At 54.8% G+C, this 230,686-nt stretch carries 197 protein-coding genes, 2 tRNA genes, 1 pseudogene, 1 riboswitch and 2 other annotated features (1 of these 203 cut by a window edge); of the genes and pseudogenes, 136 read left to right on the top strand and 64 right to left on the bottom strand.

From position 1 onward, the window contains the following. Positions 1-470 precede the first annotated feature (470 nt). Positions 471-902: a MarR family winged helix-turn-helix transcriptional regulator gene (locus I2G69_RS00010; RefSeq protein ID WP_195559987.1), complete on the top strand. Its 432-nt coding sequence runs from the start codon at positions 471-473 to the stop codon at positions 900-902. 130 nt (positions 903-1,032) lie between these two features. Here the strand turns inward: I2G69_RS00010 and I2G69_RS00015 are convergent, their stop codons facing one another. Beyond that, complete coding sequence (locus I2G69_RS00015) at positions 1,033-1,275, bottom strand: helix-turn-helix domain-containing protein (RefSeq protein WP_191395459.1); 243 nt, start codon at positions 1,273-1,275, stop codon at positions 1,033-1,035. Between the two features lie 217 nt (positions 1,276-1,492). Here I2G69_RS00015 and I2G69_RS00020 point away from each other — a divergent pair, with 217 nt between their 5' ends. The 3 genes from I2G69_RS00020 to I2G69_RS00030 all read left to right on the top strand — a co-directional run bounded on the left by I2G69_RS00020 (position 1,493) and on the right by I2G69_RS00030 (position 7,008). Next, positions 1,493-5,251 carry a phosphoribosylformylglycinamidine synthase gene (locus tag I2G69_RS00020; RefSeq protein WP_195559988.1) on the top strand — a complete coding sequence of 1,253 codons (3,759 nt, stop codon included), beginning with the start codon at positions 1,493-1,495 and terminating at the stop codon, positions 5,249-5,251. A gap of 61 nt (positions 5,252-5,312) precedes the next feature. Further along, entirely contained in the window at positions 5,313-6,512 is a 1,200-nt protein-coding gene (alr, locus tag I2G69_RS00025) for an alanine racemase (protein WP_191395457.1), read from the top strand. Positions 6,513-6,666: 154 nt separating this feature from the next. Then, positions 6,667-7,008 (top strand): GIY-YIG nuclease family protein, encoded by a 342-nt coding sequence (locus I2G69_RS00030; RefSeq protein WP_191362759.1) that lies wholly within the window; start codon positions 6,667-6,669, stop codon positions 7,006-7,008. 72 nt (positions 7,009-7,080) lie between these two features. Here I2G69_RS00030 and I2G69_RS00035 read toward each other — a convergent pair whose 3' ends face one another. Then, positions 7,081-7,323, bottom strand: coding sequence for a helix-turn-helix domain-containing protein (locus I2G69_RS00035; protein WP_087229631.1), 243 nt, complete (start codon positions 7,321-7,323; stop codon positions 7,081-7,083). A gap of 127 nt (positions 7,324-7,450) precedes the next feature. On the opposite strand from I2G69_RS00035, the gene I2G69_RS00040 reads away from it, so the two are divergent. Beyond that, a complete protein-coding gene (locus I2G69_RS00040; RefSeq protein ID WP_195559989.1) occupies positions 7,451-7,921 on the top strand; it encodes a hypothetical protein in 471 nt (156 codons plus the stop codon). A gap of 101 nt (positions 7,922-8,022) precedes the next feature. Here the strand turns inward: I2G69_RS00040 and rbr are convergent, their stop codons facing one another. From rbr to I2G69_RS14110, 3 genes are all read right to left on the bottom strand, one after another. Beyond that, the gene (gene rbr / locus I2G69_RS00045) at positions 8,023-8,565 is read right to left on the bottom strand and encodes a rubrerythrin (RefSeq protein WP_087229637.1); all 543 of its coding nucleotides are present in this window, start codon (positions 8,563-8,565) and stop codon (positions 8,023-8,025) included. Between the two features lie 192 nt (positions 8,566-8,757). After that, positions 8,758-9,654, bottom strand: a complete 897-nt coding sequence (locus I2G69_RS00050; protein WP_191395455.1) for a PHP domain-containing protein — start codon at positions 9,652-9,654, stop codon at positions 8,758-8,760. A 183-nt stretch (positions 9,655-9,837) separates the two neighbouring features. Next, entirely contained in the window at positions 9,838-15,960 is a 6,123-nt protein-coding gene (locus tag I2G69_RS14110) for a glycoside hydrolase family 97 catalytic domain-containing protein (protein WP_195559990.1), read from the bottom strand. Positions 15,961-16,339: 379 nt separating this feature from the next. Here I2G69_RS14110 and I2G69_RS00060 point away from each other — a divergent pair, with 379 nt between their 5' ends. The 20 genes from I2G69_RS00060 to I2G69_RS00155 all read left to right on the top strand — a co-directional run bounded on the left by I2G69_RS00060 (position 16,340) and on the right by I2G69_RS00155 (position 33,980). Beyond that, the gene (locus I2G69_RS00060) at positions 16,340-16,936 is read left to right on the top strand and encodes a hydrolase (protein ID WP_191362755.1); all 597 of its coding nucleotides are present in this window, start codon (positions 16,340-16,342) and stop codon (positions 16,934-16,936) included. 16 nt (positions 16,937-16,952) lie between these two features. Next, positions 16,953-17,642 carry a VanR-ABDEGLN family response regulator transcription factor gene (gene vanR, locus I2G69_RS00065; protein ID WP_191395453.1) on the top strand — a complete coding sequence of 230 codons (690 nt, stop codon included), beginning with the start codon at positions 16,953-16,955 and terminating at the stop codon, positions 17,640-17,642. Further along, on the top strand, positions 17,632-18,804 hold the full coding sequence (locus I2G69_RS00070; protein WP_191448346.1) for a sensor histidine kinase: 1,173 nt from the start codon (positions 17,632-17,634) through the stop codon (positions 18,802-18,804). Before vanR ends, I2G69_RS00070 begins: the two co-directional genes overlap by 11 nt. Continuing rightward, complete coding sequence (locus I2G69_RS00075) at positions 18,801-19,853, top strand: ABC transporter substrate-binding protein (protein ID WP_195559991.1); 1,053 nt, start codon at positions 18,801-18,803, stop codon at positions 19,851-19,853. The genes I2G69_RS00070 and I2G69_RS00075 overlap by 4 nt, the downstream gene beginning before the upstream one ends. After that, positions 19,837-20,898 (top strand): FecCD family ABC transporter permease, encoded by a 1,062-nt coding sequence (locus I2G69_RS00080; RefSeq protein ID WP_191362753.1) that lies wholly within the window; start codon positions 19,837-19,839, stop codon positions 20,896-20,898. Before I2G69_RS00075 ends, I2G69_RS00080 begins: the two co-directional genes overlap by 17 nt. After that, positions 20,846-21,622: an ABC transporter ATP-binding protein gene (locus tag I2G69_RS00085; RefSeq protein WP_087229662.1), complete on the top strand. Its 777-nt coding sequence runs from the start codon at positions 20,846-20,848 to the stop codon at positions 21,620-21,622. Before I2G69_RS00080 ends, I2G69_RS00085 begins: the two co-directional genes overlap by 53 nt. Positions 21,623-21,846: 224 nt before the next feature. Next, on the top strand, positions 21,847-22,224 hold the full coding sequence (locus tag I2G69_RS00090) for a GntR family transcriptional regulator (RefSeq protein ID WP_087229665.1): 378 nt from the start codon (positions 21,847-21,849) through the stop codon (positions 22,222-22,224). Positions 22,225-22,250: 26 nt separating this feature from the next. Beyond that, positions 22,251-22,703: a hypothetical protein gene (locus tag I2G69_RS00095; RefSeq protein WP_087229668.1), complete on the top strand. Its 453-nt coding sequence runs from the start codon at positions 22,251-22,253 to the stop codon at positions 22,701-22,703. A gap of 69 nt (positions 22,704-22,772) precedes the next feature. Beyond that, entirely contained in the window at positions 22,773-23,471 is a 699-nt protein-coding gene (locus I2G69_RS00100) for an ABC transporter ATP-binding protein (RefSeq protein ID WP_087229671.1), read from the top strand. After that, positions 23,465-24,274 carry a hypothetical protein gene (locus I2G69_RS00105; protein WP_195559992.1) on the top strand — a complete coding sequence of 270 codons (810 nt, stop codon included), beginning with the start codon at positions 23,465-23,467 and terminating at the stop codon, positions 24,272-24,274. Before I2G69_RS00100 ends, I2G69_RS00105 begins: the two co-directional genes overlap by 7 nt. A gap of 50 nt (positions 24,275-24,324) precedes the next feature. Beyond that, positions 24,325-25,080 (top strand): CPBP family intramembrane glutamic endopeptidase, encoded by a 756-nt coding sequence (locus I2G69_RS00110; RefSeq protein WP_195559993.1) that lies wholly within the window; start codon positions 24,325-24,327, stop codon positions 25,078-25,080. 66 nt (positions 25,081-25,146) lie between these two features. Continuing rightward, positions 25,147-25,647, top strand: coding sequence for a hypothetical protein (locus tag I2G69_RS00115; RefSeq protein WP_191395446.1), 501 nt, complete (start codon positions 25,147-25,149; stop codon positions 25,645-25,647). Between the two features lie 220 nt (positions 25,648-25,867). Continuing rightward, positions 25,868-26,116: a (2Fe-2S) ferredoxin domain-containing protein gene (locus I2G69_RS00120; RefSeq protein ID WP_085531558.1), complete on the top strand. Its 249-nt coding sequence runs from the start codon at positions 25,868-25,870 to the stop codon at positions 26,114-26,116. Between the two features lie 57 nt (positions 26,117-26,173). Beyond that, on the top strand, positions 26,174-27,880 hold the full coding sequence (locus tag I2G69_RS00125) for a [Fe-Fe] hydrogenase large subunit C-terminal domain-containing protein (RefSeq protein WP_087229686.1): 1,707 nt from the start codon (positions 26,174-26,176) through the stop codon (positions 27,878-27,880). 41 nt (positions 27,881-27,921) lie between these two features. Next, positions 27,922-29,100: a SpoIIE family protein phosphatase gene (locus tag I2G69_RS00130; RefSeq protein WP_087229689.1), complete on the top strand. Its 1,179-nt coding sequence runs from the start codon at positions 27,922-27,924 to the stop codon at positions 29,098-29,100. 284 nt (positions 29,101-29,384) lie between these two features. After that, positions 29,385-30,836: a 4Fe-4S dicluster domain-containing protein gene (locus tag I2G69_RS00135; RefSeq protein WP_087229692.1), complete on the top strand. Its 1,452-nt coding sequence runs from the start codon at positions 29,385-29,387 to the stop codon at positions 30,834-30,836. Between the two features lie 169 nt (positions 30,837-31,005). After that, the gene (locus I2G69_RS00140) at positions 31,006-31,965 is read left to right on the top strand and encodes an ABC transporter ATP-binding protein (RefSeq protein WP_087229695.1); all 960 of its coding nucleotides are present in this window, start codon (positions 31,006-31,008) and stop codon (positions 31,963-31,965) included. Further along, entirely contained in the window at positions 31,949-32,755 is an 807-nt protein-coding gene (locus I2G69_RS00145; protein WP_195559994.1) for an ABC transporter permease, read from the top strand. The genes I2G69_RS00140 and I2G69_RS00145 overlap by 17 nt, the downstream gene beginning before the upstream one ends. Before the next feature lie 110 nt (positions 32,756-32,865). Further along, complete coding sequence (locus I2G69_RS00150; RefSeq protein WP_087229701.1) at positions 32,866-33,696, top strand: PHP domain-containing protein; 831 nt, start codon at positions 32,866-32,868, stop codon at positions 33,694-33,696. 26 nt (positions 33,697-33,722) lie between these two features. Next, positions 33,723-33,980: a TIGR03905 family TSCPD domain-containing protein gene (locus tag I2G69_RS00155; RefSeq protein WP_195559995.1), complete on the top strand. Its 258-nt coding sequence runs from the start codon at positions 33,723-33,725 to the stop codon at positions 33,978-33,980. Positions 33,981-34,044: 64 nt separating this feature from the next. Here I2G69_RS00155 and I2G69_RS00160 read toward each other — a convergent pair whose 3' ends face one another. Further along, positions 34,045-34,203, bottom strand: coding sequence for a hypothetical protein (locus I2G69_RS00160; RefSeq protein WP_172749505.1), 159 nt, complete (start codon positions 34,201-34,203; stop codon positions 34,045-34,047). 197 nt (positions 34,204-34,400) lie between these two features. On the opposite strand from I2G69_RS00160, the gene I2G69_RS00165 reads away from it, so the two are divergent. From I2G69_RS00165 to I2G69_RS00175, 3 genes are all read left to right on the top strand, one after another. Then, entirely contained in the window at positions 34,401-34,769 is a 369-nt protein-coding gene (locus I2G69_RS00165; RefSeq protein WP_087229705.1) for a UvrB/UvrC motif-containing protein, read from the top strand. Beyond that, complete coding sequence (locus I2G69_RS00170) at positions 34,762-35,784, top strand: hypothetical protein (RefSeq protein WP_087229708.1); 1,023 nt, start codon at positions 34,762-34,764, stop codon at positions 35,782-35,784. The genes I2G69_RS00165 and I2G69_RS00170 overlap by 8 nt, the downstream gene beginning before the upstream one ends. 81 nt (positions 35,785-35,865) lie before the next feature. Further along, positions 35,866-36,513, top strand: a complete 648-nt coding sequence (locus I2G69_RS00175) for a hypothetical protein (protein ID WP_087229711.1) — start codon at positions 35,866-35,868, stop codon at positions 36,511-36,513. Positions 36,514-36,666: 153 nt separating this feature from the next. Here the strand turns inward: I2G69_RS00175 and trpS are convergent, their stop codons facing one another. Together trpS and I2G69_RS00185 are read right to left on the bottom strand one after the other, a co-directional pair. Further along, on the bottom strand, positions 36,667-37,674 hold the full coding sequence (trpS, locus tag I2G69_RS00180; protein WP_191405305.1) for a tryptophan--tRNA ligase: 1,008 nt from the start codon (positions 37,672-37,674) through the stop codon (positions 36,667-36,669). A gap of 14 nt (positions 37,675-37,688) precedes the next feature. Continuing rightward, on the bottom strand, positions 37,689-38,879 hold the full coding sequence (locus I2G69_RS00185) for an aminotransferase-like domain-containing protein (protein ID WP_087229717.1): 1,191 nt from the start codon (positions 38,877-38,879) through the stop codon (positions 37,689-37,691). A 349-nt stretch (positions 38,880-39,228) separates the two neighbouring features. On the opposite strand from I2G69_RS00185, the gene I2G69_RS00190 reads away from it, so the two are divergent. Beyond that, positions 39,229-41,640 carry a SpoIIE family protein phosphatase gene (locus I2G69_RS00190; protein ID WP_243254709.1) on the top strand — a complete coding sequence of 804 codons (2,412 nt, stop codon included), beginning with the start codon at positions 39,229-39,231 and terminating at the stop codon, positions 41,638-41,640. 74 nt (positions 41,641-41,714) lie between these two features. Here I2G69_RS00190 and I2G69_RS00195 read toward each other — a convergent pair whose 3' ends face one another. The 5 genes from I2G69_RS00195 to I2G69_RS00215 form a co-directional block, all read right to left on the bottom strand. Beyond that, positions 41,715-42,050, bottom strand: a complete 336-nt coding sequence (locus I2G69_RS00195) for an LPS biosynthesis protein (RefSeq protein WP_087229720.1) — start codon at positions 42,048-42,050, stop codon at positions 41,715-41,717. A gap of 145 nt (positions 42,051-42,195) precedes the next feature. Next, the gene (locus I2G69_RS00200) at positions 42,196-42,855 is read right to left on the bottom strand and encodes a TatD family nuclease-associated radical SAM protein (protein WP_191362743.1); all 660 of its coding nucleotides are present in this window, start codon (positions 42,853-42,855) and stop codon (positions 42,196-42,198) included. Beyond that, a complete protein-coding gene (locus tag I2G69_RS00205) occupies positions 42,852-43,640 on the bottom strand; it encodes a TatD family hydrolase (RefSeq protein WP_191405304.1) in 789 nt (262 codons plus the stop codon). The genes I2G69_RS00200 and I2G69_RS00205 overlap by 4 nt, the downstream gene beginning before the upstream one ends. A 15-nt stretch (positions 43,641-43,655) precedes the next feature. Then, positions 43,656-45,587: a methionine--tRNA ligase gene (gene metG, locus I2G69_RS00210; RefSeq protein ID WP_087229728.1), complete on the bottom strand. Its 1,932-nt coding sequence runs from the start codon at positions 45,585-45,587 to the stop codon at positions 43,656-43,658. 259 nt (positions 45,588-45,846) lie between these two features. After that, on the bottom strand, positions 45,847-46,983 hold the full coding sequence (locus I2G69_RS00215) for an LCP family protein (protein ID WP_087229731.1): 1,137 nt from the start codon (positions 46,981-46,983) through the stop codon (positions 45,847-45,849). Between the two features lie 420 nt (positions 46,984-47,403). Here I2G69_RS00215 and I2G69_RS00220 point away from each other — a divergent pair, with 420 nt between their 5' ends. Further along, positions 47,404-47,628: a heavy-metal-associated domain-containing protein gene (locus tag I2G69_RS00220; RefSeq protein ID WP_087229734.1), complete on the top strand. Its 225-nt coding sequence runs from the start codon at positions 47,404-47,406 to the stop codon at positions 47,626-47,628. Between the two features lie 256 nt (positions 47,629-47,884). Then, a complete protein-coding gene (locus tag I2G69_RS00225) occupies positions 47,885-48,898 on the top strand; it encodes a hypothetical protein (RefSeq protein ID WP_195559996.1) in 1,014 nt (337 codons plus the stop codon). 230 nt (positions 48,899-49,128) lie between these two features. On the opposite strand, the gene eutH is transcribed toward I2G69_RS00225, so the two are convergent. The 4 genes from eutH to I2G69_RS00245 all read right to left on the bottom strand — a co-directional run bounded on the left by eutH (position 49,129) and on the right by I2G69_RS00245 (position 52,771). Continuing rightward, on the bottom strand, positions 49,129-50,241 hold the full coding sequence (eutH, locus tag I2G69_RS00230) for an ethanolamine utilization protein EutH (RefSeq protein ID WP_195559997.1): 1,113 nt from the start codon (positions 50,239-50,241) through the stop codon (positions 49,129-49,131). Between the two features lie 4 nt (positions 50,242-50,245). Continuing rightward, complete coding sequence (locus tag I2G69_RS00235; RefSeq protein WP_195559998.1) at positions 50,246-52,036, bottom strand: aminopeptidase P family N-terminal domain-containing protein; 1,791 nt, start codon at positions 52,034-52,036, stop codon at positions 50,246-50,248. Between the two features lie 226 nt (positions 52,037-52,262). Beyond that, on the bottom strand, positions 52,263-52,595 hold the full coding sequence (locus tag I2G69_RS00240) for a hypothetical protein (protein ID WP_195450389.1): 333 nt from the start codon (positions 52,593-52,595) through the stop codon (positions 52,263-52,265). After that, entirely contained in the window at positions 52,592-52,771 is a 180-nt protein-coding gene (locus I2G69_RS00245; protein WP_191395435.1) for a YlcI/YnfO family protein, read from the bottom strand. Before I2G69_RS00245 ends, I2G69_RS00240 begins: the two co-directional genes overlap by 4 nt. 296 nt (positions 52,772-53,067) lie before the next feature. Between I2G69_RS00245 and I2G69_RS00250 the strand changes: the two genes are divergently transcribed. Continuing rightward, positions 53,068-54,021 carry a hypothetical protein gene (locus tag I2G69_RS00250; protein WP_191395434.1) on the top strand — a complete coding sequence of 318 codons (954 nt, stop codon included), beginning with the start codon at positions 53,068-53,070 and terminating at the stop codon, positions 54,019-54,021. A 24-nt stretch (positions 54,022-54,045) separates the two neighbouring features. Here I2G69_RS00250 and I2G69_RS00255 read toward each other — a convergent pair whose 3' ends face one another. Next, positions 54,046-54,543, bottom strand: a complete 498-nt coding sequence (locus I2G69_RS00255) for a hypothetical protein (protein ID WP_191448351.1) — start codon at positions 54,541-54,543, stop codon at positions 54,046-54,048. Between the two features lie 300 nt (positions 54,544-54,843). Between I2G69_RS00255 and secA the strand changes: the two genes are divergently transcribed. From secA to I2G69_RS00315, 12 genes are all read left to right on the top strand, one after another. Further along, positions 54,844-57,597 (top strand): preprotein translocase subunit SecA, encoded by a 2,754-nt coding sequence (secA, locus tag I2G69_RS00260; RefSeq protein WP_191362735.1) that lies wholly within the window; start codon positions 54,844-54,846, stop codon positions 57,595-57,597. A 313-nt stretch (positions 57,598-57,910) separates the two neighbouring features. Next, on the top strand, positions 57,911-58,816 hold the full coding sequence (locus I2G69_RS00265; protein ID WP_087229762.1) for a phosphate ABC transporter substrate-binding protein: 906 nt from the start codon (positions 57,911-57,913) through the stop codon (positions 58,814-58,816). 124 nt (positions 58,817-58,940) lie between these two features. Beyond that, positions 58,941-60,299: a phosphate ABC transporter permease subunit PstC gene (gene pstC / locus I2G69_RS00270; protein WP_087230285.1), complete on the top strand. Its 1,359-nt coding sequence runs from the start codon at positions 58,941-58,943 to the stop codon at positions 60,297-60,299. Then, positions 60,289-61,161 (top strand): phosphate ABC transporter permease PstA, encoded by an 873-nt coding sequence (gene pstA, locus I2G69_RS00275; protein WP_087229765.1) that lies wholly within the window; start codon positions 60,289-60,291, stop codon positions 61,159-61,161. The genes pstC and pstA overlap by 11 nt, the downstream gene beginning before the upstream one ends. Positions 61,162-61,176: 15 nt before the next feature. Beyond that, on the top strand, positions 61,177-61,935 hold the full coding sequence (gene pstB, locus I2G69_RS00280; RefSeq protein ID WP_087230288.1) for a phosphate ABC transporter ATP-binding protein PstB: 759 nt from the start codon (positions 61,177-61,179) through the stop codon (positions 61,933-61,935). A gap of 86 nt (positions 61,936-62,021) precedes the next feature. Further along, the gene (phoU, locus tag I2G69_RS00285) at positions 62,022-62,687 is read left to right on the top strand and encodes a phosphate signaling complex protein PhoU (RefSeq protein ID WP_087229768.1); all 666 of its coding nucleotides are present in this window, start codon (positions 62,022-62,024) and stop codon (positions 62,685-62,687) included. Positions 62,688-62,774: 87 nt separating this feature from the next. After that, positions 62,775-63,461, top strand: coding sequence for a response regulator transcription factor (locus tag I2G69_RS00290; RefSeq protein WP_087229771.1), 687 nt, complete (start codon positions 62,775-62,777; stop codon positions 63,459-63,461). A gap of 75 nt (positions 63,462-63,536) precedes the next feature. Continuing rightward, the gene (locus tag I2G69_RS00295) at positions 63,537-65,270 is read left to right on the top strand and encodes an ATP-binding protein (RefSeq protein WP_087229774.1); all 1,734 of its coding nucleotides are present in this window, start codon (positions 63,537-63,539) and stop codon (positions 65,268-65,270) included. Between the two features lie 264 nt (positions 65,271-65,534). Beyond that, a complete protein-coding gene (locus tag I2G69_RS00300; protein WP_087229776.1) occupies positions 65,535-66,842 on the top strand; it encodes a phenylacetate--CoA ligase family protein in 1,308 nt (435 codons plus the stop codon). Positions 66,843-66,903: 61 nt separating this feature from the next. Continuing rightward, positions 66,904-68,646: an indolepyruvate ferredoxin oxidoreductase subunit alpha gene (iorA, locus tag I2G69_RS00305; protein ID WP_087229779.1), complete on the top strand. Its 1,743-nt coding sequence runs from the start codon at positions 66,904-66,906 to the stop codon at positions 68,644-68,646. After that, positions 68,643-69,224, top strand: a complete 582-nt coding sequence (locus I2G69_RS00310) for an indolepyruvate oxidoreductase subunit beta (protein ID WP_087229782.1) — start codon at positions 68,643-68,645, stop codon at positions 69,222-69,224. Before iorA ends, I2G69_RS00310 begins: the two co-directional genes overlap by 4 nt. A gap of 96 nt (positions 69,225-69,320) precedes the next feature. Next, entirely contained in the window at positions 69,321-69,752 is a 432-nt protein-coding gene (locus tag I2G69_RS00315) for an ACT domain-containing protein (protein WP_087229785.1), read from the top strand. Between the two features lie 222 nt (positions 69,753-69,974). Here I2G69_RS00315 and I2G69_RS00320 read toward each other — a convergent pair whose 3' ends face one another. From I2G69_RS00320 to I2G69_RS00330, 3 genes are all read right to left on the bottom strand, one after another. After that, positions 69,975-70,523: a flavodoxin domain-containing protein gene (locus tag I2G69_RS00320; RefSeq protein ID WP_195559999.1), complete on the bottom strand. Its 549-nt coding sequence runs from the start codon at positions 70,521-70,523 to the stop codon at positions 69,975-69,977. 84 nt (positions 70,524-70,607) lie between these two features. After that, positions 70,608-70,979 (bottom strand): VOC family protein, encoded by a 372-nt coding sequence (locus I2G69_RS00325; RefSeq protein WP_191395431.1) that lies wholly within the window; start codon positions 70,977-70,979, stop codon positions 70,608-70,610. Between the two features lie 87 nt (positions 70,980-71,066). After that, a complete protein-coding gene (locus I2G69_RS00330; RefSeq protein ID WP_195560000.1) occupies positions 71,067-72,689 on the bottom strand; it encodes a peptide ABC transporter substrate-binding protein in 1,623 nt (540 codons plus the stop codon). A 259-nt stretch (positions 72,690-72,948) separates the two neighbouring features. Between I2G69_RS00330 and I2G69_RS00335 the strand changes: the two genes are divergently transcribed. Next, a complete protein-coding gene (locus tag I2G69_RS00335; protein WP_195450393.1) occupies positions 72,949-73,338 on the top strand; it encodes a desulfoferrodoxin family protein in 390 nt (129 codons plus the stop codon). Positions 73,339-73,539: 201 nt separating this feature from the next. Here I2G69_RS00335 and gpmI read toward each other — a convergent pair whose 3' ends face one another. The 4 genes from gpmI to I2G69_RS00355 all read right to left on the bottom strand — a co-directional run bounded on the left by gpmI (position 73,540) and on the right by I2G69_RS00355 (position 77,822). Next, a complete protein-coding gene (gene gpmI, locus I2G69_RS00340) occupies positions 73,540-75,060 on the bottom strand; it encodes a 2,3-bisphosphoglycerate-independent phosphoglycerate mutase (protein WP_195560001.1) in 1,521 nt (506 codons plus the stop codon). A gap of 42 nt (positions 75,061-75,102) precedes the next feature. Next, the gene (gene tpiA / locus I2G69_RS00345) at positions 75,103-75,873 is read right to left on the bottom strand and encodes a triose-phosphate isomerase (protein WP_087229801.1); all 771 of its coding nucleotides are present in this window, start codon (positions 75,871-75,873) and stop codon (positions 75,103-75,105) included. Between the two features lie 115 nt (positions 75,874-75,988). Further along, positions 75,989-77,185 (bottom strand): phosphoglycerate kinase, encoded by a 1,197-nt coding sequence (locus I2G69_RS00350; RefSeq protein ID WP_273701019.1) that lies wholly within the window; start codon positions 77,183-77,185, stop codon positions 75,989-75,991. A 133-nt stretch (positions 77,186-77,318) separates the two neighbouring features. Continuing rightward, positions 77,319-77,822, bottom strand: coding sequence for a tRNA (cytidine(34)-2'-O)-methyltransferase (locus I2G69_RS00355; protein ID WP_195560002.1), 504 nt, complete (start codon positions 77,820-77,822; stop codon positions 77,319-77,321). 206 nt (positions 77,823-78,028) lie between these two features. On the opposite strand from I2G69_RS00355, the gene I2G69_RS00360 reads away from it, so the two are divergent. The 22 genes from I2G69_RS00360 to I2G69_RS00465 all read left to right on the top strand — a co-directional run bounded on the left by I2G69_RS00360 (position 78,029) and on the right by I2G69_RS00465 (position 106,463). Beyond that, a complete protein-coding gene (locus tag I2G69_RS00360) occupies positions 78,029-78,214 on the top strand; it encodes a hypothetical protein (protein ID WP_243254710.1) in 186 nt (61 codons plus the stop codon). Between the two features lie 307 nt (positions 78,215-78,521). Continuing rightward, positions 78,522-80,267 carry an MORN repeat-containing protein gene (locus I2G69_RS00365; RefSeq protein ID WP_195560003.1) on the top strand — a complete coding sequence of 582 codons (1,746 nt, stop codon included), beginning with the start codon at positions 78,522-78,524 and terminating at the stop codon, positions 80,265-80,267. 20 nt (positions 80,268-80,287) lie between these two features. Beyond that, positions 80,288-81,589 carry a hypothetical protein gene (locus I2G69_RS00370; protein WP_191405855.1) on the top strand — a complete coding sequence of 434 codons (1,302 nt, stop codon included), beginning with the start codon at positions 80,288-80,290 and terminating at the stop codon, positions 81,587-81,589. A 354-nt stretch (positions 81,590-81,943) separates the two neighbouring features. Next, entirely contained in the window at positions 81,944-84,571 is a 2,628-nt protein-coding gene (locus I2G69_RS00375; protein WP_195560004.1) for a hypothetical protein, read from the top strand. Positions 84,572-85,075: 504 nt separating this feature from the next. After that, positions 85,076-86,701 carry a phosphoenolpyruvate--protein phosphotransferase gene (ptsP, locus tag I2G69_RS00380; RefSeq protein WP_191362727.1) on the top strand — a complete coding sequence of 542 codons (1,626 nt, stop codon included), beginning with the start codon at positions 85,076-85,078 and terminating at the stop codon, positions 86,699-86,701. 64 nt (positions 86,702-86,765) lie between these two features. Further along, positions 86,766-88,217, top strand: a complete 1,452-nt coding sequence (gene nagE, locus I2G69_RS00385) for an N-acetylglucosamine-specific PTS transporter subunit IIBC (protein ID WP_191362726.1) — start codon at positions 86,766-86,768, stop codon at positions 88,215-88,217. Between the two features lie 258 nt (positions 88,218-88,475). Continuing rightward, positions 88,476-88,952, top strand: a complete 477-nt coding sequence (locus I2G69_RS00390; protein ID WP_087229826.1) for a PTS sugar transporter subunit IIA — start codon at positions 88,476-88,478, stop codon at positions 88,950-88,952. 239 nt (positions 88,953-89,191) lie between these two features. After that, the gene (locus tag I2G69_RS00395) at positions 89,192-89,692 is read left to right on the top strand and encodes an RNA polymerase sigma factor (RefSeq protein ID WP_087229828.1); all 501 of its coding nucleotides are present in this window, start codon (positions 89,192-89,194) and stop codon (positions 89,690-89,692) included. A 641-nt stretch (positions 89,693-90,333) separates the two neighbouring features. Then, complete coding sequence (locus I2G69_RS00400) at positions 90,334-91,251, top strand: ABC transporter permease (RefSeq protein ID WP_087229831.1); 918 nt, start codon at positions 90,334-90,336, stop codon at positions 91,249-91,251. A gap of 18 nt (positions 91,252-91,269) precedes the next feature. After that, the gene (locus tag I2G69_RS00405) at positions 91,270-92,328 is read left to right on the top strand and encodes an ABC transporter permease (protein ID WP_419761401.1); all 1,059 of its coding nucleotides are present in this window, start codon (positions 91,270-91,272) and stop codon (positions 92,326-92,328) included. A gap of 12 nt (positions 92,329-92,340) precedes the next feature. Then, positions 92,341-93,363, top strand: coding sequence for an ABC transporter ATP-binding protein (locus I2G69_RS00410; protein WP_195560005.1), 1,023 nt, complete (start codon positions 92,341-92,343; stop codon positions 93,361-93,363). Beyond that, positions 93,360-94,328, top strand: coding sequence for an ABC transporter ATP-binding protein (locus I2G69_RS00415; protein WP_195560006.1), 969 nt, complete (start codon positions 93,360-93,362; stop codon positions 94,326-94,328). Before I2G69_RS00410 ends, I2G69_RS00415 begins: the two co-directional genes overlap by 4 nt. Before the next feature lie 111 nt (positions 94,329-94,439). Next, positions 94,440-96,083: a peptide ABC transporter substrate-binding protein gene (locus I2G69_RS00420; RefSeq protein WP_195560007.1), complete on the top strand. Its 1,644-nt coding sequence runs from the start codon at positions 94,440-94,442 to the stop codon at positions 96,081-96,083. Positions 96,084-96,164: 81 nt separating this feature from the next. Then, the gene (locus tag I2G69_RS00425; RefSeq protein WP_172749507.1) at positions 96,165-96,326 is read left to right on the top strand and encodes a hypothetical protein; all 162 of its coding nucleotides are present in this window, start codon (positions 96,165-96,167) and stop codon (positions 96,324-96,326) included. A gap of 214 nt (positions 96,327-96,540) precedes the next feature. Then, positions 96,541-97,719: an ABC transporter substrate-binding protein gene (locus tag I2G69_RS00430; RefSeq protein WP_191406017.1), complete on the top strand. Its 1,179-nt coding sequence runs from the start codon at positions 96,541-96,543 to the stop codon at positions 97,717-97,719. A 124-nt stretch (positions 97,720-97,843) separates the two neighbouring features. After that, positions 97,844-98,725 carry a branched-chain amino acid ABC transporter permease gene (locus I2G69_RS00435; RefSeq protein ID WP_191395423.1) on the top strand — a complete coding sequence of 294 codons (882 nt, stop codon included), beginning with the start codon at positions 97,844-97,846 and terminating at the stop codon, positions 98,723-98,725. Between the two features lie 12 nt (positions 98,726-98,737). After that, positions 98,738-99,715 carry a branched-chain amino acid ABC transporter permease gene (locus I2G69_RS00440; RefSeq protein WP_087229852.1) on the top strand — a complete coding sequence of 326 codons (978 nt, stop codon included), beginning with the start codon at positions 98,738-98,740 and terminating at the stop codon, positions 99,713-99,715. A gap of 3 nt (positions 99,716-99,718) precedes the next feature. Next, positions 99,719-100,480: an ABC transporter ATP-binding protein gene (locus I2G69_RS00445; protein ID WP_195560008.1), complete on the top strand. Its 762-nt coding sequence runs from the start codon at positions 99,719-99,721 to the stop codon at positions 100,478-100,480. Positions 100,481-100,490: 10 nt separating this feature from the next. Continuing rightward, positions 100,491-101,195 (top strand): ABC transporter ATP-binding protein, encoded by a 705-nt coding sequence (locus tag I2G69_RS00450; RefSeq protein WP_195560184.1) that lies wholly within the window; start codon positions 100,491-100,493, stop codon positions 101,193-101,195. A 159-nt stretch (positions 101,196-101,354) separates the two neighbouring features. Next, positions 101,355-102,824: a polysaccharide deacetylase family protein gene (locus I2G69_RS00455; protein WP_195560009.1), complete on the top strand. Its 1,470-nt coding sequence runs from the start codon at positions 101,355-101,357 to the stop codon at positions 102,822-102,824. Between the two features lie 290 nt (positions 102,825-103,114). Beyond that, complete coding sequence (locus tag I2G69_RS00460) at positions 103,115-105,733, top strand: cation-translocating P-type ATPase (protein ID WP_195560010.1); 2,619 nt, start codon at positions 103,115-103,117, stop codon at positions 105,731-105,733. 229 nt (positions 105,734-105,962) lie between these two features. Then, positions 105,963-106,463 (top strand): hypothetical protein, encoded by a 501-nt coding sequence (locus I2G69_RS00465; RefSeq protein ID WP_195560011.1) that lies wholly within the window; start codon positions 105,963-105,965, stop codon positions 106,461-106,463. A 90-nt stretch (positions 106,464-106,553) separates the two neighbouring features. Here I2G69_RS00465 and spoIID read toward each other — a convergent pair whose 3' ends face one another. Then, on the bottom strand, positions 106,554-107,534 hold the full coding sequence (spoIID, locus tag I2G69_RS00470) for a stage II sporulation protein D (RefSeq protein ID WP_195560012.1): 981 nt from the start codon (positions 107,532-107,534) through the stop codon (positions 106,554-106,556). Between the two features lie 320 nt (positions 107,535-107,854). Between spoIID and I2G69_RS00475 the strand changes: the two genes are divergently transcribed. The 10 genes from I2G69_RS00475 to I2G69_RS00520 all read left to right on the top strand — a co-directional run bounded on the left by I2G69_RS00475 (position 107,855) and on the right by I2G69_RS00520 (position 125,738). After that, the gene (locus tag I2G69_RS00475; RefSeq protein ID WP_195560013.1) at positions 107,855-109,192 is read left to right on the top strand and encodes a citrate/2-methylcitrate synthase; all 1,338 of its coding nucleotides are present in this window, start codon (positions 107,855-107,857) and stop codon (positions 109,190-109,192) included. A gap of 160 nt (positions 109,193-109,352) precedes the next feature. Continuing rightward, the gene (locus tag I2G69_RS00480) at positions 109,353-110,222 is read left to right on the top strand and encodes a hypothetical protein (RefSeq protein ID WP_195560014.1); all 870 of its coding nucleotides are present in this window, start codon (positions 109,353-109,355) and stop codon (positions 110,220-110,222) included. 126 nt (positions 110,223-110,348) lie between these two features. Continuing rightward, positions 110,349-111,368 carry a type I glyceraldehyde-3-phosphate dehydrogenase gene (gene gap / locus I2G69_RS00485; RefSeq protein WP_087229876.1) on the top strand — a complete coding sequence of 340 codons (1,020 nt, stop codon included), beginning with the start codon at positions 110,349-110,351 and terminating at the stop codon, positions 111,366-111,368. Between the two features lie 456 nt (positions 111,369-111,824). Continuing rightward, positions 111,825-117,197 (top strand): discoidin domain-containing protein, encoded by a 5,373-nt coding sequence (locus I2G69_RS00490; protein ID WP_195560015.1) that lies wholly within the window; start codon positions 111,825-111,827, stop codon positions 117,195-117,197. Between the two features lie 765 nt (positions 117,198-117,962). Continuing rightward, on the top strand, positions 117,963-120,008 hold the full coding sequence (glgB, locus tag I2G69_RS00495) for a 1,4-alpha-glucan branching protein GlgB (protein WP_191448155.1): 2,046 nt from the start codon (positions 117,963-117,965) through the stop codon (positions 120,006-120,008). A gap of 70 nt (positions 120,009-120,078) precedes the next feature. Next, entirely contained in the window at positions 120,079-121,302 is a 1,224-nt protein-coding gene (locus tag I2G69_RS00500) for a glucose-1-phosphate adenylyltransferase (RefSeq protein WP_087229886.1), read from the top strand. Beyond that, positions 121,302-122,417 carry a glucose-1-phosphate adenylyltransferase subunit GlgD gene (glgD, locus tag I2G69_RS00505; RefSeq protein WP_087230299.1) on the top strand — a complete coding sequence of 372 codons (1,116 nt, stop codon included), beginning with the start codon at positions 121,302-121,304 and terminating at the stop codon, positions 122,415-122,417. The genes I2G69_RS00500 and glgD overlap by 1 nt, the downstream gene beginning before the upstream one ends. 49 nt (positions 122,418-122,466) lie before the next feature. Continuing rightward, entirely contained in the window at positions 122,467-123,891 is a 1,425-nt protein-coding gene (glgA, locus tag I2G69_RS00510; protein ID WP_087229889.1) for a glycogen synthase GlgA, read from the top strand. 113 nt (positions 123,892-124,004) lie between these two features. Next, positions 124,005-125,300 carry a glycoside hydrolase family 3 protein gene (locus I2G69_RS00515; RefSeq protein WP_195560016.1) on the top strand — a complete coding sequence of 432 codons (1,296 nt, stop codon included), beginning with the start codon at positions 124,005-124,007 and terminating at the stop codon, positions 125,298-125,300. A 60-nt stretch (positions 125,301-125,360) separates the two neighbouring features. Next, entirely contained in the window at positions 125,361-125,738 is a 378-nt protein-coding gene (locus I2G69_RS00520) for a hypothetical protein (RefSeq protein ID WP_191448156.1), read from the top strand. Between the two features lie 212 nt (positions 125,739-125,950). Here I2G69_RS00520 and I2G69_RS00525 read toward each other — a convergent pair whose 3' ends face one another. Continuing rightward, positions 125,951-126,691 (bottom strand): helix-turn-helix domain-containing protein, encoded by a 741-nt coding sequence (locus tag I2G69_RS00525; protein ID WP_191362328.1) that lies wholly within the window; start codon positions 126,689-126,691, stop codon positions 125,951-125,953. Between the two features lie 358 nt (positions 126,692-127,049). On the opposite strand from I2G69_RS00525, the gene I2G69_RS00530 reads away from it, so the two are divergent. From I2G69_RS00530 to I2G69_RS00550, 5 genes are all read left to right on the top strand, one after another. Further along, positions 127,050-127,784: a histidine phosphatase family protein gene (locus tag I2G69_RS00530; RefSeq protein WP_191362327.1), complete on the top strand. Its 735-nt coding sequence runs from the start codon at positions 127,050-127,052 to the stop codon at positions 127,782-127,784. A 37-nt stretch (positions 127,785-127,821) separates the two neighbouring features. After that, positions 127,822-128,050, top strand: a binding site (T-box leader). Positions 128,051-128,101: 51 nt separating this feature from the next. Beyond that, a complete protein-coding gene (gene leuA / locus I2G69_RS00535) occupies positions 128,102-129,814 on the top strand; it encodes a 2-isopropylmalate synthase (protein WP_191405356.1) in 1,713 nt (570 codons plus the stop codon). A 180-nt stretch (positions 129,815-129,994) separates the two neighbouring features. Then, complete coding sequence (gene leuB, locus I2G69_RS00540) at positions 129,995-131,068, top strand: 3-isopropylmalate dehydrogenase (RefSeq protein ID WP_087229907.1); 1,074 nt, start codon at positions 129,995-129,997, stop codon at positions 131,066-131,068. Between the two features lie 80 nt (positions 131,069-131,148). Next, positions 131,149-131,838 carry an AzlC family ABC transporter permease gene (locus I2G69_RS00545; protein WP_087230302.1) on the top strand — a complete coding sequence of 230 codons (690 nt, stop codon included), beginning with the start codon at positions 131,149-131,151 and terminating at the stop codon, positions 131,836-131,838. After that, positions 131,835-132,182: an AzlD domain-containing protein gene (locus I2G69_RS00550; RefSeq protein WP_191448159.1), complete on the top strand. Its 348-nt coding sequence runs from the start codon at positions 131,835-131,837 to the stop codon at positions 132,180-132,182. The genes I2G69_RS00545 and I2G69_RS00550 overlap by 4 nt, the downstream gene beginning before the upstream one ends. A gap of 54 nt (positions 132,183-132,236) precedes the next feature. Here I2G69_RS00550 and I2G69_RS00555 read toward each other — a convergent pair whose 3' ends face one another. Beyond that, positions 132,237-132,725 carry a deoxycytidylate deaminase gene (locus tag I2G69_RS00555; RefSeq protein ID WP_087229914.1) on the bottom strand — a complete coding sequence of 163 codons (489 nt, stop codon included), beginning with the start codon at positions 132,723-132,725 and terminating at the stop codon, positions 132,237-132,239. Between the two features lie 282 nt (positions 132,726-133,007). Here I2G69_RS00555 and rsmA point away from each other — a divergent pair, with 282 nt between their 5' ends. Together rsmA and I2G69_RS00565 are read left to right on the top strand one after the other, a co-directional pair. Then, complete coding sequence (gene rsmA, locus I2G69_RS00560) at positions 133,008-133,874, top strand: 16S rRNA (adenine(1518)-N(6)/adenine(1519)-N(6))-dimethyltransferase RsmA (RefSeq protein WP_087229917.1); 867 nt, start codon at positions 133,008-133,010, stop codon at positions 133,872-133,874. Between the two features lie 14 nt (positions 133,875-133,888). After that, on the top strand, positions 133,889-134,233 hold the full coding sequence (locus tag I2G69_RS00565; protein ID WP_191362324.1) for a hypothetical protein: 345 nt from the start codon (positions 133,889-133,891) through the stop codon (positions 134,231-134,233). 124 nt (positions 134,234-134,357) lie between these two features. On the opposite strand, the gene I2G69_RS00570 is transcribed toward I2G69_RS00565, so the two are convergent. The 5 genes from I2G69_RS00570 to I2G69_RS00590 are packed head-to-tail and all read right to left on the bottom strand — an operon-like array spanning position 134,358 to position 139,674. Continuing rightward, a complete protein-coding gene (locus tag I2G69_RS00570; protein WP_191405354.1) occupies positions 134,358-135,584 on the bottom strand; it encodes a homocysteine S-methyltransferase family protein in 1,227 nt (408 codons plus the stop codon). A 37-nt stretch (positions 135,585-135,621) separates the two neighbouring features. Beyond that, positions 135,622-137,316 carry an arginine--tRNA ligase gene (gene argS, locus I2G69_RS00575; RefSeq protein ID WP_087229925.1) on the bottom strand — a complete coding sequence of 565 codons (1,695 nt, stop codon included), beginning with the start codon at positions 137,314-137,316 and terminating at the stop codon, positions 135,622-135,624. After that, positions 137,285-137,746, bottom strand: a complete 462-nt coding sequence (locus tag I2G69_RS00580) for a DUF1934 domain-containing protein (RefSeq protein ID WP_087229928.1) — start codon at positions 137,744-137,746, stop codon at positions 137,285-137,287. The genes argS and I2G69_RS00580 overlap by 32 nt, the downstream gene beginning before the upstream one ends. A gap of 23 nt (positions 137,747-137,769) precedes the next feature. Further along, positions 137,770-138,582: a glutamate racemase gene (gene murI, locus I2G69_RS00585; RefSeq protein WP_087229931.1), complete on the bottom strand. Its 813-nt coding sequence runs from the start codon at positions 138,580-138,582 to the stop codon at positions 137,770-137,772. 24 nt (positions 138,583-138,606) lie between these two features. After that, the gene (locus tag I2G69_RS00590; RefSeq protein ID WP_195560018.1) at positions 138,607-139,674 is read right to left on the bottom strand and encodes a D-alanine--D-alanine ligase family protein; all 1,068 of its coding nucleotides are present in this window, start codon (positions 139,672-139,674) and stop codon (positions 138,607-138,609) included. A gap of 308 nt (positions 139,675-139,982) precedes the next feature. Between I2G69_RS00590 and I2G69_RS00595 the strand changes: the two genes are divergently transcribed. The 8 genes from I2G69_RS00595 (at position 139,983) to rplL (ending at position 144,709) form a co-directional block, all read left to right on the top strand. Further along, on the top strand, positions 139,983-140,768 hold the full coding sequence (locus I2G69_RS00595) for a DUF7674 family protein (protein ID WP_087229937.1): 786 nt from the start codon (positions 139,983-139,985) through the stop codon (positions 140,766-140,768). A 314-nt stretch (positions 140,769-141,082) separates the two neighbouring features. Beyond that, the gene (gene rpmG / locus I2G69_RS00600; RefSeq protein ID WP_054323564.1) at positions 141,083-141,232 is read left to right on the top strand and encodes a 50S ribosomal protein L33; all 150 of its coding nucleotides are present in this window, start codon (positions 141,083-141,085) and stop codon (positions 141,230-141,232) included. A gap of 20 nt (positions 141,233-141,252) precedes the next feature. Further along, positions 141,253-141,564 (top strand): preprotein translocase subunit SecE, encoded by a 312-nt coding sequence (secE, locus tag I2G69_RS00605; RefSeq protein WP_087229938.1) that lies wholly within the window; start codon positions 141,253-141,255, stop codon positions 141,562-141,564. Between the two features lie 21 nt (positions 141,565-141,585). Continuing rightward, the gene (gene nusG, locus I2G69_RS00610) at positions 141,586-142,107 is read left to right on the top strand and encodes a transcription termination/antitermination protein NusG (protein WP_087230305.1); all 522 of its coding nucleotides are present in this window, start codon (positions 141,586-141,588) and stop codon (positions 142,105-142,107) included. 185 nt (positions 142,108-142,292) lie between these two features. Then, complete coding sequence (gene rplK / locus I2G69_RS00615) at positions 142,293-142,718, top strand: 50S ribosomal protein L11 (protein WP_087229941.1); 426 nt, start codon at positions 142,293-142,295, stop codon at positions 142,716-142,718. 55 nt (positions 142,719-142,773) lie between these two features. Beyond that, positions 142,774-143,475: a 50S ribosomal protein L1 gene (rplA, locus tag I2G69_RS00620; RefSeq protein WP_087229944.1), complete on the top strand. Its 702-nt coding sequence runs from the start codon at positions 142,774-142,776 to the stop codon at positions 143,473-143,475. Between the two features lie 57 nt (positions 143,476-143,532). Further along, positions 143,533-143,691: a sequence feature (ribosomal protein L10 leader region), on the top strand. A gap of 41 nt (positions 143,692-143,732) precedes the next feature. Continuing rightward, positions 143,733-144,266: a 50S ribosomal protein L10 gene (gene rplJ, locus I2G69_RS00625; RefSeq protein ID WP_191362320.1), complete on the top strand. Its 534-nt coding sequence runs from the start codon at positions 143,733-143,735 to the stop codon at positions 144,264-144,266. Positions 144,267-144,331: 65 nt separating this feature from the next. Next, positions 144,332-144,709, top strand: coding sequence for a 50S ribosomal protein L7/L12 (gene rplL, locus I2G69_RS00630; protein ID WP_082402120.1), 378 nt, complete (start codon positions 144,332-144,334; stop codon positions 144,707-144,709). Between the two features lie 187 nt (positions 144,710-144,896). On the opposite strand, the gene I2G69_RS00635 is transcribed toward rplL, so the two are convergent. From I2G69_RS00635 to I2G69_RS00645, 3 genes are all read right to left on the bottom strand, one after another. After that, positions 144,897-145,373, bottom strand: a complete 477-nt coding sequence (locus I2G69_RS00635) for a CD225/dispanin family protein (protein ID WP_195560185.1) — start codon at positions 145,371-145,373, stop codon at positions 144,897-144,899. 316 nt (positions 145,374-145,689) lie between these two features. Next, complete coding sequence (locus I2G69_RS14490) at positions 145,690-146,097, bottom strand: DUF2752 domain-containing protein (protein ID WP_087229953.1); 408 nt, start codon at positions 146,095-146,097, stop codon at positions 145,690-145,692. Between the two features lie 136 nt (positions 146,098-146,233). Further along, positions 146,234-147,586: a D-alanyl-D-alanine carboxypeptidase family protein gene (locus tag I2G69_RS00645; protein ID WP_195560019.1), complete on the bottom strand. Its 1,353-nt coding sequence runs from the start codon at positions 147,584-147,586 to the stop codon at positions 146,234-146,236. A gap of 184 nt (positions 147,587-147,770) precedes the next feature. Between I2G69_RS00645 and I2G69_RS00650 the strand changes: the two genes are divergently transcribed. From I2G69_RS00650 to I2G69_RS00660, 3 genes are read left to right on the top strand one after another with little or no spacing between them, the layout of a single operon-like run. After that, positions 147,771-148,433, top strand: coding sequence for a metallophosphoesterase (locus I2G69_RS00650; RefSeq protein WP_191395121.1), 663 nt, complete (start codon positions 147,771-147,773; stop codon positions 148,431-148,433). Next, positions 148,430-149,560, top strand: coding sequence for an exonuclease SbcCD subunit D (locus I2G69_RS00655; protein ID WP_195560020.1), 1,131 nt, complete (start codon positions 148,430-148,432; stop codon positions 149,558-149,560). Before I2G69_RS00650 ends, I2G69_RS00655 begins: the two co-directional genes overlap by 4 nt. Beyond that, positions 149,557-152,265 carry an AAA family ATPase gene (locus I2G69_RS00660; RefSeq protein WP_195560021.1) on the top strand — a complete coding sequence of 903 codons (2,709 nt, stop codon included), beginning with the start codon at positions 149,557-149,559 and terminating at the stop codon, positions 152,263-152,265. Before I2G69_RS00655 ends, I2G69_RS00660 begins: the two co-directional genes overlap by 4 nt. Before the next feature lie 114 nt (positions 152,266-152,379). On the opposite strand, the gene recG is transcribed toward I2G69_RS00660, so the two are convergent. The 6 genes from recG to rny form a co-directional block, all read right to left on the bottom strand. Next, on the bottom strand, positions 152,380-154,431 hold the full coding sequence (gene recG / locus I2G69_RS00665; RefSeq protein WP_279323425.1) for an ATP-dependent DNA helicase RecG: 2,052 nt from the start codon (positions 154,429-154,431) through the stop codon (positions 152,380-152,382). Between the two features lie 643 nt (positions 154,432-155,074). Further along, on the bottom strand, positions 155,075-156,745 hold the full coding sequence (locus I2G69_RS00670; RefSeq protein WP_191405350.1) for a DAK2 domain-containing protein: 1,671 nt from the start codon (positions 156,743-156,745) through the stop codon (positions 155,075-155,077). A 245-nt stretch (positions 156,746-156,990) separates the two neighbouring features. Continuing rightward, positions 156,991-157,251 (bottom strand): stage V sporulation protein S, encoded by a 261-nt coding sequence (locus I2G69_RS00675; protein WP_054323577.1) that lies wholly within the window; start codon positions 157,249-157,251, stop codon positions 156,991-156,993. 141 nt (positions 157,252-157,392) lie between these two features. After that, complete coding sequence (locus I2G69_RS00680) at positions 157,393-158,160, bottom strand: TIGR00282 family metallophosphoesterase (RefSeq protein WP_087229973.1); 768 nt, start codon at positions 158,158-158,160, stop codon at positions 157,393-157,395. 59 nt (positions 158,161-158,219) lie between these two features. Next, complete coding sequence (locus I2G69_RS00685) at positions 158,220-158,492, bottom strand: acylphosphatase (RefSeq protein WP_087229975.1); 273 nt, start codon at positions 158,490-158,492, stop codon at positions 158,220-158,222. Positions 158,493-158,551: 59 nt separating this feature from the next. Further along, positions 158,552-160,114, bottom strand: a complete 1,563-nt coding sequence (gene rny, locus I2G69_RS00690; protein WP_237966740.1) for a ribonuclease Y — start codon at positions 160,112-160,114, stop codon at positions 158,552-158,554. A gap of 1,057 nt (positions 160,115-161,171) precedes the next feature. Here rny and thrS point away from each other — a divergent pair. Together thrS and I2G69_RS00700 are read left to right on the top strand one after the other, a co-directional pair. Next, a complete protein-coding gene (gene thrS / locus I2G69_RS00695) occupies positions 161,172-163,082 on the top strand; it encodes a threonine--tRNA ligase (RefSeq protein ID WP_195560023.1) in 1,911 nt (636 codons plus the stop codon). 442 nt (positions 163,083-163,524) lie between these two features. Then, positions 163,525-163,598: transfer RNA gene (locus tag I2G69_RS00700), tRNA-Gly, on the top strand. 270 nt (positions 163,599-163,868) lie between these two features. On the opposite strand, the gene I2G69_RS00705 is transcribed toward I2G69_RS00700, so the two are convergent. Next, positions 163,869-164,288, bottom strand: coding sequence for an iron chaperone (locus I2G69_RS00705; RefSeq protein ID WP_195560024.1), 420 nt, complete (start codon positions 164,286-164,288; stop codon positions 163,869-163,871). A gap of 334 nt (positions 164,289-164,622) precedes the next feature. After that, the gene (locus I2G69_RS00710; protein WP_195560025.1) at positions 164,623-167,874 is read right to left on the bottom strand and encodes a UvrD-helicase domain-containing protein; all 3,252 of its coding nucleotides are present in this window, start codon (positions 167,872-167,874) and stop codon (positions 164,623-164,625) included. Between the two features lie 225 nt (positions 167,875-168,099). On the opposite strand from I2G69_RS00710, the gene I2G69_RS00715 reads away from it, so the two are divergent. Beyond that, a complete protein-coding gene (locus I2G69_RS00715) occupies positions 168,100-169,353 on the top strand; it encodes a DUF1015 domain-containing protein (RefSeq protein WP_195450414.1) in 1,254 nt (417 codons plus the stop codon). A gap of 63 nt (positions 169,354-169,416) precedes the next feature. On the opposite strand, the gene I2G69_RS00720 is transcribed toward I2G69_RS00715, so the two are convergent. Beyond that, entirely contained in the window at positions 169,417-169,596 is a 180-nt protein-coding gene (locus I2G69_RS00720) for a hypothetical protein (protein ID WP_191362310.1), read from the bottom strand. 580 nt (positions 169,597-170,176) lie between these two features. Between I2G69_RS00720 and I2G69_RS00725 the strand changes: the two genes are divergently transcribed. Then, entirely contained in the window at positions 170,177-170,701 is a 525-nt protein-coding gene (locus I2G69_RS00725; protein ID WP_087230004.1) for a CarD family transcriptional regulator, read from the top strand. Between the two features lie 78 nt (positions 170,702-170,779). Here the strand turns inward: I2G69_RS00725 and nifU are convergent, their stop codons facing one another. The 3 genes from nifU to rnhA all read right to left on the bottom strand — a co-directional run bounded on the left by nifU (position 170,780) and on the right by rnhA (position 173,151). Beyond that, positions 170,780-171,217, bottom strand: coding sequence for a Fe-S cluster assembly scaffold protein NifU (gene nifU, locus I2G69_RS00730; protein WP_087230007.1), 438 nt, complete (start codon positions 171,215-171,217; stop codon positions 170,780-170,782). 37 nt (positions 171,218-171,254) lie between these two features. Further along, positions 171,255-172,442 (bottom strand): cysteine desulfurase NifS, encoded by a 1,188-nt coding sequence (gene nifS, locus I2G69_RS00735; RefSeq protein WP_195560026.1) that lies wholly within the window; start codon positions 172,440-172,442, stop codon positions 171,255-171,257. Positions 172,443-172,695: 253 nt separating this feature from the next. Beyond that, the gene (gene rnhA, locus I2G69_RS00740; protein ID WP_087230013.1) at positions 172,696-173,151 is read right to left on the bottom strand and encodes a ribonuclease HI; all 456 of its coding nucleotides are present in this window, start codon (positions 173,149-173,151) and stop codon (positions 172,696-172,698) included. Between the two features lie 789 nt (positions 173,152-173,940). Between rnhA and I2G69_RS00745 the strand changes: the two genes are divergently transcribed. From I2G69_RS00745 to I2G69_RS00785, 9 genes are all read left to right on the top strand, one after another. Further along, positions 173,941-175,710 carry a ribonuclease J gene (locus I2G69_RS00745; protein WP_442858878.1) on the top strand — a complete coding sequence of 590 codons (1,770 nt, stop codon included), beginning with the start codon at positions 173,941-173,943 and terminating at the stop codon, positions 175,708-175,710. Positions 175,711-175,757: 47 nt separating this feature from the next. Continuing rightward, a complete protein-coding gene (locus I2G69_RS00750) occupies positions 175,758-177,728 on the top strand; it encodes a DHH family phosphoesterase (protein WP_087230016.1) in 1,971 nt (656 codons plus the stop codon). A gap of 121 nt (positions 177,729-177,849) precedes the next feature. Continuing rightward, positions 177,850-178,299, top strand: a complete 450-nt coding sequence (rplI, locus tag I2G69_RS00755) for a 50S ribosomal protein L9 (RefSeq protein ID WP_087230019.1) — start codon at positions 177,850-177,852, stop codon at positions 178,297-178,299. A gap of 41 nt (positions 178,300-178,340) precedes the next feature. Beyond that, on the top strand, positions 178,341-179,711 hold the full coding sequence (gene dnaB, locus I2G69_RS00760) for a replicative DNA helicase (protein WP_087230021.1): 1,371 nt from the start codon (positions 178,341-178,343) through the stop codon (positions 179,709-179,711). After that, entirely contained in the window at positions 179,704-181,098 is a 1,395-nt protein-coding gene (gene tilS, locus I2G69_RS00765; protein ID WP_243254711.1) for a tRNA lysidine(34) synthetase TilS, read from the top strand. The genes dnaB and tilS overlap by 8 nt, the downstream gene beginning before the upstream one ends. A gap of 19 nt (positions 181,099-181,117) precedes the next feature. Further along, positions 181,118-181,657, top strand: a complete 540-nt coding sequence (gene hpt, locus I2G69_RS00770) for a hypoxanthine phosphoribosyltransferase (RefSeq protein WP_087230316.1) — start codon at positions 181,118-181,120, stop codon at positions 181,655-181,657. A 27-nt stretch (positions 181,658-181,684) separates the two neighbouring features. Beyond that, positions 181,685-183,616 (top strand): ATP-dependent zinc metalloprotease FtsH, encoded by a 1,932-nt coding sequence (ftsH, locus tag I2G69_RS00775; RefSeq protein ID WP_087230024.1) that lies wholly within the window; start codon positions 181,685-181,687, stop codon positions 183,614-183,616. A gap of 178 nt (positions 183,617-183,794) precedes the next feature. Continuing rightward, positions 183,795-185,774 carry a DNA gyrase/topoisomerase IV subunit B gene (locus I2G69_RS00780; protein ID WP_191362308.1) on the top strand — a complete coding sequence of 660 codons (1,980 nt, stop codon included), beginning with the start codon at positions 183,795-183,797 and terminating at the stop codon, positions 185,772-185,774. A 13-nt stretch (positions 185,775-185,787) separates the two neighbouring features. Next, on the top strand, positions 185,788-188,019 hold the full coding sequence (locus tag I2G69_RS00785) for a DNA gyrase subunit A (protein ID WP_195560027.1): 2,232 nt from the start codon (positions 185,788-185,790) through the stop codon (positions 188,017-188,019). A gap of 332 nt (positions 188,020-188,351) precedes the next feature. On the opposite strand, the gene I2G69_RS00790 is transcribed toward I2G69_RS00785, so the two are convergent. Then, complete coding sequence (locus tag I2G69_RS00790) at positions 188,352-188,879, bottom strand: hypothetical protein (protein ID WP_195560028.1); 528 nt, start codon at positions 188,877-188,879, stop codon at positions 188,352-188,354. 186 nt (positions 188,880-189,065) lie between these two features. Further along, positions 189,066-189,638: a papain-like cysteine protease family protein gene (locus tag I2G69_RS00795; RefSeq protein ID WP_191395131.1), complete on the bottom strand. Its 573-nt coding sequence runs from the start codon at positions 189,636-189,638 to the stop codon at positions 189,066-189,068. Between the two features lie 437 nt (positions 189,639-190,075). On the opposite strand from I2G69_RS00795, the gene secG reads away from it, so the two are divergent. From secG to I2G69_RS00820, 5 genes are all read left to right on the top strand, one after another. Continuing rightward, complete coding sequence (gene secG / locus I2G69_RS00800; RefSeq protein ID WP_191362305.1) at positions 190,076-190,324, top strand: preprotein translocase subunit SecG; 249 nt, start codon at positions 190,076-190,078, stop codon at positions 190,322-190,324. Between the two features lie 142 nt (positions 190,325-190,466). Next, complete coding sequence (gene rnr, locus I2G69_RS00805; protein WP_195560029.1) at positions 190,467-192,677, top strand: ribonuclease R; 2,211 nt, start codon at positions 190,467-190,469, stop codon at positions 192,675-192,677. 190 nt (positions 192,678-192,867) lie between these two features. After that, complete coding sequence (locus tag I2G69_RS00810) at positions 192,868-193,164, top strand: DUF2508 family protein (RefSeq protein ID WP_242969614.1); 297 nt, start codon at positions 192,868-192,870, stop codon at positions 193,162-193,164. Positions 193,165-193,328: 164 nt separating this feature from the next. After that, positions 193,329-193,592: a pro-sigmaK processing inhibitor BofA family protein gene (locus I2G69_RS00815; RefSeq protein ID WP_087230042.1), complete on the top strand. Its 264-nt coding sequence runs from the start codon at positions 193,329-193,331 to the stop codon at positions 193,590-193,592. Between the two features lie 151 nt (positions 193,593-193,743). Then, the gene (locus I2G69_RS00820; RefSeq protein WP_195560030.1) at positions 193,744-194,496 is read left to right on the top strand and encodes a copper homeostasis protein CutC; all 753 of its coding nucleotides are present in this window, start codon (positions 193,744-193,746) and stop codon (positions 194,494-194,496) included. Between the two features lie 4 nt (positions 194,497-194,500). Here the strand turns inward: I2G69_RS00820 and I2G69_RS00825 are convergent, their stop codons facing one another. Together I2G69_RS00825 and I2G69_RS00830 are read right to left on the bottom strand one after the other, a co-directional pair. Then, positions 194,501-195,091 carry a DUF4364 family protein gene (locus I2G69_RS00825; protein WP_087230048.1) on the bottom strand — a complete coding sequence of 197 codons (591 nt, stop codon included), beginning with the start codon at positions 195,089-195,091 and terminating at the stop codon, positions 194,501-194,503. Positions 195,092-195,290: 199 nt separating this feature from the next. Further along, positions 195,291-195,671 carry a helix-turn-helix domain-containing protein gene (locus tag I2G69_RS00830; RefSeq protein WP_087230051.1) on the bottom strand — a complete coding sequence of 127 codons (381 nt, stop codon included), beginning with the start codon at positions 195,669-195,671 and terminating at the stop codon, positions 195,291-195,293. A gap of 226 nt (positions 195,672-195,897) precedes the next feature. Here I2G69_RS00830 and I2G69_RS00835 point away from each other — a divergent pair. Continuing rightward, positions 195,898-195,973: transfer RNA gene (locus I2G69_RS00835), tRNA-Thr, on the top strand. A 175-nt stretch (positions 195,974-196,148) separates the two neighbouring features. On the opposite strand, the gene lpdA is transcribed toward I2G69_RS00835, so the two are convergent. The 8 genes from lpdA to proC form a co-directional block, all read right to left on the bottom strand. Further along, complete coding sequence (gene lpdA, locus I2G69_RS00840; protein WP_243254712.1) at positions 196,149-197,492, bottom strand: dihydrolipoyl dehydrogenase; 1,344 nt, start codon at positions 197,490-197,492, stop codon at positions 196,149-196,151. After that, the gene (locus I2G69_RS00845) at positions 197,489-198,487 is read right to left on the bottom strand and encodes a lipoate--protein ligase (protein ID WP_191448172.1); all 999 of its coding nucleotides are present in this window, start codon (positions 198,485-198,487) and stop codon (positions 197,489-197,491) included. Before I2G69_RS00845 ends, lpdA begins: the two co-directional genes overlap by 4 nt. Beyond that, positions 198,480-199,916 (bottom strand): aminomethyl-transferring glycine dehydrogenase subunit GcvPB, encoded by a 1,437-nt coding sequence (gene gcvPB, locus I2G69_RS00850; RefSeq protein ID WP_195560032.1) that lies wholly within the window; start codon positions 199,914-199,916, stop codon positions 198,480-198,482. Before gcvPB ends, I2G69_RS00845 begins: the two co-directional genes overlap by 8 nt. Next, positions 199,913-201,223 (bottom strand): aminomethyl-transferring glycine dehydrogenase subunit GcvPA, encoded by a 1,311-nt coding sequence (gene gcvPA / locus I2G69_RS00855; protein WP_195560033.1) that lies wholly within the window; start codon positions 201,221-201,223, stop codon positions 199,913-199,915. Before gcvPA ends, gcvPB begins: the two co-directional genes overlap by 4 nt. Before the next feature lie 36 nt (positions 201,224-201,259). After that, entirely contained in the window at positions 201,260-201,649 is a 390-nt protein-coding gene (gcvH, locus tag I2G69_RS00860; RefSeq protein WP_087230065.1) for a glycine cleavage system protein GcvH, read from the bottom strand. 38 nt (positions 201,650-201,687) lie between these two features. Then, positions 201,688-202,770 (bottom strand): glycine cleavage system aminomethyltransferase GcvT, encoded by a 1,083-nt coding sequence (gene gcvT, locus I2G69_RS00865; RefSeq protein WP_195560034.1) that lies wholly within the window; start codon positions 202,768-202,770, stop codon positions 201,688-201,690. A gap of 169 nt (positions 202,771-202,939) precedes the next feature. Continuing rightward, a riboswitch (glycine riboswitch) is annotated at positions 202,940-203,025 on the bottom strand. A gap of 281 nt (positions 203,026-203,306) precedes the next feature. Continuing rightward, entirely contained in the window at positions 203,307-203,501 is a 195-nt protein-coding gene (locus tag I2G69_RS00870; RefSeq protein ID WP_195560035.1) for a hypothetical protein, read from the bottom strand. A 100-nt stretch (positions 203,502-203,601) separates the two neighbouring features. Beyond that, positions 203,602-204,408 carry a pyrroline-5-carboxylate reductase gene (gene proC / locus I2G69_RS00875; RefSeq protein ID WP_195560036.1) on the bottom strand — a complete coding sequence of 269 codons (807 nt, stop codon included), beginning with the start codon at positions 204,406-204,408 and terminating at the stop codon, positions 203,602-203,604. 37 nt (positions 204,409-204,445) lie between these two features. Here proC and I2G69_RS00880 point away from each other — a divergent pair, with 37 nt between their 5' ends. The 4 genes from I2G69_RS00880 (at position 204,446) to I2G69_RS00895 (ending at position 209,539) form a co-directional block, all read left to right on the top strand. Continuing rightward, positions 204,446-204,967: a hypothetical protein gene (locus I2G69_RS00880; RefSeq protein ID WP_191448176.1), complete on the top strand. Its 522-nt coding sequence runs from the start codon at positions 204,446-204,448 to the stop codon at positions 204,965-204,967. A gap of 216 nt (positions 204,968-205,183) precedes the next feature. Next, positions 205,184-208,072 carry an SH3 domain-containing protein gene (locus I2G69_RS00885; RefSeq protein WP_195560037.1) on the top strand — a complete coding sequence of 963 codons (2,889 nt, stop codon included), beginning with the start codon at positions 205,184-205,186 and terminating at the stop codon, positions 208,070-208,072. A gap of 152 nt (positions 208,073-208,224) precedes the next feature. Continuing rightward, positions 208,225-208,827: a sugar O-acetyltransferase gene (locus I2G69_RS00890; RefSeq protein ID WP_195560038.1), complete on the top strand. Its 603-nt coding sequence runs from the start codon at positions 208,225-208,227 to the stop codon at positions 208,825-208,827. Positions 208,828-209,263: 436 nt separating this feature from the next. Beyond that, positions 209,264-209,539: a DUF6809 family protein gene (locus tag I2G69_RS00895; RefSeq protein WP_191405447.1), complete on the top strand. Its 276-nt coding sequence runs from the start codon at positions 209,264-209,266 to the stop codon at positions 209,537-209,539. A gap of 84 nt (positions 209,540-209,623) precedes the next feature. Here the strand turns inward: I2G69_RS00895 and I2G69_RS00900 are convergent, their stop codons facing one another. From I2G69_RS00900 to I2G69_RS00910, 3 genes are all read right to left on the bottom strand, one after another. Continuing rightward, the gene (locus I2G69_RS00900) at positions 209,624-211,156 is read right to left on the bottom strand and encodes a YifB family Mg chelatase-like AAA ATPase (RefSeq protein WP_195560039.1); all 1,533 of its coding nucleotides are present in this window, start codon (positions 211,154-211,156) and stop codon (positions 209,624-209,626) included. 86 nt (positions 211,157-211,242) lie between these two features. Beyond that, entirely contained in the window at positions 211,243-211,725 is a 483-nt protein-coding gene (locus I2G69_RS00905) for an NADH-quinone oxidoreductase subunit NuoE family protein (protein WP_172749509.1), read from the bottom strand. A 95-nt stretch (positions 211,726-211,820) separates the two neighbouring features. After that, positions 211,821-212,522 (bottom strand): putative ABC transporter permease, encoded by a 702-nt coding sequence (locus I2G69_RS00910; protein ID WP_087230096.1) that lies wholly within the window; start codon positions 212,520-212,522, stop codon positions 211,821-211,823. Between the two features lie 279 nt (positions 212,523-212,801). On the opposite strand from I2G69_RS00910, the gene I2G69_RS00915 reads away from it, so the two are divergent. From I2G69_RS00915 to I2G69_RS00955, 8 genes are all read left to right on the top strand, one after another. Continuing rightward, on the top strand, positions 212,802-213,398 hold the full coding sequence (locus tag I2G69_RS00915; protein ID WP_237967120.1) for a sigma-70 family RNA polymerase sigma factor: 597 nt from the start codon (positions 212,802-212,804) through the stop codon (positions 213,396-213,398). Positions 213,399-213,501: 103 nt separating this feature from the next. Beyond that, complete coding sequence (locus I2G69_RS00920) at positions 213,502-213,777, top strand: zinc-ribbon domain containing protein (RefSeq protein ID WP_054323897.1); 276 nt, start codon at positions 213,502-213,504, stop codon at positions 213,775-213,777. Between the two features lie 181 nt (positions 213,778-213,958). Then, positions 213,959-214,162 carry a DUF1858 domain-containing protein gene (locus I2G69_RS00925; RefSeq protein WP_087230099.1) on the top strand — a complete coding sequence of 68 codons (204 nt, stop codon included), beginning with the start codon at positions 213,959-213,961 and terminating at the stop codon, positions 214,160-214,162. Positions 214,163-214,242: 80 nt separating this feature from the next. Continuing rightward, positions 214,243-215,724, top strand: coding sequence for a Nif3-like dinuclear metal center hexameric protein (locus I2G69_RS14115; RefSeq protein ID WP_243254719.1), 1,482 nt, complete (start codon positions 214,243-214,245; stop codon positions 215,722-215,724). Positions 215,725-215,793: 69 nt separating this feature from the next. Next, positions 215,794-217,518 (top strand): Rqc2 family fibronectin-binding protein, encoded by a 1,725-nt coding sequence (locus I2G69_RS00940; protein ID WP_330610093.1) that lies wholly within the window; start codon positions 215,794-215,796, stop codon positions 217,516-217,518. Between the two features lie 257 nt (positions 217,519-217,775). Continuing rightward, a complete protein-coding gene (locus I2G69_RS00945; protein WP_195560041.1) occupies positions 217,776-219,350 on the top strand; it encodes a hypothetical protein in 1,575 nt (524 codons plus the stop codon). Positions 219,351-219,364: 14 nt separating this feature from the next. Then, complete coding sequence (locus tag I2G69_RS00950) at positions 219,365-220,597, top strand: glycosyltransferase (RefSeq protein WP_195560042.1); 1,233 nt, start codon at positions 219,365-219,367, stop codon at positions 220,595-220,597. A 61-nt stretch (positions 220,598-220,658) separates the two neighbouring features. Next, entirely contained in the window at positions 220,659-222,044 is a 1,386-nt protein-coding gene (locus I2G69_RS00955) for an oligosaccharide flippase family protein (protein WP_172749510.1), read from the top strand. A 102-nt stretch (positions 222,045-222,146) separates the two neighbouring features. Here I2G69_RS00955 and I2G69_RS00960 read toward each other — a convergent pair whose 3' ends face one another. Beyond that, positions 222,147-222,371 carry a hypothetical protein gene (locus I2G69_RS00960; protein ID WP_237967123.1) on the bottom strand — a complete coding sequence of 75 codons (225 nt, stop codon included), beginning with the start codon at positions 222,369-222,371 and terminating at the stop codon, positions 222,147-222,149. A gap of 315 nt (positions 222,372-222,686) precedes the next feature. On the opposite strand from I2G69_RS00960, the gene I2G69_RS00965 reads away from it, so the two are divergent. From I2G69_RS00965 to I2G69_RS01005, 10 genes and pseudogenes are all read left to right on the top strand, one after another. Then, on the top strand, positions 222,687-223,022 hold the full coding sequence (locus I2G69_RS00965; RefSeq protein ID WP_087230117.1) for an arsenate reductase family protein: 336 nt from the start codon (positions 222,687-222,689) through the stop codon (positions 223,020-223,022). Positions 223,023-223,027: 5 nt separating this feature from the next. Next, positions 223,028-223,393 carry an arsenate reductase family protein gene (locus I2G69_RS00970; RefSeq protein WP_087230331.1) on the top strand — a complete coding sequence of 122 codons (366 nt, stop codon included), beginning with the start codon at positions 223,028-223,030 and terminating at the stop codon, positions 223,391-223,393. After that, positions 223,390-223,695, top strand: a pseudogene (locus tag I2G69_RS14120) ((deoxy)nucleoside triphosphate pyrophosphohydrolase); the annotation flags it as partial. The gene I2G69_RS00970 and the pseudogene I2G69_RS14120, both read left to right, overlap by 4 nt. A gap of 78 nt (positions 223,696-223,773) precedes the next feature. Then, the gene (gene gloA2, locus I2G69_RS00975) at positions 223,774-224,172 is read left to right on the top strand and encodes an SMU1112c/YaeR family gloxylase I-like metalloprotein (RefSeq protein WP_243254760.1); all 399 of its coding nucleotides are present in this window, start codon (positions 223,774-223,776) and stop codon (positions 224,170-224,172) included. Positions 224,173-224,190: 18 nt separating this feature from the next. Then, positions 224,191-225,786, top strand: coding sequence for a peptide chain release factor 3 (locus I2G69_RS00980; RefSeq protein WP_191395219.1), 1,596 nt, complete (start codon positions 224,191-224,193; stop codon positions 225,784-225,786). A gap of 421 nt (positions 225,787-226,207) precedes the next feature. Beyond that, entirely contained in the window at positions 226,208-227,863 is a 1,656-nt protein-coding gene (locus I2G69_RS00985; protein ID WP_195560043.1) for a hypothetical protein, read from the top strand. Positions 227,864-228,128: 265 nt separating this feature from the next. Further along, a complete protein-coding gene (locus I2G69_RS00990) occupies positions 228,129-228,962 on the top strand; it encodes a TasA family protein (protein WP_195560044.1) in 834 nt (277 codons plus the stop codon). Positions 228,963-229,112: 150 nt separating this feature from the next. Beyond that, on the top strand, positions 229,113-229,667 hold the full coding sequence (locus I2G69_RS00995; protein ID WP_191362281.1) for a hypothetical protein: 555 nt from the start codon (positions 229,113-229,115) through the stop codon (positions 229,665-229,667). Positions 229,668-229,726: 59 nt separating this feature from the next. Beyond that, positions 229,727-230,542 carry a signal peptidase I gene (locus tag I2G69_RS01000; protein WP_195560045.1) on the top strand — a complete coding sequence of 272 codons (816 nt, stop codon included), beginning with the start codon at positions 229,727-229,729 and terminating at the stop codon, positions 230,540-230,542. A 65-nt stretch (positions 230,543-230,607) separates the two neighbouring features. After that, positions 230,608-230,686, top strand: the 5' end (the start) of a protein-coding gene (locus I2G69_RS01005) for a hypothetical protein (RefSeq protein ID WP_195560046.1). The gene runs 680 nt beyond the window's last position; 79 of the gene's 759 nt are visible here — the first part of the coding sequence; it begins with the start codon at positions 230,608-230,610; its stop codon lies off the right edge, out of view.

Raw genomic sequence — 230,686 nt, forward strand, 5'->3', positions numbered from 1 at the left:
ACGCTGCCGGGGCGCACTTTTAAGGTGACCCCATCCAGCGCTTTCACGCCAGGGAATACTTTGGTGATGTTGTTCATCTCCAGCACGTATTCACCCATTGCATCAGTCCTCCTCCCATTGCTTTCTTCTTCATGCTTTTGTAACTCCTCGCAGGATAAAATTAGCGGGTCATACAACTATAATATATAAGAAAACACCTAATATATAGCTATATTAACCTGTTTTGTATATAAATTAGTTGCATAACCAATCAATTAAATTATAGGAACAAAAAGCAGGGTTGTCAATATAAAATAAAAAGTTGTAGGAAGATCGAAGAAATTCGTAGACTTTTAGAGGATAAGTTTAAACCACTAAAACGATAAAAGTGATAGAGTCGAATTTTCATTGACATTCTTTTTCCGTTAAGCTAAAATTTAAAGGAAGAGTTTATAAAGGAGCAAATATCCTCGCTATTGGAGGGACGACAGATGCATGGGCCATATTGGGATTACATCAAGATTTTTTCCGTAATCTATTGGCAATCGCAAAGCTTCTGCGCGAAACGGTTGAAAGACTTGGGCGTGACCTGCGGGCAATTTATGTACATCCTTTGTATTTGTGATAATCCTGGGATCTCCCAGGAGAAGGTTGCGGAAAGCACTTGCATCGACAAGAGCACCGTGGCAAAGGCCGTACAGCAGCTTCTGCAAGGCGGGTTTATCACGCGGCAGATCAGCGCGGAGGACCGGAGAGTCAATGAATTGTATCCCACAGAAAAGGCGAAGGAGATCTATCCAAAGATTGTGGAGATCATCGATAGCTTTAATATGGGGCAGCTCGAAGGTTTAACCGATATCGAACGGGATATTTTTATGCGTTTGCTGCAAAAAGTCTTTAACCATGTGAAGCCAAAGACATAGCGCATATCTGTAAAAGCATAAAAAGGGAGGACGCACACTGGTGCGTCCTCCCTTTTTCAGCGAACCCGTTTAACGGCGAGAATCCCCGGTGCCGTCATAGGCCGGTTTTCGAAAGAACCGGCGGGTTTGTTTATGGAAGCCACGGGCGGTGCTTCTTTTTGGGCGGATAGGGCGCCCGTTCGTCCGTCAGCTCCGCCAAGTAGTCCATGCTGGATTGGTAGAAGCTTGCCAGACGAACAAGAATCCCTAAAGGGACACGGGATGTTCCATCTTCGTATTGGGCGTACGTTTCCGACGATATATGTAAAATCTTTGCAACGCCCTTTTGCGAAAGGCCGCATTCTATCCGCAATGCACGCATACGAGAAAGCATTTCTTTCACCTCCTCAGCTATATTAATAAAGTTCTTCGGAATGTGGAAAGTTTTAAGGGGAATTCCCTTGCGTAAAGATTTTGCGATGGCTTTAAGAGGGAAAGAGACGAAATTCCGCGGTTCGTCCTCTTTATTAAGCGCTGCAAATATGCTATGATATGAATATCAATATCTGCCTGGCCGGTGGGACGGTGCAGGTGGGGAAACGGGGGAAACAATGTCTGACGTAATCAGAGTATTTGTCGAAAAGAAACCCGGCTTCGACGTGGAAGCACAGCACATGAAGGCGGACCTGGTGGAAAACCTGGGGATGCCGGTCGAAGATTTGAAACTGCTGAACCGGTACGACGTTTCCGGGTTGAGCCGTGAAGAGTTCGAGGCCGCACGCGGCACCATCTTTTCCGAGCCAAATGTCGATACCGTTTATGACGAGGAATATCCGCTGCCCGAGGGATATTCCGTTTTTGCCATGGAATACCTGCCCGGCCAGTACGACCAGCGGGCGGATTCCGCTGCACAGTGCGTGCAGCTGCTCACCCAGGGTGAGCGGCCGCAGGTGGTCACCGCCCGCGTGATTGCGATCAAAGGGAACCTGGACAAGGAGAAGCTGGATAAGATCAAGAATTACCTGGTGAACCCGGTGGAGAGCCGCCTGGCCTCCCTGGACAAGCCCGAGTCCCTGGATATGCAGGCGGATGTGCCGCCGGATGTGGCGCGCGTGACGGGCTTTATCTCCTGGGATACGGACGAAATGGCTGCTTATTATGAAAAGATGGGCTTTGCCATGACGATGGAGGATTTGCTCTTCTGCCGCGACTACTTCAAGAACGAAGAGAAACGCGATCCCAGTGTGACGGAACTGCGCGTCATCGATACCTATTGGAGCGACCACTGCCGTCACACCACCTTCTCCACACGCCTGGAGCATATCAAAATTGCAGAGGGCGCGCTGAGCGAGGCAATTGAGGAGGCGTTGCAGGCGTATTATGACGCCCGCAAGGAGGTTTACGGGGAAGATACCGACCGGCCGGTGTCCCTGATGGATATGGCAGTCATCGGCATGAAGCTGCTGCGCAAGCGCGGCCAGATCCCGGACCTCGACCTCAGCGACGAGATCAACGCCTGCTCCATCGAGGTGCCGGTCACAATCGACGGCAAAGAGGAGAAGTGGCTCGTCCAGTTTAAGAATGAGACGCACAACCATCCGACGGAAATCGAACCGTTTGGCGGCGCGGCGACCTGCTTGGGCGGCGCGATCCGCGACCCGCTGTCCGGGCGGGCGTATGTCTATCAGGCCATGCGCGTGACCGGTTCCGGGGACCCGCGCGTCCCGTTTGAAGAGACGCTGCACGGGAAACTCCCAACCCGCAAGATCACTACCGGCGCGGCCAGCGGCTACAGCTCCTACGGCAACCAGATCGGCCTGGCGACCGGCCAGGTCACCGAGCTGTACGACCCCGGTTATGTGGCGAAGCGCATGGAGATCGGCGCGGTGATCGGCGCCTCCCCGAAGGAGAATGTGGTGCGCGAGCAGCCGCAGCCGGGCGACATCATCGTCCTGCTGGGCGGCAGCACGGGCCGTGACGGAATCGGCGGTGCGACCGGTTCCAGCAAGGCGCACACGGAGAAATCGGTCGAGGTGTGCGGCGCCGAGGTGCAGAAGGGCAACCCGCCCACCGAGCGCAAAATCCAGCGCCTGTTCCGCGACCCGAAGGTCTCCCGCCTGATTAAACGCTGCAACGACTTCGGCGCAGGCGGCGTCTGCGTGGCCATCGGCGAGCTGGCGGATGGCCTGGAAATCGATCTGAACAAAGTCCCGAAGAAATATGAAGGCTTGGACGGCACGGAACTGGCGATCTCTGAATCCCAGGAGCGTATGGCGGTCGTGCTGGCCCCGCAGGATGCGGAGGCCTTCTGCGCCGCCGCTGCGGAGGAGAACCTCAACGCGCAGGTGGTGGCCGTGGTCACCGAATCGCCGCGCCTCAAGATGGAATGGCGCGGGGATACGATCGTCAATATTGCGCGCGCCTTCTTGAATACAAACGGTGTGACGCAGCGCACGGATGTGGAAATCGAAGCGCCGGACCCGGATGCGTACTACCGCAAGCAGGTTCCGGAGTGCCTCAAGGGGAAGCGGCTGGCCGAAGCCTTCCAGGAGAACTTGGCGCGGCTGGAAGTTTGCTGCCAGAAGGGGCTTGCCGAGCGCTTTGACGCGAGCATCGGCGCGGCCACGGTTTTGATGCCGTTCGCAGGGAAATACCAGTTGACGCCGGAAGAGGCGATGGTTGCGAAGCTGCCGGTGATCCATGGGGAGACGGACGACGCCACAGCGATGAGCTATGGCTACATCCCCGGGATTGCGCGCTTCTCACCGTTCCACGGGGCTGCCTACGCCGTCGTGGAGAGCCTTTCCAAGCTCTGTGCAGTGGGTGCAGACCCGCTCAGCTGCCGCCTGACCTTCCAGGAATATTTTGAGCGGCTCCGCACGGACCCGAAGCGCTGGGGCAAGCCGGCGGCGGCGCTGTTGGGCGCGTTGTCCGCCCAGCTCGGCATGGGCCTGCCTTCGATCGGCGGCAAGGACAGCATGTCCGGTTCGTTCGAGCAGATGGACGTGCCGCCCACGCTGGTCAGCTTTGCCGTCGCAATGACGAAGGCGAGCAAGACGATTTCGGCGGCGTTCCAGCATGCGGGGTCCCGCGTCGTGCTGCTCCCGCTGCCGGAGGACGCCAAGACTATGCTGCCAAACTGGGAGCGTTTGAAGAACTACTATAAGAGAATTGGAGAAAAAATCGCGGATGGGTCCATCCTTTCCGCATCGGTCGTCAAAGAGGGCGGCGCGGCCGCAGCGGTGGCAAAGATGTGCTTCGGCAACGGCATCGGCTTTGACTTCGATACGATGGACGAGGGAATCCTCTTTGCGCCCCTGTCCGGCAGCATCATCGTAGAGCTTGCGCCGGATGTGCCGTTTGAAAATTCGGCCGCGGTACTCTTGGGCAAAACCGTAGAACCGCAGGCCATTCAAATTGGCGGCGAGGTTCTCCCGCTGCAAAAGCTGGTGGAGAGCTGGACCGGTACGTTGGAGAAGATTTTCCCGAATCAGGCCCCGGCGGTCGCTTTGACAAAGGACGTGCCGCTCTATACGGCGCGCAATACGCAGGCCCCGGCGATCAAGGCTGCCAAACCCCGTGTCTTTATCCCGGTATTCCCCGGGACGAACTGCGAGTACGACACCGTCCGCGCGTTCGAAAAGGCGGGTGCGGAGACCGACGTCCTGGTGGTGCGCAACCTGTGCTCCGCGGACATTGAAACGACAATTGAACGCATGGAGAAGGCGATCCGCAACGCGCAGATCATCATGCTGCCCGGCGGGTTCTCCGGCGGCGACGAGCCGGACGGCTCCGGCAAGTTCATCGCAACCACCTTCCGCAACCCGAAAATCGCGGAGGCGGTCATGGATCTGCTCAAAAACCGCGACGGCCTGATGCTCGGCATCTGCAATGGCTTCCAGGCGCTCATCAAATTGGGCCTTGTCCCCTACGGCGAGATCCGCGAGACGAGCGAAACCGCGCCGACTCTGACCTTCAATACGCTGGGCCGCCACGTGTCCCGCATGGTGTATACGCGCATCACGTCGGTGAAATCCCCGTGGTTTGCCAGCTTACAGGCCGGGGATGTGGTGACGGTGCCGGTATCCCATGGCGAGGGCCGCTTTGTGGCGGACGACGAAACGCTGGCCCAGTTGGCCGCCAATGGCCAGGTTGCCACGCAGTATGTGGACCTGAATGGCAACCCGAGCGGCGACATCGCCTGGAACCCCAACGGTTCTGTCTGCGCGATCGAAGGCATCACCAGCCCGGACGGGCGCGTCCTGGGCAAGATGGGCCACTCCGAGCGCAAGGGCGAAAACCTGTACCGCAATATACCGGGTGAGAAAGACGCACGTATTTTTGAATCCGGTGTGGCATACTTTAAATAAATATAGAAGCGGATGGGACGGTATCCGCCAGAATCGAAAACAGTAGGAGCGAATTAGAAGGATGAATGACTTTTTCAGGCGCACATGGGCGGAGATCGACCTGGACGCCGTCGCACATAACTATCATCAGATCAAAGACCGGCTAAACCCAGGCACAAAGGTATGCTGTGTTATCAAGGCGGACGCCTATGGGCACGGGGCGGAACTTTTGGCGCGCGAATATGAGGAGCTCGGCGCGGACTGGTTTGCCGTGTCCAATTTGGAAGAGGCGATCCAGCTGCGCAACGCGGAGATCAGCCTGCCAATCCTGATTTTGGGGTATACGCCGCCGGAGTCGGCAGCGGAACTGGCCCATATGGATGTGGCGCAGGCGGTGCTTTCCCGTGAATACGGGGAGCGCCTTGCCGCCTGCGCGCGTGAGGCTGGCGTCACCGTGCGCGCGCATATCGTGGTGGACACCGGCATGAGCCGGATTGGTTTTCTATATCAGAACCCGGAGCGGGACGCGGATGCGATCGAAGACATTGCGGAGGTATGCGGGCTGGAGGGCTTGGATCCGGAAGGAATCTTCACCCACTTTGCCGTGGCAGATGAGGGAAACGACGGCCGTGGCTACACCCTTATGCAGCTCGACCTTTTTTTAAAGCTAATCGATCTTTTGGCCCAGCGGGGCATCACATTCCGCCTGCGCCATTGCGCCAATTCCGCAGCGGTTCTGGACTATGCGGATGCACAGCTCGATATGGTCCGTCCGGGCATTATCCTCTATGGCTTAAATCCGTCCCGTTCGATCAAAGAACCGCTTGATCTGCGCCCGGTGATGCAGCTCAAGTCCATTGTCTCGATGCTTAAAACCGTGGAGCCGCAGACCAGCATCAGCTATGGGCGGCGCTTCACAACGAAACAACGAACCGTGGTTGCGACCGTGCCGGTCGGCTATGCGGATGGGTATCCGCGCCACCTCTACCACCGCGCCAGCGTGCTGGTGAACGGCCAGCGCGCCAAGATCATCGGCCGCGTCTGCATGGATCAGCTGATGGTGAACGTCACCGATATTCCCGGCGTGAAAGAGGGGGATACGGTCACGCTCTTTGGGCACGACGGGGATGCATTCCTTCCGGTGGACGAACTGGCTGGCTACAACCATACCATCAGCTATGAGCTGGTCTGCTTGCTGAGCAAGCGCGTGCCGCGCATCTACTATCGTGGCGGGGAAGCGGTCGCAGAGCTGGACTATCTCTGCTCCGGAAATGGCAGATAAGAATTTCAAAATGGAGAAGCAAAGGGAAAACGGGGTTCTGTCCGGTTTTCCCTTTTTCTTTGAGATGTGCGGGCAGTGTGCCCTGGAACGCAGGCTGAGGCATCTGAAAGCGATGCAATATCAGAAAGAAATCTTAGATAGGTGTGGTTGATTCATGGACAAAAACGACCGGCGCGCCATTTGTACGGCGTATAAAGAGCGAAAAGGCCTTGGCGGGGTCTACAGCATCACCAACCGCGTGACAGGAGAAAAGCATCTGTTTTCAACGCCCAATCTACAGGGGGCGGAGAATCGTTTCGAATTTATGGTGCAAACGAATGGATGCACGGTTCTGTCCATTCAAAAGGAGTGGGCGTCCTATGGGCCGGATGCATTTTTCTTTGAAGTGTTGGAATCGATGGAACAGGGCGAAACGCAGGGTGCGCGCGAGTTCCGCGAGGACGTGAAAGCGCTGGAAGAGCTTTGGAAGGAGAAACTGGCCGCCGCCGCAAAATGAGCCCAAATAGAAAAAGGCCGCTGGAGAGCATTCTCCAGCGGTCTTTTGTGTTTCAAATGGTAGTTTTGTCCTTTATTGCACTTCTGGTTCTATATGTTCGAACAGATCGTCGTCAAAAAATTCCCGAAGGGTGATTCCGATTCCATCGCATAGCTTCTGTAGGGTGACAACGCCAGGATTTTGGCTTTTGGTATTTAGAATGCTGTAAACGGTTGAAGGGGAAATACCAGCTTGATTGGCCAGTGCGTTGATTGCAAGATCGTGTTCTGCACAGAGTCCCTGAATTCGTTTGGCAACTGCCTCTTTTGCATTCATACAAATCCTCCATCTTCGATATATCGCATATTTAGTGTATGAATGCTTGCGATATTATGTGTGGGATATATCCCAAATCATAAAATTGTGCTATAATATGGGATATATCGCACACAAGGAGGAAAATATGTCTGTTTGTTGCTTTGCCGGACATCGAGATGCAGAAGAAACCATACGCCCTATATTAGACGAGTCTATAAAATGGCATATACTTACAAAGGGAGTAACTGAATTTTTGGTTGGAACCTATGGGAACTTTGATCGGATGGCTTCAGCGTCTGTTTTAGAGAGGAAGAAAGAATATCCTTATCTTCGATTAACGCTCCTAGTCGCTTATCCACCTGCTAGGAAAAGAAACTTTTTGTCTGGATATGACCAAATGATCTATCCCGAAGGATTGGAACTGGTGCCGCCCAGGTTTGCTATTCCGGCGCTAAATCGCTATATGCTTGAAAAATCTGATTATTTGATTGCGTTTGTGAAGCGAAATTGGGGAGGCGCGGCACAGACACTCAAAAACGCAAGACGGCCGGAAGGACAAGGGAATTTGGTTGTTACCAATCTGGGAGAAAAATTGGAACGCAATATATCCGGGTAATGGATTGAATGATAAAGCATATAACATGCAAGAAGCCGCCAGAGAAAGCTCCGGCGGCTTCTTACTATGTAGACATAAGGGGATATAAAAACCTGATTTTATCAATAATTCTTAGCCAAGAGCTGGAAATAGGCCTTCGGATGCGCGCAAACCGGGCAGATTTCCGGCGCTTTCTTACCGATGACAATATGGCCGCAGTTGGAGCACTGCCAGATCATATCGCCGTCTCTGGAAAAGACCAATCCCTCTTCCACGTTCTTGAGCAAAGCGAGGTAGCGGGCTTCATGCTCCTTTTCGATCTTGCCGACCATCTCAAACAGGGCGGCGATGCGGGGGAAGCCCTCTGCGCGTGCATCCTCTGCAAAGCTGGCGTACATATCGGTCCACTCGTAGTTTTCGCCTGCGGCAGCGTCCTTCAGGTTCGTGGCAGTATCCGCGATCTCCCCGTCGTGCAGGAGTTTAAACCAGATCTTTGCGTGTTCCTTTTCGTTGTTGGCGGTCTCTTCGAAAAGATTGGCGATCTGCACATAGCCTTCTTTGCGCGCCTTAGAAGCGTAAAACGTATACTTATTGCGCGCCTGGGACTCGCCTGCAAATGCAGCCATCAAATTTGCTTCCGTTTTGGTACCCTTGATGTTTTCCATAACAAATCCTCCTTGAAATATTTATTAATAATAGGAGTTAATATTATTTTTATGCCTATATTTTACCTGCAAAGGGAGGTTTTGTCAAGGGGGATTTTTTAAAAATTGAGAATAATTCTTGATTTTAGGTAAAAGACTACTCTGCTTAGCGGGGAAAGGGATGCGGCATCCATATAGATGGCGTCAACTTTCTCATAGCTTTGTAGGTGGAAGCTTTTGCAGTGCCTCCTGCAATCCACGCAGTAGCTCTGCCTCCTGTCCGCCACAGTTAAAACCGCCCAGAGTGATGCCCGGCTTGATCTTTCCGTGAAAATCGCTACCACAGCTGACAGCTACGGAAAGCATCTCCGCCTGTTGTACATAGAAAGTAACCTGTTCGGGGGAGTGGTAACTGCTGTACGCTTCGATCCCGCGCACCCCTTGCTCCACAATGCCGTGCAACAAGGCAGTGCCCTCGTGGATGTTGTTTCCCGGATGCGCCAGCACGGGCAACCCGCCCGCGGAACGGACTAGGGCCACGGCTCCCTCTAAGCTTTGAAAGGCGACCGGCACATAGCCGGGCTTCCCCTGTGAGAAGAAGTCCCAATAGATGTTGACATAGGGGTTATCGCTGCGCGCGCCGCCCGGCCGGTAGGGGAGAAGGGCGGGGTTTTCCGGGTCCTGGACCAGGGCTGCCTCGGCGATCATTTCCCCTGTGACAATGCCGCCCTTTTCCCTGCGGAGGGGCTCTGCATCAAACTGAAAGCCCATCGAGTAGGCAAGTTGGATGCGCTGTTCCCCGGCAAGTTGTTCCTGCTTCTGAATCGCCTGTTCCGTTTGGGAAAAGCCGGGGTGATCCGGGTCGATCCAATAGCCCAGCAGGTGCAGGTCGATCCCTTGGTAGGTACAGTCCAATTCCACGGCGGGGATGCATTCGATTCCCAAGGAGGACGCATGGCGCACAGCGCGTGCGACGCCGCGGGTGCAGTTGTGATCCGATACAGCGGCAACGCGCACGCCGTTTTGGGCGCAAAGCTCCATCAATTCTTCCGGGGAATAGGTGCCGTCGTCGCTAAAATGGGTATGCATATGAAGGTCTAACCAGCTCATAATGGTCTCCTTTCCAGATAAGGAAATTTCCAATGGGTTCTTATCTCAGTATAGAGGAAATACAGAGAAAAACCAAGCGCGCTTTTCTCGCGAGGCCCAAACAGGCCGTCCATACAAAAACCTCCCGGCACGTCGGAAAACGTACCGGGAGGCAAAGAATCTGTGGCTTATGCGAAGAAACGATTATTCAACAATCGTTGCCACGCAGTGACGGACTGCGTTCTGGTTCGGCATGGTGGTGTAGATACCGGAGGAATCGCCCACTTTGCCGGTGGCCCAGATGCGGAAGTAGTAGTCGTTGCCGTCCTGCCGTACGAACTGGGTCTTGAATACGCCGTCCGTACCGCTGACGAAGAGCGGCGTTGCGCTGCTGCCGTCGATGACGGTCATCTTGAAGGTGTATGCCTGCCCCTTCTTGATGGAGAGGGCGCCAGTCGTGTCGCTGCGGACGGAACCCTCCTGGACATTTGCTGTAAAGGTGGAGGATGCGCCGTTCAACGTGACGGTGATGATGGATTCGCCCATGGCAGCGCCGTTCAGCTGGAAGCTGTAACCGTCCGCTGTCTTGGTGAGGTACTGTACCGTGACATTGGCATTGTTCGCCGTAACCGTCGGAGCAGTTGCGGAAGTCGTCCGGACATTGAAGACAAAGCGCTCCCCAACGCGGAACGAACAGCTATTGGTTGTGTCGTCCAAAGTGAAGTCCGGCGTTGTAACGGTTGAGGTCGAAGAGGCTGTGCTCCCGGAAGAGCTGCTCGAACCACTGCCAGAACCGCTGCCGGAATTGCCGGAGTTCTCAACCAGGCTGTTGATTGCAGCGGACAGCTTGGTCTCCATATTGCGGATCGTAGTTCCCGCTGCGGGGTCGTCCTCCGCCAGTGTATTGTCATCCAGGACCTTCTGCGCCTCCGCCATCACGTTCGCAAGGTTCTGATAGCTGGCAGCGGTATAGTCGCTGGCATCGATGGACTGTGCAGTCTCCATCAGTTCCTTCAGATGGTCCTTGTTGGCGATCTTGCGCAGGGCGGTGATGGCTGCATTCAAAGCATCGGCTGCTGCGTCCACCTCTTCCTGCGTGGCACTCGGATCGTCATAGACTTTCTTCGCATTCTCCAGGGCCGCCGTGAATGCATCCTGGCCTTCCTCGATGTATTCGCTCAAGTCGATGGACTCAGCCTTTGCGATGACGGTTGCAAGCGTCGATTTATCTGCCTGATGGCGGACGTTGTCGATCGCTTCCTTCAGGTTCTCAACCGCTTCAGTGATTTCCGGTTCCATGGCGTCGCGGTTGTCATAGACCTTTTGCGCTTCTTCCATGACCGCCTTCAGCTCTTCGATGCTGGAAGGATCAAGGCCCTCGGAAGCTTCGATGATTTGGGCTGCAATGTCGAGCTGGATTTTCAGTTCGGTCTTATCGCCGGCCTGGAAGTCGAGGTAGTGGATTGCATCGAGCAATTCGCCCCAAGCGTCGTTGATCTGCTGCTGGGTGACTGCAACGGTCTCGGAAACCGTCTTTGCCTCAGCAAGCGCTTTTTCGAATTTCTCTTGGACACTCGGTACAGCGCCCGCAACTTCCTCGTCCAAGGTCTCTGCATAGTCGATCAGCGTATTGAGAACGCCCTTGCTGACGGTGGTGAAGGAGAAGTCCAAGGTTTCGGCGTCCGCACCCTTGACCGTGTCATAGGTGAACTCGGCCGTGTCCGTGATCTCCTGCGGCTCGCCGTTCAGGAGCACTTCGCTGAACTCGCGTCCATCCATAGAAGGTTTAAAGGAGAGGTTCAATTCCGTTCCCTCTTCGAAATCGCCGGCGTACTTGCCGAGCAGGTTGGCGATGGTCTGCTCTTCGCCGTTGAGCGTGAGCTCTGCGTTTGTGCCATAGTTGACCGTGAAGCTGGTGCTCTCTTCTTTCTCGGGAGCCTCTGCAAAGGCAACTGCTTCGCCGTTTACCGTAAAGTCCTCAAAGGTTGCCGGAAGAGAACCGGTCTTCCGATTGCCATCGACGGCATACAGGCCGATCTTGAGGTCGCCGCTCAAGCCCGACATCTCGACCGGGTCTGCAATCGGCGTCCAAGTCTCGTTGTCATAGCTGTAGAAGGAGGAGAACGTGGTGCCTTCCTTCACAACCTTGAGATAGACGGTGGCATCCTTATTGGCATCCGGGGTGGTATGCTCAGAGAAGCTGCCATTGTTCATGACAAAGTCCGTGAAGATATTGCCGCCAAAGCCGCTGTGATACCGCTTGTATGCGCCATAGATATTGTCCGTATCCTGGTAAACAATGATGCCCGCGGTCTGGTAGTCGCCATTGGGAATGAAGTCGAGCTTCGTGGTGACGGTAAAGTCGCCCTCGGCCGGGGTCAGCATGACGTTCTGTGCATTGTCGGTGCCGGTGTAGAATTCGCCGGGCTGCGTGGTGATCGTGATGGAATGCTCGTCATTGATCGTCCAATATTCCGGATCGTTGCGGATAATGCTCCAATCGTCCGTCAAGACCAGATCCGCCGGTTCGATCGTGACTTCGCAGGAGGCGGTCACTTCGTTGTTGAAGCCGGTCATGGCGGTGATGGTCACGGTGCCAGCCTCATATGCGGTAATCTTGCCGTTCTCGTCGACGGTTGCGATGTCCGGATCACTGGACACCCAGGTAATCGGATCTTGGGCCCCTTCCGGTGTGACAGTGGCCGTCAGCGTAGCCGTCTCGTACTGCTTCATGGTCAGTTCGGTCTGGTCGAGCGTGATGCCGGTGGCTTCGATGTATCTATTGGCAAACGGGACGGCTTCGCCGTTGATGGTGAAGTCCTCAAAGGTAGCCGGCAGGGAACCGCTCTTGCCGTTGCCATCGACCGCATACAGGCCGACTTTGAGGTCGCCGGTCAATCCGGAGACGTTCAGCGGATCGGCAATCTGCACCCACTCGGAATTGTCATAGCTGTAATATGCGGTAAAGGTGGTGCCCTCTTTGACGACCTTCAGATAAACAGCCGCATCCTTATTCGGGTCCGCCTTGGTGTGCTCCGAAGCACTGCCGTTATTCAAAGCAAAGTCGGTGAAGATATTGCCATTAAAGTGGGAGTGATAGCGCTTGTAAGCACCATAGAGATTTTTGTCATCCTGATAGACGATGATACCTGCCGTCTGGTAGTCCGCGCCCGGTACAAACGTGAGCTTTGTTGTGGCGGTGAAGTCGCCCTCCACCGGCGTCAGGAAGACGTTTTCGGCATTGGCGGTATTGCTGTAATACTCGCCCGGCTTAGTGGTGATGGTGATGGAGTTTTCTCCGTTGAGTTTCCAGTTCTCCGGATCGCTGCGGATGATGGACCAATCGCCGGTCAGGGAGAATTCCGGACGGCGCACGGTGACGTCGCAGGTCGCGGTGACGTTGCCGTTGATGCCGGTGGCAGCCGTGATGGTGGTGACGCCCGGCTTCAGAGCAGTGATTTTGCCGTTTAAGACCGTGGCAACCTCTGGATTGCTGGAGGTCCAAGTGACGGTATCATATTCCACGTCCTCCGGGGTGAAGGTAACGGTCAGGTTAGCTGTCTCGTTCGGCTCCATCGTGACCTCGCTTTCGCTCAGCGTGATGGATTCTGCCTGGCTGGGCATGTTCCGGAGGATCTTGATCATCGCGCCGCCGTGCTCGGCCATCGGGATGGTCAAAACCGTATCCTTGTTGACGGTTTCCACGCGGGCCGTGATGTCGTCCACGGTCTCGCCGTCTTCATAGATAAAGGCATAGTAATCGCCCTCGCCGAGGAAGTCCAGCTTAAACTCCGCCGTGCGCTGCTCGTTGCAGATCAGGCCCAGGTACCAGTTTTCGCCGCTTCTGCGCGCGGTGTTGACATATTCGCCCGGCTCGCCGGCCAGCAGCTTGGTCTCATCCCACTGGGTCGGGAAATTCTTGAAGAAGTCGCAGGCGGGGCTGTTGAGATAAGCCTCCGGGCGGTCAGCAAAGCACTGGATGCCGCTCTCATAGGTGACCGTCAAAGCGCCCATCTGTGCGATGGTCATCTGTTTGCGCGTGTTGGTGCGGTGCGAGAACATCGGCGTATAGTCCGCCGGCCCAACTGCACAGCGCATGAACGGCAGCATGCAGTTGTGGTAAGCGCTCACATCAGCGGGACGGAAAAGGTCCTGCTCTGCGCCAAAGATTCCTTCACGGCTGAGGGCGTTCGGATAGGTCCTGCGCTCGCCGGTGGTCTTATTTGCGCCGTGGATGTTGATAAACATATGGTTTTCCGCTGTGAGCTGCATCAGGCGGATATAGAACTGGATATAATCCTGGGACTGGGAATTGAAGAAGTCCGGTTTAATGCCCTTGAAGCCCATGTCCGCCAGCTCTTTGATGCGGCGCTCCGCTTCGTCGCCCTTCTTCAAATCGTTGTGGTTCTGCCAGGCGATCAGGCCGATGCCCTTTTCATTGGCGTAGCTGATCAGATCCTCGGTCCAATCGTGATAGCCGTAATAAGCGAATTCGCTGTGGCCCTGGCTGCTGCCGCTCGGCTGCCAGCCTTCGTCCAGGAGCAGGTATTCCCAGCCCATTTCGGCGGCAAAATCGATGTATTTCTTATAAACGTCCGGGTCGCTGGTGGATTCGCGGTTCAACCATGTCCAGGCAGTGACGCCGGGCTGGATCCAGGAGGTGTCCTCCAGCACATTGGCCGGGCTCAGGTTCTCCGCCATTGTATTTTCAGCAATGTCTGCACTGGTGCCGATGACGGCGAAACGCCACGGGGTCGCAAACGGGGCGGTGGTGTTGATAGCAGATCTCTGCTCGTTGGAGAATACAATGTCGAGGCGGCCGTTCGGGTTGCCGATGATGTCCGCGCCGCAATATTCGCCGTGCAGGCCCGCTTCGGAAATCAAAGAATATTCACCGGTGGGCGTCTTGTACAGCAGCGGCATGCAGTACCGCTCATTGAGCTCGGAAAGCTGTTTTTCTTCTTCCACTTGCTCGTTGTGGTTGATATACGGCATGACATATGCCGTGGAACCCTGCGGGATCTGCAGGGAGGTATTTTCAGAGGAAATCGTGATGGGCGTGCTTTCATCTTCCGCTGTGATCTGATACTTAAAGGCAATGCCGTCGTCATAGGCGCGCACGATAACGCTGAAAGTGACGCCCTCGACGCCTTCCTTCGTAAAGTTGAGCGTGGTCTGGTTCGCATGGTTTTCCACCTGCGTCACCTTGGCGCCGATCAGCTCGTACGGGTCGTTGATCTCCTCGTCGACGCGGTCGACAAAGCTCAGCTCAGAGAAATCGCCCAGGCTGGTGGTCAGCCCCACATAGGAGTTGTCCACAACCAGGTTGTTGTCCTTAAAGGAAGCATAGGAGATCTTCCCATCATGCAGGGCAAAGAGAGCCGTAATACTGCCGTCCGGCGATGCGATCTGCCAGGAAGAGGCCGGGTCGCCCTTGCCGATGATGAGATCCACGGTGGCCTCGCGGACAATATCCCCCTGCGTCAAAGTGCAGGTGATGGTCACAACGCCGTCAGAAACGCCTGTCACAACGCCTTCCGGGGATACGGTCGCAATGCCGTCATCGGAGCTCGCGTAAGCAGCGCTGAGCGTATCCGAGGGGATCACGGCGCCGCCGGTGGAATATCCCACCGGGGTCAGCTGCGTGGTCTTTCCGATTGGCAAAACAGACTGCTGTGCCGTGACTGCTGCGGAATCCAAGGTGGTCTGGATCTCACGGTCGCAGAGGATCTTGGCGTCGCACCAGAGGCTGTGGTCGCAGATGGTGGAGCCGTTTGTGCCATTGTCGGTCTTCAGGGTCAAGGTCTGGGCGCCTTCGGGGATCTCGACATCCACGAACTGCTGCGCTTCGAGCCCAGAAAGATCATCGATGTGGTATTTTTCTACACCGTCAACTTCCACGGTGAACCCACACTCGCCATATTCGCCGTCATATGAGGAGTCCGCCTGAACGCCTATGTACGCTTGGAACGATTTGGCGCCCTGGTTGGAAATGTCATAGACGATTTCGGAAGCAGCATGTGCGCAAATACCCTTCTCATATTCGATGATGTCCAAGTTTTCATTGCGCAAACGCAAGGGCTTGCTGTCGATGTCTTCGTCGATGCCTAAGCTGCTGCCGAAGCCGACTTCGAAGCTTGTCGGGTCCATATCGCTCAGATAGAGCGCAATGTCGCCTTCTTCATCTTCCATGACAGCAGTGACCGCATGGTTGGCAGCGGGTACAACTTGGGCCGCTTGTGCAGCGAGTACCGGCGTTGCTCCGGCAGCAACCATTTGTAGGGCAAGTGCTACTGCGATAAAAGATCGCACCGTCTTTCTTTTCATGGTTTCCTTCATTTCCTTTCTTTCAAATTGGTTTTCGCCTTCTCTAAAAAGGATGGGACCCCCTTTCCAATGTCTGTCCTTCCCGAAAAAATTAATAGCCGATTCGATGGAATGCAAAGTTGATGAATCCTTCTGATTTTTGAGATATTGTATAATTTTATATAAAAAATACTCTTTATTCCATCGATTCTTGTGGTTATAATAGCACGGACATTGTGTAAAATCAACAGATGCAATTATAAATGAGATAAAAATACATAAAATTGAAACAAATTTCCATATGCAATTTCGCTGCCTCCGATCGCCTTTACAGGCACGTGGCTTTCCAGTATAATGGGAAAAGATTGACGGAAAACCCTAAAAGGAAGGCGGGGCATATATGGGATCGAGCTATCAAGAAGAATTCGAAGAAATTTTCCGCAGCAAGGTCACGCGGGAAGGGAGCGCGGCGTTTTTGGAATGGCTTTCCAAGACGGACTTTTTTACCGCGCCGGCCAGCACCAAATTCCACTGCGCTTGTCCCTGCGGCCTGGTGCAGCACAGCGTCAGCGTATACCGCACCATGGTGGAGCGGTATTTTGACCCGGAGACGGACAGCGAGGAGAGCTTTGCGATCTGCGGCCTGCTGCACGATGTATGCAAGGCGCAGTTCTATAAGGAGGGCACGCGCAACGTCAAAAATGAACAGACCGGTGCGTGGGAGAAGAAGCCCTATTATATGATCGAGGACAGCTTCCCCTATGGGCACGGGGAAAAGTCCGTATTCCTGATTGAGCGCTTCCTGCGGCTCAAGACCAGCGAGGCAATCGCCATCCGTTGGCATATGGGCGGATTTGACGATGCGGCGCGCGGCGGCAGCTTCGCCATCAGCCAGGCATACGACCGCTATCCGTTGGCGGTGAAGCTCCATTTGGCCGATCTGGAAAGCACCTATCTGCGTGAAAAAGGCACTTCCGTAGTGCGTGCACAGCGGTAATTCGGAGGCGAAACACATGCCGGATATTTTGGTGGTCGACGACGAACAGGAGATCGCGGACCTGGTGGAACTCTATTTAAAGAACGAGGGCTATACCCTATATAAATGTTATGACGGCGCACAGGCGTTGGAGCAGATTGCGGCGCGGCCGTTTGACCTGGCGATTTTGGACGTGATGCTGCCGGAGACCAGCGGGTTTGATCTTTGCCGCAAGATCCGGGAGGCCTATACCTATCCGGTCATCATGCTGACCGCACGCACTGAGGACATGGACAAGATCACAGGGTTGACCATCGGCGCGGACGACTATGTGACAAAGCCGTTCAATCCGTTGGAGTTGGTGGCGCGCGTCAAGGCGCAGCTCCGCCGTTCCACGCGCTATAATGCGGGGACCGCGCCGGAATCCCATGTGATCGACTTTTCCGGATTGGAGATCAACAAGGATACGCACGAGTGCAGGCTCTACGACCAGCCGGTCGACCTCACCCCGACGGAGTTTTCCCTGCTGTGGATGCTGTGCCAGAACCGGGGGAAGGTGCTATCCGCGGAGGAGCTCTTTGAAGGCGTCTGGGGGGAGAAGTACCTGGACTCCAACAACACCGTGATGGTGCATATCCGCCGGTTGCGTGAAAAGCTGCATGAACCCGCGCGCAACCCAAAGTTCATCAAGACGGTCTGGGGGGTGGGGTACAAAATTGAGGGATAAATACACGCGCCTGAAGATCAAAATGGTGCTGGAATTGGCCGGGGTCACCCTTCTGACGGCTGTCCTGGGGGTCCTTCTGGTGCATATCGTGGTGGACGGGATTTTCCAAGCGCCATTTGCCGATATTTTTGTCGGGTTTTGCCGGAATATCTTGGGGATCAGTGAAGAATTCGCCATTTCCCTCTATCGGAATATTTTCCAGCAAAATAAATCGTTCTTTTTGGTCTTGGGGTTCTTATTCCTGCTGGCCATCGCGGTCTACCTCGCCATGTCGCGCATCAGCCGGTATATGAACCTCATCAGCGAAGGGTTGGACGAGGTGCTGGACGACGGCGGCAAGCCGATTTCCCTGCCGCAGGAGCTCAAGCCGATGGAAAACCGGCTGAACATGCTCCGGGACCGGCTTCGCAGGCGGGAATATGAGGCGAAGGAGGCGGAGCAGCGCAAGAACGACCTGGTGGTCTACTTAGCCCACGACCTCAAAACGCCCCTCACGTCGGTGATCGGCTATTTGAGCCTTTTGAACGACGAAAAAGAGATTTCCCCCGCCCTCCGTGAAAAATATACGGGCATCGCCCTGGACAAGGCCGAGCGGCTCGAAGGGCTGATCGACGAATTCTTTGAAATTACGCGGTTCAATTTGCAGGGGATTGAGCTGGAGCGGTCGCGCGTCAATTTGACGCGCCTGCTGAACCAGCTTGCGGATGAGTTCTATCCGGTGTTTGCCGAAAGCAGACTCACCTGTGAATTGGAAATCCCGCAGGGCCTGGAGGTGTTGGGCGATGCGGACAAGCTTGCCCGCGTGTTTGACAACCTTCTGCGCAACGCCGTCCACTACAGCCCAGAGGGGGCGAAGCTGGCGGTTTCTGCCCGGCGGGACGGCGCGCAGGTGGATGTGTTTTTCCGCAACACCGGGGCGCGCATCCCACAACAGCAATTGGAGCGGATCTTTGAGAAATTTTACCGCCTGGATTCCGCGCGTTCCAGCCGGACAGGGGGCGCAGGGCTTGGCTTGGCGATTGCCAAAGAGATTGTGGAGCTGCACGGCGGCACGATCGCCGCATCCAGCAGCGACGCTTATACCGAGTTCCGCGTTACCCTTCCGGCCGCGCCGGATGCAACCCATACAACGACATTGAAAAAGGAGCAGTTCAACCAATGAAATACCGAACGATTGGAAAAGCCGCTGTAGCGCTTTTGCTCGCCGCAGCGCTTCTTTTTTCCGCTGTGGGCTGCGGCCCGCAGGCGCAGACCGTCCCCGAAACATCTTCCAGCTCTGCCGCGGCGCCGGAACCGGCGGACAGCCCGGAGGAATCCGCTCCGGAACAAGAGGACCTGCCGGTGGGCGTTATCGCGGAGACTGCAGACACCATTACCTATGACGACATGCTGGCAGGGGAAGTCACCATCCAAAAGCGCCCCCAGCGCGTGGTGGTCATGCTCAATGCCGTGATGGAGCTGTGGTACATGGCGGGCGGCACCGCTGTGGCGCGCATTGAAGGGGAGGACAACATCCCCGAGGAGGCGAAGGGTCTCCCGACCATCGGCACCATGAGCACGCCGAGCGTGGAGAAGATCGTCAGCTATGAACCCGACCTGGTGATTCTGGTGAACACGCTGACGAAAAACCGCGAGATCCAGCCCGCCTTGCAGGAGGCCGGTATCCCCAATATTTCGGTGCGCTATAAAGATTACCAGGATTTCTGCGATTTGTTTGAGCTGTTTACCCACATTACCGACCAGCCGGAGCGCCTGGAGGCGCTGGACGACATCCAGGCCCAGGTGGACGCGGAGATCGAACAGGTGCAGGGCAAGCCGGAGCAAAAAGTGATGATCCTCTATGCAACGGCCAAATACGTCAAGGCAGGCGTTCAGGACAGCGTGATCGGCGACATGCTCAACCGCCTCGGCGCGGTGAACATCATCGACGCAGAGGCGGCAAACGGGCAGTCCATGGTGGACTACAGCATGGAGAAGGTGCTGGAGAGCAACCCGGACGTCCTCTTCATCCAGATGGCAAACGGAGGGGAGAAGGCGGAGCAGAACGCCCTGGACGAGATCCAGAACAATCCCGCATGGCAGGAGGTGCGGGCTGTCCAGGAGGGCCGCATCTACACCGTGCCGCGCGAATACTCCACGCTCAAGCCAAACGCCCGCTACCCGGAGGCGTTTGCCTACTTTGCGGAAAAGCTCTATGGCGATGCATCTTGACGGCGGCCATCGGACCGCTGCGCGCCTGACCGCGCTGACCCTGCTGGCCGGTCTTTGCGCATTGGCATTTCTTCTCAGCATCGGTGCGGGCGCGGTCAACCTGTCTTTGGGCGAGGTTTGGCGGGCCCTGTTCGTGGAGACCAGCGGCGTACGCCGGCAGATTGTCTTTAACCTCCGCCTGCCGCGCGCGCTGGCCGGGGCGATGGTCGGCGCGTGCCTGGCGGTATCCGGCGTGCTTTTGCAGGCGGTGATGCGCAACCCGCTCGCCTCTCCGAGCGTGATCGGCGTCTCCTCCGGCGCGGGCTTTTTTGGAATGCTGGCCATGGTGCTGGTTCCCGGGAACCTGTATGCGGTGCTGCCGCCTGCGGCCTTCTTCGGGGGGCTGGTCACCACCCTGGCGATTTATCTCTTGGCTTGGCGCAACGGCATCAACCCCACCCGCATGATCCTGGCGGGCGTGGCCACATCCACTTTCCTGCGCGCGGGCGTGGACGCCCTGATGGTGTTTTTTCCGGATCAGTTGGCCGGATTTGTCAGCTTTTCCGTGGGGGGGCTTTCCGGCGTGACGTGGCGGCACGTCTGGATGTTGCTACCCTATGCGGCTGCCGGTTTGTTCTTTGCGGTCCTGCTGTCCCAACGGCTGAACATCCTGCTGCTGGGGGATGAAGCGGCGACCGGACTGGGCCTGCATGTGGAGCGGACGCGGCTGCTGGCGATCGCCGTCTCCGCCCTGCTCGCCGCCGCCGCTGTGAGCGTCGCCGGGCTGCTCAGCTTTGTGGGGTTGATCGCCCCACACCTCATCCGGATGCTGGTGGGCACGGACGAACGCTACCTCGTGCCTGGGGCGGCGCTGGGCGGCGCAGCGCTGGTCATGTTGTGTGATACGCTGGGGCGCGTGGTTGCCCCGCCGATCGAGGTGCCGGTGGGGATTATCCTGGCGATCCTGGGCGCGCCGTTTTTCCTGTATGTCTTGAGGGGGAGGTCGAAACGCGATGTTGCAGGCAAAACATATTACCATCAGCTACGGCGCAAAAACCGTCCTTAAAGACGTCTCCCTCGACTTTGCGGCGGGCTCCCTCACGGCGATCATCGGGCGGAACGGGTGCGGGAAATCGACCTTGCTCAAGGCGATGTCGCGCAGCCTGATCCCGCAGGAGGGCGATGTCCTGTTGGATGGGACGTCCATTTTCCATCAGAACACGAAAAAGCTGGCCCAGCGGCTGGCCATCCTCTCGCAAGGGGTGCGCTCCCCGGAGGATTATACGGTGCGGCGGCTGGTCTGCTGCGGGCGGTATCCCTATGCGGGCTTTGGCGGCCGCCTTTCCCAGAAGGATTTTGACGCCGTGGACCGCGCCCTTGCAGATGTAAACATCGCGCACCTCTGCGACCGCCCGGTGGAGACGCTCTCCGGCGGGGAGCGGCAGCGCGCGTGGATTGCCATGCTGCTGGCCCAGGAACCGGAGGTCATGCTGCTGGACGAACCCACCACCTTTTTGGACATCGGCTGCCAATATGAGATTCTACGCCTGGTGCGGCGGCTCAACCGGGAAAAGGGCATCACCACCGTCATGGTGCTGCACGACCTCAATCAGGCTGCGCGCTATGCCGGCCGCATCGTGGTGCTGCGCGACCACGGCGTCTTTGCGGACGGACCGCCCGCCTCCATCCTGACCTCGGACCTGCTCGCTTCGGTGTTCGGCGTCCAGGCACGCGTGCTGCTGGACGAGGCGGCGGGCGTACCGTATTACATCCCCCAGGAAATGGAATGAGGGAAAGGCTGCTGGGCAGTTTAATTTGCCTGTGCCGGCTTTTTTCGTTTGCTGTGCTGGGACGGCCAGGCCCATTTTAAAATAAGATATGCGATCCCCAAGGAGCTGTTGGAAAGCTCTTTGGGGATTTTTTGATTTTTTTGTTGGGAAGCCTTGACAATTCCCAAAAATAGCTGTACTATTGTATTAGATCGTTAGTACAATAGTACAATGGAGGTGAAGATATGGGATGGAACTTAAAATCGGACCGGCCAATCTATGCGCAGTTGATCGAGCAAATTGAGCTGATGATCGTGTCCGGCATGTATCCGCCGGGCGCAAAGCTGCCCTCCGTGCGGGATCTGGCGGCGGACGCCGCCGTGAACCCGAATACGATGCAGCGGGCGCTTTCCCAGCTCGAAACGGACGGACTTTTGTACACCCAACGGACCAGTGGACGATATGTGACGGAGGATGTGGATAAAATTATGCAAACGAAACGGAGCCTCGCTGCGGGGCTGGTAAAAGAATTTTTAGAGAGTATGGGACGCCTTGGCTTCGACCGGCAGCAGGCCATTGAGCTGCTGCAGGCGGGCGAGGACGCAAAGCGCGACAGCGCTTGATGCGGTATGGAAGGGGGGAACGCCGTATGAAAAGGATGGCAATGATGGTCCTGCCAGTCCTGGCCGCCTGCACCCTGTTGGGAGGGTGCTCCTTGGCCGGGGAGGAAAACGCCGGGCAGGGCGGCGATTTAGAGAAAGCGCAGGAGATCCGGGCTGTCCGGGCGGGGGAAGAGGAAACCGCCTACGACACAACCGATCGGGATGCGATCGAAGCGTTTGTGGAAAAACTGCAAATCGGCGAATGGAAGTTGGGAGAACTCCCGGAGGACGCGCAGGAGAGCGTCGTCTATACCTTCCAACAGGAGGCCACCGTCCTGTTTGGCGAAACAAGCACGGACGGTTCGATGGACAAAATGGTGGAGCTGACTACTTATGATGGAAGCCCCTATGTTACGCTGCATGTCCTCGGGCAGTCGCTCGATTTTGAGATCCCGCAGGATGCAGCGGAGTATTTGAACCACCCGGAAGACATCGGCTAGGCCGGTTCCGGCGTGCTGCGATCAAAAGAACCGCCCCGGCATTTGACCGGAGGCAAGGAGGAATGATTCATGGAAAACATTTTGGAGTGCCGCGGCTTAGTCAAATTCTTCCCGAACTGCTTGGCGCTCAACAACGTGGACCTGACCGTGCCAAAGGGCCGGATCGTTGGCCTGTTGGGGCCGAACGGCAGCGGGAAGAGCACCTTGATTAAGCTGGCGAACGGCCTGCTGACCCCCACGCAGGGCACCATTTTGGTGGATGGCAAGGAGCCGGGCATTGAGACGAAGAAGATCGTCTCCTATCTGCCGGAGCGCACCTACCTGACGGAGTGGATGACAGTGCAGGATATGCTGGATCTGTTCAACGATTTTTATGCGGATTTCAATATTGCAAAGGCGCGCGACATGCTGGCGCGGCTGAATATCCAGACCAAGGCGCGGATCAAGACGATGAGCAAGGGCACCAAGGAGAAGGTGCAGCTGATCCTGGTGATGAGCCGGGAGGCCCAGCTGTATTTGCTCGACGAGCCGATCGGCGGCGTGGACCCCGCGGCGCGCGATTACATTTTGAATACGATCATCGCCAATTACAATGAAAATGCCACGGTCCTGATCTCCACCCACCTGATTTCGGATGTGGAGCAGATTTTGGACGACGTGATCTTTATCAACCAAGGGAGCGTCGTTTTGACCTCCTCGGTGGACGATATCCGTGAGAAGCAGGACAAGAGCGTGGACGCACTATTCCGGGAGGTGTTCAGATGTTAGGCAAATTGATTAAATATGAATTCAAGGGCACGGCGCGCCTGTATCTGCCCTTCTTTGCCCTTCTGGTCCTCTTGACGGTGGTCAACCGGTTTTCTCTGCAGTTCAGTGTGAGCCATTCTGAGATCATGGAGATTCCGTCGGTACTCGCCATGATGCTCTATATCGTGGCTGTGATTGCAATCTTTGTAATTGCAATGGTGGCGACTGTCCAGCGGTTTTATAAGAACTTTATGACGGACGAAGGCTATTTGATGTTCACCCTGCCGGTATCGCAGGACGGACTCATCCTCAGCAAGCTGATTGTCGCAACGATTTGGAACATCTTCAGCGTCCTGATTGCCATGCTGTCCTTGTTTTTCCTGATGGTCGATGAAGATATCTGGAGCGCCCTGGTCGCTGGCGTGGGAGAACTCCAGAAGCTTGCCGCGACGTATGGGATCAACCTGTTTTCTGTTTGCGCCATAACGCTTCTGACCATGTTGGTCGGCCTGGTCGCCGGGATCTTGCAGATCTACGCGGCGGTTGTGATCGGCTGCACCAGTTCCCGCCACAAGCTGATTTTGGGCCTCGGTGTCTATCTGGGCTTTAACGTGGTCATGCAGACGGCATCCCTGGTGATGCTGCCCCTGATTATGAATTGGCTAACGACAATCAACGAGTTGGGCGACTCCTTCACCCCGCAGCAGGCTATGGGCTTCTTCCAGGGGGTCATGCTCTTGGGGTTGGTTTTCTCGCTGGTGTTCGGTGTAATCTACTATATCATTACCCGCCTGATGCTGAAAAAGAAGCTCAATTTGGAGTAACTTCGGGTTAATTGGCAGTAACCTGCCCGCAAAACGATAGGAGGAACGACATGTACGGCCCCATATATGTCCGGCGCTATTTGCTGAATCTGGCGCGGCTGGCGGTCATGATCGGCCTGGCCGTCGGGCTGTTTGGGACGGCAGCCCTCCTCCTGGCGGGCAGGTTTTTGGCTGCCTATGGCGATCTGTTGTTTTTGGCGGCCGTGCTGCTGCCGGTTTTGGTCTGTCTGCTGGGCTTTGAAAAGAAGCCTCTCCGGGCGGTGGGGCTCACCGCGCGGCGCTGCGATCCCGGCGATTTCTTCTTCGGGATGCTCTGGGCGGCGATTGGGTTTCTTGGAATTCTGTGGGTTGCATTCCTTCTGACGGAGCGAAATGACGTTTGGATCGGCCTATTCCAGAGTGCCAGCGTCCCCCGCCTGGCCCACTATCTCATCGTTGGCTTTTGTGAGGAGCTGCTCTTCCGCGGATACCTGTTTCAGAACTTGTTCTGCGAGTGGCCCTTTTGGAGGAGGAGCCTGCTCTCCGCGGCGGTCTATCTGTTGCCTCACAGCTTGTGTGCAGGCGGGAACGATTTCCCGGCGCTCCTGTTTGTGTGTTTGTTTGGGCTCCTGGCGAATTATCTGACATATTGCACGGGAAGCATTTGGATGGGTGTCGGGTTTCACGGGATGTGGAACCTGTTGGCTGCAACCTGTTTTTGTTGCCCAGAGACCCAAGAAATTGCCGCGCCGCTGTTTCTCCTGTTGTCCTTTCCGCTGTTCCGCGGCCTGTTTCACCGGCGGAGGCGGCGCGCCCAAGCCAGCTGATCCAGCCCCTTGTATTTTTCCACAGAAAGGGATATACTGGAAGCGGTACATGGGGGACGGCACCCATTGCAAAAAACAGGGCATGTACATTTCCCACACGGAGAGGGGACGATACCCATCGAACGGACCATTGTTGTGGAGGACGGATGGGGGAATCGCTGTGAATCCACCTATCCGCGCCGGGCGAAACAATTGGTAAAAAAGGGTAGGGCACGCTTTGTCGGCCCGGACCGGATCCGCCTTGCGTGTCCGCCAGTCGAAACATTGGAGGATATAGCGATGAGCGATATGCAGATTACCGCACAGGATATTTTGGCACGGATCGACCGCATCTTAGACGATACGGCGTATTTGAAGGACGCCTTTACCACGATTGAAAAGATCCCGCAGGGGGACGATGCCACGGAGACCGCCCGGCTGAAGGCCGAAGCGGTGGAGCGCATGGTCCAATCCCGGGAGAAGACCCATCGCCAGGCGCTTCGCCTGTTGGAATCCCTCGCCTGGGAGTCCGATGAGGAAGCCGGGGAGGACGAAGAAAGCAGCGGCGAGGACGAGACAGAAGAATAAAATCCCAGAGGGCGCGCCCGCGAAAAGCGGGCGCGCCTTTTCCATGCATTTCCTTTGCAGATTCCAGGGGAAATGATGAAATTTCGCATAAATTCTCTTGTCAGAAAACCACCCAAATGTTATAATATAGACAAAATTACGCGGCGGAACTTTTTTGCCTTTTTGAAAGATTGCCGCGTGAAACAAGCAGCAGGGGAGCACCCCAGGAGGAAATGAGAGTATGGAAATAACAGTTTGTATCGGCAGTTCCTGCCACCTGAAAGGATCCCGCGATGTCATCAGCATCTTTCAACGCCTGGTTTCGATGAACCATCTGGAAGATAAGATCGACCTGAAGGGCTCCTTCTGTATGGGGGAGTGCACCAACAACGGCGTCTGCGTCTGTTTGGACGGGGAACGCTTTAAGGTCACCCCGCTGGAAACAGAGGCCTTTTTTAACCGCGAAGTCATGAAACGGCTGGAGAAGTAACGCTCCAAGGAGTATCAACGGGGAGTCCCCCTAAGTATGTAGGATAGGTGATGACAAATGAGTATTATTGGCTTGCAGAAAGCAAATTGCAAAAACTGCTATAAATGTGTGAAGGTTTGCCCGGTAAAATCCATCAAGGTAGAAAATGAACAAGCGAAAATCATCGACCGCGACTGCATCCTCTGCGGCACCTGCCTGGAGCAGTGCCCGCAGAACGCTAAGACGGTGGCGAGCGATGTCGCCCTGGTTAAGCAGATGATGAAGAGCGGCGAGCGGGTCATCCTTTCGATTGCCCCGTCGTACTATGGATGCTTTGATTTCGAAGACGTCCATCAGTTTGCGGGCGCGATGAAGGCGCTCGGCTTCTATGGCGTTTCGGAGACCGCGGAGGGCGCGGCGTATGTGACGGCGGAGTACCACCGCATCATGCAGGAGAACAGCATGAAGAACATCATTTCGACCTGCTGCCCGTCCGTCAACCGTTTGATTGAATTGTACTATCCGTCCCTGGTGGACCAGATGGCGCCGGTCGTTTCCCCGATGATCGCGCACGGCCGCCTGCTCAAGCAGAGCTACGGCCCCGGGACGCGCGTCGTATTTGCAGGCCCCTGCATTGCGAAGAAGGACGAGGCCGCCGACATCCGCCACAACAACGAGATCGACGCGGTGCTGACCTTTGAGGAGCTCGGCGCCTGGCTGAAGGAGGAGCACATTTCCTTTGCCAACGCCGAATCTGCGACGTTCCTCAACCCGAGCTCGAAGATCCTGCGCATGTACCCGATCGAGGAGGGTATCCTCGCATCCTTGCGCTCCAGGGGCGACATCGGCGATTGGAAGCTCCTGTCCGTTTCCGGCTCCGGCGCCTGCATCGACCTGTGCCGCGCCATGGAACGCGGCGAGCTCGACCACTGCTTCATTGAAATCAACATGTGCCGCGACGGCTGCGTCAACGGCCCCGGTTCCGGCACGGATACCGTTTCCCGCTTTGCCTCCCGCGTCCGGATCCGCGATTATGCATATGAGGATGCGGAGTCCTATCCGAACCTGCCGGAGACCATCCCGATGCAGATGCAGTTCGTGGACCGCTCCAGCAAAGAGGACATCCCGGACGAGGAGACGATCCGCGCGATCCTGGCAAAGATCGGCAAGAACGGCCCGGAGGACGAACTCAACTGCGGCTCCTGCGGCTACCCGACCTGCCGCGCAAAGGCCATCGCCGTTTACCAGGGCAAGGCCGAGCTACATATGTGCATGCCATACATGAAGGAGCGTGCGGAGTCCCTGAGCAACTGCGTGCTTTCGGAGACGCCGAACGTCACCATCATTGTGGACAGCGATTTGAATATCATCGAATTTAACGCCGCGGCGGAGCGCACGTTCCGCATCAGCCGCCATGAGGCGCTGCAAAAGTGCATCTACGAGCTGATCGACAGCTCGGACTTCCAGTTCGTGTTCGACAGCAAGCAGTCGATCACCGACAAGAAGGTGCACTATAAGGAATACGGTGTTACGATGGAACAGACCATCGTATACATTGCGAAGGAAAACATCGCAATGGGCATCTTTAAGGACATCACCAAGGAAGAAGCCAACATAGAGAACCAGTATAAACTGCGTGCGGAGACAATGGAGATGGCGCAGAAGGTCATCGACAAGCAGATGGTTGCAGCGCAGCAGATCGCAAGCCTGTTGGGTGAAACCACGGCGGAGACCAAAGCGACGCTGACCAAGCTGAAAAATATGATCGTGTTCGACGAGGACTGAGCGCCTCCGATGCGGAATTTATGCTGTAAAGGAATGATTGGATGAAAATGCATGTGGATGCCGCATATCGGAGCCTCAACAAATATGGGGAAGAACTTTGCGGCGATAAAGTGAAAATCATACGCGCCCCCGATTCCACCATCGCGGTGCTGGCGGACGGCCTCGGCAGCGGCGTCAAGGCCAATATTCTTTCCACGCTCACCAGCACCATTGTATCGACGATGCTGAACGAAGGGGCCAGCATTGCCGAGGTGGTGGAGACCATCGCAAAGACGCTGCCGGTGTGCAGCGTCCGGAAGCTGGCGTATTCCACCTTTAGCGTGCTGCAAATTTTTGACGACGGCACGGCCCATCTGGTGGAGTTTGACAACCCGCCCTGCATCTTTGTGCGGAACGGCAAAGTGGTCGATCTGGAGTCGCGCAGCGAACTGAAGGAGTACGGCGGCAAGCAGATCTCCGAGTGTACGTTTTCGGTGCGGCCGGGCGACGTGCTTGCGCTCGTCAGCGACGGCGTCATCTATGCCGGCGTGGGCCAGGCGCTGAACTTCGGCTGGAACTGGGATAACGTATCGTCCTGGCTGGCAAAAACGTCCACCAAGGAAAACTCCGCGCCGCGCCTGGCGGTTTCCCTTTCCGAGGCGGTGCGCGAGCTCTATCTCGACAAGCCCGGCGATGATTCGACGGATCTGGTGATCCGTATCGCCCCGAAGAGCGTGGTCAATATGCTCTCCGGCCCGCCGGTCAACAAAGAGGACGACAACCGTATGGTGCACGATTTTATCACCTCCTACGGGAAAAAGGTGGTCTGCGGCGGCACCAGCGCGAACATTGTGGCGCGCGTCCTCAACCGGAAAATTGAAACCTCAATCAATTATGTCGACCCGACGATCCCGCCCACGGGCAAGATCGAAGGCGTGGACCTGGTGACCGAAGGCGTGCTTACCCTGAGCCGCACGGTCGATATTTTGCGTGACTATCTGAATAAAGAGGCCGATTCCTTCTACTTCCACCGGTTGGATGAAGAGAACGGCGCTGCCATGATTGCGAAGATGCTCCTGGAAGAATGCACGGACCTGCACGTCTTCATCGGAAAGGCGATCAATCCAGCGCACCAGAACCCGGGGCTGCCTTCGGATTTGAGTATTAAAATGAAACTGATCGACGAACTGTGCGAACTCGTCAAGAAATTGGGAAAGAACGTCGAAAAAGTTTATTATTAATCACGAAATTAAGGATACCCCTTGCCAGGACAAGAGAAATGATTTAAGATGATAGAAAAGGATTGTTAAAAAAAAGGCAAAGTACCCGAAAGCATGGGCTTGTAAGCCCTTTTTGGCGCCTTTTGTCACAGCCCTTTTAGACGAAGGAAGAATGGAGCCTCTTGGCCTGCGGAGGGACCAGGACGTAGGATGAATGCCGTCAGCTTGTCCCCTATGTCTGATCTGCGTTTTCCAAAACGCCAATTGAGGGAGCAGGTGTAATTTCGAAAAGCGAGGATAGAAGCATGCAATACGATAATGACGCGAAACAACTAAAATATCAAGTGCTCACCCAGGTAGCGAAGTATACCTTTGAGGGAACATTGGATAAGCATATCCAGGAGATTCCGTATGACATTATCCCTGGCCCCGTGCCTACTTTCCGCTGCTGTATCTACCGCGAGCGGGAGATTATCCGCGAGCGTATCACCTCTGCACAGGGGGTCAGTCTTCCGGGCCAGGATGAACGGGGCATTGTCGGCGTTTTGCCGGCTGCCTGCGAGGGCTGTCCGATCAGCCGCTTTACGGTTACAGATAACTGCCAGAAATGTCTGGCGAAAAAATGCCAGGCGGCCTGTCCGTTTGGCGCGATTTCCATCACCGGCAAGGGCGCATACATCGACCCGGCCAAATGTAAAGAGTGCGGACGCTGTGCGGCGGCCTGCCCGTACAATGCGATTTCCGATACCATGCGTCCCTGCATCCGCGCGTGCCCGGTCAATGCGATCAGCAAGGACGACTACAACCGCGCTTCTATCGATTACAGCCGCTGCATCAGCTGTGGCGCCTGCGTGGTCGGCTGCCCGTTCGGCGCGATCACGGACCGTTCGAACATTGTCGCGGTGATTGAGGCCCTCAAGAGCGGCGAGCCGGTCGTTGCCACCTTTGCCCCGGCAATCGAGGGCCACTTTGGCGACGCAAATGTCGGCCAGCTCAAGGCGGCGATCCGCAAGCTGGGCTTTACGGATGTCGTCGAGGTTTCCCTCGGCGCAGACGCCACGGCATGGCATGAAGCACAGGAGCTGAAGGAAGCGGTGGAATCCAACCGCAAGATGACCACTTCCTGCTGCCCGGCCTTTGTGGAGATGATTGAAAAGCATTTCCCGAAGCTGATTCCCAATATTTCCACGACCGGTTCCCCGATGACCCTGGTTTCGCGCTATATCAAAGCGAATAATCCGGGCGCCACGGTGGTCTTCATCGGGCCGTGCATTGCAAAGAAGCTGGAAGCCAAAAAGGTGGAGGACACGGCGGATTATGTCATCACCTTTGAGGAGCTGGCAGCGCTCTTTGAGGCCAAGGGGATCGACGTACACGAGGCTGCGGAAAACGAGCAGGATGGCAGCCGTCTGGGCAAGGGCTTTGCACAGAGCGGCGGCGTAGCTGCATCCGTCGCAGCGGTTCTGGACGATGAAAACTTCGAGATGCCGTTCTCCTGCATCAAGTGCAACGGTGCGAAGGAATGCAAGAAGACCTTGATGATTATGAATGCCAACCGCCTCCAGGAGGACATCGTGGAGGGCATGGCGTGCGAAGGCGGCTGCGTAGCGGGTCCCGGCGGCGTGGAATCCATGCAGAAGCTTTTGAAGAACCGCGCCAAGCTGTTGGCAACCGCCGATAAGCGCGGCATCAAGGAGAACATTGAAGAGATTCACGACTTCTCCAAGATCAATATGGTGGTTCCACACAATGTGTGATCCTCTACCAGGGAAAAGATTTTGGAAGGGCAGCGGCGTCTGCATGGGCAGATGCAAATTGGGGTAAATTGAGGATAGGGGCGCTTGCGCCCATCAAGAAGGGGCGTGGTTCACGCCCCTTATCTTTTATACGGATGTTCAAGATGGATTGGAGAAAGGGGGCTGCGGCTTGGAAGCAGTCACAGCAGTACAGCTCACAAAGACATATGGCGAAGTCCAAGCAGTGCGGGATTTGACCCTCCATGTCCCACAGGGGGGCGTGTTTGGGCTTTTGGGGGCGCAGGGAGCAGGGAAGACAACGGTGATCCGCATGCTCTGCGGGCTCACAAAGCCGACCAGCGGCGAATGCAGCGTGCTGGGGTGTTCCCCGGCAAAGGACCCGGCGGCCGTCCATGCCGTGTGCGGTGTGATGCTTGCAAGCGCCCGGCCATACGCCCATATGACGGGCCAGCAGAATTTGCTGTTTTTCGCACAGGCGGCGGGCATGGCGGAAAAAGCCGCCGAGCGCCGGGTATCGGAATTGATGAAGGATCTGGAGCTTTGGGACGAACGGGAGAGGCCCGTATCGGAATACTCCACCGGAATGCTGCAAAAGCTCTCCCTGGCGCGCGCTTTGGTCAACTATCCCAGCGTCCTGCTGCTGGATGAACCCACGAGCGGCCTGGACTACGAATCGGCGCATGCATTGCATGCCCTGGTGAGCCAATTCGCCGCGCGCGAAGACACGACGGTCCTGCTCGGTACCTCCATGATGCACTATGCGCAGAGTATTTGTACCGCGTACGGTATTTTGGAGGGCGGGGAGCTGGTTGCCTCCGGCGATTTCCAGTCCCTTCGGGAAGCGGCCGGATGCCGGGCGCATGCGGAATTCCGGCTGAGCGGAGGGGAAAGCCTGGAAGGGTTCCGGCCGGATGAGACCCTGGCCACCGGTCTGTTGGAACACAACGGCTGGTGGCGCGCGGAATTGCGCGATGAGGAGGAGATGCCCCGCCTGTTGCGGAGCATTGTGGAACACGGCTATGACGTTTTGGAGGCCCGGCTGGTTGAGCCGACCTTGGAGGACGTTTATAAACGGACGTTGGAACAGCACCCGGGAAAGGAGGGAACGGCCGATGCTCACGCTGGCTGAACATGCACTGATCCGCAAGGACTTTCTGGAAATTTGGAGTTCCAAGATGGCGCGCGCCACCTTGATTGCCGTCCCCATTGGGCTGGTGGTTGTGGTGCCAGCGCTTTTCCTCGCGGCGGTCTGCCTGGTGCCGTTGGAACAAGCCGCTGGAATCCAGGAGATGCTTTCGCTCCTGCCTTCCCATTTACAGCATTATAACGCGCAGCAGGGATTGTTCTATCTCCTAACCAATACGTTGTTTCCTTTGTTTTTCCTGATGGTCCCGTTGATGGCGTCCGCGGTCTCTGCATCCTGCATTTTTGCAGGGGAAAAAGAGCGCAGTACCATTGAGACGCTGTTGCTCACGCCGCTGCGGGTGCGCCAGATCTTCCGCGCGAAACTGGCGTGTTGCCTGTCTTTATCGTTCGTAACCACCGCCATCTCCTTTGGCGCGTTTACAATCGTTGCCTCCGTCGGGGATATTATGCTGGGGATGTCCTTCTTTTTGAATTGGTCCTGGCTGGTGATCATTTTGTTGCTTTCTCCGGGCTTGATGGTGTTTGGGGCGGTGTTTATGGTGTTTGCGTTCAACCGGACCAGCAGCCGTATCGAGTCCTTCCAGACCGTCGCCTATGTTGCGCTGCCCTTTCTTCTGTTGTACATCGCCCCGTTTACCGGGTTGTTCCGCGTAAATGCTACGGTCTTATTGCTGGCAGCAGCGGTTGTGTGGCTGTGCGACCTTTTCCTCTGGATCTACGACCGGCGCACCTTCCTGCCCGAAAAATTTTTAAACGCGCCCTTGGAAGATTGAAAAAGTGTGCTGCTTGTTTTATCGGACGGAATCGCTTATAATAAGAATGGAACGATTTACAAAGATTTTATGGGGTTAAGAACCGCTGGCTGAATGGATGGGGTGATTGTGTGCCAGCAGATTTGCATTGTCATACAAAGATGTCCGACGGTTCCGTGGGGATTGACGAGCTGGTGCAGTTGGCAAAGCGATCCGGGCTTTCTGCGATCGCCGTGACGGACCACGATACCTTTTCAGGGGCGCTGCGCGCCAAGAGTTATGGGGACCGGATCGGGATGGAGGTGCTGCCGGGGGCGGAGTTTTCCTGCATGGACCCGGCGACCGGCCGGAAAGCGCATGTTTTATGTTATGGGAATGTCCGCGTGCACCGGTTAGAGGGACTTTGTAAAAAAATTGGGGACAACCGCCGGAGATCCGTGAGCGTGTCCCTGCAAAAGGTGATGCGGCTGTATCCCATTACCATGGATATGGTGGTACAGCGTGCCCATGGGAGCAGCAATATTTTTAAGCAACATATTATGCACGCATTGATTGACGCGGGCTATGCGGATTCCTTTTATGGGGCCGTCTATGAAAAATTATTCCGCCCGCGGACCGGCTTTGCCTATTGTAAGACGGAGTACCCGGATGTGCATGACGTCATCGCCCAGATTCACGATGCGGGCGGGATCGCGGTGTTGGCGCACCCGGGGATTTACGACAGCTACGACCTATTGGAGCAGCTGGCGCGCGACCATGAAATCGAGGGCGTGGAGGTCTGGCATACACGCAACCGCGAGGGCGATGCGGAGCGGTTTATGCAGATTGCCACGCAATACCATCTGATTATGACCGGGGGCACGGACTTCCATGGGATGTACAGCAAAGTGACGCATCCCTTGGGAACCTGCACCACACCGGACGATCAGCTTACCCTGCTGAAAAAATTGCGGGTGGAATAGAAGACCCATATAGGAGGAAATACAGGATGGAATATCGTTATAAGACGCGCGGCGTCTGTTCGTCGGAGATTTTGCTCGAGCTGGATGGAGACGTTGTAAAATCGGCCAAATTTACCGGCGGCTGCAATGGGAATTTGAAGGGGATTTGTTCCTTGATCGCAGGAATGAAGGTGGACGATGTCATCGCACGGTGCAAAGGCATCCAGTGCGGCTTTAAGCCGACCTCGTGCCCGGATCAATTGGCCAATGCCCTGACGCAGGCGAAAGAGCAGCAAAAAAAATGAGGGCCTGTCCCATTGGGACAGGGGGAAAAGGGGCTGCAGGTTGCAGCCCCTTTTCGCGCGGAAATTAGCAGCAGCTGTTGCCACAGCCGTTGTCGCAGCCGCAGCCACAACCGTTGTTGTTGGAGTAGCCATAGCCGTTACCGCCGCAGCAGCACAGGAGAATGATGATGAGGATGATGATCCAAGAGCATCCGCAGCCACCTAAGAAGTTGTTGTTACACATAATTGTTTGCCTCCTTTCGAATTACAGTATAGTATATTGCGGGAGGCCAAAAGGTGTTACAACCAAAATCGGCGCGGGAGGATTCTCCGATAAATATTCCTGTGTACAGATGTATATAGATGAAGAACGGGCGTGCGGAACCAGGGGGTACAACTGCACGCAAGGGATATAGACCCTGTTGATTGGAGGAATGTTTTATGACGCCACATCGTCAGGAAGAAGCAAAAAAAAGGGTACCGGCCCATGTGCGGGTTGTGGTAGACGTCCACTGCCCTGTGTGCGGCGCCTCTTTTGACGACATTGTCCGCAGCGGCCGGGCCGGCTGTGCGGAGTGTTACCACACCTTCTCCGACCGGTTAAAGCCGGTGATCGAGCGCATCCACGGGGAAGCAGTGCATCGCGGGAAGGTGCCGGGGGCAAACCTGCCGCAGCCGCGTCAAAGCAGCCAGTTGGTTGTGAAGAGGCGCGCGCTGCGGGAGGCAATCGACACACAGAATTTTGAGTACGCAGCCGCATTGCGCGATCAGATCAAGGCGTTGGAAGAAGGAGGCGGCCGCCATGCATAAGTGGTATCAGGAGGCGGGAGAGCAAAACGACGTTGTCATCAGCACGCGCGTCCGCCTGGCGCGCAGTTTGCCGGGGTATCCGTATCCGAAGCGGATGAATGCCGCCGGACGGCAGCAGGTGGAGCAGATGATCTATGAGGCGGCGACCAACGAAAACGCTGCGGTGGGGCATCAGTTCGCCTATTGGCGCATGGAGGACATCGGCCGGACCGACGGCCTTTCCTTGGCGGAACGACGCCTTGTCCAGCCGGACTTTCCTGCGGATCGCATGGGCGGGCTCCTGGTCACCCAAGACGAGAGCCTTTCCTTGTTGGTTAACGGCGAGGACCATCTGCGCATCCAGGTGTTCCGGGCCGGGATGGAGCTGGAAAGCGCCTATGCAGAGGCAGACCATTTGGACACCATCTTGGATAAAGAGTTGCACTTTGCCTTTGACCCGAAGCTCGGCTATTTGACGCAAGACCCCGCGAACTTAGGCACAGGAATGCGGGCCTCCGTATTGCTGCACCTCCCGGCGCTGCATGAAAGCGGTTCGATCGGTCGGATTGCGGCGGGATTGGCGAAGCTGGGCCTTGTGTTGGAGGAGGAACCCTTCGACCCATCCAACGAAGAGGAACAGACCTCGCGGTACCTGCTCTCCAACCGGTTGACCTTGGGGCTGAACGAGGAAGAGGCCCTGCGCAACCTCAAGAGTATTGCGCAGCAGCTTTTGGTGCAGGAGCGCACAGCGCGCCTTTCCCTGGCGGAAAAGCTGGAGATGCAGGACGCCGTAAGCCGGGCGCTTGGAGTCCTGCAAAGTGCGAAGATGTTGGGGGAGCAGGAGCTTCCAGACCTGCTGTACCGTGTACGTTTGGGAATTGCAGCTGGGCTGATTTCCGGCGTTGGTGTGGAAAAGATCGACGCCCTGCTGATGGAATTGCAGCCTGCAACCCTGACGTTGGCCTGCGGCCGGCGGTTGAGCCAATCCCAGCGGGACGGCCTGCGCGCAGAAGTGGTGCAGCGTGTCCTTGGATAAAGAGAGGACGGAATGTTTCTGCGAAGGATACCGCGTAAATGATAGAACTAGGATGTCCAGTTTTGGAAAGAAGGGGACGTTATGACACATCCATCCATTCATCAAACAGAGTTGGCCGCTGCACTGTTCGACCTAGTGGGAGGGCCTGTCCCGCACCCATATGAACAAGAGGAGGAAGCCAGGGCGCTGGCGAAACAGTTGGGAGACCGGTCCAAGGTGCTATTAAAAGTAATCGAGCTCTGCAAAACCCCCACTACACCAGAACAGCTTTATTTGACAGCGCGTGCCTATAGTTTCCTAGGGGGCCCGTATGCAGGAGAGACGGAGCGCTATGCAACTGCCTATCTGTCCACAGACGGTTGGAAGGGGCTACCGCAGCGAACTGTTGAGGAAGAAGGAATTTTGATTAATCAAGCAGCGGCAAACCGGGCCTGCATTGTGTCCGATCTTGCGGCTGCGGAGGAACATCTCGGCAAATTGGAGGCTGCAATTTCGCACTATTTGGAGGCATACCGTTTGGAACCATCTCAGGCTATGTATGCAATCAAGGCGGCAGATGGGATGGCCCAGCGGGGACGGAAAGAGGAGGCGTTGGCGTTCCTGCGGCAACAAAAGAAAAGCCGCTATTATACGCCGGTGGACCGTCCCGGCAGATGGGGCGCGGCGGGCCGCAATGCTACGTTCCAAGAATTGTTAAACGCGCATATTTTGAAATTAGAAGCCAAGTGATCTTGAGCAGTTCAAATGTAAAAAAGCGTTGGTACTACGGAGAAATCCATAGTACCAACGCTTTTTTGTTGAAAGAAACAGAGACCTCTTTTTAGCGGGGACGAGTTCCTTGCCGCCGCCCACAGTGGCTGTGGGCAGGGGGATCCATCCTTCTTAAAGAATATAACCGATCTTTTTCATCACTTTGCGCAGGGTGCGGAGGGAGATGGCCAACGCCTTTTCCGCGCTCGCACGATAACACTGTTCCAGATAATCCTTGTTTTTGCTGTAGTCGGCATAGCGCTCCTGGATGGGACGCAGATGCTCCACGACCGCTTCCCCGACAGCGGCCTTGAAATCGCCGTAGCCCTTGCCGTCGAATTCGCGTTCGATCTCGTCGAAGGAACGGCCGGTGACCGCGGAATAAATCCCCATCAGGTTGTTTACGCCGTCCTTGCCCTCGGCATAGCGCACGCAGGCGTCGCTATCCGTCACTGCGCGCTTGAATTTGCGCATGATGTCCTCCGGCTTATCCAACAGCGCAATGCAGCCGTTGGCGTTTTCGTCGGACTTGCTCATCTTCTTGGTCGGATCCTGCAGGGACATAATCCGCGCGCCGTTCTTCGGAATGTACGCATCCGGCACCACGAAGGTGGGGCTGTACAGGCCGTTGAAGCGCTCCGCAATGTTGCGGGTCAGCTCCAAATGCTGCTTCTGATCCGCACCGACCGGGACCAGGTCCGCTTGATAAAGGAGGATATCCGCAGCCATCAGCGCCGGATAGGTGAACAGGCCCGCATTGATGTTGTCCGCGTGTTTGGCGGATTTATCCTTAAACTGCGTCATGCGGGAGAGCTCGCCAAACTGGGTGTAACAGTTCAGAATCCACGCCAATTCCGCATGCGTATGGACATGGCTCTGCATGAAGAACAGGCTCTTGTTTACGTCGATCCCGCAGGCCAGTAACAGGGCGTAGGCCTCCAGGATGTTGCGGCGGAATTTTGCCGGCTCCTGCCGCACGGTGATGGTGTGCAGGTCCGCCAGGGCAAAGATACAGTCGAAGTCGTCCTGCAAAGCGACCCAGTTTTTCAGCGCGCCGAGGTAGTTGCCCAGGGTGATGGTGCCGCTGGGCTGGATCGCGCTGAATATGACCTTTTTGCGTTCGGCCGTTTGATTTTCCATGGGAAGCACCCTCCTTACAGGACGTCCTTGGCCAGCTGGCCGAGGAGTTCAATGCCTCGGACAAGCTGCTCGTCGGTCGGCGTGGAATAGTTGATGCGGAAGCTCTGGCAGGGTTCGCTCTCGTCGGTCAGGAACGCATTGCCCGGGACGACGCAGACCTTGCGCAAAACCGCTTCCTTGCAGAACGCGGGCATATCGACCCCGTCCGGCAGCGTGCACCACATGAAGAGGCCGCCCTCAAACGGATTGTAGGTGATTTTATTCGGGACGAGGCACTCGTCCAGCTTGCGCAGCGCCAGTGCAGATTTCACACGGTAAAGCTCGCGCAGGTGGGCAAGGTGCGCCTCATAGTCGTATTTGGTCATGAATTCATGGCAGATGATCTGGCTCCACATATTGGTGTGGACGTCCGCACCCTGCTTGCAGACCACCAGCTTTTGCAGGAGCGGTTTCGGCGCAATGGCGTATCCGACACGCATGCCGGGGGAGATCACCTTACTGAAGGTGCCCACATAGATCACAATGCCGTCCTCGTCCATGGACTTGATGCACGGGATGTACTCGCCCTTGATGCGGATGTCGCCATAGGGGTTGTCCTCCAGGATCATCACGCCGTACTGCTTTGCCAATGCATAGAGCTGTTTGCGCTTCTCCAGGCTCATGGTGATACCCGAGGGGTTCTGGAAGTTCGGGATGGTATAGATGAATTTGGCGCGGGGCTCCTCTTTGAGGGCGCGTTCCAGCTCGTTCATATCCATGCCGTCGCTCTCCATGGGAACGCCGCGCAAACGGGCGTTGTAGGAGCGGAAGGTATTCAGGGAGCCGATGAAGCTCGGGGCCTCGCAGATCACCACATCCCCCTCGTTGCACAGGGATTTTGTGGTGAGGTCCATCACCTGCTGCGCGCCGGAGGTGATGAGGATGTCGTCAAAGTCGCGGCCAACCTGGTGCTTTTCTTTCATATAAGCGGTCAGGTGTTGGCGCAACGGGAGGTATCCCTCGGTCAATCCATACTGCAACACGTCCACCGGGCGCTCCGCCATGATGCGGGCGGAGATTTCAGCAACCTCTTTGACGGGGAACGCTTCCGGGGCGGGGTTGCCGGCAGAGAGGGAAACCACGGTCGGGTCCGCCGCATACTTAAAGATTTCGCGAATCGCAGACGGCTTGAGGGTCTGCACGCGGTCGGAAATTTTGTATTCCATGACGCAAGTTCCTTTCGTTTAATAAATTCATATTCAGTTTACCACATTTTGCGCATAACGTCCAGCGTGGGCGGGGCATAGGCGTTGAAAGATGCTCGAAAGGGGGCCGAAACGTGCGAAAAGAGGGGAAGATTTGGAAATGGTTTTGTTTCTGGAGGATAGCTTGCAGGAGGAAGGCGGCTTGCATCAGGGAAACTGCGACCGGAGCTTCCAAAATATTACACGAAGTTATGACAAAACTTTCCATATACTTATTGTATAATGTTCCCGTAAACCCTTTTCGATGCCTGGATGCATGTTCGCTCTAAAAGGTGGACAAGCACGAAATCATAGAAGGAGAGCGATGGGAATGGCAAAGGAAAAAGTAGCAGCGCAGGTCCCGGAGGGACAGGCCCCGCCAATCTCCAACCGGCGTGTGGACTTGGAAAACTGGCTGGCGGCCCTTTTGCCGGGGATGCGGGCCGTTGCACGGCAGGCGGTGTTCTTTGTTGTAGGGTTGCTGTGCGCGCGCGGTCTGGTGTTTGGAAAATATGCCCCCTTTGGCGTGGCAGCGGTGGCCGCCATGCCGTACCATTCCATGTGGAGCACCGTGTTGGGATGCGCGGTTGGGTATCTTTTGCCGTCGCAGGTATCGGTGCCCGTCCATTACATTGCGGCCATTCTCGCCGCCGCCGGCATCCGTTGGACGATGAACGACCTGGTGCGCGTGCGCCAGCATCCTGCCTTTGCCCCCATGACAGCCTTTTTGCCCATGCTCTGCACCGGGATGGCGTTGGCGTTTGTAAATGGATCCACGCCCTCGGGGACGGCGATGTATGTGGCGGAATCGCTTCTGGCGGGCGGCGCAGCCTACTTTTTTGCGCATGCGGGCACAGCGCTTGGTTCCCGCCGGGGCGCCTCGGGGCTGAGTGGGCAGGAGATTGCATGCACGCTCCTATCCCTGGGAATCCTGCTGCTGGCCTTTGCCGATCTGACCATCGGCAGCATCTCACTGGGGCATATTGCGGCCGTATTGGGGATTTTGTTCGCCGCACGCTATGGGGGCGTAGCGGGCGGGGGCATCGCCGGAATCGCAGCGGGGACCCTGTTCAGCCTGGGGACGACAGGGCTGAATTATGTCTCCGGCGCATATGCGCTGGGAGGGCTGATGGCGGGCGTGTTTTCCCCCGTCGGGCGGCTGGCCTCGGCTGCGGCATTTGTTGTGGCGAACGGTGTCGCGTCGCTCCAGGTGGGAAACCAGGCTGCCGTGATCAGCGGGCTATATGAAGTCATGGCGGCGTCTGTCCTCTATATCGCGCTCCCCAAGGGAATGGGAAGCAAACTGGTGGGGCTGTTCTCCAGCGGGGACGACCATTCCCGGTCGGACGGCCTGCGCCGTTCCGTCATCATGAAGCTGGACTATGCGGCAAAGGCATTGGGCGGCGTGTCCGAGTCGGTGGAGGAGGTCAGCCGGAAGCTTGGCGCAGCGTGTGCACCGGACATCAACGGCGTGTATAAAAAGGCGATCGACGAAGTGTGCATGGGATGTGGGCTCAAGATTTACTGCTGGGAGCGCAATTATGGCGACAGCATGAACGCCTTTAACGACTTGACGGCCCGCCTGCGCACGCGCGGGCGGATCGACCGCACAGATTTCAGCCCGCATTTTGCAACGCATTGCAGCCGTTTAAACGATATGGTGGAATGCGTGAACCGGAATTACGAGGCGTTTACTGTGCGCCAGGCGGCGGAGGGCCGCATCGCGCAGGTGCGCAATATGGTGGCCAATCAGTTTACAACCACCAGCCGGATGCTGGAGGACATGGCCAGCGAAATGGAGCTCTTTGAACGCTTTGATTTCGCCGCTGCGCAGCAGGTTTCAGAGGTCCTGCGGGCCGCCGGTGTGACACCCATCGAGGTGAGCTGCCGGGTGGATCAATTCAACCGCATGTCGATTGAGATTGAGGCCATGCAGGTGGAGCGGATGCGTCTGAACCGCGGCGCGGTGGTGAAGGAGATTTCCCGCGCGTGTGGCCGGCTGTTTGAGACGCCCTGTATCAGCACGGCGCAGGGGAAATGCCGGGTGCAGATGAGCGAGCGTCCGGTGTACCGTGTACAGACCGGATGTTACCAGCATGTGTGCGGGGACGGTCAGCTCTGCGGGGATAGTTACGCATGCTTCAACGACGGCAGCGGCCGTCAAGTGGCGATTATCAGCGATGGGATGGGATCGGGCGGACGGGCTGCGGTGGATGGCGCGATGGCGAGCGGCATCTTCTCGCAGCTCGTAAAGGCCGGCATCGGATTTGATACCGCATTAAAAATCGTCAATTCCGCTTTGGTGGTTAAAAGCGGGGACGAGTCCCTTGCGACGATCGATGTGGCGGTCTTGGATCTGTTCAGCGGATGCGTCGAGCTGCGCAAGGCGGGCGCGCCGGTTACGATCCTGCGGCAGGATGGACAAGCCAAACGCATCGACGCCCCTTCGCTGCCGGTCGGCATTTTAAACGACGCCCATTTTGCAAAGGCGGACGTGGTGCTCAGGGACGGCGACCTGGTGGTCCTGCTGAGCGACGGCGCGCTCGCCGCCGGGGACGATTGGCTGTGCGAGACGGTGGAACAGTGGCAGGGCCTTTCGCCGCAGGATCTCGCGGAGGAACTGGTGGCGGAAGCGGTGGCAAGGCGTTCGGACGGCCACGACGACGATGTGACAGTCCTGGTGCTGCGCATGACCACACCCCAGCCAATCCCCAAGGACGAGGACGAAGAAAAGGCCGGGTAAAAAGATTTAAATAGAGAAAAAGAGCTGTAGGGAACCTTTCCTACAGCTCTTTTTAAAACCCATCCGCATGGAGTTTATTCTTGAAATTCTTTGCGCAAAACCTCATGGGGCGGCTCGATTTCCTTTGCAATCGTGTGTTCCGTCAATTCGGACAGCAGTTTGATCTTTTGATTGAGAATCGGCCGCATACAATTGGGGACATGCTCCTGGTGTGCCCGGTGGATGGCCACACATTCTTTGCAATTCCCATGGTAGCGGCAGGCCTTCTGGCAAGGACAATGGTCTTTGTCTTTGTATTCCTCCCGGAATTCCGCCGCAAATTCTTCCTGCAATTTTAAGCCCTCTTGCCGGTTGCCCTTGTGAAATTCAGCCATAGCGTCCAATTCTTTTTGATTTCCCTCGATTTTCATCTTGTCATCCCCTTTTGCAAATATAAATCGGCGCCCTAAGATCAAACTTGTTTCAGAACCGCAGGACGGTTGTCCCTTGAAAAGAGGCGCTCTCTTTTGGAAAGGACACGCGCATCTTGAGGAAAAGGAGTTCCAGAGAAGCATTTTAAGAAATCTGTGGATCGGGCTTCTTTGCTTCCTCCTCATAGGTGGTGATATAGCGCCGCACACGGAAATGCGCCCCTGTCTGCTTGCAGAGCGCTTCACAGGCGGCAAGTTCCTCCTTGGGGGTTCCATTGTCCACCACAGTCATATCGACCTCCGGCACATACTGTACCACGTCTTTTGTGAAGGTTAAGATGGCGGGCAAGGCATCCAGACCGTATTTGGGATGGCAAAGCTCTACGTATTTCTCCGGGGTGGAAGCATTCAGGCTGACCGAAACGGCGTCCACCAAGCCTTGGAAGGACTTTGCCGTACTCCGGCCGTTGATGAGGTCGGACAGGCCGTTGGTATTGACCCGGATGGGGATGTCCCGGATGCCGCGGACTTTATTGCAAACCCAAAGAAGGTCGTCGAGGCGGCAGGTCGGTTCGCCGTAGCCGCAAAAGACCAGTTCGCGGTATTGGCTGAGATCGTGCTGGGCAAGAGCGGCCATGATCTCCGTCTGTGTCGGTTCGCGCTCCAGCCATAAGTTGTCCCCGGTTCCGACGCTTTTGCTGTGGGTGCGGATGCAGAAGTCGCAGGCGCACGGGCAGCGGTTTGTGATGTTTAAATATAGGGTGTGCCCCAATACATAGGCGATATTGTCATAGAAATCGCTCATACGGAAGCCTCCTCCAAAGGAATTCCAAACAGGCGTGACGCATTCTGCTGCGTTGCTTTGAGCAGCTCTTCCACGGGCAACTGGCGGATCTCCGCAATGCGTTCCGCAGTTTTGGCGATCATGGAGGAGTCGCAGCGCTTTCCGCGGTAGGGGACGGGCGCCATATAGGGCGCGTCGGTCTCCAGCAGAAGGTGGTCCAGCGGGACCGCCGCGGCGACCTCCACCGGCACGCGCGCGTTTTTGAACGTGACCGCGCCGCCCAGCCCGATGTACATCCCCAGGCGGACCACTTCGCGCATCATCTCCACGCTGCCGGAAAAGCAATGGACAACCCCCTTGGGACGGTATTTGCACAGCAATTCCATCGTGTCCCCGTGTGCGTCGCGGTCGTGGACAATGACGGGAAACCCTCTGCGGTTGGCGAGTGCGAGCTGCTTGGCAAACCATTCCCGCTGGACCTCGCGGGGCGCGTTGTCTTCAAAGTGATAATCCAAGCCGATCTCACCGACTGCGACGACCTTGGGCGCGTCCAAAAGGGTTTCCACTTCGTTCAATGCCTCGTCAGGGGTGTCGTTTACACATTCAGGGTGGATTCCCACCCCTGCATAGATATAGGGATATGCTGCCGCCAACGCCACGGCGTCGCGGCAGCCCTGCAAATCCGCGCCCACGTTGACAATCCGGCATATACCCTGCGCGGGGAGATTCCGAAGAATCTCCCCGCGGTCTTGGTCAAATGCCTCGTCGTCGTAATGTGCGTGTGAATCAAAAATCAGACGTTCCATACATAGAATTCCTCATCAATGGATGCGGGAGCCGGCCGGGACGCCATCCACAAAGATCACCCGGACGCTGTCCTCGCTCTCGTCCGCGGCCAAGATCATGCCCTGGCTTTCCACGCCGCAGAGCGTAGCCGGCTTGAGGTTTGCCACCAAAATCACGCTGCGTCCGATCAGATCCTCCGGCTTGTACCAGGCGGCAATGCCGGAAGCGACCACGCGCTCCCCTTCGCCGTCGTCCAGTGTGAGCTTCAGGAGCTTCTTTGCGCGTTTGATCGGCTCGCAAGCCTTGACCTTTGCCACGCGCAGCTCCACTTTCTCGAATGTGTCGATCCCAATTTGTGCTAAGCCCTCAATGTGCTTTTTCTCGGGCTCTGCGCGATTGGGGAGTAGTTTGTTCAACTCTTCGATTTCCTTCTCCACGTCGATGCGCGGGAACAGGGTCTCCCCTTTGGTGACCACGGCGGTCGGCGGGAGCAAGCCCCACTTGGAGGAGGACTCGTAGGTGAGAACTTCCGGAATAGCGCCGATCTGCTGCTGAATCTTCGGAGCGGTTTCCGGCATGAACGGAGCGATCAAAATCGAAATGATACGCAGCGTTTCACAGAGGTTGTACAAGACGGTCGCCAGGCGCGCGCGCTTCGTAGCGTCCTTGCCCAAAGCCCACGGCATGGTTTCGTCGATGTATTTATTGGCGCGGGCGATCAGCTTCCAGATCTCACCCAGCGCGTTGGAGAATTGATACTTGTCGATCGCGGCGTCGCATTTGCCGCGCAGCATGGAAGCCAGCGTGATCAGCTCGCCGTCCGGCGCCGCAGCGCAGCGCTCGCGGGGAAGCGCGCCGCCGAAGTATTTTTCCACCATCGCCGTGGTGCGGGAGAGCAGGTTGCCCAGGTCGTTCGCCAAGTCGGAATTGATGCGGTTGATGAGCGCCTCATTGGTAAAGACGCCGTCCGCGCCAAAGGGGATTTCACGCAAGAGGAAGTACCGGATGGCGTCGACGCCGTACCGCTCGCACAGGATGAGCGGGTCCACCACATTGCCCTTGGACTTACTCATCTTGGTGCCGTCGCCAAACAGCAGCCAGCCGTGGCCGTAAACCTGCTTTGGCAGGGGTAGATCCAATGCCATCAGCATGGCGGGCCAAATGATGGTGTGGAAACGCACGATCTCCTTGCCGACAAAATGGACGTCGGCCGGCCAAAACTTGCGGTACATCAAGTCGTTGCCGGAGCTATAACCTAATGCCGTGATATAGTTGGTCAGCGCGTCCAACCAGACATAGATCACATGATCCGGGTCAAAGTCCACGGGGATACCCCAGGAAAAGCTGGTGCGCGTGACGCACAGGTCATCCAAGCCTTGTTTGATGAAATTGATCATCTCATTCTTGCGGCTTTCCGGCTGGATGAATTCCGGGCGTTCCTCATAGAGCTTCAGGAGACGGTCGCCGTATTTGGAAAGACGGAAGAAATAGGCCTCTTCCTCCGCCCATTTGACCTCGCGGCCGCAGTCCGGGCACTTGCCATCCTTGAGCTGAGTCTCCGTCCAGAAGGATTCGCAGGGGGTGCAATACCAGCCTTCGTATTTGCCCTTATAAATTTCCCCTTTTTCATAGAGGGCACGGAAAATTTTCTGGACCGCGCGCATATGATATTCATCCGTCGTGCGGATGAAGCGGTCGTTGCTGATGTTGAGAAGTTTCCAGAGGCTCTGGAAGCCTGCGACGATCTTATCCACATATTCTTTTGGGGTAACGCCTGCTTCCGCAGCCTTTAATTCGATCTTCTGGCCATGCTCGTCCGTTCCGGTCAAAAACATCACGTCATATCCCTGAAGACGCTTATAGCGGGCAATGGCGTCGCTCGCCACGGTGCAATAGCTGTGGCCGATATGCGCCTTACCGGATGGATAGTAAATTGGCGTGGTGATATAAAACGTTTTTCTCTCCATGTCATTTCGCTCCTACTGTTCAGTCTACACATTTCCCGCGCGATGACCATATCGGCCGGGAAAATATGCAAAAACATTCTCCATATAGAGGTTGCCTTGCATGATATAACATCCATATTATACTCATTTTAACGAGGGTTTTCAATCGCATAAAGAAATACAGGTCGAATGTGAAAGATTTTAACGGCAATTCACAAAAAAATACGCTTCGAGGGGACTTGCCTTTCTCGAAGCGTATTTTCGATAAGCGGAGGAAAGATTACAATCCGGCATTATCCGTGCCACTAGTACCATAGAGGAATTCCCGCAGCAGGCGGCAGTTTTCCGGAAGGTCGGGCACAAGCACCATGCCGCTGCCTTGGATCGTCTGATCCTCATAGGCGTTTGGATTGGGGACGGCCATGGTTTCCATCTCATAATTCATAATGGATGGGGCCATCGCAGCCAAGGCGAGCAGATCCCCGTCGCTGAGGTTGGTTTCTACATAGGGCAGGTAGTCATACATCAATTTGCTGAATTCCACAGGGTTGAGTTCCTTCATGCGGGCAATCATCGCTTCGACAACCTGGCGTTGGCGGCCAGTGCGCCCAAAATCGCTGTCGGTTGCACGGATGCGGGCGTAGTACAGGGCGAGGCGGCCATCCAGGTGGTTGACGCCTTCGTGCAAATTGCTGCCCATATTCCGGTTTTCCTCGGCTGCGACTTCGGCCGACATATCGATATCGATGCCGCCCATCTTATCGATAATCGCTTCGAAATTTTCAAAATTTACCGAGACATACTTGTCGATATTCACACGGAAGTTGTTTTCAATGGTCTGCATGGTTAAAGCTGGGCCGCCGTTGGCATAGGCGGCGTTCAGTTTGGTCTTTCCGACGGTTGGGATTTCGAGATAGAGGTCGCGCAGGAAGGAGACCAGACGGAGCTTTTTGGTCCCGTTGTCGATGGAAACCAACATCGTGGTGTCGGAACGGTGGCTGTTCCCATCGTCCCCATTGTCCGCGCCGATCAATAGAATATTGGTGACCCCATCTTTGGAAATCACATCCCATGTGGGGGCGGCTTCGGGCTGTTCCACATATTGGGATGTGTCCACCCCTGGACGGTTGAGACGGCTCACCATCACGCCGGCATACGCGACGACCCCCAGCACAAGCACAAGCGCTACAGAAAAAACTGTGGCAAGGACCCGGTGCCCTCCACGCTTCTTTTTGCGCCGGCGGTCCGCTTTCCGGCTTTTGGCGCTCTTGACAGCGGCCCGCTTATTGCTGCTGGAATAAATATCGCGGTCAACGTAATTGTACCGGTCGATTTCTCCTCGATACTGCCGGGGCCCTTTGCTGCTGGAATAAATATCGCGTGAACCGGATCGCGTATACGTATTTCGTTTGTCCATTTTGTCACTCCTCATCCAATTAACACGGCTTGTCCTTATCAATAAGAATACAAATCAAAAGGGCCCAATTTGGCATCCTCGCTCTATTCTATTGCATTCGGCATGGCATGTCAATCATTTCTGGGCGGGTGGAATTTCTTTCCTTGGACAGGTCTTGCTTTTTTACAGGCATTTTAACTTAGAATTCAGAATATCGTAACAAATTTTGAAAGAACAACGGGTATAATAAAATGCTATAGCAACTCATTATCATGGAACAGGAGGAAAACGCCATGCGGACAACGGGGAAGAAAAAAAGCCGCGCAGATACGCGGAAGCTTTTCATTCGGATTGTGGCATTGGGATGCGCACTGTTGATTGCAGGTTCCGCCTTATTGATGGCGTTCCTGTGAGATTGCAGAAGGAAAAGGAGGGTTTGTAATGGTAGGAAAAGCGACAAAGGAAGCCACGCTGTCGGTCCTTGGGATGAAGTGTGAGCATTGCGCGGCCAACTTGGAGAATGCGCTTTTGAAGGCGGATGGGATCGAAAAGGCAAAGGTGAGTTTTGCAACAAAAACCGCCCAGGTTGCCTATGACGAGTCGAAAATCGACCTGTCCGGCATTTCCAACGTGGTCAGCGACGCCGGTTATCAGGTCGGCGATTGATAGAGGCAAACAGATTCAAATTTGAAAGATCCCGCTGGAAGGAATGTCCGGCGGGATCTTTTTTCGTTTATCGTTTTCTCTTTTTGTCCGACTATACTCCGGTAGATTTCGAAAATTCCTTTGGCTTTTACACTGGCGCTTAAAAGCAGTCTTCGAAGCCGGACGGTTTCCGCTTGAAAGGCGCCATGTGGACAGGTGTCAACGGCTATGCTACAATGAACGCACAGACAATCGAATTCTGCTGGGAGATAGGAGAATGGATTTTCGAACCTTAGAAGAAGCCCATCAAACATGGCAAGAGATTCGGGTGATTGGAAGAACCATCGAACGCAAGGGTAAAAAATATCACATCGTTGGCATGACCCTGGCGGACGAAGCAAAGCTCTATATCTTGGAACCATATGAGGAATCCGAACATGGGCGGCGTCGGAGAAAGGGAATCCGGAATCATAGAAGAATCCTCAAGGAGCAGGGAAACCCGGATGTTTGCTATTTGCACTGTAGCGACATCTATTTGGGCAAGGAGCGGTTACAGGTGCAAGGGGGCTCGAGCGGCCCTTTGATGGATTCTTTCCTGGATTACGGCAATGTCCAACTCTTCCTTGCTATGATGAGCGCCGGCTGGGTGGTCCCCGAATGGCTCAAGCACATGGCATGGGAGCGTTTGCAGCTGGTCACCCTGGAGATTGCGGATCGGCAGACGTTGCCAAACGTTTCCGAGAAAACGCCGGTCACCATCCGGCACAGGCCGGACCCCATCCAGCATATCCTGGAAAAAACCGTCACGTTAACGGTGGGGAAAAGCCGCTCGTTCCGTTTCTTGGACCATTCCGGAGATTCAGTAGCGTGTTATATCAATCGTGTTACGTTGATCGATGTATGGAACGAGTTGGAAGAACAATTCAACCATCCGCGATATACGGAGGGCCTTTCACCGGAACAATTGCGGCAGGTCAAACGCAATTGCTTTGAAGCCTTGGAACAAAGCTGTCCAAAGGGAATGTGTTATGTCGGGATTGAATACGAATGCAGCAAGGATATGAGTCTGCAATTCTATTCCAAGGAATATTTGAGATCCCGCCCGGAAGAACACAGGGGGAGTTCTGCTTTGCTGGGGATGAGATTAAAACCGGATCGGGCAACGGGAACGCACGGCCTTCCGCTCCGGGGGAGTGTGATCGAGACAGCGGTCCCGCCGGACACCGTAAAGGTTCCTGCGGAGTTGTTTTTTGCCTTTGAAAAAGTCGAAGAATGGGAGGAACAGGTATAGGGATGTTCCATTCCTGGCCACTATAAAAATAGGCATCCCGTTCTCTTTTGGTAAGACCAGGCAATGGAGTTATATCCGGGAAAAGGAAACAGATAAAAACCGGCGGCCAGCCCCAAACGGGACTGGCCGCTGTCTTTATGCTGGAACTTGTATGCAAGGAACCTCCTGCCAGAAACGATCAAAACCTGGAGGGTTGCCCATAGGATGGCTGATGAGCCGCCAATGGAACGTCATTTGCAAACCGGCGTCGCTTCCGTGGCTCTTTCTGCTGGAAGCTCGTCCCCTTTTGTAAAATGCATGGCCAACCATACCGCCAATATGCCGCCCACCAGCTTACAGGCCACATAAGCGGCCACCACGTTTCCCGTGGATACGCTGGAGACAAACGCCAATTGCCCGCCGAAGACAAACGCGCCCGTTGCGGCGAATGCAGCGTTTGCGGCTTTCCCGCGTGGGTCCATCCGGCTGTACAGCGGCAGCATGGAGAGGCTGGACGCAACGCTGACAAACAAGCCGGCGACCGCGTACCGGTTCATCCCCAAGCGGCCCGCCAGCTTGTCCACGATCCCGCCGCAGTGGGCCAGAAGCAGCCCGCAGGCGACGGTCGATCCGCAAACCACGACCGTGCATTTCAAGGCGATGGTCAGCGCTTCAAAGACGAGCGTGTCCGGGACCATCGACCATTCGGGCACGAATACGCCCGCCACCACAATGCAGAAGAGCACGATGCCCGCAGCGCGGACGAACAGTCCAAGCCCAGAGAGGACCCGGATACAGGCGCGCGGGGCAAACCGCAGCGCCAGGCAGAGGATCGCGCAGAGAAGCAGCACCGGCCATAGGTTGGCGAGCAGCGAGGGGACTGGCAATCCGGCCAGCAGCCCGCCCACGGCAAGGGCGGCGGGCATGGCCACAATCCCCCAGAGGATGCCCCGCATAAAGCCTCCCACTTCGTGGCTTTCCAAGCTTCCCAGGGAGGTGGGCAGGACAAAGCTGATGAGGCAGCCGAGCAAAGAGGAGAGCATCGCCCCGGAATAGGCAGCCAGCGCGGGGGACGCCGCAAGCTGGCTGGCGATCGGATAGCCGCCCAAGTCCGGTGCAAGCAGCGCGCCTGCCAGGAGGGAGGGGTCGAACGGGAGGACGCTTCCCCAGGCGGAGAGGACCTCCGGATGGGACCCCAGCGCGGCCACCGCCACGCAGTACACGCCGGACATGGAAAGGCAGAGCGGGCCCATGGCGGCCAGACCGCGGTCGAATTCTTCGGCAACCCCCAGTTTGCCGCCGGTGATCTTATCGACTGCGCCCAGAAGGGCAAAAAGGAGCAGGATTGCAATCAGTGCATTCATGTGCTTACCGGGTGAGCGGCGCGCAGGCGGCCTTTAGCCATTCCCGCTCCCGGTCGTTCAGGGAATTTTCCAGGGTCCGGTATACGGTCTGATGGAAATTGTTCAGCCATGTCAGTTCTGCATCGTCCAGCAGTTCCACCTTGACCGGGCGGGTATCGATCGGACAATACGTGATCGGTTCAAAGCAGAGGAATCGGCCATACTCTGTGGTGTCCCACTCCTTGCAGACCAGCTCGTTCTCAATGCGGATGCCGATTTTCCCTTCCTCATAAACGCCGGGCTCGTCCGTGATGGTCATGCCGGGCTGGAAAACAGCGTGGTTGTTTGTGCGCAGGTTTTGCGGGCCCTCATGTACGCCGCCGACAAAGCCAACGCCGTGGCCGGTGCCGCAGCGGTAGTCGATCCCGTGCTGCCACAGGGGGCTGCGCGCGATAATATCCAGGTTGCCGCCGGTGCAGCCCTCCAGGAAGATCACCTTGGCGATGTCAATGTGGCATTTGAGCACCCAGGTGTAGTAGGTCTTTTCCTCGTCGGTCAGCTCTCCCAACGAATAGGTGCGCGTGATGTCCGTCGTGCCGTCCAGATATTGGCCGCCGGAATCCACCAGCAGGAACCCGTGAGGCTCCAGCGTGGCGCAGGTCTCCGGGACAGCGTGGTAATGCATCATCGCGGCATTGGCGCCATAGGCGGGGATGGTGTCAAAGCTTTCTCCCAGGCAGAGCGGCTGCTCCCGGCGCAGGGTGGCAAGCATCTCCGTTACGTCGCATTCGGTTACGGCTTCCCCGCGCGCCATCTTGTCCTCCAAGGCCATCTGGAAGCGCACCATGGCAACGCCGTCTTTCACATGGGCGTTCTTGATGTTTTCAATCTCGACCTCATTCTTAACGCCCTTGAGCTGCTGAACCGGTTCCTCACCCGCCAGAAGGGTGACGTTCGGGTTCGCTTTCCAGGCGTTGTACAGGGTATAGTTCAACCCGTCGGGCTCATAGAGCGCGGTCACCATTTGGTCAATCGCGGCGATGGCGTTTGCAACGTCCTCATACGCGGCAGTTTGCACTCCTTCTTTGGCCAGCGCATCCTGGGCCTCCTGCGGCAGGCGGCTCCGGTTGATAAACAGCGTGGCGCTGTCCGGCAGGACCAGGCAGTAGGCCATGGCGACCGGCGTGCAGGCGATGTCGTCCGCGCGCAGGTTCAGAAGCCAGGCGACGCTGTCCAGGCGGGAAACCAGCATGGCATTTGCGCCCTTTTCCTGGAGTTTTTCGCGGAGCTGGGCCAGCTTTTCCGCCGCGGTTTTGCCCGCGTATTTCACATCGAGCAGCCACGCGGGGGTTGCAGGCGCAGCCGGACGGCCCTCCCACAGCGGTGTGACGAAGTCGATATCGCGGATCGAAATATGCTTCTTTTCAAACGCTTTGTTCAGTTTTTCGACGGTCGATGTGGCGGTCACCATGCCGTCCACACCCATCACGCCGTTTTCCGGAAGCGTGTCTGCTAGCCATGCGGGGATTTCCGGCGTGCCCTTCTGCGCGATGCGCATCAGTTCGATGCCGCTGCCTGCAAGCTGGCGTTCCGCCTGGATGAAATAGCGGCCGTCCACCCAAAGCGCGGCGGCGTCCGCTGTGACGGCCAACGTGCCGACCGAGCCGTTAAAGCCGGAGAACCAGCTTCGCGCTTGGTAAGAATCGGGCAAATATTCGCTCATATGGGGATCGGAGGACGGGATTAAAAAGCCGTCGACCCCTGCTTCCTTCATTGCAGCGCGCAGGGCCGCAATGCGTTCTGGGACTGTTTTCATGGGAACTCCCTCTTTCCATATAAAATAAAGTGTAATTTGGTTTTATCCATTTTCCCTTCCCCATTCTATCCTCTCATCGTGCATTATGCAAGAGGGGAAACTACTTGTGGAAGAAAACGCCCATACCGGCGCAGGCATGGGCGTTCGAAAGAGCCGTTTCTGTGGGATGGAAAACGGGCAAAAGAAAAGCCGCCCGAAGGCGGCTAAGGAGGAATAAACAAATGAATTAGGAGGCTGTGCGCTTTTTGCGCTTCCGGCCCCGGCGCGGTTTTGGCGGGGCGTCCTCCTGGGATTCCACTTCGGCGGTCGTTTCCGAGGGTTGCACGCAGGCGGGGAGGTAGTCCGGCGGGGCTTTGGCAAGGTCCGTCAGGACGAGGCCGTCCAGGGAGACCTCGAAGAACCACGCGAGCTTGAGCAATATAAGAAGAGGCGGCAGGGTACGGCCGGTCTCATAATAGGTATAGGAAGAGCGCTCCACGTTTAACCAGAGTGCAACCTGCCATTGGGGGAAATGAAAGGCCTTGCGCAGGAAGCGGAGGTTTTGCGAAAGATAGATCATTTTGAATCGGCCTCCCGGGTTTCTTCCAGGGCCACGCGGACCGCCTCGACGACAAATGCAGAGAAGGTGCAGTTTGTCCCCTTGATCTCTTCTTCCACTTGTTCGATCAGATTGTTTGGAAATCGGATGCTTTTGTTTGTAGTGGATGGAATGGAGGGAATTTGAAACCGTTTCATGCACAGGACTCCCACGGCGCAATTGTTTATAAGAATATTATGCAATGGAAATGAGGGATTGTATGCATCACAATTGTGCTACAGGATGTGCGACAAATGTATTACATTTTCGGCAATGGGGATTCATTCACAATGGAATAGAGTCCCCCACAAAAATTTTTACTTGACAATCGGTGAAAGTTGTTTACACGAAATTGACAGAGTTGAAATTCTAATTTATAATTTAATTAGAGAATGTTTGAAATCTTTTGGCACCCTTTGGCAAAGTCTATATTTGGAAAGGCAGGGAGATTAGGATGAAACAAAAACGGTTTTTTATTGGCGTGGCCATGGCATTTCTTGTGGGCGTGATGGCGGCCTTTCCGCTGTTCCATGACTCCCAGGAACCTTTTTCCGGAGAAATGCCCAGAGACAAGGATATTGAACAGCAATCGGACGAAGCGCCCAGTGCCCTTTTGAAAATCACGCAAATGTCGGAGCCGGTGCTTCTGGGCAAAACCGGACAAGCCGCTGGCGAGGTAGCATACTCCTTTTCTGTAGAGCCTTTGACGAGTGGGATCAAACATATTTCTTTTCTTTCCGGAAACCCGGATGTCAAATTTGTGGAGTATGTTCTCCTGCCGGAGGATGATTCGGACAATGTAGAAGAGGGCTTTGCAGAAAACCGCGTGCTCCGGCAGAGTACATCCCAGCAGCTTTCCCCGGATGGGACCATTCCCTGCAATGCAACAAAATGGTTGGAAACCCCGGTGGAAAGAGAGGTTGCCGGCGGGGAGGAAGTGGAAATCCATTTGGAGTTCCCGGTGAAACTGTTGCCGGAAGAAGGCGTCCGGCCGGAAGGGTCAAATGCATGGGGAATGGACGGCTTTTCCCTTTATGCGTTGCTGACGGACGGGCAGGGGCAACAGGCGTTGCAGGAGATTCGTTTTGAAAAGCAGGACGGCATGTCCCTGGAGGCATCCGTTTTCAGCCGGGATTTGGAAGATGTGGCGGAAATCGAAACCCCTTCGGAGGTCATCACGAAGGAGCTGCACGGCTATCGGTATATCTATTCTTCCCCGGAAAAGGTGGAACCGGTCTATCATTGCACCCACATGGATTCCGCAACGGGAACCGTTTTGGAAGGCGATTTGACGCTATCGCATATCACGCAAATGGGGGATGCGGTTTACGCATATTACGACGGGACGGTTACGGGCGTCAAAGAAGGGAATGCGTTTTCGGAGCTTCCACATGGACAAAGCGTATAGTTTTTACTCGATGAAGGCCGCTTCCTAAAGAATTGTATCATTGTGGATGAAAAAGCCTGTCCTGCAAAAGAGCAGGGCAGGCTTTTTGACCTTACGTATTTGGAAAGCTGTTTTCATAGAAATCCAAAAAATGGACACTTGCATGCATTCCTCCCGCAGGGTTTCATCCTCTGTGGGAATCTGCGCGCCATAGGTTTTGCATGGTTCCCAATTTGAAGGGGTGAAGGGTTCCAAATCGAATTGTTCCTGAATGGCGGCGATGCCCGTCTGAAAATCCATGGTGGCTTCCGCAAAGGCGGCGTCCGGGTCTTCAAAGACCGGCATGCCTTTGGAATTGACCCCCATTGCATAGGCAGGTTTTCCCGCGAGAAAATCGGGAACCTGTTCTTCAGAAATCGGACTTATCCCATTTCCATAGAGATCCTCCATCCGGTTTTGATGAAAAACCAAGGCGAGCGCAGCAGCAGATACGATCAAGATGCTCAGGATAAAACAAACCCATCGGTTTCGGTGCTTTTTCATAGTCGCATCACATTCTCCAGTAATTGTTTCATCATACGATGTTGTTAACAAGAAACATAGGATTCACGATCATAATAGAATAAAAGGAAGATAAAAGCAATATCAAGAAACGCTTTCAAGCAAGCGCAGACGCCTGGAATCTTTTCTTTAAACGTGTTTCCGCAAAATCCCTGTCAATTCTTTGGTCACAATTCACGATTTGTTCTTTCCTTTTCCCCGTACCTATGGTATAATAACACCCGTATGCTCAATACTGAGATGAATAATCGGTTTTTTATAACCATTTTGAGGTGAACGTTCATGGGTAATATTCTCAAAGCCTTCTTTGGCAACTACAGCAAGCGCGAGTTAAAGCGCATCCAGCCCCTTTGCGACAAAGTGCTCGCACTTGAAGAAAAATACAAAGCGCTGAGCGACGAGGATTTGCAGGCGCAGACCCCTGCTTTAAAGGAACGCTTGGCCAACGGCGAAACGTTGGACGACATCCTGCCAGACGCATTTGCCGTCTGCCGCGAGGCTTCTGCCCGCGTGCTGCAGATGCGCCACTTTCCGGTGCAGATCATCGGCGGCATCGTGCTCCATCAGGGCCGCATCGCCGAGATGAAGACCGGTGAAGGTAAAACGCTTGTGGCGACGCTCCCCGCGTATTTGAATGGCTTGGCAGGCAAGGGCGTCCACGTGGTTACCGTCAACGACTATTTGGCCCGCCGCGACTCCGAATGGATGGGCAAGCTGTACCGCTTCCTTGGGCTGTCGGTCGGCTTGATTGCCCACGATATGGACAATGCTTCCCGCCAGAGGGCTTACAATGCCGACATTACCTATGGTACGAACAACGAGTTCGGCTTCGACTACCTGCGCGACAACATGGTCATCTATAAGGAAAACAAAGTGCAGCGCGGGCACAATTTCGCCATCGTCGACGAGGTTGACTCCATCCTCATCGACGAAGCGCGTACCCCGTTGATTATTTCCGGCCAGGGGGACAAGTCCACCGAGCTGTATAACATTGCGGATGCATTTGCGCAGACGCTCCATATGGTCAAGGTCGCCGACCTGGATACCAAAGAGGACAACGACGAGCTCTATAAAGACGCGGACTATATTGTCAACGAAAAGGCCAAGACCGCAACGCTGACCCCGTCCGGCGTAAAGAAGGCAGAAGCGTATTTTAATGTAGAAAACTTGACCGACGCAGACAACATCACCCTTCAGCACCACATCAACCAGGCGATCAAAGCGCGCGGCGTGATGACGCGCGACATCGATTATGTGGTCAAAGACGGGGAAGTCATCATTGTCGATGAATTTACGGGCCGCTTGATGTATGGCCGCCGCTACAACGAGGGCCTGCACCAGGCGATCGAGGCCAAGGAAGGCGTCAAGGTTGCGCGCGAGAGCAAGACGCTCGCCACCATCACCTTCCAGAACTTCTTCCGCCTCTATACAAAGCTCTCCGGTATGACCGGTACGGCAATGACGGAAGAGGACGAATTCCGTGAGATCTATAAGCTCGACGTCATTGAGATCCCCACCAACCGCCCGATGATCCGCCAGGATCTGCCGGACGTCGTCTATAAGACGGAGCAGGGCAAGTTCAATGCGGTCATCGATGACATCGTCGAGCACCACGAAAAGGGCCAGCCGGTGCTGGTCGGCACAATCTCCATCGAAAAGTCCGAGCGGTTGAGCCAATTGCTCAAACGCCGCGGCGTCAAGCACGTGGTCTTGAACGCAAAGTACCACGATAAGGAAGCGGAGATCGTCGCACAGGCCGGTAAAAAGGGCGCGGTGACCATCGCCACCAACATGGCCGGCCGTGGTACGGACATCATGCTGGGCGGCAACGCCGAGTATATGGCGAAAGCGGAAATGCGCCGTATGCAGTACCCGGAGGAGCTCATCAGCGAGGCGGATGCGCATTCGGATACCGATAATGAAGAGATTTTGGAGGCGCGCAAGACCTTCCAGGAGCTCAACAACAAATATAAAGAAGAAACGAAAGGCGAGGCCGACGAGGTCCGCGAGGCGGGCGGCCTGTATATCATCGGTACGGAGCGCCATGAATCCCGCCGTATCGACAACCAGCTGCGCGGCCGTGCCGGCCGTCAGGGCGATCCGGGCATGAGCCGGTTCTATATCTCCCTGGAGGACGACCTGATGCGTCTGTTCGGCGGCGAGCGCATTACGCAGATGATGAATACGCTCAAGGTCGATGAAAATACGCCGATTGAGGCGGGCATGCTGACCAAGACCATCGAGGGCGCCCAGAAGAAGATCGAGGGCCGCAACTTTGGCATCCGTAAGAACGTCTTGCAGTACGACGACGTCATGAGCCGCCAGCGTGAGATCGTCTATGGCCAGCGCGACCAGGTGCTCAACGGCGAGGATCTGCGCGACCAGATTGTCAAGATGATCGAGCAGGCGATCGAGGCGCAGGTGGACAAATATTTGCCCGCTGCAACCCTGCGCGACGACTGGGATTTGAACGGCTTGCGCGAGCATTATATGGGCTGGCTGATCGGCCCGGACGATTTGCAGTATGACGAGACCGAGATGGAGAAGCTGGAACCCGGCTTTGTGAAAGATGAACTCACAAAGAAGGCCATGGAACAGTACGAAGCGCGTGAGCAGGCGTATGGCGACAAGGTCATGCGCGAGTTGGAGCGCGTCATCCTTCTCAAGAACGTGGACCGCGAGTGGATGGACCACATCGACGCGATGGAAGAGCTGCAGAAGGGTATCCGCCTGCGCGCCTATGCCCAGCGTGACCCGGTTGTGGAATACCGTCTGGAAGGCTTCGATATGTTCGACGAGATGATCGCGACCATCCGCGAGAACACCGCCCGCATGATGCTCACCGTGCAGCTGCGCACGCAGGAGGAGCCGAAGCGTGAGCAGGTGGCGAAGCCCACTGCAACCAGCGCCGACGGCACCGATACCGCCCAGCCTGTGCGCAAGGGCAAGAAGATCGGCCCGAACGATCCCTGCCCCTGCGGGAGCGGCAAGAAGTTTAAGAAGTGCACCTGCGCAGAATACCATCCTCAGAATTGATGGATTAAGTTAAGCGCGTTTAACCGTTTTGTAAAAAGAAATGGCATAGTTACCCCTTGGAATAACCGGTGGTTCCGGGATTCCAAGGGGATTTTTTTATGCCAAGAACGGAGAGAATCGGTCATTTTTCACACATAAATAGAGGGATTTTTCAAGCAATTGGACAGGACGACCACTGGTTAAATCATGGCTCAAAAATGCATATTAATTTTATTTTGATCTAAACTAAGCTTAACCTGTTTTTAACATTCCGCCGATAGAATAAGCTCGTACTTAAAGAAACCATGAAGAAAAATGTAAGGAGCAATGAAACATGAAAAAAGTTCTTTCGATTCTAATGGTACTGGCTATGATGTGCACGAGTATGGCGTTCGTTGGATGCAGCTCTGCGGTAGAGGGACAGTCTGAGACTCCGTCTTCCCAGGCAGCGGACAATGCGGCGGGCGACGATGCGGAAGCACCTTCCTCTGAGGAAGCGACCACAGAATTGAGCGGCGACCTCACGCTGAATGGTTCCACCTCGATGGCGAAGGTTTGCCAGGCACTTGGCGAAGCATTTATGGCGAAATATCCGGATGTGACCGTGACGAAGAGCGGCAATGGTTCCGGCGATGCACCGGAAGCTGTTAACTCCGGCACAGCCCTGATCGGCGACCTGTCCAGAAACCTGAAGGATGAAGAAAACCCGGATCAGTTTGAAATCAACCAGATCGCAATCGACGGCATCGCGATTGCAGTTAACAAGGATAACCCGGTCACCGAGTTGACCAGCGAGCAGATTACGCAGATCTTCACCGGCGAAATCACCAACTGGAAAGATCTCGGCGGCAATGACCAGGCGATCACCGTGATCGGCCGTGAAGCGGCTTCCGGCACGAGAGACGGTTTCGAATCCATCTTTGGTTGCGAAGGCAACTGCAAATATGCAGCGGAAGTTACTTCCACCGGTGAGGTTGTCTCCAAGGTCGGTTCTGACCCGTCTGCAATCGGCTACGTTTCCCTCGACTCTGTAAACGATTCCATCACGGCTTGCAAGGTTGACGGTGTAGAAGCTACAGAGGAAAACATCATTGATGGTTCCTACAAGGCACAGCGTCCGTTCATCCAGATCTATAAGAAGGGCTCTGACAGCGAGCTGATTAAAGCTTGGTTTGACTTTGTATACTCCGACGAAGGACAGCAGATCATTTCGGATGTAGGGCTTGTACCGGCACAATAAAAAATAGCCCCGGAGCGCTTGCTCCGTATGAAATGCTCCGGCGCTCGGTTTGGGTGCCGAAGCATTTTGCTGCATCCAAAGGAGTTTGACAAATGGGGCTCAATGAAGAATGGAGGACCTGCTGATGCAGACATCTTTGACTGATGAACATGTTGAACAAAAGCGAGCGATTGCCAACCGGGTCAAAACGATTGTGGCGATTGCCTTGAGTGCGGTGATCATTGTTTCTTTCTTTTTTCCTTACATTCGGTTTGTATTTCGAGATACATCCTATCCGTTGACCGGTTTGCAGCTAGCTACGGTCCGTGGTATGATGGTTTACGGGCCGCAGATGAGCGGATTGGTAACAATCCCTTTACTTACCCGCATTGCAGTCATCGCGGGCGTGGTGTTAGCGTTAGCTGGCATTGTGCTTCTTTTGGTTAGAAAGCCGGTTTGGGCTGGCGTTGCTTATATCCTTGCCGGCGTCACGCCCCTGGTTTCCCTGATTACAACTTCGAATATTCAAACCGCGGTTACTTCCCTGAATATTAGTGAGATCGAAATTCAGTACCTTTGGCCTTTCCTCTGTACATTAGCGTTTGGTATCGCTGGTGCCATTCTGTCCCTTTGGACCCAAGGCACAGAACGCTTGGCGCAGTCGATTTTTAAGGTGTTTTCCTGTGTGTCCGTGGGGTCGGTGGCAGTCATCACCATCTATATCATTGTTTCCGGCGCCCCAGCGTTGGCAGAAATCGGCGTGGGCAATTTCCTGTTTGGTACGGAATGGGAAGCAAGTTCAGAAATTTTTGGGATCTTGCCCATGATTCTCTCGTCGATTGTGGGCACGATAGGCGCCATCATCATCGGTGTGCCGGTCGGCCTGCTGACGGCGATCTTCCTTTCGGAGACGGCAAACCCGATCTTGGCAAAAATTGTGCGCCCGGCAGTCGAGCTTTTGGCGGGCATCCCTTCTGTAATTTATGGCTTCTTCGGTATGTTGGTGATTGTGCCGGCAATCCGTACGTTCCCGCCCTTCCAGGGGCATACAACGGGCGACAGCCTGTTGGCGGCCATTATCATTTTGGCGATTATGGTCCTCCCAACCATCGTCAATGTTTCGGAGACAGCTTTGCGCGCGGTTCCGGTTTCTTACCGGGAGGCGTCCTTGGCTTTGGGTGCTACGCCGACCACGACGATCTTTAAAGTGACTGTCCCGGCGGCAAAATCCGGTATCCTCTCCGGCGTGATCCTGGGTGTAGGCCGTGCGATCGGCGAAACCATGGCGGTCATTATGGTGGCGGGCAATGTGCCCAATATGCCGCGCCTGTTGGGCTCGGTACGCTTCCTGACCACGGGCATTGCGATGGAGATGAGCTATTCGACCGGTCTGCACCGTCAGGCGCTGTTTGCAATCGGCCTGGTGCTCTTTGTCTTCATCATGATTGTCAATATCAGCTTTACGTATATCTCCAAGAAGGGAGTGCAGATGGATGCCAACTAATTCACTTTATTGCAAGCACAGCCGCCCCAAAGACACTTTTTTGAAGGTCCTGATCAATTTGGCGGCAGGGATTACGGTTGTCGTCCTGGTTGGGATTCTGGGATATATCCTGGTGAATGGCGTCCCTTACATCACCTGGCAGTTTATCTCCACACCGTATTCGGAAATGAACCCGGATCAAAAGGGTATTTTGCCGATGATTATCAATACCCTGTACATTGTTGTGATTACGCTGCTGATCGCAGTTCCAATCGGCATTTCTTCTGCAATTTATCTAACCCAGTATGCCAAGCAGGGCAGGCTTGTCCGGTCCATCCGTTTTACAACGGAAGTGCTTTCCGGTATCCCATCGATCATTTTTGGCCTGTTTGGTTACACCGTGTTTTGTATTCTATTCCGTTTGCAGGTGTCCATCTTGGCGGGCTGCCTTACGATGGCGATCTGTATCCTTCCGACCATCGTGCGCACAACAGAGGAATCTTTGCTGTCGGTGCCGACTAGCTATAAGGAAGGGGCCCTGGCGCTTGGCGCAGGGAAATTGCGTGTGATCTTGGGAATTGTGCTCCCTTGCGCAATGCCGGGCGTATTGACGGCGGTCATCCTGGCTGTCGGGCGCATTGTGGGCGAAAGTGCCGCTTTGCTGTTTACCTCGGGTATCGGCTATAGCATGCCGAGAGGGTTCTTCCGCCAGATTATGACAAGCGGCCGGACACTGACATTGCACTTGTATCAGACAGCACGCGAGGCTTCTACACCGGATGCGATGAATATTGCATTTGGCACCGCAGCGGTGTTGCTGATTTTGGTATTCCTTCTAAATTGTTTGACAAAAGTAGTTACCAAAGCTGTAAAGAAGGGTTGAGAACATACAATGGAAATGGGAAATAGTAAAATTGTAATGAAGGATCTAAACCTCTACTATGGGGACTTTCATGCACTGAAAGGGATCAATATGGAAATTCCAGCCAATAAAGTTACCGCGTTTATCGGACCTTCCGGCTGCGGAAAATCCACTTGCTTGAAGACGTTAAACCGGATGAACGATCTGGTGGATAATTGCAAAATCACTGGTTTGGTGACCTTGGATGGGGAAGATATTTATGACCCGCGTACGGACGTGACCTTGTTGCGCCGCAGGGCCGGTATGGTATTCCAAAAGCCGAATCCATTCCCGATGACGGTATACGACAACATCGCCTATGGGCCGCGCGTCCATGGGATCAAGAACCGTCAGAAGCTCGATGAAATTGTGGAGACATCCCTGAGGAGCGCCGCTCTGTGGGATGAGGTAAAGGACCGCCTAAAGAAGTCCGCGCTCGGCTTGTCCGGCGGCCAGCAGCAGCGCCTGTGCATTGCGCGTGCTCTGGCGGTGGAGCCGGATGTCATCCTGATGGACGAACCGACCAGCGCCCTGGACCCGATTTCTACTTCTAAGATTGAAGATTTGATGGATGACTTGCGCGACCGGTATACGGTGGTCATTGTTACGCATAATATGCAGCAGGCAGCCCGTATTGCCGACCGCACGGCGTTTTTCCTCTTAGGGGAACTGGTGGAATATTCCGATACGCTGTCCATGTTCAATAAGCCTAAGGACGAACGGACAGAGCGCTATATCACCGGCCGTTTCGGTTAATTCTTCTTCCATTTTCAGCGGATTTGCTGTATAATATCTAAATAAGGCAAATTTATTGTGTATTATAAACGTAGGAGATTGGAATTATGGCAAGAAAACTATTTGACCGTGAGATTAACGATCTGATCCACTCGATGACTGAATTAGGGAACAAGGTGGACGGGCGCATTCAGATGACGATCGATGCCCTGCGTACGCTCGATATGGAAAAGGCGAAATATGTGGCGACTAGCGACGGTGAGATCGACGGCGAAGAGCATAAGATTGAGCAGATGTGCATGAATCTGATTGCGTTGCAGCAGCCGATCGCCAGCGACCTGCGTACGATTGCGGCCTGTTTGAAGATTTTGACCGATATGGAGCGTGAGGCTGACCAGTGCGCAGATATTTGCGACATTCTCACCATCGCTGAGCTTGACCGGAGCAGTTTGGCGCTGTCCCATGTGGTACAGATGATGGAAGCGGCGCATGATATGTTCCGCGGCGCATTGGATGTATTCCTGAGCCGTGACGTGGAGAAGGCGCGGGAAATCTGCAAGGCGGACGACAATGTGGATTCCATGTTTTCCAAGATTGTCCTGGAAGTTTGCGGGATCATCACGGAGAACCCGCAGAATGTTATGTGTGACGTCGATTTGATCTTCATTACGAAGTATGCGGAGCGTATGGCAGACCATGCGACCAATATCGCGGAGTGGGTCATCTATATGGAGACTGGCGTGCATCCGGACCTCAATACAAAAGTCGTTTGAGTTCGCTTGCAGGGCGGCAGGGCATCCCCTGGCCGCCCCATACATAGTTGTTGTGCGGAAGCGCGCAGAGAAAGAGAGGGGCATTTTATGCCTTTGGTATATATTGCAGACGACGAACCAAATATTCGCCGCCTGGTTGCGTTTGGCTTAAAGGACAGCGGCTTCGAATCCGCTGAGTTTGCAGATGGGGAGACGCTTTTGGCCGGGATAAAGGCGCGGAAGCCGGATGTTATTATCCTGGACTGGATGATGCCTCCGCCGGATGGTTTGGCAGTGTGCCGTACGCTGCGGTCCGATGCAGATACACGGGATATCCCGATCCTGATGCTGACGGCGCGCGGGGAAGAGATTGACAAGGTGTTGGGCTTAGAGCTCGGCGCGGACGATTATATCGTCAAGCCGTTTGGGATCAAAGAGCTTTGCGCACGTGTGCGGGCGGTTCTGCGCCGGACGGCGCGTTCCCAGGAGCCGGAGCAGAAGTTGGAAGCCGGCACGCTGCAAGTGGACATCGCGCGCCATACGGTTACAAAGAATGGAACAAAAATCGAATTAACTGCCAAAGAGTTTGACCTGCTGGCAATGTTGATGAAAAACCGTGGGAAAGTGCTCACACGCGACAGCCTGCTGGATAAAGTTTGGGGTGTGGAATATTTTGGAGACACCCGTACCGTGGATGTGCATGTGCGCTATTTGCGGCAAAAAGTAGAAGATGACCCGGATCATCCGGTCTTAATCCAGACGGTGCGCGGCGTTGGGTACCGGTTTTCCGAATAAAATTGTTGGCATGCCTTTTGGGGTGTGCCACTTTTTTTACATCGTATTTATCTGACAAGCAGAGGGGACAGCAAAATGAAAAAGCGGATGATGCTGTGCAACATCATCATAATTGTCGTAGGCTTTGTAGCCGCCTTTTTGACAGCCACATTGCTAGTACAAAATCAATACGAGCGGGAGTTCACCAGGCAATTGGATACCGCGCTGGCGGTGCTTTCTACACAGATAGAGGATTTGGAAGATCCGGAAAAAGAAGCTTCTGCTTTGGGGGAAGCGCTGCAAGAGGCGGGGTTGCCCATCCGCATCACCATCCTGGATGAGGAAGGAAACGTCCTGGGGGATAGCGAGGGGCGGGAGATCACAGAAAACCACGCAGACCGCCCGGAGATCCTACAGGCGCGTGAAGAGGGTGTTGGGTATGATATGCGAAAGAGCAACAGCGTGGGAACACAATATTACTATGAGGCGCGGCACGTAGGGCAATATTATTTGCGTGCGGCGTTGCCTACAGGCGCGCTGGAGGAGACAATCCAGCAGATGTGGATGGATGCAGGGCTCGGTATGCTGTTTGGTATTGTGATGGTGTGTATGGCGTCGAGCATTTTTGTCACGTGGATCAGCGAACCAGTCAAACGGATGAGCGTTGCAGCACGCCGCTTGGCGGACGGCGAATTTTCCATCCGGGTGGAAGGGAAATTTAGCTATGAATTTGCAGAGCTGGCCCAGGCGTTTAATCAGATGGCAGACAGCACGGAACACGCGGTGAGCCTTCTCAAGACAAAGCAGGAACAGTTGGAAGGGGTCCTCCAGGGGATGAATGACGGGGTTCTTGCAGTAGACGAGGGCGGGGAAGTGCTCTTCCTCAACCAGAGCGCACGCAAGTTGCTCCACTGCCCGTCGATGCAGGTCGGGGACCATCTGGAAGGTAGCCTTCTGCTGACAAAAGTTTCCGCCCTGCTGCAAGAAACGATCTGTGCCGGAAAACCGATCAATGACGAATGGATCAATTTGCCGGAGGATAAGCGGTATACCGTTTATGCAGCGCCGATGGAGGCGCGGCCCACAGGTTCGGCATTGGTGGTCCTTTCCGATGTGACGCGCATGCGGAAAATGGAGCAGATGCGCAGTGAGTTTGTCTCCAATGTCACCCATGAACTCAAAACGCCGCTGACCTCGATCCGCGGCAGCATCGAGCTTCTGAAGAGCGCGGACCGCGATGAGGAAACACGCCGGTATTTTTATGATGTATTGGATATTGAGACAGACCGCCTGACCCATTTAATTGACGACCTCTTGGTGCTCTCCCAGATCGAGAACGCCAAGGACGACCCCTCCATGCGCCCTTGCAATGTGAAAGAGGCGCTGGAAGCCTGTGTGGAGCGCGCAAAGTCGCTCGGCCAGGAGAACCATGTCCGCATGCATATCGATGCCGATCCGGAGCTCTATGTGGCTTGTACGCCGACACGCTTACAGCAGCTCTTTGGGAACCTGATCGACAATGCGGTCAAATACAACGTCAAGGACGGCAGCGTGTTCATCACGGCGCAGCGCCAGCGTCAGACCGCTGTGGTGCGGGTGAAGGACACAGGGATTGGCATTGCGAAAGAGCATTTCCCGCGCTTATTCGAACGTTTTTACCGCGTGGATACCAGCCGTTCCAGGGAGATCGGCGGCACGGGCTTGGGCCTTTCCATTGTCAAGCATTTGGTAGCGCTGTACGGCGGGGAAATTGGGGTGGAGAGCGAGCCCGGAAAGGGGACTGCCTTCACGATTTGCTTGCCGTTAGCACCAAAAGAAAAGGAAAAATAAGGAGTGTGTGGTGATATTTCCCTTTGCTTTTGTACTATATCACCAAAAAGCGTTAAAGAAACTGCACACATTGCTCGAAACCGTATGCCTTCCACAAAAAGCAGGTTGCATTTCGACGGAAAAAGAGTTAAAATAACAAAAGACAACCGCACCAGAGCTGGCCTTTGGTGCGGTAAATTTTACAGCATCGCCTCCACCAAACGACGGAGCACGGCCCCCGCCGTTTTTCCTGGAGCGGCTGTTGTGTGGAGGTGTACCCGATCCATGTTTTATCAAAAAGACGTGGAAACCATGCGCCGCGCAGATATTGAGGCGCTACAGCTGCAAAAGCTGAAAAAGATGGTGGATTATTGCTACAATAACATCCCGTTTTATCATGAGCGGCTGCAAGAAGCCGGCGTTACCGGCGATAAGATAAAAACCTTGTCGGATATCCAATATATCCCCTTTACCACAAAGGATGACATCCGCGACAATTATCCCTTTGGCATGATGGCGTGCCCAATGAAAAATATTGTGCGCATCCACGCCTCCTCCGGGACCACCGGCAAGCCCACGGTCGGCGTGTATACCAAGAAGGACATCGACACCTGGGCGGAGCTGATCGCCCGCATCGGGGCGGCTTCCGGCGTGACGGATGAGGACATCATCCAGATTTCCTTTGGCTACGGCCTGTTTACCGGGGCGCTGGGCCTGCACTACGGCTTGGAAAAGCTGGGTGCGACGGTTATCCCGGCATCCTCCGGAAATACGCAGAAGCAGCTGATGATGTTCCGCGATTTTGGCGTGACCGGGTTGGTGGCAACCCCATCCTATGCGCTGTATCTGGGCGAGATGGTCAAGGAATCCCCGTATCCCGCCAGCGCATACAAGCTGCGCATCGGCCTGCTGGGGTCCGAGGGCTGCACCGAAGAGATGCGGACGCAGATCGAAAAGAATCTACATATGTTTGTAACAGATAACTACGGCATGACCGAACTCGGCGGCCCGGGCGTTTCCGGCGAGTGCGAACTGCGCTGCGGCCTGCACTTCGCGGAGGACCACTTCCTGCCGGAGATCATCGACCGGGATACCCTTGAGCGCAAGGGGCCGGGTGAAGTGGGCGAGCTGGTGGTCACCACGCTGTCGCGCGAAGGAATGCCAGTCCTGCGCTACCGCACCAAGGACATCACCCGCATCAATTATGAACCCTGTGCATGCGGACGCACCCACGCGCGCATGGATAAGGTGATGGGGCGCACCGACGACATGATGATTATCAAGGGCGTCAACGTATTCCCGTCGCAGATCGAGAGCGTTTTGGTGGGGATGGAGCATGTCGGCCCGCACTATCAGCTGATCGTGCGCAAGAAGAACTTCCTGGATACCCTGGAGGTCAAAGTGGAGCTCAGCAACGGCGAACTGTTGCAGAGCTATGGAGAGCTGGAGGCGTTGCAGCATAAGATCCACGACCGCCTGAAGAGCGTCCTTGGCCTGGAGACAAAGGTCACGCTGGCCGAACCCAAGAGCTTGGAGCGCTTCCAGGGCAAGGCAAAACGCATCCTGGACCTGCGCAACGAGCCGGAGGAATAAGCGAACATGGGAATTTCATCCGTCCATGCGGCGGATAGGTCTGATATATAGGAGAGGTAAAATGAAAAAGTTACTGTTGGGAAACGAAGCGGTCGCGCGCGGCCTTTATGAGGCCGGTGTGCGGGTGGTGTCCAGCTATCCTGGCACCCCCAGCACGGAGATCACAGAGGCGGCCGCCACGTATGAGGAAATTTACTGCGAATGGGCTTCGAACGAGAAAGTGGCGGCGGAGGTCGCCGCTGGCGCGAGCTTTGCCGGGGCGCGCTCATTCTGCGCGCAGAAGCACGTGGGCCTGAATGTGGCTGCGGACCCGCTCTTCACGATGAGCTACATCGGCGTGAACGGTGGCATGGTGCTTGCCGTGGCCGACGACCCGGGCCTGCATTCGTCGCAAAACGAACAGGATTCCCGCAACTATGCGATTGCCGCAAAGCTCCCGATGCTGGAGCCCGCTGATTCCGCGGAGTGCCGGGACTTCACCAAGCTGGCCTACGAGCTCTCCGAGCAGTTCGATACGCCGGTGCTCCTGCGCTTGACGACGCGCGTCGCGCACAGCCGCAGCCCGGTGGAGCTGTATGAGCGCGAGGAGCATGCACTCAAGCCGTACGAGAAAAACCCTGCGAAAAACGTCATGCTGCCCGCTTTTGCGAAGCCGAAGCACTATAAGGTGGAGGAGCGCACGCAGAAGCTTTCCGCCTGGTCGGATGAAGCGGACATCAACGTGTTGGAGGACAATCATTCCGAGGTCGGTGTGATCGCTTCCGGCGCGGTATATCAGTATGCAAAAGAGGCGTTGGGCGATACCGTGTCCTATTTAAAGCTGGGGATGGTACACCCGCTGCCCCTCAAGAAGATCCAAGAGCTGGCCTCCAAGGTCAAGACGCTCTATGTCATTGAAGAGCTCGACGATGTGATCGAGTCGTTCTGCAAAAAGAACGGGATCGCCGTGCATGGCAAGGACGTATTCCCGCGCTGCGATGAGTTTTCGCAGAATGTGATCCGCCAGTGCATGCTGGGCAAGGTGCCGGAGAGCAAAAAGGTGGATGCGGAGACGCCGGGCCGCCCGCCGGTGATGTGCTGCGGCTGCCCGCACAGGGGCCTGTTCTATGCCCTGAAGAAGGCAAAGGTCTATGTCAGCGGCGACATCGGCTGCTATACCCTCGGCGCATCCGCCCCGTTGAGCGCGATCGATACCTGCATCTGCATGGGCGCGTCCGTCTCTGCGCTGCACGGCTACAACAAGGCCCGCGGCAAGGACGCGGAGCAGAAGAGCGTTGCGGTCATCGGCGACTCCACGTTCATTCATTCCGGTATTACGGGCTTGATCGACATCGCCTACAATCAGAGCAATTCCGTGGTCATCATCCTCGACAACTCGATTACGGGCATGACCGGCCATCAGCAGAACCCGACGACCGGTTACAACATCAAGGGCGACCCCACCACAGCAGTCGATTTGGAGGCGCTCTGCAAAGCGGTCGGCATCAAGCGGGTGCGCGTCTGCGACCCCTATAACCTCAAAGAGGTAGAGTCAGTTCTGAAAGAGGAACTGGCAGCGGAGGAGCCTTCTGTCATCATCAGCCGCCGTCCGTGCGCGCTGTTGAAATATGTGAAACATAAGCCGTCCCTTGTGGTGGATACGGAGAAATGTATTGGATGTAAAGCGTGCCTGGGCATTGGCTGCCCGGCGATCAGTGTGCACGGCGGGAAAGCTGCAATTGACCGCACGCAGTGCGTAGGCTGCGGCGTATGCACCACCCTGTGCCCGAAGAGCGCGATCACAGAACAGGAGGTACAGGCATGAGCAACGTGAAAAGTGTCATGATTGTCGGCGTAGGCGGGCAGGGAACGCTGCTGGCCAGCCGTGTGCTGGGCAGCGCGATGTTGAGCCAGGGCGTCGATGTAAAGGTTTCCGAGGTGCACGGCATGAGCCAGCGCGGTGGGTCCGTGGTGACGTATGTGCGCTATGGCGATAAGGTGTATTCCCCGATCATCGCGCAGGGTGAGGCGGACGTTCTGCTGGCGTTTGAAGCATTGGAGGCGGCCCGGTACCTGCCGTGGTTAAAGCCGGAGGGGACCGTGGTGGTCAACACCCAGCAGATGGACCCGATGCCCGTTGTAACGGGCGTGGCCGAATACCCGAAGGACATACTTGGAAAGGTGCGCGAGCAGGGCGTAAAGGTCGTTGCGCTGGACGCTTTGGGGATGGCGGAAGAGGCCGGTTCATCCAAGGCGGTCAATGTGGTTTTGATCGGCGCCATGGCCAAGAAACTGGATCTCCCCAAGGAGGTCTGGATCGATACCATCAAGGAGACGGTGCCGTCCAAATTTATCGATATGAACCTCAAAGCGTTTGAACTGGGGTACAACGCGGACGTATAAAAAAGCGCGAAGCTTGTTTCGGTTGGCGCCGGTCCCGCATGCGGGAAGCCCAAGCGCGTAACTGAAAGAGAATCAAACCATAAAGGAGGAATCGGTATGCAGATCCAGCAGATTTCCGTTTTTGTGGAGAATAAGTCCGGCCGCCTTGCAGAGATCACGGAGGCGCTTGCCGCAGCAAATGTGGATATCCGGGCGGTTTCCATCGCGGATACCAGCGATTTCGGTATTTTGCGGTTGATTGTCAATAAGCCAAAGGAAGCCGTAGAAGCTTTGAAGGCTGCGGGATTGACGGTTTCCCTCACGAGCGTGATCGCCATGGGGATCGACGACCACCCCGGCGAATTTGCCAAAGCCATGCGCGTGCTGGCGGACAATCAGATTGGCGTGGAATATATCTATGCGTTTGTCAGCCGCGAACATGGAAAAGCCTTTGTGATTCTTCGTGTGGACGACAGCGAGCGGGCAGTAAACATGCTCAGGGAGAATGGAATTACCATCTTGAGCGCGGAAGAAATCTACGATTTGTAATTTATTTAGATTTTTATACGAATTGGAGCGGATGGGGGAGTCTTCCTGTCCGCTCTTTTGTTTTAGCGGGGAACGGAAATTCAGGGGGATTTATAGAAAGGGACAGGGGGTTGCTAAAAAGGGAGAGGGAAGCGGTGTACTGTGCCACGCGGGAAGGATTGCGAAAAAAGAAAAACGGAAGGGAAAATTTTTCCCTTCCGTTTTATAATGAGATAAGAGGTCCTATTCCGCGCCTCTGCGGACAAAGGACACAATCGGTTCGATTTCGGAGCGGTCTATAAAATTCACGTCCTTGCCGTAGGTTTCCAGGAGCTGGCGGTCCTCCTCCCGCAGGGAAGAGGGCTCCTTTTTCAAGAGCATCTTCCGGAGCATGGCCATCATCGCCCGGTGTACCACCGTTAAGTGCGGATAGTCCAGCCGGCCGCGCAGGTGGAAAAAGGTGCATTGCGCTGCGATATTTGCTGGGAGCGCCTTGTGCAATTGGCTGCGGATCTGTTCGACATTCGCTGGGTCCTTTGGGTCTGCAATCCCACAGGTAAACAGGATCAGGGGTTTCCCTTCGCATTTGGAGAAATGCTTCAGAAAAGTGGGAAGCCCTTTGACCCCTCCGGCATAGAGGCCCCCGCCGTACAGGATACAATCATAGCCGCCCAATACATCGGCGGAAATCGCGCGGACTGCATAGAGATCTGCGTCCAGCGCTTCTGCCAGCCAGAGCGCATACTGTTCGGTTGCGCCGTATTGCGAACTATAGACAACGATCGTTTTCATAAATTCCCCCTTAGAAATGCAGAGCATGTGTAGCACGGGAAAGCTTTCGCTTGTGCGGCCTTTTATAAAAGATGAAGTTCTCCGCTATGTAAGCTGGAATCCATCGATTTTCTGGAATTCCACCGTGTAACCGTTCGGGTCCTCCAAAAAGAACGAATAGACCGGTTGGGATGGATGCTGCGCAGGGGCGCTCTGCGGCTGAATGCCGAGTGCGCAGATGCGCTGGTATTCCGCATTGACGCTCTCCCGGTTGGCGCAATTGAGCGACAAGCACAGGTGTTTGCGGGGGATTTCCCCGTCCCCATAGGCGACAAAGGCAAAATATCCCTGCTTGGCGTGGAAAATACGGACGGTATCCGAGGCGAAGACCGTGCGCAGGCCGACCACTTGGGTATAAAACATCTCGGTTTTTGCAAGGTCAAGGCAGGGATAAAACGCCATACAAGAGGTAATCATCGACTGGCCTCCCAGAAAGATATGGATGAAAGCACATGCGCATGCCGCATAGGAATCATGGAGATGTGCTGCCCGGCGTAAAGTGCTTTATAAGCTATCCTTGCCGGCATTGATAAAATCGACGCCTCCGCCATAGGGATGGAACACAATCCCCGTCACGCCAGGAGCGGTGGCAAAATAGTGGCTTTCGTAGAACAAGGGGTAAAAGATACATTGCTCGTTGAGGTACCGCTCCATTGCGGCGCAAGAAACAGCGGCCTCCGTACCGCTCTGATTTTCCGCATTGGCGAGGTTTTCGTCGAACCCTGCGGAGCGCAGATGGGCCGGATTGTTCGGATTATCGCTGCGGAACAGGTTCAGGACGGCCAATGGGCCGGACGATTCCGGCGTAATGGAACAGATGGCGATCTGGTAATTCCCCGAAGAAACCCGGGACGCCAGTTCGTTGTCGCTGAGCGGTTCCATATTAAAATAGTCGTCAAATTGTGTATTCCATTCGGTCAGCATCTCGTTGACCATCAGCTTGACATCCGGATCGTCCGGGCACAGGATGGTCACCTTTGGGAGGGCCTCCAGGCCCAGCTCCTGGATACCGGCGGCCAGATACTGCGCCGCGGCTGTATCCTGTAGGGGATAGAAAGCGCCGCCGCCCGCCAATTCGCGGTAGTCGTGTCCGAAGAGCTTTGTGTCCGGCGGGATGATGTTTTCCGCAGCTGTTGCGCCCTCCGGAAGATGGGCCAAGACTTTTTCACGCGAAAACGCCTGGGTAAAAGCCTTGCGGATATTGAGGTTTTGCATCACCTCATCTTGCGTGTTAAAGCACAGCCCCCACGTGGTATCTTCAAAGCCGGTCACAGTGCAGCCCGCTTCCTTGGCCTCTTCGACCAGGTCGGAGGGCATGGCGATGGCGTCCACGGTTCCATCCGTCAAAGCGGCCACGGGGTCGGAAACATCGACCTTTTTGTTGCCGATGCTGAACTTGACGTCGGACGGGAGCGGCTGGCTATTGCCGGAATAGCTGGGAGAGCGGCGCAAATTGATGTAGGAACCGTGTTCCCAGCCGTACACGCCGTCGATGGCAAAGGGGCCATTGCACAGCAACGTAGAACGATCCAAGCCGTAGCGTCCGCCTGTGGTGAGGAAAAAATCCTTGTGACAGGGCATGAAGACGGCGGAAGCGGTACGCTCCGGGAAGTCTTCGCAGGAATATTCCAATTGCACCGATAGGATATGGGCATCCAAAGCGGAAACCCCCAGCTGCTCCACCGGCAATTCCCCGGCATGGACGGCGCGAGCGTTTTGGATGCAATACATGGGGCTGCATGTGGACGAGTTGGTTGCGGGGTCCAGCGCGCGCTGGAAGGCATAGACGAAGTCGTCAGCGGTCACAGGCGTATTGTCATCGTCGTTCCAAACGGCGTCCTCGCGCAGCTGGAAGGTGAATTGGGTAAAATCGGCGTTGGAAGTCCAACTCTCCGCCACACCGGGCACAGCATTGCCGTCGGCGTCCAGGCGGGTTAATCCCTCAAAAAGGGCCTGGATGAGGATGATGCCGGATTCATCGGCGGCGATTTGCGGATCGAGCGTCTCCGGCTCCGCGGCCAGATGGTATTGGAAGGATTTGTTTGCATTGCTGGGTTCGTCTTGCTCACATGCGGCAAGGGAAAACAAAAGAATCACACACAAGAAAATTGCCGCAAAACGTTTCATTCCGTCACTCCTTCCCGTTTTTTCATTTATTCTAACATCTTTTCTGAGGCAATGCAATGTGGATACAAAATTGTCATAGAAACGTAAGCTTTGCGTAATCCAATGCCGGATGGAACCGAAAAATTGCCACTCGAAAAGGATTCGAAAAAATGGAAATGCGCCTATACAACCCCCGTTTCATAGGGTATAATAAACGTACAGGAAACATGCATCCTGCGAAAAATTTCTTAACAAAAGAATTGGAATGGAGGTCAAAGAGATGAGCAAAGAAGTGAAATTCTATATTTGCAAGCATTGCGGGAATATTGTCGGGTTGATTCATGATTCCGGCGTGCCGCTGGTTTGCTGTGGGGAAAAAATGAGCGAATTGGTCCCCAACACCACAGAGGGCGCAACGGAGAAGCACCTGCCGGTGGTTGAGATGGATGGGAATGTTGTCAAGGTCAGCGTGGGAAGCGTTGAGCATCCATCGACGGAAGAGCATTATATTGCTTGGGTATATCTGCAGACGGCGCATGGCGGCCAGCGCAAGGCCATTCAGCCGGGAGAGAAGCCGGAGGTATCTTTTGCATTGCAGGATGACGAATTGATCGCTGTTTATGCGTATTGCAATCTTCATGGCCTGTGGAAAACAGAAATTAAGAAATAAATCTTCCATCTACAATCCACACATAGGAAAAGGGCGCTTCCCCTCTCGGGGAAACGCCCTTTTCCTGTTTGGAGGACGGATTGTCAATTTGTATTGTAGAACGGGATCTTCCAGCAACTGCTAGTAGGTCCGCGTTCCACAAGCTGGGGCGGAAGCCTGTTTCCTTCCGCCCCCTCTAACACAATGGGAAGAACGGCCGGTTTATTCCTCGATGAGGGAACGGCCGTCCATTTCCGCAGGCTGGGGCAGGCCCAGGATCTGCAGCATGGTGGGGGCGATGTCCGCAAGGCGGCCGCCTTTGCGCAGCTTCTTGCAGGGATAGCCGACCACACAGAAGGGAACGGGGTTGGTTGTATGCGCGGTGAACGGGGAGCCATCTTCCTCGTACATCTTGTCCGCATTGCCGTGGTCCGCTGTAATCAGCGCCACGCCGTTCTGCTTGGCGATCGCATCCAATACGCGCCCAACGCAGGTATCCACCGCTTCCACGGCGGCCTTTGCGGCGTCAAAAACGCCCGTATGGCCGACCATGTCGCAGTTTGCATAGTTCAGGATAATCACATCGTATTTGCCGGATTCAATGCGCTCGATCAACCGGTCGGTGACCTCGTAAGCGCTCATCTCCGGCTGCAGATCGTAGGTGGCCACCTTCGGGGAGTTGACCAGCACGCGGTCCTCATTGGGATACTGCTTTTCGACGCCGCCGTTGAAGAAGAACGTCACATGCGCGTATTTCTCCGTCTCTGCAATGCGCAGCTGGGTCAGGCCCTTGTCGGAGATGTATTCGCCAAAGGTGTTCTTCAGGCTCTGCGGCTTAAAGGCCACCAGGACGTTCGGCATGGTAGCGTCGTACTGCGTCATGCAGACGTATTTGACCGGGAAGAAGCCCTTCTTGCGCTCAAAGCCGGTGAATTCCGGATCGACAAAGGTGCGCGTAATTTCGCGCGCGCGGTCCGGGCGGAAGTTAAAGAAGATAATGGAATCGTCCGCGCCGATCTCTGCGCCTTCTGCACAGACGGTTGGAACGACGAACTCGTCGGTTACATTCTCTTTATAGGAATCCTCTACTGCCTGGACCGGGTCGGCACACTGGATGCCTTCACCGTACACCATGGCTGCATAGGCTTTCTCCACGCGCTCCCAGCGGTTGTCGCGGTCCATCGCATAGTAGCGGCCCATGACAGTAGCGATTTGGCCCACGCCGATCTCCTTGAGCTTCTCGGCGCACTCGGCCACATAGTCTTTGCCGGAAGTCGGCGGGACATCGCGGCCGTCGAGCAATGCATGGACATAGACCTTTTTCAGGCCGCGGCGCTTGGCCAATTCCACCAGGGCATACAGGTGGGTGTTGTGGCTGTGCACACCGCCGTCGGAGAGCAGCCCAATGAGATGCAGCGCGGTCTTTTTCGCAATGGCGTTATCCACTGCGGAGATGAAGGCGGAGTTCTCAAAGAAGTCGCCATCCTGGATGGCCTTGGTGATGCGGGTCAGCTCCTGGTACACAATGCGGCCGGCGCCGATGTTGGTGTGGCCAACCTCAGAGTTTCCCATCTGGCCGTCCGGCAGGCCGACGTCCATGCCGGACGCCCCGATCTGCGTGATCGGGTTGCTGCCGAAAATGCGGTCCAGGTTCGGCTTGTTGGCCGCCTTGATTGCGTTGCCGTAATCGCCGCCAATGCCAAAACCATCTAAAATCATCAAAATCAGAGGTTTTTTACTCATGTATGATTCGATCTCCTACTCTATTAAACATTGCAGGGGATATTAGCCCTGCGTAGCAGCTTTGACAATCTCCGCGAAGTCTGCGGGTTTCAAGGAAGCGCCGCCGATCAGGCCGCCGTCCACATCGGGCTGCGCCAGCAGTTCCGCCGCATTCTTCGCGTTCATCGAACCGCCGTACTGAATCGTCATCGCATTGGCGGCCGCCTCGTCGTAGAGGCCCTTCACGGTCTCGCGGATGATGGCGCAGACCTCGTTGGCCTGCTCTGCGGTCGCGGTCTTGCCGGTGCCAATTGCCCAGACCGGCTCATAAGCGATGATCACGCGGGAGAGCTCGTCCTTGCTGACGCCCTGCAATGCGATTTTGGTCTGCATAGCCACCAGCTCGGCGGTGATGCCCTGTTCGCGCTGCTCCAAATATTCGCCCACGCAGAGGATCACGGTCAGGCCGCTGTCCAATGCAGCGCGCACGCGCTTGTTGACGGTGACGTCCGTCTCGCCAAAATAGGTGCGGCGCTCGCTGTGGCCGATGATAACGTATTTTACGCCCATTGCGGTGAGCATATTTGCGGAAATTTCTCCCGTGTAAGCGCCGGAAACTTCCCAGTGGCAGTTCTCCGCGCCCACGCCGATGTTGGTGCCTGCGGTTGCCTCCAGAGCGGTGGCGAGATCCACATACGGGACGCAAACAACGACGTCACAGCCTGCGCCAGCGACCAACGGCTTGATGCCTTCGATCAGCTCTTTGGCCTCGGCAGGGGTCTTGTTCATTTTCCAGTTGCCGGCGATGACGGCTTTTCTCAGTGCTTTGTTCATGGATGTCTATCCCCTTTTATATGATAGTCAAAAAAGAAGCCTCCGGCGGGAACCGCACAGCCGGGAACGAATCCCTGGCAGGCGGGAGTCCCCGCCGAAGGCGCGGATGCTCAAATTAGTCCTTATCGTTCAAGCAGGCAATGCCCGGGAGAACCTTGCCCTCCAGGAACTCGAGGGAAGCGCCGCCGCCCGTGGAGATATGGGTCATCTTGTCCGCGAAGCCGAGCTTCTCAACCGCAGCAGCGGAATCGCCGCCGCCGATGATGGAGATTGCGCCGCTGTCTGCAACAGCCTTCGCAACGGCGATCGTGCCGTTTGCAAAAGCATCCCACTCGGAGACGCCCATCGGTCCGTTCCAGACCACGGTTCCAGCGCCCTTGATGGCGTCTGCGAACAGCTCGCAGGTCTTCGGGCCGATGTCCATGCCCATCCAGCCGTCCGGGATTTGGTCGGAATCGACGACCTTGTTCTCTGCGTCGGCCTTATACTCGGTTGCAACAACGTTATCCACCGGGAGCAGGAACTTGACGCCCTTTTCCTTGGCCTTTGCCATCGTGTCCTTTGCCAGCTCGACCTTGTCGCCCTCGCAGATGGAGGTGCCGATGGAATAGCCCAGTGCGTTCATGAAGGTGTAAGCCATGCCGCCGCCGATGATGAGGGTGTCCACCTTGTCCAGCAGGTTGGTGATGACGCCGATCTTATCGGAGACCTTCGCGCCGCCCAGGATGGCGACGAACGGGCGCTTCGGCTCGGTGAGCGCGCCGCCCATGATGGTGATTTCCTTCTGGATCAGATAGCCGCAGACAGCCGGCAGATAGTCGGCAACGCCAGCGGTGGAAGCATGCGCACGATGTGCCGTGCCAAATGCGTCATTGACATAAATTTCCGCCAAGGAAGCGAGCTCCTTTGCGAAGGCCGGATCGTTCTTTTCTTCTTCCTTATGGAAGCGGACGTTTTCGATCATCTCGACCTCGCCGTCCTGCAGGGAAGCGGCAATGCTCTTTGCGCTCTCGCCGACAACGTCCTTCGCCATCTTGACTTCCTGGCCGAGTGCCTTGGAGAGGTATTCAGCGACCGGAGCGAGGGAATACTTCATGTTGAATTCACCCTTCGGGCGGCCCAGGTGGGAGCAGAGGATGACCTTCGCTTTGTGGTCGATCAAATATTTAATGGTTTTCATAGCCTCGTTGATGCGCTTCGGGTCGGTGATGTTGCCCTCTGCATCAAACGGGACGTTAAAGTCGCAGCGGACGAGGACTCTCTTGCCCGCTACGTCGATGTCTTCGACGGTTTTTTTATTCAGGTAATTCATAACGTTTGCGCTCCTTTATTTGAATTTTCAGAGTCTTCTATGCTTGATTTTCAGTATACAATAAATGGGAATTATTTTCAAGAGAGAAGACCCGATTTTTGCAGGGTCTAAGGCGGTTTTCCGGCGCTTTCTGTCAATCCCAGGAGAGCCGGTGAAGCTGCCCGGCGCAGAGAAGATCCGGATAATTCCACTGCCGCAATACTTCATAGACGCCGACTGCCACCGAATTCGAGAGGTTCAGGCTGCGTGCAGATGGGTCGTTGAGCATCGGGATGCGCACACAGTTGTCCGGATGCTGAAGAAGCAGCTCTTCCGGCAGTCCGGCGGTCTCCTTGCCAAACACCAGATAACAGCCGTCCGGATAGGCGACGTCGGAATGCACGTGCCGTGCCTTTGTGGAAAAATAGTAGAAATTGCCGCTGTTTTGCCTGAAAAAATCGGAAAGACTATCGTAATAGGTGATGTCCAAAAGATGCCAGTAATCCAGGCCCGCGCGCTTGAGCTTCCGGTCGTCGATTTTAAACCCCATCGGCCCGACTAGGTGAAGCCGGGCGCCGGTGGCCGCGCAGGTGCGGGCGATATTTCCGGTGTTTTGCGGGATTTCCGGTTCCACCAGTACAATGTTGAGTGTTGCCATGTTTTTCATTCTCCCCCGGGACATGCCCGATTTCAGTTTTGCTAAGATGCATGGCCATTATACCATCAATCGCCAGAAACCGCAAAATTTTGCAAAAGGACCGGAAACAAACGGAATCGATATTCATCCATAAGGAGGGGAAACTAATGCGGGGGAACACCCTGATCGAATTGTTGGAAAAATCGAATGCAATTTGGAGGTCGTATATGATGTATAAGGAAACGATGGGCTTTGTCAAGGGGATCGGCGCGGGCATTGTGGCCAGTGTCGCAGTGGCAGCGCTGGGCAGCCAGATGATGAAGAACAACCGCCATCTGCGCCGCGACGCGCACCGCGCCATGCATGCGGTCGGCCATGCGATGCAGAATGTGGAGCATATGTTTAAAGCGTAATTGCTTTGCCATAGCCGTTTCAGGGGCTCCGCGATGATAGTAGCTCATAAAAATGGCGGTATGCTGGGAATGGCTCCCTGCATCTGCGGAAGCAGAGGAATCTTGCTCCAAAGAAACAGCGGGGCCCCTGTCCAGGAAATCTCCTGGGCAGGGGCCTCGTTTCTTGTTTTGCTTGTGCAGCGGACCCGTGAAAAGGCGCTGTGCGTCTGAAATCCTTGCGGAACCAGCGCGAAACATGTATAATGACCTTATATATAATGATAGAGATAGAAAGCCTTTGCTTTCTTTGATTAAGGAAGGATCGACTATGCAAAGCGAAACGGACATCCTTTTTTATGCCGTGTACCATCGGGACTACGACGGCCCCGCCGCCAAGCCTTCCCTGCTGAGCCAGGCACGGCGCGAATGCTTTACACAGGACCGGACGGTGTCTGTGCGGGAAGAAGACTTCAACTCCGGCGTCAAGACGGTTTATCGTGGAAGAGTAGGCTGGCATCGCTTCACGTGGTCTGTCCGGCGCGGCGGCGCTTTGGTCCAGCAGGCTTTTCGCGATGAAAATGGGTTTGAACTGGTTCATTTCGGGGAGCGCGGCGAGCCGGTGAGCAAAGCGCGTTTTTCGTTGGAATTGCGTTGGGAGAGCACCGCTTATTATATGGACGGCCGGAGGGATCGGCTTCCGGCGGCCGTGCTATCCCCGGTTGCAGGCGGCCTGCTTTTGACGGAGTGGAACCCGGACAGCGGGAAATACAGCCGGATCAAACTGGTCCCCTGCGCGCTGCGCCGCGGCACGCCGGAACAAAGCTTGGCGGATGCGCGCTTGGGAGAGCCCCGCGTCTGGGCGGAGACTTCGGAAGGGGATTTTTGCTACTGCACGGAGGAAGAAGCGGCGTTGCGCCGATCTTTGGTGGAACGCCCGTCGGAGGCAATCCCTGAAGATCTTGTTTATCGCCCGGAGGATTCGGAAACCGGCGGGGAAGAGTCCGCCTTCGCAGGGTTTACATACATCGCCAATGATGCGGATACTCCTGAGACAGAGACGGAAACAGCGGGGACGGAGCCCGAGAAGACCATCGCAGAGGAACCCTCCCTGGAGCTACCGGCTTCAGAATCCCCTGCGGCTGCGCAAGAGGGGGACTATGCGGCGGACCATGAGCTTTTTTCCGCGGGCCAGGACGCTGCAAAACCGGCCCAGTGGGGTACGGCCTGCCCGCCGACTTTGGACGTTCCGCAGCCCTCCTGGCAAGAAAAGGAGCTTCCGCTTCCTGCGTTGAATTCCGGCCTTTCCCAGCTTTTAAAGTTGGTGCAAGCGGAGCTCAAGGCCCAGGAACAAAAGGAGCCGGAACCTGCCGCGGAGGAAAAGCCGGCAGAGGACGATGCGTTCGAAGAAGTCGTACGCCCGCCGCATGCGGAGCGCTACGCGGTGGCGGCGAAAAACCGGCACGGGATTGTTGTGCATGCGCCGGAGTTAAAGCAAAAAGCTTCGCAGCAAACCGGCGAGGAGGCCGATGGATCGCCAAAGCCCGCCGCTATGCCGGTCAAACGCATTATTATCAGTGCGGAAGAGAGTTATGCCTACTTTGGCGATCTTTTAAATGGAATGCGCGAAGGCAATGGGCGCACCGAGATGACGAATGGCCATACCGCCTACGAGGGCGGATATCATGAGGACAAGCGCGACGGATTCGGTACCTATTATTATAAGTCGGGCAAGCTTTGCTACGTCGGCAACTGGAAGGACAACCTGCGCCACGGGTCGGGGATCTCCTTTAGCTCCCATGACGGTTCCATTTTTGTCGGAAAGTGGCGGGATAATATCCCGACGGGATGCGGGACGGCCTTCGACGCGGAAGGCAACCTATTATATACGGGCGAATGGAAGGACGGCAAACGCGATGGGCACGGAACCGAATACCGGAATGGGGCGGTTCTATACGCAGGGGAGTGGAAAGACGACCTGCGCCATGGCAAAGGGACGCTGACATTGGCGAATGGGACGGTCATCACCGGCATTTTTGAAAACGGGAAAGTGCAGGGGTTGGACGATTTATTATAGGAGTATGGGGGTGAGCCGTTTTGCAATGGCTCGAACTACATAATGTAGAATATGGGGAATGCATTGTTTTGGGCGGTTCCCATCACGATATTCTGATGGTGGACTGCGGAAGCATCAACCAGAAGATCCGCGAAGGGGATTTGGATTTCAGCGCCTATGTGGACCCAACGTTGATGGAGCGCTATTCCGGCTGCTCAGGGCGTGAGTTTTTGTTGACCCATTATCACAGGGACCATCTCTGTGGGCTGTATCAGATGCTGTCGAAACGCGGCGGGTATTTTGACCGCATCCTTTTGCCGGTATCCCCGGCGGACGCGCGCGGGCAGCATTTGTTGCTGGATTTTGCTTTATTTGTCTATGCCTTTTTGCCGCGGCAGAGCGATTATGCGCAGGTCAATTTGAGCGCCCTGCGAATTTTTAGCCGCATTGCGAAAAGTGCGGGGGCGGACCGCGTCTATCCGATTGCGGGCGGCTCCAGTTTTTTGTTTGACGGCGTGACGTACGAGGTGCTTTGGCCGGACCGGGAGGGGTACCCCTTTTCGGAGCTCTTCGCTTCGGCGGTGGAACAGTTAAACGTCTGCTTGGCTTCCCCGTTTTTGCCGGAGGCGGCCCGCCGCTTTTTGGAGCTCAAGGCGCGCTACGGGAAGGCGTATGACGCCTGCTGCCAATCGTCCCCCCTCCGGGCGGAAGGAATCGCGCAGTTGGACGCCCTCTTGGAGCAGATTGACGCGCTGCTTCCAGAGCTGCATCTTTTGCCAACTGCCCCGGACGTCGTACAGATTCTGACCGATCCGGGCACGACGGCCGCCTATTCCGATGAACTGAATGCGGCCAGCGTGATCTTCCACAACCGCCGCACAAAGGAAGCCAGCCTGGATGATATCCTAATGACGGGGGACGCGGCGCCGGAGAGCTTTGACGCCATTGCCGGGCGCCTATACCGCGACTATTATATTGTAAAGGCGCCGCACCATGGGACGGCCAGCCATTGGAGCCATTGGCTTGCGGAGATTTCCGCTTCCCATATCCTGATCAGCAACGGGGAGTATCAAAAGGGTGGCAAGATTGCCTCGGAATACGTGGATTTGCCTGCGGTGAAGCACTGCACCAACCGCGCCGCCTGCCCTTGGTATGCGTCCAGCGGCTGTTCCTGCAACCGCGTTGCCTGCTGTTACGATCTCCCCACGGGCGCAGGATTGACAATCAAATGCCCGCGCTGCCGCGACCGGAAGGGAACGGCGCCGTGCGGGATTTATGTGGTCTCACATGGCGGGGAACGTGCCTGCCTGTGCGATGATTTGCCCGTACAGCCAGGCTTATAAATCGGAAAAACACGGCCCCGCGGCTGTTGGCAGAAGCCTGCCAAGGCTGCCAATATTTTAGAGCAAACGCTTCCAAAAGGGCAAAAACCTAGGATTCATGCGGGTTTTTCGCAAAAAAATCCAAAAAATATTGTGATTTCCGCACTTGACATTGCGAAATAAATATCTTATAATCCAAGTAACATATGAGGGACGCATATGTGGGTTGTCTTTCTAGCGCCATCTAGGAGGGGCCTCCCCCGTATCGTCTTAGTCAAGGGCTAATCCTGTTAATGTCCGTGACGTTCATTATGTTCATTTCTCTTAAGGCGTGCGCAAATACGCAAACCATGATTTTTAAGGAGGACAAAAAGGATGAGAAAAATTACAGGAAAAGCTCTCGCAGCAGTGCTCGCAATGGCATTGCTCACGTCTAGCTTTTCGGGAACTTTTGCTTTCGCAGCTTCCAGTGAAAGAGCTGGCAGCGTAAGCTTCAGCGGCGACGATGAAGTTACCCTCGTAAAGGATACCGAGGACCCGAACGAGTACAAGTTTGATCTCGAAGGTCTGATCGGCACCATGACCCTGACCACCACCGATAAGGCGGAAAAGGACGTTGCAGTTGACAGCGAGGATCTTTCCTTCCGTCATGCAAAGGGCGACAACCTGATCTCCATTAAGGACGGCAAGGCCAGAGTTAAGAGCGACAAGACCGGCACCGAGACCATCATGGTCTATGGCGAAGCGACCATCACCCGCGACGACCGCGACATCACCCTGAAGGGCCAGAAGGAAATCACCATCCATGTAGTGGAGAGCGGCTATCTGTTTGTTGGTGTTGACGGCGTTCCGGAGACGAAGACCGGCGAAGAGGTTCCGGCTTTGGAGCTTTCTTACAACGATCTTGACGTCAAGAAGGTTGCAGTTTATAAGGCAGTTGCCGGTGCAAACCTGGAAGCTACCTATGAGAAGACCACTGTCAATGAGGACGACGATCCGCTCCGCATTGAGACTTCTTCCACCACCAGATTCAATACCTTTGATGCTAAAGGAGAAGCGAACGAAGATGAGGTCGCTTCTATCCAGAACAGAGGTAAGGGCACTGGCACGATGAAGCTCTCCATCAAGAGCGCAACCGGCAGTGACAAGACCAAGTTCAACACCACCGAAGAGAGCACCACGGCTACGATCCTGAAGAGAATCGACGTGACGGGCACCGTTACGATCGACAAGGACGGCAGCAAGACCACGATTTCTCCGTATACTTCTGCTCCGCACATGGATTCCGACAGCAACGTGGCTGGCTATGACATCAAGGTTCTGAACGAAACCAACGTCAATGTAACTGGCAGCGCAAGCGTTGGCAAGATCACTGACGCAGTGGATGTTTCCGTTGAGGATAAGGCGAAGGTCGGCGACATCACCGATGCAACCGGCACGGTTTCCATCTCCGGCGGCACGGTTGGCGCACTCGACGTCAAGGGCAGTGTTGAGATGAGCGACGGCACGGCAGCTTCCATCGAAGCAGATGAGAACATCTCTATCGTTGGCGGTACTGTAAGCGGCGACGTTCTCACCGATAAGGACGTTACCATTGATGCAGAAGACGACGAGATCGATACGGTTGTGAACGGCAAGGTCGAGGCAACCAACATCTCCGTTGATTGCAGCAGCGAAGACGGCCAGATCCGTTTGGCGAAGGTTGTCCTGAAGGATGACGGCGAACTGAACCTGACGGGCGGCAATGTAGAGATCACGGAACTGGATTGCGCTTATGAGGGCAACGTCAACTTTGTTGACTTCCAGGGCACCCTGCCGACCATCCTGAATGCACAGGATATTTCCGTTGATGAGGATTCCACCGTTGTTGTGACTGGCGCTGTAGAGCTCGGCTCCCTCGATATCGCTGAGGGCGGCTCCATCGAGTTCAGAGACGCTGTTGAAGTTGAGAGCGTTTCCGGCGACGGCAAGCTGGTTGTTGGTGCAGATAAGCTCTATGTTTCCGATAGCATTTCCGGCGATGTGAAACTGAGACTGGCTGGCTCCAATGTCAATGTTGGCGATGTTGCTTACAAGGCAGCTAAGGACGTTGGCTCCACGGATGCATTCAGCGGCGTAGGCTTCACCGTTGAGAGAAAGTCTGTTGACAGCAACACGGATTCCTTCCTGGTAAGAAGCGTTTCCTTCGCAGGCGTTGCTCTGGATAAGAGCGAAGTCACCATCGCTAAGGGCTTCTCCGATACAGTTACTGTTTCCAACTATCCGGCAAGCACTTCCCTGCCGGCAGGTGCTTCCATCGTTTGGGATTACAGCGACGCTGACAGAGATGTATTCGACATCACTGCTGATGGCGCAACCCTGACGATCTCCGTTAAGGATTATGACGATGTCTATGCAACCTCCAACAGCTTCGAGCTGATTGCAACGGTTGTTGACTCCGACGGCTATGAGATCGAAGATTATGATCCGGCAACTTGCACCGTAACGGCTATTCCGGAAGTTGTTGTTTCCAGCGACCTGTCCGGCATCGTTGAGGTTCCGCAGGGCTCCACAAAGGACTTCGTTGTGAATTCCCAGGTTGAGGCTCCGGTTACCATCGGCACTGGCAATGTTGCTGTTCATGCTCTGAAGACTCCGTTCGCAAACGGCCAGGCTACCTACACCATCAAGGCTACTGGCGCTGTTGGCACGACCGCTGGCGTTTATGCTACGGTTCCTGGCCAGAACGCTGTGAAGCTCTTCATCATCAAGGTTACGGAGCCTGTTGTGACTTCCGACACGACGGTTGACTTCAACCTTGCAGCTGGCAACCGCTATGTCTTCAAGATCACTGCTCCGTCCGCTCCGTCCTTCACGGTTGGCAACGGTGCTGTTCTGAAGACCCAGGCTGGTAAGATCGATGGCAACGACTACTACTTCGCAGTCTATGCAATCGGCTCCGCTGGCCAGAGCACCGGCGTGTATGTCAATGGTGTTAAGGTCTGCACGGTAACGGTAGGCTAAGAATTAGCAAGTTTATAAGTATAGCTATTTGATTTGATTCGATAGTTGTATTTGCGCAGCAGCGGTTCGGGCATTTTGCCCGGGCCGCTGTTTTTCTTTTTTACCGTTTTCCAGATCGTGCAGGAGGTGTGAAAAAGCTCCATTTAATAACTGGAAAAACTGCAAATTGATAAATTCCTTGTTATAATAGGAAAATTTGTTCATTATAACAACAGTAAGCGGGATGTAAACATTAACAGAAGATCATTTTACTATCAAACGATAGATTTCAGTCAATCCTATTTATTTCCCGAATGCTTTTTTTGGTATTTATGGTTTGAGATAGAATAATTGCGTACTACTTTTGCACAGAAGTGGACAAGATTTACAATCTAGTATGGATTTTTTTTAAATATATTGACAATTTGTTGAAAAAGCTATAATATAAATATTACATTAACAGATTGTTCACAGTTAAAACGTTTCCTGTGTGCAAAAGAGATGGTTATAGAAAGTGGTGATGAAATGCAGGCCTTAAAAGGGATTGCAGCCTCCAATGGTATTGCAATTGGGAAATTGAAGCTCTGTGTGAAGCTGGATGATAAAATTGCGAAAAAGCCGATTACCGATGTGGAGGCGGAGATTAAGCGTGTTGAATCCGCAAAAGAAGAGGCGGAAGCTGCGCTGAATCGGATTTACCTGGATGCCTTAAAACGAGTAGGCGAAGAGAATTCGATGATCTTTCAGATCCATATCATGATGCTTCAGGACGACGATTTCTTTGATGCAATTAAAGATTGCATTTCTGACGAAAAGGTGAATGCAGAATATGCTGTTTGGCAGGCAGCGCAGCAGTTTTCAACGATGTTTGCCCAGATGGACGATGAATACATGCGTGCACGCAGTGCCGACGTTGTCGATATTTCGAAGCGCTTGTTGAGTTGCCTTGATCCGAATTTGGACAGTGGCTTGGATAGTTTAAAGGAAGAAGCGATTGTTGCTGCTTCTGATTTGATGCCGAGCGAGACCGTCCAAATGGATAAGAGCAAGGTCCTGGCGTTTGTTACCGAGCAGGGTTCAAAGAGTTCGCATTCGGCGATTCTGGCCCGTACGATGAGCATTCCTGCTGTAGTAGGACTTTGTGATGCGTTTTCAAGCTTGAAAGATGGCGCGATGACCATTGTAGACGGCAGCGCGGGCGACGTAATTATAGAGCCGGATGAGGCTACCCTCAAGGAATACGAGCAAAAGCGCGACGCTTTCCTGCAGCATCAAAAAGATTTGCAGCTGCTTAAAGGGACAAAGGCTGTGACGAAAAGCGGCGTAGAAATGGAGATCAATGCCAATATAGGGCATCCCAGCGATGTAGAGATGGTTTTGGAAAACGATGCCGATGGGATTGGTTTGTTCCGCAGTGAATTCCTCTATATGGAGAGCGACGATTTTCCAACAGAAGAGCAACAGTTTGAAGCATATAAAACGGTCCTGGAGGGGATGAAGGGCAAGCGTGTGATTATCCGCACACTGGATTTAGGTGCAGATAAGCAGGTCCCTTATTTGAATATTCCTAAGGAAGAGAATCCGGCGATGGGATATCGTGCGATTCGGATCAGCTTGGACCGTAAGGAGCTTTTTGTTACCCAATTGCGTGCATTGGTTCGGGCTTCTGCTTTTGGCAAGCTGGCTATCATGTTCCCAATGATTACTTCGGTGGAACAGGTTAAGGAAATCAAGGAGTTGCTCAACCAAGTAAAAGCAGATTTGAAGGCGGAAGGTGTTGCGTTTGCACCGGACTTTGAAATCGGGATTATGATCGAAACGCCCGCTTCTGTCATTTTGAGTGATTTACTGGCGAAAGAAGTGGACTTCTTTAGTGTTGGGACCAACGACTTAACACAGTATACACTTGCTGTGGACCGTATGAATCCGCAGATTTCTTCGATGTACGATCCTCGCCATCCGGCAGTCCTCCGCATGATTCAGATGGCAGCGGAGAATGCAAAGAAGGCGGGAATCTGGATTGGGATTTGTGGGGAATCCGCTGGAGATACCGAATTGACAAGGTTCTATGTAGACATTGGAATCAATGAGCTTTCGGTTACCCCAGGCACTGTGCTGGAGCTGCGCCGGACGGTGCAGCAGCTTGATTAAGGTAGAAACCGGGAAAGGGACCCGGTTTGTATGAATTAATTAATTTTTTCGAGGAGGTAAAATTATGCAAAAGGTCCTTGCAAAGCTTCAAAAGCTTGGAAAAGCTTTGATGCTTCCAATTGCCTGCTTGCCTGTAGCAGGTATCCTGATGGGAATTGGTTACATGATCGATTCCAACGTTATGTCCGGTCTTGGTGATCCGAATGTCATCGCTTTCTTCTTGGTGAAAGTCGGTGGAGCGATCATTGACAACATGCCCATTTTGTTCGCGATCGGTGTTGCGATTGGTCTCAGCGACGATCACGAAGGTACATCCGCGCTGGCCGGCCTGGTTTCCTGGTTGATGGTCCAGCAGATTTTGAATCCCAGCGTCGTCGCAGTTTTGACTGGGGCGGAAGCAGATGCTGCTTTCTCCAAGGCAAACAACCAGTTCATCGGCATCATCTGCGGCGTTGTTGGTGCACTTTGCTACAATCGTTTTAAGAACACGAAACTTCCGGAGGCATTGTCCTTCTTTAGCGGCAAGCGTTCGGTAGCTATTGTGACGGCATTGGTTAGCGTAGTAGTTGGCTTGATCTTCTTCTTTGTATGGCCGGTTGTTTACAATGCACTTGTTGCATTCGGCGAGGCAATCATCAGCCTGGGTGCGATCGGCGCTGGTATCTACGGCTTCTTCAACAGACTGTTGATCCCGGTTGGCCTGCACCACGCATTGAACTCCGTGTTCTGGTTTGATGTTGCTGGTATCAATGATATCGGCAATTTCTGGGGCGGCACGGGCACTCCCGGCGTCACCGGTATGTACATGTCCGGCTTCTTCCCGATCATGATGTTCGGTCTGCCGGGTGCTGCTTTGGCAATGTATCACACTGCGAAGCCGAGCAAGAAGCAGGTTGCCGGTGGTATCCTCTTCGCAGGCGCGCTGTGCGCATTCGTCAGCGGCGTAACCGAGCCGTTGGAGTTCTCCTTCATGTTCCTTGCTCCTGCACTGTATGTCGTCCATGCCCTGCTCACCGGTATTTCCATGGCGGTTGTAGCGGCTCTCCCGATCCGTGCAGGCTTTAACTTCAGCGCAGGCTTTGTAGATCTGTTCTTCAGCTCCTGGGTGCCGTTGGCAGAGAATCCGTGGCTGTTGATCCCGATCGGCTTGGTAGCGGGTGTGATCTATTACATCGTCTTCCGTTTCGCCATTGTTAAGTTCAACCTCAAGACCCCTGGCCGTGAGGACGACGACGATGAGGAAACAGAAGGTTTCTCCAAGCTGGTCAAGGACCAGGGCTATGACGGCCTTGCAAAGAAGTATGTCGACATCCTTGGCGGCAAAGAGAACATCAAGGAAATCGAATCCTGCATCACCCGTATCCGCCTGGTGCTGAAGAGCAACAAGAACCTTGACGAAAAGGCAATCAAGGCTCTGGGTGCTTCCGGCGTCATGAAGGCTGGCGATCAGGTTACGCAGGTCATCGTTGGCACGAAGGCAGAGGCTCTCGTGGATGCGATGAAGAAGTATCTGTAATGTCCGATTACATATTCCTGTGATCGTATGAATGGCAGCAGTCTCCCTCCGCAAGTTCAGGGAGACTGCTGTTTTCAGATGATTGTATGCAGGGGTCAATTGCATCGTCGATTGATGAAGAAAATTCTTTTAAGGCCTCAGAGCTTTGAGGATTTTTCCCGGTCACGATGCACAATAATACCTGGTGGGTCCCTTTTTCGATTAAAATGGAGAAACAGGGATTGTTATATCCCGGAATAAAATTTGGAGGTATGTTCCATGGGACTGTTTGGTAAGAAAGACAGCAAAATTGTAGCGCAGCAAACGGGAAAAGTTGTGCCGATCACAGAAGTTCCCGACCCAGTATTTTCTGATAAGGTCTTGGGGGATGGAATTGCAATCATTCCGACCAGCAATACTGTAGTGGCACCGGTTTCCGGTACGATTGCCCAGGTCGCACACACATTCCATGCAGTTGGCATTGAAGCGGACGATGGGACGGAGGTGTTGGTCCATTTGGGAATTGACACCGTAAAGTTAAACGGCGAAGGCTTTACTTGCCATGTAAAAGTTGGCGATCATGTAAATGCTGGGGATAAGTTGATGGACATGGATATTGAGGCGATTGCAGCGAAAGGGTTCCAGACGATTTCTCCCTGTATCATCACGACAATGGACGACCTTAAGAGTATGGAAGGGATTACGGGAGAAGCTACTGCGGGCGAGACAACGGTCATCACGTACAAAAAAAAGTGAATTTTTCACACAGGCCTCCGGAGACAATTTGTTTTCGGAGGCTTATTTATTAAAATTATAATGTTATAATAGTGGGGGAAATTGGAAACTAGATTTTTATATGGTAATTTTATAAATTGATAAAGCGATCAAAATAGTTTCAGCGGGTTTCATTCCATATAAAATTTCTTAATGGGCGCTTTTAACGATCTTTTCCAGGAATTGTTCCCTAGAACAGAGTTTAAGGTGATGCATAGACCATGATGGAAATGAGAGATAGGGGCTTGACCGGTTTAGGTGAAATTCAAGCGATCTTGGAACATTATCAGATGGATTTGCAAAATGAGGTTAGAAGGGTTTTACAGGACCCCATATGTGTTGAGGAAGCGATTGCTTGTGCAGAAGAGAGGATTTACAGTGCAGCAAGTTGGATTTGTAAACTTCGGCAAAGCAATTTGAAGGCACTCATTTTGATTATTGCCCGCAATGCTGCCAAATCTCTTCAAAAGAGTAAGGATTGCATGTTTAACCCATTAGGGGAGGATCAGGATCTGATTCTGCATGATTTGGAACAGAGATCGTTTCCTTATTTGCCCAAGTTGCGTTCCAATTATCAGGACGTAATTGTCCTGAAATATTATTTTGAGCTGCCTAACCCGGTTATTGGCACTCTGTTGGGGATTTCAGAGAAAAATGTATGTATACGGATTTATCGTGCGAAAAAGCGGATTCAGGAGCTCATAGAGCAGGAAAGGGCCTAATTTTAAAGGAACCTCCCTTTCAAGGGCGCTTTATATCAAATGTGAGGCGCATGGCGCATGAACAGAGGCTTTTCGGAAATCCTAAAAAGAACAAGTTCGTTTACGAAATTTAGGTTGGCTAAGATAGAAGGAAAGTATGCATTTTAAAATATAAAACTTGCATAAACAAGCTTCCGCAAACAGCGCATCAGCAATTGGGATGTTTGGCAAACGGCGTGATTTCTGGGTTTATTTGGCTCTATTTGCTTGGCCTCCCAAAGGGGGCTATGGAAAATGAAAAATAAAAACTTGAACTTGCATTTTGTTCATAAATTTGTTATAATAGATCACATCAATAGGACACGTCCAATGATGGAGGTGTCCTATTCAGCGTTATATAGCTACGAATCCTATTGAATTATCAAGGGTTATGTGTTACAATAATGAAATATTAATATTTTATTCCAATTTTTGACAAACTTTCTGTAGAAAATGTGGATTATGTCCATTGGTTTTGGTGCAAAATGTTGAATTTAGGGGATTGCCGGGGGGAGTAGTCTACAAGATTTGACGGCTTTTCCGAAGACCGGTTCAGTATGATGCACCGAGGAAAGAATGCAAAAAGAAGGCAGCAAATCTTTTAGACTAAGGAGTGGCAGACAGTGGCGAAGTATGTATGTAAACGTTTGGGATACGCGATTTTGACCATCTTTTTGATCTCTGTTATTACGTTTACAGTGATGAACCTGATCCCTGGCGGGCCGTTTTTGAGTGAAAAAGCGGTAACTCCCGCCACCCAAGCAGCTTTGGAAGCAAAGTATGGTTTGGACGTGCCAAAGCCCCAGCAGTATTTAAACTATATGAATGGACTGCTCCATGGCGACTTTGGCGAATCCCTGAAACAAAAAGGAAGAACGGCAAACGACATCATTTTTTCGACCTTCCCCGTATCTGCCCGCCTGGGTGGAATTTCCATTTTGGTTGCGCTGGTAGCGGGTGTCGGACTTGGCTCCGTCGCTGCCATGTGCAGAGGAAAGTGGGGTGATCAGTTGATTATGGTCGTCTCTACTTTAGGGATTGCTGTTCCGAGTTTTGTTGTGGCTACCGCGTTGATGAAAATCTTTGGTGTAGAATTAAAGTGGTTGCCAACGATGGGTTTATCAACTCCGCTGCATTACATCCTACCTGTGTTTACGCTTGCGTTCTATCCAATGGCCTACATCACACGCTTGATGCGTTCCAGTATGCTGGATGCACTCAACCAGGATTATATCCGTACAGCGCGGGCGAAAGGCGTCAGCAAATTTAAGATGTTGTTTAAGCACGCGCTGCGCAATGCGATTCTCCCAATTATCACGTATGCAGGCCCCCTGTTGGCCTTTACGTTGTCGGGCAGCTTTGTTGTGGAGAAAATCTTCAACATTCCCGGCCTTGGCCGTGAGTTTATCAATTGCATCACCGGGCGTGACTATCCCATGGTGATGAGCACTACGATTTTCTTGGCGACTTTTTTGGTGTTGATGAACGTTATCGTGGATATCCTCTACAAGATAGTGGACCCGCGTATTAAACTGAGATAAGAAGGGAGAGACGGTCTAATGGTGGATATTAAGCTGAAAAAAAATCCGCTGAGCCTCCAGCTTGACCCGGACGATTTTCTCCCGGCAAGCGAAGACGAGAAGAAACAGCTGGACATTATGCGCGAAAGCACAACCTTCTGGAAGGATGCGCTGAAGCGTTTTAGTAAGAATAAGGTGGCTATGGTTGCCGCAGTGGTGATCTTATTGGTAATCATTTGTGCGTTTGTTGTCCCAAACTTTTATCCTTATGAATACGACCAGCAGATCCGCGGCAGCGAAAATCTGTGGCCGATGCAGTATTCCGAGGAAGAGCAGGCGCTGATTGATTCAGGAGAAAGCGTTTTCCCCCATATTTTTGGCACGGACAAGCTGGGACGTGATTTGGGGATTCGCGTGCTCACGGGCGCCAGGGTTTCCCTTTTGGTCGGCTTGATTGCAAGCGCACTGGTTTTGTTGATCGGTTCCATCTATGGCTCTGTGGCAGGGTATTTTGGTGGAAAAGTAGACTTGATCATGATGCGAATCGTGGATATCATCTACTCGATCCCTGATATTTTGATTATCATTCTATTACAGGTTACTTTAAAATCCCCTCTGCAGGCGCTGTTTGATAGCAGCCCAATCTTTGACGGCCTCAATCGTGTGGGCGTCGGATTAATCAGTATCTTTATCACATTTAGTTTGTTGTATTGGGTGAGTATGGCACGTATCGTACGTAGCCAGGTGATGACGTTGAAGGAGCAGGAATTTGTCACGGCGGCCAAGGCGCTGGGCGCTTCAAATGGCCGGATTATCCGCAAGCATTTGCTTCCGAACTGTATTGGCACGTTGATCGTAACCGCCACGCTGCAGATTCCTTCCGCAATCTTCACAGAGGCGTTTCTAAGCTTCCTGGGGCTCGGTGTTGCAGCTCCGATGGCAAGCCTTGGCTCTCTCGCCTCGGATGCGATCAGCAGCATTAACTCGTTCCCATACCGTCTGTTCATCCCTGCCGTAGCCATCAGCATTATTATTTTGGCGTTTAACTTGTTTGGCGATGGCCTGCGCGACGCATTCGACCCGAAGCTAAAGAAATAGGAGATTTGTAAGATGAATACAGAAGATACCTTACTCGATATTGAAGATCTCCATGTTTCCTTTTTTACCCCCGCTGGCGAAGTCAAAGCCGTTACAAGCGTAACCTATAGCATGAAGTACGGCGAGGTGCTTGGAATCGTTGGAGAATCCGGAAGCGGAAAGAGTGTTTCCGCTTACTCCCTGATGGGGATCATCGCAGATCCAGGCAAGATCGTTGGGGGCACGATTTCCTTTAACGGTCATGAACATGTGGAAAAGATGACGGAAAAGGAATTCCGAAAGATTCGCGGAAGCGAGATCAGTATCATTTTCCAGGACCCGATGACCTCCTTAAACCCGGTTTATACCATTGGAAACCAGCTGATCGAGATGCTGCGCCTGCATACGACCAAGACAAAGAAAGAATGCTGGGATCGTGCGGTAGAGCTATTGCACCTGGTTGGAATGAATGAACCAGAAAAGCGTATGAAGCAGTATCCGCATGAGTTTTCCGGCGGTATGCGCCAGAGGGTCATGATTGCCATGGCGTTGGCCTGTGAACCAAAGCTTTTGATCGCGGACGAACCGACGACGGCATTGGATGTGACCATCCAGGCGCAGATTTTGGAACTGATGGTTGAGTTAAAGAAAAAAATCAATATGTCCGTTATCATTATCACCCATGATTTGGGCGTTGTTTCGGACGTTTGCGACCGCATTGCGGTGATGTATGCGGGCAAAATTGTGGAGATCGGTTCAACAGACGACATCTTCTACAACCCGCAGCATTGTTACACCCTGGGCCTGCTCAAGTCCATTCCGAAAATCCATGAGGATGAACATGAGCGTTTGATCCCGATTGAAGGCACGCCGGTCGATTTGCTCAACCCTCCCGCGGGCTGCCCGTTTGCATCGCGCTGCGACAAATGCATGAAAATTTGCCTGCGTGAAATGCCGCCCTATACGGAGATCTCCGAGGGACATGTCAGCGCTTGCTGGCTGATTCAGAAGAGGCAGATGGAAGAAGCGAAAGCCGAAGGGGGGAAAGAAGCATGAGTGAGAAACTTTTGGAGGTACAGCACCTTCAGCAGTATTTTCCCGTCAAGGGCCGGCTGTTCCACAAAACGTATGTTCAGGCGGTCGATGATGTCAACTTTCACATCGATAAGGGCGAAACCTTTGGCCTGGTAGGTGAGTCGGGCTGCGGTAAGACGACGACGGGCCGTACCATTCTACGCCTCTATGAGCCGACGGGTGGCAAAATCATCTACAAAGGGGAAGATGTTACCCACGTAGATTTTGCGCCATACCGCAAAAAGATGCAGATCGTGTTCCAGGATCCTTATGCATCCTTGGATGCGCGTATGACCGTTGGCGATATCGTCGGAGAGCCCATTGATATCCATAAGCTTGCGAAGAGCAAGCAGGAGCGCCACGACATGATCCTTTCGTTGTTGGAGCGCGTTGGGCTCAATTCCGAGCATGCAAACCGCTATCCGCACGAGTTTTCCGGCGGCCAGCGCCAGAGAATCGGCATCGCGCGCGCCTTGGCTGTGAACCCGGAGTTTATCGTCTGTGACGAGCCGATCTCTGCACTGGACGTTTCCATTCAGGCGCAGATTGTGAATATGTTTGAGGATTTGCAGCAGGAGCTGGGCTTGACCTATCTCTTTATCGCCCATGACCTTGCAATTGTCAAACACATCAGCAACCGAATCGGCGTCATGTATCTCGGCAAGCTGGTTGAGCTGGCAGGGAGCTCCGAGCTTTATAAGAACCCGATCCATCCTTACACACGTTCGCTGCTTTCGGCAATCCCGATTCCGGATCCGAAGGCCAGCCGTGCGAAAAAACGCATCGTGTTGGAGGGAGACGTTCCCAGCCCGGTCAATCCGCCGTCCGGCTGCCGCTTCCGTACCCGTTGCCCCTATGCAACAGAGCGCTGCGCCGCAGAAGTACCAGAATTTAAAGATTACGGCGGCGGACATTATGCAGCGTGTCATAGAATTGGTGAGATTTGATAAAATACCGTGTGGTCTTTTTGAGAATTCCGGTAGTTCTTGGGCTTTTAATTCGCAATTTAGCGGATTAAAATAGATTTATCCAATTTTAAAAACTGGAGGGATTTATTCATGAAGAAGATACTTGCAACCATCTTGGCAGTTGCCATGTTGGCGACAACCTTCGTGGGCTGCGGTAACGGTGGCGAAACCGCTTCGACTCCGTCCGACGACGGCGGTGCGGCTGCTCCCGAAATCACGGCTTGTATCGGCCCGGAGCCGGAGACTTTGGACCCGGCCCTGAACAAGTCCGTGGACGGCGCCTGCTATGCGGTCCATGCGTTTGAAGGCATCTACAAGTTCGATGAGAACGGCAACACGATTCTTGGCCAGGCAGAAAAGGTTGACGTCAGCGATGACGGTTTGACTTGGGACATCACCCTGCGCGACGACATCAAGTGGTCCGATGGTGAGCCGGTCACGGTGGACGATTTCATCTATTCCTGGCAGCGTGCCGCTTCCCCGGAAACGGCTTCCGACTATGCAAACCTGTTTGACGTGATCGAGGGCGGCGCTGATGTGTATCAGGGCAAAGCCGATCCGTCCACGCTGGGTGTTACAAAGGTGGACGACACCCACATGACCGTTCAGTTGGCAGCTCCCTGCCCGTACTTTGATAAGCTTTTGGCATTCCCGATCTATTATCCGGTTCGCCAGGATGTTGTTGAAGGCAACGACAGTTGGACCCAGGATCCTTCTACGTTCATCGGCAATGGCCCGATGATGCTGACCGATTGGAGCCACAAAGAGAGCATTACCTATGTGAAGAACCCGTATTATTATGATGCGGACAAGGTTACCGATAGCACTTTGAAGTTTATCCTTTTGGAAGACGACAACGCAAAGCTGGCAGCTTATGACAACGGCGAGCTCGACTATGTGTTCCAGCTGCCGGTTGACGAACTCGATGCTTTGAAGGAGCGCGAGGACTTCGGCACCATCAATGAGATTGGTACGTATTATCTCGCATTCCAGACGGAGAAGGAACCCTTTAATGATCCGAGAGTCAGAAAGGCTCTGACGTTGGCGATCGACCGCAACTACATTGTTGAGACCGTTTCCAAGCAGGGCGAAGTCCCGGCAGCGGCAATCGTTGCTGAGAAGGTTTCTGAAGGCGATACGACTTTCCGTGAGGTTGGCGGCGATTATTTCTCCACTGATCCGGCCGATTACGAGAAGAATGTTGAGGAAGCAAGACAGCTGCTCGCTGAGGCGGGTTATCCGAACGGCGAAGGCTTCCCGACCTTTGAGTATACTACGAACACCGCAACCCTGCACCTTGGCGTAGCAGAGGCTCTTCAGAATATGTGGAAAGAAGCGCTCGGCATCGAGTGCAAGATTGCACAGCAGGAATGGAATGTCTTCCTGGCAACCCGTCCGGCTGGTACGTTTGAAGTGGCCCGCGATGGCTGGATTGCAGACTACAACGATCCGCTTACCTTCTTGGAGATCTTCAAGAGCGATAACGGCAACAATAACTGCCATTGGAAGAACGCAGAATTTGACGCCCTGATTGACCAGGCGAAGGCAGAGGCTGATTCTACAAAACGCTTCGAACTCCTGCATCAGGCGGAAGATCTGTGGGCAGAAGAGATGCCTGGCGCCCCGATCTACTACTATGCGGACACCTATCTCAAGAAGCCGAGCCTGGAAGGCTATTGGGATTCCCCGCTGGGCTATAAGTTCTTTATGTATTGCACCAAGACAGCGGAATAAGATGCTATTCTGCTGAAACATAAGCCGAGGAGGCACCTTGCTTTGCGAGGTGCCTCTTTTTGTTTTGCATGGATGGGGAAAATGGAAAAGATAGGAAGAGCGCTTTGCAAGAAAAAGCAAAAAAATTGCAATGTTATCCTCAATATGCGTATAGGGCATAAAATGAATTGGGCAATCAGCCGATTCTTGCACAAAAGCGCGCATCTTGCCTATTTTGATATTGCAAAAGGATGGCCTGCGTAGTATAATCACAATAATGAACTGTATGTGAACGGATTAAACACGGCGCCGCGTGACCATTTTCACGCTGGATGAAATGGATCACCTGCAGTTTCCTGCGGTAAAACGCGATGGACGTAGGTGAAAGTTCCGTCCGGCAAGGCCACCCGGTCGTTTTCATATTAGAGGGATTTTGGCGCAAGGGTTTGATCCAAATTTGAAATGGGGGTTCAGAATCATGAAAAAGCGTTTTTTAGCAATGGTTTTGGCGGCGGCCATGATGCTGACGGCAATGGTCGGCTGTGGCAACGGCAATACACAGGATGGTGGAAATGCCAACAATGCCGGTGCAACGGGTGATACGATTAAAATCGGCGGCTTGGCTCCTCTGACCGGCGATGTCTCCGTCTATGGCGTGGCGGTTGACAACGGCGTAAAAATGGCAGTTGAAGAGATCAACGCAGATGGCGGCGTGCTGGGGAAGCAGATTGAGTACATCGTATATGATGAAAAGGGCGATGCAACCGAGGCGGTCAACGCTTATAATAAGTTGGTACAGAGCGACAATGTTGTTGCGATCATCGGCGACGTAACCTCCAAGCCCACGCTTGCGGTTGCGCAGCAGGCTGCAAAGGACAAGATCCCGCTGATTACAGCCAGTGGTACTGCGGAAAACATCACCCAGGCGGGCGAAAATATTTTCCGCGCCTGCTTTATCGACCCGTTCCAGGGGGAACTGATGGCTTCCTATGCCTCCAAGAAACTGGAGAAAAAGACTGCAGCCATCATTTATAACATTTCCGACGACTATTCCAAGGGCCTGTATGAGGCGTTTGAAGCGGCTGCCGGAGATCTTGGTATTGAAGTGGTGCAGGTCGAAGGCTACGGCAAAGGCACCGTCGATTTCAAGGCACAGCTCACCAATATTAAGAGCAAAAACCCGGACGTCATTTTCCTGCCGGTCTATTATCAGGACGTGGCCCTGATTGCCGTGCAGGCCAAGGAGTTGGGCATTGAGGCGCAGTTCCTGGGCGCAGACGGCTGGGACGGCGTCATCGGCCAGGTGGACGAGAGCAATATGGATGCGGTCAATGGCGCGTATTTCTGCAGCCAGTATTCCGCACAGAGCGACGACCCGAATTTGCAGGCGTTCTTGTCGAAATATAAGGAAACCTATGGCATGGATGCAAGCCAGTTTGCGGTATTGGGCTACGACGCGATGAAGATGCTCGCCCAGGCGATCAGCGAGGCGGGTTCCACGGATTCCGCCGCAATTACATCCGCGATGGCAGCGATCGACTTCACCGGTCTGACGGGTCACATGACCTTTGACGAAAACCGCAACCCGGTCAAGAGTGCGGCAATTACGCAGATCGATAATGGTGAGTATAAGTTTATCGAATACTACGAAAAATAATTTTTCGACAAATTTATACGAATTGTAAAACAGAATGGGACAAAATGGAAAAGAGGGCGATTGCGGTCACCCTCTTTTCCGGTTATTCAAAAGAAGAGCTAATGAAATTGAGGGAGGAGCAGCCATGGATCTTTTGGCGCAGGTGTTCAATGGGCTTGGCATTGGAAGTATTTATGCCCTGGTTGCACTGGGGTACAGCATGGTGTATGGCATCGTGCAGCTGATTAACTTTGCCCACGGCGACATCATCATGGTGGGCGCATATGTTACATATGTTGGTTTAGTAATGGCAGGAATGCCGCTTTGGGCGGCGGTTTTGGTTTCCATCCTGTTCTGCGGGGTGGCTGGTGTGCTCATTGAGAAGCTGGCATACAGCCGGCTTCTGAAAAAAGGCGCCCCCAGGATTTCCCTATTGATCACAGCGATCGGTGTCAGCATTTTCCTGCAGAACCTTTCGCAGCTGCTGTTTTCGTCCAGCGCGAAATCCATGCCTGCTATGTTCCCGAATGGGATGCTGGAGCTCGGGGCGTTGCAGATCAGTTCCAATACAATTCTCAACATCCTCACTTCAGTGGTCATGATGATTGCCTTACAACTTTTGGTCAACAAGACCAAGATTGGCAAGGCCATGCGCGCAACCAGTGAAGATGCGGGTGCGGCGAAGCTGATGGGTATCAATACCAACTCGACCATCGCCTTTACCTTCGGTGTAGGTTCTGCACTGGCGGCAGTGGGCGCCGTATTGTATTGCAACACATTCCACCAGATTACCCCATATATGGGCGGCATGTTGGGCCTAAAGGCGTTTGTCGCCGCGGTTCTGGGAGGAATCGGAAGTATACCGGGCGCGATGCTCGGCGGCTATATCCTTGGAGTAGCCGAGAGCTTGACCACGGCAGCGGGCGGCTCGCAGATCACCGACGCAGTGGTCTTTGGCATTTTGATCCTGGTCCTGCTGATCAAACCGGCGGGCCTTCTCGGAAAAAATGTCCGGGAAAAAGTTTAAGGGGGTGGCAGCATGAAACAGAAAAAATGGATTCCGAATGTCATCATCCTTGTTCTGGTGCTGGCGCTCTATATTTTACTCTCCGTATTAATCAGTGCGAATATTATCAATCCATATTACTCCGGCATTTTGACCATGGTCTGCATCAATGTGATTTTGGCTGTTAGCTTGAATTTGGCCACCGGCTTTTTGGGCCAGCTGGTTTTGGGACATGCAGGTTTCATGAGTGTGGGCGCGTATTCGGCGGCGTTGTTCACCATGTATTCCGGATTGCCCACAGTGGTTAGTTTCCCGTTGGCGCTGTTGGTCGGCGGCATTGTGGCGGCGGCCTTCGGCGTCATCATCGGCGTGCCGGCACTTCGTCTGAAGGGCGACTACCTGGCCATTTTGACGTTGGGATTCGGCGAAATCATCCGTGTGCTGATCCTGGCCATGCCGTTTACCGGCGGCGCAGCGGGCTTGTCCGGCATCCCACTTTTGACAACCTTCACATATGTGTTTATCATCGCCATTATAACCGTTGCGGTGATCTTTGCCTTTATTCATTCCCGCCATGGACGTGCGGTCATTGCCATCCGGGAAGATGAAATTGCGGCAGAAGCGGCCGGAATCCATACCACCTACTATAAGCTGCTCGCGTTTGTCCTGGCGGCGTTCTTCGCCGGGATCGCCGGTGGCCTCTATGCACATCATATCGGCGTTTTGGACCCGAGCAAGTTTGACTTCAACTATTCGGTGGAGATCCTGATTATGGTGGTTTTGGGCGGCATGGGCTCGATTACGGGTTCCATCGTGGCGGCGATTGTGCTGACGCTCCTTCCGGAGCTGCTGCGTGGCTTCTCCGAGTACCGCATGTTGATCTATTCCGTCATTTTGATCTGCGTGATGCTGTTTAAGCCCTCCGGCCTGTTGGGGCAGCATGAATTGTCCCTGACCAAGATCTTAAACAAATTCCGCGGCAAAAAAGCGGAGACAAAAAAGGAGGCGTAAGAAATGGCCGTTTTGGAAGCAAAGAATTTGGGAATCGCCTTTGGCGGCCTGCGCGCACTCCAGGATGTACAGTTCTCCATTGGCGAGAAAGAAATTATCGGCCTGATTGGGCCGAATGGTGCGGGGAAAACGACGGTGTTCAATCTGTTGACGGATGTGTATGTTCCCACGGAGGGGACCATCACCCTTGAAAACCAAAATATCGTGGGAAAAAAGACGTACCAGATCACACAGGGAGGAATCTCCCGTACATTCCAGAATATCCGCTTGTTTAAAGACATCTCTGTGATTGACAATGTAAAGATTGCCATGAACTTCCAGATGAAATATTCGGTCCTTTCCGGGATTTTCCGCCTTCCTGCATATCGCAGGGAGGAGGCGCAGGTGGCCAAGCGCGCGCATGAGCTGCTGCAGGTATTCAACCTGGACGAAAAGTCAGAGGATCTCGCCAAAAATCTCCCCTATGGACAGCAGCGCAAATTGGAGATTGCCCGTGCGCTTGCAACCAATCCGAAGGTATTGCTGCTCGATGAACCTGCTGCGGGGATGAACCCCACAGAGACAAAAGAGCTGATGGAGACCATCCGTTTGATCCGCGACCGGTTCGGGATTGCCATCCTGTTGATTGAACACGATATGAACTTTGTGATGGGAATCTGCGAGCGCATCTATGTGCTGGATTATGGCAAGGTGATCGCTGAGGGAAATCCGGAGGAGATCCGCAACAATCCGCGCGTGATTACCGCGTATCTGGGAGGGGAATGAAGACATGGCTATGCTTTCTGTGAAGGATCTGCAGGTCTACTATGGGTCGATCCATGCGATCAAGGGCGTCTCCTTTGAGGTAAACGAAGGGGAGATTGTCACATTGATCGGTGCAAATGGCGCGGGCAAGACGACGACACTGCATGCCATCTGCGGGCTGGTCAAGGCAAAAGCGGGAGAGATTACCTTTTGCGGTCAGAACCTGCGGACAACGGACCCGCATAAAATCATCCGTCTCGGACTGGCGCAGGTTCCGGAAGGGCGCCGAATCTTTGCGCGGATGACGGTGCAGGAGAACTTGGAGATGGGCGCCTATATCCGGAATGATAAGAGCGGCATCGACGAGGATTATGAATCCGTATTCAAGCGGCTGCCGCGCTTGAAGGAGCGCCGCAAGCAGATTGCTGGGACGCTCTCTGGCGGCGAGCAACAGATGCTGGCGATTGGCCGTGCACTGATGGCCAGGCCGAAGATGCTGTTGCTGGACGAACCTTCCATGGGCCTGTCCCCGTTGTTGGTAAACGAAATTTTTGAGATCATTCACGACGTCAACCGGTCGGGCGTGACCGTACTGCTGGTGGAGCAGAACGCAAAAAAGGCACTGTCCATCGCCAATCGGGCGTACGTTTTGGAGACGGGAACGATCTCTATGTCCGGCGATGCGGACACCCTCAGCCGCGATGAAAAGGTGCGCAAAGCCTATCTCGGCGGCTAACGATCCATTTTGTATACAAGTGAGAACCCTCTGTGTATGACCACGGAGGGTTTTTTATTTACAAGATTACGAATACAAAAGGAAAATTTTTCTGCCAATGGTTTATCGTCTGTATGCAGCGCCCTTTCTTTGGGATACTACTTACGAGAGGGTGATACCATGCGAAGCACAAAAGAACTGCGGAGCGCACGTGCGGCAATTTTTATCGGGGCCATTTTGACGGTTTTAGCGGCCGCAGCCATATTTTTCGTCATGCACATGGGCGACAACAAAAATTTGTCCGAACGGGAACGGCAGGCGTTGGCACAGACGCTTTATTTTCCAAATCCATCGGAAAATCAGCAGATCGGAGAGACGGAATCCATTGTAAACAACGACCCAGATCATGCGGTCAGTATCCACTATCCGGTTTTCGGCATTCAAGCGATCGATTTACAGGTTTTGGAGGTAGTGGAGGACTTGCAAAAGGGCCATCGGGAACAGTTGGGACAGGAACAGCAGACCACTGCAACGGATGTGCAATCCGATTTGCTGGTGGATTATCAGTCTTATATGGCCGGGGACCGGACTGCCTCCATGGTACTCACGGTGAAGGAACAATTTTCCACTTGGTCCAACGCACGGGATCGAACGATCGCCATGGTTTTTGACCTGCTAGAGGGGAGGCAGCTGGGGCTCGGGGACATTTTCCAGAACGATTATCTGGAACGCCTTTCCGAAGGGGTACGAAAATCGTTCCGCGAATCGTCCGGCAACCTTAGCGCAACCGAAACGGAGCAGTTTTTGGCGGGCACCACACCGGATATGGATAATTTTCAAAACTTTGCCCTCACAACGGATGCCGTACGCATCTATTTTGAGCAGGGGCAGATTTTCCCGGAACAGGATGGAGCACCAATGGCCGAAATCCCTTATGAAGACCTGGCGGGCGCTCTTCGGATCCGAACCGAGGGGCCGCTGCTCTCCGTCGCGGCTGCGCCGGAGGTGGAACTCACAGAACCGGAGCCGGTCGCCGTCGATCCAGGCCGCCCGATGGTTGCCCTGACCTTTGACGACGGCCCCCATCCGATTGTGACGCCCCGCATCCTGAATTTGCTCAAACAGTACAACGCGCGCGCAACCTTTTTTGTCCTGGGAAACCGCGTGGACAGCTACGCCGATGTATTACAGCGGGAATACACGGAAGGGCACGAAATTGGAAACCATTCCTATAACCACGCATCCCTTTCCAAACTGGATGCACAGGAGATTGCCTTTCAGGTGCAGGAGACGGATGAACGCATTTCGCATTTGCTTCCCACAGCGCCGGTGCTCTTGCGGCCCCCTTATGGGGCGATCAATGATGCAGCAAGAGAGGCCATACAAAAGCCGTTTGTCCTCTGGTCGATCGATACGCAGGACTGGAAGAACCGCAGCAGCGGCGCCATTGCCAGCGAGGTTTTGGAAAAGGTAAAGGATGGGGATATCATCCTGATGCACGACCTGTACGCCGCGACAGCGGATGCGTGTGAAGTGATCCTCCCCGCGTTGGCAGCGGAGGGTTACCAATTTGTCACAGTATCCGAGCTATTGGAGAAACGGGACATCGTTCCAGCGGCAGGGCAGGTCTATACCCACGCCACAGCGTAATATGGAAAGAAATTGTAAATTTTTTGTGGGACGGTTGACAAGCGAGCGGTTTGACGGTATACTAATCTCGAATTAAAAACTCATTCTGTTGTTCATCCATCAAGAGGGAGTAGTTTCATAGACATGCCGTCAACATACCCGATTTGAAAAAATCTGGCGGTGTGTGCCGTTGATCGGTTAACAAGACTTTTGGATGGCTGTCCTGCATTACGCTTGGGCAGCTGGCCGGAAGTCTTTTTTTGTTATATACGGCCGGCAGCAGGAAGAACTGTATGGAAGGAGAAAACATTATGGCAGACACATTTTTCAACCGCTCTGTGGAAGAGGTCTTGCGAGAGCAAGAGAGCTCTTCCGGAGGCTTATCCAATGCACAGGCAGCGGACAGGCTAAAAAAATACGGACCCAATGCGCTGGTGGAGGGAAAAAAGAAGAGCGTCCTCCAGGTGTTCCTGGAGCAGTTTAAAGACCTATTGGTAGTGATCCTGATCGTGGCGGCCATTATCTCCATGCTGTCCGGGCAGGGAGAGAGCACCATCGTCATCTTTGCCGTTCTGATTCTCAATGCAGTCCTCGGCACCGTGCAGTACTTCAAGGCGGAAAAATCCCTGGAAAGCCTCAAGGCGATGTCCTCCCCAACGGCGAAGGTTTTGCGTGGAGGCGCAAAGGTGGAGGTCCCCTCCAAAGAGGTGGTGCCGGGCGACATCGTGTTTCTGGAAGCGGGCGACCTGGTGGTTGCAGACGGGCGCGTGATTGAGAACTTTTCCCTCAAGGTGAACGAAAGCTCTTTGACCGGCGAATCCGAAGGAGTGGAAAAGACCGAGGAGGTCATCCCCGGCGAGAAAGTGGCCTTGGGCGACCAGAAGAATATGGTCTTTTCCGGTTCCCTTGTGACGTATGGCCGCGCCACTGTTGTGGTGACGGGAACCGGCATGCATACGGAGATCGGCAAAATCGCCTCGCTGATGAACCAGACCCAGCAGCGCAAGACGCCGTTGCAACAGAGCTTGGACGACTTCAGCAAGAAATTGGCGGTCATCATTCTGGCGATCTGTGTGGTGGTCTTTGGCCTGTCCCTGTATCGGGAGATGCCCATCCTCGACTCCCTGATGTTCGCCGTGGCGCTGGCAGTGGCTGCAATCCCAGAGGCGCTCAGCTCCATAGTGACCATCGTGTTGGCGATGGGGACGCAGAAGATGGCCAAAGAAAATGCCATTATCAAAGACCTGAAGGCGGTGGAAAGCCTCGGTTCCGTCTCGGTCATTTGTTCCGATAAGACCGGTACGCTTACACAGAATAAGATGTGCGTCCAGAAAATCTATGCCGACGGCCAATTGCTGGACGGGAAGGACCTCCAATTGCCGAACGGCCCGCAGCGCCTGCTGTTAAAAATCGCGATCCTGGCGAGCGATGCAACTTCTGTGGACGGCGCGGACATCGGCGACCCGACCGAGGTGGCGCTGGTGCAGTTGGGCGACTTGTTCGGGGTCGAAGAAGTGGCCTACCGCCAGCAGCACCCGCGTCTGGGCGAAATCGCCTTTGATTCGGACCGTAAGCTCATGAGCACCTTGCACGACATCGACGGGACCCCCACGTTGTTGACCAAAGGCGCGATCGATGTGATGTTGGGCCGTGCAACGAAGATTTTCACCAGCAAAGGGGTTTTGCCCCTGGATGAAGCGGGCAAGCAGGAAATTCTGCGCGTCAACAATGCGCTTTCGGAGCAGGGCCTGCGGGTGCTGGCCTTTGGCTATCGCCCGTTGGATGCGGTGCGCCCCCTCACCTTGGAGGACGAGACCGATATGACCTTTGTGGGCTTGATCTCCATGATCGACCCGCCGCGTGAGGAATCCGTGCAGGCGGTTGCAGACGCAAAGCGCGCTGGCATCCGCACGGTGATGATCACCGGCGACCACAAGGTGACCGCCACGGCGATTGCCCGCAAGATCGGCATCTTTACCGATGGGGATATGGCACTCGAGGGCGTGGAGCTGGATGCCATGTCCGATGAAGAGCTGGATCAAAAGCTCGCCAAAATCGCGGTCTATGCCCGCGTCTCCCCGGAAAACAAGATCCGCATTGTGGACGCTTGGCAGCGCAAGGGCCGCATCGTCTCGATGACGGGCGACGGCGTGAACGACGCACCGGCCCTGAAAAAGGCGGACATCGGCGTTGCCATGGGGATCACCGGCACAGAGGTCAGCAAAGATGCCGCTTCCATGATCTTGGAGGACGACAATTTTGCCACCATTGTCAAGGCGGTCCTAAACGGACGCAATGTCTATGAAAACATCAAAAATGCGATCCAGTTTTTGCTTTCCGGCAATATGGCAGCCATCCTCTGCGTGCTCTTCGCATCCATTGTGGGCCTGCCGATGCCGTTTGCCCCGGTGCATCTGCTGTTCATCAACCTGCTGACCGACAGCCTCCCCGCGATTGCGATCGGCATGGAGCCTGCCCGCAAGGACCTTTTGGACCGCAAACCGCGCGATCCCAAGGAACCCATTTTGAATCGGTCCCTTCTGGGGAAAATCTTTGGGCAGGGCCTGTTGATTGGCATCGCGACCATGGCGGCGTTCTACATTGGCTATGGCTCGACGCAGAATGCAGCGCTCGCAATGACGATGGCGTTTGCTACTTTGACGCTTGCCCGCCTGTTCCACGGGTTTAACTGCCGGGGAGAGAAGTCGATCTTTCGTCTGGGCCTTGGCAGCAACAAATATTCCCTGATGGCGTTTGCAGCGGGGATTGTGCTGTTGGCCGCTGTGTTATTGCTGCCCTTCTTGGAGACGTTGTTCCAGGTTGCCCCGCTGACCCTGGCAAACGTTGGCATGATCGTTTTGCTTGCCATCCTGCCCACCGTTTGCATCCAGATTTTCAAAGTCATCCGTGACCTGGTGAAAAAGGGCTAAACGCCTGCGTTTCCCGCCCAGAGAACCTTCTGCGCATAAGATGTTCGAAAGCCTCTATCCATGTCAAAAAAGATGTGGGTAGAGGCTTTTTTGTTTCGGAGATTCGATCTAAATCATTCGATTTATTCTTACAAATTAGAGCTTTTAATTTTGTAAAGAAATTTCACTTCAAAACCACTTGTTATTTTGCTGAAAATATATTATATTGATCTTGGAAGGAGGGAGAATCATGGGTGCTTTTTTGCGGAACCATGCAGGCGTGATTCAAGCCGCTTTGGGCGTCGTGATCTTGTTGTTGCTGATCGTATGGTTTAGTTCGCCTGTCTATTGGGTCGCCTGTACATTGGCGGTTTTGGCAGCCAGCCTGTTCCGCGCGTGGCTGTCCTATTTCTCCATCCGGGAAGAAGCGCGGGAGGAAGGGCGGCGTTTTCTTGGCTGGGCGGAACCGGCGTTTTTGAACATGCTCGATACGACTTGTTATGCCTATACATGGCTGTTGGTTGCATTCCTCAGGCAATTCCCTGCGCTCCGCTGGCTTTGGTACATCCTGTTGGCCATCGGCTGGGGTGTTATGTTTGTATTGGCTTTAAGAGGGGAAAAGGTACAGTGCCAAGAGGCGGGGAAACCCTTTGTTTGGTATCGTGCGCGTGCCTTCTGGTTGTCGCTTCTTTGCTTAGCGCTTTTTTTGTTACCGGTCATCGTTGCTTATTGTTCGGGGTTGTTTACATAAGCTGTATTTTCCCACAATGGCGCTCGTCCCGCCGGAACGTCAATATGCAGAAGAGAACGCCTCCTGTCCTTTGGGACGGGAGGCGTTCTTTTATACGGAAACCAGCGTGGTGTTGGGGTAATACCACGCCAAAATTTCCTGATAATCCGAACCCTGCTGCGCCATAAATTGCGCGCCGGTCTGGCTCATGCCCACGCCGTGCCCATATCCCCGGACCGTAAACGTAAAGATGCTATCCGCGCAGGCGAGGGTAAAATTGGAGGAGCGCAGGCCGAACGCCGAGCGCACGTCGTCGCCATCCACCGGCTGCCCGCCGATGGTGATCTGTTTCACCGAGCCGGAATTCGTGCATGCAGCTTCGCCCACCCAGGTGGATGGGTCGCCGGAAAAATCCGCGTCCGGCGCTTTTTCCTGGATGGCGTTCCGGAATTCTTCGGCGCTGAACGAGGCGGTGGTCTGGTAACCGCTGGCAAACAGGTCGCCGGGGCTGGCAACCGGGACGAGGTAGTCCAGCTTTCCGCCCCATACGTCCTCCGAGCTCTCCGTCTTTCCGGAGGAGATTGCGAAATAGGTGGCGTCGATCAATTCCCCATCGCTTTGAAGGGTCTGGCCCGCGATGCAGTCGATCACCTCCGTGAGTTTGTCGTAATACTCCTGAAAGGATTCTCCCCAGCGCTCCTGCATCTGTTCTTTGCTGACATAGACCTTCCAGTTTTGGAGGTCAGCGGAAAAGTCGCTGTCCGCGTTTTGCTCGCGGGCCAGCGCACGCTGCCGGCTGTAATAGGTGTAAGCGGCGACCGCCTGTGCTTTTAAGGCCTCCGGCTCCGCGCTGGGGGCCATTTCCGTGACGATGGCCCCATAGAGGAAGTCCCGGTCCCCGACGGTCAGGACCTCGTTGGTGGATTCGTCCCGGATGCGGAACGAGGCGTTCTCAAGATCCGCCGGGGGGCCGGAATCCGTCACCCGCGGGGAATCTGGAAGCGATCCGGACAGGTTCGCTCCGATCGCCAGGAAGGGGATGCACAGCATGGCGAGAAAAAGCAATAAGCATAAAATCGTCGTACCTTTCATTTTTACACCTCCGCAAACAAGCGCCTTGTCCGCATTTCTACGGCTATTCCATTTTTACATGGAGGATGTTTGAATTATGCATAAGGATGCTGTAAATTGCAACGATATTCGCATTTTCGAACAAAAAATGAAATAATTGACAATTTTTCATGCATTTTTACGGCCTTTGTCTCTGTTCCAAGGATTGACTTCCCTATGGCAATCCTTTACAATAAAATCGTTGCACAAAAGGGAGTGGGTGAAACAGGTCGGTTTTGCCCGATGATTGAAAGAACGGAGTGAATGTTAGGATGGAAGAGACACAGCAGAATGATCAAAAAATGGAATTTCGAGCGCTCTGTGAGGAATTTCGGGCGAATAACCAGATTCCCCCGGAAAAATTTGACCTGTATCAGGTAAAACGCGGCCTGCGGAATCCCGACGGGACGGGCGTGATGGCCGGTTTGACGCTGATTTGCAACGTGCATGGCTATTTGATCGACGACGCGGAACGCATCCCGGATAAGGGTATCCTGACGTACCGCGGCATCAACGTGGAGGACATTGTGGAGGGCTGCCGCCGGGAAAACCGCTTTGGCTTTGAAGAGGTCGCCTGGCTGTTGCTGTTTGGCAAGCAGCCGACCCGCTCGCAGTTGGAAGGCTTCTGTAAACTGCTCAACAGCTATAGGGAGTTGCCCGATTATTTTGCCGAAGATATGATTATAAAGGCGCCGTCCCGCAACATCATGAACAAACTGGGCCGTTCGGTATTGGCACTGTATTCCTATGACGACAACCCGGATGATCCTTCCTTGGAAAACAACATGCGCCAGGCTATCCAGCTGATCGCGCGTTTGCCCACCATTATGACGTATGCCTACCAGGTGAAACGCCGCCATTTTGACCGGCAAAGCATGTTTTTCCACCCGCTGGACCCGAACCATTCCACGGCGGAGGCCATCCTCAATGCCATCCGCCCGGACCGCGTCTTTACCGATGAAGAGGCCAAGCTGCTGGATCTGTGCATGATTCTGCATGCGGAGCACGGCGGCGGCAACAACTCCACCTTTACCACGCGCGTGCTTTCCTCCACGGGGACGGATATTTATTCCGCGATTTCCGCCGCCATCGGTTCCTTGAAGGGGCCGCGGCACGGTGGGGCGAACCACCGCGTCATGATGATGATGGACGACTTGATGGGGCATGTGAAAAACTGGGAGAGCGACGACGAAGTGGGAAGCTACTTGGAAAAGATTGTCCGCAAGGAGGCCGGCGACCGCTCCGGGCTGATCTATGGCATGGGCCATGCGGTCTATACGCTGTCCGACCCGCGCGCCGTGATTTTAAAAGAAAATGCGCGTAAAATGGCGGAGGAGCACGGCATGCTGCGGAAATTTGAGCTGTTTGAGCGCGTGGAAAAGCTCTCGCCGGATGTATTCGCAAAGGTGAAGAACGACCGGAAGGTCATCTCTGCAAATGTGGACTTTTACTCCGGCCTGGTGTATGAGATGCTGGGGATTCCGAGCGACCTGTACACGCCGATGTTCGCCGTATCCCGCATTGCGGGCTGGTGCGCACACCGCATCGAGGAAATGGAAACCTGCGGCCGCATTATGCGCCCCGCATACCGCTCCTTGACGCATGAAAAGCAGTACATACCCATTGACGAACGGGAATAAGAGGCTTCGTACCGCCAGGCAGTGTTTCAGCGCTGCCTGGCGGTTTTTGATCCGCGGCAACATTTTGCTATTATGAGAAATAAGAAAATTAAGATTGCTGCAATTGTGTAGAATAGAATACAATGTCGCTTGATACTATTGTAAAAAGGGGAAATATCCGATGTCTATGAAACATGCCTGGTTGGTTTTTCTGGTTGCGCTGGTTGTGGTGCTTCCCGTTCGCCTGTATCAGCTTTTTGCCCTGATGGAAGAGGATACTGGATTTTTAAACGGCGGTACGGCGACTACGGCGGTGCTGGTGGTTGTCCTGCTGCTTGCATTTGCTGCGATCGTGGTCATTTCGAAGGGAAGCAAGCGGATGCCGGCGAGATATACGCCTTTGCGGAGCATCCCCACGGCTGTCCTGTCCGGGCTGACCGGCGCGTTGCTTCTGGTCAACTCTGTCAGCAATATTTTTATCTATAGTGTGCAGATCAATGGGACGGCTCCCAGTGGGGAGAGCACAACCCCTGCCGGTGTGATCGGCCTGGCAATGGCGATTGTCGGGATCCTGGCGGCGTTCGCCATTTTTCTGGCGGCCTATGGCTTTGCCACGGGGACGAACCCAGTGGGCGAGCATCCGCTCGTCGCGCTTTTGCCAGCGGTTTGGGGATGCATTTGCCTGGTTCTGCTGTTTATCTCCTATACAGCAGTGGTCAATGTGTCGGAAAATGTGTACGACATGTTTGCGGTGGTATTGCTCCTTTTGTTCCTGTTTGCACAGGCGAAATTTTTCGCCGGCGTGGAGGGCGAAAAGAGCGGGCGCATGTTGGCTGCGACCGGACTTCCGGCAGCACTGCTGGCGCTTTTGACCTCCGTGCCGACCCTGCTGATGGCGGTTCTGGGAAGGACCGTCCCGGGGCTGTTCCCTGCAGGGCTTCATCTGGTCAATTTGTGCATGGCTTGCTACATTTTGTCCTTTTTGTCCGCCGCGCGCAAGCTGCCTGTGGACGTGAGCGCAGCCATCCGGACAGGGGAAGAAGAAAATTGAAGAGTTTTCCAGAAAAATATTTAAAAAATGTAAGTTAAATTTATATCAAACTCTTGTATTATCGCTGCGAATGCTATAAAATAATAGCAGGATAGACCACTATAAAATTCAGGAGGTACAAGTTCTATGTCTATTAAAGTTGGCATTAATGGCTTTGGCCGCATTGGCCGCCTGGTATTCCGTGCCGCTGTTGCGCAGCCGGAGACCTTTGAGATCGTTGGCATCAACGATCCGTTCATCGACCTCGACTATATGGTTTACATGGTGAAATACGACACCATGCATGGTCATTTCGATGGCACCGTAAAGGCTGAGAACGGCAAGCTCGTTGTCAATGGCAAGGAGATCAGCGTTTTTGCTGAGAAGGAGCCGTCCCAGATTCCGTGGGGCGCTGTTGAAGCGGAGTACGTTGTGGAGTCCACGGGCGTGTTCTGCACCACCGAGAAGGCTTCCGCTCATATTCAGGCTGGCGCTAAGAAGGTTGTTATCTCCGCTCCTGCAAAGGATAAGGAAACCCCCACGTTTGTCTGCGGTGTTAACCTCGACACCTACACCAAGGACATGAAGGTTGTTTCCAATGCTTCCTGCACAACGAACTGCTTGGCTCCTCTGACCAAGGTTATCAACGACAAGTTCGGCATCGTGGAAGGCCTCATGACGACGGTTCACTCCACCACTGCAACCCAGAAGACCGTTGACGGCCCGTCCAAGAAGGATTGGCGCGGCGGTCGTGCAGCTGCTGGCAACATCATCCCGTCCTCCACGGGCGCTGCTAAGGCTTGCGCACTGGTTATCCCGTCCGTTAAGGGCAAGCTGACCGGTATGTCCATGCGTGTTCCGACCCTGGACGTCTCCGTTGTTGACCTCACCGTAAGCCTGGCGACCAAGACCACTTACGAAGAGATCTGCAAGGCGATCAAAGAAGCTTCCGAAGGCGAGCTGAAGGGCATCCTCGGCTACACCGACGAAGCGGTTGTTTCTTCCGACTTCCTGGGCGATCCGCACACCTCCATCTTCGACGAGAAGGCTGGCATCATGCTGAACGACCATTTCGTCAAGCTGGTATCCTGGTACGACAACGAATGGGGTTACAGCAACAAGGTGCTCGACCTCATCAAGCATATGTACAAGGTTGACCACGAATAATTTGGCCGGCGGTTAAAACCGAAACGTAAAGGCTGTGAGCCCCTGCTCTTTGCATTGCAAAGGGCAGGGGCTCTTTTTGTTTACCTAGCGGTTGTATCGCACAAAAGATCAAAAGGTTGCCTAGTTTAAAGGGCGTCTGCCCTCCATTGAGATTATGTTAAGCTTTTCATTTTATTTGGAACCGCGCTCGAGTGTTTTGCTGGATTTCCTAAAAAATATAGAAAAATATTCCAAAAATTCGCCATAATATCTTATTCCTTGATAAATGTATGTATAATTAATAAATAAAACAGTCGGGCTCTAGTCGTTAAAAATATGTAATATATATAAAATTGTAAAGAGGATATATGATAAAAGGAATAGAAGGGAGGAGCGGAATTTTAAGGGCTTTTGCGGCCCTTCTCATGTGTCTTCTTGCAAATGGAATAAAAAGCTATTTTGGAAAGGAGATTTTGCATGATACAAAAAAAAGTCCGTAATCTACTGAGCGTAGTTTTAGCGCTGTTGCTCTGTTTGGGAAGCCTGACCCCCGCGTTTGCAGCCAAAAATAATGTACAGGCCGATCCGGATGCGGAGCTGTCCGTATTGGACATGGCCAACGTGGATATGCTTTCCGGGTACCTATATGAGCGTTCCCAAAAGAATTATGACCGGTTGGAGAGCGACCCCTATCTGTTGCCTTCTGTTCTGGAAGGCGACCCCAATTGGCCGGGGGATTATCAAGGCCGGGCATTGCTGGGAATCATCAGCGAGGCAAAGGCAAACCAAGACCGCGCCCCGCAGAACCTGGAAGCCATGATGCAGGCTTTGCCGGACAAGCTGCTCGACGGCTGTTTCTTTAATGAAACCTTGAATCCCGATATGATTAATGAGCAGTTGATGGCCGGGCACAGCTGGTTCCTGCGTGCGATGTGCGAATTGTACGAATGGAACCAGGATCCCCGTGCGCTCGAAATTATAGAGGGTTTGGTGAATAAGCTTTTAATCCCGGCGAAGGACGGCTTTGCGCGGTATCCCATTATCGAAGGCGGACAGGGCGGCGGAGAGTCCGGCGAGATTATCGGGGAAGAGGCCGGTTGGAAGTTGTCCACAGATACCGGCTGCGTGTTTATCATGCTGGACGGGGCAACCCACGCATATCAAATTACGAAAAACGAAGAGCTCCGTTCGGTCATCGAAATCATGATTGAAAAGTTTATGCAGGAGGATGTGCGCACCCTAAAATTCCAGACGCACGCCACGCTGTCTGCCACACGCGGCATCCTGCGGTTCTACGGCGCTACCCATGAGCAGAAGTACCTCGATTATGCGGTACAGCGCATGGAGGAATATGTCAGCTCCGGCATGACGGAGACGTATATGAACTATAACTGGTATCAGCGCCCGGAATGGACAGAACCGTGCGCCATCATTGATTCCTATATCGCCTCCATGGAACTGTTCCGCTATACACAGGATGTAAAATGGCTGGAATTGTCCCAGAAAATTCTGCTCAATGGCATGGGCGCAGGCCAGCGCAGCAACGGTGGCTTTGGTACCGATACTTGCTGTGGTGTGACCAGCGATTCCTTGGACGTAAGTTCCTATGAAGCGACCTGGTGCTGCACGATGCGCGGCGGTGAAGGCATGGGGAAAGCGTTGGGATATCAGTATATGACCGATGCCCAGGGCCGCCTGTATGTGCTGCAATATTCGAACAATCGCCTGACGTTTGCTTCCGGCGGCGGGGAGACAGTTTTGCAGCAGACATCCGGCTATCCAGAGAATGGAGACGTACAGTTTGCCGTGGAAAGCAGCACCGCTTCGGAGCTTACGATGCGGCTGTTTATTCCATCCTATGTGGATCTCACAACACTCCGCTTGACTGTGGATGGGATGGAGACAGAAGCAAACGTAGAGAACGGCTTTTTGGAGATTTCCTTTGATCCCACAACCGTGGACGAAATCGCACTCCATTTTGACATTCCGGTGATCCGCAATGTGACCATGCCCGCGGAGGACCACATGTTTGGGTACACCTATTCCAAGGGCTTTGCCCTTTTGGGATGGTTCAACGGTCCTGGAACAGATGTGGAAGGCGAGCAGAACCTTCCCTTCGAAGAACGCACGTTGAAGCCCATCTATGAGGCGTTCCATTTGAGCCAGTCCGACCGTTCGGCGACCTCCATTCAGGTGGTGGACACGCCCAATAAAGATATGAGCATTTCCACCGGCGCAGCAGTGTCCGCGTCCAGTTCCTATGAGGCGGACGGCTGGGGGATCTCCGGGCTGGTGGACGGCGCCTATACCAACGGCTGGAGTTCCATGCCGGGCAGAAATCAGACAGAAGACAGCACGGAATGGGTCCAGGTGGATCTGGGAGGCGTATGCTCCATCCAGGAGATCCTGCTGTATCCTTCGGATAATCTCGACGGCGCTATGATGCCTGTGGATTATGAAGTCTTGGTTTCGGTGGACGGAAACGAATGGACGCCGGTCAAGAAGGTGGAGGGAGACACGGTCACCAGCAAACCCCGCGCCATTCTGTTTGACGAGCCGGTTGAGGCTGGCTATATCCGCGTAGTGGGCACGAAGCTCCGCTTGGCGAATGAGACAGACGGCTACCTGATGCAGATTGGCGAGCTGGAAGTCTATAGCGATGATGTGGTTATGTTGCAGATCGCTTCCAATGACCCAATGGCCTATGCAGCGGTGCGCATCAATGGCGGCGATGAGAAAATCCTCCCATATACAGGCGCATTCCGTGAAGGGCAGGAGCTGACGATTGAACCGGTCATCCTCAACGAAGCGGACTACGGTTTCTTCTCCTGGGGCGGCGATGTTTCTTCCGATGAAGAAACCATTTCTTTGACGATGGACAGCGACCATTCGCTGGTGTTGAATCAGGCATTGGCAATATCCGAAAATCTGGCGCTGCATGCGGCGGTGAATGCGAAGAACACCATCGAATCTTTGCCGGATTGGAGCACATCGAACCTGACGGATGGCGTCCTTTTGACGCCGGGAGATGTCAGCGGTTCCAAGGGCTATACAAGCGCGGCAACTACCAATCCCGATGTCTCCGCAGACCCGTATTGGGTTGAAGTGGATCTGGGGGAAAACACCGAGTTTAACCGCGTGCACTTGTATCCACGCTCCGATTATTTTGCGGCAGATGGAAGCACATGTTCCTTCCCAGAGGATTTCACCATCTCCGTGCGTAAGGACGGGGAGGATACATACACGGTCATCGGCACTTACCACGACGTTGTGGCCCCCGAGTATTACTGCCCAGCGGTTTATACCTTTGATGAAATGCAAGATGCCCGGTATATCCGCGTCACGGTGAATCGGATTGGCAAACTGGCAGCCGATACGACCACCAACTATATGTTCCAGCTTTCTGAGATGGGTGTATACCGCATCGACGAAGCACAAGACACCTATCAGCTGTATTTGGAGGGGACGCCCGGAGGAAAGATTTCTGTGAATAACGAGCTGGTATCCCTGCCATATTCCCAGGAATATGCAAAGGGCGACCGGGTGACCATAGAAGCCATTGAAACCACAGGTACGTTCATTGGCTGGGAAGGCAGCCAGACCGGTACGGATTCGGAAGTCTATTTGATTATGAATAGCGATCAATCCGTCCGTGCGAATTTCCAATATGGCAACATGGTTCCCAATAGCAGCATGACGGCGGAAGCAAGCAGCGAAACGAATCCACAGCACGACTACGATGGGCCGGCCTCTTTTGCCATCGATGGGAACATCCAAACCCTTTGGCACAGCCGCTATGACCCGCAGCAGGACCCGCTGCCTGTGGATATCACGCTTCGCTTTGATACCGTACGCCAGATTAACCAATTTGTATATGTACCGCGGCAGACCCCTGGACAGAACAACGGTATCATTACAAAGTACCGCTTGGAAATCCAGGCAGCGGACGGAACATGGACGCAGGTATCGGAGGGCGACTGGGCGCTGGATATGGCGGAGAAAACCGTGGAATTCTCCCCGACAGAGGCACAGGCTGTCCGCTTGACCGCCATGGAAGGATACGGTGGCTTTGCTAGCGCAGCAGAGCTGCGGGTTTACGAGGTGCCTACGGTCTATACGGTCTCTGGATGCGTACTTGCCGGCGAAACCGGTGTGGACGTGGGAGGAATCCCCGTGTACCTGTATACGGCCGGCAACCCAGATCAAGCGATTGATCTTACAACGACCGATGCAGAAGGGAACTTTACCTTTACCGATGTAAAAGCGGGCGATTATCTTGTCCAGGTCAACGCAGTGGAAGGCGCTTATCTGGCGTCCAGCGTTGCCGTAACCGTATCGGACGGGGATGTGACCGATGCCGATCTCACGTTGCGTGGGCAGCCGGAATTGACCGTCACCTTCCCGAAGACGGTAAAACTGAGCATCGGCGGCGAAGAGCAGACGATTGCAAACCTGCTGGGCAAGTATTCGGCCGACGTGATGGCGGACACCGAACTCAACCTGGCCTTTGCACCGCGCGTAGAAGGCCGCGAGATCGCAGGCGTCACCGTGAACGGCGAAGCCATTGCGGAAGACAGCTTTGACGTTTCTGAATATGTCTACAGCGCAGCCATGCCGAACGCGGACACCACGATCGAGCTTGGCTTCACAGTGGTAGACAAGCAGAACCTGCGCGCTGCCATTGAGATTGCAGAGGGCCGTGCAGATGAAGCAGCGGAAGCCGTTCCGTCCGTACAGGAGAAGTACGAAGCGGCTTTGCAGGCGGCGAAGGACGTCGAAGCAAAGAAGACCGCAACGCAGGACGAGATCAACACCGCATGGAGCGACTTGATCGACGCGCTGCACTACCTGAGCTTTGTTGCAGGCGACAAGAGCCAGCTGGACATCCCGATGGAAATCGCAGATTCCATCGACCGCGACCTGTTTACGCCGGACAGCCTGGATGCGCTGGACGAAGCGTATGCGGCGGCGGAAGAGCTGTTGGACGATGAAGAAGTCCTGGAAGCGGACATCACCGCAGCGGTGGATGCGCTGTATGACGCCATTTATGGCCTGGTCTACCGCGCAGACATCAGCAATCTGGAAGCGCTGGTCCTCAAGGGCGACAGCATTGTCGAAAATGCAGACCAGTACATCCAGAACGAGGCATGGACGAGCTTTGAGACTGTCCTGGCCGAAGCAAAGTCCGTGCTGGAAGATGCAAATGCAACGCAGGATGCGGTGGACACGGCTGTGAAAGACCTTACGGCGGCGATCTCCGCCTTGCGCATGATCCCGAATAAGGATGCGCTGGAAGCATTGATCGGAGAAGCTGAAGCGATCAACACCAATAAGTACACGGCGAAGAGCGTGGCAACGATGAAGGCCGCATTGAGCACTGCGAAGGCAGTGCTGAACGACGCAGAAGCGACCAAGGAAGAGGTTGCAGACGCAGTCGAGGCGTTGGAGAACAGCATCGACGGCTTGGTCGAGAAGAGCACCTCCACGGGCTCGAAGAACAGCGGCAGCACGTCTGCAAACGTCGGCAACGCATACGGCGCAGCGGGCGTGGTATCCGCAAGCCAGAGCGTGGCAGCGAATGCCTATGTGGTTTCCGACACGACGGTCAACTTCACGCTGAAGCACGGCCAGGCGTATTGCTTCAAGATGACCGTGGTCAACGGCAACAACATGGTGCCGGGCTTCACGGCCGGCAACGGTGAAGTGCTCAAGACGCAGTTCGTGGCGAAGATCGGCAACGACTACTACTACAGAGTCTATGCCATCGGCACACCGGGCCAGAGCACGGGCGTTTACACCACCCTGCCGGGCAATGCCCCAGTTAAACACTGTGCAGTAACGATTGGATAAGTGCTTTCGTAGACGGACGCCGTAGGCGCGTAAGACGTTGCACGTCCTGTGAAACATTGTGCCGTGACGATTGCGTAAGTGCTTTCGTAGACGGACGCTATGCGTCCATTGCACGGTAGCCATTGGCTAATCGGAAATAAAAGACAAAAAGGGAAGGCAGCTTCCCTCTAAGCAACGAGGCCCCAACCCCGGAAGAGTTCCCAGGGTTGGGGCCTTTTCTATCATTCAATGCTTTTCTTTTTCACAGCTGATGCGGAAGGATGGCTTCCGGTCTTTAGGTGGTTTTTCTTGCTTCTGTAGGGCTTTCCCATATGGAGCGGAAAGCCAACTCTTCGCAATTTGCTTTCTTAGGGGACGCCGTAGGCGCGAAAAGACGCTGCGCGTCCGCCGTAGGCGCGAAAGGCACTGTGTGCCCGCCGTAGGCGCGAGAGACGCTATGCGTCTGCCGTAGGCCAAGGGACGTTGGGGTCTGTGCCTTTGGAAGTGTTCAATTTTTGCCTTAAATCCTTGTTTTATATTTGTTAGAACAATGTAAATGGGAAGTCTGTGGGGAGAATAAGCAAAATCTGACAAGCACCCTATGGTATACTGATTTTTGGGAAAAAGGCCATTGCAGCGAAAAACTTGGGCGTTTTATAACAATGTCAACAAAAAAATTTATATATATCCGCAAAATCTCCAATTAAACAACCAAAAACACTTGCTATTTTGTCAGTTTGTGATATGATAAACCTAAAGAAAATGTTACCAGGGGGAGCGGTTCAAATGCCAGATGTGAAAAAAACGGAAGAAAATAATTTTCCGCTATATTTATTCCACGAGGGAACGAATGTCAAGGCCTATGAATACATGGGTTTGCATAAAGCTGCCGTAGACGGAGGAGAAGGGATGTCCTGCCGGGTGTGGGCGCCCAACGCCCAGGCAGTCTCGCTGGTCGGCCCGTTCAACGAATGGGACGAAGAAAAAAATCCGATGGAAAAAATCAGCGACGGCGTGTGGGAATGTTATCTGCCGTTTGTCCTCCCCATGTATGAGATTTATAAGTTCAGCATCACCGGCAAAGATGGGAAAAAAGTGATGAAGAGCGACCCGTATGCGTTCCACTTCGAGGCGGGAATTGGACACGCTTCCCGCTATTATGACATCGAGGGATTCCAATGGAACGATCAGGCGTGGTACCAGCACAAGAAAGAAAAGCCGCATTACAACCAGCCTGTGAACATCTACGAGGTACATCTCGGTTCCTGGCGCCGGTATGCGGATGGAAATGTCTTTTCCTATGACAAGCTTGCTGACGAGCTGATTCCCTATATCAAAGAAATGGGGTATACGCACGTCGAACTGATGCCGATCACCGAGTATCCGTTTGACGGTTCTTGGGGTTATCAGGTCATGGGATATTTCGCGCCTACCTCCCGTTATGGCGAACCAAAGGACTTTATGAGCTTTGTGGAGAAATTCCATGAAGCGGGAATCGGCGTGATCATGGACTGGGTGCCGGCGCATTTTCCAAAGGATGAGGCCGGGCTTGCGCGTTTTGACGGCACACCCTGCTACGAGTATGCGGATTGGCGCAAGGGCGAGCATAAGGACTGGGGCACGCTGGTCTTCGACTATGGCCGCAATGAGGTGGTCAGCTTCCTGATTTCCAGCGCGGTGTTCTGGCTGGAGAAATACCACATCGACGGAATCCGTGTGGATGCCGTGGCTTCTATGCTGTATCTGGACTACAGCCGGAAAGAGGGCGAATGGGTTCCGAATAAGAACGGCGGCAAAGAGAATCTGGAGGCGGTCGCATTCCTGCAAAAGCTGAATGAATCCATCTTTGAGCTGTTCCCAGAGGTCATGATGATTGCGGAGGAATCCACCTCCTGGCCCATGGTGAGCAAGCCCACCTTCTGCGGCGGGCTCGGTTTCAATTATAAGTGGAATATGGGCTGGATGAACGATATGCTCCACTATATTTCCTTGGACCCGATTTACCGCAAGTTTAATCACGACAACATAACCTTTTCCTTCTTCTATGCGTTCTCCGAAAACTTTGTCCTGCCCATCTCCCACGACGAGGTGGTGCATGGAAAGTGTTCGTTGTTCAATAAAATGCCCGGCGATCGGGATCAAAAGTTTGCAAGTGTGCGCACGTTCCTCTCCTATATGATGGCGCATCCCGGCAAAAAGCTGAACTTTATGGGAACGGAGTTCGCCCAAGAAATCGAATGGAACTATGAGCAGGAGCTCGATTGGTGCCTGCTCAGCGATGAGCGCCATGCACAAATGCAGCGCTTCTCAAAGGACCTGAACCATTTCTATCTGGAGCATGCCCCGCTGTGGGAGGTGGACTTCTCCTGGGAGGGCTTCTCCTGGATCTCCAACGACGATTACACCCAGAGCGTCATCGCTTTCCGCCGGTTTGACAAAGAGGGCAACGAGCTCATGGTGGTGTGCAATTTCTTGCCGGTCCTGCGCGAGAAGTATTGCATTGGCGCCCCGTATCCGGGGGTTTATGAAGAGATCTTCTCTTCGGACGCTGTGATCTACGGCGGCAGCGGGCTTTCCAATGGCGCTGAGATCAAAACCCAGGACGACGAGCCCATGCACGGGATGGAGCAGAGCATCTGCCTCAACCTGGCGCCTCTGTCCGTTGTCTTTATCCGATGCAAACAAAAGAAAGTACGCCGCAAGAAACCTGCGGCAAAATCCAAGACGGCTGCGGCCAGCAAGACAAAAAAGACGGCTGCATCCAAGACCTCCTCCGGGGCGGGAACCAAAACAATACGCCCCAGAAAAAAGAAGGCCGAACCACAAGCGTGACCGCCATTTGGCGGACGTTGATACATGGAAATCTCTTCACTATGAAATATGAAGCCAAGGAGGAATCATTATGATGCCAAAACAAGAAGTCGTCGCCATGCTCCTTGCAGGCGGCCAGGGCAGCCGGTTGGGAGTGCTCACGAAAAACCTGGCAAAGCCCGCCGTGCCATATGGTGGCAAATACCGAATCATTGACTTTCCGCTTTCCAACTGTGTAAATTCCGGCATTGAGAGCGTGGGCGTCCTCACCCAGTACCAGCCTCTCTTGCTCAACGAGTACATAGGCAGCGGCCAACCGTGGGATCTCGACAGCATGAACGCTGGCGTGCGCGTTCTGCCGCCGTATCAGCGCAGCCGCAAGTCCGACTGGTACAAGGGTACGGCTAACGCGATTTATCAGAACATCAACTTTATTGAGCGCTATAATCCCGATTATGTAGTGGTCCTGTCCGGCGACCATATCTATAAGATGGATTACTCCAAGATGGTGGCGTTCCATAAGGAACACGATGCAGCGTGTACGATTGCCGTCATCGAAGTCCCCATGGAAGAGGCGTCCCGTTTTGGCATTATGAATACGAACGAGGACGGTTCCATCTATCAGTTCGACGAGAAGCCAAAGGTGCCGAAGAGCAATAAGGCTTCCATGGGTATCTATGTATTTACCTGGAGCAAGCTGCGCAAATATCTGGAAGAGGACGAGGCCAATCCAAAATCCTCCAACGACTTCGGCAAAGACGTCCTGCCGGCCATGTTGAACGCAGGCGAGCGCATGTTCGCTTATCCGTTCCAGGGGTATTGGAAGGATGTTGGGACCATTGAAAGCCTCTGGGAGTCCAATATGGACCTGCTCAATCCCAATGTGGATCTGGACTTGAGCGAAGAGAGCTGGAAGATCTATTCCCGCAACCCGGTTATGCCGCCGCATTATGTTGCAAAAGACGCCAAGGTGCAAAATTCCCTGGTGGCAGAGGGATGTAATGTCTATGGCGAGATCGACTTTGCCGTCCTGTTTGCCGGCGTGTACATTGCTCCGGGCGCACAGGTCAAGGATTCGATCATCATGCCGGGCGCGCGCGTAGAAGAGAACGCCATTGTCCAATATGCCATTGTCGCAGAGAATGCGGTCATCGGCAAGGGCAGCGTCGTCGGCGCACGGCCGGAAGACATGGAAAATAAGGACGAATGGGGTGTTGCGGTCGTTGGTAGCGGCTGCGTCCTAGCTCCGGGCACAACCGTACCCCCCAAGGCGATGATTGATGCGGATACACTTGCAGAGGAGGGGTCAAAATGATTCGCGGAAACAATATACTGGGAATTCTGTTTGCCAATGTCCACGAGGAAAAGATCCGGGAATTGACGGAGAAACGCACCATGGGTTCTGTACCCTTTGGTGGACGGTACCGTCTGATTGATTTCCCGCTGTCAAATTTGGTGAATTCTGGCATTAACAAGGTCGGTGTTGTCACAAAGGGCAATTATCAGTCCCTGATGGATCACCTTGGCTCCGGAAAGGCTTGGGATTTGTCCCGCAAAAGCGCGGGCTTGTTCATGCTTCCCCCGTTCGGCCATGAGTCCTTGATCAACAACAGCCGGGTTGAGTCCCTGGAATCCAGCATGCGGTTTCTGACGAATTCCCAAGAGGAATATGTCATTCTGAGCGACTGTGATGTAATCTGCAACATCGACTATCGCGATGTAATGGCTTTCCACTTAAAGAACCAGGCGGATATCACTGTGATTTACCGCTATGGGAAGCTGCCGAAGATGATCAGCAATCCTTCGGTATACACCATCGATCCGGATGGCCGTGTGCGGGATATGGTCATCAGCCCGCGGCAGAGCGGCGAGTGCAATTTTGGCATGAGCATGCTGCTGATGCGCCGCGACCTGTTGATCCAGATGGTGACCGAGTGTGTGAGCCGCAATTTGTATAATTTTAAACGTGATTTCTTACAGCGGAATATCGAGAAGTTCCGCATTTATGCCTATGAATTCACGGGCTTTGCGCAGAATATCTGCTCGATGAATTCCTATTTTGAGGCAAATATGGCCCTGATGCTGCCCAAGGTGCGCAGCCAGCTGTTTGACCCGAACCGCCCGATCTATACCAAGGTGCGTGACAATATGCCCGCCCGGTATGGCCTCGGCGCAAACGTCAGCAACTCCCTTGTGGCGGACGGCTGCGTAATCGAAGGTTCTGTGGAAAACTGCGTGTTGTTCCGCGGGGTGAAGGTCGATAAGGGCAGCAAGTTGGAGAACTGTGTGATTATGCAGGACAGCGAGATCGGACCGAACTGTAAACTCAACTATGTTGTGATTGACAAGGACGTTGTCATTAAGAACGACCGTTCCCTCATGGGATTCCAGTCTTATCCGGTCTTTATCAGCAAAGGAAGCGTGGTCTGATTCGGCCGCGTAACGTGCAGCATGGAAAAGAAGGAGGAGACATTCAAATATGAAAGTATTGTATTGTACCAGTGAGGCACGGCCGTTTGCCGCTACGGGCGGTTTGGCGGACGTGGCGGGCTCCTTGCCCCAGGCATTGCGCGAACGGCTGATCGGCTGCCGCGTCGTGATGCCGCTGTATGAAGAGGTCCCGCAGGAGCTGCGCGACAACATGCGCTTTGTCACCAGCCTGTCCGTACCGGTGGCATGGCGGCGTCAATATTGCGGCGTGTTCGAGGCGCGGTCCGGCGGTGTGATTTACTATTTGATCGACAATCAGTATTATTTTAAGCGCAAGGGGCTTTACGGCCACTATGACGACGCGGAGCGCTTTGCATTCCTCTCTCGCGCTGCATTGGAGATGCTGCCCTATATCGACTTTAAGCCGGACATCATCCATTGCAACGATTGGCAAACCGCCCTTGTGCCGATCTATTACAGCATCTTCTATGCGAATAACGAGTGGTACCGTGGCATCAAGACCATCATCACCATCCATAACATCCAGTACCAGGGGAAATATGGCAAAGAATTGGTCGAAGACGTGCTCGGCATCCCGAAGTCGGAGAACCATATCCTGGAATATGACGATTGCGTCAACCTGATGAAGGGTGCGATTGAAACTGCGCACCGCGTGACAACCGTCAGCCCGACGTATGCGCAGGAGATCCTCGACCCGTGGTACTCCCACGAGCTGGACGGCATCCTGCGGGAGCGTTCCTGGAAGCTCACCGGCATCCTGAACGGCATCGATACGGTCAGTTATGACCCGGCGACGGATAAGGATATCTACGCCAACTATTCGGCGGACGATTTCAGCAACAAGGCGGAAAACAAGCGCGCTTTGCAAGAACGCCTCTGCCTGGCCCAGGACCCGGATGTGCCGTTGATCGGTATGGTCACCCGCATGGTGGCCCATAAGGGCCTTGACCTCGTCAAAGAGGCGCTGGATCAGCTGATGTGGGAGACAAACGCCCAGTTCGTCATTCTGGGTTCGGGCGACTTTGAATATGAGAACTTCTTCCGCGATATGCAGAACAAGTACCCGGGCCGGCTGTGCGCCTGCTTCGGGTTTGTTCCGGAGCTGTCGCGCAAGATTTATGCGGGTGCGGACATTTTCCTGATGCCCAGCAAGAGTGAGCCCTGCGGTCTGGCGCAGATGATTTCCCTGCGTTATGGCACGATCCCGGTGGTACGCGAAACCGGCGGCCTGAAGGACTCCATCCAGGACAGCGGCGACGGCTACGGCAACGGCTTTACGTTCCGTACCTACAACAGCGGCGACATGCTCCATGCGTTGCATCGCGCAATCGACGGATATTACAACCGCGACGGCTGGAGAATTCTCGTGGAGCGCGCCATGCGCTGCGACAACAGCTGGGGCAAATCCGCCAACGAATACATCCGTTTGTACCGCGAACTTGTCAAAGAATGAAATTTGTGATAGAGTGTGTTTGAACATACACTCTGGCAAAAGGAAACAACCTGCCGGGTCTTTCGGCAGGTTGTTTTTGCTTTACAAGGGCCGGAAGGCCGGGAGGGACAAACGTGAAACGGAGAAGCGTCCTATTTCTTATGATAGCCGTCCTATTGCTTTTCGCTGTGGGATGTGCAGCGGGCCCAGCGAAAACGGAGGAACCGAATTCGTCATCATCCAGTATGTCCGTTCCGTCGGAAAGCGAATCCAGCGCTCCTCCGGCCGAGACAGAGGAGCGACCAGAAGAGCCGGAGGGCAGTGCTTCCGAAGAGAGCGATGCTTCATCTTCGGGACAATCTGCTGTTCCAGCTGGGCCAGCAACGACGCAAGAGCTTTTTGCAGAGGGATATCCGGAGGCGCAGGAACTGCTGGAGAACATGACCCTGGAGGAAAAGGTGGCACAGGTATTCCTGTTCCGCTGCCCTTCGGAAAATGCGCTGGCGGCGGTGCAGACGTACCAGCCCGGCGGTTTTATGCTCTTTGCAAAGGATTTTGATGGCAAAACGGCGGAACAGGTCTGTGCCGAGATGGAATCCTACCAGCAGGCCAGCAAGATCCCGATGTTTTTGGCTGTGGACGAAGAGGGCGGTACGGTTGTGCGCGTCAGCCGCAATGCGAACCTTGCGCCAAAACCGTTTCAATCGCCGCAACAGGTGTTCCAATCGGGCGGTATGCAGGCCATTGTAGACGATACCGTCCAGAAGACGCAGTTGCTTCAATCGCTCGGGTTGAATGTCAACCTCGTGCCCGTAGCGGATGTGTCCACCAACCCCTCCGACTTCATGTATGCGCGGACGTTCGGCCAAGGGGCGGCGGAAACGGCAGACTATGTGAAGAACTCCGTGGCCACGTACAACCAGCAGCGGATGGCCTGCGCATTGAAGCATTTTCCCGGCTATGGGAACAATGAGGATACCCACACGGGGATAGCGGTCGATCACCGTCCCTACGAGACGTTTATGGAATCGGACTTTTTGCCGTTTGCGGCGGGCATTGAAGAGGGCGCGCCGATGGTTCTGGTGTCGCACAACATCGTGAACTGCATGGATTCGGAGCATCCGGCCTCGCTTTCGCCCGAGGTACACCGGGTTTTGCGTGAGGACCTCGGCTTTACGGGGTTGATTTTAACCGATGATCTGTCGATGGAGGCGATCCCGGCATATACCGGAGGGGAAAACCCCTGTGCGGCGGCGATCAACGCGGGCAACGACCTGCTGTTATCCTCCGATTTGCAGGCGGATTACAACGCACTCTTGGCTGCTGTGCAAGACGGGACCGTGACGGAGGAACGGCTGGACGAATCGGTGCTGCGGATTTTGGCGATGAAATGCTGTACACAATATCAATTGGAAAGGGTTGTAGGATAGATGCGATTGACAGAAATGCAGGAAGAGTTGCTTTTGTGCATGCGGGGAGCCCGCTTCCCTATGGCGCGGTTTGAATTGCACAACGATGCAGAAAAAGAACTGGTTATGACCGCACTGGACAATGTGTATATGGAACATCCCGAGGAGGAAATGGGACTGGTCAAGAAGCGTGGGGAGGCCCTGCGCGGCTTGGAGGAACGTGGTTTGATTTCCATCGATTTTGACGCACCGGTTTGGGTGGCGGGCGACCATATCGTCTATTATAAAAGTAAAATTTACGAACTGCTCTGCCATACGGCGTTGGAAGCGTCGCGCACGGTGGAGGGGTGCCTGTTCAATTTGCCCGTCCTGCGCAAAGGGTATGCGGAGCTGACGCCGCGCGGCCGTCAAGAGACGCGACGCTTGTTGGCCCGCCACCGTATGGAGCAGCACGGCTGAAGAAAAACGTGGCGCGTTGGCGAAGGCCGCCTTATGCCCGGCTGGATTGCCTTGATGCGGGTGGCGGAAAAGGAGGTTTTGGGAATCTCTCAGTTTTTTCTACAGGGATAAAGAAGACGCAAAAACGCCGTTCCACGTTCTGTGGGACGGCGTTCAAACGATTGTTTGCATTTTAGAAGGGTTCCTGCTATAATGGGATTGATTTCCAGCGGTCACTTCCGGACGATCGAATGCAGGGCGTGCGTTTTTTCTGCGGGCTTTTTCCCGCCGCCCATCCGGCCTTCCGCGTTTTGGATTAGATTAAACAGGGAAGAGGCAAAGAGCGGGTATTCCTCCGAGAGCTGCTCCGGGGAGAGAAGCGGGGCCTGGTCTTTCTTTAGCCCTTCCATTTCGTCCACATCTTCCCCACAGGCGAGGGCCTCTGCGTTGGAAATGGCGACGTCCTGCGCTGCATTGGAGCGGCCGTCGCTCAACCGCTGCGGGACGGAGAACAAGCCCTGCGGATTTTTCCCGTTGGCCGAGTACAACAGGCGGAACGCCTTGTATACGGCAACGCTCAAAAAGGACGAAATCTCTGTGGTCAGGTGCTTGTTGTTGCATTTTTGCAGAATGCCATAGATCACATTCAGGGAATTGGCGATCAGCTTCTTATTTAAGGTGGGCAAAAGGCTGCCCTTAAACACATTTTCCTTGCCAGCGGCGTCCGGTTCCGGGAGATCCTCCACAGTGATCATAGCGCCGCTGCGGTGTGGGGAGCGACCAAGGAGATAATCGGTGGAGACGTTGTAGAAGTCCGCGACCTTTACAACGAATTCAAGCCCACATTCCCGGATGCCCTTTTCGTAGTGGGAAAGCAACGCCTGGGAAACACCCAGCTGTTCCGCGGCGCTTTTTTGGCTTAAACCGCGCTCCTTGCGCAGCAGCGTGATAATCCTTGGAAAATGACTGTTCATGCTGTTCTCCACCCCTATGTTGGAAAGTATTTCAAGACGCGCTCCAAAGCGAGTGCATCCTATCAAATCATAAGCAAGAGCCGCGCAACCGCAAAATTCCAAAATCCTTTATGCTCTGCGTTTCCGCTGTAGATCAAAAGCCCCATTTCGACCCATTATTTGGCCGGGGCACACGCAGCGCGCGTCGAAAAAGCGTATTTTTTGCAGAATAACGTATAGTAAAGTATATACTAAATACAACATTTTGTAAACCACTAGATGCAGTGTGATTTGCTCGCTAAGACACAAGAACAAGTAGCAATGGAAATGTTATTTTGAAAGGTGGTGGACGGCGGGCAATAGGCTCCGCCGCTGTTTTATGAAATCCTATACCATTCATTTGATCCGGCATGGAATCACGGAGGGGAACCTGCTGGGGCAGTACATCGGCCGCACGGACTCCCCGCTCGCCGCGGAGGGGATTCGGGCCTTGCAGAAGCTCAAGGAACAATATGAGTATCCCGAGGCGCAAGCCTATTACTGCAGCCCGATGCGCCGTTGTATAGACACCCTGCGCATCCTGTATCCAGAGGCAGAGCCCGTGCTGGTGGACGGTTTCCGCGAGTGCGACTTTGGTGATTGGGAAGGAAAGACCGCCAAGCAATTGGCCGAGGAAGACCCCAGCTTCTTGCAATGGATGGAGAGCAGCCACAGCGTGGCCCCGCCGAACGGCGAGAGCACCGGCGTGCTGGTGCAGCGCACCTGCGCCGCTTTTGAGAATCTGGTGGAGGAGCTGATGCGCTCCGGCACCACATCGGCCGTGGTTGTGGCCCATGGAGGCACGCTGATGTCCATCCTTTCTGCGTACGGCCTTCCGCGCGCCAGCTTCTATGACTGGATGACCGAGAACGGCTGCGGCTATTCCCTGCGGATTACGCCGGGCCTTTGGATGCGTTCCATGGTGGCAGAGGTGTATGATACTATCCCGGCCGGACGCAGCGCAAAGGGCGGCGACGAAAAATTCATCATCGACCTAGCGCGCGAGGCGGCGGACCGGACCTATCGAAACAAAGGCCAACAATTGGATGGAAAAAATGCGCCGCCGGAGGGTTGACATTTTCGGAAAGAAACGTTAATATTAATACTATAGAGAAAAGGCGATGACGGGAATAAGACTTGCGTTTTTTCTTCAGAGAGCCAGCGGGTGGTGCGAGCTGGTGCAAAGGCGCTTGTGTATAGCTCATCCCCGAGCTGCCGGTTTGACCCGCTGTGTAGGACCGGACGTATGGCTGCGTTATAAGCAAAGGCCTTGTTGGAGGCTGAAGGGCGCGTAAGCGCTGAATTTGGGTGGTACCGCGGATTTGTAAATTCGCCCCGAACTTTCGTTGGAAAGTTCGGGGCTTTTTTTATTCTATATAGGAGGACATTGCTATGTACGAAGGCTTTCACAAGTATATTCCCTTTCAACCGGTCCCGTTGCCGGATCGCACCTGGCCGGATAAAGTGATCACAAAAGCGCCCATTTGGTGCAGCGTCGACCTGCGCGACGGTAACCAGGCGCTGATCGACCCCATGAACCTCGAGGAAAAGCTGCGCTTTTTCCAAACGCTGGTGGACATCGGCTTTAAGGAGATCGAGATCGGCTTCCCGTCCTCTTCCGAGACGGAATACGAGATTTGCCGCACGCTGATCGACCGCAACCTGATCCCGGACGATGTGACCATCCAGGTGCTGGTGCAGGCGCGCCCGCACTTGATTAAAAAGACCTTTGAGGCCATCCAGGGCGCCAAAAATGTGATCGTACATTTTTATAATTCCACCTCGACTTTGCAGCGCAAAGTGGTGTTTAAGACCGATATGCAGGGCGTCATCGACATTGCCGTCAACGGCGCAAAGCTCATCAAAGAGCTCACCGACGAAGAGGTCGCCAGGACGGGGATGAACATCCGCTATGAGTATTCGCCGGAGAGCTTCTCCGGGACTGAGATGGACAATGCAGTCGCCATCTGCGAGGCGGTCATGGACGTCTTGCAGCCCACGCCGGAGAACAAACTGATCCTGAACCTCCCCAACACGGTGGAGATGAGCACCCCGAACCATCACGCGGATCAGATCGAATATTTCTGCCGCCATATCAAAAACCGCGACAGCGTCATCATCAGCCTGCATCCGCACAACGACCGCGGTACGGCGACGGCCGCCACCGAGCTGGGCCTCCTGGCAGGCGCGGAGCGTGTGGAAGGGACCCTCTTTGGAAACGGCGAACGCACGGGCAATGCGGACATCATGAATGTCGCGATGAATATGTATTCCCAGGGCGTGGACCCGGAGCTGGATTTCTCCAACATCCGTGAGATCCGTGAAATTTATGAAAAATGCACCCGCATGAAGGTGCATGACCGCCATCCCTATGCGGGCAACTTGGTGTTTACAGCCTTCTCCGGTTCGCATCAGGATGCCATCAAAAAGGGAATCGACTACATGCGCGAGCACGATACCCAGTATTGGGAGGTTCCATATCTGCCGATCGACCCGGCGGACGTCGGACGCAAATACGAGCCGATCATCCGCATCAACAGCCAGTCCGGGAAGGGCGGGGCTGCGTTCATCATGCAGCAGAGCTTTGGCTATGAACTTCCCAAGGCCATGCATCCGGAGTTTGGCGCGATGGTCAAGGCCGCCTGCGACGAAGCGGGTAGAGAACTCCTGCCGAACGAGATCTTCGACATTTTCCGCGCCCATTATCTGGACGTCAAATATCCGTACAATCTCAAGAAATACAAACTCTATGAAGAAAATGACACGGAAGGCGAGACCGTGGTGCACTTTGAAGGCAATCTGCGCTTCCGCCACGAGGACCATCTGATCAGCGCGGCGGGCAACGGCCCGATCGACGCATTCTTCAAGGCGCTGCGCACCGTGGGCATCCACGACTATAAATTCGTCACCTACCGTGAACACGCCGTCTCAGAGGGCGCGGACTCTAAGGCAATTTCGTATATCCAGCTGACTGCGCCGGATGGCAGGACGGTCTTTGGTGTGGGTATGGACGGCAACATCAGTTTGGCGTCCATCAAAGGCATTATCTGCGCCATCAACCGCGCTTGCAGCGAGCAAAAGGACCCGGAGGGGGAAGCGAAGTAAGGAGTACCCTCCGTTCGAAAGAGGAAAGCGGAGACGGGTTTGTCTCCGCTAAAACCTTAAAAAGATGTTTTGCCAGATGAAAAATCTGATAAAGATTCAGAGATGCAAAGAAAATCGTTTGTGTGTTTGATTTGGAATATACACGATCGAATGATGTTATATAATTAGGAGGTACATTCAATGAATACATACAAAATTGTATTGTTGAAGGGCGATGGGATTGGGCCCGAAATCGTTGACCAGGCGGTCAAAGTGTTGAACAAAGCCGGGGAGAAGTTCGGCTTTGCGATCCAGTATGAGGAGGCCCTCTTGGGGGGAAGCGCGATTGACGCGGCAGGAACCCCGCTTCCACAGGAGACCATCGACAAATGCAAAGCTGCGGACTCCACGCTGCTGGGGGCAGTGGGCGGCCCCAAATGGGATACTCTGCCGGGGGACCAGAGGCCGGAAAAAGGGCTTCTGGGGATCCGCGGCGCCCTGGGGCTGTTTGCCAACCTGCGTCCAGCGGTTATTTTTGACGAACTGCGCGATGCCTCCCCGCTGAAGGCGGAGATCATCGGCGGAAAGCTCGACGTGATGGTGGTCCGCGAGCTGACCGGCGGCATCTATTTTGGAGAGCGCGGCCGCAAGGAGGTCAACGGCGTCCCGGCGGCGTACGATACCGAGATGTACACCGTGCCGGAGATCGAGCGCATTGCGCGCGTGGCGTTTGACATGGCCCGCAAGCGCGGCAAGAAGCTGTGCAGCGTGGACAAGGCAAATGTTTTGGAATCCTCCCGGTTGTGGCGTGCAACGGTTGCCCGCATCGGCGCGGAAGAGTACCCGGATGTAGAGCTCAGCAATATGTATGTGGACAACTGTGCCATGCAGCTGGTGCGCAACCCGCAGCAGTTTGACGTGATCGTCACATCGAATATCTTCGGGGACATCCTCTCCGACGAGGCCTCGATGATCAGCGGCAGCATCGGTATGTTGGCGTCCGCAAGCCTGGGCTCCGGAAAAGCGGGCTTGTACGAACCGATCCATGGCTCCGCCCCGGACATCGCGGGGACGGGCAAGGCGAACCCCCTGGCGACCATCCTGTCGGCTGGAATGATGCTCAAATACTCGTTGGACCAGCCGGAGGCGGCGCAGGCCATTGAGGATGCGGTTTCCGCTGCGTTGAAGCAGGCGCGTACGCCGGATATTGCTGCGGAGGGCCTTCGCACCGTCAACTGCACGGAGATGGGCGACCTGGTTTGCAGCCTTCTTTGAGAGGGATCACAGAAAGAGTTGGAGCGATTGAAAGAGTGGAACAGACAGCTTTGACCTTCCGGAAGGGTCTCAAGGACGGCATGCCCATCTGCCTCGGCTATCTCAGCGTATCCTTTGCCTTTGGCATCATGGCGACGCAAGGAGGGCTGCCGGTGTGGGTGGCGCTGCTGATCTCCATGACCAATTTGACGTCCGCGGGCCAGGTGGCAGGGACGCAGCTGATCCTGGCGGGCGGGACATATGTGGAGATTGCGGTCACAACGTTTATCATCAATATCCGCTACATGTTGATGTCGCTGTCCCTTTCGCAAAAGGTGGAGTCGCGGATGACGAATCTGGAGCGTTGGGTGTTGGCCTTTGGGATTACGGATGAGATTTTTGCGGTTGCCATCCAGCAAAAGGAGGAAGTCAACGCAAAATATTTATCCGGCTTGGTGATTACGCCCTATGTGGGCTGGGCCCTTGGAACCCTGCTCGGCGCGACCGCCACGGGCCTTTTGCCGGATTCCCTGCGCAACGCCCTGGGGATTGCGATCTACGGCATGTTTATTGCGATTATCATCCCGCCTGCGTGCAAGGCAAAGCCCATCGCCATGGTGGTGCTGCTTGCGACGGTTTTGAGCTGCTGCTTCAAGTGGCTGCCCATCCTGAACCAGATTTCTTCGGGCTGGGTGATTATCATCTGCGCGGTTGTGGTGTCCGCTTACGCGGCGGCGCGCTATCCGATCGATGACGAGCCGGCGCCGGAAAAGGCAGGTGGGACGGGATGACGTTCGACTTGCAGCGGGTGCTGCTCTCCATGGCGATCATGGCGGTGGTGACGTATATCATCCGCGTATTGCCGTTGGCCATTTTTAAAAAGAAAATACAAAACCGGTTTATCCGATCCTTTTTGGCCTACGTGCCCTATGCGGTACTGGCGGCCATGACCTTTCCGGCGATCCTGTTCTCCACCGCGGAAGCGGTGACGGTGCAGAGCGTCGTCAGTGCGGCTGTAGGGTTATTGGTAGCCCTGGTGCTGGCATACAAAGACAAGGGATTGCTCACGGTCGCCGTGGGAGCGACGGCAGCGGCTTTCCTGGTGGAACAGATTACAAGGATTTTTTCGGTATAAAAGGGAAAAGTGGACGATGCGCGCGGCTCGTCCACTTTTCTTATGGTCCTATTTTTAATATCCAAAGGTTCCGTTGAGCGATTCGTCGTTTTCGATCCAGTCGGACACGGGGACAGTGACAAACTCCTTCTTGTTCAGCCGGATGACCACGCGGGCGATGCCTGCGTTGATGATCTGCCGCTTGCACATGGAGCAGCTCGAGGGATTTTCCACATATTCGCCCGTCTTGGCGTCCTTTCCCACCAGGTATAAGGTGGAACCGATCATTTCCCGCCGTGCGGCGCTGATGATCGCGTTTGCCTCTGCATGGACGGAGCGGCAGACTTCATAGCGTTCCCCGCGCGGGATGCCGAGCGCTTCCCGAATGCAAACGCCGGTGTCGATGCAATTCTTTCGTCCGCGCGGCGCACCGTTATAGCCGGTGGCGACGATTTCGTCGTTTTGGACGATGATTGCCCCAAAGTTGCGGCGCAAGCAGGTCCCGCGCTCCGAGACCGTTTCCGCAATATCCAGGTAATAATTTTCTTTATCTGTTCGGATCATACGTTCCCTCTTTTCTCTACTTGATTTTATCCACTTCTATGATAGGGGATTTTCGGCGAGGAATCAATGGTATTCCAGGAATTTCTATGCTATAATATCGAAAACAGGGATGCGTTTATGTGCTTCCGAGGGGAGCCGTATCCCTTGGAACAAGTGGAAACGCAGGCCGTTTGGGATTTGACGGTGAAAAGAGAGGGCGATGGAAGTTGTGGTGCGCCCTTTTCGCAGGGTCCCGGACGGCATGGAATATTTGCCCCCTGCGGGGGTTCGGAGGGAATCGTTTTGCAGGAAACATACAGGCTGTCCGATCCATCTGCGGTGAAATCGCTGCTTGCCAGGCACGGCTTCACCTTTTCCAAATCGCTGGGACAAAATTTTCTCATCAACCCTTCCGTGTGTCCCCGCATGGCGGAGGAATGCGGGGCTGGCCCCGGCACCGGCGTGTTGGAGGTTGGCCCCGGCATCGGCGTGTTGACCGTCGAGCTAGCCAAACGTGCGGAAAAGGTGGTCTCCATTGAGCTCGACAAACGCCTTTTGCCCGTGCTGCACGAGACGCTGGGCAATCACCCAAATGCAAAAGTGGTGAACGATGATGTTCTCAAAGTCGATCTGCAACGGCTTTTACAGGAAGAATTCGCGGGGATGGACGTGGTGGTGTGTGCAAATCTGCCGTACTATATCACGTCGCCCGTCATCATGCGGCTGCTGGAGGAGCGGTTGCCCATCCGGGCATTGACGGTGATGGTGCAGAAGGAGGCCGCGCAGCGGTTGTGTGCGCCGCCGGGCACGCGGGCCTGCGGCGCGGTAAGCGTAGCGGTGCAGTATTACGCCGAACCGCGCGTACTGTTCCAGGTGTCCCGGGGAAGCTTCCTGCCGCCGCCGAATGTGGATTCCACCGTCATCCGGCTGGATGTGCGGGAGCAGCCGCCGATCTATGTGCCGGATGAGAGGCGCTTTTTTGCCCTGGTGAAAGCGGCGTTTGGCCAACGGCGCAAGACCATTTTGAATGCCGTGTCCGCGGGCTTATCGGTTCCCAAGGAGCAGGTGTCCAACGCCTGCACAACGGCGGGAATCTCCCCGACCGCCCGTGCAGAGCAGCTTTCGATGGAGCAGCTGGCCGCTCTCTGCTGTGCCATCGAATCGAAATGATGGGAGGCGCAACGATGTCCGATCATAAACTTGCGTTTATCTTTTTTGAAATCGGAATGATCTTCTGTGTGGTCGCCATGATCCTTGGGCCCGTCGGGGTAGAGATCTGGTCTGTCGCCTGTTCGGTGGTCGCCATTATCCTGGCGTGTATGGGGATCTACTTGGCGTTTTGTAGCTGGAATGAAGTCCCGCCGGTAAGGAAAAAGACGGCGCCGGGCGGCGGGGAATCCCTGCCAAACCAGGGGGAGTCCGAGGAAAGCGCCCAAATGGAGACGGTGGAACCCCTGCATATGCCCTTAGAGGATGATTCCTTCTCCGCAGATACATCCATGGAACACCCGGAAGCGGAGAACAAATGAATATAGAGGCGGTGGCCAAACAAAAATCGCGTGCCGCTTTGCTTTACAAAATGATACGCCCCGAAGCCGGTAAAAGAACTGCTTCGGGGCGTATTTTTTGGAAAATTATGATTAGCAAGCGATATTAATAAAGAATGGCGCCATATTTGGCCGCAAGAGGTTCCAACACCTCATCCTCAATCTGGCATTCGCTGTCGACGATCAAACGCCCCTGGAAGTACCGCAGGGCGGCGTCCAACACCGGCGCACTGTCGCAGTGGACAGCGATGGGAAGGCGGGTCATACCGCTGTTTTCCGCAAGGAGCAAAGCGTCGTCCAGGCTTTCCACTTCCACCAGGGCCGTGTTGCAGCGGTCGTCTTCGAGATCGATCAGATCGTCGGCCAAGTGGCTGGTGCAGGCCAGGGGTTCGCTGAACGCGATGTCGTCGCCGAGGAAGAACGCCTCCGTCTCAATGGTAGCGGCGTAACAGTCGGGCTCCTCCGGAATTTCCGGTTCGCCGAACTCCTGCACGACCTCTTTTAAGGCCGCGATATGTTCCGGGGTCGAATCGTCATGCCCGCCGACAATGCGCGCGCCGGCCTGCATCAACAGGCGCATCTTTTGCGCAAACGATTCCGGCGTGAGGAGCGTTTCGTCAGAGCTTCGCACATCCGGCTTTGCAATGATGGGAACGGCCGTATGCAGGCGGACTTCCTCGATCAGCGGGAGCATGGGGTCCAGCAGGCAATTCAGCCCGATGGCGTCCACGCCCATGGCCTGTAGGGTGATGACCACCGGGAGCAGGGAGCTCCCAGTCACCGTGTGGCCGCTTTCGTCCACAGCGATCGTGACAAACACCGGCAGGTCGGTCGTCCGCGCCGCGAGCACGGCGGCACGCATGTCGGCCAGGGAGGTCTGCGATTCGATGGCGATGAAATCCACCCCCGCTTTGTCCAAGGCCCGGATCTGCTGGCGGTATAAATCATAGATGTCGTCAAAATCGGCTTCCCCATACGGTGGGACAAACAGGCCGCTGGGACAGACGCTTCCGCCCACCAGGACCCCGCGCGGTTTTGCAACGCTTTGGGTCAAATGAACCAATTCGGCGTTGAGCTCCGCCACGCGCCCTTCCAGGCCGTAGGCGGCGAGCAACGAGGCGTTCGCCCCAAACGTCGGGGCGAGGACCGCTTGGGAGCCCGCATCGATGTATGCGTTCTGCAACGACCGCAGGGCATCGGGATGCTGCAAAATCCACTGTTCTGCGCCGGAACCGCCGGGACGGTATATGTCCGCCGGCATACCGGCCGCCTCTAATGCAGTGCCGGTGGCGCCGTCCAACAACATAGGTAACGGATAAGGGAAATCTTCCATGGTTTTGTTCTCCTGTAAGGCTTCGTTTGAACCGGAATCACATGGATTCGGGCGCTGAAATCTTCAGCAGGGATAGCACGTTCCGGATGACCGTTGCGGCTGCCTCGCACAGGCAGATGCGCGCGGCGCGGAGGTGATCCTCTTCATCCTTTACGCGGCAGGTATTGTAAAATTTATGGAACAGATTGGCCAGCGTGATGACGTAGCGCGTGATGCGTGCGGGGTCATAATCCTTGGCCGCTGCGACGATCTCATCCGTATAGGCGGAGAGATGGCGGATGAGGTCGATCTCCTCCTGCGTATTCAGAAGGGCGAGCTCCTCATCGGTGCAGGCGCGTGGTTCAATGCCCTCGGCTTTGAGCGCCTTCAAAATGCTGCAAATGCGCGCGTGCGCATACTGCACATAATAGACCGGGTTCTGTGCATCCTGCTGGACCGCAAGGTCGAGGTCAAAATCCATCTGGGAGGTCGCTTCGCGCATGTTGAACAGGAAACGCGCGGCATCCACGGGCACTTCGTCCAGCAGGTCGGCCAGTTGGATGGCTTTGCCGGTGCGCTTGCTCATGCGCACCACTTCCCCGTTGCGGACCAACCGCACCAGCTGGATCAAAACAATGTCCAGCTTGCTGCCGTCCAGCCCGACAGCGTCCATGGCGGCCTTCATACGGGCCACATGGCCGTGGTGGTCGGCGCCCCAAACGTCGATGCAGCGGTCAAAGCCGCGCTTGGCGAATTTGTTGCGGTGGTATGCGATGTCTGCGGCAAAATAGGTGGGGTTGCCGTTCTGACGGACCAGCACCTCGTCTTTTTCCGCGCCAAAGGTGGTTGCGCGATACCAAAGCGCGCCCTCCTTGTCGTAGGTCAGGCCCTTGTCTTTCAGAATCTGAATGGTCTCCTCCAGCTCGCCGTCGTTGTGCAGCTTGCTTTCCAAGAACCACTCGTCGTATTGGATGCCGTATTTGGCGAGGTCAGCTTTCATCTTCGCAATGTTGCGCGGCAGTGCAAACTCCACCAGGGCCTTGCGGCGGTCTTCCGGCGCTGCATCCACATAGCGGTCGCCGAATTCCTCCGCAAACTGCGCGGCGCGCTCCTTGATGTCGTCGCCGTGGTAGCCGTCCTCCGGGAATTCCACGGCGTCCTCGCCTTTATAAATCTGCAAATAGCGTGCTTCCAGGGAATTGCCGAATTTTTCGATCTGGTTGCCCGCGTCGTTTACATAGAATTCGCGCCATACGGAGTAACCCGCCGCATCCAGCACAGCCGCTAGGCAGTCGCCAAGGGCGCCGCCGCGCGCGTTGCCCATGTGCATGGGGCCGGTCGGGTTGGCGGAGACAAATTCGACCATGATCTTTTTGCCCTGCCCGTAGTCGCTGCGGCCGTATTCCGTGCCGAGCGCTTCAATATCCTTGAGCACGTCTACATAGAACTGCTTGCTCAGGAAAAAGTTGATGAAGCCGGGTCCTGCGATTTCGAAGCGGTCAAAATAGGTGCCGTCCAGGGACAGGTTGTTTGTGATTGCCTCCGCGATTTTGCGGGGCGCTGCATGGAATGCACGCGCGCTTACCATGGCGGCGTTGGTGGCCCAATCGCCGTGGGCCCGGTCCGCGGGGACCTCAATGGAAAATTCGGGGATATCCGCCTGCGGCAGTTCGCCGTTGGCGCAGGCCTTTTCCATGGCCGAGCGGATGGTATTCCTCAGTTCAGTGGTCGCCTGTTGCACGAGTTTCGACATCTTTATTTTCTGCCTCCTTGATGGTAATCAAAATTTCATTGGAGCTGGACAGGTTGGAATTGATGTCCAGCGTATAGCGCACCTCCAGCTTGCCGCCTTCGTCCGTCAGGTTGGAGTGAAGCTGGCTGGTGAAGATCCCAATCATCATGTTTCCATAGCCGGTGTCGTACTGGCAGAGGTGGCGCTTGCCGTTTTCCAGCACCAAGCGGGTGCTCCCCGCACCGCGCATGAGGGTCACTTTGTCGTTCCCTTCCACCTTGAGCACGGAGGTCACCGGTTTCCCATTGACTTCGCTGTCGTATTCTTTATAGGTAATATATCGGTTTTTCCCTTTTTTTACATAGGAACCGAGCGTGGTCACCTGGACTTCCCCGGTTTCCCCGTCCACCTGTTGGCGGCCTAAGATAGAAATCAGATAATTTTCCTGCATCTTTACATTCCCCCTCGAATGGGTCAATAGCGGTCGATGTCGATCTGGTGGACCTCCTGCCCGATGTCCCGGCCGAGAAAAATGCCCGCGATCTTGGAGAAATCCGCCATTCGGTCGCTCACATAATAGGAACACTGTCCTTTGGAGGTCCGGCCGGAAAGCAGGCCGCTTTCTTCCAGCTGTTTCCTACAGCAAAACGCGGTTTCCCGCCCGCTGTTAATCAGCGTAACCCCCTTGCCCATGATGGAACCGATGATCCGGCTGATGATGGGATAATGGGTACAGCCCATGATGAGGGTATCCACCCCAGCGTCCCGCAGTTCGCCGAGATAGCGCTCCGCCACCAGGCGGGTTACCGGTTCGTCCTCTTCGATAAAGCCGCTTTCCACCAGCGGGACGAAAAGCGGGCAATCGCGGTCAAACACTTGGATCTGTGGGTCGATTTCCGCGAGCACCCGGCGGTAGGAACCGCTGTGGATCGTTGTGGAGGTTCCGATCACGCCGACGCGTTTGTTGTGCGTAGCAAGCGAAGCGGCGAGGGCTGTGGGGTATAGGACGTCGATGATTGGAAGGTCCTGCGGCTTTTTCAGGCGTCCAACAAGGGAGCTGATGGTCCCACAGGCGATGACAATCATTTTCACTTGCTTTTCTTCCAGGAAGTGAATGTCCTGCGCTGCGTATTTTATAAGGGTTTCCTGGCTGCGGGAGCCATAGGGCACACGCCCGGTGTCGCCAAAATAGACGATGTCTTCCTGCGGCATGATCTCCAGAAGCTCCTTGACCGCGGTCAGGCCGCCGAGCCCGGAATCGAATACGCCGATTGGTCGGTTATCCATTGTTATTCCTTATCCCTTCCGGCCTTATTTTTGAAATGCGAGTTGAATCAGCTGCTCCAGCAGCTCCGGGATAGAAACCCCGCACGCCTCCCAGAGCTTGGGGTACATGCTGATGGAGGTAAAGCCCGGCAGGGTATTGAGCTCATTGAGCAGGATTTCGTTCCCGCCGCGCACAAAGAAGTCCACGCGGGCCAGGCCGGTGCAGCCCAGCAGCCGGTAGGCACGCTCCGCAATGTGGCGGAGTTCGTCGGCAACCTCCGGCGCCAGGTGCGCGGGGATATAGAGCTGGGAGGTGCCGTTCTTGTATTTGTCGTCGTAATCGTAGAAGTCGGCGGAGGGGGCGATTTCGCCCACGATGGAGGCCTTCGGGACCTCGTTGCCCATCACCGCGCACTCGACCTCCTGGCCCACGATGCATTCTTCGATGACCACCTTGCTGTCTTCATGTGCAGCCTTGGCGACCGCGGCGTTCAATTCTGCTTCGGATTCCACCTTGCTCACGCCCACCGAGGAACCGGCATTTGCCGGTTTCACAAAGACCGGATAGCCGAGGCGCGCTTCGACCTTGCGCTTGATTTTCCCCACGCCTTCTCCGGCGTAGTTGCATGCGAAGAACCAGAGGTAGTTGGCCTGGTGGATGCGCGCCCCGGTCAACAGGGCGCGGGTGACCGCCTTATCCATGCAGACGGCGGAGGCCAGCGTGCCGCAGCCGACAAAGGGGATGCCGGCCATTTGGAACAGCCCCTGGATGGTTCCGTCCTCGCCGTTTTTGCCGTGCAAAACCGGGAACACAACGTCTACCTTGATAATCTCACAGGCATGGCCGCCGTCCAGGGCAACCAGCCCGCCCACAGAGCGGTCCGGCGAGAGGAACGCAACGCGGTTGCGAGGGTTTTGCTCCCATGCGCCGCTTGCGATGTCGTCCGTATTGCTGTCGGTCAGGAACCAGCGGCCGGCCTTGTCGATGCCAATGAGAATGATTTCATATTTTTCTTTTGGAATGTTATCAATAACGCATTTTGCAGAAAGTCGGGAGACCTCATGCTCCGAGGAACATCCGCCGAAAATCACGGCAATCCTGCGTTTTTCCATACGATATTACCTCCTGATTGTTCGGGGACTCGCGTGTTTCGAATGTGCTTTTGATCACGCGGACCCTTGAATATATATGATAACACACGGCTACCATCTGCGCAATCACTACATTTGCCAACGCCGCAGGCGGCTGAGAAAAATTGCTGGGTATTTCGCCCATAATTCGCCAAGGGAAGCGGTGTAGGAACGATAAATAGTATGGTGACAAAAAAATAAATATGTAGTATAATCAACACAAATACGGATCAGAACAGCCGGAGCATGGAAGGAAAACACCGGCTTTGATAGAGCAGGAGTGATAATTGTTGGATCAGAAGGCATTTGACCTGATTGTAGAGAAGACGGGCGCAGCGCTCACCCCGCAGGGGTTCCAGCGGGACAAGGACGGCGAGAATGAAACCACGGCGCTGTTTGTCGGCGAGAGCGTGGCGTACAGCGTCTTTTTTGACGAAGAGAAGAAGCAGTTTGAGCTGCGGGCCTGCGCAATGACGGACGATGGCCCCGACGAGAAATGGAAGATCCTTTCCCGGTGGCTGTTTGAGCCGGAAGAGCGGCCGCTCGCCGAAGCGGAGAGCATTGCCAACGACTTTGTCGAGACCATCGAGGGCCCCCGCCGCGTGGCTGCCGTGCAGACGGCAAAGCGCAAGGCAAAGGGCGGCGAAAGCAATGCGGACCCGTTGTTCTTCTACAACCGCCTTGTAGGAATTTTCCCGGATCTGCGCGAAGAGATCACAGAGGAACGCTCCTGGTACGGTATGGTGCGCGGCGTGACCTTTGCAAAGGAGCACGTGCTGCCCAAGATCGAATCGCTCCTATCCTCAGGAAGGCCGGAGCAGATCAAGCGCCTTTGCGATATCCTGGGGGATATGTATGCCGCAGGCGACATGGATGTGCGCTCGATCATCACGATCGTATTGCTGAACGGGATACACGATCCGGAAACGGTGGAGCAGAAGATGGTGCCGCAGTTCCGCAAGGAGCTGCAAGAGGCATACCGCGCGGGTAAAAAGTACCGCGGGAAAACGGTGAAACCGGAAAAGAAGAAGAAACAAAAGAAATATTCTGCAGAGACATTGAACGACCTGCGGTAAGGGCGCCTGGTTTTCAGGGCCTTAAAACGGAAACATTGCGCCGTTGTGGGGACCTACATTTGGAATGTCCCCAGCGGCGCATGCCTTGTTTCAGGCCTGAAATCCCTAGGAAACATGCGGAATTTTCGCAGGTTTTTCGAAAAATCCCTTGACCGCCGGGCGCGGGTATGGTATAGTAATCTTACCTCATGAATTGGGGTTCTTTTTTTGTACCCTTTTTTGAGGGAGGCTGTGGACCTGTAAAAAGTGGGTCCGGGGAGCTGTGCAGCCGCACAGGTCCTTGAAAATTGTTCCGTATAACGGGAGGTGCCGTCATGAGAGTGAAAATCGTATTAGCCTGCACAGAGTGCAAACAGCGCAACTACAACACAATGAAAAACAAGAAGAATGATCCGGACAGACTTGAGATGAACAAGTACTGCCGTTTCTGCAGGAAGCACACGCTTCATAAGGAAACGAAGTAAGCCGGACGGAGGGACAGAAAATGCCAGAGAATACCGAGAAGACCGTCAAAGACACCGAACAGGCTGTTAAAGCTGAAAAGCCGGCAAAGACGGAAAAGTCGGACAAGAAAGAGAACAAAAAAGAAAATGTATTTGTCCGCTTTTTCAAGAACACAGGCAAGTTCCTTCGCGATGTCAAAAACGAGGTCAAAAAAATTGTGTGGCCAACCCCAAAGTCTGTGTTTAAAAACACAGGTGTTGTCCTGGTGACGATCATCGTCGTCGGCCTGGTCATTTTTGGCTTGGACACCGCATTCATGAACCTGCTGGGATTGATTATGAATATCGCCTAAGCAGGAAGCGGAGGAATGGTTATGCCCGAAGAAGGAAAATGGTACGTTGTTCATACCTATTCCGGGTATGAAAACAAAGTGGCATCCAACCTTGAAAAAACGGTTGAGAACCGTCAATTGCAGGATCTGATCCAGGAGATCCGCGTGCCCACGGAAACGGTTACCGAGATCAAGGATAACAAAAAGCGCGATGTGGAACGCAAGATCTTTCCCGGATATGTTCTGGTCAAAATGGTTCTGACGGACGAGTCCTGGTATGTTGTGCGCAATATCCGCGGATGTACCGGATTTGTCGGGCCGTCCTCCAAACCGATCCCGCTCACCAACGAAGAGGTGGCGCGGCTTGGAGTGGAGAAGCGCGAGGTGGAAGTCAACTATGACGTAGGCGATTCCGTCCAGATCGTCGATGGTCCTTTGGAGGGCTTTGTCGGCACCGTGGAGGAAGTCGACCTGGAAAAGAACCGCGTCCGCGTTACGGTGAGTATGTTTGGACGTGAAACGCCGGTGGAGCTGGAGCTCGACCAGGCGGAAACAATGGATTAAGGGCCTTTTCCGGAAGGTCCGGGCGCTGGGCGGCTCCCAGCGCGCTGATAAGATGGTAATATGCGGGGAACCGCTTATTATGAGGGACGAAGTCCCCTGGGGAGCAGGAACAGAAGCTTCCCCTGTGGGAGGAACGGGTGAAACGCCTGTTCCGCCATTTACCACAAATTTTGGAGGTGCAAATAATGGCTCAAAAGGTTACGGGCTTGATTAAGCTCCAGATACCGGCTGGCAAAGCAACGCCGGCGCCGCCTGTTGGACCGGCTCTCGGTCAGCATGGCGTCAACATTATGGCGTTCACAAAGGAATTCAACGAGCGTACAAAGGGAGACGCGGGACTGATTATCCCTGTCGTTATCACGGTCTATGCGGACCGTTCGTTTACGTTTATCACCAAGACGCCGCCTGCGGCTGTTCTCATCAAGAAGGCCTGCGGAATTGAAACCGCATCGGGCGAGCCGAATAAGAAAAAGGTTGCAAAGATTACCCGTGAGCAGGTCAAGAAGATTGCCGAACAGAAAATGCCCGACCTCAACGCTGCTTCCGTCGAATCTGCCATGAGCATGATCGCGGGCACTGCACGCAGCATGGGCATCGAAGTCGTAGATTGATCACCCGGGTGGGAGGAACAAATCCGATTTTACCACTCAATAGGGAGGAAAACCAATGAAACACGGTAAAAAATATGTCGACAGCGCAAAGCTGATCGACCGTTCTAAGTTCTATGATACGAACGAAGCGCTGGAACTCTGCGTAAAGACTTCCACCGCGAAGTTCGACGAGACAGTGGAAGTCCATGTCAAACTGGGCGTTGACAGCCGTCATGCGGACCAGCAGGTCCGCGGCGCCATCGTTCTGCCGAACGGCACTGGTAAAAGCGTGCGCGTTCTGGCAATCTGCAAGGGCGACGCTGCAAAGGACGCGGAAGCGGCTGGCGCAGAGTTTGTCGGTGCAGAAGAGATGGTGCAGAAGATCCAGAGCGAGAACTGGATGGATTTTGACGTGCTGATCACGACTCCGGATATGATGGGTCTGGTTGGCCGCCTCGGTAAGATCCTCGGTCCCCGCGGCTTGATGCCGAACCCGAAGGCTGGTACTGTTACCCGCGAAATCGGCAAGGCAATCGCAGACGCAAAGGCCGGTAAGATCGAATACCGCCTCGATAAGACCAACATCATCCACTGCGTCATTGGTAAGGTCTCCTTCGGCGCTCAGAAGCTGGAAGAGAACTTCGATGCACTCATCGGTGCCATCATCAAGGCAAAGCCGGCTGCTGCAAAGGGCCAGTATATCCGTTCCTGTGTGGTCGCTACCACGATGGGCCCGGGCGTCAAGATGAACCCGAACAAAGTTGGCGCTGGTGCTTGACAAGGGCGATTCCCTGTGTTAAGATAAATACTGCTTTCCCGCAATTTGGAAAGCGAATTCGTTGCTGTCCTTTATTCAAAGACAGCAGGCGCATTGCGTAATGGGGTTTCCCAGCCTGCCGAGGATAGAGCTACAGAACATGTTTTGCTGGCTTGTACAGCGTAAAAATGTGTTTTATGCCCTTCCCGGTTTGGGAAGGGCTTTTTCTTTGCTCCGTCCCCATGGGAATGTAATTTTGGTTACGGAGGTGAATCCATTTGCCAAGCGAGAAGGTATTGGAACAAAAGAAGCAAATCGTTGCGGAACTTTCCGAGAGCCTGAAGAACTCCTGCATCGGCGTGATCGTCAACTATAAGGGCATCACCGTTGCGGAGGATACAAAGCTTCGTAAGCAGCTGCGTGAGACCGGCGAGTACAAGGTTGTCAAGAACACGTTGTTGAAGCTGGCCTTGAAGGATGCTGGGATTGAAGGTCTGGACTCCGTCCTGGAGGGCACGACTGCAATTGCTCTCAGCAAAGATGACTACACCGGCAGCGCAAAAGCTCTGTGCGATTTTGCCGATAAGAGCAAGACGTTTGAGATCAAGGCCGGTTTCGTAGACGGAAAGGTCATTGATGTAGAGGCGGTTAAGAGCCTTGCAAAGCTCCCGTCCAAGGAAGTCTTGGTCGCACAGGCTTTGTCCGGCTTGAATGCGCCGATCACCGGCTTCGTCACGGTCTTGAATGGCACGATGAAGGGCCTGGTTGTCGCATTGAATGCTATCGCAGAGAAACAAGCTGCGAATGCATAATCGTTTTTATTTGTCCAGCGCCACAGGCGCACAAAATTTAAATTGAAAAATGTGGAGGTATTATCATGTCTGATAAAGTTGTTAAGCTGATTGAAGATGTTAAGGCACTCACCGTTCTGGAGCTCTCCGAGCTCGTTAAGGCTCTCGAAGAGGAGTTCGGCGTTTCCGCTGCTGCTCCGGTTGCTGTTGCTGCTGCTCCGGTTGCGGGCGCTGCTCCGGCTGCTGAAGAGAAGACCGAGTTTGACGTCGTGCTGAAGAGCGCTGGCGGCAACAAGATCGCGGTCATCAAGGTTGTCCGCGAGATCACCGGCCTGGGCCTGAAGGAAGCGAAGGAAGTTGTTGACAACGCACCGAAGGCTGTTAAGGAAGGCGTTTCCAAGGACGATGCGGACGCAATCAGCAAGAAGCTGACCGAGGCTGGCGCAGAAGTCGAAGTAAAGTAATTTCTTTTTCACAAGAAGAAAACCTGTCTGTGGATTAACTCCACAGACAGGTTTTTTGTTGCAAAAAAAATCCCCGGCTTTGCCGGGGATTTGGCTATGAGGGAACTTTCCCAGACGAATCCCCTCCTTTAAAGAGGTATTCTGCCGCAGTTCTGTAAAATTCCCATTTTCAATTAGGGGACAGGTTTTAGAACGCAAGAATAATGTTGAGGAATACCCAAATGATCTCGACAACAAAGCCGACGATTGTGCCGATAAGGTTACAGATAAATGCATTCTTGAGTTTCTTTTCCTGTGCTTCCGCCGTCATTTCGTTCTTGGAAGTGACCGTGAAAACCAGGCCAACGATGCCCAATGGCAGGCAGCAGCAAACCAAATTGACGATGGACCAGACCAACAGGCCAGTATAATTTTTGGGGTTGCCATTGTTCGGGACCGCCGGATAGGGGGTATAAACAGGCGGCTGCTGGTAAGGCTGCGCATTGTATCCCTGAGGCGGGGTATTGCTATTTGGCTGCTGGGAATCCGAGGGCGCTTTTACATAGGGTTCTGTTTGGGCTGTATTCTCAACGGTGTCGGGCTGTTTCCCCAGGTCATACGAGCACGTCGGGCAGAATTTTACGCCTTCCGGCAATGGGCTGCCACATTTTGGACAATTCTTCATGTTCTTTTCCTCCTGCTAAAAATATAAAAGATTCTTATACTGGATAGGGAACCTACTAAGCGAAAAATAGAGTCAGATCCAACAATCGTGTGGGGTACCATCGAGACGATTGGGATATTTCCGCCTTTGGGTACTATCTTAAGGTGAAAAAATAGGATATCCGGATGTCTGCGGCAGCCAATCTGCTTCCCTTTTAAAAAGCTTTTCGGTTATCCATATATGTACTGTAGTTCTGTCAGAGAATCGAACACCGGTATACCCTGTATCGATTTCTTCCACATGGAGGGGAGATCCCGCGCTTTTTCGGAGACGATTATCAAGGCGCCAACCAGGAAAAAGGAAACACAGGAATGTTTCGCAGAATCCAGAAGAGAATGATCAACAGCATAACGCTATTGTACACCGATAGGCGAATACGAAAAAACGGCAGTGGGTCCTTTTGAAAGACAAAATGGATGTATTGCTTTACCAGATAATACACGATAAAAGGGAAAACCAGCAAGAAGAAGGCATTATAGTGGAGGGCCGCAAGGATGTCCCCATGAATCAGCGAGGACAATGCGCGTCCAGCCCCACAGCCTGGGCAGTAAAGGCCCGTCAACTGGTAGAACACGCAAACAAACGGGCTTCCATAATGATAAAGATAGAATAGGCCTCCCAAGGCCGCCAAGGGAGCGCCAATTCCTACAAGCGCCCGCAAGCAACGGGAACGACTTGGCTTCATAGACCATGCTCCCTTAAACAATTTGTTCACAATTAATATAGCATTTTTACTCAAAAATGTCAAATATATCTCGGAGATTTAAGAGTAAAATAGTTATTATTGACTATTTTAAAGGTTTCTAGCAAATACATATGCATTACATACGGCGATATTTCTTAATTTTGCGGAGATTCTTTTTCTTACGGTTATAAATCAATGCAAGGACCACATAGATGAGAAGTAGGAAGAGAATGATACCGGCGATCACGAGGAACCAAGTGGAGGTAAAGATCGACTTAACGGTATCCGCAGAATGCAACAGCTCGCTGCGCTCCACTGACTCCGCTGCCACCAGATCGACCGTGGCGAGATCTTGTCCCGCGTAGCTCAAGGTCGCTGTGCCAATCTTCTGCCCCTTCTTGACGGGGGCTTCAATTTCCTCAGGGACATTTTTGGTCAGGATGATGCTGGATACGTCTACGCTGTCCGGCATAATGGTGGAATAGTTTTTGGCGGGCACCAGCAACAGCTTATCCTTGTTCCAGGCGTATTTCAGGTCGATTTCCCCGACCGCGTCTTCGCTGTTTAAAACATCCTTCATGCTGAGGCTGTTAAACGCCCATTCGTATAAATTCTTGGAATCGATCATCTCACCGCGGGTCGAGATTTTATTGCCGTTTTCATCCACACTGGGCGAGCCCAAGGCAACACACATATAGCTATAACCGCCCCTCGTCGCGGTGGAGACCAGGCAATACCCCGCCTGGTCATGCGAGCCGGTTTTGATGCCGCGTGCATAGCGGTAATAGAGGTCTGGGTCCAGGTTTGGATCGATCAGGCGGTTCGTGGTCACCAGCGTGCGCTCTTGCCCGGCCTCCGGGCCGCCGACTGGGGTATAGGTGTAGCGGGTTTGGTCACAGATGTCCGTAAAATGCGGCAGGGACATCGCGTATTTGGTAATGAGATAGAGATCGTGCGCTGTAGTATAGTGTTCGTCGTCATGCAGCCCATGCGGGTTGGTGAAATGGGTGTCCTGGCAGCCAAGCCCCTGCGCCTTTTGGTTCATCAGCTCGACAAAGGCGGCAACGTTGCCGTTGCTCACGTAATCCGCCAAGACCAGGGCAGCGTCATTTCCGGAAGGGACCATCATGCAATTGAGCAGCTGCATCACCGTAAGGACATCGCCTTCCTTAATCCCGGAAAGGGAGCTTCCCGTGCCCAGCAGTTGGTCGACGACCTCCTTGGTCACGGTAACCTGGGTGTTGTCGAGATCCTGGATTTGCTCACTGACGATGATAAAGGTCATGATCTTGGTGGTAGAAGCAGGCTCCCGCCGGGCCGTGGCATTTTTTTGGTAGACGATCGTATCCGTATCCAGGTTCACCAGCTCGATGGCCGCCGAATAGGTTTCAAAATCAATATTAAAGGTAGCGGCGCTCGCCGGGGCTGCTGGAAGCATAGAGCACAGCACCAAAAAGAAACACAGAATGGGAAAGAGCTTTTTTTTCATGGAACTTTTGCCTCCAATGTGATATGATAATAAAATATATAGCATCGTTGTGCAGCGCACATGCATCATCGATTGCATAGAATAGCCTTATAAAAAAGTATACCAGCTATTGGGCAAAAGATAAAGGCTGATCAAAAAATCTTTACAATTGGCGATTTGACAGAGGACAAAGGAGGGAAGCTCTTTGCTTTATATTACCGGAAATATGCATGGGGAGATGGCCCGGTTTGAGGATTCCCGGATACGCAAGTTGAAAAAAGGCGATACGCTGATTGTCTGCGGCGATTTCGGCTTTCTTTGGGACGGCGGGGCGAAAGAGGAAAAGAACCTGAAAAAGCTTGGAAGCAAGAAGTATCAGATTTTGTTTGTGGACGGGACGCACGAGAATTTTGACCTGTTGGAAAAATATCCCGTCACGGATTGGAACGGCGGGAAAGTACAGCAAATCAGCGGGAACTTGTACCACCTGATGCGCGGCCAGGTCTACGAGCTGGAAGGCAAGAAGATCTTTACCTTTGGCGGCGGGGAGAGCACGGAAAAGCAGATGTACATAGAGGCGGGAAAATGGTGGGAACAGGAGATGCCCGGCCTGGAGGAAATGCGCACAGCGGTGGATAACCTGCGCGCCAACCAGTTTCAGGTGGACTACATCCTCACGCATGAACCTGCCCCCGGGATGCCGGCGCACAAGGTCAACCCAAAGGACACTACCAACCAGCTGGACGCCTTCTTCGACGAGCTGGTCAAGCGTGTCCAGTACGACAAGTGGTTCTTCGGTTCGCTCCACATCGACCGCAAGATTACGGCGAAAACCTATGCGGTGTTCAACGAGGTCGTACCGCTATGAGGATCCTGCATACGTCCGACTGGCATTTGGGAAAGATGCTCTTTGGGCGCTCCCTCTTAGAGGATCAGACATATTTTGTCGACCGGGTGTTCCTGCCTCTTGTGGAGCGGGAACACCCCGATTTGATTTTGCTGGCGGGCGACGTCTTTGACAGGCCCATTGCGCCGGTGGAGGCGATCCAGCTGTTTGACCATTTCATCGAGGAGGCCCACAGGCTGGGAGTACCGCTTGCGGTCATCAGCGGCAATCACGACGGCGCTGGCCGCATGGCGCTGGGAGCGCCTCTGCTGCGCGAGAACGGGGTGGCCATCGCCACAAAGCTGGAAGATGCCTTTCAGCCGGTTTTGCTTTCCGAGCGCGTACATTGCTATTTATTGCCCTACTTCGAGCCCGCCCAAGTACGGCAGGTGCTGGGAGTGGACGTGCGGGGCTTCCAGGAGGCCTACCGTGCCGTATTAGACCGGGTGCGGGAGCATTTTGTCCCCGGTGCATGCAACGTGCTCGCCGCACACTGCTTTGTGATGGGCGGGGAGACCTCTGCCTCGGAAAGCCCTACTTTTGTCGGGGGAAGCTCCGAGGTCAGCCCCGCATGTTTCGAGGGCTTTTCCTATGTGGCCCTGGGCCATCTTCACCGGGCGCAGAAGGCGGGGCCAAATGGCCGCTATGCCGGTTCCCCGCTCAAGTACTCTTTTGACGAGGCGCATCACCGAAAGTCGGTGACGATGGTCACATTCGAGGAGGAGCAGGTCAAAAGCGAAGTCATCCCTGTGGAGCCATTGCGCGACCTGCGGACCCTTTCCGGTACAATGGAGGAGCTTTTGGAGCTGGGAAAACGGGCATCCAGCGAGGATTATCTCTATGTAGAATTACTGGACGACTCCCCGGTGTACATGCCCATGGATCGCCTGCGCCCCTATTTTCCCAACCTTTTGGGGATCAATTCGCAATGGCTTTCCCGCGCGGGGGCCGGGGAAAGCGCCGGGCTGCGGGAGCAATTGCTGCACCATAGGACGGACGACGCCTCCATTTTTGAAGCGTTCCTCAAGCAAATCTGTGGCTTGGACCCCGATGCGGCGGATCGAAACCTGTTCTTGCAGGCGATGCACGGGGAGGGGGAGGAATCATGAAACCAATCTCTGTGACCATGCAGGCGTTTGGCTCCTATTTGAAGCAGACAACCGTGGATTTCCGCGCGCTGGGGGACAATCCCATCTTTTTGATCACCGGGGCGACCGGCGGGGGAAAGACCACCATCCTGGACGCCATGTGTTTTGCCCTCTACTGCAAAGCGACCGGCGGACGGCGCAGCTGGGGCAGTATGCGCTGCGCCGCAGCTCCGAAGGGCGCGGAGACCATGGTCGATTTTATCTTCCAGTTGGCGGGCACGACGTACCGTTTTATGCGCTCGCAGTCCCAATACGCCGCGCGTGGAACCGGCGCGCTCAAGACAAAGGAGACGCACGCCTGCTACCGGATGGAGGGCGGCGAATGGGAGCTCCTGCTTTCCGGTGCGGAGTCTCGCGTCCGGGAGAAGGCGGAGGAAATCTTGGGCCTCACCTGCGAGCAGTTTTCCCAGGTCATTGTGTTGCCGCAGGGGGATTTTTTAAAGCTGCTCCTGTCCAGTTCGCGCGATAAAGCGCAGATGTTCCAAACGCTCTTTGCAACGGGGCGCTGGGAGCGTGCGGCGCGCAATTTGAAGGAGATGGCCGCCGCGCTTGGCAAACAGGCGGGCGAGCTCGAGGCGGCAAAGCGCTCCATTTTGGAACGGGAAGGGGTAGAGACCCTTCCACTCCTTGAAGAGAAGGAGGCCGCCCTGCGCGAACAGTTGGTTCAGGCGAAGGCGGCGCAGGAGGCCGCGGAAAAGGCATTCCAAAACGAAAATGCAGCTTTGCGGGCGGCAGAGGCACTTTCTGAGCGCTTTGCTGCCTTGGAGCAGCAGCAGACCCAGCGCAAGACATTGGAGCAAAAACAGGAAGAAATGGAAGCGAATCGCCGCCGTTTGGCCCAGGCCCGCCGTGCTGCGGGGGTATACCCCTATTTCACAGCGCATCAGACGGCGCAAAAGGAGCTGCTCACAAAACGGCAAGCGCATGCGGCGGCGCAACAGAATCTGGTAAAAGCGGAGGCCGAATGCAAGGCGGCCCAGGCGCAGCTTCCCTTGGCGGAGCGCTACCGGTCCCAATTGCCGGAGCTGGCAAAGGAAGAGGAGCGCTTGCGCAACCTGCGGGAGCATGCGCTCAAGTGGCAGGAGCTTCAAAAACAGCGGACGGAACATGCGAAGCGGATGGCTTTGTTGGAAAAGCAGCGGGCAGAGGCGCAGGCGCGTTTGGAAACGGCGGACCGCCAGCTGGCCGATGGGAATGCATACATAGAGAACGCACAAAAGCAAATTTCCCTGCTGCCGCGCCTGCTGGAACAGGTACAGCAATTGATGGATCAGGATGCTGCAGCGGCTCTGGCCGTACACTTGGAGGAAGGGGAACCTTGCCCGGTCTGTGGGGCTGTGCATCATCCCCACCCGGCACAGCCGAGCAAGCGGCTGCAAGAGGCCCAGGACGCACTCAAACGGGCGCGCAAAGCGGCGGACATGCTGGAAAGCGCGCAAAAACGGCTCCAGCAGCGCCGGGAACAGCGCGAACAGGCGAAGGAAGATCTTTCCCAGTCCAACGAAAAGATCGCTTCCCTGCGCAGCGAGCAGCAAGCACAGGCATCCGCAGAGCGCGAGATGTTGGACAAACTGGGCGAGCTGCGGGATTTGCCGGCGATCGATCAACGGCTGACGGAGGTGCGTTCGCAGGCAAAGAAAAATGCCGATGCAGCGGCCAAAATCGAGGAGCGTGCAAACGCAGCGCAGCGGGACGCGGCAACGGCAAACGCCGTATGCGACAGTGCTGCACAGGCGCACCGGGAGGCACAAGCAGCGGAGACAACCGCGGCACAGCGGCTGCAACAGGCGTTGGAGGAGTCCGGCTTTGAACAGCAAGCGGAGGACTATGCCGCCCTCTTGCTTTCCCCAGAGCGGATGGAAGCCCTTGAACAGACCATACAAGCCTACGCCGCCGCCGTAGCAAGCGCCGACCAGCAGATCAGCCGCTTGCAGAGGGAACTGTCGGGTAAGGAACAGCCGGATCTTAATGCCCAGCGGAAAAGGCAAGCGCAGGCGCAGGAGGCCGCCGCCCAGGCCGCCCAGGCCGTCGGGAAGCTGGAGCAAACGGCTCTTGCGGCAAAGGAATCGCTGGGGCGCCTGCGCAAGTTGGAGGAAAAAGGGAAAAAGTTGGAGGAGGAATATGGGCGCACCAACCGTCTGGCAGCGCTCCTGTCGGGCAAAAATGCATGTAAAGTCCCACTGCATCAGTTCGTCTTGGGCGTGATGCTGGACGACATCCTCTCTTCGGCCAACCAGTTCTTTGCCACATTGAGCTCTGGAAGGTACAGCCTCAGCCGTGTGGTAGGAGCGACCAGCGGAAATGCATTGGGCGGATTGGACCTGGAGGTCATCGACGCCTATACCGGTGGGGCGCGCGCGGTGGAGACGCTCTCCGGCGGGGAGCTGTTTCTCGCTTCCCTGTCGCTGGCCTTTGGCCTCTCCGACGTGGTGCAGAGCTACTCCGGCGGGGTCCATTTGGATTCCCTGTTCATCGACGAGGGCTTCGGTTCGCTGGATCAGGAGACGCTGGACACCGCGATGAAGGCGTTGGCGCAATTGCAGCACATGGGGCGTACCATCGGGATCATCTCCCATGTCAGCGAGCTCAAAAACCGCATCGCAGCGCAGATTATTGTTGGGAAAGACCGGGACGGCGGCAGTACGGTCCGGATTCGAACCGCATAAGTTTGTTTATAGCAACAGAAAATCCCCAGGAGTCCTGATGGATGGATCCCTGGGGATTGCGTTTTCATGGATAAAAACTGCGGGAATGGCCGATGGAAGCGCAATGGAGCTCGCTTAACCGCCTACCAGCGTCTGGAAGAGTTGGTTGACCTCCGCACGCAAGCCGCGGTGTTCCGGCTGTTCCAATGCGAAATCCTGTGTCAAAATCGTGTGGGCTGCCTGCTGCGCCTGTTTTAAGATCTCCATGTCCTGCGCCATATCTGCAATTTTCAGGTCGGGCAAGCCGTGTTGCCGGGAACCGAAGAAATCGCCCGGGCCGCGCAGACGGAGGTCTTCATCGGCGATCTCAAATCCATTGGAGGTGCGGCACATCACCTGTAAGCGCGTGAGGGCCTCTTCATTTTGCGCGTCGGAGAGTAAAATACAGGTCGAACGGTGGGTACCGCGCCCGACGCGCCCGCGGAGCTGATGCAATTGCGACAGGCCATACCGTTCGGCGTTCTCGATCAGCATCACGACCGCATTCGGCACATCAACGCCCACCTCCACCACCGTGGTGGAAACCAGAATGTCCAACTGTCCAGCGGCGAAATCCGTCATCACCGCTTCCTTTTCCTTGGCCTTCATACGGCCGTGCAGTACACCGATGCGGTTGCCGGGCATCCATTCCGTGCGCAGCTTTTCCGCATACTGCGTAACCGCCGCCATGTCGTTTTCGCCCTCTTCGATGGTGGGGCAGATGATGTAGCATTGCAACCCCTGATCGATGTGCTTCTGCATATAGCGGAAAGCGCGCATGCGTTTGGAGCTGTCAATGGCGTAGGTTTCGATCTTCTGGCGGCCGGGAGGAAGTTCATCCAGGACTGAGAGATCGAGATCGCCGTAGATCATCAGCGCAAGCGTGCGGGGGATGGGGGTTGCGCTCATGACCAGCAGATGAGGGTTGTTCCCTTTGGAGGAAAGCGTTGCGCGCTGCGCCACGCCGAAGCGGTGTTGTTCGTCCGTGACGACAAGGCCCAAGTTTTGGAATGCAACGCCCTCGGAGAGCAACGCGTGCGTGCCGATTACCAGGCGAATCTCACCGGATTGGAGCTGTTCCGCCAGCTTTTTCTTTTTGCCAGCGGCTAGGGAACCGGTTAACAGCGCAATGGGGATGCCAGTAGGCGCGAGAATCGCGGAGAGGGTCGCAAAGTGCTGCCGCGCGAGGATTTCCGTGGGCGCCATCAGCGCGGCCTGCATGCCATTTTCGATCACATTGTAGCACAGCGCAGCGGCCACGGCGGTCTTGCCGGAGCCCACGTCCCCCTGCACCAGGCGGTTCATAGGGCTGCTGCCCATCATGTCCGTCATTGCCTCCCGTACAGCGCGTTTTTGCGCATTTGTGGGTGTGAAGGGCAGGAGGCGGTAGAATTCTTCGGTGCAGTCCTTTGTCAAGCGCAGGGGGCTTTCTCCGCGTTTCCGGCTTTTCATGCGCAGAAGCCCCAATTGAAGCACCAGCAGTTCCTCAAAGATCATACGGCGGCGTGCGCTTCGAAGGCCGTCCATCGTGCGGGGAAAGTGGACCGTCTCCAAGGCATCCCGGAGCGGCCAAAGCTGTTGCTGCCTTCGCAGCGGTTCCGGGATGGGGTCGCGCAGATCCCGCGGGAGGAGCAAAAACGCATTTTTGACAGCGTTGGCGATCATTCGGGAACTGAGCCCCTGCGTCTGCCGGTAGATGGGGATGATCGCGGGGCAGCTCGCTTCTGGATAGAATTCCGGGGACAGCATTTCGCGTTTCAAAAAATTCGCGGATACCTTCCCATAAAATAGATACGATTCTCCCTCGATCAAGCGGTCTTTGACGTAAGGATTGTTAAAGAATGTGATTTCCAGATCGCTTTCTCCATCGGTCACCCGGCATTTACAAAGAAGCATCCCGCCGCGGACCCGTGTTTCCGTGGGCGGGCGGTACAGCGTTGCCCGTATGGCACAGGGCTCGTTTAGCGGAGCTTGCCGGATGGGATAGGGGGCGGTCATGTCTTGATAGGCGCGCGGATAGAGGCGCAGCAAAGCGCCTACGCTGGGAGCGCCGATTCTTTCAAACAGCTTGGCGCGCTTTGGCCCCACACCCTTCAATTCTTGAATCGGCATAGAAAACAAAGACATGCTTTCCACCTTCCTTACCATCCTAGAATCAACAAAAGCCGGATTTCTCCGGCTTTTGAAACACACGTATTCTTTATGAATTCGTAAATCTGGCGTTTTCAGCATCCCGGGAGCGGGCGCTTTCTGTCCGGCGAACACCGGGCTCCTTTTCAGCAGCAAGATACGCGCCGGCTGTTTGCCTCCAAGCTCAGCAGTGGGAGATGGTTAAGCGCAGGAAGAAACCACTGATTCATGCATTAGATGGCTTTGAATCTTCGGCTCTCCGGAAGCGGGTGCTTTCTGTCCGGCCAACACAGGGGTTCTTTTCAGCAACAAGGCACGCGCCGGCTGTCTGCCTCCAAGCGCAGCAATAGGAGATGGTTAAACACAGGAAGAAACCACCGATTCATGCATTAGATGGCTTTGAATTTTCGGCCCTCCGGGAGCGGGCGCTTTCTGTCCGGCGAACACCGGGCTCCTTTTCAGCAGCAAGATACGCGCCGGCTGTTTGCCTCCAAGCTCAGCAGTGGGAGATGGTTAAACGCAGAAAGAAACCACCGGTTCATGCATTAGATGGCTTTGAATTTTCGGCCCTCCGGGAGCGGGTACTTTCTGTCCGGCGAACACCGGGGTTCTTTTCAGCAGCAAGGTACGCGCCGGCTGTCTGCCTCCAAGCTCAGCTTGGTTATTCGACGGAGATGATGAAGTAATAGACGGGCTGGCCGCCGTTGACCAAAGTGACCTCGATGTCGTTGCTGATTTTGGACTTGATCCGGTTATATGCATCGTTTGCCTGGGCTTCTGTGATCTCCTCACCATAGATGATGGTGATAAAGGACGTGCTGCGGTTCACCATGGAGCGGGTCAATTTGCTGCATGTGTGGATGATGTCCTTCTCCACCAGTTCCATTTTGCCGTTGCGCAGGCCGAGGATGTCTCCCTCGTGAATCTTATGCCCGTTATATTCCGAATCGCGCGCCGCGAACGTTACGGTTCCAGTTGCCACGTTTCCAGCGGCTTCCATCATGGTAACGGCGTTTTGCTCTGTGGAAACGTCCGGGTCATAGGCCAGCATCGCAGAAAGCCCCTGCGGGATGGTGCGCGTCGGAAGGACGATCACCTTGCGGTCCTTCACAAGCGGTACCGTCTGCTCTGCCGCCATAATGATGTTCTTATTGTTCGGAAGAACCATGACGGTCTTTGCCGGGGTCGCCAGCACCGCTTCCAGAATGTCGTTCGTGCTGGGATTCATCGTCTGGCCGCCGCTCACCACGTGGGTGCAGCCCAGATCGGTGAAGAGCGTCTTGAGGCCTTCGCCCACTGCAACGGATACAAATCCGATTTCCTCCGTGGGTTCCGCCGGGGATAGCGGTTCCTTTTCCGCAGCCGCTTTTGCTTTTGCCGCTTCGTTGGCTTCCGCCGCCTTGCGGTGCTGCTCTTTCATATTCTCGATCTTAACGGTAAGAAGCTGGCCAAATACAAGCGCCGCTTGAAGCGCATTGCCGGGCTCTTCCGTATGCACATGCACTTTGATGATCTCTTCATCGTCCACAACAACTACACAGTCGCCGATCCCTTCCAGATACTGGCGAAGCTCCTGCGGATCTTTTTCGCAATCCGGGTCGCGTCCCACAATAAATTCGGTGCAATAGGTGAAATGGATCTCCTGATCGAATTCCGCCGCAGCATTGCGGAAAAATTCGTCTGCACTCAAGTTGGAAACGTCCGCCGGGGCTTCGTTCACGATTATTTTGTGATCTTTAAAGACGGACATCATACCGTCAAAGATGTGGCACAAACCCTTGCCGCCGGCATCCACCACGCCGGCCTTCTTCAAGACGGGCAGCAGCTCCGGTGTTTCCTCCAATGCTTCGGCAGCTCCCTTGCAGATGGCACTCCACACATAGACCGGGTCGTTGTCGATCTCGGCGGCCGCTTTGCCTTTTTCATAGGCTACACGGGAAACCGTCAGAATGGTCCCCTCGGTCGGCTTCATAACGGCTTTGTAGGCAGCTTCCACACCGATACCAAGCGCATTTGCCAGTTCTGTGCCATCGATTTCTTCGCAGCCCTCTATCCCTTTTGAAAAACCGCGGAACAAGAGGGAAAGAATTACGCCGGAATTCCCTCTGGCCCCACGCAAAAGGGCGGAAGCCGCTTTGTGCGCAATTTCGCCAATGCCACCCTGTGCATTTTCCAAATCCCGCGCGGCGGCGCCCATCGTCATGCTCATATTCGTCCCGGTATCGCCATCCGGAACAGGAAAAATATTTAACTCGTCTACAGAGGTTTTATGCTTTGCAATATTGTTGGCACCAGAAATGATGGCATCCCGCAATTCGGTTCCATTGATCACTTCGAACACTCCCTCGGTAATATTTTTATAGCCACGGCTGTGTTTCTTTGCTTAATTTTCTACTCGTTACTTTAGGGATTTTATTGCATATTATACCATATTCCCCACTGGGATTCAATCGATATTATTGCCATAAAAAAGCGAAGATGGACGAACGGGCGGACGGGACCCGCAAAAAGAGTTCCCGCACGGAAGACCAGCCGCATATCTCTGGCAGGTCGGCCCGCGCGGGAACCCTTTTTTCATCATCTTTGCTCCACAATTAAGCGGATAGCCGTGCGTTCTTCGCCATCGATTACAACACTGGCGAACGCCGGGATACATACGAGATCGATCCCGGCAGGGGCGAGATATCCGCGGGCAATGGCAACCGCTTTAATCGCCTGATTTGCAGCGCCTGCACCCACGGCTTGCAGTTCTGCGCTTCCAGACTCACGGATGACTCCGGCGATTGCGCCGGCCACTGCGTTCGGTGCGGACTTTGACGACACTTTTAAAGGTTCCATAAAGCCATCCCTCCAACGTCCCTTGTATTGGAAATTTACGAAACCATCGCAGGTTTTTCCCCCTTTATGATAAAACATTTTGTACAAAGTTTCAAGCGGAAAAGAGGAATAACTAGCAATTCTTTTTGCGATTTCCGGTATTTATTCGATTAGAAGGCGTTCTATTGCCGTGGTTTTGCCCGTTTTTTCGTCAATTGTAAAAAGAACGCACCCCATTTGACAAGCGCCATCTGCAAGATCGAAACGCACTGGCATCTTTGTGCGCATTTTTTGGATGACGAGCTCCGGCTTCACGCCGAGCACGGAACGCTTCGGTCCGGTCATCCCCAGGTCGGAGATATAGCCGGTGCCGTTGTCTAAAATACCTTCGTCCGCTGTTTGGACGTGCGTATGCGTGCCAAAGACAGCGGAGACGCGCCCGTCCAGATAATAGGCGAGGGAGCGCTTCTCCCCGGTGGCTTCCGCGTGCATATCGACCAGCGTGATCTTTGGGACTCCTTCCGCAAGGATGCGGTCCGCAACGTCGAAAGGAGAATCCATGCTTTCCATGTAGACGACCCCCATCAGGTTGAGGACGCCCACTTGGATGCGCCCCATGTCCACAACGCAGAAACCACGGCCGGGAGCAAGGGACGGAAAATTGGCCGGGCGCAGGAGCGTCTCACAGGAATCAAAGAGTTCATAGGATTCCTTGCGGCGGAAGGTGTGGTTCCCAGCGGTAATCACATCCACGCCGCTGTCAAACAGAAAGCGGGCGGAGGTGGGCGTAATCCCGTTCCCATCGGCGGAGTTTTCTCCATTTGCAATGACGAGGTCCACCCCCTTAACCTTTTTCAGTTGGGGCAAATGTGCCCGTAAAAATTTGCAGCCGATGCTGCCCACAACATCGCCAATCGCGAGAATATTCATAGCAGTTGCCTCCCAGAGTGGTTCTTTGTTCAGATTTTTGGTTCATCGAAGGAAAAATACTAATAGAGCACATGGAATGCGGATTCCGATGGCTTTTCAGCGACCGACCGCATTTCGATGTGGTCGATGAAGCTGTATCCATTTCCGCGGCGAATCCCAGCGGAAAAGGCCGCCACTGCCTCATCCGGCCCCTGGGCCTCCAATTCGACAGCGCCGTCGGCCCGATTGCGGACCCAACCGGTCAGGCCGTTTTTTTTGGCGTTTTGCAGGCATGTCCAACGGAACCCTACGCCCTGTACGCGCCCGTGGACGACCATCCTATAGCGCGGCATTTGAAAGCCTCCTCCTTTGGTATGAAAAGAGCGGGCATTGCTGCCCGCCCTTGGAATTCTTATTTTGCGTATTCAATCGCGCGGCTTTCACGAATAATGTTGACCTTAATCTGGCCTGGATATTCGAGGTCGCTCTCAATCTTTTTACAGATATCCCGCGCAAGTAGGACCATTTTATCGTCGGAGATGACATCCGGCTTCACCATGATGCGGATCTCGCGGCCTGCCTGGATCGCATAGCAGCGCTCGACCCCTTCGAAGGAAGAAGCCACCTCTTCCAGTTTCTCCAGACGTTTGATGTAATTTTCCAGATTTTCACGCCGCGCGCCCGGCCTTGCGGCGGAAATGGCATCCGCGGCCTGTACAATGCAGGCAATGACCGTCTTGGCCTCCACATCGCCGTGGTGTGCTTGAATTGCGTGGATAACCGTCTCGCTCTCTTTATATTTGCGCGCCACATCGACGCCGATGTCCACATGGGAACCCTCGATTTCGTGGTCGAGCGCCTTGCCGATGTCGTGCAACAGACCGGCGCGGCGTGCGATTGTGGGATCAAGCCCCAACTCCGAGGCAATCACGCCGGAGAGGTAGGCGACCTCCAAGGAGTGGTTCAGGACATTCTGGCCATAGCTGGTGCGGTAGCGCAGACGGCCGAGCAATTTGACCAACTCGGGATGGATGCCATTGACGCCGGCTTCGATGACCGCGCGCTCGCCCTCCTGTTTGATCGTGGCGTCCACCTCGCGGCGCGCCTTCTCGATCATTTCTTCGATGCGCGCCGGATGGATACGGCCGTCCGCAATGAGCTTTTCCAGTGCGATACGCGCCACTTCGCGGCGCACCGGCTCAAAGCTGGAGAGCGTGATGGCCTCCGGCGTATCGTCGATGATGAGGTCGACGCCGGTCAGGGTTTCGATGGCCCGGATATTGCGGCCCTCGCGACCGATGATGCGGCCCTTCATCTCATCGTTGGGCAGCGGCACCACCGAAATGGTGGCTTCGGCCACATGGTCGGCGGCACAGCGCTGAATCGCCATGGAGATGATCTCGCGGGCGGACGCCTCTGCATCCTCGCGTGTCTGCTGTTCAAACTCCATGAGTTTGACCGCCTTCTCGTGCGTCAGCTCGTCTTCCAGGTTCTTCATCAAATAGTCCTTGGCCTGCTCAACGGTGAAACCGGAAATACGTTCCAGCATTTCAAACTGGCTCTTCTTTACCGCTTCCGCCTCGGCCAACCGCTCGTCGGCCTGCTTATTTTTGTTGTTGAGGATTTCGTCCTTAGCCTCTAAGCTCTCGATTTTCTTGTCCAGGGTTTCTTCCTTTTGCTGAATGCGGCGTTCCTGGCGCTGGACTTCCTTGCGGCGGTCGTTTAGCTCTTTTTCCGCCTCGGTGCGCTGCCGGTGAATCTCGTCCTTACCTTCGAGAACAGCCTCTTTTTTCTTTGCCTCTGCGGTCTTGATCGCCTCGCTCACAATGCGTTTGGCCTCGTCTTCCGCGGAGTGAATCGCAAATTCTGCGGTCTTCTTGCGGTGCGCAACGCCAGCAAAAAAGGCAATTGCCGCACTAATCACAGCGCATACCAGCGCAATGACAATACATACGGGGAGTGAAATTTGATACAATTCTGTTGGCACCTCCTTGTTTTCCATTTGATTCAAGGGGGCACTGAACCAGAACCGCGCAGATCAACCGATCCGGTGGCAGCCCATCGGGGAGGGCTTTATGCTTCCTTCCAATACGGCGCAAACGCGCAAAGAAACCTACGGCCTGCCCTTCCTTAATAAACAGGACCGGGAATCTTTGCCTGCAATTGGGCGTAGTTGGATACAGGGATTCCTTCCTTTCGATATGGAAAAGCGCAAAAATACGGTTCCCTATGGGAGGTGGCGGCAACATTTATGAAAAGGCACGCTCTGCCGCTGGCACACTTCCCGGATACGCCTGGGGCATGTTCGAAACGTTATTCAAGATAAATAAAGCCGAGAAAAAAGACCGCCGAGCAGCAAACAACCTAAAAAAACTGCGCCAGCGGGTCCTGCTTCCCATATGGATTGGTTTCCCAAACATGCACAAAGCAAAAGTATTTTTAACACAGATCCGGCCGAACATTTGCCGGTGTTGATATAAAGCGAGTTCCTTCAGCGTTTCCCCATGGGGTGGCCGGGATTCCCGATCACCCTGCATTTGAAATTAAAATCTTGGAAACTACGGATGCAATGCATCCACTGTGAAACAATCATCACGGTTATAATTGTATTACGATATATACCCGGATGTCAAGAATTTTGATGTCAATATGTATAAATTATGAATAAAATGTGATGGAATGCTTTGAAACAATCACAAGAAAAATCCCGCTTGACAACCAGTGGGGGGAATGATAAGATAAAACCAGATCAAAAGGTTGAAAGCGTTGATGAGGACGCCGTAAATTCCCAGCAACAGAGAGCACGCGCAGTAGCTGGAAGCGCGGGCGGCAGGCGGGATTTGCAAAGGCCACCACCTCGGAGCGTGCGCCGAACGCGTTGTGCAGAAGGCGTGCCGTATGGCCGCGTTATAGGCCGCTGAAAGGACAGGATTCCTGTCGAATCAGGGTGGAACCGTGGGTTATACAACCCGCCCCTTTGTTGAGAAGGGGCGGGTTTTTTGTTTGTTGAAATTGAAAAAGGAGACGAGAATATGGTAAAAGTAACGCTCAAAGGCGATGTGCGGGAGTATGAGGCCGGCACAACCATCGCTGAAATTGCAAAATCCATCGGCGCGGGCCTGTATAAGGCCGCTTGCGCCGGCAAAATCGACGGGGAGGCTGTGGACCTGCGCACCCCTGTGACGAAGGACTGCTCCGTCGAGATCCTAACCTTTGATACGGCCGAAGGGAAACATGCCTATTGGCACACCACCTCCCACATCATGGCGCAGGCGGTTCAGCATTTGTTCCCGGACGCAGTGTTTGCCATCGGCCCGGCCATTGAAAATGGATTCTATTATGACATGGACCTGCCGCGTACCCTCACGCCGGAAGACCTCGAAAAGATCGAGGCGGAGATGAAGAAAATCATCAAGCAGGACCTTCCGCTGGAAAAATTTGAGCTTGACCCGGACGAAGCCAAGGACATGATGGCGAAGAACAACCAGGTCTATAAAGTGGAATTGATCGAAGAACACTCCGGCAAGGGGGAGAAGATCAGCTTCTACAAGCAGGGCGATTTTACAGACCTCTGCGCCGGCCCGCATCTGATGTCCACCGGTTGCGTCAAGGCGGTCAAGCTGTTGAACTGTACGGGCGCTTATTGGCGCGCGGACGCGAACAATAAGATGCTGCAGCGCGTGTATGGCATCTCCTTCCCGAAGGCGTCCCAGCTGGACGAATACGTCACGATGCTGGAAGAGGCGAAAAAGCGCGACCACCGCAAGATCGGCAAGGATCTGGAGCTCTTCACCATCATGGAAGAGGGGCCCGGATTCCCGTTCTTCCTGCCAAAGGGCATGGTGCTGAAAAACCTGCTGATCGACTATTGGCGTGAGATTCACCGCGAGGCGGGATACCAGGAGATCTCTACGCCGATCATCCTGAGCCGGAAGCTCTGGGAGCGCAGCGGCCACTGGGATCACTACCAGCAGAATATGTATACCACTGTAATTGACGACGAGGATTTTGCCATCAAGCCGATGAACTGCCCGGGCGGGATTTTGGTCTATAAGACAAAGCTGCACTCCTACCGCGACCTGCCCCTCCGCATCGGCGAGTTGGGCTTGGTGCACCGCCATGAGCTCTCCGGAGCACTCCACGGCCTGATGCGCGTGCGCTGCTTTACGCAGGACGACGCCCACATCTTTATGACGCCGGAGCAGATCAAAGATGAGATCAAAGGCGTTGTGCGCCTGATCGACAAGGTGTACAGCACCTTTGGGTTCAAATATCATATCGAATTGTCCACCATGCCGGAGGACCACATGGGCGCCTTGGAGGATTGGAACACGGCGACCGACGCCCTGCGCGATGCGATCAGCGAACTGGGCTATGACTATGAGGTCAACGAGGGCGACGGCGCATTCTATGGCCCGAAGCTGGACTTCCATCTGACCGACTGCCTCGGCCGTACCTGGCAGTGCGGCACCATCCAGCTGGACTTCCAGCTGCCGGAGCGCTTCGAATTGGAGTACACCGGTGCAGACGGCGCAAAGCACCGCCCGATCATGATTCACCGCGTGGTGTTCGGCAGCATCGAGCGCTTCATCGGCATCCTGACCGAGCACTTTGCCGGTGCGTTCCCGATGTGGCTGGCGCCGGTACAGGTGAAGATTCTGCCGATCGCAGAGCGCCATCACGAGTATGCCGAGAAGTTGGAAAAGGCCCTCACGGATGCAGGGCTGCGCGTAGAGAACGACCTGCGCAGCGAGAAGATCGGCTATAAGATCCGCGAGGCGCAGCTCCACAAGATTCCCTACATGCTCGTCGTGGGCGATAAGGAAATGGAAGAGGGGAATCTCTCCGTGCGCAGCCGCAAGGACGGCGATTTGGGCGCGATGACGCTGGAATCCTTCATTGAAAAGGCACAGCGGGAAGTGGCGGAGAAAGCCCGCGATTGATGCATTCGTAGGCCAACCTTTCCGCAAAAATTAAATATTGGCAAAGCTAAAAGGCGCTGGGATTTTACCCAACCATAACATGTTTTTATGGATGGGTTTCCCAGCGCCTTTTGTGTGCTTTCAGGAAAGGTTCGCATTTTGTCTCAAAAATTATGTAAAGTAATTTTTTTGCGATTTTTCCACGGAATTGCACAGCTCGATTTTATAAGGTGGTGGAAAAGTAGGAGGAAATAGGGGAAAATGCCGCCCGTTCATGTGGAAAACTTAGTGGAAAATGTGGAATACTATAATTCTTGCAGAATGGGAGAGGGGGAGAAATGTAAAGATTATGTAAAGTAAAGATTACAGAAATGAAAAAGAATTTTTTCTGCAAAAAGAGGCTTGCAACTGCGGGAAGTTTATGGTAAAATAATAAAGCTACACAAATAGAAGATGTATTTATGCGGCTGTAGTTCATCGGTAGAATAGAAGCTTCCCAAGCTTCGGAGGTGGGTTCGACTCCCATCAGCCGCTCCAAACCTGCGGTGAGCAAGTCGCGCACCGCAGGTTTTCTCTATTGGAAGCATTTTAGCCTGCGTTTATCGCGGGTATTTTTTGTTAACATTTCCCAACGGCAAGTTGCTGTTTTTGCATAGCACACTCCACAAACTGGGATGTATGATTCTTATGCCCGATAGGAAGGATGCAAGGTTTTTTTATATAAAGCCTGTGGCGCGTTCAGGAATGCGCCGCAGGCTTCTTCATTTTGGGTCTTCCTGTGCATCTTTGTGAGGGGGAACCTTCGGATCAGCGTTTCCCGGTTGCGTGATCCGGCAGTTCCTCCGTGAGGAGATGCTCTTTCCGCCAAAAGGTCTGGCAGTTTGCCTTCTCTTCCAGATTAAAGCGGATGATCCGTTCCAGCAGGGGGAAGTCCACCGATTGTGTCCATCCGATGCGGAGGATCTCTTTGCTGTGCGTATAGCCGGCCTGTAGGATGTCATCCGAAAAACGCTCGATGCCCGCCCGTTCCGGGGCGATGGCCAGATGCTTTTTGGCAACGCTGAAACCGATGATGAACGTACCGTGGTCGGTAAACATCGGCTGGTTCCAAGCAATTTTGGGCCTCAGTGTGGGGAACGTGGCGGTAATCCAGTGGAATATATTCTGTAGCCTATCCCGGTACTGCGGATTTTCCACTCGTTCCAAATATTCGGCGAATGGTTCCAAGCCCTTACCCCCAATCCAATAAAGTAGACCTCGTTTTGGGCTTTCCACAGCGATTTTGTAGGAAGCCACATGGAAGATAGGGTTCCCATTTTCGCCCTAGAAACGCATTCCCATTTCAGATCGTATTTTTTGGCAAGCTGCCATGGAAATTCATATAGTCGGCCCGACAATTGCTGTTACCCCAAGTACGGCCCGCTGGAATCCGCTGTTTCCAACAGACAAAGAAAAAGCGCTCCCCATTGCCTTTTGTAATGGGGAGCGCTTTCAAGTTCGATCGAAAATCCGTTTCTAAATTAAGAAAAACATGTTACAAGCCAAATGGCCCGGATGGGAATCAATCAAACAAGCTCAACTGCTTCATCTCCGAAGCGCGCTTTTTTCCTCCGGTAGTAGTCTTATGCAGGCAGTCCGCCGGGATCGCATCCAAAAAGCAGGAGGGCTCGTTTGAGGTCAACAGGATCAATTCCTCCTGCGCGCGGGTCATCCCTACGTAAAATAGGCGGCGTTCTTCCTCCACATTCGCCGGATGCTTGGGAGATTCCAGCGGAATCTTTCCCTGCCGGACGCCGGCGAGGAATACTACGGGGAATTCCAAGCCCTTAGAACCGTGCAGGGTCATCAGGGTGACCGCGCCCGCTTCGTAGAGTTTTCCGGTTGCGCTTCGCATCAAGTCGCTTTCCTGGCCGAGAAGTAAGTTTTGCAGGAAAGAGGCCATGTCTTTGTGGAATACCGCTGTGTTCAGAAGGCGCTGGAAAGGTTCTGAGGCTGTGAGTCCCTGCGCTTTGGCCCATGCATCCAAGAGCTTGCGCGGCTTTTCCTTTCCCACGCGCTGCCGGAATTCCTCCACCTGCGCAAAGAAGGGCTGTGGGACCGCCACATCCGCGTATTCGGTTGCAGCGGCGTCCAAGGCTTCCTGGGAAGGATTCCCACTTGCCGCCTGCGCAAAAAATTGTGCAAGGCTGCCGATTAAGTCCGCGGGACAGTTCCAAACGAGCTTTAAACAGGCGCGCAGGGCGGGATCGTTTTGCACATCCAACAGAAAGTGGAAAAAGCTTACAGCTCCGCGCACGGCGTCATCCGCCAAGAAGTCGTCGCGCCCGGCGATCACACAGGGAATCCCCTCCCGGCGGAGGCATTTTTCCACCAGGTCGGCCTGCCGGTGGGTGCGGTATAAAACGGCGATGTCGGAGAAACTGCGCGGCGGCGCATCCTCCGCATGGGAGAACCCGGCGTCGCTGTCCAGCATATCGATGCCGCCCACCATGCGGTTGATCTCCTTGGCGATGTAAATCCCCTCGGACAGGTCGCTCTCCGCCGTGACACAGCGCACAAGCGCTCCGCTGGGGTGCTGTGCCTTCAAAAGCCGCTGCGATCCTTCGTTTTCCGAGATGACCGGGAGCGCGCAGCGCAGGATCTCCGGCGTGGAGCGGTAGTTTTTCAACAGGCGGATGGAACGCATAGCCGGGAAGCTCTCTTCCAGGCGGGCAAAGCAATGGGCGTCCGACCCGCGGAATCCATAGATGGACTGGTCCGGGTCGCCGATCACAAACAGGCTTTTTCCGTTTCGGTTCCACGCCTGCACCAACCGGAATTGCAGGGCGTTGATGTCTTGAAACTCGTCCACGAGAAGATAGTGGAACCGTTTGGCCCATTTGGCGTTTTTTTCCGTCTCCGCTTCTGCCATCGCAACGGCTTGTAGGAGAAGATCGTCAAAGTCCAGGACATTCGCCGTGTGCAAGCACTCCTGATATGCGTCGAATACCTCGGAAGAGAGCGCGCTTTCCGATGGTTCCAACCCGTTTTTCCGGCGGGAGACCTCTTGCAGAAAGGCTGTGGGGGAGAGCTTGCAGGCGTGCGCTTTGCCGATTTCGTCCGCAATTTCCCGCGCTTCGTATTCGTCCAGCAGATTGACGCCCTGCGTGTGTTCGGTCAAAAGCTGGAGGCAAATGGCGTGGAACGTGCCGATGGTCATGGCGCGGACCGCACATTTGCCGCCGAGCTGCTTTTCGAGGCGTTCGCGCATTTCCCCGGCGGCCTTATTCGTGAAGGTTACAGCGGTGATTTCCGAAGGCTTGACGCCGCGGTTCTGGATGAGATAGGCGATGCGCGAGACGAGTGTCTTGGTTTTTCCCGTGCCTGGCCCGGCGATCACCGATACCGCGCGTTCCGGCGCGGTTACAGCGGCAAGCTGTTCCTCGTTCAGGCCGTCGAGGGGACCGGAAGGAGCGGAGGGCGTGGATATGGCTGGGGCGGATTCCGCCTTTGCGGCGCGCTTTTGGAGCTTTCTAGCAGGTCCTTTCTTCGCGGGCGTTTGTCCAAGGAAGAAGCTGATCTGCCCGTTCAGCGCATCGATTTCGTCCGGACGAAGCAGCTGGATTTTTCCATATGCACCGTCGTATCCGGGGGAACGTTCAACCTTCCCGGCGCGTAGGCGGCGAATCCCCTCCGCAATGCAGGGGCCAGCGACGCGCTCGATGTCCTCCGGCGCGATTTCGCGCAGGATGGGAAATTCCGGGCCGAGCTGCCGCAGCATGGATTCGTATTGTGCGGCGACCTTGCTCCCGGTGGCCGATAAACCGGTCGAGCCTGCGATTACCTCCGGCAGAGGGGCGAGGCTTTCGAATGGGTTTGCGCCCGGCGCACGGGCGTCCTCATCCCGGTCTGCGAGCTGTTCCACCCGATGTTGCACGCCGATGGTCAGCTTACGCCCGCAGACGGGGCATATCCCGCCGTAACGCTCCGCCTCCGCGGGACTTAGGCAGAGGTTGCAGTTCCGGTGGCCGTCGTAATGGTATTTTCCCTCTTCTGGGAAGAACTCGATGGTCCCCGTGAGGCCCTCCCCGGTCTGTAGGGCGTGGGAGAGGGCGGGATAGGAGAGCGGAATGTCCAGCAGATTGGCCTCCCTGCCCAGCTTGGACGGGGAATGCGCGTCGGAATTGGAGACCAGATGGTAAGCGTCCAGCGCAGAAAGCCGCCAGTTCATGGGCGGGTCCGAAGAAAGGCCGGTTTCCAGGGCGTGGATATGGGGCGTCAGGTCTTCGAAACACTCCTCAATGGTGTCAAACCCGGAGAACGCGCCGAACAGTGAGAAGTGCGGCGTCCAGATGTGCGCCGGGATGAAGACGGCGTCCGGGCACGCCTCCAAGGTGATTTCCAGCAGGTCACGGCAATCCAATCCCAGAATCGGCCGCCCGTCCGAGTGAATGTTGCCGATTGCCTCCAGCTTTTGCGCGAGCGTTTCCGCCGCCTCTAAGCTGGGAAGAAGGATGACGTTGTGCACCTTGCGGACCCTGCCGCCCTTTTTGTAAATGGAACTGATTTCGCCCGTCACCACAAAGCGGGGACGCCGCAGCCCGTCCGTACAGGCGTCGTGCAGGCGGTATTCCTCCCGGAGGGTATAGAGCCCTTCTTCCGCGGGGACCAGCTTTTCGTTCAATTCTTCGCGCCATGCCGGGTGCGTAAAGTCCCCCGTGCCGACGATGTCGATACCTTTGCGCCTTGCCCAGAGGTCCAGATATTCGGGGACACATTCCCGGCTGGTGGCGCGGGAATATTTGGAATGGATATGTAAATCTGCAATATACATCTCGTTCACCTGTTTTTGACAAAATTCGCGTTTTCTCCCTCATTATAGGAAGTTTTTGCCCTTTGTGCAATGCAAGAGGTTCCTTGAAAATACAGCGCGCTGAAACTTGCCTTTTTCGACAGAACGCGATACAATATGCCTGTTATACCGGCGGAGGGAACGTCCCCTTCCCGGAAGGCGAGCCCCGCCGCCGCGCGGGAAATCCAACATGAGGAGAATCATTGAATGAACAGTTTGGGATTTTATCCGGCAAATGTCCTGCTGCCCACCGAAACAGACCTCACCAAGTGGAGCGTTGTCGCGTGCGATCAATACACGTCACAGCCTGATTATTGGCAAGAGGTGGAATCGTTTGTGGGGGACGCCCCCTCCACCCTGCGCATGATCGTACCTGAGCTTTACCTGGAGCAGCCAGGGGTTGAGCAGCGGATTGCGGCGGTGAATGCAGCGATGGACCGGTATTTGGCAGACGGGATCTTTCGCACGGTAGAAAATTTTATCTATGTGCGCAGGACGCTCCGCGATGGGAAAATCCGCCGCGGGCTGATCGGCGTGGTCGACTTGGAAAAGTATGATTTCACAAAGGGGTCCCAGTCCCTGATCCGCGCAACGGAGGGGACGGTGTTGGAGCGCATCCCGCCGCGCGTCAAGGTGCGCGAGAACGCTGCGTTGGAGTGCCCGCACATTATGCTGCTGATCGACGATCCGATGAAGACGGTGATCGAGCCAGTGGAAGACCGCGCGGGCGAATTGGAACAGGTGTATCAGTTCGACCTTATGCAGGACAGCGGGTCGCTGGAGGGAATCCTCTGCGATGATTCCGAGGCGCGGCGCATTTTGGCCGCTTTGGATGAGCTGGCAGACCCGGAGGCCTTTAATGCCCGGTATGATCTCACCGGGAAGGCCCCCCTGCTTTTCGCCGTAGGCGACGGCAACCATTCCTTGGCGACGGCAAAGACCTGCTATGAGAATTTGAAGAAAGTCCTCCCGCCCGAGGAAGCCCGCGTGCATCCGGCGCGGTATGCGCTGGTCGAGGTGGTCAACCTGCACGACGCCTCTTTGGAATTTGAGCCGATCCACCGGGTGGTATTCGGCGTGGATGAGAAAAAGCTGCTGGAAGCGCTGAAGGCCCAATGCGGTGCGCCGGACGGCCAGCGTGTGGTCGTATGCAAAGGAAAAGAGAAAACCGAGCTGTATTTCTCCCAAGCATCGTCCAATCTTCCGGTGGGGACGCTTCAAAAGTTCTTAGACGCCTACATAGAAGAAAACGGCGGACGGGTCGATTATATCCATGGAGAGGAAGTCGTCGAAGAGCTCTCCGCCCAGGAGGGGAACATCGGGTTCCTGTTGGAAGCCATGCCGAAAAAAGAACTCTTCAAAACGGTTGTGCTCGACGGCGCATTGCCGCGGAAGACCTTTTCAATGGGCCATGCGTGGGATAAGCGGTTTTACATGGAGTGCCGGCAAATTCAAGAATAATTCAAAAAAGAGAAAGGACTTTTGCATCGGAAGAAAGATGCAGGGTCCTTTCTTTGTTTAGGGTTAAGAATCCCCGGTTTTATGCTTGTCTGTGCCGTCGAGGCTATCCAAAGACGTAACGATGGCATATAGCTGCTCCAGCTTGCAATAGAGTTCATTCTGATTTTGAATGATGGTGTTTAAATTTTGGTTGAGTTGTTCCAGGTCCCGATCGATTTTCCGGTGATGACATCTGCGTTTCATTACAAGTTCTCCCCCAATCTATGTGTTCAGTATACCATATTTTACTTCATAGGCAATATCCCGTAAAGAGACACCTATCGGATTTCTAGGAATACCATAAAGGAGAGGGAGGGACTTGTATGCATCCACAGCAGTTGCTTTGGCAATTAGACGCTGCGCACAGGATCGTCTTGGCTGTGCAAAGACTCCAAAATCAGGTGTTTCAAACGAGAGCGCTGCTTCGAACCGCAGGAAATATAGCGGATCTTTGTTCCCTAGCGGAGGTGATTCAACAGGTTAGCGGTGCTTTGCGGCCAGCGAATAGCCCTCCAAACCGGCGCTCTTTTTAAACATTTTCAAATTTTTCTTACATTTTCATCCAATATTGTGCTAAAATAAAGATACAGCGTGAACGTTTGATAAGGAGTCCCTTAGCTTCAAAGATGGCGCTGCCTGTTTTAGCAAATGGTGAATGCATGGTGCGAGTGGGATGGCCGGTGGGTATGTTCCCTTGACCACCCCGACGAGAATGAACGCAGAGTTCGCCCATTTGCTGACGTTGTGAAAGGATACGTTGGTTATTTTTTTGGAGGGCGAGAAAATGTTTCAGAAGGGCGATTTGATTGTTTATGGAAACACGGGAATTTGCCGTGTAGAAGAGGTTGGCACGCCGGAGAGCCTCCCCGGGGTCGATAAGGAGAAGCTGTATTATAAGTTGGTCCCGGTTCGAAGTGCCAGCACGATTTATACGCCGGTGGACACCAGTGTGTTTATGCGTCCGGTGATGACAAAGGAAGCGGCGGACCACCTGATCGACCGCATCCCGGAAATTTCGGAGGATTCTTTTGAGTGCCGCGACCCGCGCATGTTGGCAGAGCATTACCGCACATCCCTGCAAACGCATGAGTGCGAGGATCTCATCCGCTTGATTAAGACGGTTTACCGGAAGAGCAAAAAGCTGGTCCAAAACGGAAAGAAACCGGGCAAAACGGATCAACAATATCGGAAACGTGCGGAAGAATTGCTACACGAAGAGCTGTCCGTCGCATTGGGAATCTCGTTTGATGAAGTACCCGCCTATATTGAGCAAAGAATCTCTGCGCTGGAAGTTGCGCAGGGTGCGTGAGTTTTTCCTCGGCAAAAATAAAAAACAAAGGGGCTGTCCATTCTTTGATCTGAACGGACAGCCCCTTTTTGCGTATTCTTATTCGTGCAGGCCGCAGGCGCATTCTTCGCACTCTGCGAGTTCCCCCACCAGCGGGGTGGGGTCAATCCCCTGCCGTTTGTAGTAGTCGGCGACCGCCGCTTTGATGGCCTGTTCCGCCAAAACCGAACAGTGGACTTTGACCGGCGGCAGGCCGTCCAGTGCTTCCATCACCGCTTGATTGGTGAGCTTGAGCGCGTCTTCGATCGTTTTCCCTTTGATCAGCTCGGTTGCCATGGAGCTGGTGGCAATCGCCGCGCCGCATCCAAAAGTCTTGAATTTCACATCGGTGATGGTGTCGCCCTCCACCTTGATGTACATGCGCATGATGTCGCCGCAGCGGGAATTTCCCACCTCGCCGACGCCGCTGGGGTCCTTCATCTCTCCAACGTTGCGGGGATTTGCAAAATGGTCCATTACTTTCTCACTGTATGCCATAAAAAACAACCTCTTTTCTCTGTCCTGGTGTTTTGATTCAATCGGCCTTTTGCCCGTTCACGATCTCTTCCCATAGGGGGCTCATGGAGCGCAGCCGTTCCACGATGCCGGGAAGTACTTCCAAGATGTAATCGACGTCTTCCTCCGTGTTTTGGTCGCTGAAGGAGAGGCGCAGGGAGCCGTGCGCAATTTCATGTGGGAGGCCGATTGCGAGAAGCACATGGCTGGGGTCGAGGGAACCGGACGTACAGGCCGAGCCGGACGAACCGCATACGCCGTTTAAGTCCAGCAGCAGCAACAAGGACTCCCCCTCGATGCCCTCAAAGCACAGGTTGACGTTCCCTGGCAGGCGTTTGGTCCGGTCGCCGTTCAGGCGGGTGCGCTCGATCTGCAATGCCCCGTCGATCAGCCGGTCCCGCATAGCGGTCAAACGCTTGGTGCGCTCCGCCATGGTAGCACAGGCCTCTTTGAGCGCAACGCTCAATCCGACGATCCCGGCCACGTTTTCCGTGCCGGCACGCCGTCCGCGCTCCTGCGCGCCGCCGTCGACCAAATTGGGAAGCGAGATGCCTTTGCGGATAAACAGCGCGCCCACGCCTTTCGGCCCGTGGAACTTGTGCGCGGAGAGCGAAAGCAGGTCGATGTGCTGCCCCTTGACGTCGACCGGCAGTGTGCCGGCCGCTTGTACAGCGTCGGTGTGGAACAAAACGCCGTGCTTCTGGCAGATGGCGCCGATTTCCGAAATCGGCTGGATCGTGCCGATTTCGTTGTTCGCATACATGACCGTCACCAGGGCCGTGTCCTCGCGGATCGCCGCTTCCAATTCCTCCGGCCGTACGAGTCCATCAGCGTGGACGTCCAAATAGGTGACGGAAAAGCCCTCTTTTTCCAGCGATGCGCAGGTATGAAGCACCGCATGATGCTCAAATTTGGATGTGATGATGTGCTTCTTCCCCTTTTTGGCAAGCTGATGGGCAATCCCTTTGATCGCCCAGTTGTCCGCTTCGCTTCCGCCCGATGTAAAAAAGATCTCGTTGGGTTCGGCGTTCAGGCAGGCCGCGACGTCTGCGCGGGCCAGTTCCAGGTGCTTTTTGGCCTCCCGGCCCACGGAATATAGGCTGGAGGGATTGCCATAAAGGTCGGTATAAAACGGTTTCATGGCCGCAAAGACGGTAGGGGAAACCGGCGTAGTTGCGGCGTTGTCCGCATAAACAAAACGTGCCATGGATACGCACCTTTCCTTTCCAAAATGTGATTGGTACTTCCATACCCCGTACCAGGGATTGCCGGTACAGGAATATTTAATCCTTACTAATTTACTATGAATTGAATATACACTATTCCAGTATACTTTGCAAGCCCTTTTTGCAAAAAAGTTTCAAAGTGGCAAAGGTTGTTGAAGGATGGCAAAATAGGGGAGAATCCTTGCAGGAGGCCCGTGTAGACAGAGGGGGCACACACGCTTGCATCGCCAAGGGTCAAACGACAGCGCCGGCGGCCTTGGCGCGTTCGGCGCCCGCAACGGCCAAACGGTCGCACCGCTCGTTCTCCGGATGCCCATTGTGCCCGCGCACCCAGACGATCTCCACGCGATGGATTTCCAGCAAGTGCAGGAGGATCTCCCAGAGGTCGGTGTTCAGGGCGGGGGATTTGTCTGCTTTCCGCCAGCCATTTTGCCGCCACTTGACCGCCCAACCCTTTTCGATCGCGTTGCAGACATACTGCGAATCGCTGCAAAGCGTGACGGCGCAGGGTTCTTTCAAGCATTGCAGCGCGCGGATCACCGCCATCAGCTCCATGCGGTTGTTGGTGGTGTCCGGGTCGCCCCCGCTGATTTCTTTTTCTACGCCGTTGAAGCGCAGGATAGCCCCCCATCCGCCGGGGCCGGGATTGCCCTGGCAGGCGCCGTCCGTAAAGATTTCTACGTGTTTCATAGTTTCCGTCCTTTGTTTCCGCTTATGCGGTTGATTGCGTATCCCATACAAGCTTTTCCGAGTCCCGTCCACTTAAAAGAGGCGAGAAGCCTGAGAAATGCTTGGGAGGACCCTGGCAGGAAGCATGGCAGCGCTGGCTGCGCCGGTATGGATCGTCCTCATTATATCATAATTTTGCAGAAGAGTTTTTTCGATTTTGGCCTATGAAATGTTTGAAGAAAATTGCAAGGGGCAATAATAGGGATAACGACAGGGATTCCGGCCGGCGGTTCATACCTTGACAGCTATACGGAATCAAGGTACAATAATGACAATTAAAACTGGTGGGCCTGACGAATCCAAATGGACATCCAGCCCGCGGTCGGCATACAATTGAGGCAGAGCGATTAGGAGGCGCCGGGGAACGGGCCTCTTTGCTGTTGTGTACGTTAAGGTTTTGTTTTGGCAATTAATGCGCGCGGTTCCGGGGCGTGTGGGAAGGCACAGCGCGGGGCAATGGAGTGCGGATTAAAAATATATCATTATGATTTTTGGAGGGCCAACGCCGCCAGGCACCGTTTGCAGGCGGGCGTTTTATCGGCGTATCCAAGAGACAATGGAGGTTGTACTTTGATAGAACAAAATAGGAATCATGAAGGAACATCCAATCCGCCTGAGAAAAACGAGATGGGTATAGCGGCGGGCATCCACCCTGCGCTTTATGGGAAAGTGACGCTGCCGCAGCGGCCGGAACAGCCCATCCAGGCGGAGGCGCCGGCGGCGAAAGCGGAACCGTCAAAGCGCCGCACGATGCGCCGTGCTCCGAAAAAGGCGGAGCCGGAAAAGGCACAGCACCAGAACAGCAAGGAAACAAAGACTGCGGCCCCGCGGGGAAAAAAGCGGGGGCAGAACAGTGGAGCGAAGAAGCCGTCCATCCGGATTTACTTTTTGGGCGGCCTGAATGAGATCGGGAAAAACTTTACCCTCTACGAGTGTGAGGGCGATATGCTGATCGTCGACTGCGGCATGTCTTTCCCAGACGACGATATGCTGGGCGTAGACCTGGTGCTGCCGGATTTCACCTTTGTGGAGCGCAATGCGGATAAGATCCGCGGGATTGTGCTCACGCATGGGCACGAGGACCACATCGGTGCATTGCCGTATCTGCTCAAAAGGGTGAATTTGCCCATCTACGGCACGATGCTGACCCTTGGTTTGGTCGATGGGAAACTCAAAGAGCACGGCCTTTCCGGGAAGGTCAAGATGAATGTGGTCAAGCCGGGCCAGACGGTGAAATTGGGTTGCATGGATGTGGAATTCATCCATGTGAACCATTCGATCCCGGATTCCGTAGGCTTTGCCATCCACTCGCCCGCTGGCACGGTGGTTTACACCGGCGACTTTAAGATTGATTGCACGCCCGCTTGGGGCGAGATGATCGACTTGGGCCGCTTTGCAGAGCTGGGAAACGAGGGCGTTTTGGCGTTGCTGGCCGATTCCACCAACGCGGAGCGTCCCGGTTACACCAAGACCGAGCAAATGGTGGACAATACCTTCGAAAGCCTGTTTAAGAAGGCGGAGAAGAAGCGCATTATCATCGCGACATTTGCCTCCAACATCAGCCGCGTGCAGCAGATTATCAACTGTGCGGTGCGCTATGGCCGCAAGGTGGCGCTTTCGGGCCGAAGCATGCTGAACGTCATGGGTATCGCGGTGGAAATGGGCTATTTACAGGTTCCGGACGGCGTGTTGATCGACATCGACCTGCTCAACCGGTACCCGCGCGAGAAAGTGGTCTTGATTACAACCGGCAGCCAGGGGGAGCCGATGAGCGCTTTGACGCGCATGGCGTTTGCCGACCACCGGAAGGTGGAGGTCGGCCCGGAGGACTTTATCATTATTTCGGCAAGGCCGATCCCCGGCAACGAAAAGACCGTGGGCGCGGTGGTCGATGAGCTCTTAAAGCGGGGCTGCGAAGTGATTTACGAATCCATGTATGAAGTGCATGTGTCCGGCCACGCCTGCCAGGAGGAACTCAAAATCATCCAGGGCATCACAAAGCCGAAATATTTCATCCCGTTCCATGGCGAGCAAAAGCACCTGCGTAAAAATGCAGGGCTGGCCATCTCTATGGGGATGGACCCCGCCAATGTCTATATCGGCGACATCGGCGATGTGTTGGAGATCAATCACGAGTATATGAAGAAGCTCACCTCCGTACCCGCCGGGCGTATCCTGGTGGACGGCCTCGGCGTAGGGGACGTGGGGAGCATTGTGCTGCGGGACCGCAAGCATCTGGCAGAGGACGGCCTGATTGTCGTGGTATGTACCATCGACGACAACGGGCAGATCGTGGCCGGCCCGGATGTGGTCTCCCGCGGATTTGTCTATGTGCGTGAGGCGGAGCCGTTGATCGACGAGGCCAAAAAGCGCGTCGCCGCGGCGTTGGAGAGCTGTTCCGAGCACCATATCCACGATTGGGGCACGCTCAAGACGCGCATCAAAGATGAACTTTCCCGGTTCCTGTATGAGCGCACGCGCCGCAGCCCGATGATCCTCCCCATCATTATGGAGGTCTGAGGCCCTGCCATGCGCAAGAAGCACGGGAGTGTTGAAGGAGATCAACCGTGAAAAAAAAGGTTTGGGTGGCATCGCCGATCTGCTTTGTACTGGCGGCGGCGATGCTGATTATGGCGCTGATCAGCTGGTTTACCGGCCACAAGATGGTTTTTTTCATCGAGGCGGTGGTAGCCGTTGTAGCGATCCTCGCCATTGCCATTGTGCATATCCGCTTCCAGAGCTATGTATACACCTCTGTCAAAGCGGCCAAGAAGGTGCTCTTCGGAAAAGAGTACGATGCTCTGGAACAGTTTACCATGCCCATGGCGATCGTGGGGGAGGCGGGGGACATTGTTTGGGCCAACGCCGCCTTTTTAGAGAGCGCGGGTAGGGCGCGCGATTGCCGCGGGGAAAATGTGATGAAGTTCCTGTACCCGCACACCATCCAGCAGGTGGTGGCGGCCAAAGGGACGGATGTGACCATCGGGGACCGGCAGTTTACTGCATTTGCGTCAAAGACGGAGCAGGGGCATATCCTCTGCTTGGTGGACGACACCTATTATAAGGCGATCAACCGGGAATATGTGGAAAAGCACCCGGTGGTAGCGCTGGCGCATTTTGATAACCGGGAGGAATTGGCGCGCGATTCCAGCGGCAGCGAGGACGCGCGCATTGCCTCGGAGGTGGAGCAGGTGCTCACCGAATGGGCGCAGAGCATGGGCGGCTTTCTCCGGCGGCTCTCCGGCGGGCGCTTTTTGATCCTGACGGATGAAATTCATATCCGGCAGGCCATGGAGAAACGCTTTGAAGTCCTGGACAAGATCCGGGAAATCAAGGCGGGGGAGCGCCGCAGCGCGACGGTTTCGATCGGCGTGGCGCGCGGGGCGGAATCTCTGCAAGAGGCGGAACAATGGGCGCGCAAAGCGCTGGAAATGGCGCTGGGGCGCGGCGGGGACCAGGTGGCCGTCAAGCAGAAAAACGATACATATGAGTTTTTTGGCGGCTTGAGCAAGGGCGTGGAAAAGCGCGACAAGGTGCGCACGCGGGTCATCGCTGCGACGCTCTCCGACCACATCAAAGAGTCGGAAAACGTGTTGATTATGGGGCACCGCTTTTCTGACCTCGACTCGATGGGTGCGGCGGTCGGCCTGTGGAGCGTGATTACAAAGGCGCTTCACAAACCCGCTTTTGTCGTGGTGGACCGCCAGCAAACGCTTGCGGGGCAGATCGTGGAACGGATCGATGCCAATTCGGGCGACCGCGTGGTGTTCCTTTCCCCGATGGACGCGATGGAGCAGTTGTCCCCGCGGACGCTGTTGATTGTGGTCGATACGCATTCCCCGGACTTTGTGGAAAGCCGCGAGTTGCTCAACCATGTGAGCCGCGTGGTGGTGATCGACCACCATCGCCTGATGGTCAAGCGCATTGACAATGCCATTGTCTTTTACCACGAGCCCTATGCCAGCTCCGCCTCGGAGATGGTGGCGGAACTGGTGCAATACATCGGGGACAGCACACTCACCCAGCACGAGGCCGAAGCGCTTTTGGCGGGAATTATGCTGGATACAAAGAGCTTTGTGCTCAAGACGGGCGTGCGGACCTTTGAGGCGGCCGCCTACCTGCGCCGCCGTGGAGCCGATACGGTGGAGGTCAAGCGCATGTTTGCCGATTCCATCGACAGCTATAAGGCGAAGTATAAAATTGTCTCCGGGGCCGAGATTCAACAGAACTGCGCCATCGCCTGCGCCGATAAGGAATTCCCGGACATCCGGGTCGTCTCCTCGCAGGCGGCGGACGAGCTGCTTTCCATCCGGGGCGTTAAGGCGTCCTTTGTCATCTACCCAACGGGGAATGTGATGAATATTTCCGCGCGCTCCCTGGGGGACATCAACGTCCAGCTGGTGATGGAGGTGTTGGGGGGCGGAGGCCATCTCACGATGGCGGCAACCCAGCTTCCCAATTTGACCATTGAACAGGCAAGGACCAAGCTGGTGGCAGCGATCAAAGAAAAAGCGCAGCTCCCAGCTGGGCAGAAATAAAGGGTTTTTTGCATCGGAATCACGGAGAAAGACAGGGCGTTTCCTGCCTTTCTCCGTGGTTCCGGTCCGTCTCTGGTTTCCATCAGGGACTGGAACAGTTTTTTACATGGAGGGAACAATCATGAAAGTCGTATTGCTTCAGGATATTAAGGGGACCGGTAAGAAAGGGGAGCTCGTCAGCGTTTCGGACGGCTATGCCCGCAACTTCCTGTTCCCGCGCAAGCTGGCGAAAGAGGCCAATGCGCAGGCGATGAACGAATTGAAGAACGCAGAGGCTGCGAAGGCGCACAAGATCGAAGTGGAGAAGGCCAATGCGAAGGACGCCGCGGAAAAGCTCGAGGGCAAGAGCATCAAGCTGTATGCCAAGGGCGGGCAGGGCGGCCGCCTGTTTGGGTCCGTCACGGCGAAGGAGATCGCAGAGGAGATCAAGAAGGTCTATCACATCGACATCGACAAGCGCAAGATCGAAATCGACGGCGATATTAAAGCGTTCGGCACATATGAATGCCAGATCAAGCTCTATACAGGGATCAGCGCGAAGATTTATGCGGTGGTTTCCGAAGCGGAGTAATTTTGGATTTTGCATATCAGAAGTAAGGAGGAGGTTCCGGGATGGACAATCTTTCAACGGGCTATAGCGCTTTGAATTTGCCGTTCAGCCCGGAGGCCGAGCAGTCCGTGCTGGGCGCGATCCTGCTGGATTCCTCCTGCCTGGACCGCGTGGCGGAGATTTTGCCGCGGCCCGATTACTTTTACCAGACGAATAACGGCCTGATCTACGGCGCGATGCTGGATATGTTTACCCTGGGCAAGCCGGTGGACTTTGTCACGGTCCTGGAGAAGCTCAAAGAGAGCCGGGAGTTTGACGAGGCGAGCGGGAAGACGTATCTGCTGCAATTGGCGCAGATCGTGCCGTCCATCAGCAATGTGGAGTCGTACGCCCGGATTGTCCGGGACAAGTACGACATCCGCACGCTGATTACCACCGCGCGGGAGATCATGGAAGAGGCAGCGGACGGGACGGCGGATGCAGCGACCCTGTTGGATTCCGCGGAGCAACGCATCTTCGACATCCGGCGCGGGAAGAATATGCAGGGGTTGCAGCGGATTGACGAGATCATCATCCAGACGCTCGACCGGCTGGATCTGCTCAATTCGCCGGACAGCGACCAATATAAGGGCGTGCCCACCGGCATCAAGGAGCTGGACGACACCATCACGGGGCTGAACCGCTCGGATTTGATCCTCTTGGCGGCCCGCCCCGGCATGGGCAAGACGAGCTTTGCGCTGAACATCGCGCGCCATGCGGCGGTCAAGGCGGACAAGCGCGTCGCCTTTTTTTCATTGGAAATGACCAAGGAACAGCTGGTTTCGCGCCTGCTCTCCACGGAGGCCCTGGTGGGCGGCACCAAATTGCGCACCGGCAAGCTCACGGAGGAGGAATGGGTCCGCTTGATCGAGGGCGGCGACATCCTCTCTAAGACGCAGATGTATTTTGACGACAGCTCCGGCATCACGGTCCCGGAGATGAAGGCAAAGCTGCGCCGCCTCAAGGACGTGGACCTCGTGGTGATCGACTATTTGCAGTTGATGTCCGGTTCCACCAAGCGCAGCGGGGACGGAAACCGTGTGCAGGAGATTTCCGAGATCACGCGAAATTTGAAGATCATGGCAAAGGAACTCAACGTCCCGGTGCTGACGCTGTCCCAGCTCTCCCGTGCGAGCGAACAGCGCACCACGCACCGCCCCATGCTCTCGGACCTGCGCGATTCCGGTTCCATCGAACAGGACGCGGACATCGTCCTGTTTTTGTACCGCGAAGATTACTATGCCTCTGCGGATGCGCCGGGCGAATCGGAGGATCGCAACAGCGGCGAATGTATTGTTGCAAAGAACCGCCATGGCGAGACAAAGACGGTCCCGCTGCATTGGCAGGGTGAATTTATGCGTTTTACCGCCCAGGAGGTGCTGCGTCATGAATGAGGAGATGCAGCAGATCCTAGGCCAAATCAAAGGGGTAATCGCCGAGTTTGGCCTTTTCCCACCGCAGGGCAGGGTGATTGTCGGCCTGTCCGGTGGGGCTGACTCGATGGCGCTTACCCATTTTCTCGTTTATCACACCAATTTGCAGGTGTTGGCTGCCCATGTCAACCACGGCTTGCGCGGAAGCGCGGCCGATCAGGACGAAGAGGTGGTCCGGCGCTGGTGCGAAGAAAACGGAATCCCTCTGCGCGTCCTGCATGCGGATGTAAAGCAGCAGGCGCGGGAGCGCAATCTCGGCCTTGAGGAATGCGGGCGCGAGGTGCGGTATGCCTTCTTTCAGGAGCTGGCGGACCGCGAGACGGACCGCATCGCCACAGCGCACACCCTTTCGGACCAGGTGGAGACCGTGCTGCTGCATCTGACGCGCGGCGCGGGGCTGCGCGGGCTGTGTGGAATCCCGCCGGTGCGGGGGAAGATTGTGCGCCCGTTTTTGCGCATCACGCGGGAACAGGTGGAGGCGTATTGCCGGTTTTACCATCTGCCATACGTGACGGATCAAACCAATGCCGACCGCGGGTTTGCCCGCAACCGGGTCCGGCTGGACGTGGTGCCCGCGCTGAAAGCGGTCAACCCAGCGTTGGAACGGGAGATTGCGGGGATGACAGCGCGTCTTGCCCGCGACGAGGCCTATTTGCAGGAGGAAGCACAGCGGGCGGTCGAACGGGCAAAAACCCCCAACGGCTATTCCCGCACGGAACTTGCGGCGCTGCCCACGGCCATTTTGGTCCGGGCGCTGGAGCGAATCCTCCGGCGTGCGGGAGGCGCCCAGCCGGAGGCAATTCATCTGGAACAGGCGGCGGCGATGGTCCGCGCGGGGCGCGGCAGCCTGAGCGCGCCGGGTGGAATACAACTCGCCGTGCAGGGCAATACTCTCTTTGTGGCGCAGAAGCCGCTTCCCCCTTGGAGTCTGCCCGTCACAGGGAAAACGACCCGCCTGCCGGACGGCCGGATGGCCGCTTTAAGGAAAATCCACAAGAAAGACCTGGAGAACCAAAATAAATTTAAAAATTTGTTATTTCATAATTGCATCAACTATGATACAATTACATCTAAACTGTTCTTTCGAAACCGCCGGGAGGGAGATTGCTTCCGTCCGGCGAAGCGCGGCGTTTCGAAATCGTTAAAAAAGTTGTTTAATGAGGCCAAAATAGAGCCTTTGCTGCGGGATCGCATCCTCCTATTGGAGGATGGGAAGGAAATTCTATGGATGGAGGGCTTTGGTCCGTCGGAGCGTGCCCGTGTGCCAAAGGATGCGGAGCAGATGCTTCTGATTACCGTATGGGAGCCGGAGGAAGCAGCGGATCAACGTGTTTCAGACAATTCATGAGGAAAGGAACGGGCAGAACATGTTAAACGACATCAAAGAGGTGCTTTTTAGCGAAGAATATCTGGCCAACATTGTCCAGCGGATGGGGAAACAAATCAGCGAGGATTATAAGGACAAGAATCTGCTGATGGTGAGCGTCCTGAAGGGTTCCGTCGTCTTTATGGCGGATCTGATGCGGGCCATTTCCGTTCCCTGCCGGGTGGATTTTATGTCGGTGTCCAGCTACGGTTCGGGCGTGAAAACCTCCGGCGTCGTCAAGATTGTCAAAGATCTGGACATTCCGCTGGCTGGCTACGACCTGTTGGTGGTGGAAGACATCCTGGACAGCGGCATGACGCTGAGCTACATACTGGAGCTCCTGCAATCCCGTGGTCCCCGGAGCATCCGGCTGTGCACGCTGTTCGATAAGCCGGAGCGTCGCACCGTAGACATAACCGCAGATTATGTTGGCACAACGGTCCCGGACGCCTTTATTGTGGGCTACGGGCTGGATTACGATGAGAAATATAGGAATCTTCCCTTTGTGGGCATTTTAAAGCCGGAGGTGTACGGCGGCTGACCGTCCCTCTGTGAAGGAGTGGATAACTTGGACAATAGAGACAAAATGAAACGTCTGCTGATCTATCTCGGCATTCCGATTGCGCTGTTTTTGGTGATCGGCCTGTTGTTTAGCAGCCGCCCCACCGAGAAGAGCTATGTCTATTCGGACATCGTGAATTACTTTGAAGATCAGCAGGTCACGGCTTTTTCGATCAATATGGGCACGGGCGAGATGCGCCTGCAGCTCAACGACGAGAGCAAGACGATCATCAACTATACGGCGCCGAATTCGACCTATCTGTTGCAGGAAATTCAGCCCTATGTGGATGAATACAACGCCAACCATCCGGGAAATGCGCGCATGCAGCGCGACATCCAGCGCGCTCCCGAGACCTCCTGGCTGGTGAGCATGCTGCCCATGCTGATCGTGCTGGGGTTGGGCGTTTTCCTGTGGTGGTTTATGATGAAACGTCTGAATTCCACCATGGGGGATGCCGGCAAGCAGATGAACTTCGGCAAGGCCAAGATTAAGCAGATGGCCGACGAAAAGCGCAAGACGACCTTTGCCGATGTAGCCGGTGCGGACGAGGAAAAGGAGGAACTGCGCGAGATCGTAGAATTCCTCAAGAATCCGAAGAAGTACAACGAGCTCGGCGCGCGCATCCCCAAGGGCGTTTTGTTGGTGGGCCCTCCGGGAACCGGTAAAACGCTGCTGGCCCGTGCAGTCGCAGGCGAGGCGGGCGTGCCGTTTTTCTCCATTTCGGGTTCCGACTTTGTGGAGATGTTCGTCGGCGTTGGCGCCTCCCGTGTGCGCGACCTGTTCGAACAGGCGAAGAAGAATTCCCCCTGCATCATCTTTATCGATGAGATCGACGCGGTGGGCCGTCAGCGCGGCGCAGGATTGGGCGGCGGCCACGACGAGCGCGAACAGACGTTGAACCAGCTCCTGGTGGAGATGGACGGCTTTGGCGCGAACGAAGGCGTGATTATGATCGCGGCCACGAACCGCCCGGACGTTTTGGACCCGGCTTTGATGCGGCCCGGCCGTTTCGACCGCCAGGTGGTGGTGAGCTATCCGGACATCAAGGGGCGCGAGGAGATCCTCAAGGTCCATGCGCGCGGCAAGCCGCTTGCCCCGGACGTGAATCTCAAGACAATCGCAAAATCGACCGCGGGCTTTACCGGCGCCGATTTGGAAAACCTTCTGAACGAGGCCGCACTGTTGGCGGCACGCCGGAATTTGAAGGCGATCACCATGGCGGAAATCGAAGAGGCCACGATCAAGGTCGTGGTGGGCACGGAGAAGAAGAGCCACGTGATGACGGACCGCGAAAAGAAGCTGACGGCATATCATGAGGCCGGCCATGCCGTGGCGACCTACTATTGCCCCACGCAGGACCCGGTGCATCAGATTTCGATTATCCCGCGCGGTATGGCGGGCGGTTATACCATGCATTTGCCGACGGAGGACCGCTCCTATCAGTCCCGCAAGGAGATGAAGGAGGACCTGGTGGTGCTTTTGGGCGGCCGTGTGGCCGAAGCCCTGACGTTGGACGACATCTCGACGGGCGCCTCCAACGACATCGAGCGCGCCACCAAGGTTGCACGCTCCATGGTGACCAAGTACGGCATGAGCGACAAGCTGGGACCGATCCAGTATGGCACGGACGACAGCGAACCGTTCCTCGGCCGGGACATGGGGCATATCCGCAATTATTCCGAGGAGACTGCCTCCGCGATCGACAACGAGATCAAGATGTTGGTGGAGGATGCATATCACAAGACGGAACGCATCCTGACCGAGCATATGGATCAGCTGCAGAAGGTGGCCGAATTCCTTTTCCACAACGAAAAGATGAGCGGCGAGGAATTCCGCGCCGTGATGGAAGGGACCTATCAGCCTCCGGAGGAAAAGCCCCAGGAGGAAAAGCCGCAGTCCGATTCGTTCGTCAGCGATTTCGATACAGAGAAACATTGATTGTTGTTTATAGAATGTGTGTCAAAGGGGTCGCTGCCAATGCAGAAGTTGCATTGCGCAGCGTCCTTTTTTTGCCAGTCAGCGGCGGACAATTTTATTTGCAAATTGTATTGTTTTGACATATAATTACGTGTTGTATATGATTTGGACTTTTTGAGTGATTGAGGAGAGGGCAAAAATGGCAAAAAAACCGGTTTACGGCAATGAGAGCATCTCCTCCCTGAAGGGGGCGGACCGGGTCCGCCGCCGTCCAGCCGTGATCTTTGGCTCGGACGGGATCGAGGGATGCGAGCATTCGATCTTTGAAATTTTATCCAACTCCATCGACGAAGCGCGCGAAGGCTATGGCAAGGAGATCACCATCACACGCTTTGCCGACGATTCGGTGGAAGTGATTGACCGCGGGCGCGGCTGCCCGGTGGATTATAACCAGAAGGAGCAGCGCTACAACTGGGAGCTGGCCTTCTGCGAGCTGTATGCGGGCGGCAAATACAACAACGCCTCCGCAGAGAGCTACGAGTATTCCCTGGGGCTGAACGGCCTGGGCCTGTGCGCCACGCAGTATGCCTCCGAGTATATGGATGTGGAGGTGTGCCGCGACGGGTTCCGGTATACCCTGCATTTTGAGCGCGGCGAAAATGTGGGCGGCCTGCAAAAAGAACCGTACAGCGGAAAGGCAACCGGGACCAAGATTCGCTGGAAGCCCGATATCCAGGTCTTTACGGATATCCATATCCCTGTGGAGTACTATCTGGATACCATCAAGCGGCAGGCCATTGTCAACGACGGCATCAAATTTGTGTTCCGCAACCAGGTGAACGGCAAATTTGAGACCACGGAATTTTTGTACCAAAACGGCATTGTCGATCATGTGAAGGAAATGGTGGGGGAGGATGCGCTGACCTCGGTGCAGTTCTGGCAGACGGAGCGCAAGGTGCGCGACCGCGCCGACAAGCCGGAATACCGCACCAAGATCAATGTGGCGCTGGCCTTTTCCAACCGCAATAAGCAGATTGAATACTACCACAATTCCAGCTGGCTGGAGCACGGCGGCGCGCCGGACAAGGCGGTGCGCAATGCGTTTGTCTACCAGATCGACGCGTATTTGAAGCAGACGGGGAAATACAACAAGAACGAGAGCAAAATTACCTTTGCCGATGTGGAGGACTGCCTGGTCCTGGTGATTTCCTCCTTCTCCAACCAGACCTCCTATGAGAACCAGACGAAGAAGGCCATCACCAACAAGGGAATCCAGGAGGCGATGACGGAGATGCTCCGCCATCAGCTGGAAATCTACTTTATTGAAAACCCGATGGAGGCGGACAAAATCGCCGCGCAGGTGCTCATCAATAAGCGCAGCCGCGAAGATGCGGAAAAAACCCGCCTGAATATCAAGAAAAAGCTCACCAGCACCATGGACGTCACGAGCCGCGTGGCCAAATTTGTGGATTGCCGCAGCCGCGACGCGAGCGAGCGGGAAATTTTTATCGTGGAGGGCGATTCCGCTCTGGGCGCCTGCAAACAGGCGCGCGACCCGAATTTCCAGGCGATCATGCCGATCCGTGGCAAGATTTTGAACTGCCTCAAGGCCGATTACGATAAGATCTTTAAGAGCGAGGTCATCACGGACCTTTTGAAGGTCCTGGGGTGCGGCGTGGAGGTCAAAGCAAAGGCCAACAAGGAGCTTTCCACTTTTGACCTGTCGCTGCTGCGGTGGAACAAAGTCATCCTCTGCACGGACGCGGACGTGGACGGCTTCCAGATCCGCACGCTGCTGCTGACCATGCTGTACCGGTTGACGCCGACCCTCATCAACGAGGGAAAGGTGTTCATCGCGGAGTCCCCGCTGTTTGAGATCACGACGAAAAATGAGACGTATTTCGCCTATACGGAGAAGGAAAAGGACGATTTCCTCAAGCAGCTGGAGGGGAAAAAGTACACTATCCAGCGCTCCAAGGGGTTGGGCGAGAACGAACCGGATATGATGAATTTGACCACGATGAACCCTGAGACACGCCGCCTGATTAAGGTCATGCCGGAGGACGCGGCGCGGACGGCGGAGATGTTTGACCTCCTTTTGGGGGACAATCTCTCCGGGCGGAAGGATTTCATCGCAGAGAATGGATACCGCTACATCGATACGGCGGACGTGAGCTAAGGAGGGGAAACAGATGCCGAAAAAACGCAAAGACCCGCCTCAAGCCCGTCCCAAGGCGAACGGCGTGATTGAAGGCGCGGGCGAGGTGGTGGAACAGCGGATCACCCGCACGCTGGAAGAGAACTACATGCCCTACGCGATGAGCGTGATTCTCTCCCGCGCCATCCCAGAGATCGACGGCTTCAAACCGGCGCACCGGAAGCTGCTGTACACCATGTATAAGATGGGATTGCTGGGCCCGACCCGCACCAAATCGGCCAATATTGTGGGGCAGACGATGAAGCTGAATCCCCACGGCGACGCCGCCATCTACGATACCATGGTGCGCTTGAGCCGGGGCTATGAGGCGCTGCTACACCCATACATCGATTCCAAGGGAAACTTTGGCAAATTTTATTCCAGGGACATGGCGTGGGCGGCCTCCCGTTACACAGAGGCCCGTCTGGACGATCTCTGCAAGGAGCTCTTCAACGACATTGACAAGGACACCGTGGATTTCGTAGACAACTACGACAACACCTTGAAGGAACCCACCCTGCTGCCCGCGAGCTTCCCGTCCGTGCTGGTCAATGCCAACACGGGCATCGCGGTTGGCATGGCGAGTTCCATCTGCCCATTTAACCTGGCGGAGGTCTGCCAGACGACGATTGCCCTGATGCGCGACCCGGAGCACGACATCGCCACCACCCTGCTGGCGCCGGACTTCCCCGGCGGAGGCCAGCTCGTTTACGATGCAAAGTCCATCCAGGAGATTTACCGGACCGGACGCGGCAGCTTCCGCGTGCGCGCGCGGTATAGCTACGACAAATCCGTCAACTGCATCGACATCACGCAGATCCCCCCCACAACCACGGTGGAAGCGATTGTCGAAAAAGTGGTGGATCTGGTAAAGCACGGCAAGCTCAAGGAGATTTCCGACATCCGCGATGAAACGGGCCTGGATGGGCTGAAGATTACCATTGATCTGAAGCGCGGCGTGGACCCGGACCGTCTGATGCAGCGCCTGTTTAAGTTTACGCCCTTGGAGGACAGCTTCTCCTGCAACTTCAATGTGTTGATCGCGGGTGTTCCGCGCGTGCTCGGCGTGGGCGACCTGTTGCAGGAGTGGGTGGCGTTCCGCATCGAATGCGTGCGCCGCCGCACGCATTTTGACCTGAGCAAAAAGCGCGACAAGCTCCATCTGCTCAAGGGCCTTCAAGCGATCCTGCTGGACATCGACAAGGCCGTGGCCATTGTGCGCAACACGGAGGAGGAGGCCGAGGTAGTCCCGAACCTGATGATCGGCTTCGGCATCGACGAGGTGCAGGCGGAATATGTGGCCGAGATCAAACTGCGCCACCTCAACCGGGAATACATCCTCAAGCGAACGGAAGAGGTTGGCCAGCTGGAAAAGGACATCGCGGAGCTCCAGGGGATTCTGGACAGCAAGGCAAAGGTCAAGGGGATCATCATCAAGGAATTGCAGGCGGTGGCAAAGCAATACGGCCAGCCGCGCCGCACGATGCTGCTCTATTCCGACGAGTTGGAGGAGTACCGGGAAGAGGAGGAAATCCCCGATTATCCCGTGCATTTGTTTTTCACCCGCGATGGGTATTTCAAGAAGATCACGCCGCAGTCGCTGCGCATGAGCGGGGAGCAGAAGCTCAAAGAGGGCGACGAGGTGGTGCAGCAATTGGAGAGCACCAACAATGTGGACCTTCTGTTCTTTACGGACCGGGCGCAGGTGTACAAGGCAAAGGCTTCCGATTTTGGGGACACCAAGGCCAGCGTATTGGGCGAATACATCCCCGCGAAGCTCGGAATGGACGAGGACGAAAACGCCATTTATATGGCGGTGACAAAGGACTACGGCGGCTATATGCTGTTCTTCTTTGAGAATGGCAAAGTTGCCAAGGTCAATATGGAATCCTACGCGACCAAGACGAACCGCCGGAAGCTGCTCGGCGCGTACAGCGATAAATCCCCGGCGGCATCCATCGCGTATATCCAGGAGGATTGCGAGTTCCTTCTCACCAGCGCACAGGGGCGGATGCTCCTGATGCATACGGGCGCCGTACAGCCCAAGACGACGCGCAACACGCAGGGCGTTGCAGCGATGACACTGCGCAAAGGCGGGCGTCTGCTGCGGGCGGTGCCGTATGCCGAGGGAATGCTGAAAAAGCCGGACCGCTACCGCAAGAATATCCCTGCGTTGGGCACGCTGCCTACCCCGGAGGAGACCGAAGGGGAACAGTTGACGCTGTGATGTTTGCCAGCGCATCCGCTTGTGGAGACCGGATGCAGGCGAAGATGGCCGGGGTTAGAAACCGGCCGATAGCAACCAAACGATCGAGCGGGAGAACCGAAGAATTGGTTCTCCCGCTTTGTTTGTACGCTAGGGGCGAATCCATACCGTTTCTTACCGCATTGCGATGTGTTACAAAAGCAAACGGGCGCCAGCGGCCAATAGCCGCCAGCGCCCGAAGCGGTTTCCGAAACGGCAAACGCATGCATCCCGGAATTCCTTTGTTAGAATGTCCGTATCCGGCTCGGTTTATACATGATTCTGTGCATCAGATTGGAAAATAGCGCGGGACTTCATGCGGCCTCGGGCTGGATGAGGTCCAACAGGTTTTCGGAGACATAATCGTAGACGGAACGAGCCCATTCAAAATCATAGTCGGGAAAGAGCTCTTGCTGTTCCTGGATTCGGTCTTCGAAGCTCTCGTCCGGATAGAAAAAGCCTGTCACGTCGCAAATCAAATAGCCATCTTTTTCCACTATGCATGTTTTCCGGACATCTGCGGCGGGGATGGACTGCTCCTTTAGCAGGACGCAAGTTCCATCGTTGCATTCGCTCTCTTTAAAACATTGCAGAATAAACATGTTGTTGGGCGTAAAGTCGACCATCCGCTCGCTGGTATCCACATGGATGCGGGTCACGTTTCCGTAAAATTCGCCGCTGTTCCAATAGTCGGAGACTGCCGTGTGTTCCGCTCCCCAGAGGCCATCGGCGTTCCGATTGGGATCGTGAAACGTTTTGGACGAGTCCACCGTCAAGCCGATGTCCTGGAGCGAATAGCCTTGAATGACCTTGGCATATTCGGTTGAGGGGTCAGTAGGCAAAAATTCAGGAGCTTGCGAATAATCAATACTTTGGTTGGAAGAAATAGGAGTGGAATTATTTATATTCGATGATGAGGGATTTCCGTAATTTGTACAGCCATAAAAAATGAATAGCAGTACAATTGATGTTAATAGATAACAATGTTTTTTCATAAAAAAGCTCCCTCTTAATATGACGATTCAAAATTAGTACTTGTAACTATAAACCCGATTAATGATATATCCTTGGTTGGTATAGTCTTGAAGAGTGGGATAATTGTAAGAAGCAGGATCTTTAATATAAATTAATTCTCCACTGTATGCATAAGCAACAACGTAATGAGTATTACTTCCTTTCGCCATACCAATCATTACGGGTCTCTTTTTATTGCTAATAGAATCGGCCACAATAGGCGCAAGTTCTGCCGTGGTATATGTCCGAGAACTATCATGCAAATCTAACGTTAAGCTACAACGACTTCCTGCTTGTTCATAATAAAAAGGACACGCATAATTTGCGACGATTCTATTTACTTGGCCAGGATCGTAATCAAGACCTCTTAAATAGTTTGCTATCATGGTAAAGCTTGTTAATGTGCAGCCATAGGTTCCAATGGGAACGTTTTGAGTTTGCATAAGGTCGTTACTATACGATTGCCCACTTTGTTGCCAGCGTTTTATAGAGATTTCCCCACGAGCCTTTGTACGAAGTAATATTTGTCCTCTTACTGTAGCTGCTTGAATTTCCGCCGTACTGGGCGGTAAGGGATCATAATCCAACGCAAAAGAACCTGTGATATGATTTGGTATAGCGTATCCTGGAAGAGAAATCATTGTTACCAGCAGTGTACATAGAAGTAAAGAAGAAAAATCTTTTTAAACATTCTAAAATTCTCCTTTCCAAGTTGATACTATTAAAACATAGAAATACTTATATGATTGAAATTTCAAATATTAATAGCCACAATGGAATTATCCTCCTATATATTTACTAATTCTAAAATAACAATATACTTTAAAATTGTCAATAAAAATTACAGATTTGAAATTATTTTAAACAATTTTTATAAAGAATATGTGAAAAATATAGATGTATTTAAAATAGAAAATACACCTTTCGAAAAGATGCTTGCAATACATGCGCGTTTGTGCTATTATATTCTAAGCTAAAAAGCGGATTGGGAGAATCGTCCCAGTTCTATTTTCGGAGGTGCACTATGGGCGTTTGGCAGATTATCTTGGGGATTGTCCTGATTCTGTTCTCCGTCGCCATCATTGTTGTTGTTCTGTTGCAGGAAGGCCATCAGGCAGGACTCGGAGCAATTACAGGCGGTGCGGATACATTCCTTGCGAAGAACCAGGCCCGCACAGTTGACGCGTTCCTTGCCCGGTGGACAAAGGTGATTGCCGTTGGCTTCTTTATCCTTGTCATCGGTCTGAATGCGCTTGTGTTCTTTGCCCCGTAAATCAAGACGCGAAAAGCCCCGCTTGTATAAGCGGGGCTTTTTTCTGCCAAGAATCCAAAAGAGAAAGCAATAAATTGCACAGGGACTGGGAAGAATTTTTGTTGAGAAGCGCCACACGATGGGCGCAATAGGAGTATCGAGTATGTTGGAAGAAATGAAAGATCAGATTTTAAAGTTTGTGCAAAAGACGCCGCAGGCGATGACTTCGCGTGGGCTGATGAAAAAAATGCGTGTAAAAGATCCAAAATTGTTTTATCGGGCGATGGACCAGCTGCGGCAGCAAGGGGTTTTGCAGGTCAATAAAAAGCACCGCGTGCGCCTTGCCGCGTCTTCCGCGCGTTCGAAACGGGCGGGTTCCCCAAGGGAAAAGCGGCCTTTCAGCGGCACACTCCGCGAAAAATTGCGCGGTCCGGTGGAGAAGATCGACGGGGTCAAAAGAGCGGTGATTGTCTCCCTGAGCAAGGGGTTTGCCTTTGCCCGCCCGGAGGACGGCGGGGAGGATTTGTTCATCCATGCGGATCATCTGAAGTCCGCCTTCATCGGGGATACCGTTGTGTTGAACCATTTGGAGCGCAGCGGCAAGGGGCTTTCCGCAGATGTGGAACAGATCACTGAACGGGCGAGCCGTCTGCTCACCGGGACGTTGGTGGAGGGCGAAGAGGGGCTGGAATTTGCGCCGGATGACGCCATCCGTTACAACCTTTCTCTTTCCAGGAAAAGCTTGCCACATCTCCGCCCGCATGTGAAAGCGCAGGCGGAGATCCAGCAGATTCCCGGGACGGACCGGCTGACTGCCCGCGTAATCAAGGTTTATGGCAATTCGGACAGCGCAAAGATTTGCGCGGATGCCATCATTGACCAGAATGGGATTCGGACGGAATTCCCGGAAGAGGTCCTCGCAGAGGCGGAAAAGATTCGAAAGTCAAAGATCACGGAGAAAGACCGCAAAGGCCGCCTCGACCTGCGCGGGCTCGGCATCTGTACGATCGACGGGCCGGACGCAAAGGACCTGGACGACGCGATCTCCGTCAGCCGCACGCGGTTGGGGTATCGCCTGGGCGTGCACATTGCGGACGTGTCGCATTATGTCAAGGTGGGAAGCGCCATCGACTTGGAGGCGAGGGAACGCGGCACGTCGGTCTACTTTGCGGACCGCGTCATCCCCATGCTGCCGGAAGCGCTGAGCAACGGCGTTTGTTCGCTCAATGCGGGGGAGGATAAACTCACGTTTTCCGCCATCATCGAATTGGACAAGCAGGGGACGATCCTTTCGTTCCGCTTCCGGAAGAGCATCATCAATTCGAAGGTGCGCGGCGTTTACGGCGAGGTCAATCAGCTGTTCAACGGGACGGCGGATAAAGCGCTGCGCAAAAAATATTCGCCGGTCATCCGGTCGCTCCATGCGGCGCGGGAGCTTGCGGAGATCCTGAAGGCGCGCGCGAAGCGCAGTGGCACGGTGGAATTGGACAGCACAGAGTCCCGCTTTGTATTGGACGGGCAGGGCGTCTGCGTGGATGTGCAGCCCCGCGAGAGCGGAGAGGCGGAGCAGATGATCGAGCAATTGATGATTACCGCAAACCAGGCGGCGGCGCAATTGGCGAAACGCGCCAACCTCCCCTTTGTATATCGCATCCACGAACAGCCGGCCCCGGACCGTGTGGAGTCCCTGGCCGATTTGGTAGGGGCCTTGGGCCTGAACCCGGTCTCCCTGCGGCACAGTGCAAGCGTCAAGACGGCGGATTTTGCGGCGATCATGGAGCAGGCGGAAGGGACGCCTGCGCAGAAGGTGATTTCCCATCAGCTGCTGCGCACCATGGCAAAGGCGCGCTATGACACCCAGCCGGTCGGCCATTTCGGCTTGGCTTTGGAGGACTACTGCCATTTTACCTCCCCGATCCGGCGGTACCCGGACACGGCGATCCACCGCATCCTGTCCGCGTACCTTGCAAAGGATAAGCAGATTGCCGCGCATTATACGGAGTTTGCCCGCGAAGCAGCGTCGAATTCCTCCAAATGCGAGGTCCGGGCGATGGCGGCGGAGCGCAGTGCAGAGGATTGCTACATGGCGGAATATATGCGGCAGCATATCGGGGAAGAGGCCACCGGTGTCATCAGCGGCGTAACCATGCGGGGGGTATTTGTCGAGCTTCCCAATACAGTGGAAGGGTTTGTCCCCATCACCTCCTTTGAAGGGGCCCATTTTGAATTTGATGGAATGATTACGCAATACGACGCCACCACCGGCCGGAAGCTGACCATCGGCCAGCCGCTGCGCGTCAAGGCTGTGGCGGCGGACGTCGCAAGCGGGCGGATTGATTTCCTCCCGGTGGAGCCTACGCCTGAAAATGCATAATCGGCAATGCCCGGAAAGAGCGCTCTATTTCAGAGTCCCTTTCGGGGCTTTTTTTATTTTTTAAAGCTTTTTACCGCAAACTGGTATAAAGGATGGAATAAATGTCCACCATATTCACATAGAAATAAAAATACACGCGGAAGATTCATGCATTGAGGAAGCGCTCTTTTTCCAATGCATGAGGACGGCAATGGAAAGTGGTGTGCGTATGGAAACGGTGTTGAAACTGATACAACGTGTGGACAGCCGGGAGACAGATAAAAAGCAGGAACAGGAGAAACGGCAGCTCCTGGAGGAACTCCGGGAGGTTGCGCGGCTCATGGCCTGCAACGACCTTTGGTTCCAGCTGGAGTGCGATGAAAATTTGATCGAAGCATGCATCTACCAGCGCGAGGCGTTACAGGCGCGGTACCGTTATCTGTTGGGGACGGCGCGGCGCAAAGGGATCAGCTGCGAACCGTTTCAACCGAAGAGGGCAGAGGGATAAGTCCATGGTGGGCTTGTCCCTTCCCTTGTTTTACGGGGAGTTTTTGGAAAAGGAGTGATGTGAGAAAAAGAAGCCCGGCCGCACCAAGCGTTCCATCTTCCGGGCCATTTTCCGCGGTGTAATGGGCAGATGTTTCAGATTGCTATGGGAAAGGGGAAAGGGACATGAATCATTGGACGATGCTTTTGATTGGATTGGGCGTTTTTGCCCTGTTGGTGCTTTTGCAGGCTATTGTACGGGCAGCGCATCCAGTCCAGCGCGCCATAGGAGGGATTGTGATGGGCCTATGCGCTTTGGTTGCCGTCAATTTGACAGGCGTTTTTACCGGGGTCTCCATCCCACTCAGCCCCCTGGCGATCGGGGTGTCCGGCGCAGCGGGAATCCCAGGGGTGACGCTCTTGCTTTTGCTAAACCTGATCTTTGTATAGGAAAGAAGGATTGCCAGCCGTTTCAAAAATGGATGATGCTTAACGAAGGGCCTGAGCATCCAGAGCTTTATTTTGAAGGGATCACCGCTTATCTGGATTTTTCCACCGGGATGTGATACAATCGGAAAAAGAAAAATATGGGAGGTCACTTATGAAGGATTTTCTTTTGGAAGCTTGCGTGGACAGCACGGCTTCGGCGGAAGCAGCCCACCGCGGCGGAGCGGACCGCCTGGAGCTTTGCAGCGGATTGGTCGTTGGCGGTTTGACGCCGGGTCTTTCCTTCTTCCGTCAGGTCAAAGAACGCACAGGGATGCGTGTACATGTGCTGATTCGCCCACGGTTCGGAGATTTTTGCTATTCGGAAGAGGAATTCGCAGTGATGGCGGAAGATGTGAAAGCCTTTGTGGAGGCGGGTGCGGATGGAATTGTCGTGGGATTTTTGCAGCCGGATGGGAATCTCGACCTTTCCCGCATGAAGCGGATCCGGGAACTCTGCGGGGACCGCCACTTGACGCTGCACCGCGCGTTCGACGTCTGCGCAGATCCGTTCCGCGCGCTGGGAGAAGCAAAGGAACTAGGGGTCAATACCATCCTAACCTCCGGGCAGAGGGACAGCGCGCTCGAAGGAGCGGCGCTCCTGCATGATTTGGTACAGGCTGCCGGCGGGAAAGTGGACATTCTTGTGGGCAGCGGCGTCCATTCCGCCAATATGGCGCAGCTTGCCGCCAAGACGGGCGCAAAAAGCTTCCATTTGTCCGCCAAAAAAGAAAAAGACAGTGCCATGGCCTATCGGAAATCCGATGTGCATATGGGACTGCCTATGATGAGTGAATATACCATTTTTGAAACCGATGAGCGGGAAATCGCCGCAGCACGGCGCGTGCTGGAGCAATTTGAAGGATGACGGTTCAGCCCTTCATTTCCTTTAAAAGGTCGGAAACCATATCCCGGTTATTGGTGACCAGCGCCAGCATCATGCGATAGACGTTTTCCGGGGCGCGGTGGAAGTTGCGCTTTACCATGCGGGCCTGAAAGAGGTCCGGGACATAGAGTGTAAAGTTCATCAGCTCCATGTCGCCCCCGGAAACGTGGCAGGTCACATTGTATCCGCGCTCTGTCCGGTTGATTTCCACCTTGTTTTCCCGCTCGCGCTTTGCGGCGGCCAATAGGTTGACCGCTGCGGAAACCGCCCGTTCACGAACGGAGAGCGGCACGGCCGCATCCAATTGTTTGGCGATCATGCGCGCTTGCCGTGTGGCGGAAAGCAGATCGGGATGCTCTTCATCGGCGGTAATATTGCCATTGCCCAAAAGTTCCGCTAATGCGTCCGTCACTTCAAAATAATTGGCAAGCCCGTTATCCTGCATAATACCGATGATGTCTTGTCGGGAAAGAGGAGCGTCCACGCTGGAGAGCAGATAGCAGATTAAGATCCGGATCTGATTTTTGGTGCGGAGCCCCCCCGGCTCGACTCCGCCGGTAAAAGCATCAAATTCCATGAGAAATCCTCCCTTTGTCCTTGCGGACGCCGCGACAACCACATGCCCGAAACCTTGCAAAGTCCCCAGGTAAGGGCTATGCGTTACAAAAAAGCCAAAGCCACTCGTCCCCCTTTTGGACAGGTACGCTTTGACTTTGTTTTTCTTCTTTATTAGTTTAACACATGGTACGGCGCCTTGCAAGACGAAAGAGGGGGTTTTATTTTTTCAGACCGCAGATGTCGTTGGCACTCTGTAAGATTTCTTCCTGCTCTTCCGGCGTGGCAGAACGGAAAATGCCAACCAGCAACCGTTCGTCTGCCGAAAGGTCATAGATGTATTTGATGTGGTCAAAACTATCGCTCCTACTCGAATCCCGCAATTGCCCTGCCTCCGACTCGTCCATCAACAGCTCCATCAGGGAAACGTTATAGATCTTCGCCAGCAGCTTTAAAACGGAAATAGAAGGTGTGGTTTTTCCGGTTTCGTAATAGGTATAGGTGGAACGCGAGCAATTTAAAATTTTCGCGATTTCCATCTGTTTGAATCCATTATTCTCCCGCAAAGTACGCAACTTATCGCAAAGCTTTTTGTTAGTCAAGGCCTATTCCCATCTTTCTTATAAATTCTAGATCTATATGCTATATTATAATATAGTTACATGATTTTCGGATTATTATGTCAATAATCTTCACGGAATTAGAGGCGATAAAAATAGTATCCGCGGATATAGAGAAAAGTTTATAGAAAATGTACTTTTTTTTCGAAAAGCCCTTGACGTTTGAATAAAAATTTTGTATACTATCAAAGTCAGCCGTACTAAATATGCTACTGTGGCTCAGTCGGTAGAGCAGCTGATTCGTAATCAGCAGGTCGGCAGTTCGAGTCTGCCCAGTAGCTCCAAAAGGACCGTATGGACAAGCCCTTGTTGGTGTGCCATACGGTCCTTTTTATTTTCCGAGCAGAGCAAAGGAAAGCGCTCCCGATCGCTTAGGGTCAAATCCCCATGCAGTCGGGAGCGTTTTGTGTAGCATAAAACGGGTTAGATTTGTAAAAAAGCCTACCTCTGTTGCGTAGGTTAAAGGCTCAAGATTTCACTCACCGTGGGATGCGGAAAGATGGTCTGGGAGAGCTGCTCCGCCGTCAACCCGGCGTTCACAGAGGCAGTCAGTCCGCCGATCATCTCAGAGGCATGGGGACACATGAGTTGTGCCCCAAGAAGGACGTCCGTGTCTGCGTCAAACACAAGCTTAGCAAAGCCGCGTTCCGCCCCCTCCACCACCGCTTTTCCGTTGGCAGAGGTCAACGATTTGCGCACGGTCACCTTGCGTCCCTCCGCTTTGGCGGCATCCGCCGTCAGCCCCACAGAGGCGATCTCCGGCTCTGTAAAGATGCAGGCGGGGATGGCGGATACATTCTTCACCGGAGCGCCTCCAAACATGGCGTGAACCGCATTTTTGGCCTCTGCCTCCGCTGCATGGGCCAGCTGGATGCCGCCGGATATGACGTCCCCCACCGCGTAAACTCCGGGGATTTGAGTCCGATACTGTTCGTCCACCGGGATATAGCCGCGTTCCATCGGGAAATCAAACGATGCGGCAAAGAGCCCCTCGGTGTTGGGCCTGCGGCCCGTGCACACCAGCAGGCAATCCGCCGCGGTTTCCAGATCGCTGCCTTTTTGCGAAAAGCGGCAGAGGAGTTCGCCGTCTCCGGAGGCGATCTCCTGCACAGAGGCGCCTGTGTAGACCGACACACCGCGCTTTTTGAGGATCATCGAAAGGTTTTGGCTGATTTCGCGGTCCATCGTGGGAAGCAGGCGCGGCAGGGCTTCCAAGATGGTGACCGCGCACCCCAGGTCGCTGTAAATCTGCGCAAATTCCACCCCGATCACACCGCCGCCGATGATGGCCAGGCGCTTGCAGTCCACACCATCCCCCTGCAAGAGCTGGTCGCTCGTTACCACGCCGGGGAGATGAATCCCGGGGATGGGAGGCATTGCCGGGAGGGAACCTGTGGCGATCAAAAGGTTTTGCGCCTCATAGGGGGTCCCATCCACCAGGACACGTCCCGGCGCTTCAATCTGGGCGGAACCGTGCAACAGGGTGATGTTCCCCTTTTGAAAGAGCAGTTCGATCCCGCTGCGCAGCTGCGCCGTTACCTTCTGGACATGCGCATACATCGCCGCCCGATCACAGGAGGCGTTCTGCACGTGGATTCCCAATTCTTCGGAACAGGTAGCCTCTCGAAAGACACGGGAGGCGCGCAAAAGCGCCTTGGTGGGGATACAGCCGCGGTTTAAACAGGTGCCGCCCACCGCGTCGCGCTCTACCACCGCCACGGTTTTCCCCAGCTTGGCCGCTTCCAGGGCCGCCACATAGCCGCCGGGTCCTCCGCCGATGACAATCAAATCAAAACCATTCATAACATGCATTCCTCCAGAAGCGACCGGATGTCCCGAGACATCTGCGCTTGTTCTTGATCTTCCATGGGAAGGGCTTTGACCGCGGCGCACAGGGAGCCGCAAGTAAAAGGAAGGCCCTTCCAGGCTTGTTGGACACGTTGTGCATAGAAAACATCCATCGCGTCGGTATAGACAGCCGCCTCCTCCACCCGTCCGGCGGAGACGCGAAATTGGATCGTAATTTCGCCCCAAAAAAATCGCCGGGAAAGCGCATAGGTGAAGTCCGCCTCTTTCCCCATGCGCCACTCCCAGGAGGCAAATTTTTCTTCCAGACGGCGCAATTCTTCCCCAGCCAGGCGTTCGGTGGGAAAGGGAAGAGGCGTCCCATGGTAGACTTCGCCAAAAGCGGCGGTGAGCGCCTGCCGGACCGCTTCCACGGTGATCCCTAGGACCAGTTCTGTGAGGTTCACCACGCGGGACCGCACGGATGGAACGCCTTTGGATTGCAGTTTCCCGGCGGAAACATACAGGTAGTGGGACATCTTTTCCGCATCCACATCGATCAGAATGGTCCCATGGTGATAGCACCGGCCGCCGCTGGAATAGAAGGCGTTTCCGGAGAATTTGCGGCCGCCCGCCGTCAGGTCATTGCGGCCGGATTTTTCCGCCTGAATCCCCAACGCCTGCACCGCCCGGAGGATTACGTCCAACTGGCGTGGTACGCTGTAATCCTCCTTGTGGACCAAAAAGGTAAAATTGAGGTTGCCCAGGTCGTGGAATACCGCGCCCCCTCCGGAAAGGCGGCGGGCTAGAAAGCCTCCGTCGCGTTCCAGGGCTTCCACGCGGCATTCCCGGCGGCTGTTTTGGTTGCGGCCGATCACAACCGTGTTTTGGTTTTGCCAGAGGTAGAGGATACATTCCCCAGGGAGGACAGCGTTTAGCAGGGCCTCTTCCAGGGCTAAATTGGCGTATGGATTGGTACCGCTCGCCGTGGCGATATACAGGGTATTAAGCATCGAAGGAATACCGCAGTTTCGGGGTGCGCGCAGCGCGCACCTCGTCCGGCCGGCGGATGGGCGTGCGCGTGGGCGCGGCGTGGAGCGATTCCGGGTCGGTGTGGGCGCGCTCCAGGATTTCGGTGATCATCTGCGCCGCCCAGTCCAATGTCTCCTTAGATTCGGTCTCCGTCGGTTCGAACATCAGCGCCTCCGGGACGATCAGAGGGAAGTACATGGTCGGCGGATGCATGCCGTAGTCCAACATCGATTTCGCCACGTCCATGGCGGAGACGCCGGTCTCCTTCTTGAGATGCTCCATGGTGAGCACAAATTCGTGCATACAGAGCCCGGGCGTTGCGGCGTCGCAGTACGGTTCCAGAAGCTTCTTCAAATAGTTGGCGTTCAGGACAGCGGTCTGCGCAGCATCCCGCATCCCATCGCCGCCGAGCATTTTCATATAACAGAGCGCACGGACCACCACCAGGAAGTTCCCGTAGAACGCCTTTACGCTGCCGATGGTCTGCTCTGCATCCTCAAAGGTATAGTGGCCATCCTTTTCCACCACATGACGGTTGGGGAGGAAGGGCACAAGAAGATCTTTTACGCCCACAGCGCCGGAACCGGGGCCGCCTCCTCCGTGCGGGGTGGAAAAGGTCTTGTGCAGGTTGAGGTGTACCACGTCGAAGCCCATATCGCCCGGACGCGCGACCCCCATCACGGCGTTGAGGTTGGCGCCGTCGTAGTAGTTCAGGCCGCCCGCCTCGTGGACAATGCGGGTGATTTCCAAAATGTTTTTGTCAAACAATCCCAGCGTGTTGGGATTTGTGAGCATCAATCCGGCGGTGTCGGGGCCTGCGGCCTTGCGCAGCGCGTCGAGGTCCACACAGCCGTCCGGCGAGGATGGCACATTGACCACTTCGAATCCCGTCATGGTGGCGGAGGCTGGATTGGTGCCATGGGCCGAGTCCGGGACGAGGATTTTGGTGCGCTGTAGGTCCCCGCGAGAGCGGTGGTAGGCCTTGATGAGCAGAAGGCCGGTGAATTCTCCGTGCGCGCCTGCGGCGGGCTGGAAGGTCATCGCTTCCATGCTGGTGACGGCGCAGAGGATGCGCTCCGCCTCGGCCAGTACCTCCATGCAGCCCTGTGCCGTGTACTCCGGCTGCAGCGGATGGATTCCCGTGAAGCCCGGCAGGGCGGCGATCTCTTCGTTGAGCGCGGGATTGTATTTCATCGTGCAGGAGCCCAGGGGATAGAAGCCGTCGTTCACCCCGTGGACCCGCTTGGAAAGCTCCGTATAGTGGCGGCTGATGTCCGTCTCGGAGAGTTCCGGGAGATGAAGGGGTTGCTGGCGGGCGAATTGCTCGGGCAGCGCGGCATTTGGAACGTCGCAGTCCGGCAGGAGCGTACAGGCCCTCCCGGGGACGCTTTTTTCAAACAGCAGGTTCATGCGCACACCTCCTTCAACAGGCCGATCAGGGCATCTATTTGCGCTTTGGTGTTCTTTTCCGTTGTACACCAGAGGATGCCGCCCTCCACGGGGTAGCCTCCCAAGATGTCATGCGCTTCCAGCTTGGCGAGAATTTGCTCCGCCGGGAGAGGCGTTTCTGTGACAAATTCCTGGAAAAACGCGCCGGGATAGCGGCGCGGGAAGCCGATCTTTTCCAGCTCTTCCGCGAGGTAGTGCGCCTTTGCATAGCTGAGCTGCGCTGCTTTTTGCAACCCCTGGGGCCCCATCGCCGCCAGGTAGACAGCCGCGCGCATAGCACAGAGGGCCTGGTTGGAGCAGATGTTGGAGGAGGCTTTTTCCCGGCGGATGTGCTGTTCCCTGGCTTGGAGCGTAAGCACAAAGCAGCGTTCGCCCGCTGCGTCCACGGTTTCGCCCACAATGCGGCCCGGCAGCTTGCGGAATAGCGCCTGTGTACAGGCCATGAACCCGAGGTACGGTCCGCCAAAGGCGAGCGGCATCCCGAGCGGCTGGCCTTCTCCCACAGCGATGTCCGCGCCGCATTCGCGCGGCGATTTGAGTATGGCCGCCGCAATGGGGTGGATGCCCAGGATGAATTTGGCCCCTGCTTCGTGGGCAACGGCGCCGATGGCCTCTGCATCCTCCAGGTTGCCGTAGAAATTGGGCTGTTGCAGATAGACGCAGGCGTCCGTATCGCAGAGCATGGCGCGCAGGGCGTCCAGATCGGTGCGCCCGTCCTTAGTTGGAATGAGCGCAACCTCCGCATCCGCGCCCGCACAATAGGTTTGGATGGTTTGAATCACCGCCGGGTGTGCGGCGGCAGAGACCAACGCGCGATTGCGTTTGCGGTCGCGGCACATCGCCACGGCTTCCGCGGCGGCGGAGGCGCCGTCGTACACGGAGGCGTTGGAGGCGTCCATGCCGGTCAGCTCACAGATCATGGTCTGGTATTCAAAAATGGATTGCAGGATCCCCTGGCTGATTTCCGCCTGATAGGGGGTGTAGGCGGTCAAAAATTCTTCCTTATTGCAGACGCGCTCCACAATCGCGGGGATATAGTGGTCGTATGCGCCAGCGCCGCGGAAGATGGTGTGGAACACGTGGTTTTTATCGGCCAACGCACACATCTGCGCGGAGACTTCCATCTCCGAGAGGCCGGGGGCGAGGTCTAGGCCGTCCAGACGGATGGATGCCGGCACATTGTCATAGAGCGCCTCGATCTGTGAGACGCCGACAGCCTCCAACATTTGCCGTTTCTGTCCGGCGGTGGACGGAAGGTAACTTCCCATGGCGATTCTTCCCTTCTCAATCGTTTTTGTAGGGCGTCAATGCTTTGCCTCTTCTTCCGCGCAGAACGCTTCGTAGGCGGCGGCGTCCATCAGGTCGCCGTACTCCGTGATTTCCCCCACCTCGATGAACCAGGCGTCATAGGGAGCCTCGTTGATGCGCTGCGGGGCGTCGAGAAGCTCCTCGTTGATGGCGGAAACCGTGCCCCCCACCGGGCTGTACAGGTCGGAGACCGCTTTGACGCTCTCCACATCTGCAAAGCTTTCGCCCGGCGTGACCGGGTCGCCGACCTCGGGCAGATTGACAAACACAAGGTCGCCCAATTGGTTTTGTGCGTAGTCGGTTACACCGACGCGCGCGGATGTCTCATCGAGCTTTTGAATCCATTCGTGGGACCGGGTGTAGAGCAGTTCATTTGGAATTTTCATATGTATATCCTCCTTAAAAATGCGTTTCTATGGAATGTTTATTTAGACTTTGTGCGTTTGTAAAAGGGCAATGGGACGATTTCCGCTGCAACACGGCGCCCGCGGACCTCCACTTCCACGGCGGTGCCGGGGGCGGAACAGGCGGTGTCGATATAGGCCATGGCGCAGCTCACCCCTAGATAGGGGCAGTGGGTGCCGGACGTGGTGACGCCCACTTCTTTTCCGTCGATCCAGATGGGCTGATCTTCCCGGAGAATCCCGCGCCCCGTCGCTTTGAGGCCCACACGCACGCGGGCGGGCTCTCCCAGCTGCATCAGCGCGCTCTTCCCGATGAAATCCTCCTTATCGAGTTTGACGGCAAACCCCAAGCCCGCACAGAGCGGGTCCATGTGGTCGTTCAATTCGTGCCCATAGAGCGGCATGGAGGCCTCTAGCCGCAGCGTGTCGCGCGCGCCCAAGCCGCAGGGGGTGGCCCCCGCCTGGACCAGCGCCTCCCAAACCGCCGGGGCGTCTTTGGGCTCCATATACAGCTCATACCCGTCTTCCCCGGTGTATCCGGTGCGGGAAACCATGCAGGGGACACTAGCCACGGTCACGTGCTCCACGAAGGAATAATACTTTTTAGGCAGCGCTTCCAGGTCGGCCAGCCCGGAGAGGACTTTGTCCGCCTCCGGCCCCTGTACAGCGATCTGGGCCACGCGGTCCGAGAGATCGGTGAGGGATGCCTCCCCTTGCAGGTGTGCGCGAAGCCATGCGAGATCCTTTTCGGTGTTGGCCGCGTTCAGAACCAGGAAAAAGGAGGTTTCCGAGCGGCGGTAGACGATCAGGTCATCCACCACGCCCCCGGTTTCATTGAGCATCAGGGTATAGCGCGCCTTCCCGACCGGCATCCCTGTGAACTGGTTGGAGAGGATGTAGTTGAGCGCTTGTTCGGCCTGCGGCCCCTCAATCAATGCTTCGCCCATGTGGGAAACGTCAAAAAGCCCCACATGCTGCCGCACCGCCATATGTTCTGCAATCACACCTGTGGGGTACTGCACCGGCAAAAGGTAACCGGCAAAGGGAACGATGCGCCCTTTGAGGGCAATGTGTTGTTCATACAGGGGTGTTTTCTTTTCCATGGGAACAATCCTCCTCATAAACAAAATTCCAGGAAAATAAAAAAAGACGGGGCGCGCAAATCTTTGCACGCTCCGTCATACAACCTGAAAGATTCTCCCAAAACGGGATTGCTTCTTCGGTGCCGCTTGTTGGCCGGAGGACCGGCAGGCATACGGCTTTTCGGAGTTTTGTCGGATACCGGTCCCTTTTGCCTGAGAGTTTTCGGCGTAGCCCCTTCGGCGCCGCAAATGCGCGGTCTCTCCCGGTATCTTCATCCATCCTATGTACTTTTCAAGCTTAGTATAAGAAATTTTTGGGGGTAAGTCAAGAAAATTTTGATACAGATTTTACACAATTCAAAGGCAAACGGCCGAAAATCGCCGCGGAATTGTATGCGCAGCAGGCCTATTCCAAAGGCTTTTTGGGCGGGAACCTTTTCCATGTATATGAAGGATTTCGTAAAAGATGACCGGCTGTGTGCGCAATGCGCACCCGCTGGATTCCCAGAAAAACAACGAGGGAAACCAGAATCCATTCTGATTTCCCTCGCGTTTTTTTAAAGGCTTTGTACAAAGTCCTTGATGTCGCCCAGCTCTTCCAGCAGGGGGGCGCCGATGACCTTGGAGAGCGCTTGATTCAGCTCGGAATATTCGTTACCTGTGATTTGAATCTGATCGTACTGGTGCTCGCGCAGAAGGTCCATGCGGCGGTTCAGTTCCGCGATGATCTCCTTTTTGATGTCCTTTGCCATGGAAACACTTCCTTTTGTTCAAAATACGTGCAGCCGCAACGGATGCGGCCGTATGGAACGGATGGAAGTAGTGTCCCCTGGGAAGCGGCGCTTATGCGTATTATTTGCTCATCGCTTTGGACTTTTCGGTGCAGACGTCAACCGCGCGGATGACGGCGGCGCGCAGGCCGTCCTGCTCCAGGCTGGCGACCGCCTCAATCGTGGTGCCGCCGGGCGAGCAGACCATGTCCTTCAAAGCGCCTGGGTGCATGCCGGTTTCCAGAACCATGCGTGCGGAGCCCAAAACAGCCTGCGCCGCAAAGGTATATGCCTGCTGGCGCGGCATCCCCTGCAACACGGCGCCGTCCGCCAGCGCTTCGATAAACATATATACATAGGCGGGGGAAGAACCGCTGACCCCTGCGACGACGTCCATCATGTTTTCCGCGACGAACTCCGCCTTGCCGAAGCTTTCAAAAATTTCCCGGACCTCGTCCTTTTCTTCGTCGGTCACATAGCTGTTTGCACAGAGCGCCGCCATCCCTTCGCCAACGAGGGCCGGCGTGTTGGGCATGGCGCGCACGATTTTGATGTTGCGGCCAAAGCGCGCCTCATTGACGGCGATGGTCTGCCCGGCGGCGATCATCACGATCACCACGTCCTGCTTGACCGTGTCGCGGATCTCTTCAATGACGTCCGCGTACAGATACGGCTTGACCGAAAGCACCAAAATATCGCATTTTTTTGCGGGGACCAGGTTGTCCTGCGTGACGCAGATGCCGTATTCCTTCTGCACATGGTTCAGGTTTTGTTCGCTGGGGTCGGCGGCATATACCTGCTCCGGGGGGACCAGGCCGGATTTTACGATCCCGCCGATCATCGCCTGCCCCATGTTGCCACAGCCGATAAATCCAATTTTTTTATCCATAAAACGCTTCGCTCCTTTTTCAGACGCCGCGTCCGCCTTGGGCACGGTGTTTTCTTTCTATTTTACAGCGCAAGCCGGAGAAAGACAAGGCGCGGTTCCAAACCTGCAAAAAATAGGCATGCAGCGTTTTTTGCTGCATACAATGGAATGGCGGATGGATGGACCGGATTTTTCAGTGAAATTTCCGAACTTTTCAAAGTGTCTTCAAAAAACGGTCACATTGCGCCAGTATACTAAAGACAACATCAGGAAAGGAGATGAGAGACCGGAACATAAAATCAAAACGGAAATGCAATTTTTGATACATATGATACTACTGTTGAAGCTGACCGGGTGGCTGGAATACCAGCCCGGTCGGCGGGACAGACAAATGAGAACTCATGCCGAGGGCATGGGCTTTTTTTATTTTATGCGCCTTTGGTTGATTTTTGCAGCGGTTTGCCCAATCGGTCCGGTCAAGCTTATTCCGAAAAAGAATATGCAGCGCTTCCGCAGCAGTCTAAGCGTCTACTTTTTATGTGCCTTTTTAGGATATTGGTTGCGGAGCAAGAATCCATAAAAAAGCGGTTAGAAAACCACAAAGATTATGTAAACAATTGACGCATTTTTCCTTGAATATTTTGGGCTTTTACGGTATAATCAAAACATATTTTGGAAAAATAGCCGTTTTTTGTTTGTGTTTTATTTTGATTTATCGGAATAATATAGAGCGCCGCCGAAAGGCGGGGCAGGAACCCGGTATGGCATGCCGGTTGGGGAATAGGAGTGAACAGATTTGAGGAAGCATTTTCGGCGGATGGGCTCGGCAGCGGCCGCCCTATTGTGCACCGTTTCTCTCGCAGTCACCGCGCTGCCAACAGGTGCATGGGCGGCTTCGACGGCGCAGACAACGGATTATCTAAATTTGCGCACGGGCGCCGGCCAGTCCTATTCCGTCCTTTTGACCATGCCAAAGGGCACGGAAGTCACCATCCTAGACGATTCCCAGGGCGAATGGGCCAAAGTGCGGTTGGCCTCCGGCCAGGAGGGGTATTGCAGCAAGGAATATTTGACGGCGGTTGGCAGCCTTTCCACCGCTACATACGGGGCCTTGGCGACGGGCGATACAGCGGTCACCACGGCAAACCTCAACGTGCGCAAAGGGGTGGGCACCAGCTATGGCATTGTCACCACCTTGGCGGAAGGCGCGTCGGTCACGATTTTGGACAGCTCCCATGCAACCTGGGCAAAGGTGCGCACAGCCAGCGGGTTGGAAGGGTACTGCCTGAAAGAGTATTTGAGCGGTTCGGCCGCAACGGGCGGTTCCTCATCCTCTACCGGTTCGGGTACTTCCACCGGCATGACGGCGGTCACCCAGGATTATCTCAATCTGCGCACCGGTCCCGGGACCAATTATGACCGTGTACTGACCTTGGCACAGGGGGTTTCCGTCTCCGTATTGGATAACTCCAATGCGGAGTGGGTGAAAGTGCGCACGACCTCCGGCCAGGAGGGATATTGCAGCCGGCAGTATTTGACCATCTCCGGAGGCTCGTCCGGCGGCAATACCGGTTCCTCCAGCTCTGGGACCAGCGGGGAGATCACCGCGACCGTGAAGGAAAACTTAAACCTGCGGGAGGGCGCGGGTCCCAGCTACGCGATCATCAAGACCATGCAACAGGGCGATACCGTCACCGTGATCGACAATTCCCATCCGACATGGGCCAGGGTCCGCACAGCGGACGGGACGGTGGGGTGTTGTTCCAAAGAATTTTTGGACATCCAGGCCAATTCCGCTTCGGGTACGCCGTCCGACCCGTCGGATGCGGCGGGCGGATCGTCCACTGCAAATGAAAGCTTGCCCGCAACGGCAAAGGAGAGCGTTGCTATGCGCACCGGGGCGGGGACGAGCTATGAAGTGATCCGTGCGCTCTTCCCCCAGGAAAACGTCACCGTGACGGATAATTCCCATGCGACCTGGGCAAAAATCCGGACGTCGGATGGGACGGAAGGGTACTGCATGAAGCAGTACCTCGACATCCAGACAGCCTCCACGGGCACCGACCCAGGGACCGGGAACACAGGGGACGGGCAGACGATCACCGGGGCGACGGTAACGGCGGATGCGCTGCGCTTGCGCAGCGGCCCGGGTACGCAGTACGACCAGGTGGCAACCCTGCTCAAGGGCGCGACCCTCACGGTACTCGACACCTCCAATGCCGGGTGGGCCAAGGTGCAGACGGCCAACAATCTGACGGGATATGTCAGCAACGAATACATTCAATTCCTCTACAATGGGCAGACGGGCGTTTCGGCGGATGCTTTGACGATTTCCCGCACCTCCGGGACGGTTTCCGCGGGCAAGACGCTCTATATCAAGGCGACGGCAAATCCAAGCACCGCGTCGGTGACTTGGAGCAGCAGCAATACCGCTGTGGCGACCGTCACCAACGGCTATATCTATGGCGTTTCCCCCGGTACAGCGGTGATTACGGCCACATCGGGTTCCCAGTCCAAGACCTGCACGGTCACTGTGACGGCGGCGGAGCCGGTGCGCACCGCCTATGCGTCGCCCAACATTGCCGGCGTGGGTTCTGCGGTGACATTTACGGCCATTACGGACACCACCCGCGACGGGGTGCGCTTTACGGTGCAGTTCCCGAGCGGCACGACGCAGATGATTGCCGCCACATCCAGCACGACGGAGACGACCGGCCAGACCAGCACAAAGGTCTGGAAAGCGGCGATGAATCTCACAGAACAGGGGACTTACCGTGTGACGGTCAGCTCTTCGCAGGGCGGCGTTTACAGCGCGGAGAGCTTTGAAACCAGCGCTTATGTGGTGTCCTCGCAGGATTACACCGTGACCACCTCCGAACAGCGCCGCGCCAGCGACAAGATGATCGAGCTGATCGCCAATTGGGAGGGCTACAGCGCATCCGTCTATGCGGACAAGCTGACTTCCACCCAGGTGCCGACCCTCGGCTATGGCCTCACGCTCAAAGAGGGCGATACATTCTATAACGACCTCTCCAAGACGGAAGCGTGGTCCCTGCTGGTCAACACCGTCAACAGCGCGTCCTATACCACAGAGGTCAACAAGTTTATCACACAGAACAATTTGCTGATGAGCCAGTGCCAATTCGACAGCCTGGTGAGTTTTGGATACAATGTAGGCGCGGGCTATTGGAACAGCACGTCGTCGGAAATCGACCTGCGGCGCATCATTTTGAACGCCGTGGTCCCGCCCCAGGATTTTGGCACGGGGATGTCTGCCACGATTAGCAAGGCGACGGTGGTGCGTTCCACGCCGAGCTTATCCGGGACGCAGGTCTGTGAAGCCGAAAAGGGAACGGCCATCACGGTCACATCGGCCAATTTCAGCAACCAGAAGGACGGCTGGTATCTGGCGACGCTGCCGAATGGTTCCACGGGCTGGATCAATTCCGGCTATGTGACCTTAAACGGTGCGAATCTGGTCCATGACCTCAATTACACAAACGCCTATGCGTTTGGAACCGATATGCTGCGCTGGAACCAAGCGGGTGGAAAGAGTTATGCGGGGCTCTTGTACCGCCGGTTGGGTGAGGCGAATGTCTACAACTACAACGACTACAGCGCCTCCCGTGTGAACACCTATGGGTATACTTATCCCGCTGCGCTGGCCTATCTGGACACGCAGTAAATCCCAAAGCAACCGAATGGAAAAATCTCCACCAACTCTTTGGTGGAGATTTTTTAAAGCCAGGAGGCCGGAGCGGCCGCCTTTGGTTGTAGAGGGCGGGCAGAATAAAAATGAAAATCGATGGCAATGCCATGATGGGGAGGAGTTTTACAATGACTGAGCGTGAAAAGCTGGAAAAGGGCCTCTGGTACGATGCCAATTATGATGCGGAACTGCTGGAAGAGCGGTTGCAGGCCGAAGATTTATGCTTTGCGTTTAACCAGACGCGCCCGAAAGAAACCGAGCGGAAGGAAGATCTGCTGAAGCAACTTTTACCCCATAAGGGCGAACATGTCACCATCCTGGCCCCGTTTTACACGGACTACGGCTACAATTGCCGGATCGGGGAGGAGACCTTTCTCAACCACAATGCCTACCTGATGGACGGCGCGCCGATCACCATCGGCAAGCATTGCTTTATCGGCCCCAATTGCGGCATGTACACGGCAAACCATCCGCTTGTGGCAGAGGAGCGAAACCAGGGCTTGGAGCAGGCAAGGCCGATTACCATTGGCGACAATGTTTGGATTGGGGCCGACGTCACCATCCTTCCGGGGGTCACCATTGGCGAGGGGAGCGTCATCGGCGCGAAAAGCGTCGTGACAAAGGATATTCCCCCAAATGTCATTGCCTTGGGGAACCCTTGCCGTGTCCTGCGCGCCATCACCGAGGCGGATCGGGTTCAGAAAGCCGATGAACCTCAAGAGGGGAAATAAAGGCTGCATTTCCCAGAAATGCCCGCTTCCCAGGCTGGGAGGATGGTGCATTCAAAGGAAAACTGTCCCTAGAAAAGAATCGTTTGATCGAGCGAAAGCGCCGGAGCCGCCGCTATTTTGCGTGGCTGCCGGCGTTTTTCCATTGTAGTGGCTGTTCTGCATTTTATATAGGTGTGTGAGAAAATTTCACAAGAGAAATCTTGACTTGGAACAGGGCTGCATTGTAGCGTATGTAATGCGCATAAAGCGAGGTGATCAGGCAGCGCTTAAGCAAACGGGTCATCCATTTTTTGTGGATACATATGGGGGCGGCTCCTTCCATACGGAAATGCCTCCCTTACGACAGCCGCACGATTGGCGGCCGCGCAAATCTGCCTTTCTGCGCGAGACGGCCATTCAAGGGGCTGTAACAGATGATCTGGAAAGGAAAAACACCATGAGAAGTATTTTAGAGCGCCTATATGAAGGGGAACTTTATCCAGCGGAGAAGATTGTTTCCACGGACCCCAAATATCCTCTTTTGGAACGCGAAATCCACAAAGTGCAGAAGGATCTGCATGTGTTATTGAACGAGGATGGGCGAAAACAGTTGGAGCATTTGGGCAAGCTCTATATGGAAGAAAACACCATGGACTGTTACGCGGGGTTTCGCCACGGTTTCCAATTGGGCGCCCGGCTGATGTGCGAGATTTTTATCCGGGAAGAGCGTTAATCAGGAAAGCGGGATAGAGCGTCCTGTGTTCAAATGACAAAAGGCCGGAACCACAGAGGGTTTCGGCCTTGTATTCTGCATATTTTATAGCTCCCGCATCCAATATTTGCGGTCTAAAGCACGGTATTGGACCGCTTCCGCTGCATGGACGGCTTCGATCCGATCACTGCCATCCAGGTCTGCGATGGTGCGGGCCACCTTGAGCACGCGGTCGTATGCACGGGCCGACAGGCCGATGGTTTCGAAGGCGCGCTTGAGAAGCGCCCGGGCGCTGTCGCTCAGAATGCAGTAGGTATGCAGGCGGTCCGGCGTGATGCGGGCATTGCAGGGGATGCCCGTCCCGCGAAAGCGTTCGTTTTGGATGGCACGCGCCGCGTCCACCCGCTTCTTGACCGACGCGGAAGATTCCGCGGGCTCCGCCGAATCCAGTTTGTCAAACTCCACAGCGGGCACCTCGATGTGAAGGTCGAGGCGGTCGAGCAGCGGGCCGCTCACACGGGCGAGATAGCGGGAAACAGCGCCTGCGCTGCAAATACAATGCTTGGTAGGGTGGCCGAAATATCCACAGGGACAGGGGTTCATTGCGGCCACCAGCATGACGCTGCACGGATACGATACCGTCCCCTGCGCGCGGGAAATGGTCACACGGCCGTCCTCGATCGGCTGGCGGAGGACCTCCATGGCGCTGCGGGAAAATTCCGGAAGTTCGTCCAGGAACAGGACCCCATTGTGGGAGAGGGAGAGCTCCCCCGGCTTTGGCAGGGCTCCGCCTCCGGAAAGGCCGGCTGCGGACACCGTGTGATGGGGCGAACGGAAGGGCCTTGTCCGGACAAGGGGAGCGCTGGCGGGCAGTACCCCTGCAATGGAATGAATTTTGGTGGTCTCGATCGATTCCGCAAAGGTCATATCCGGCAGGATGGAGGGGAGCCGCTTGGCCAACATGCTTTTTCCGGAACCCGGCGGGCCGATCAACAGGACATTGTGCATGCCGGCAGCCGCGACCTCCAGGGCGCGCTTGGCCTCTTCCTGCCCGCGGACCTCGGAAAAGTCGGGCAAGGGGATGCCGGGGTGCGTCGGATGTTCCTCCGGGACTGCGGGGGCAAGCGGCTGTTTCCCAGTTAAATGTGCAAAGAGTGCGGCGAGATTTGGGACCGGGTAGACCTCCAATCCCTGCACCACCGCCCCTTCGGGAGCGTTTTGCGCGGGGATATAAAAACGCCGGAATCCCGCTTCCTTGGCCGCAATCGCCATGGGAAGTGCGCCGCGGATGGGGCGCACTTCCCCGGAAAGGGAGAGTTCCCCCAAAAACACGCTGTCTTCCAACCCGGCGTCCAGCTGGCCGGAGGCGCGCAGCAGGGAGATCAGGATTGGAAGGTCATAGAGTGTACCTTCTTTGCGCTTGTCCGCCGGGGCGAGATTCACGGTGATCCGGCTGACGGGAAACTGAAACCCCACGTTTTTCAGCGCCGCCCGGACACGGTCCCGCGCTTCACGTACCGCGGCGTCCGGCAATCCCACCATCTCGAAGGCGGGGAGGCCCCGCGAGAGATCCGTTTCTACCTCCACCACAAAGGCGTCCAACCCATACAGCCCCATACTGTGTACTTTTTCCACCATCGTTCCTTCCCCCGCTCCTGCATGAAAGTCTCTTCAAATTATACGGCATGGAGCGAAGGAATGCGGAAAAGGTGGCAAATGGTCACCTAACAGGACGGCTCGCGATACCGCTTGAGCAGATTCGGGATGTCCTCGACGCGGACCGATGCATAGAGCGTTTGGTCGACCGTCAGGTTGGGCGCGCTGCCGCATTGCTTCAGGCAGTTGCGGGTTTCCAGCCGGAAGCAACCGTCCGGCGTGGTCTCGCCGGGGGCAATTCCCAGGGCATTTTCCACAGCGCGCAGAAGGGCCGTCCCGCCTTTTGCCGAGCAGCGCGGGCCGGTGCACACTACAATCCGGTGGCGGTAGGCCGCCGGAGTAAGCCCCGGCACCCTCCGCACCAGCGCTGCAATCAGGGAAGGCGCCGTACCGACGGCTTGGGCAACCCGCTGTTGTACGCTGTCGGGGACGCAGCCGTAGAGCTGCTGCACTTCCCGCAGGAGCGCGATGACGGCCTGTTGGTCGCCGGGCCCCGCCGTATCTTTATATCGTTCTAAGATGTTTTCCAATGTGATTTCCTGTTTTTCCATATATTTCAGACCTCCTTGCTGCATTTCTGAGGGTATTTTTCCCTTCCACTTTATTTGGAATACGAACGCCCTGCCAAACGGCAGGGCGTGGATGTTTAGGCAAGCTGCATATTGGGATAGACCTTCTTTAGATATTCGTCTGTGTAATGTTCGTCCAGGAAAACGGCTATGGGATTGTTCGCGGGGATGCCCAAATGCCGGTTGGTCTGCCGGCGGATTGCCGCGGAAGAGATTATAATATCAAACACCATAAAGACCAGCAGCACCCAGGCGATCACCTTTCCGGGCCGGTTGGGGATGCGCTCAATGAGATTGGTGAAAAACGGGAGCATGTGCTTTAAGAAAATCAATCCCAAAATGCCCCAGCAGACCGCAAAAAAGACATTGGTGCGCCCCTGGACATTCAAGGGGGAGTCGCTGTATTCCCAGGATACCGTGCCGAAGATCAGCTCCTGGAACAGGGAACACAGGTATTCAAAGACGCCGCCGATGATGCCGCTGGCGAGGAAGATTACCACGCCGTTTGCATGCCGGAAGCGGTAGAGGACCACCGTAAAGATCACAGCCCCGATTCCATAAACCGGGCTGAACGGGCCGTAAATCAACCCCTGGCGGCTCTCAAAATACCCGAGGCGCAAGTAACACCAGAGCATCTCGATGCAGTAGCCGACAACACACCCGATCATAAAAATAAAGAATAACTTATAGAAATTTAAACCGTGGGCAAAGGAATCCTTGCGTCCTTCTACGGGGGTATAGCTATGTACTTTTTCTTCCTTTTTTCCAAATTTGACCATGGGACACCTCTTTCTCATACAATATATGTCGGACAATGTCGGTAAGGGAAATCTTAACACAAAGTACCTCGCCTGTAAAGCAAACAAAGAAATCCGGGAAACCGGAAAAGTCTTTGTGAAAAACCATTCAAGGCTTTTGTGAAAAGAGCTTTGCCCTCCGCATTGACGAAATAAAACAAATATATTTTTTTCGAAGGGTAAATATTTGTTGACTTTATAGAGAGAATGCAGTATGATATAAAAAGTCATAAGGAATGCGAGTCTCATGAGGTGTTTGGTTTGGCCGCAGAAACGCACAACAACCGAATGGAATCTTATCCCGATCAGCAGCTGGCCGCACTTGTGAGAGACGGAGATCCGGATGCCTTTTTGGAATTGACTTCCCGTTATATGACGCTCATCCGGGCAAAGGCGGCGCCGTTTCACGGCACCATGCTGGAGGCGGACGATTTGTGTCAGGAAGGGCTGTTGGGATTGCTGGATGCAGTCCGAAGTTTCCGGGAGGACGGGGGCGCAAGCTTCCGGACGTATGCGGGGACTTGTATCACCAACCGCATCATTATGGCTTACCGGTGGGCGGCCGGTCGGAAAAATCTTCCGCTGAACAATTTCGTCCCGCTCAATGAGGAGGGGACTTCCTGCGGCGCATTCGCCGGGGAGGAGGTCAACCCCGAAAAAATGCTGGTGGAGGAAGAAGACCTGCATCTTCTCAAACAGTTCATCAGCCGTGGTTTGTCTAAAATGGAACGCCAGGTGCTTATGCTTTATTTGGGCGGTTATAGTTACAAGGAGATTGCCGACTCCCTCCGCATTACCTCGAAGGCCGCAGATAACGCCCTGCAACGTGTGCGCCGCAAGCTCAAAGAACCGTTTTAGTCCCATTCATATGCCCAGCTCAAGAGGAGCGTTGTTTTATGGCAAAGGCGCGGTGCAAATCCGGCAAGGGCAAATATCTTTAATCTGAAGCGAGGTATATCAAATGTACGAAGACAAGACTCTCATCTGCAAAGAATGTGGCGCTGAATTTGTTTTCACCGCCGGTGAGCAGGAATTCTATGCTTCCAAGGGTTTCGTAAACGAGCCCCAGAGATGCAAGGCCTGCCGCGATGCGCGCAAGAATGCTGCAAAGCCTGAGCGCGAAATGTTCACCGCCATCTGCGCGAGCTGTGGCAAGGAAGCAAGAGTTCCCTTTAAGCCCCGTGAGGACCGCCCGGTTTACTGCAGCGAGTGCTTTGCAAAGATGAGGGAAGAATAAGTTATATACATTCTTTCATTTGCCAGTCGAGCGCCCCGGAATGTTCCGGGGCGTTTTTCGTTTTGCAGTGGGGAATGTGTCAAATCTTCGTATTGCAATCCGATGGACGGGGTATTATAATAAAAACCAGAATTTTGCTTTCTATATATGAAGCGCAATCGAAACGATAGGAGGAACCAACATGGCTGCTGTTACAAAAGATACCATCATTGGCGATATTCTCGATATGGACAAGACCACCGCTCCTTTCTTTATGGAGATGGGGATGCATTGCCTGGGCTGCCCGGCTTCCCGCGGGGAGACGTTGGAGCAGGCCTGCATGGTACACGGTGTGGACCCGGAGGAAATGGTGAAAAAGCTCAATGCCCATATGGAGGGCAAATAAGCTCGGATCGGTTTACACGCCGCCCGTCAACATGTTTGGCGGGCGGCGGTTCCATATTTGGAGAAAAGGAGGCCCATTGTATGCCCCATCCGTTGTTTCGCCTGGGGAACCGCCTGGCGTTGTGCGCTTCCATGGTGCGGGAGGGGACAAAGCTGGCGGACGTCGGGACGGACCACGCCTATTTACCCATCTGGCTCGCGCGCAAGGGGCGGGTTTCCAGCGCCATCGCCGCGGACGTCAAGCCCTTGCCGCTGCGTTCCGCAGAACAGAATATCCGCCGCTACTATGTGGAGGAACAGGTTACCACCCGGCTTTCAGACGGGCTGCGCGCGTTATCTCCGGACGAAGCGGACGACATCGTCCTGGCGGGCATGGGCGGGGAACTCATCATCCGCCTGATCGGGGAGGCGCCGTGGCTGAAAGCGGGTGACAAGCGCCTGATTTTGCAGCCGATGACGTCGGCGGAGGAGCTGCGCCGGTTCCTAGAGCGGGAGGGGTTTGCGATCCTACGCGAGCAGGCGGCCGAGGAGGACGGCCACGTCTATTCCGTCATGCTGGTGGAGTACTGCCCCGCGCAGGCGGGCGGCGGCGAGCTGTACCCCTATATCGGCAAGCTGGATGGGTTTACGCCGGAAAGCCGCGCCTACATAGCGAAATGTGCGCGCCGGCTTTCTAAAAAAGCGCAGGGGATGCGTCTCTCAGGAAATGTGGAAGAGGCGTCAAGCCTGCAAATGATTTTGGAGAAGCTGCAACAGCTCTGTGAGACGAACAACGAAAAAGGAGGATTGGTTATGGCGACTGTTGGACAATTTTATGATTTTATCGATGCATTTGCACCGTTTCATACCGCAATGGGATTTGACAACCCGGGCCTTCTTGTGGGAGCGCGCGATACAGAGGTCCGTTCGGTGTTGTTTGCTTTGGACATTACGCCGCAGGTGGTGCGTGAGGCGGCCGAGATGGGGGCGCAGTTGATCGTAAGCCACCATCCTGTTATTTTCCACCCCTTGAAGAGCCTTTCGCCCGACTCGGCGCCCTATCTGCTGGCACAGTACGGGATCGCCGCCATCTGCGCCCATACCAATCTGGATATGGCGCAGGGCGGGGTGAACACCTGCTTGGCGGAGCGGTTACAGCTCAAAAACGTGCGGATGCTCAAGGAATACGAGCACAGCGGCCTGCCGGAGGGCCTGATCGGGGAGACCGGCCGCCCCTATACGCCGGAAGAATTTGCTGCGTTTGTAAAAGACGTGCTGGGATGCGACGGCCTGAAATATGTGAACGGGGGCAAGACCATCACCACGGTGGGCCTCTGTGGGGGAGCTGGAGCGGACCTCACGCCGGATGCTGCCGCGCAGGGGGCGCAGGCGATGGTCACCGCGGACACGAAGCACAACCAGCTTCTCGATGCGGAGGATATGGGGATCACACTGGTGGACGCAGGCCATTTCTTTACGGAGGACGTGGTGATTGCGCCGCTGATGGAGCGGCTTCAGAACCGCTTCCCGGAGGTAAAAATGGCCAAGTCCGTGCGGGCGCACAGCCCGGCCCGATTCCTCTAATCCCATGCCGGCGGTAAAAGCTCGCCGCGATGGAAAGGATGGATACCAATGGCTCTGGATGGAGCATTTTTGAGACATTTAAAAAAGGAACTTGAAGAAGCCGCGCTCGGGGCGCGCGTGGAGAAGATCGCCCAGCCAAACCGGGAGGAGATGGTGTTTACCCTGCGGACGCGGACCGATCACTATAAACTTCTCCTGTCCGCCCGGGCAAACAGCGCGCGCATCCATTTTACCCAGTATGTGCCGGAGAACCCCAAGGTGCCGCCCATGCTGTGTATGCTGCTGCGCAAGAGGCTGTCCGGCGCGAAGCTGGCCGCTGTACGGCAGCCAGGCCTGGAGCGCCTGCTGCTTTTGGATTTTGATGCGATCAATGAATTGGGCGACGAAGTGCGCCTGACGCTGGCGGTGGAGATCATGGGCCGCTACAGCAATATCATTTTGGTGGACGAAAACGGCAAGATCGTCGATGCGCTCAAGCGCGTCGATGCGGAGATGTCCTCTGAGCGCCTGGTGCTGCCGGGGTTGACGTATCAGCTCCCGCCGCCGCAGAACAAGCTCTGCATGCTTGAAGCGGAGCCGGAGGAGATTTTGGCGCGCCTGCGGGCGTTGCCCGCCGATACGGAGCTCTCAAAGGCGCTGCTGTCCAGTTTGCAGGGCGTTTCGCCGGTGGTCTGCCGGGAGTTGCAGCATTTGACCGGGCGCGGCGCCGACCTGTATACCCAGGAGATGACGGAGGAACACTGGGAACGTCTACGCTTTTTCCTGGCCCGCCTGGTCCGGGAAGTGCGCGGGACCGAGGGCGCGCCTTACATGGCGGTCAGCGTGGCCAAAAAGCCGATGGATTTTTCGTTTATGAATATCACGCAGTATGGGACGGCGGCCGTCGTCAACCGGCAGGAGACCTTTTCTGGCCTTCTGGACGCCTTTTATGCGGGCCGCGACCGGATCGAGCGCATGCGCGCCCGCTCGCAGGATCTGCTGCGGGTGCTCTCGAATGTCTCCGACCGCCTGAGCCGGAAGATCAACATCCAGCGCGCTGAGTTGGAGAAGTGCGCGGAGCGCGACCAGCTGCGCATCTGCGGTGACCTGATCAGCGCCAACCTCTATCAGATTGAAAAGGGCAGCACGGTTGTGTCCCTGCAAAATTTTTACGAACCGGATGCTCCGCTGGTCAAAATTAAGCTGGACCCTTCGAAGACGCCTTCCCAGAATGCGCAGAAGTATTACAAGGACTACCGGAAGGCGCGCACGGCGGAGGAGAAGCTCACCGAGCAGATCGGCCAAGCCCAGCAGGAACTGGAATACCTGGACACGGTCTTTGAGGAATTGAGCCGCGCCAAGGTGGAACGCGACCTTTCCGAGATCCGGCAGGAGCTGGTGGAGCAGGGGTATATCCGCGCGCAAAAGGGGAAGCAGAAGCCCGTAGCGGCCGCAGCGCCGTTGGAATTTACATCCAGCGACGGCTTCCGTATTTTGGTGGGGCGGAACAACCGGCAGAACGACCGCCTCACGCTGAAGCAGGCAAACAACAACGACATCTGGCTGCATACCAAGAATATCCCCGGTTCGCATACGATCCTGGTGACGGATGGGCGCGAGCCGACGGAGACAGCCATCCGCGAGGCGGCGATGCTGGCGGCGGCGCACAGCCGCGCGCGGGATTCTTCACAGGTGCCTGTGGATTACACGCAGGTCCGCAATGTCAACAAGCCATCCGGGGCGAAGCCCGGCATGGTGATCTATGTCAAGTATAATACCGTTTATGTGACCCCCGCAGCCTCCGAAGAGGTATAACGTTGGCGATTGATACAGGGAATGGTTTGAAGAAACGATTTGTTGTTTCAAAGGACATCCGATGGCCAGAAAATGGTTGTTTTGGCAGTGTAGGGGCTTTCTGCTCCAGCCTTCCCGACGCAGAAACCGTCCGGTGCGTTGACAGAAAAGAAACGGAGGGTATATAATAACCCTTATATTTTAGGAACGACTGGATGGTTTTGGCGAACCATGTGGAATATACAGGGAATACACAATTTCGGTTTGGAGGATACGGAATGAACGAATATACGGAGAAATCTGGCAATCTGCTGGAGCGGGCCGCAGATCTGCTTGCGGATTTGATGCAGACCATCTTCTTAACAGTGCTCAAGCCCTTTGTAGGGCTGGCGCAGAGGATGAGCGACCGCTTGAAGAATTTTTTGATTAGCGCATCGTTCTTTGGAATCATGGTCATCATCTATTTGGAACACACAAACATCACCAGCCTGATTTTGCAGCATCTTCCGCTGCCGTCGGTCGTGAAATATGTCTTTTTCGACCTGCTCGGCTGTGTGCTGATGGCAGTGGTGGCAGTCTGTTCCATCAAGGGCCCCTTACAGAGGAGGAGCTGCAATGCGATGATGACGCTGTTGTGGGCCGGCATGTGTATCTTCTTTATCGTATCGGCGATCTACACGTCGCTCGACTGGGCGGCCATATCGGTCATCTTTACTTTGGTGTTCCCGTGCGTCTATTTTATCTGGAATAACCGCAGGGATTACGGAACCCTGTTCCGCCTGGTGACAAAGGGCTTGGTGAGCTTTAACCTGGTCTTTTTTGTGCTGAGCGTTCTGTTCAGCCCGATCACCGGCGGCCAGTACCGCGCCCTGTTTACCAATGCCAATTCCCTTGGCCAATACCTGACCTGTACCATTCCGCTCTTCATGATGAATTACACGCTGGCATGGCGCAAGATCGGCCAGAAACCCCGTGTTGCCGCGCCGGTGCGTTTCGACACGCACCGTCCCGGCACATGGTTCCGGTATCTGGCGTTTGTCTGCCGCATGCATAAGGAGCTGATCCCCTCCCTGTTGGGGCTGGGCACCTCGGTCGCCCTGATCGTATTCAGCCGTTCGCGTACCGCGCTGCTCGCCGCGGCGGTCACGCTTGTCCTTTGGTTTGTTTTAAACTATATTGTGGCGCATTGGGGCGAAGGCTTTAAAGCGATCGCTCTGCGCGCTGTCCAGCACATCGTCCCGATGGTCCTGGCGGTTGTCATCTGTGTTCCCGGCACGTTTTGGCTTATTAAGGGCGGCACGTATGTGGTGTATTACTATGCAGCGGTCAACGATTTGCTGCCGGAGGGCTATGAATACCTCGATCCGCGCCTGCAGGGGACAAGGTTGGACGACGCCATCAATGCGGCTATGGACCGCTTGGATACGGAGGGGAAGACCGCCGACCAGGTGACCACGCACCGCACCTTGATTTGGAAGGCGTTTGCGCAGCGCATAGAGCCCTTCGGCCATGAGCGCGGCCAGATCTATGTGCACGATTATGGCGTCGCGGCAACCGCGCACAACTGCATCATACAGATCTTGTATGACAGCGGCATTTTTACCGCTTTGTTCTATTTTGCGATCAATGTGGCGTCCGGCTTCCGCGCGCTGCTGTATTATTTCCGCCGCCGGAAAGGGGATGCGTATGCCATTTTCCCGGTGTTGCTGATGCCGGGCTATCTGGTGACCTCGCTGTTGGCGTCCTCCTATCCGCCGTTTGCCTACAGCATTGCCCTGGTCTATTGGCTGGTCCAGGCGCCGCTCTTTGAAAAGAAGATTCACAAGCTGGATAGCCTGCCCGAATCTGTGTAAACAGGAGCATCGTTATGAAACGACTCATTTTAATCACCGATCACTATCCTTATACCAGGGGGGAACTGCCGTTTGTCCAGCCGGAGCTCGCGGTGACGTGCCAGCATTTTGAGGTGAGCGTCATCTGTAAGAGTCCCGCGGAAAAGCAGGAGTATCCGCTTCCTCCTGGTGTGAAATTGTATCACTATCATAAAGACGCGACCATGGGGGAGAAGATCCGCAACCTATTCGGCTGCCTCCTGGATGGCAATTACTACCGCAGCGTATTTGGGAAGGAACATGCAAAAGGGTCGTGGCGTGCCCGCGAAGCAGAGGTGCGCAATTTCAGGCTGTCCGCCCATCTCTTTCGAAAATACCTGCGGGATGAGGGCTTTTTCGACCGCATCGAACATACCATTTATTACTCCTATTGGTACAATTACGGGGCTATGGCGCTTGCATTGGAGAAACAGCGCCACCCGCGGATGCGCATCATCACGCGCACGCATGGCTATGATCTCTATAACGAGCGCTCTCCGGCTGGCGTCCAGCCGTACAAGCGCTTTATGGACCGGCATATGGATGCGGTGTTTTTTGTATCGCGCCAGGCTTGTGCGTACTATAAAAAGCATTTTGCCACGCAGGACAATGGGCATTATCAACTGGCCTATCTTGGCGTACCGGATAATGGCCTAAATCCGCCCGGCAGGGGGGAGGAGATCAGCCTGTTCTCCTGTTCCAACATCATCCCGATCAAACGTGTGGGCCTTTTGGTGGAAGCGCTCTCCTTGCTCCCGGGGCGGAAGATCCGCTGGGTCCATGCGGGCGGGGGCAGCCAGGAGGAAGCCGTCCGCCGGCTTGCAGAGGAAAAATTGGGTGGAAATCCAGAGGTTTCCTATGCATTTCTGGGGGCTGTTCCGAATGAGGAAGTGATTGCTTATTATAAATCCACGCATGTGGATTTGTTCCTCACTGCTTCGGAGACGGAAGGCGGAACACCGGTGTCCATTATGGAGGCGTTTTCCTTTGGCGTGCCCGCTGTGGGGACGGATGTCGGCGGGATACCGGAGATGATCAATGCAGGGACCGGCTTTTTGCTCAGCGCAAACCCAACCCCGCAGGAGATTGCAGCGGTGATCGCCGCCTATGCCGACGCGCCCGCTGCCAAAAAGACCGCTTTGCGCAGCAATGCACGCCAGATGTGGCATGCTTCTTTTTACGACAAGGCCAACCACACGCGCTTTGCCAGCGAATTGGAAAAACTGTAACAGGGTGTTGTGCCCGGATATACGCAAATAAGATGCGAATTTGGTCTTTGGAGGGTACACATTGGATAAATATAAACGATTGATTTCCAATACTGTGATCTTTGCAATTGGCACGTTCAGTTCGAAGGTGCTGGTTTTCCTATTGATGCCGCTGTATACGCGCGTATTGACGGATGCGGAATATGGCGTCACCGATCTGATCGTACAGACAGGGAATCTCCTGCTCCCGCTGGTGTCCTTAGGGATTATCAATGCGGTGATCCGCTTTGGCTTGGACCGGCAGGTCCGCAAGAGCGATGTGTTTACAACGGGGCTCTCCGCGATTCTGGTCGGCTTTTGCGTTATGCTTCTGCTGTATCCACTCCTGAGCTTGTTGGATTTCCTTTCGGACTATACGGTGCTGATCTACGCCTTCGTGCTGATGTCCAGCCTGCGGTCGCTCTGTTCCCAATTTGTGCGGGCGCGGGGCCAGGTGCGGCTCTATGCCGTGGACGGCATTGTCAGCACGCTCACGACCATTTTATTCAATGTTTTGTTCCTGGTCGCTCTGGATTGGGGCATATTCGGTTATGTCCTGGCCATTGTGTGCTCGGATACGCTCTCGGTGCTCTTTTTGGGGTTGAATGCGCAGCTGTGGCGCTTTATCCGGTTCAAGGGGCTCCGCCGCACCGTATCGAAGGCGATGCTGAAATATGCCATACCGCTGATCCCCAACAATGTCCTCTGGTGGATCACGAATGTGTCCGACCGGTATATGGTTGCCTATCTGCTGGGAAACGACGCCAACGGCCTCTATGCGGTGGCCTATAAGGTACCTTCGATTGTGGTGCTGGTCTCCGGCATTTTTATGGATGCCTGGCAGATGTCCGCCATCACAGAGACGCAGGGACGTGGAAGCTTTTTTACCAGGGTATTCCGTTCTTATACCTCCCTGCTGTTTATCACTGGCTCTGGAATTATCCTATTCAGCAAGGTGATCACGAAGCTTTTGGTGTCCGAAGCATTCTATCCATCATGGCAGTACATCCCCTTTTTGGTTATGGCGACGGTATTTACTTGTATTGTCAATTTCCTGGGAAGCATCTATATGGTGGAAAAGAAGAGTATGCTGTCCCTGGCGACCACAGCGGTGGGCGCTGTGACCAACGTAATTTTAAATTTTTTGCTGATCCCGCGCTTTGGCGTAAACGGCGCGGCATTCGCCACCTTTATCAGCTATTTCGTGGTCTTCCTGCTGCGCGCGGTGGACACACGGCGCTTTGTACGGATGCGTTATAGCGAACTCCGCTTGGCAATCAATATGATTCTTTTGTTGCTGCAAAGCTTTGTGATGATTTTGGAGCTGCCTTATTGGATCGCAATGGAGATTTTCTTGACCGCCTTGATGATCCTGCTGAACGCAGGGGAACTGCTGGTCAGTTTGCGGAAGATATTGGCACGCAGATAAAAAGCGGGCACGCCGGCGTGCATGGGAGCGGTCTGTTCCCATGTACCGGCGTGCCCGTTTCGGATGAGAAAATAAGAAACGTTTTAGGAGGAAACCGGCGCATCAGCGTGTGCGGCTGTTGCCCTCTTTTTGTTGCAGACCGTCTGGATTCCGGTTTTCCGGCTGCGGAATGGCATAGATCTCCGTATATGCCTCCGCTTCCTCATCGGACACCGGCGGGGTCTGGATCAAGCCGGTGCATTCGGTGGCGGAAGCGACCGTGTCATAATCGAAAAAATCGTCCTCCATGTCCATCGGCGCCATCTGCTTGTTTTTTGGATCGTTCATTCTGGCGAGGCTCCTTTCCGCCGGATCCTGTGATTGCCTTCGGCGGCGATTCATTTCCCCGGCACCGTTTAGTTTCTCTTGCATTTCGAAAAAAATACCTAGAAGTCTCCGCAACAGGCGGGCCGCTTTGGGCGCATCCATTGGTTTGCTTGAAGTGGATATGGCGGAAAAACTGCTGTTTGCCGGCATCCGTTTCGGGATTTTTGCTAGAAGTTGGCGATTCCTTCCGCCGCTGTATTGACTTTGTTCTCCAGATCGGGGTAAACTATACCCGTTTGGTAATTTCCGGTTTGATGTGAAGGGCAGGAGGGACTTGTGAACATACAGATTTTTGGAAAGAAGAAGTGCTTTGACACTAAGAAGGCGGAACGCTATTTCAAGGAGCGCCGCATCAAGTATCAGATGGTGGACCTAGCGCGCTTTGGCATGAGCAAAGGGGAGCTGTCTAGCGTCAAAGCGGCGGTGGGCGGCCTGGAACCTCTGGTGGATGAAAAGGCGGAAGGGGCGCTGCTCCTTCGGTATCTGGCCAGCGAAGACGCAAAAATCGAAAAGCTTTTGGAGTCCCCTGCGCTTTTCCGTACGCCGATCGTCCGGAACGGGAAGCAGGCGACCGTGGGCTATTGCCCGGACATTTGGAAAACATGGGAGTGAAACAGATGGCATATTTGTTTGTGGAATATCCAAAATGCACCACCTGCCAAAAGGCAAAAAAGTGGTTGGAGGAAAACGGCATACCGTATACGGACCGCCACATCGTGGAACAGAACCCCACGGTGGAGGAACTGAAGGAATGGCACACGCGCAGCGGTCGGGAGCTGAAACGGTTCTTTAACACCAGCGGTTTGCTGTATAAGTCCATGCACTTAAAGGAGAAATTGCCGGAGATGTCGCCGGAGGAGCAGTTTGAACTGTTGGCGACAAACGGGATGTTGGTGAAGCGCCCGCTTCTGGTGGGCGATGATTTTGTCCTGATCGGGTTCCGTCCCGCGGAATGGGAGGCCTGGAAGGAGGCGCACGCATGACGGAGGTAGCCGCGGCGATTTTGCGCAGGGATGGGAAAATCCTGATTTGCCAGCGCAAAGAGGGCGGAAACTGCTCCCTTCTCTGGGAGTTCCCCGGCGGCAAACGGGAGGCCGGGGAGACCATGGAGCAGTGTGTGGTCCGAGAATGCCAAGAGGAGCTGGGGATCGTGATTCGTCCCAAGGGCCTTTATGCGCAGGAGCATTACACCTACGGCACGGAACCGTTCTCCTTTGCGTTTTTTAATGCGGAAATCGCCGAAGGGGAGCCGGAGAACCATGTCCATCGGGCGATGAAGTGGGTGCGCCCGGCGGAACTTCTCAGCGAGCCCTTCTGCCCCGCGGATGAGGGGATTGTCCGCCGGTTGGCAAAGGAAGGGGCGTTGCTCCAGGCGGTACATCATGTGGCGATCATTGTTTCCGACTATGAGAAATCAAAGGCATTTTATGTGGACACCCTTGGGCTGGAAGTGGTCCGCGAAAACTACCGGGCTGACCGCGGCTCCTATAAGCTGGATGTCAAACTTGGGGATTGCGAGCTCGAAATCTTTTCCTTCCCCGGTAGCCCGCAGCGCCTGACCCGGCCGGAAGCCTGCGGCCTGCGCCATTTGGCGTTCCGGGTGACCGACATCCACGAGGCCGTCGCAGAATTGGAACGCCGCGGCGTCGAGGTGGAGCCAATCCGCGTGGACGCCTATACAGGGGATTTGTACACCTTTTTTATGGACCCGGACGGCCTGCCGCTGGAGCTCAAGCAGTGTGCGGCGCCCGGACAAAATTAAGCAGTTGGAGGAACAGCCTTGTCTAAGTATGTAAATGAAATTGAGAAAAGAAGAACCTTTGCGATTATTTCGCACCCGGACGCCGGTAAAACGACCCTGACGGAAAAGTTCCTGCTGTACGGCGGGGCAATCGCCATGGCGGGCGCGGTCAAAGGGAAAAAGGCGGCGCGTCATGCGGTCTCCGACTGGATGGAGATTGAGAAGCAGAGGGGCATTTCGGTCACGTCGTCCGTGATGCAGTTCCATTACGAGGGATATTGCATCAATATTTTGGATACGCCGGGCCACCAGGATTTCTCGGAGGACACATACCGCACCCTGATGGCGGCGGACTCCGCCGTCATGGTGATCGACGCGGCAAAGGGCGTGGAACCGCAGACCCGCAAACTGTTTAAGGTCTGTTTATTGCGCGACATCCCCATTTTTACCTTTATCAATAAGATGGATCGCGAAGCGCGCAACCCATACGACCTTTTGGACGAGATCGAATATGAGCTGGGGATCAAAACCTATCCGATGAACTGGCCGATCGGCTGCGGCAAGGAGTTCAAGGGCGTTTACGACCGGAATAAGAAGGAGATCATCGCGTTCCGTGCCAACGATGAAATGGCGAACGGCCAGCGCCAGGTGGCGGCCATCGAAGCCGACCTCAGCGATCCAAACCTGGCGGAGCTGATCGGCGAGGATCACCGGCAGACGCTGGTGGACGATGTGGAGCTGCTGGACGGCGCGGGCTATGAGTTCGACCTGGAGGCGGTGCGCCACGGGCGGCTTTCGCCGGTGTTCTTTGGTTCGGCGCTCACCAATTTTGGCGTGGAGCCGTTCTTGGAGGACTTCCTGCATATGACGACGCCCCCGCTGCCGCGCAAGTCGGACGCTGGGGAGATCGATCCCTTCGACGACGATTTTTCCGCGTTTGTCTTTAAAATCCAGGCGAATATGAACAAGGCGCACCGCGACCGTGTGGCGTTCATGCGCATCTGCTCCGGGAAGTTTGAAAAGGGCATGGAGGTGCTGCATGTGCAGGGGGATAAGCGGATGAAGCTTTCCCAGCCCCAGCAGCTCATGGCGCAGGAGCGCGAGATTGTAGACGAGGCCTATGCGGGCGACATCATTGGCGTTTTTGACCCGGGCATCTTTTCCATCGGCGACACCATCAGCGTGCCGGGGAAGAAGTTCCGGTTTGAGGGCATCCCCACATTTGCGCCGGAGCACTTCGCTTTGGTGCGCCAGGTGGACACCATGAAGCGCAAACAGTTCATCAAGGGGACTTCCCAGATCGCCCAGGAAGGCGCAATCCAGATTTTCCAGGAGCTGGGCGGCGGCATGGAGGAAGTGATCGTCGGCGTGGTGGGCGTCCTCCAATTTGAGGTCTTGGAATACCGGCTAAAGAATGAGTACAATGTGGATATCCACATGGAGCGGCTTCCCTATGAGCATATCCGTTGGATTGAGAATGAGGATCTGGACCCCAAAACGTTGAACTTGACCTCCGACACAAAGCGGATTCAGGATCTGAAAGGGAACCGCCTGCTCATTTTTGCCAATAGTTGGAGCATTAACTGGGCGTTGGAGCACAATGAAGGGCTGAAGCTTGCCGAGTTTGGAAGATAACGTCCTCTAATTTTATAGATAGAAAAATAATTTAGGATTTTTAGGTATATACTTTACCTGAAAATCCTTTTTATTTAAACTAGGATTTATCTATCTTTTATCTTTGTACATAAAATTTTTAAAAAGATATAGGCTTTTTTCATCTATACCTTGAAAATTTTGCAGATGTACATTATACTTAGGGTAAAGTAACGAAAGGCCGTTGATGGCTTGCTTAACGCTTGTTCGGAAGAAGTAGCAGGGGTTGTATCTTTAATATTTTCTAAAAAGAATAAATTTTCTGCCATTAAATGGTATAATCCATATGAATTAGAAAGTTCGTCTCAATGGCGTTTGATTGGATAGCTCCCTCTATGGAGAAATGCAGAGTTCTTCAAGAGGATGTTAGGTTTAGAAGTTTTATAGACCAGGAGGGGCAGATATGAAAAAGCGGGCATTTTCCGTTTTCCTTTCGCTGACGATTGTTTTTTGTGCGATTTCTGCATATTTAACACAGGCGGCAGCGGAGCAATTCCTGGGAAGCGGCGCATGGCATGTGGATGATGAAGGCGCCCTCGTGCAAGAGGACGGCTATTATGTCTATACCATTAAGCCGGGGGATATTGAAGATGGCGTTGCAACCATCCGCTTTGACCCAATCGCTTCCCCGAATGTTTTGATTGAGGACAATTATCATCCCGGCAGCAATACGGGCGTAAAGGTGAAGCTTGTCAATGAAAGCGGCCAGAAGCTTGTTTGGGAATCCGGCGGTTATGACTTTACGACGGTCAATACTTATCAGGTGGGTGGACCGATCCCGCTGGATATCAGCCAGTACACCGGATTTGTATCGGTGGATTATGGCACGGAAGAACATCCGTATGAAATCCAGTATGGCACCGCTTACCAGACGATCCCCAATTCCTTTGATGTTCTGGGATTTGACGACCAGTACATTCGCTTTGCTGTGGCGGCGGTTCGGACAAGCAACAAACCTTTGGCACGGCTGTTTGGAAAAGAAGACCCCTATGATGTTACGCTGACCGAAGCGGTGCAGGTGGATTCCCGTGTGAAGGAAGCGCTTTCCTTCCGCGATGCGGACGGTCACGAGCGCGCGGTTTCCGCAGACGCAGACCGCACTTATGCGGATTATTTGAAGCTTTATTATAATGTGGATTCGTTGGAAGATCTGACCAACCGGCAGAAATTGGAAGTCTTGGGCGGCGAAATGGAGTTTAAGAGCTTTTCGGAGGACCCTTCGGAGCGCTTCGATCCCAATACGACGGACCCCATGTTTGACCAATTTAAGCTATATGGCATTATTAAGCCGAACAACCATTATCAGATGCTGGAGACGGACCCGGAGCTCTTAGCAATGGGATACCATTACCTCTATAGCAACTGCATGCGTTTTACCTTCGATGCAGAGACGTCTCCGATTGACGGTGTGAAGGATTCTGCCAATGGAATGAGCATTGCAGACTTCATGGAAAAGGATTCCGGTTCGGCGGCTACACAGAGTGCAGAAAACGTTTTCGGCGGTACGGTACTAAATGAAAACGATGTATTGACATTGGAACATCTGGCGTTTGCTTATCAGGCGCCAAATGCATTCAACTGGATGCCGCATTGTATCGATTTTAATTTCGCTTTGAAGTTCGATGTAGACGATGGGGACGCTTCGAGCGACCCAGGAAGTTCCAGCGAGGATTCCTCCCATGGCGGCGGAGGCGGCGGTGGAGGTGGAGGCGGTGACGACCGTCCCGACCCGACGCCGTCTGAGGATCCTTCCAGCAATCCGCCCACCGTTCCAGAGACACCGTCGGAAGGCGGGGGCTCCGCAGGCGGCGGAACAGATACTTCCGGAACGACAACCGTGCCCCCAGAGGGCAACGATGAGTCCGGTGCTTCTACGGGTGGGTACTCTGGAGGAAATATCAATGAAGATTCCGACGGAAGAAGTGGAAAGCCTAAGACCGGCGATCATACCTTGGCGTTGCTCGCTGTTTCAGCTACTTTAGCGGTAGGCTCCGGGGCCTTGTGTATCTTTTTCCGCGGGAAAAAAGATGAGCAGGACGATGTTCAAGAAGAAAGATGAGATTTTCAGGAGGGAACTCGCAGGCCATAAGCATTGCAGAGGGCTTTCTGTGGAAACGGTGTGACAGCAGTTTATGAGGAAGACGGCTGCCACACGAAACGACGGCGGTATGCAAATACTGGCCATGCCAAAAGGTGGGGGCGCCTGGGCATTTACAGGCGGAAACTCTTACCCACAAAACGTTATCTACATTTTGGCCGCGCGGATTGTCCCTTGACCGGGACGGTCCATAAACCCAAATATATTCAATTAGGAGGAAACAAAAATGAGCGCAAAGAGAAAACTGGCAATGTCCGGTGTAGCAATCCTGGTTGTTCTCACCCTCGTGGCTGGCGCTACCATGGCTTGGTTCACCGACACCGAGAAAGTCAACGCAGACTTTAAGGCCGGAATCCTGGACATCAGTGTTTCCGATGACGATGCATCTGATGGAACAGAGTTGAACTTCGTGAACATGCGTCCGATGGAGGAGGACACGGCAATTGCCGAGATGACAGCAACTCTGAATGGAACACAGGACTATGAGGGCTATGATCCGGATCCGGTGTATGTTCAGCAGTTTGCTATCAACAATGCCGGCACTCTGCCTGTGAAGGTTAAACTCACCTTTGAAGAAGTAGATCCGGCTGCTGATGATACGATTAAGAAGATTGTTAGCAATGGAAACGGCGGTATCCGCCAGACAGAAGAAACAGTTGCATGTAACAATGAGTTGGGCAAATGGTATGATGCTGCTGCTGTTGAAAATGCATACCCCAACGGTTTCGAAGCTGGAGATGATATCTATAATGCGGATTTCTACAAAGGGGTAAGCACGAAGCTCCACTTTGTCCTCTTCAAGAATGATGCAGAGAAGGGCTGGCAGGTTGTCAACGAAGACATCTCTCTGAAGACTCTGTTGAAGATCAACAATGCAAATGGTGTTGAGCTGGACGGCATCATCCCGGCGGGCGCAACGGCTGAGAACAATACATATGCTCTGGGCGCCTATCTGGACGAGACTGCTGGCAACGAGTACCAGAACAAAGAGTACCATGTCAACTTTATTGTGAACGCAAAGCAGGTTGACGAAGGTGCAACGTACGCAGACGAAGCCTAATATTATTTATAGTAGCTTTGTCTTATAGCAAAGTGAAATAGCGAAATATGAATGGGTTTTTGCGGTTATTAAGAGGTCAAATCAACCGGCGCGCCGGGGCAGTTGCCCCGGTGCACCGGCCTATCTTATTTCACAAGGGGGAAGGGCAAGTTGTTCAAACTGCTTAAAGAGTCGTGGCTAAGTCTCACTTTGATACTGGTGATTTTGGCGACTGTATGTACAGCTACGTTTGCGTGGCAGGTAGATCAAAAACAGATGCCGCTGACGGCTACTAGTGCGTTGGTCAATGTCAAGCTGAACCTTGCGAACAACGAGGAGTCCGACCCAGGCGTTTTAAACTTGACAGCTTTGCAGGATGGCCAGACGGCCTATATCCCGTTTAAAATGCAGAATGTTTCCAACATTCAAACGGAAGTGAATTTCCGCGTGTTGGTGAAAAATGCAGATGGCGAAGAAATTGAGGATGCGCTTGCGGATTGGGAGATCGCCATACTCGATAACGGTGAGCCTTTGGAGCGCTCAGAGGATGGGACCTCTTTTGTTGCGAAGGTTGATGCTGCGGAAGCAGATGCAAGCACGACTGCTTATACATTGCAGTTGAAAGCTGCTCCGGATTCGGATCTCAGTATTTTGGGGACGGAGGACGCGCAGCTGTATGTCACGGCAGATGTTTGTATCCCTGCGGCAGAGTCTGTTCAGGAATAAGAGGATCGGTTGCCGGTCATACACAGCAATTGTAGAAAAATGTCTAAGGAAGGCTGCGTATGATGGAACGTATAAAAAAAATATGGTCAATTATTTGTAAAATCTTAAATGCTTTTTTTCTGGTCGTGCTGATTGGGCTGATCGTGATCCTATTGTATCTTGCGATTGGTTCAAAAGGGAACGGGTTGCCGTTTTTGCAGAATTACCAAATGTTTACCGTGTTGAGCGGAAGTATGGAGCCGACTCTAAATGTTGGCGGCGTAATTATTGTGGAGAAAGTAGACCCGATGACCTTACAGGAAGGGGACATCATCACCTTTATCTCCAATGATACTTCATTGAGTGGACAAGTGGTGAGTCACCGGATTATCCAAGTGGTTGATAACAACAACGGCCGGATGTTTATCACAAAAGGTGATGCGAACGAGGATCGTGACGATGCGGCCGCTGTGCCAACGAATGTCATTGGCCGCGTTATCTTTCATATCCCATATTTGGGCTATCTTTTGAATTTTATGAAGACCAGGAATGGTTTCTTCTTCCTTTTGTTGTTGCCATGTATGATCATCCTATTTGTGGAATCCATTAGTTTATTGAAAAACTTTTGGGCTTACCAGGATGAAAAGAAGGCGCTTAAAGAAGGAAAATCCGAAAATGCTTCCGATGAGCAGGCCCCTTCCGAGCAGGAGGCGCTTCCCGATGGACTACAAAAAGAGCCAGGGGACGCTGAGATGCTAAATTTTGAAGGGCCAACAGAGGAAACGTCGGAGCAACAAAGACCAGAGGCGCAGGAGCTTGTGGCTTCGCAAAGTACGGATCTGGTTGAACCGTCGGATGAACATGATGCAGAAGATTCTCAAATAAAGGACGATTAATTTGAAAGCAAGCTGAAATCTTGTATATAGATCCATGCTTATGATCAATCGAAGGAGTGGTTGCAATGAAAATGCGTTTTTTAAAATTACCAGTGGCCACCATTTTGAGTATGGGGCTTCTGCTCACAGTGGCGACAGGGACAA

This window comes from Anaeromassilibacillus sp. D41t1_190614_C2, from assembly GCF_015558525.1.
In the GTDB taxonomy this organism is placed as follows: Bacteria; Bacillota; Clostridia; order Oscillospirales; family Acutalibacteraceae; genus Anaeromassilibacillus; species Anaeromassilibacillus stercoravium.

Bases quoted from the DNA above. Each gene is read 5' to 3' on its own strand.
- I2G69_RS00950 (WP_195560042.1), top strand. From the start codon at position 219,365: ATGAAACGACTCATTTTAATCACCGATCACTATCCTTATACCAGGGGG.
- I2G69_RS00815 (WP_087230042.1), top strand. From the start codon at position 193,329: ATGAATCATTGGACGATGCTTTTGATTGGATTGGGCGTTTTTGCCCTG.
- I2G69_RS00890 (WP_195560038.1), top strand. From the start codon at position 208,225: ATGACTGAGCGTGAAAAGCTGGAAAAGGGCCTCTGGTACGATGCCAAT.
- I2G69_RS00985 (WP_195560043.1), top strand. From the start codon at position 226,208: ATGAAAAAGCGGGCATTTTCCGTTTTCCTTTCGCTGACGATTGTTTTT.
- I2G69_RS00110 (WP_195559993.1), top strand. From the start codon at position 24,325: ATGTACGGCCCCATATATGTCCGGCGCTATTTGCTGAATCTGGCGCGG.
- I2G69_RS00645 (WP_195560019.1), bottom strand. From the start codon at position 147,586: ATGAAAAAAAAGCTCTTTCCCATTCTGTGTTTCTTTTTGGTGCTGTGC.
- I2G69_RS00265 (WP_087229762.1), top strand. From the start codon at position 57,911: ATGAAAAAAGTTCTTTCGATTCTAATGGTACTGGCTATGATGTGCACG.
- I2G69_RS01000 (WP_195560045.1), top strand. From the start codon at position 229,727: ATGATGGAACGTATAAAAAAAATATGGTCAATTATTTGTAAAATCTTA.
- I2G69_RS00685 (WP_087229975.1), bottom strand. From the start codon at position 158,492: ATGCCGCGCTATAGGATGGTCGTCCACGGGCGCGTACAGGGCGTAGGG.
- I2G69_RS00375 (WP_195560004.1), top strand. From the start codon at position 81,944: ATGAGAAAAATTACAGGAAAAGCTCTCGCAGCAGTGCTCGCAATGGCA.
- I2G69_RS00870 (WP_195560035.1), bottom strand. From the start codon at position 203,501: ATGGCAAAGGACATCAAAAAGGAGATCATCGCGGAACTGAACCGCCGC.
- gcvPB (WP_195560032.1), bottom strand. From the start codon at position 199,916: ATGAACCTGCTGTTTGAAAAAAGCGTCCCCGGGAGGGCCTGTACGCTC.
- I2G69_RS14490 (WP_087229953.1), bottom strand. From the start codon at position 146,097: ATGAAGCCAAGTCGTTCCCGTTGCTTGCGGGCGCTTGTAGGAATTGGC.
- I2G69_RS00945 (WP_195560041.1), top strand. From the start codon at position 217,776: ATGAACGAATATACGGAGAAATCTGGCAATCTGCTGGAGCGGGCCGCA.
- I2G69_RS00780 (WP_191362308.1), top strand. From the start codon at position 183,795: ATGGCAAAAAAACCGGTTTACGGCAATGAGAGCATCTCCTCCCTGAAG.
- I2G69_RS00080 (WP_191362753.1), top strand. From the start codon at position 19,837: ATGGCGATGCATCTTGACGGCGGCCATCGGACCGCTGCGCGCCTGACC.
- pstC (WP_087230285.1), top strand. From the start codon at position 58,941: ATGCAGACATCTTTGACTGATGAACATGTTGAACAAAAGCGAGCGATT.
- thrS (WP_195560023.1), top strand. From the start codon at position 161,172: ATGGTAAAAGTAACGCTCAAAGGCGATGTGCGGGAGTATGAGGCCGGC.
- I2G69_RS00240 (WP_195450389.1), bottom strand. From the start codon at position 52,595: ATGATCTATCTTTCGCAAAACCTCCGCTTCCTGCGCAAGGCCTTTCAT.
- iorA (WP_087229779.1), top strand. From the start codon at position 66,904: ATGAAAAAGTTACTGTTGGGAAACGAAGCGGTCGCGCGCGGCCTTTAT.
- I2G69_RS00990 (WP_195560044.1), top strand. From the start codon at position 228,129: ATGAGCGCAAAGAGAAAACTGGCAATGTCCGGTGTAGCAATCCTGGTT.
- I2G69_RS00015 (WP_191395459.1), bottom strand. From the start codon at position 1,275: ATGCTTTCTCGTATGCGTGCATTGCGGATAGAATGCGGCCTTTCGCAA.
- I2G69_RS00090 (WP_087229665.1), top strand. From the start codon at position 21,847: ATGGGATGGAACTTAAAATCGGACCGGCCAATCTATGCGCAGTTGATC.
- nagE (WP_191362726.1), top strand. From the start codon at position 86,766: ATGCAAAAGGTCCTTGCAAAGCTTCAAAAGCTTGGAAAAGCTTTGATG.
- I2G69_RS00845 (WP_191448172.1), bottom strand. From the start codon at position 198,487: ATGCTTAATACCCTGTATATCGCCACGGCGAGCGGTACCAATCCATAC.
- I2G69_RS00715 (WP_195450414.1), top strand. From the start codon at position 168,100: ATGAACAGTTTGGGATTTTATCCGGCAAATGTCCTGCTGCCCACCGAA.
- gpmI (WP_195560001.1), bottom strand. From the start codon at position 75,060: ATGAGTAAAAAACCTCTGATTTTGATGATTTTAGATGGTTTTGGCATT.
- I2G69_RS14110 (WP_195559990.1), bottom strand. From the start codon at position 15,960: ATGAAAAGAAAGACGGTGCGATCTTTTATCGCAGTAGCACTTGCCCTA.
- I2G69_RS00725 (WP_087230004.1), top strand. From the start codon at position 170,177: ATGTTTCAGAAGGGCGATTTGATTGTTTATGGAAACACGGGAATTTGC.
- I2G69_RS00920 (WP_054323897.1), top strand. From the start codon at position 213,502: ATGTACGAAGACAAGACTCTCATCTGCAAAGAATGTGGCGCTGAATTT.
- I2G69_RS00130 (WP_087229689.1), top strand. From the start codon at position 27,922: ATGAAAATGCATGTGGATGCCGCATATCGGAGCCTCAACAAATATGGG.
- I2G69_RS00390 (WP_087229826.1), top strand. From the start codon at position 88,476: ATGGGACTGTTTGGTAAGAAAGACAGCAAAATTGTAGCGCAGCAAACG.
- rnhA (WP_087230013.1), bottom strand. From the start codon at position 173,151: ATGAAACACGTAGAAATCTTTACGGACGGCGCCTGCCAGGGCAATCCC.
- I2G69_RS00480 (WP_195560014.1), top strand. From the start codon at position 109,353: ATGTCTATGAAACATGCCTGGTTGGTTTTTCTGGTTGCGCTGGTTGTG.
- I2G69_RS00900 (WP_195560039.1), bottom strand. From the start codon at position 211,156: ATGGTGGAAAAAGTACACAGTATGGGGCTGTATGGGTTGGACGCCTTT.
- rplL (WP_082402120.1), top strand. From the start codon at position 144,332: ATGTCTGATAAAGTTGTTAAGCTGATTGAAGATGTTAAGGCACTCACC.
- I2G69_RS00030 (WP_191362759.1), top strand. From the start codon at position 6,667: ATGGACAAAAACGACCGGCGCGCCATTTGTACGGCGTATAAAGAGCGA.
- I2G69_RS00395 (WP_087229828.1), top strand. From the start codon at position 89,192: ATGATGGAAATGAGAGATAGGGGCTTGACCGGTTTAGGTGAAATTCAA.
- I2G69_RS00440 (WP_087229852.1), top strand. From the start codon at position 98,738: ATGAAACAGAAAAAATGGATTCCGAATGTCATCATCCTTGTTCTGGTG.
- I2G69_RS00785 (WP_195560027.1), top strand. From the start codon at position 185,788: ATGCCGAAAAAACGCAAAGACCCGCCTCAAGCCCGTCCCAAGGCGAAC.
- nusG (WP_087230305.1), top strand. From the start codon at position 141,586: ATGCCCGAAGAAGGAAAATGGTACGTTGTTCATACCTATTCCGGGTAT.
- I2G69_RS00035 (WP_087229631.1), bottom strand. From the start codon at position 7,323: ATGAATGCAAAAGAGGCAGTTGCCAAACGAATTCAGGGACTCTGTGCA.
- I2G69_RS00520 (WP_191448156.1), top strand. From the start codon at position 125,361: ATGGCGCGGTTTGAATTGCACAACGATGCAGAAAAAGAACTGGTTATG.
- I2G69_RS00085 (WP_087229662.1), top strand. From the start codon at position 20,846: ATGTTGCAGGCAAAACATATTACCATCAGCTACGGCGCAAAAACCGTC.
- I2G69_RS00165 (WP_087229705.1), top strand. From the start codon at position 34,401: ATGACGCCACATCGTCAGGAAGAAGCAAAAAAAAGGGTACCGGCCCAT.
- gcvPA (WP_195560033.1), bottom strand. From the start codon at position 201,223: ATGGGAAGTTACCTTCCGTCCACCGCCGGACAGAAACGGCAAATGTTG.
- I2G69_RS00635 (WP_195560185.1), bottom strand. From the start codon at position 145,373: ATGAAGAATTGTCCAAAATGTGGCAGCCCATTGCCGGAAGGCGTAAAA.
- I2G69_RS00310 (WP_087229782.1), top strand. From the start codon at position 68,643: ATGAGCAACGTGAAAAGTGTCATGATTGTCGGCGTAGGCGGGCAGGGA.
- I2G69_RS00460 (WP_195560010.1), top strand. From the start codon at position 103,115: ATGGCAGACACATTTTTCAACCGCTCTGTGGAAGAGGTCTTGCGAGAG.
- rplK (WP_087229941.1), top strand. From the start codon at position 142,293: ATGGCTCAAAAGGTTACGGGCTTGATTAAGCTCCAGATACCGGCTGGC.
- eutH (WP_195559997.1), bottom strand. From the start codon at position 50,241: ATGAATGCACTGATTGCAATCCTGCTCCTTTTTGCCCTTCTGGGCGCA.
- I2G69_RS14115 (WP_243254719.1), top strand. From the start codon at position 214,243: ATGCCCCATCCGTTGTTTCGCCTGGGGAACCGCCTGGCGTTGTGCGCT.
- I2G69_RS00190 (WP_243254709.1), top strand. From the start codon at position 39,229: ATGGCAAAGGAAAAAGTAGCAGCGCAGGTCCCGGAGGGACAGGCCCCG.
- I2G69_RS00465 (WP_195560011.1), top strand. From the start codon at position 105,963: ATGGGTGCTTTTTTGCGGAACCATGCAGGCGTGATTCAAGCCGCTTTG.
- I2G69_RS00415 (WP_195560006.1), top strand. From the start codon at position 93,360: ATGAGTGAGAAACTTTTGGAGGTACAGCACCTTCAGCAGTATTTTCCC.
- I2G69_RS00215 (WP_087229731.1), bottom strand. From the start codon at position 46,983: ATGGACAAACGAAATACGTATACGCGATCCGGTTCACGCGATATTTAT.
- I2G69_RS00925 (WP_087230099.1), top strand. From the start codon at position 213,959: ATGGCTGCTGTTACAAAAGATACCATCATTGGCGATATTCTCGATATG.
- I2G69_RS00290 (WP_087229771.1), top strand. From the start codon at position 62,775: ATGCCTTTGGTATATATTGCAGACGACGAACCAAATATTCGCCGCCTG.
- I2G69_RS00530 (WP_191362327.1), top strand. From the start codon at position 127,050: ATGAAATCCTATACCATTCATTTGATCCGGCATGGAATCACGGAGGGG.
- I2G69_RS00580 (WP_087229928.1), bottom strand. From the start codon at position 137,746: ATGCAGGAAAATTATCTGATTTCTATCTTAGGCCGCCAACAGGTGGAC.
- glgA (WP_087229889.1), top strand. From the start codon at position 122,467: ATGAAAGTATTGTATTGTACCAGTGAGGCACGGCCGTTTGCCGCTACG.
- I2G69_RS00175 (WP_087229711.1), top strand. From the start codon at position 35,866: ATGACACATCCATCCATTCATCAAACAGAGTTGGCCGCTGCACTGTTC.
- I2G69_RS00100 (WP_087229671.1), top strand. From the start codon at position 22,773: ATGGAAAACATTTTGGAGTGCCGCGGCTTAGTCAAATTCTTCCCGAAC.
- I2G69_RS00545 (WP_087230302.1), top strand. From the start codon at position 131,149: ATGCCCATCTGCCTCGGCTATCTCAGCGTATCCTTTGCCTTTGGCATC.
- I2G69_RS00590 (WP_195560018.1), bottom strand. From the start codon at position 139,674: ATGGAAAAACGCAGGATTGCCGTGATTTTCGGCGGATGTTCCTCGGAG.
- trpS (WP_191405305.1), bottom strand. From the start codon at position 37,674: ATGGAAAATCAAACGGCCGAACGCAAAAAGGTCATATTCAGCGCGATC.
- rnr (WP_195560029.1), top strand. From the start codon at position 190,467: ATGTTGGAAGAAATGAAAGATCAGATTTTAAAGTTTGTGCAAAAGACG.
- I2G69_RS00430 (WP_191406017.1), top strand. From the start codon at position 96,541: ATGAAAAAGCGTTTTTTAGCAATGGTTTTGGCGGCGGCCATGATGCTG.
- lpdA (WP_243254712.1), bottom strand. From the start codon at position 197,492: ATGAATGGTTTTGATTTGATTGTCATCGGCGGAGGACCCGGCGGCTAT.
- I2G69_RS00655 (WP_195560020.1), top strand. From the start codon at position 148,430: ATGAGGATCCTGCATACGTCCGACTGGCATTTGGGAAAGATGCTCTTT.
- I2G69_RS00970 (WP_087230331.1), top strand. From the start codon at position 223,028: ATGGCATATTTGTTTGTGGAATATCCAAAATGCACCACCTGCCAAAAG.
- I2G69_RS00020 (WP_195559988.1), top strand. From the start codon at position 1,493: ATGTCTGACGTAATCAGAGTATTTGTCGAAAAGAAACCCGGCTTCGAC.
- I2G69_RS00825 (WP_087230048.1), bottom strand. From the start codon at position 195,091: ATGGAATTTGATGCTTTTACCGGCGGAGTCGAGCCGGGGGGGCTCCGC.
- I2G69_RS00570 (WP_191405354.1), bottom strand. From the start codon at position 135,584: ATGGAAGATTTCCCTTATCCGTTACCTATGTTGTTGGACGGCGCCACC.
- I2G69_RS00255 (WP_191448351.1), bottom strand. From the start codon at position 54,543: ATGAAAAAGCACCGAAACCGATGGGTTTGTTTTATCCTGAGCATCTTG.
- hpt (WP_087230316.1), top strand. From the start codon at position 181,118: ATGTTAAACGACATCAAAGAGGTGCTTTTTAGCGAAGAATATCTGGCC.
- recG (WP_279323425.1), bottom strand. From the start codon at position 154,431: ATGGTAAGGAAGGTGGAAAGCATGTCTTTGTTTTCTATGCCGATTCAA.
- I2G69_RS00135 (WP_087229692.1), top strand. From the start codon at position 29,385: ATGCAATACGATAATGACGCGAAACAACTAAAATATCAAGTGCTCACC.
- vanR (WP_191395453.1), top strand. From the start codon at position 16,953: ATGCCGGATATTTTGGTGGTCGACGACGAACAGGAGATCGCGGACCTG.
- I2G69_RS00315 (WP_087229785.1), top strand. From the start codon at position 69,321: ATGCAGATCCAGCAGATTTCCGTTTTTGTGGAGAATAAGTCCGGCCGC.
- I2G69_RS00010 (WP_195559987.1), top strand. From the start codon at position 471: ATGCATGGGCCATATTGGGATTACATCAAGATTTTTTCCGTAATCTAT.
- I2G69_RS00225 (WP_195559996.1), top strand. From the start codon at position 47,885: ATGGATTTTCGAACCTTAGAAGAAGCCCATCAAACATGGCAAGAGATT.
- I2G69_RS00820 (WP_195560030.1), top strand. From the start codon at position 193,744: ATGAAGGATTTTCTTTTGGAAGCTTGCGTGGACAGCACGGCTTCGGCG.
- glgB (WP_191448155.1), top strand. From the start codon at position 117,963: ATGCCAGATGTGAAAAAAACGGAAGAAAATAATTTTCCGCTATATTTA.
- I2G69_RS00490 (WP_195560015.1), top strand. From the start codon at position 111,825: ATGATACAAAAAAAAGTCCGTAATCTACTGAGCGTAGTTTTAGCGCTG.
- I2G69_RS00120 (WP_085531558.1), top strand. From the start codon at position 25,868: ATGGAAATAACAGTTTGTATCGGCAGTTCCTGCCACCTGAAAGGATCC.
- pstA (WP_087229765.1), top strand. From the start codon at position 60,289: ATGCCAACTAATTCACTTTATTGCAAGCACAGCCGCCCCAAAGACACT.
- rpmG (WP_054323564.1), top strand. From the start codon at position 141,083: ATGAGAGTGAAAATCGTATTAGCCTGCACAGAGTGCAAACAGCGCAAC.
- I2G69_RS00170 (WP_087229708.1), top strand. From the start codon at position 34,762: ATGCATAAGTGGTATCAGGAGGCGGGAGAGCAAAACGACGTTGTCATC.
- I2G69_RS00295 (WP_087229774.1), top strand. From the start codon at position 63,537: ATGAAAAAGCGGATGATGCTGTGCAACATCATCATAATTGTCGTAGGC.
- proC (WP_195560036.1), bottom strand. From the start codon at position 204,408: ATGGATAAAAAAATTGGATTTATCGGCTGTGGCAACATGGGGCAGGCG.
- I2G69_RS00420 (WP_195560007.1), top strand. From the start codon at position 94,440: ATGAAGAAGATACTTGCAACCATCTTGGCAGTTGCCATGTTGGCGACA.
- I2G69_RS00145 (WP_195559994.1), top strand. From the start codon at position 31,949: ATGCTCACGCTGGCTGAACATGCACTGATCCGCAAGGACTTTCTGGAA.
- I2G69_RS00360 (WP_243254710.1), top strand. From the start codon at position 78,029: ATGATGTATAAGGAAACGATGGGCTTTGTCAAGGGGATCGGCGCGGGC.
- I2G69_RS00565 (WP_191362324.1), top strand. From the start codon at position 133,889: ATGTCCGATCATAAACTTGCGTTTATCTTTTTTGAAATCGGAATGATC.
- gap (WP_087229876.1), top strand. From the start codon at position 110,349: ATGTCTATTAAAGTTGGCATTAATGGCTTTGGCCGCATTGGCCGCCTG.
- leuA (WP_191405356.1), top strand. From the start codon at position 128,102: ATGTACGAAGGCTTTCACAAGTATATTCCCTTTCAACCGGTCCCGTTG.
- secG (WP_191362305.1), top strand. From the start codon at position 190,076: ATGGGCGTTTGGCAGATTATCTTGGGGATTGTCCTGATTCTGTTCTCC.
- I2G69_RS00500 (WP_087229886.1), top strand. From the start codon at position 120,079: ATGATGCCAAAACAAGAAGTCGTCGCCATGCTCCTTGCAGGCGGCCAG.
- I2G69_RS00095 (WP_087229668.1), top strand. From the start codon at position 22,251: ATGAAAAGGATGGCAATGATGGTCCTGCCAGTCCTGGCCGCCTGCACC.
- I2G69_RS00245 (WP_191395435.1), bottom strand. From the start codon at position 52,771: ATGAAACGGTTTCAAATTCCCTCCATTCCATCCACTACAAACAAAAGC.
- I2G69_RS00660 (WP_195560021.1), top strand. From the start codon at position 149,557: ATGAAACCAATCTCTGTGACCATGCAGGCGTTTGGCTCCTATTTGAAG.
- I2G69_RS00680 (WP_087229973.1), bottom strand. From the start codon at position 158,160: ATGAATATTCTCGCGATTGGCGATGTTGTGGGCAGCATCGGCTGCAAA.
- tilS (WP_243254711.1), top strand. From the start codon at position 179,704: ATGAATGAGGAGATGCAGCAGATCCTAGGCCAAATCAAAGGGGTAATC.
- metG (WP_087229728.1), bottom strand. From the start codon at position 45,587: ATGGAGAGAAAAACGTTTTATATCACCACGCCAATTTACTATCCATCC.
- I2G69_RS00910 (WP_087230096.1), bottom strand. From the start codon at position 212,522: ATGGTCAAATTTGGAAAAAAGGAAGAAAAAGTACATAGCTATACCCCC.
- I2G69_RS00155 (WP_195559995.1), top strand. From the start codon at position 33,723: ATGGAATATCGTTATAAGACGCGCGGCGTCTGTTCGTCGGAGATTTTG.
- gcvT (WP_195560034.1), bottom strand. From the start codon at position 202,770: ATGGAAAAGAAAACACCCCTGTATGAACAACACATTGCCCTCAAAGGG.
- I2G69_RS00250 (WP_191395434.1), top strand. From the start codon at position 53,068: ATGAAACAAAAACGGTTTTTTATTGGCGTGGCCATGGCATTTCTTGTG.
- I2G69_RS00060 (WP_191362755.1), top strand. From the start codon at position 16,340: ATGGGATCGAGCTATCAAGAAGAATTCGAAGAAATTTTCCGCAGCAAG.
- I2G69_RS00195 (WP_087229720.1), bottom strand. From the start codon at position 42,050: ATGAAAATCGAGGGAAATCAAAAAGAATTGGACGCTATGGCTGAATTT.
- pstB (WP_087230288.1), top strand. From the start codon at position 61,177: ATGGGAAATAGTAAAATTGTAATGAAGGATCTAAACCTCTACTATGGG.
- I2G69_RS00675 (WP_054323577.1), bottom strand. From the start codon at position 157,251: ATGGAACCTTTAAAAGTGTCGTCAAAGTCCGCACCGAACGCAGTGGCC.
- I2G69_RS00435 (WP_191395423.1), top strand. From the start codon at position 97,844: ATGGATCTTTTGGCGCAGGTGTTCAATGGGCTTGGCATTGGAAGTATT.
- I2G69_RS00720 (WP_191362310.1), bottom strand. From the start codon at position 169,596: ATGAAACGCAGATGTCATCACCGGAAAATCGATCGGGACCTGGAACAA.
- I2G69_RS00810 (WP_242969614.1), top strand. From the start codon at position 192,868: ATGGAAAGTGGTGTGCGTATGGAAACGGTGTTGAAACTGATACAACGT.
- I2G69_RS00050 (WP_191395455.1), bottom strand. From the start codon at position 9,654: ATGAGCTGGTTAGACCTTCATATGCATACCCATTTTAGCGACGACGGC.
- I2G69_RS00105 (WP_195559992.1), top strand. From the start codon at position 23,465: ATGTTAGGCAAATTGATTAAATATGAATTCAAGGGCACGGCGCGCCTG.
- rplA (WP_087229944.1), top strand. From the start codon at position 142,774: ATGAAACACGGTAAAAAATATGTCGACAGCGCAAAGCTGATCGACCGT.
- secE (WP_087229938.1), top strand. From the start codon at position 141,253: ATGCCAGAGAATACCGAGAAGACCGTCAAAGACACCGAACAGGCTGTT.
- I2G69_RS00365 (WP_195560003.1), top strand. From the start codon at position 78,522: ATGCAAAGCGAAACGGACATCCTTTTTTATGCCGTGTACCATCGGGAC.
- I2G69_RS00555 (WP_087229914.1), bottom strand. From the start codon at position 132,725: ATGATCCGAACAGATAAAGAAAATTATTACCTGGATATTGCGGAAACG.
- I2G69_RS00320 (WP_195559999.1), bottom strand. From the start codon at position 70,523: ATGAAAACGATCGTTGTCTATAGTTCGCAATACGGCGCAACCGAACAG.
- I2G69_RS00475 (WP_195560013.1), top strand. From the start codon at position 107,855: ATGGAATTTCGAGCGCTCTGTGAGGAATTTCGGGCGAATAACCAGATT.
- I2G69_RS00075 (WP_195559991.1), top strand. From the start codon at position 18,801: ATGAAATACCGAACGATTGGAAAAGCCGCTGTAGCGCTTTTGCTCGCC.
- ptsP (WP_191362727.1), top strand. From the start codon at position 85,076: ATGCAGGCCTTAAAAGGGATTGCAGCCTCCAATGGTATTGCAATTGGG.
- rplI (WP_087230019.1), top strand. From the start codon at position 177,850: ATGAAAGTCGTATTGCTTCAGGATATTAAGGGGACCGGTAAGAAAGGG.
- I2G69_RS00455 (WP_195560009.1), top strand. From the start codon at position 101,355: ATGCGAAGCACAAAAGAACTGCGGAGCGCACGTGCGGCAATTTTTATC.
- I2G69_RS00335 (WP_195450393.1), top strand. From the start codon at position 72,949: ATGAGCAAAGAAGTGAAATTCTATATTTGCAAGCATTGCGGGAATATT.
- I2G69_RS00355 (WP_195560002.1), bottom strand. From the start codon at position 77,822: ATGGCAACACTCAACATTGTACTGGTGGAACCGGAAATCCCGCAAAAC.
- gcvH (WP_087230065.1), bottom strand. From the start codon at position 201,649: ATGAAAATTCCAAATGAACTGCTCTACACCCGGTCCCACGAATGGATT.
- I2G69_RS00895 (WP_191405447.1), top strand. From the start codon at position 209,264: ATGAGAAGTATTTTAGAGCGCCTATATGAAGGGGAACTTTATCCAGCG.
- alr (WP_191395457.1), top strand. From the start codon at position 5,313: ATGAATGACTTTTTCAGGCGCACATGGGCGGAGATCGACCTGGACGCC.
- dnaB (WP_087230021.1), top strand. From the start codon at position 178,341: ATGGACAATCTTTCAACGGGCTATAGCGCTTTGAATTTGCCGTTCAGC.
- argS (WP_087229925.1), bottom strand. From the start codon at position 137,316: ATGTCGAAACTCGTGCAACAGGCGACCACTGAACTGAGGAATACCATC.
- leuB (WP_087229907.1), top strand. From the start codon at position 129,995: ATGAATACATACAAAATTGTATTGTTGAAGGGCGATGGGATTGGGCCC.
- I2G69_RS00425 (WP_172749507.1), top strand. From the start codon at position 96,165: ATGGAAAAGATAGGAAGAGCGCTTTGCAAGAAAAAGCAAAAAAATTGC.
- I2G69_RS00745 (WP_442858878.1), top strand. From the start codon at position 173,941: ATGCGCCGTGCTCCGAAAAAGGCGGAGCCGGAAAAGGCACAGCACCAG.
- I2G69_RS00405 (WP_419761401.1), top strand. From the start codon at position 91,270: ATGGTGGATATTAAGCTGAAAAAAAATCCGCTGAGCCTCCAGCTTGAC.
- I2G69_RS00235 (WP_195559998.1), bottom strand. From the start codon at position 52,036: ATGAAAACAGTCCCAGAACGCATTGCGGCCCTGCGCGCTGCAATGAAG.
- I2G69_RS00960 (WP_237967123.1), bottom strand. From the start codon at position 222,371: ATGAACGATCCAAAAAACAAGCAGATGGCGCCGATGGACATGGAGGAC.
- I2G69_RS00200 (WP_191362743.1), bottom strand. From the start codon at position 42,855: ATGAGCGATTTCTATGACAATATCGCCTATGTATTGGGGCACACCCTA.
- I2G69_RS00325 (WP_191395431.1), bottom strand. From the start codon at position 70,979: ATGATTACCTCTTGTATGGCGTTTTATCCCTGCCTTGACCTTGCAAAA.
- I2G69_RS00450 (WP_195560184.1), top strand. From the start codon at position 100,491: ATGCTTTCTGTGAAGGATCTGCAGGTCTACTATGGGTCGATCCATGCG.
- nifU (WP_087230007.1), bottom strand. From the start codon at position 171,217: ATGGCATACAGTGAGAAAGTAATGGACCATTTTGCAAATCCCCGCAAC.
- I2G69_RS00220 (WP_087229734.1), top strand. From the start codon at position 47,404: ATGGTAGGAAAAGCGACAAAGGAAGCCACGCTGTCGGTCCTTGGGATG.
- spoIID (WP_195560012.1), bottom strand. From the start codon at position 107,534: ATGAAAGGTACGACGATTTTATGCTTATTGCTTTTTCTCGCCATGCTG.
- I2G69_RS00525 (WP_191362328.1), bottom strand. From the start codon at position 126,691: ATGAACAGTCATTTTCCAAGGATTATCACGCTGCTGCGCAAGGAGCGC.
- I2G69_RS00125 (WP_087229686.1), top strand. From the start codon at position 26,174: ATGAGTATTATTGGCTTGCAGAAAGCAAATTGCAAAAACTGCTATAAA.
- I2G69_RS00445 (WP_195560008.1), top strand. From the start codon at position 99,719: ATGGCCGTTTTGGAAGCAAAGAATTTGGGAATCGCCTTTGGCGGCCTG.
- I2G69_RS00160 (WP_172749505.1), bottom strand. From the start codon at position 34,203: ATGTGTAACAACAACTTCTTAGGTGGCTGCGGATGCTCTTGGATCATC.
- tpiA (WP_087229801.1), bottom strand. From the start codon at position 75,873: ATGAACAAAGCACTGAGAAAAGCCGTCATCGCCGGCAACTGGAAAATG.
- secA (WP_191362735.1), top strand. From the start codon at position 54,844: ATGGGTAATATTCTCAAAGCCTTCTTTGGCAACTACAGCAAGCGCGAG.
- I2G69_RS00330 (WP_195560000.1), bottom strand. From the start codon at position 72,689: ATGAAACGTTTTGCGGCAATTTTCTTGTGTGTGATTCTTTTGTTTTCC.
- I2G69_RS00040 (WP_195559989.1), top strand. From the start codon at position 7,451: ATGTCTGTTTGTTGCTTTGCCGGACATCGAGATGCAGAAGAAACCATA.
- murI (WP_087229931.1), bottom strand. From the start codon at position 138,582: ATGGATAACCGACCAATCGGCGTATTCGATTCCGGGCTCGGCGGCCTG.
- I2G69_RS00905 (WP_172749509.1), bottom strand. From the start codon at position 211,725: ATGGAAAAACAGGAAATCACATTGGAAAACATCTTAGAACGATATAAA.
- I2G69_RS00710 (WP_195560025.1), bottom strand. From the start codon at position 167,874: ATGTATATTGCAGATTTACATATCCATTCCAAATATTCCCGCGCCACC.
- I2G69_RS00205 (WP_191405304.1), bottom strand. From the start codon at position 43,640: ATGGAACGTCTGATTTTTGATTCACACGCACATTACGACGACGAGGCA.
- I2G69_RS00300 (WP_087229776.1), top strand. From the start codon at position 65,535: ATGTTTTATCAAAAAGACGTGGAAACCATGCGCCGCGCAGATATTGAG.
- phoU (WP_087229768.1), top strand. From the start codon at position 62,022: ATGGCAAGAAAACTATTTGACCGTGAGATTAACGATCTGATCCACTCG.
- I2G69_RS00185 (WP_087229717.1), bottom strand. From the start codon at position 38,879: ATGGAATACAAAATTTCCGACCGCGTGCAGACCCTCAAGCCGTCTGCG.
- I2G69_RS00350 (WP_273701019.1), bottom strand. From the start codon at position 77,185: ATGAATTACCTGAATAAAAAAACCGTCGAAGACATCGACGTAGCGGGC.
- I2G69_RS00410 (WP_195560005.1), top strand. From the start codon at position 92,341: ATGAATACAGAAGATACCTTACTCGATATTGAAGATCTCCATGTTTCC.
- nifS (WP_195560026.1), bottom strand. From the start codon at position 172,442: ATGGCACGTTTTGTTTATGCGGACAACGCCGCAACTACGCCGGTTTCC.
- I2G69_RS00550 (WP_191448159.1), top strand. From the start codon at position 131,835: ATGACGTTCGACTTGCAGCGGGTGCTGCTCTCCATGGCGATCATGGCG.
- rbr (WP_087229637.1), bottom strand. From the start codon at position 8,565: ATGGAAAACATCAAGGGTACCAAAACGGAAGCAAATTTGATGGCTGCA.